At 58.8% G+C, this 230686-nt stretch carries 201 protein-coding genes and 4 pseudogenes (2 of these 205 cut by a window edge); 125 read left to right on the top strand and 80 right to left on the bottom strand.

Features of this window, described 5'->3' with window-relative positions:
• Positions 1 to 1197: the 5' portion of an MATE family efflux transporter gene (locus KI231_RS20130; protein WP_213026145.1), read on the bottom strand. Its footprint begins 213 nt before the window's first position; the window shows 1197 of its 1410 coding nt (coding positions 1-1197); the start codon lies at positions 1195 to 1197; its stop codon lies beyond the left edge, outside the window.
• Positions 1198 to 1412: 215 nt separating this feature from the next.
• Here KI231_RS20130 and pdxB point away from each other — a divergent pair, with 215 nt between their 5' ends.
• Positions 1413 to 2555, top strand: coding sequence for a 4-phosphoerythronate dehydrogenase PdxB (gene pdxB, locus KI231_RS20125; RefSeq protein WP_213026144.1), 1143 nt, complete (start codon positions 1413 to 1415; stop codon positions 2553 to 2555).
• Between the two features lie 181 nt (positions 2556 to 2736).
• On the opposite strand, the gene KI231_RS20120 is transcribed toward pdxB, so the two are convergent.
• On the bottom strand, positions 2737 to 2916 hold the full coding sequence (locus tag KI231_RS20120) for a PA1571 family protein (RefSeq protein ID WP_213026143.1): 180 nt from the start codon (positions 2914 to 2916) through the stop codon (positions 2737 to 2739).
• A gap of 256 nt (positions 2917 to 3172) precedes the next feature.
• On the opposite strand from KI231_RS20120, the gene KI231_RS20115 reads away from it, so the two are divergent.
• Complete coding sequence (locus KI231_RS20115) at positions 3173 to 4957, top strand: ABC transporter transmembrane domain-containing protein (protein ID WP_213026142.1); 1785 nt, start codon at positions 3173 to 3175, stop codon at positions 4955 to 4957.
• 57 nt (positions 4958 to 5014) lie between these two features.
• Positions 5015 to 6043 carry a Fic family protein gene (locus KI231_RS20110; protein ID WP_213026141.1) on the top strand — a complete coding sequence of 343 codons (1029 nt, stop codon included), beginning with the start codon at positions 5015 to 5017 and terminating at the stop codon, positions 6041 to 6043.
• 80 nt (positions 6044 to 6123) lie between these two features.
• Here the strand turns inward: KI231_RS20110 and KI231_RS20105 are convergent, their stop codons facing one another.
• The gene (locus KI231_RS20105; protein ID WP_213026140.1) at positions 6124 to 8052 is read right to left on the bottom strand and encodes a transglycosylase SLT domain-containing protein; all 1929 of its coding nucleotides are present in this window, start codon (positions 8050 to 8052) and stop codon (positions 6124 to 6126) included.
• Between the two features lie 214 nt (positions 8053 to 8266).
• Here KI231_RS20105 and KI231_RS20100 point away from each other — a divergent pair, with 214 nt between their 5' ends.
• Positions 8267 to 10189 (top strand): ATP-binding cassette domain-containing protein, encoded by a 1923-nt coding sequence (locus KI231_RS20100; protein ID WP_103305062.1) that lies wholly within the window; start codon positions 8267 to 8269, stop codon positions 10187 to 10189.
• Between the two features lie 126 nt (positions 10190 to 10315).
• On the opposite strand, the gene KI231_RS20095 is transcribed toward KI231_RS20100, so the two are convergent.
• Positions 10316 to 10753, bottom strand: coding sequence for a universal stress protein (locus KI231_RS20095; RefSeq protein WP_007910454.1), 438 nt, complete (start codon positions 10751 to 10753; stop codon positions 10316 to 10318).
• A 103-nt stretch (positions 10754 to 10856) separates the two neighbouring features.
• Here KI231_RS20095 and KI231_RS20090 point away from each other — a divergent pair, with 103 nt between their 5' ends.
• From KI231_RS20090 to KI231_RS20060, 7 genes are all read left to right on the top strand, one after another.
• Positions 10857 to 11294 carry a hypothetical protein gene (locus KI231_RS20090; RefSeq protein WP_213026139.1) on the top strand — a complete coding sequence of 146 codons (438 nt, stop codon included), beginning with the start codon at positions 10857 to 10859 and terminating at the stop codon, positions 11292 to 11294.
• A 527-nt stretch (positions 11295 to 11821) separates the two neighbouring features.
• Positions 11822 to 13969 (top strand): fatty acid oxidation complex subunit alpha FadB, encoded by a 2148-nt coding sequence (gene fadB / locus KI231_RS20085; protein WP_213026138.1) that lies wholly within the window; start codon positions 11822 to 11824, stop codon positions 13967 to 13969.
• Between the two features lie 29 nt (positions 13970 to 13998).
• Entirely contained in the window at positions 13999 to 15174 is a 1176-nt protein-coding gene (gene fadA / locus KI231_RS20080; RefSeq protein WP_102356365.1) for an acetyl-CoA C-acyltransferase FadA, read from the top strand.
• Positions 15175 to 15272: 98 nt separating this feature from the next.
• Positions 15273 to 15509, top strand: coding sequence for a DUF1653 domain-containing protein (locus tag KI231_RS20075; RefSeq protein WP_007910467.1), 237 nt, complete (start codon positions 15273 to 15275; stop codon positions 15507 to 15509).
• Positions 15510 to 15623: 114 nt separating this feature from the next.
• The gene (gene topA / locus KI231_RS20070) at positions 15624 to 18257 is read left to right on the top strand and encodes a type I DNA topoisomerase (protein ID WP_213026137.1); all 2634 of its coding nucleotides are present in this window, start codon (positions 15624 to 15626) and stop codon (positions 18255 to 18257) included.
• A gap of 144 nt (positions 18258 to 18401) precedes the next feature.
• Entirely contained in the window at positions 18402 to 18926 is a 525-nt protein-coding gene (locus tag KI231_RS20065; protein ID WP_103305067.1) for a DUF6586 family protein, read from the top strand.
• 106 nt (positions 18927 to 19032) lie between these two features.
• Positions 19033 to 19266: a hypothetical protein gene (locus KI231_RS20060; RefSeq protein ID WP_008082203.1), complete on the top strand. Its 234-nt coding sequence runs from the start codon at positions 19033 to 19035 to the stop codon at positions 19264 to 19266.
• Positions 19267 to 19362: 96 nt separating this feature from the next.
• On the opposite strand, the gene sulA is transcribed toward KI231_RS20060, so the two are convergent.
• Both sulA and lexA read right to left on the bottom strand, forming a co-directional pair.
• Positions 19363 to 19836 (bottom strand): SOS-induced cell division inhibitor SulA, encoded by a 474-nt coding sequence (gene sulA, locus KI231_RS20055; RefSeq protein ID WP_103305068.1) that lies wholly within the window; start codon positions 19834 to 19836, stop codon positions 19363 to 19365.
• 10 nt (positions 19837 to 19846) lie between these two features.
• Complete coding sequence (gene lexA / locus KI231_RS20050) at positions 19847 to 20455, bottom strand: transcriptional repressor LexA (RefSeq protein WP_090284744.1); 609 nt, start codon at positions 20453 to 20455, stop codon at positions 19847 to 19849.
• Positions 20456 to 20684: 229 nt separating this feature from the next.
• Between lexA and KI231_RS20045 the strand changes: the two genes are divergently transcribed.
• From KI231_RS20045 to KI231_RS20030, 4 genes are all read left to right on the top strand, one after another.
• On the top strand, positions 20685 to 21392 hold the full coding sequence (locus KI231_RS20045) for a TetR/AcrR family transcriptional regulator (RefSeq protein ID WP_007910473.1): 708 nt from the start codon (positions 20685 to 20687) through the stop codon (positions 21390 to 21392).
• Between the two features lie 170 nt (positions 21393 to 21562).
• Positions 21563 to 22561 carry a beta-N-acetylhexosaminidase gene (nagZ, locus tag KI231_RS20040; protein WP_177431424.1) on the top strand — a complete coding sequence of 333 codons (999 nt, stop codon included), beginning with the start codon at positions 21563 to 21565 and terminating at the stop codon, positions 22559 to 22561.
• A gap of 12 nt (positions 22562 to 22573) precedes the next feature.
• The gene (locus KI231_RS20035) at positions 22574 to 23311 is read left to right on the top strand and encodes an S-methyl-5'-thioinosine phosphorylase (RefSeq protein WP_213026136.1); all 738 of its coding nucleotides are present in this window, start codon (positions 22574 to 22576) and stop codon (positions 23309 to 23311) included.
• A 9-nt stretch (positions 23312 to 23320) separates the two neighbouring features.
• Positions 23321 to 26614 carry a DEAD/DEAH box helicase gene (locus tag KI231_RS20030; protein WP_213026135.1) on the top strand — a complete coding sequence of 1098 codons (3294 nt, stop codon included), beginning with the start codon at positions 23321 to 23323 and terminating at the stop codon, positions 26612 to 26614.
• Positions 26615 to 26763: 149 nt separating this feature from the next.
• On the opposite strand, the gene KI231_RS20025 is transcribed toward KI231_RS20030, so the two are convergent.
• Genes KI231_RS20025 through mfd form a run of 3 tightly spaced genes read right to left on the bottom strand, consistent with a single transcriptional unit; the run spans position 26764 to position 33492 of the window.
• Complete coding sequence (locus KI231_RS20025) at positions 26764 to 29454, bottom strand: DEAD/DEAH box helicase (RefSeq protein ID WP_213026134.1); 2691 nt, start codon at positions 29452 to 29454, stop codon at positions 26764 to 26766.
• Between the two features lie 11 nt (positions 29455 to 29465).
• Positions 29466 to 30032, bottom strand: coding sequence for a CsiV family protein (locus KI231_RS20020; protein WP_213026133.1), 567 nt, complete (start codon positions 30030 to 30032; stop codon positions 29466 to 29468).
• Between the two features lie 10 nt (positions 30033 to 30042).
• Positions 30043 to 33492 carry a transcription-repair coupling factor gene (gene mfd / locus KI231_RS20015; protein WP_213026132.1) on the bottom strand — a complete coding sequence of 1150 codons (3450 nt, stop codon included), beginning with the start codon at positions 33490 to 33492 and terminating at the stop codon, positions 30043 to 30045.
• Positions 33493 to 33846: 354 nt separating this feature from the next.
• On the opposite strand from mfd, the gene KI231_RS20010 reads away from it, so the two are divergent.
• Entirely contained in the window at positions 33847 to 35310 is a 1464-nt protein-coding gene (locus tag KI231_RS20010; protein WP_213026131.1) for a glyceraldehyde-3-phosphate dehydrogenase, read from the top strand.
• Positions 35311 to 35491: 181 nt separating this feature from the next.
• Here KI231_RS20010 and KI231_RS20005 read toward each other — a convergent pair whose 3' ends face one another.
• Positions 35492 to 36793: an MFS transporter gene (locus tag KI231_RS20005; RefSeq protein ID WP_103305075.1), complete on the bottom strand. Its 1302-nt coding sequence runs from the start codon at positions 36791 to 36793 to the stop codon at positions 35492 to 35494.
• A gap of 177 nt (positions 36794 to 36970) precedes the next feature.
• Between KI231_RS20005 and KI231_RS20000 the strand changes: the two genes are divergently transcribed.
• Together KI231_RS20000 and sthA are read left to right on the top strand one after the other, a co-directional pair.
• A complete protein-coding gene (locus KI231_RS20000; RefSeq protein WP_249412063.1) occupies positions 36971 to 37915 on the top strand; it encodes an FAD:protein FMN transferase in 945 nt (314 codons plus the stop codon).
• A 197-nt stretch (positions 37916 to 38112) separates the two neighbouring features.
• A complete protein-coding gene (sthA, locus tag KI231_RS19995) occupies positions 38113 to 39507 on the top strand; it encodes a Si-specific NAD(P)(+) transhydrogenase (RefSeq protein WP_103305077.1) in 1395 nt (464 codons plus the stop codon).
• Positions 39508 to 39549: 42 nt separating this feature from the next.
• On the opposite strand, the gene KI231_RS19990 is transcribed toward sthA, so the two are convergent.
• Both KI231_RS19990 and KI231_RS19985 read right to left on the bottom strand, forming a co-directional pair.
• Positions 39550 to 40272 (bottom strand): glycerophosphodiester phosphodiesterase, encoded by a 723-nt coding sequence (locus KI231_RS19990; RefSeq protein ID WP_025111067.1) that lies wholly within the window; start codon positions 40270 to 40272, stop codon positions 39550 to 39552.
• Between the two features lie 14 nt (positions 40273 to 40286).
• Positions 40287 to 40868: a PilZ domain-containing protein gene (locus KI231_RS19985; RefSeq protein ID WP_016986736.1), complete on the bottom strand. Its 582-nt coding sequence runs from the start codon at positions 40866 to 40868 to the stop codon at positions 40287 to 40289.
• A gap of 94 nt (positions 40869 to 40962) precedes the next feature.
• Here KI231_RS19985 and KI231_RS19980 point away from each other — a divergent pair, with 94 nt between their 5' ends.
• The 3 genes from KI231_RS19980 (at position 40963) to KI231_RS19970 (ending at position 44212) form a co-directional block, all read left to right on the top strand.
• Positions 40963 to 42213: a lipoprotein-releasing ABC transporter permease subunit gene (locus KI231_RS19980; protein WP_213026130.1), complete on the top strand. Its 1251-nt coding sequence runs from the start codon at positions 40963 to 40965 to the stop codon at positions 42211 to 42213.
• 7 nt (positions 42214 to 42220) lie between these two features.
• Positions 42221 to 42904 (top strand): lipoprotein-releasing ABC transporter ATP-binding protein LolD, encoded by a 684-nt coding sequence (lolD, locus tag KI231_RS19975; RefSeq protein WP_174244468.1) that lies wholly within the window; start codon positions 42221 to 42223, stop codon positions 42902 to 42904.
• A gap of 63 nt (positions 42905 to 42967) precedes the next feature.
• Positions 42968 to 44212 (top strand): lipoprotein-releasing ABC transporter permease subunit, encoded by a 1245-nt coding sequence (locus KI231_RS19970; RefSeq protein ID WP_213026129.1) that lies wholly within the window; start codon positions 42968 to 42970, stop codon positions 44210 to 44212.
• 123 nt (positions 44213 to 44335) lie between these two features.
• Here the strand turns inward: KI231_RS19970 and KI231_RS19965 are convergent, their stop codons facing one another.
• Positions 44336 to 45685, bottom strand: coding sequence for a heavy metal sensor histidine kinase (locus tag KI231_RS19965; protein WP_213026128.1), 1350 nt, complete (start codon positions 45683 to 45685; stop codon positions 44336 to 44338).
• Positions 45685 to 46365 carry a heavy metal response regulator transcription factor gene (locus tag KI231_RS19960; RefSeq protein ID WP_213026127.1) on the bottom strand — a complete coding sequence of 227 codons (681 nt, stop codon included), beginning with the start codon at positions 46363 to 46365 and terminating at the stop codon, positions 45685 to 45687. The genes KI231_RS19965 and KI231_RS19960 overlap by 1 nt, the downstream gene beginning before the upstream one ends.
• 163 nt (positions 46366 to 46528) lie before the next feature.
• On the opposite strand from KI231_RS19960, the gene copI reads away from it, so the two are divergent.
• Both copI and queF read left to right on the top strand, forming a co-directional pair.
• Complete coding sequence (gene copI, locus KI231_RS19955; RefSeq protein WP_213026126.1) at positions 46529 to 47062, top strand: copper-resistant cuproprotein CopI; 534 nt, start codon at positions 46529 to 46531, stop codon at positions 47060 to 47062.
• Between the two features lie 61 nt (positions 47063 to 47123).
• Positions 47124 to 47954 carry an NADPH-dependent 7-cyano-7-deazaguanine reductase QueF gene (gene queF / locus KI231_RS19950; protein ID WP_213026125.1) on the top strand — a complete coding sequence of 277 codons (831 nt, stop codon included), beginning with the start codon at positions 47124 to 47126 and terminating at the stop codon, positions 47952 to 47954.
• Between the two features lie 172 nt (positions 47955 to 48126).
• On the opposite strand, the gene KI231_RS19945 is transcribed toward queF, so the two are convergent.
• Together KI231_RS19945 and pcrP are read right to left on the bottom strand one after the other, a co-directional pair.
• Positions 48127 to 48390: a DUF4404 family protein gene (locus tag KI231_RS19945; RefSeq protein ID WP_103305085.1), complete on the bottom strand. Its 264-nt coding sequence runs from the start codon at positions 48388 to 48390 to the stop codon at positions 48127 to 48129.
• Positions 48391 to 48498: 108 nt separating this feature from the next.
• Positions 48499 to 49119 carry an HAD superfamily inactivated hydrolase PcrP gene (gene pcrP, locus KI231_RS19940; protein WP_103305086.1) on the bottom strand — a complete coding sequence of 207 codons (621 nt, stop codon included), beginning with the start codon at positions 49117 to 49119 and terminating at the stop codon, positions 48499 to 48501.
• Positions 49120 to 49314: 195 nt separating this feature from the next.
• On the opposite strand from pcrP, the gene KI231_RS19935 reads away from it, so the two are divergent.
• On the top strand, positions 49315 to 50004 hold the full coding sequence (locus tag KI231_RS19935; protein WP_103305087.1) for an MlaA family lipoprotein: 690 nt from the start codon (positions 49315 to 49317) through the stop codon (positions 50002 to 50004).
• Between the two features lie 54 nt (positions 50005 to 50058).
• Here the strand turns inward: KI231_RS19935 and KI231_RS19930 are convergent, their stop codons facing one another.
• A complete protein-coding gene (locus KI231_RS19930) occupies positions 50059 to 50358 on the bottom strand; it encodes a PilZ domain-containing protein (RefSeq protein ID WP_213026124.1) in 300 nt (99 codons plus the stop codon).
• Positions 50359 to 50633: 275 nt separating this feature from the next.
• Between KI231_RS19930 and rssB the strand changes: the two genes are divergently transcribed.
• Together rssB and rssC are read left to right on the top strand one after the other, a co-directional pair.
• On the top strand, positions 50634 to 51815 hold the full coding sequence (gene rssB / locus KI231_RS19925) for a two-component system response regulator RssB (protein WP_047302218.1): 1182 nt from the start codon (positions 50634 to 50636) through the stop codon (positions 51813 to 51815).
• On the top strand, positions 51815 to 52297 hold the full coding sequence (gene rssC, locus KI231_RS19920) for an anti-sigma factor antagonist RssC (RefSeq protein ID WP_042560140.1): 483 nt from the start codon (positions 51815 to 51817) through the stop codon (positions 52295 to 52297). Before rssB ends, rssC begins: the two co-directional genes overlap by 1 nt.
• A 212-nt stretch (positions 52298 to 52509) precedes the next feature.
• Here the strand turns inward: rssC and tal are convergent, their stop codons facing one another.
• On the bottom strand, positions 52510 to 53436 hold the full coding sequence (gene tal, locus KI231_RS19915) for a transaldolase (protein WP_213026123.1): 927 nt from the start codon (positions 53434 to 53436) through the stop codon (positions 52510 to 52512).
• Positions 53437 to 53639: 203 nt separating this feature from the next.
• Positions 53640 to 54593, bottom strand: coding sequence for a cellulase family glycosylhydrolase (locus KI231_RS19910; protein ID WP_213026122.1), 954 nt, complete (start codon positions 54591 to 54593; stop codon positions 53640 to 53642).
• Positions 54594 to 54884: 291 nt separating this feature from the next.
• Between KI231_RS19910 and KI231_RS19905 the strand changes: the two genes are divergently transcribed.
• The 8 genes from KI231_RS19905 (at position 54885) to KI231_RS19870 (ending at position 64541) form a co-directional block, all read left to right on the top strand.
• Entirely contained in the window at positions 54885 to 55325 is a 441-nt protein-coding gene (locus KI231_RS19905; protein ID WP_213026121.1) for a low molecular weight protein-tyrosine-phosphatase, read from the top strand.
• Between the two features lie 39 nt (positions 55326 to 55364).
• Positions 55365 to 57593: a polysaccharide biosynthesis tyrosine autokinase gene (locus KI231_RS19900; protein ID WP_213026120.1), complete on the top strand. Its 2229-nt coding sequence runs from the start codon at positions 55365 to 55367 to the stop codon at positions 57591 to 57593.
• Between the two features lie 38 nt (positions 57594 to 57631).
• Positions 57632 to 58714 (top strand): glycosyltransferase, encoded by a 1083-nt coding sequence (locus KI231_RS19895; RefSeq protein WP_213026119.1) that lies wholly within the window; start codon positions 57632 to 57634, stop codon positions 58712 to 58714.
• A 14-nt stretch (positions 58715 to 58728) separates the two neighbouring features.
• Positions 58729 to 59841: a polysaccharide pyruvyl transferase family protein gene (locus KI231_RS19890; protein WP_213026118.1), complete on the top strand. Its 1113-nt coding sequence runs from the start codon at positions 58729 to 58731 to the stop codon at positions 59839 to 59841.
• Positions 59838 to 61070 carry an oligosaccharide flippase family protein gene (locus KI231_RS19885; protein ID WP_213026117.1) on the top strand — a complete coding sequence of 411 codons (1233 nt, stop codon included), beginning with the start codon at positions 59838 to 59840 and terminating at the stop codon, positions 61068 to 61070. The genes KI231_RS19890 and KI231_RS19885 overlap by 4 nt, the downstream gene beginning before the upstream one ends.
• A complete protein-coding gene (locus KI231_RS19880; RefSeq protein ID WP_103305096.1) occupies positions 61061 to 62164 on the top strand; it encodes a hypothetical protein in 1104 nt (367 codons plus the stop codon). Before KI231_RS19885 ends, KI231_RS19880 begins: the two co-directional genes overlap by 10 nt.
• Positions 62165 to 62176: 12 nt before the next feature.
• Positions 62177 to 63226 (top strand): acyltransferase family protein, encoded by a 1050-nt coding sequence (locus tag KI231_RS19875; protein ID WP_213026116.1) that lies wholly within the window; start codon positions 62177 to 62179, stop codon positions 63224 to 63226.
• 184 nt (positions 63227 to 63410) lie between these two features.
• Positions 63411 to 64541, top strand: coding sequence for an SGNH/GDSL hydrolase family protein (locus KI231_RS19870; RefSeq protein ID WP_213026115.1), 1131 nt, complete (start codon positions 63411 to 63413; stop codon positions 64539 to 64541).
• A gap of 121 nt (positions 64542 to 64662) precedes the next feature.
• On the opposite strand, the gene KI231_RS19865 is transcribed toward KI231_RS19870, so the two are convergent.
• Both KI231_RS19865 and galU read right to left on the bottom strand, forming a co-directional pair.
• A complete protein-coding gene (locus KI231_RS19865) occupies positions 64663 to 65067 on the bottom strand; it encodes a phosphohexomutase domain-containing protein (protein WP_213026114.1) in 405 nt (134 codons plus the stop codon).
• A 29-nt stretch (positions 65068 to 65096) separates the two neighbouring features.
• Positions 65097 to 65930 (bottom strand): UTP--glucose-1-phosphate uridylyltransferase GalU, encoded by an 834-nt coding sequence (galU, locus tag KI231_RS19860; protein ID WP_064117882.1) that lies wholly within the window; start codon positions 65928 to 65930, stop codon positions 65097 to 65099.
• 390 nt (positions 65931 to 66320) lie between these two features.
• Between galU and galE the strand changes: the two genes are divergently transcribed.
• The 6 genes from galE (at position 66321) to KI231_RS19830 (ending at position 72519) form a co-directional block, all read left to right on the top strand.
• The gene (gene galE, locus KI231_RS19855; protein WP_103305100.1) at positions 66321 to 67337 is read left to right on the top strand and encodes a UDP-glucose 4-epimerase GalE; all 1017 of its coding nucleotides are present in this window, start codon (positions 66321 to 66323) and stop codon (positions 67335 to 67337) included.
• A gap of 231 nt (positions 67338 to 67568) precedes the next feature.
• The gene (locus KI231_RS19850; protein WP_007910552.1) at positions 67569 to 67805 is read left to right on the top strand and encodes a hypothetical protein; all 237 of its coding nucleotides are present in this window, start codon (positions 67569 to 67571) and stop codon (positions 67803 to 67805) included.
• A gap of 88 nt (positions 67806 to 67893) precedes the next feature.
• Positions 67894 to 69009, top strand: a complete 1116-nt coding sequence (locus KI231_RS19845; protein WP_213026113.1) for a polysaccharide biosynthesis/export family protein — start codon at positions 67894 to 67896, stop codon at positions 69007 to 69009.
• Positions 69010 to 69020: 11 nt separating this feature from the next.
• Positions 69021 to 69686: a YjbF family lipoprotein gene (locus KI231_RS19840; RefSeq protein WP_213026112.1), complete on the top strand. Its 666-nt coding sequence runs from the start codon at positions 69021 to 69023 to the stop codon at positions 69684 to 69686.
• Entirely contained in the window at positions 69683 to 70444 is a 762-nt protein-coding gene (locus KI231_RS19835) for a capsule biosynthesis GfcC family protein (protein ID WP_502937185.1), read from the top strand. The genes KI231_RS19840 and KI231_RS19835 overlap by 4 nt, the downstream gene beginning before the upstream one ends.
• The gene (locus KI231_RS19830) at positions 70441 to 72519 is read left to right on the top strand and encodes a YjbH domain-containing protein (protein ID WP_213026111.1); all 2079 of its coding nucleotides are present in this window, start codon (positions 70441 to 70443) and stop codon (positions 72517 to 72519) included. The genes KI231_RS19835 and KI231_RS19830 overlap by 4 nt, the downstream gene beginning before the upstream one ends.
• A 1053-nt stretch (positions 72520 to 73572) precedes the next feature.
• On the opposite strand, the gene KI231_RS19825 is transcribed toward KI231_RS19830, so the two are convergent.
• The 3 genes from KI231_RS19825 to KI231_RS19815 form a co-directional block, all read right to left on the bottom strand.
• On the bottom strand, positions 73573 to 74967 hold the full coding sequence (locus tag KI231_RS19825) for an undecaprenyl-phosphate glucose phosphotransferase (protein WP_103305105.1): 1395 nt from the start codon (positions 74965 to 74967) through the stop codon (positions 73573 to 73575).
• A gap of 390 nt (positions 74968 to 75357) precedes the next feature.
• Positions 75358 to 76017 carry a winged helix-turn-helix domain-containing protein gene (locus tag KI231_RS19820; RefSeq protein WP_213026110.1) on the bottom strand — a complete coding sequence of 220 codons (660 nt, stop codon included), beginning with the start codon at positions 76015 to 76017 and terminating at the stop codon, positions 75358 to 75360.
• A gap of 271 nt (positions 76018 to 76288) precedes the next feature.
• Complete coding sequence (locus KI231_RS19815) at positions 76289 to 77029, bottom strand: winged helix-turn-helix domain-containing protein (RefSeq protein ID WP_103305107.1); 741 nt, start codon at positions 77027 to 77029, stop codon at positions 76289 to 76291.
• 500 nt (positions 77030 to 77529) lie between these two features.
• On the opposite strand from KI231_RS19815, the gene KI231_RS19810 reads away from it, so the two are divergent.
• Positions 77530 to 78363 carry an undecaprenyl-diphosphate phosphatase gene (locus tag KI231_RS19810; RefSeq protein WP_213026109.1) on the top strand — a complete coding sequence of 278 codons (834 nt, stop codon included), beginning with the start codon at positions 77530 to 77532 and terminating at the stop codon, positions 78361 to 78363.
• Here the strand turns inward: KI231_RS19810 and KI231_RS19805 are convergent, their stop codons facing one another.
• Together KI231_RS19805 and dusA are read right to left on the bottom strand one after the other, a co-directional pair.
• On the bottom strand, positions 78364 to 78744 hold the full coding sequence (locus KI231_RS19805) for a DUF2388 domain-containing protein (protein WP_249412060.1): 381 nt from the start codon (positions 78742 to 78744) through the stop codon (positions 78364 to 78366).
• A gap of 75 nt (positions 78745 to 78819) precedes the next feature.
• Complete coding sequence (dusA, locus tag KI231_RS19800) at positions 78820 to 79806, bottom strand: tRNA dihydrouridine(20/20a) synthase DusA (protein WP_213026107.1); 987 nt, start codon at positions 79804 to 79806, stop codon at positions 78820 to 78822.
• 363 nt (positions 79807 to 80169) lie between these two features.
• On the opposite strand from dusA, the gene KI231_RS19795 reads away from it, so the two are divergent.
• A complete protein-coding gene (locus KI231_RS19795) occupies positions 80170 to 80415 on the top strand; it encodes a hypothetical protein (protein WP_213026106.1) in 246 nt (81 codons plus the stop codon).
• A 522-nt stretch (positions 80416 to 80937) separates the two neighbouring features.
• On the opposite strand, the gene KI231_RS19790 is transcribed toward KI231_RS19795, so the two are convergent.
• Complete coding sequence (locus KI231_RS19790) at positions 80938 to 81321, bottom strand: DUF7079 family protein (RefSeq protein ID WP_249412059.1); 384 nt, start codon at positions 81319 to 81321, stop codon at positions 80938 to 80940.
• Between the two features lie 549 nt (positions 81322 to 81870).
• Between KI231_RS19790 and KI231_RS19785 the strand changes: the two genes are divergently transcribed.
• From KI231_RS19785 to lepB, 3 genes are all read left to right on the top strand, one after another.
• Positions 81871 to 82233 carry a DUF6124 family protein gene (locus KI231_RS19785; protein ID WP_213026105.1) on the top strand — a complete coding sequence of 121 codons (363 nt, stop codon included), beginning with the start codon at positions 81871 to 81873 and terminating at the stop codon, positions 82231 to 82233.
• Positions 82234 to 82381: 148 nt separating this feature from the next.
• Positions 82382 to 82789: a hypothetical protein gene (locus tag KI231_RS19780; RefSeq protein WP_213026104.1), complete on the top strand. Its 408-nt coding sequence runs from the start codon at positions 82382 to 82384 to the stop codon at positions 82787 to 82789.
• An 81-nt stretch (positions 82790 to 82870) separates the two neighbouring features.
• Positions 82871 to 83668 carry a signal peptidase I gene (gene lepB / locus KI231_RS19775; protein ID WP_213026103.1) on the top strand — a complete coding sequence of 266 codons (798 nt, stop codon included), beginning with the start codon at positions 82871 to 82873 and terminating at the stop codon, positions 83666 to 83668.
• A 44-nt stretch (positions 83669 to 83712) separates the two neighbouring features.
• Here the strand turns inward: lepB and KI231_RS19770 are convergent, their stop codons facing one another.
• The 3 genes from KI231_RS19770 to KI231_RS19760 form a co-directional block, all read right to left on the bottom strand.
• Positions 83713 to 85128 carry an amino acid permease gene (locus tag KI231_RS19770; RefSeq protein WP_213026102.1) on the bottom strand — a complete coding sequence of 472 codons (1416 nt, stop codon included), beginning with the start codon at positions 85126 to 85128 and terminating at the stop codon, positions 83713 to 83715.
• Positions 85129 to 85266: 138 nt separating this feature from the next.
• On the bottom strand, positions 85267 to 86319 hold the full coding sequence (gene ocd / locus KI231_RS19765; protein WP_213026101.1) for an ornithine cyclodeaminase: 1053 nt from the start codon (positions 86317 to 86319) through the stop codon (positions 85267 to 85269).
• A gap of 50 nt (positions 86320 to 86369) precedes the next feature.
• Complete coding sequence (locus tag KI231_RS19760; protein ID WP_213026100.1) at positions 86370 to 87404, bottom strand: histone deacetylase family protein; 1035 nt, start codon at positions 87402 to 87404, stop codon at positions 86370 to 86372.
• Between the two features lie 119 nt (positions 87405 to 87523).
• Between KI231_RS19760 and KI231_RS19755 the strand changes: the two genes are divergently transcribed.
• From KI231_RS19755 to KI231_RS19745, 4 genes and pseudogenes are all read left to right on the top strand, one after another.
• On the top strand, positions 87524 to 88024 hold the full coding sequence (locus tag KI231_RS19755) for an Lrp/AsnC family transcriptional regulator (RefSeq protein WP_213026099.1): 501 nt from the start codon (positions 87524 to 87526) through the stop codon (positions 88022 to 88024).
• A gap of 318 nt (positions 88025 to 88342) precedes the next feature.
• A pseudogene (locus tag KI231_RS30375) lies at positions 88343 to 89512 on the top strand (methyl-accepting chemotaxis protein); the annotation flags it as partial.
• Positions 89498 to 90370 carry a methyl-accepting chemotaxis protein gene (locus KI231_RS30370; RefSeq protein ID WP_502937324.1) on the top strand — a complete coding sequence of 291 codons (873 nt, stop codon included), beginning with the start codon at positions 89498 to 89500 and terminating at the stop codon, positions 90368 to 90370. The pseudogene KI231_RS30375 and the gene KI231_RS30370, both read left to right, overlap by 15 nt.
• A 7-nt stretch (positions 90371 to 90377) precedes the next feature.
• Entirely contained in the window at positions 90378 to 90731 is a 354-nt protein-coding gene (locus KI231_RS19745) for a hypothetical protein (protein WP_502937184.1), read from the top strand.
• Positions 90732 to 90738: 7 nt separating this feature from the next.
• Here KI231_RS19745 and KI231_RS19740 read toward each other — a convergent pair whose 3' ends face one another.
• Both KI231_RS19740 and pseH read right to left on the bottom strand, forming a co-directional pair.
• On the bottom strand, positions 90739 to 91107 hold the full coding sequence (locus KI231_RS19740; protein ID WP_213026097.1) for a DUF7079 family protein: 369 nt from the start codon (positions 91105 to 91107) through the stop codon (positions 90739 to 90741).
• A gap of 18 nt (positions 91108 to 91125) precedes the next feature.
• The gene (pseH, locus tag KI231_RS19735; RefSeq protein ID WP_213026096.1) at positions 91126 to 91677 is read right to left on the bottom strand and encodes a UDP-4-amino-4,6-dideoxy-N-acetyl-beta-L-altrosamine N-acetyltransferase; all 552 of its coding nucleotides are present in this window, start codon (positions 91675 to 91677) and stop codon (positions 91126 to 91128) included.
• Between the two features lie 136 nt (positions 91678 to 91813).
• Between pseH and KI231_RS19730 the strand changes: the two genes are divergently transcribed.
• Positions 91814 to 92029: a hypothetical protein gene (locus KI231_RS19730; protein WP_103306323.1), complete on the top strand. Its 216-nt coding sequence runs from the start codon at positions 91814 to 91816 to the stop codon at positions 92027 to 92029.
• A gap of 204 nt (positions 92030 to 92233) precedes the next feature.
• Here the strand turns inward: KI231_RS19730 and KI231_RS19725 are convergent, their stop codons facing one another.
• Positions 92234 to 93019: a transporter substrate-binding domain-containing protein gene (locus KI231_RS19725; RefSeq protein ID WP_213026095.1), complete on the bottom strand. Its 786-nt coding sequence runs from the start codon at positions 93017 to 93019 to the stop codon at positions 92234 to 92236.
• Between the two features lie 76 nt (positions 93020 to 93095).
• Positions 93096 to 93578 carry a hypothetical protein gene (locus tag KI231_RS19720; RefSeq protein WP_103306321.1) on the bottom strand — a complete coding sequence of 161 codons (483 nt, stop codon included), beginning with the start codon at positions 93576 to 93578 and terminating at the stop codon, positions 93096 to 93098.
• 165 nt (positions 93579 to 93743) lie between these two features.
• Here KI231_RS19720 and KI231_RS19715 point away from each other — a divergent pair, with 165 nt between their 5' ends.
• On the top strand, positions 93744 to 94409 hold the full coding sequence (locus KI231_RS19715) for a ribonuclease T2 (RefSeq protein WP_213026094.1): 666 nt from the start codon (positions 93744 to 93746) through the stop codon (positions 94407 to 94409).
• Positions 94410 to 94505: 96 nt separating this feature from the next.
• Here the strand turns inward: KI231_RS19715 and KI231_RS19710 are convergent, their stop codons facing one another.
• Positions 94506 to 94859: a hypothetical protein gene (locus KI231_RS19710; protein WP_349306210.1), complete on the bottom strand. Its 354-nt coding sequence runs from the start codon at positions 94857 to 94859 to the stop codon at positions 94506 to 94508.
• A 217-nt stretch (positions 94860 to 95076) separates the two neighbouring features.
• Here KI231_RS19710 and KI231_RS19705 point away from each other — a divergent pair, with 217 nt between their 5' ends.
• The gene (locus KI231_RS19705) at positions 95077 to 96645 is read left to right on the top strand and encodes a sensor domain-containing diguanylate cyclase (protein WP_213026093.1); all 1569 of its coding nucleotides are present in this window, start codon (positions 95077 to 95079) and stop codon (positions 96643 to 96645) included.
• Between the two features lie 185 nt (positions 96646 to 96830).
• On the opposite strand, the gene KI231_RS19700 is transcribed toward KI231_RS19705, so the two are convergent.
• On the bottom strand, positions 96831 to 97121 hold the full coding sequence (locus KI231_RS19700) for a hypothetical protein (protein WP_103306318.1): 291 nt from the start codon (positions 97119 to 97121) through the stop codon (positions 96831 to 96833).
• A gap of 178 nt (positions 97122 to 97299) precedes the next feature.
• Between KI231_RS19700 and KI231_RS19695 the strand changes: the two genes are divergently transcribed.
• Positions 97300 to 97740 carry a carboxymuconolactone decarboxylase family protein gene (locus tag KI231_RS19695; RefSeq protein ID WP_103306317.1) on the top strand — a complete coding sequence of 147 codons (441 nt, stop codon included), beginning with the start codon at positions 97300 to 97302 and terminating at the stop codon, positions 97738 to 97740.
• 70 nt (positions 97741 to 97810) lie between these two features.
• Here KI231_RS19695 and KI231_RS19690 read toward each other — a convergent pair whose 3' ends face one another.
• The gene (locus tag KI231_RS19690) at positions 97811 to 99403 is read right to left on the bottom strand and encodes a DHA2 family efflux MFS transporter permease subunit (protein WP_213026092.1); all 1593 of its coding nucleotides are present in this window, start codon (positions 99401 to 99403) and stop codon (positions 97811 to 97813) included.
• Positions 99400 to 100518, bottom strand: a complete 1119-nt coding sequence (locus KI231_RS19685; protein ID WP_213026091.1) for an HlyD family secretion protein — start codon at positions 100516 to 100518, stop codon at positions 99400 to 99402. Before KI231_RS19685 ends, KI231_RS19690 begins: the two co-directional genes overlap by 4 nt.
• A gap of 290 nt (positions 100519 to 100808) precedes the next feature.
• Here KI231_RS19685 and KI231_RS19680 point away from each other — a divergent pair, with 290 nt between their 5' ends.
• The 6 genes from KI231_RS19680 (at position 100809) to KI231_RS19655 (ending at position 112337) form a co-directional block, all read left to right on the top strand.
• A complete protein-coding gene (locus KI231_RS19680; RefSeq protein ID WP_213026090.1) occupies positions 100809 to 102536 on the top strand; it encodes a ShlB/FhaC/HecB family hemolysin secretion/activation protein in 1728 nt (575 codons plus the stop codon).
• Positions 102537 to 102649: 113 nt separating this feature from the next.
• Positions 102650 to 107122, top strand: a complete 4473-nt coding sequence (locus KI231_RS19675; RefSeq protein ID WP_213026089.1) for a hemagglutinin repeat-containing protein — start codon at positions 102650 to 102652, stop codon at positions 107120 to 107122.
• A gap of 264 nt (positions 107123 to 107386) precedes the next feature.
• Positions 107387 to 108193, top strand: a complete 807-nt coding sequence (locus KI231_RS19670) for a hypothetical protein (protein ID WP_213026088.1) — start codon at positions 107387 to 107389, stop codon at positions 108191 to 108193.
• A 103-nt stretch (positions 108194 to 108296) separates the two neighbouring features.
• The gene (locus tag KI231_RS19665) at positions 108297 to 108788 is read left to right on the top strand and encodes a sigma-70 family RNA polymerase sigma factor (RefSeq protein WP_213026087.1); all 492 of its coding nucleotides are present in this window, start codon (positions 108297 to 108299) and stop codon (positions 108786 to 108788) included.
• 40 nt (positions 108789 to 108828) lie between these two features.
• Positions 108829 to 109812 carry a FecR family protein gene (locus KI231_RS19660; RefSeq protein WP_213026086.1) on the top strand — a complete coding sequence of 328 codons (984 nt, stop codon included), beginning with the start codon at positions 108829 to 108831 and terminating at the stop codon, positions 109810 to 109812.
• 98 nt (positions 109813 to 109910) lie between these two features.
• Positions 109911 to 112337: a TonB-dependent siderophore receptor gene (locus KI231_RS19655; protein ID WP_213026085.1), complete on the top strand. Its 2427-nt coding sequence runs from the start codon at positions 109911 to 109913 to the stop codon at positions 112335 to 112337.
• 614 nt (positions 112338 to 112951) lie between these two features.
• On the opposite strand, the gene KI231_RS19650 is transcribed toward KI231_RS19655, so the two are convergent.
• Positions 112952 to 113224: a Mor transcription activator family protein gene (locus KI231_RS19650; protein WP_249412058.1), complete on the bottom strand. Its 273-nt coding sequence runs from the start codon at positions 113222 to 113224 to the stop codon at positions 112952 to 112954.
• Here KI231_RS19650 and KI231_RS19645 point away from each other — a divergent pair.
• The 5 genes from KI231_RS19645 to KI231_RS19625 all read left to right on the top strand — a co-directional run bounded on the left by KI231_RS19645 (position 113223) and on the right by KI231_RS19625 (position 117230).
• Positions 113223 to 113972 (top strand): phage portal protein family protein, encoded by a 750-nt coding sequence (locus tag KI231_RS19645; protein ID WP_249412057.1) that lies wholly within the window; start codon positions 113223 to 113225, stop codon positions 113970 to 113972. The two genes, KI231_RS19650 and KI231_RS19645, sit on opposite strands and share 2 nt — an antisense overlap.
• A 1-nt stretch (position 113973) precedes the next feature.
• Positions 113974 to 114720 carry a phage head morphogenesis protein gene (locus KI231_RS19640; RefSeq protein ID WP_213026084.1) on the top strand — a complete coding sequence of 249 codons (747 nt, stop codon included), beginning with the start codon at positions 113974 to 113976 and terminating at the stop codon, positions 114718 to 114720.
• Positions 114721 to 114807: 87 nt separating this feature from the next.
• Positions 114808 to 115284, top strand: coding sequence for a phage virion morphogenesis protein (locus tag KI231_RS19635; protein ID WP_213026083.1), 477 nt, complete (start codon positions 114808 to 114810; stop codon positions 115282 to 115284).
• A 583-nt stretch (positions 115285 to 115867) separates the two neighbouring features.
• A complete protein-coding gene (locus KI231_RS19630; RefSeq protein ID WP_102902394.1) occupies positions 115868 to 116179 on the top strand; it encodes a helix-turn-helix transcriptional regulator in 312 nt (103 codons plus the stop codon).
• Positions 116151 to 117230, top strand: coding sequence for a reverse transcriptase family protein (locus KI231_RS19625; protein WP_213026082.1), 1080 nt, complete (start codon positions 116151 to 116153; stop codon positions 117228 to 117230). Before KI231_RS19630 ends, KI231_RS19625 begins: the two co-directional genes overlap by 29 nt.
• 105 nt (positions 117231 to 117335) lie before the next feature.
• Here the strand turns inward: KI231_RS19625 and KI231_RS19620 are convergent, their stop codons facing one another.
• Positions 117336 to 118664 (bottom strand): hypothetical protein, encoded by a 1329-nt coding sequence (locus tag KI231_RS19620; protein ID WP_212809740.1) that lies wholly within the window; start codon positions 118662 to 118664, stop codon positions 117336 to 117338.
• A 703-nt stretch (positions 118665 to 119367) separates the two neighbouring features.
• Here KI231_RS19620 and KI231_RS19615 point away from each other — a divergent pair.
• The 8 genes and pseudogenes from KI231_RS19615 to KI231_RS19580 all read left to right on the top strand — a co-directional run bounded on the left by KI231_RS19615 (position 119368) and on the right by KI231_RS19580 (position 124946).
• Entirely contained in the window at positions 119368 to 120042 is a 675-nt protein-coding gene (locus tag KI231_RS19615) for a hypothetical protein (RefSeq protein ID WP_212809737.1), read from the top strand.
• Positions 120043 to 120370: 328 nt separating this feature from the next.
• Positions 120371 to 121054 carry a peptidase gene (locus tag KI231_RS19610; RefSeq protein WP_212809734.1) on the top strand — a complete coding sequence of 228 codons (684 nt, stop codon included), beginning with the start codon at positions 120371 to 120373 and terminating at the stop codon, positions 121052 to 121054.
• Positions 121055 to 121056: 2 nt separating this feature from the next.
• Positions 121057 to 121425: a head decoration protein gene (locus KI231_RS19605; protein WP_212809732.1), complete on the top strand. Its 369-nt coding sequence runs from the start codon at positions 121057 to 121059 to the stop codon at positions 121423 to 121425.
• A gap of 12 nt (positions 121426 to 121437) precedes the next feature.
• Complete coding sequence (locus KI231_RS19600; RefSeq protein ID WP_212809729.1) at positions 121438 to 122418, top strand: major capsid protein; 981 nt, start codon at positions 121438 to 121440, stop codon at positions 122416 to 122418.
• Between the two features lie 2 nt (positions 122419 to 122420).
• On the top strand, positions 122421 to 122576 hold the full coding sequence (locus KI231_RS19595; RefSeq protein ID WP_249412056.1) for a phage protein Gp36 family protein: 156 nt from the start codon (positions 122421 to 122423) through the stop codon (positions 122574 to 122576).
• Positions 122573 to 122947 (top strand): annotated as a pseudogene (locus KI231_RS19590) (Gp37 family protein); the annotation flags it as partial. The gene KI231_RS19595 and the pseudogene KI231_RS19590, both read left to right, overlap by 4 nt.
• Positions 122948 to 122999: 52 nt before the next feature.
• Positions 123000 to 124421: a phage tail sheath subtilisin-like domain-containing protein gene (locus KI231_RS19585; RefSeq protein ID WP_212809726.1), complete on the top strand. Its 1422-nt coding sequence runs from the start codon at positions 123000 to 123002 to the stop codon at positions 124419 to 124421.
• Positions 124422 to 124946, top strand: coding sequence for a phage major tail tube protein (locus tag KI231_RS19580; RefSeq protein ID WP_212809723.1), 525 nt, complete (start codon positions 124422 to 124424; stop codon positions 124944 to 124946).
• Between the two features lie 63 nt (positions 124947 to 125009).
• Here KI231_RS19580 and KI231_RS19575 read toward each other — a convergent pair whose 3' ends face one another.
• A complete protein-coding gene (locus KI231_RS19575) occupies positions 125010 to 126200 on the bottom strand; it encodes a hypothetical protein (RefSeq protein ID WP_212809720.1) in 1191 nt (396 codons plus the stop codon).
• A 272-nt stretch (positions 126201 to 126472) separates the two neighbouring features.
• Between KI231_RS19575 and KI231_RS19570 the strand changes: the two genes are divergently transcribed.
• Positions 126473 to 127411, top strand: a complete 939-nt coding sequence (locus tag KI231_RS19570; protein ID WP_212809718.1) for a DUF2971 domain-containing protein — start codon at positions 126473 to 126475, stop codon at positions 127409 to 127411.
• Positions 127412 to 127491: 80 nt separating this feature from the next.
• On the opposite strand, the gene KI231_RS19565 is transcribed toward KI231_RS19570, so the two are convergent.
• Together KI231_RS19565 and KI231_RS19560 are read right to left on the bottom strand one after the other, a co-directional pair.
• On the bottom strand, positions 127492 to 128235 hold the full coding sequence (locus KI231_RS19565; RefSeq protein ID WP_212809716.1) for a hypothetical protein: 744 nt from the start codon (positions 128233 to 128235) through the stop codon (positions 127492 to 127494).
• A gap of 45 nt (positions 128236 to 128280) precedes the next feature.
• Positions 128281 to 128799, bottom strand: coding sequence for a DUF6998 domain-containing protein (locus KI231_RS19560; RefSeq protein WP_249412055.1), 519 nt, complete (start codon positions 128797 to 128799; stop codon positions 128281 to 128283).
• 182 nt (positions 128800 to 128981) lie between these two features.
• Between KI231_RS19560 and KI231_RS19555 the strand changes: the two genes are divergently transcribed.
• From KI231_RS19555 to KI231_RS19535, 5 genes are all read left to right on the top strand, one after another.
• A complete protein-coding gene (locus tag KI231_RS19555; RefSeq protein WP_212809714.1) occupies positions 128982 to 130103 on the top strand; it encodes a baseplate assembly protein in 1122 nt (373 codons plus the stop codon).
• Positions 130096 to 130650, top strand: a complete 555-nt coding sequence (locus tag KI231_RS19550) for a phage tail protein I (RefSeq protein WP_212809712.1) — start codon at positions 130096 to 130098, stop codon at positions 130648 to 130650. Before KI231_RS19555 ends, KI231_RS19550 begins: the two co-directional genes overlap by 8 nt.
• Entirely contained in the window at positions 130650 to 131504 is an 855-nt protein-coding gene (locus KI231_RS19545) for a glycine-rich domain-containing protein (protein ID WP_212809710.1), read from the top strand. The genes KI231_RS19550 and KI231_RS19545 overlap by 1 nt, the downstream gene beginning before the upstream one ends.
• 103 nt (positions 131505 to 131607) lie before the next feature.
• Positions 131608 to 131808, top strand: a complete 201-nt coding sequence (locus KI231_RS19540) for a Com family DNA-binding transcriptional regulator (protein ID WP_212809708.1) — start codon at positions 131608 to 131610, stop codon at positions 131806 to 131808.
• Positions 131769 to 132620: a DNA cytosine methyltransferase gene (locus KI231_RS19535; protein ID WP_212809706.1), complete on the top strand. Its 852-nt coding sequence runs from the start codon at positions 131769 to 131771 to the stop codon at positions 132618 to 132620. The genes KI231_RS19540 and KI231_RS19535 overlap by 40 nt, the downstream gene beginning before the upstream one ends.
• Before the next feature lie 566 nt (positions 132621 to 133186).
• Here the strand turns inward: KI231_RS19535 and KI231_RS19530 are convergent.
• On the bottom strand, positions 133187 to 134338 hold the full coding sequence (locus tag KI231_RS19530; RefSeq protein WP_212809704.1) for an MFS transporter: 1152 nt from the start codon (positions 134336 to 134338) through the stop codon (positions 133187 to 133189).
• Between the two features lie 242 nt (positions 134339 to 134580).
• Between KI231_RS19530 and KI231_RS19525 the strand changes: the two genes are divergently transcribed.
• On the top strand, positions 134581 to 135561 hold the full coding sequence (locus KI231_RS19525) for a diaminopimelate epimerase (RefSeq protein WP_212809702.1): 981 nt from the start codon (positions 134581 to 134583) through the stop codon (positions 135559 to 135561).
• A gap of 129 nt (positions 135562 to 135690) precedes the next feature.
• Here KI231_RS19525 and codA read toward each other — a convergent pair whose 3' ends face one another.
• The 5 genes from codA to KI231_RS19500 all read right to left on the bottom strand — a co-directional run bounded on the left by codA (position 135691) and on the right by KI231_RS19500 (position 141062).
• The gene (gene codA, locus KI231_RS19520; protein ID WP_212809700.1) at positions 135691 to 136938 is read right to left on the bottom strand and encodes a cytosine deaminase; all 1248 of its coding nucleotides are present in this window, start codon (positions 136936 to 136938) and stop codon (positions 135691 to 135693) included.
• 14 nt (positions 136939 to 136952) lie between these two features.
• Positions 136953 to 138224: a cytosine permease gene (gene codB, locus KI231_RS19515; RefSeq protein WP_212809698.1), complete on the bottom strand. Its 1272-nt coding sequence runs from the start codon at positions 138222 to 138224 to the stop codon at positions 136953 to 136955.
• 306 nt (positions 138225 to 138530) lie between these two features.
• Positions 138531 to 139343 carry an alpha/beta fold hydrolase gene (locus KI231_RS19510; protein ID WP_212809696.1) on the bottom strand — a complete coding sequence of 271 codons (813 nt, stop codon included), beginning with the start codon at positions 139341 to 139343 and terminating at the stop codon, positions 138531 to 138533.
• A gap of 197 nt (positions 139344 to 139540) precedes the next feature.
• Positions 139541 to 139897 carry a 6-carboxytetrahydropterin synthase QueD gene (gene queD / locus KI231_RS19505; protein WP_003223505.1) on the bottom strand — a complete coding sequence of 119 codons (357 nt, stop codon included), beginning with the start codon at positions 139895 to 139897 and terminating at the stop codon, positions 139541 to 139543.
• An 85-nt stretch (positions 139898 to 139982) separates the two neighbouring features.
• Positions 139983 to 141062, bottom strand: coding sequence for a patatin-like phospholipase family protein (locus tag KI231_RS19500; protein ID WP_103307330.1), 1080 nt, complete (start codon positions 141060 to 141062; stop codon positions 139983 to 139985).
• A gap of 248 nt (positions 141063 to 141310) precedes the next feature.
• On the opposite strand from KI231_RS19500, the gene KI231_RS19495 reads away from it, so the two are divergent.
• The 5 genes from KI231_RS19495 to KI231_RS19475 all read left to right on the top strand — a co-directional run bounded on the left by KI231_RS19495 (position 141311) and on the right by KI231_RS19475 (position 145180).
• On the top strand, positions 141311 to 141619 hold the full coding sequence (locus KI231_RS19495; protein WP_123529487.1) for a PepSY domain-containing protein: 309 nt from the start codon (positions 141311 to 141313) through the stop codon (positions 141617 to 141619).
• Positions 141619 to 141930, top strand: a complete 312-nt coding sequence (locus tag KI231_RS19490; protein ID WP_103307332.1) for a PepSY domain-containing protein — start codon at positions 141619 to 141621, stop codon at positions 141928 to 141930. Before KI231_RS19495 ends, KI231_RS19490 begins: the two co-directional genes overlap by 1 nt.
• 3 nt (positions 141931 to 141933) lie before the next feature.
• Positions 141934 to 142602, top strand: coding sequence for a response regulator transcription factor (locus KI231_RS19485; protein WP_103307333.1), 669 nt, complete (start codon positions 141934 to 141936; stop codon positions 142600 to 142602).
• Entirely contained in the window at positions 142599 to 143912 is a 1314-nt protein-coding gene (locus tag KI231_RS19480) for a sensor histidine kinase (RefSeq protein WP_212809694.1), read from the top strand. The genes KI231_RS19485 and KI231_RS19480 overlap by 4 nt, the downstream gene beginning before the upstream one ends.
• Before the next feature lie 125 nt (positions 143913 to 144037).
• Complete coding sequence (locus KI231_RS19475; protein ID WP_212809692.1) at positions 144038 to 145180, top strand: IS481 family transposase; 1143 nt, start codon at positions 144038 to 144040, stop codon at positions 145178 to 145180.
• A 271-nt stretch (positions 145181 to 145451) separates the two neighbouring features.
• Here the strand turns inward: KI231_RS19475 and KI231_RS30365 are convergent.
• Together KI231_RS30365 and KI231_RS30360 are read right to left on the bottom strand one after the other, a co-directional pair.
• Positions 145452 to 146045 (bottom strand): annotated as a pseudogene (locus KI231_RS30365) (methyl-accepting chemotaxis protein); the annotation flags it as partial.
• 264 nt (positions 146046 to 146309) lie between these two features.
• Positions 146310 to 147278, bottom strand: a pseudogene (locus tag KI231_RS30360) (methyl-accepting chemotaxis protein); the annotation flags it as partial.
• A gap of 807 nt (positions 147279 to 148085) precedes the next feature.
• On the opposite strand from KI231_RS30360, the gene KI231_RS19465 reads away from it, so the two are divergent.
• Together KI231_RS19465 and ctpM are read left to right on the top strand one after the other, a co-directional pair.
• Entirely contained in the window at positions 148086 to 149405 is a 1320-nt protein-coding gene (locus KI231_RS19465; protein WP_212809688.1) for a Na+/H+ antiporter family protein, read from the top strand.
• A 195-nt stretch (positions 149406 to 149600) separates the two neighbouring features.
• Positions 149601 to 151283, top strand: coding sequence for a methyl-accepting chemotaxis protein CtpM (ctpM, locus tag KI231_RS19460; RefSeq protein ID WP_103307337.1), 1683 nt, complete (start codon positions 149601 to 149603; stop codon positions 151281 to 151283).
• A gap of 61 nt (positions 151284 to 151344) precedes the next feature.
• On the opposite strand, the gene KI231_RS19455 is transcribed toward ctpM, so the two are convergent.
• Positions 151345 to 152280, bottom strand: coding sequence for a LysR family transcriptional regulator (locus KI231_RS19455; protein ID WP_212809686.1), 936 nt, complete (start codon positions 152278 to 152280; stop codon positions 151345 to 151347).
• A gap of 113 nt (positions 152281 to 152393) precedes the next feature.
• Here KI231_RS19455 and KI231_RS19450 point away from each other — a divergent pair, with 113 nt between their 5' ends.
• From KI231_RS19450 to KI231_RS19435, 4 genes are all read left to right on the top strand, one after another.
• Positions 152394 to 152879, top strand: coding sequence for a DMT family transporter (locus KI231_RS19450; RefSeq protein WP_103307339.1), 486 nt, complete (start codon positions 152394 to 152396; stop codon positions 152877 to 152879).
• 3 nt (positions 152880 to 152882) lie between these two features.
• Positions 152883 to 153338: a DMT family transporter gene (locus KI231_RS19445; RefSeq protein ID WP_103307340.1), complete on the top strand. Its 456-nt coding sequence runs from the start codon at positions 152883 to 152885 to the stop codon at positions 153336 to 153338.
• Positions 153339 to 153886: 548 nt separating this feature from the next.
• Positions 153887 to 154039 carry a hypothetical protein gene (locus KI231_RS19440; protein WP_212809684.1) on the top strand — a complete coding sequence of 51 codons (153 nt, stop codon included), beginning with the start codon at positions 153887 to 153889 and terminating at the stop codon, positions 154037 to 154039.
• 394 nt (positions 154040 to 154433) lie between these two features.
• Positions 154434 to 154601, top strand: coding sequence for a metallothionein (locus KI231_RS19435; RefSeq protein WP_103307310.1), 168 nt, complete (start codon positions 154434 to 154436; stop codon positions 154599 to 154601).
• Positions 154602 to 154623: 22 nt separating this feature from the next.
• Here the strand turns inward: KI231_RS19435 and KI231_RS19430 are convergent, their stop codons facing one another.
• Both KI231_RS19430 and KI231_RS19425 read right to left on the bottom strand, forming a co-directional pair.
• A complete protein-coding gene (locus KI231_RS19430) occupies positions 154624 to 154896 on the bottom strand; it encodes a hypothetical protein (protein ID WP_103307309.1) in 273 nt (90 codons plus the stop codon).
• Between the two features lie 39 nt (positions 154897 to 154935).
• Positions 154936 to 155163, bottom strand: coding sequence for a DUF6555 family protein (locus KI231_RS19425; RefSeq protein ID WP_103307308.1), 228 nt, complete (start codon positions 155161 to 155163; stop codon positions 154936 to 154938).
• 136 nt (positions 155164 to 155299) lie between these two features.
• Between KI231_RS19425 and KI231_RS19420 the strand changes: the two genes are divergently transcribed.
• The 3 genes from KI231_RS19420 (at position 155300) to KI231_RS19410 (ending at position 157466) form a co-directional block, all read left to right on the top strand.
• Complete coding sequence (locus tag KI231_RS19420; RefSeq protein ID WP_212809682.1) at positions 155300 to 156073, top strand: AraC family transcriptional regulator; 774 nt, start codon at positions 155300 to 155302, stop codon at positions 156071 to 156073.
• Between the two features lie 231 nt (positions 156074 to 156304).
• Positions 156305 to 156478: a DUF1427 family protein gene (locus KI231_RS19415; protein WP_186533475.1), complete on the top strand. Its 174-nt coding sequence runs from the start codon at positions 156305 to 156307 to the stop codon at positions 156476 to 156478.
• Between the two features lie 31 nt (positions 156479 to 156509).
• Complete coding sequence (locus KI231_RS19410; RefSeq protein WP_212809680.1) at positions 156510 to 157466, top strand: quinone oxidoreductase family protein; 957 nt, start codon at positions 156510 to 156512, stop codon at positions 157464 to 157466.
• Positions 157467 to 157603: 137 nt separating this feature from the next.
• On the opposite strand, the gene KI231_RS19405 is transcribed toward KI231_RS19410, so the two are convergent.
• The gene (locus tag KI231_RS19405) at positions 157604 to 158626 is read right to left on the bottom strand and encodes a purine-nucleoside phosphorylase (protein ID WP_212809678.1); all 1023 of its coding nucleotides are present in this window, start codon (positions 158624 to 158626) and stop codon (positions 157604 to 157606) included.
• 15 nt (positions 158627 to 158641) lie between these two features.
• Positions 158642 to 159601 (bottom strand): nucleoside-specific channel-forming protein Tsx, encoded by a 960-nt coding sequence (locus KI231_RS19400; RefSeq protein ID WP_212809676.1) that lies wholly within the window; start codon positions 159599 to 159601, stop codon positions 158642 to 158644.
• A 523-nt stretch (positions 159602 to 160124) separates the two neighbouring features.
• Here KI231_RS19400 and KI231_RS19395 point away from each other — a divergent pair.
• From KI231_RS19395 to mnmH, 7 genes are all read left to right on the top strand, one after another.
• Entirely contained in the window at positions 160125 to 170657 is a 10533-nt protein-coding gene (locus KI231_RS19395; protein ID WP_212809674.1) for an autotransporter-associated beta strand repeat-containing protein, read from the top strand.
• A gap of 211 nt (positions 170658 to 170868) precedes the next feature.
• Positions 170869 to 172872, top strand: coding sequence for a type VI secretion system Vgr family protein (locus KI231_RS19390; protein ID WP_212809672.1), 2004 nt, complete (start codon positions 170869 to 170871; stop codon positions 172870 to 172872).
• Entirely contained in the window at positions 172869 to 173735 is an 867-nt protein-coding gene (locus KI231_RS19385; protein ID WP_212809670.1) for a DUF4123 domain-containing protein, read from the top strand. The genes KI231_RS19390 and KI231_RS19385 overlap by 4 nt, the downstream gene beginning before the upstream one ends.
• The gene (locus tag KI231_RS19380; protein WP_212809668.1) at positions 173732 to 177322 is read left to right on the top strand and encodes a toxin VasX; all 3591 of its coding nucleotides are present in this window, start codon (positions 173732 to 173734) and stop codon (positions 177320 to 177322) included. Before KI231_RS19385 ends, KI231_RS19380 begins: the two co-directional genes overlap by 4 nt.
• Positions 177312 to 178442 carry a hypothetical protein gene (locus KI231_RS19375; RefSeq protein ID WP_212809666.1) on the top strand — a complete coding sequence of 377 codons (1131 nt, stop codon included), beginning with the start codon at positions 177312 to 177314 and terminating at the stop codon, positions 178440 to 178442. The genes KI231_RS19380 and KI231_RS19375 overlap by 11 nt, the downstream gene beginning before the upstream one ends.
• A gap of 128 nt (positions 178443 to 178570) precedes the next feature.
• Positions 178571 to 179605: a selenide, water dikinase SelD gene (selD, locus tag KI231_RS19370; RefSeq protein WP_212809664.1), complete on the top strand. Its 1035-nt coding sequence runs from the start codon at positions 178571 to 178573 to the stop codon at positions 179603 to 179605.
• The gene (gene mnmH / locus KI231_RS19365) at positions 179605 to 180708 is read left to right on the top strand and encodes a tRNA 2-selenouridine(34) synthase MnmH (RefSeq protein WP_212809662.1); all 1104 of its coding nucleotides are present in this window, start codon (positions 179605 to 179607) and stop codon (positions 180706 to 180708) included. Before selD ends, mnmH begins: the two co-directional genes overlap by 1 nt.
• Positions 180709 to 180840: 132 nt before the next feature.
• Here the strand turns inward: mnmH and KI231_RS19360 are convergent, their stop codons facing one another.
• Positions 180841 to 181515, bottom strand: a complete 675-nt coding sequence (locus KI231_RS19360; protein WP_103306668.1) for a histidine phosphatase family protein — start codon at positions 181513 to 181515, stop codon at positions 180841 to 180843.
• Between the two features lie 345 nt (positions 181516 to 181860).
• Between KI231_RS19360 and KI231_RS19355 the strand changes: the two genes are divergently transcribed.
• Complete coding sequence (locus KI231_RS19355) at positions 181861 to 182559, top strand: glutathione binding-like protein (protein WP_212809660.1); 699 nt, start codon at positions 181861 to 181863, stop codon at positions 182557 to 182559.
• A 243-nt stretch (positions 182560 to 182802) separates the two neighbouring features.
• Complete coding sequence (gene hemB / locus KI231_RS19350; RefSeq protein ID WP_212809658.1) at positions 182803 to 183777, top strand: porphobilinogen synthase; 975 nt, start codon at positions 182803 to 182805, stop codon at positions 183775 to 183777.
• 128 nt (positions 183778 to 183905) lie between these two features.
• On the opposite strand, the gene KI231_RS19345 is transcribed toward hemB, so the two are convergent.
• Positions 183906 to 185441 carry an FAD-dependent oxidoreductase gene (locus KI231_RS19345; protein ID WP_212809656.1) on the bottom strand — a complete coding sequence of 512 codons (1536 nt, stop codon included), beginning with the start codon at positions 185439 to 185441 and terminating at the stop codon, positions 183906 to 183908.
• 329 nt (positions 185442 to 185770) lie between these two features.
• Positions 185771 to 187975 (bottom strand): TonB-dependent receptor, encoded by a 2205-nt coding sequence (locus tag KI231_RS19340; protein ID WP_212809654.1) that lies wholly within the window; start codon positions 187973 to 187975, stop codon positions 185771 to 185773.
• A 361-nt stretch (positions 187976 to 188336) separates the two neighbouring features.
• Between KI231_RS19340 and KI231_RS19335 the strand changes: the two genes are divergently transcribed.
• A complete protein-coding gene (locus tag KI231_RS19335; protein ID WP_212809652.1) occupies positions 188337 to 189428 on the top strand; it encodes a DUF1615 domain-containing protein in 1092 nt (363 codons plus the stop codon).
• Between the two features lie 71 nt (positions 189429 to 189499).
• Here the strand turns inward: KI231_RS19335 and KI231_RS19330 are convergent, their stop codons facing one another.
• The 4 genes from KI231_RS19330 to KI231_RS19315 all read right to left on the bottom strand — a co-directional run bounded on the left by KI231_RS19330 (position 189500) and on the right by KI231_RS19315 (position 192093).
• On the bottom strand, positions 189500 to 190057 hold the full coding sequence (locus tag KI231_RS19330) for a hypothetical protein (protein WP_212809650.1): 558 nt from the start codon (positions 190055 to 190057) through the stop codon (positions 189500 to 189502).
• A 132-nt stretch (positions 190058 to 190189) separates the two neighbouring features.
• On the bottom strand, positions 190190 to 190882 hold the full coding sequence (locus tag KI231_RS19325; RefSeq protein ID WP_103306660.1) for an anti-sigma factor: 693 nt from the start codon (positions 190880 to 190882) through the stop codon (positions 190190 to 190192).
• Complete coding sequence (locus KI231_RS19320) at positions 190879 to 191415, bottom strand: sigma-70 family RNA polymerase sigma factor (protein WP_212809648.1); 537 nt, start codon at positions 191413 to 191415, stop codon at positions 190879 to 190881. The genes KI231_RS19325 and KI231_RS19320 overlap by 4 nt, the downstream gene beginning before the upstream one ends.
• A gap of 156 nt (positions 191416 to 191571) precedes the next feature.
• Positions 191572 to 192093: a DUF3455 domain-containing protein gene (locus tag KI231_RS19315; protein WP_212809647.1), complete on the bottom strand. Its 522-nt coding sequence runs from the start codon at positions 192091 to 192093 to the stop codon at positions 191572 to 191574.
• A 463-nt stretch (positions 192094 to 192556) separates the two neighbouring features.
• Here KI231_RS19315 and KI231_RS19310 point away from each other — a divergent pair, with 463 nt between their 5' ends.
• The gene (locus tag KI231_RS19310; protein WP_212809646.1) at positions 192557 to 193180 is read left to right on the top strand and encodes a glutathione S-transferase; all 624 of its coding nucleotides are present in this window, start codon (positions 192557 to 192559) and stop codon (positions 193178 to 193180) included.
• Between the two features lie 104 nt (positions 193181 to 193284).
• Here the strand turns inward: KI231_RS19310 and KI231_RS19305 are convergent, their stop codons facing one another.
• Entirely contained in the window at positions 193285 to 193725 is a 441-nt protein-coding gene (locus KI231_RS19305; RefSeq protein WP_103306656.1) for a CBS domain-containing protein, read from the bottom strand.
• 363 nt (positions 193726 to 194088) lie between these two features.
• Here KI231_RS19305 and KI231_RS19300 point away from each other — a divergent pair, with 363 nt between their 5' ends.
• A complete protein-coding gene (locus KI231_RS19300) occupies positions 194089 to 196449 on the top strand; it encodes a DNA polymerase II (protein ID WP_212809645.1) in 2361 nt (786 codons plus the stop codon).
• Here the strand turns inward: KI231_RS19300 and KI231_RS19295 are convergent.
• The gene (locus KI231_RS19295) at positions 196414 to 196884 is read right to left on the bottom strand and encodes a DUF1810 domain-containing protein (protein WP_212809644.1); all 471 of its coding nucleotides are present in this window, start codon (positions 196882 to 196884) and stop codon (positions 196414 to 196416) included. The genes KI231_RS19300 and KI231_RS19295 overlap by 36 nt on opposite strands.
• A gap of 25 nt (positions 196885 to 196909) precedes the next feature.
• Positions 196910 to 197731: an aldo/keto reductase gene (locus tag KI231_RS19290; RefSeq protein WP_212809641.1), complete on the bottom strand. Its 822-nt coding sequence runs from the start codon at positions 197729 to 197731 to the stop codon at positions 196910 to 196912.
• Positions 197732 to 198241: 510 nt separating this feature from the next.
• Between KI231_RS19290 and KI231_RS19285 the strand changes: the two genes are divergently transcribed.
• From KI231_RS19285 to KI231_RS19260, 6 genes are all read left to right on the top strand, one after another.
• Positions 198242 to 198838 (top strand): hypothetical protein, encoded by a 597-nt coding sequence (locus KI231_RS19285; protein WP_212809639.1) that lies wholly within the window; start codon positions 198242 to 198244, stop codon positions 198836 to 198838.
• Positions 198839 to 198936: 98 nt separating this feature from the next.
• Positions 198937 to 199341, top strand: coding sequence for a hypothetical protein (locus KI231_RS19280; RefSeq protein ID WP_249412054.1), 405 nt, complete (start codon positions 198937 to 198939; stop codon positions 199339 to 199341).
• Between the two features lie 41 nt (positions 199342 to 199382).
• Positions 199383 to 199787, top strand: a complete 405-nt coding sequence (locus tag KI231_RS19275; protein WP_212809637.1) for a hypothetical protein — start codon at positions 199383 to 199385, stop codon at positions 199785 to 199787.
• Positions 199788 to 199931: 144 nt separating this feature from the next.
• Positions 199932 to 200396, top strand: a complete 465-nt coding sequence (locus KI231_RS19270) for a hypothetical protein (protein ID WP_249412053.1) — start codon at positions 199932 to 199934, stop codon at positions 200394 to 200396.
• Between the two features lie 60 nt (positions 200397 to 200456).
• Entirely contained in the window at positions 200457 to 200963 is a 507-nt protein-coding gene (locus tag KI231_RS19265) for a DUF4265 domain-containing protein (RefSeq protein ID WP_212809634.1), read from the top strand.
• A gap of 62 nt (positions 200964 to 201025) precedes the next feature.
• On the top strand, positions 201026 to 201553 hold the full coding sequence (locus KI231_RS19260; RefSeq protein ID WP_249412052.1) for an Imm15 family immunity protein: 528 nt from the start codon (positions 201026 to 201028) through the stop codon (positions 201551 to 201553).
• A gap of 59 nt (positions 201554 to 201612) precedes the next feature.
• Here the strand turns inward: KI231_RS19260 and KI231_RS19255 are convergent, their stop codons facing one another.
• Positions 201613 to 202761: an aldose epimerase family protein gene (locus tag KI231_RS19255; protein WP_212809630.1), complete on the bottom strand. Its 1149-nt coding sequence runs from the start codon at positions 202759 to 202761 to the stop codon at positions 201613 to 201615.
• 272 nt (positions 202762 to 203033) lie between these two features.
• On the opposite strand from KI231_RS19255, the gene KI231_RS19250 reads away from it, so the two are divergent.
• The 4 genes from KI231_RS19250 to KI231_RS19235 all read left to right on the top strand — a co-directional run bounded on the left by KI231_RS19250 (position 203034) and on the right by KI231_RS19235 (position 206557).
• Entirely contained in the window at positions 203034 to 203783 is a 750-nt protein-coding gene (locus tag KI231_RS19250; RefSeq protein ID WP_212809627.1) for a hypothetical protein, read from the top strand.
• A 205-nt stretch (positions 203784 to 203988) separates the two neighbouring features.
• Positions 203989 to 205203: an MFS transporter gene (locus tag KI231_RS19245; RefSeq protein ID WP_212809625.1), complete on the top strand. Its 1215-nt coding sequence runs from the start codon at positions 203989 to 203991 to the stop codon at positions 205201 to 205203.
• A 232-nt stretch (positions 205204 to 205435) separates the two neighbouring features.
• Positions 205436 to 206221 carry a sulfite exporter TauE/SafE family protein gene (locus KI231_RS19240; protein WP_103306644.1) on the top strand — a complete coding sequence of 262 codons (786 nt, stop codon included), beginning with the start codon at positions 205436 to 205438 and terminating at the stop codon, positions 206219 to 206221.
• A gap of 9 nt (positions 206222 to 206230) precedes the next feature.
• Entirely contained in the window at positions 206231 to 206557 is a 327-nt protein-coding gene (locus KI231_RS19235) for a hypothetical protein (RefSeq protein ID WP_212809623.1), read from the top strand.
• 28 nt (positions 206558 to 206585) lie between these two features.
• Here the strand turns inward: KI231_RS19235 and KI231_RS19230 are convergent, their stop codons facing one another.
• Positions 206586 to 207050 (bottom strand): GNAT family N-acetyltransferase, encoded by a 465-nt coding sequence (locus tag KI231_RS19230; RefSeq protein ID WP_212809621.1) that lies wholly within the window; start codon positions 207048 to 207050, stop codon positions 206586 to 206588.
• A 208-nt stretch (positions 207051 to 207258) separates the two neighbouring features.
• Here KI231_RS19230 and KI231_RS19225 point away from each other — a divergent pair, with 208 nt between their 5' ends.
• Positions 207259 to 207825: a DUF4174 domain-containing protein gene (locus tag KI231_RS19225; protein ID WP_212809619.1), complete on the top strand. Its 567-nt coding sequence runs from the start codon at positions 207259 to 207261 to the stop codon at positions 207823 to 207825.
• 129 nt (positions 207826 to 207954) lie between these two features.
• Here KI231_RS19225 and KI231_RS19220 read toward each other — a convergent pair whose 3' ends face one another.
• The 4 genes from KI231_RS19220 to KI231_RS19205 all read right to left on the bottom strand — a co-directional run bounded on the left by KI231_RS19220 (position 207955) and on the right by KI231_RS19205 (position 215835).
• The gene (locus tag KI231_RS19220; RefSeq protein ID WP_212809617.1) at positions 207955 to 210093 is read right to left on the bottom strand and encodes an autotransporter outer membrane beta-barrel domain-containing protein; all 2139 of its coding nucleotides are present in this window, start codon (positions 210091 to 210093) and stop codon (positions 207955 to 207957) included.
• Positions 210094 to 210258: 165 nt separating this feature from the next.
• Positions 210259 to 213858: an ATP-binding protein gene (locus KI231_RS19215; RefSeq protein ID WP_212809615.1), complete on the bottom strand. Its 3600-nt coding sequence runs from the start codon at positions 213856 to 213858 to the stop codon at positions 210259 to 210261.
• 3 nt (positions 213859 to 213861) lie between these two features.
• Positions 213862 to 214485 (bottom strand): response regulator transcription factor, encoded by a 624-nt coding sequence (locus KI231_RS19210; RefSeq protein ID WP_212809613.1) that lies wholly within the window; start codon positions 214483 to 214485, stop codon positions 213862 to 213864.
• A 222-nt stretch (positions 214486 to 214707) separates the two neighbouring features.
• Positions 214708 to 215835, bottom strand: coding sequence for an AAA family ATPase (locus KI231_RS19205; protein WP_212809611.1), 1128 nt, complete (start codon positions 215833 to 215835; stop codon positions 214708 to 214710).
• A gap of 483 nt (positions 215836 to 216318) precedes the next feature.
• Between KI231_RS19205 and KI231_RS19200 the strand changes: the two genes are divergently transcribed.
• Both KI231_RS19200 and KI231_RS19195 read left to right on the top strand, forming a co-directional pair.
• Positions 216319 to 216648, top strand: coding sequence for a DUF6124 family protein (locus KI231_RS19200; protein WP_212809609.1), 330 nt, complete (start codon positions 216319 to 216321; stop codon positions 216646 to 216648).
• Between the two features lie 16 nt (positions 216649 to 216664).
• Positions 216665 to 216931: a hypothetical protein gene (locus KI231_RS19195; protein WP_212809607.1), complete on the top strand. Its 267-nt coding sequence runs from the start codon at positions 216665 to 216667 to the stop codon at positions 216929 to 216931.
• 99 nt (positions 216932 to 217030) lie between these two features.
• Here the strand turns inward: KI231_RS19195 and ampC are convergent, their stop codons facing one another.
• Positions 217031 to 218197: a class C beta-lactamase gene (ampC, locus tag KI231_RS19190; RefSeq protein ID WP_212809605.1), complete on the bottom strand. Its 1167-nt coding sequence runs from the start codon at positions 218195 to 218197 to the stop codon at positions 217031 to 217033.
• Positions 218198 to 218357: 160 nt separating this feature from the next.
• Between ampC and KI231_RS19185 the strand changes: the two genes are divergently transcribed.
• Positions 218358 to 219236, top strand: coding sequence for a LysR family transcriptional regulator (locus KI231_RS19185; RefSeq protein WP_212809603.1), 879 nt, complete (start codon positions 218358 to 218360; stop codon positions 219234 to 219236).
• 120 nt (positions 219237 to 219356) lie between these two features.
• On the opposite strand, the gene gudD is transcribed toward KI231_RS19185, so the two are convergent.
• Together gudD and KI231_RS19175 are read right to left on the bottom strand one after the other, a co-directional pair.
• Positions 219357 to 220700, bottom strand: coding sequence for a glucarate dehydratase (gene gudD, locus KI231_RS19180; protein ID WP_212809601.1), 1344 nt, complete (start codon positions 220698 to 220700; stop codon positions 219357 to 219359).
• Between the two features lie 25 nt (positions 220701 to 220725).
• Positions 220726 to 222072, bottom strand: a complete 1347-nt coding sequence (locus KI231_RS19175) for an MFS transporter (RefSeq protein WP_212809599.1) — start codon at positions 222070 to 222072, stop codon at positions 220726 to 220728.
• 356 nt (positions 222073 to 222428) lie between these two features.
• On the opposite strand from KI231_RS19175, the gene KI231_RS19170 reads away from it, so the two are divergent.
• Complete coding sequence (locus tag KI231_RS19170) at positions 222429 to 223142, top strand: FadR/GntR family transcriptional regulator (RefSeq protein ID WP_103306632.1); 714 nt, start codon at positions 222429 to 222431, stop codon at positions 223140 to 223142.
• A 92-nt stretch (positions 223143 to 223234) separates the two neighbouring features.
• Complete coding sequence (locus tag KI231_RS19165) at positions 223235 to 223465, top strand: hypothetical protein (protein ID WP_212809597.1); 231 nt, start codon at positions 223235 to 223237, stop codon at positions 223463 to 223465.
• 198 nt (positions 223466 to 223663) lie between these two features.
• On the opposite strand, the gene KI231_RS19160 is transcribed toward KI231_RS19165, so the two are convergent.
• Positions 223664 to 224560 (bottom strand): DMT family transporter, encoded by an 897-nt coding sequence (locus tag KI231_RS19160; protein ID WP_212809595.1) that lies wholly within the window; start codon positions 224558 to 224560, stop codon positions 223664 to 223666.
• Positions 224561 to 224660: 100 nt separating this feature from the next.
• Here KI231_RS19160 and KI231_RS19155 point away from each other — a divergent pair, with 100 nt between their 5' ends.
• Positions 224661 to 225527 carry a LysR family transcriptional regulator gene (locus KI231_RS19155; RefSeq protein WP_212809593.1) on the top strand — a complete coding sequence of 289 codons (867 nt, stop codon included), beginning with the start codon at positions 224661 to 224663 and terminating at the stop codon, positions 225525 to 225527.
• A gap of 178 nt (positions 225528 to 225705) precedes the next feature.
• Here the strand turns inward: KI231_RS19155 and trhP are convergent, their stop codons facing one another.
• Positions 225706 to 227043 carry a prephenate-dependent tRNA uridine(34) hydroxylase TrhP gene (trhP, locus tag KI231_RS19150; RefSeq protein WP_212809592.1) on the bottom strand — a complete coding sequence of 446 codons (1338 nt, stop codon included), beginning with the start codon at positions 227041 to 227043 and terminating at the stop codon, positions 225706 to 225708.
• Positions 227044 to 227234: 191 nt separating this feature from the next.
• On the opposite strand from trhP, the gene KI231_RS19145 reads away from it, so the two are divergent.
• Together KI231_RS19145 and KI231_RS19140 are read left to right on the top strand one after the other, a co-directional pair.
• The gene (locus KI231_RS19145) at positions 227235 to 227921 is read left to right on the top strand and encodes a cysteine hydrolase family protein (protein ID WP_212809590.1); all 687 of its coding nucleotides are present in this window, start codon (positions 227235 to 227237) and stop codon (positions 227919 to 227921) included.
• 111 nt (positions 227922 to 228032) lie between these two features.
• A complete protein-coding gene (locus KI231_RS19140) occupies positions 228033 to 229094 on the top strand; it encodes an AI-2E family transporter (RefSeq protein ID WP_103306626.1) in 1062 nt (353 codons plus the stop codon).
• Here KI231_RS19140 and KI231_RS19135 read toward each other — a convergent pair.
• From KI231_RS19135 to KI231_RS19125, 3 genes are all read right to left on the bottom strand, one after another.
• Entirely contained in the window at positions 229091 to 229273 is a 183-nt protein-coding gene (locus KI231_RS19135; RefSeq protein WP_103306625.1) for a hypothetical protein, read from the bottom strand. The two genes, KI231_RS19140 and KI231_RS19135, sit on opposite strands and share 4 nt — an antisense overlap.
• A 102-nt stretch (positions 229274 to 229375) precedes the next feature.
• Entirely contained in the window at positions 229376 to 229570 is a 195-nt protein-coding gene (locus KI231_RS19130) for a hypothetical protein (RefSeq protein WP_103306624.1), read from the bottom strand.
• Positions 229571 to 229800: 230 nt separating this feature from the next.
• Entirely contained in the window at positions 229801 to 230160 is a 360-nt protein-coding gene (locus KI231_RS19125; RefSeq protein ID WP_212809588.1) for a hypothetical protein, read from the bottom strand.
• Between the two features lie 256 nt (positions 230161 to 230416).
• Between KI231_RS19125 and KI231_RS19120 the strand changes: the two genes are divergently transcribed.
• A protein-coding gene (locus KI231_RS19120; protein ID WP_212809586.1) for a shikimate 5-dehydrogenase crosses the window boundary here: on the top strand, positions 230417 to 230686 show its 5' portion. 549 nt of this gene lie beyond the right edge of the window; the window shows 270 of its 819 coding nt (coding positions 1-270); its start codon is at positions 230417 to 230419; its stop codon lies off the right edge, out of view.

Here is a 230686-nt window from a genome sequence, read left to right as displayed (position 1 = left end):
GCGGGTGTCCTGATAACCGCGCAGGGCGCCAGCCGCGGTGACCTGAATCGCATCGGAAAACTGGAACAGCGCCGAATACACAATCAGCATCGCCGCGATGTGAATCACCGTCGGGTCAGCGGTGTAGATGGCCGCAATCGGTTCGCGCAGCAGCAACATCATGCTCGCCGACAGGCAGGCGTAGGCCAGCGCGGTGCCCATGCCGACGCCAGCGGCAAAACGCGCTTCACGCGGTTCCTCACGGCCCAGTGCCTGACCGACGCGCACAGTCACGGCCATGCCTAACGAGTACGGAATCATGAACACCAGCGAACTGACGTTCAGCGCAATCTGGTGCCCAGCCACGACGGTGGCGCCGAGGCTGCCGATCAGCAGGGCGATCACGGCAAAAATGCTCGACTCGGCAAACACGGCGATGCCGATTGGCAGGCCGATGGCCAGCAGACGCTTGATCACCGCCCATTGCGGCCAGTCGAAACGGCTGAAAATTTCGCTCGAACGGTAGGCCGGTGCCCAGCGCTCATAACCGGCCAGACCCAGCGCCATCACCCACATCACGATGGCTGTGGCCCAGCCGCAGCCGACGCCGCCCATGGCCGGCACACCGAAGTGGCCATAAATGAAGACGTAGTTCAGCGGTATGTTCAGCGCCAGACCGCACAGGCCCAATACCATTGCCGGGCGGGTACGACCGATGCCGTCACTGGTGCAGCGCAGGACGTGATAGAACGCTACCGCCGGCAGGCCGCTGGCGATGCCATGCAGGTATTGCATGCACGGGTCGATCAGCTCTGGATCAACCTTCATCAGGTGCAGCACCGGCTCGGCGGCGACCAGCATCGCCGTGGCAATCAGGCCGACCACCAGCGCCAGCCACAACGCTTGACGGACAATCGGGCCGATCTCGCTGTGGGTGCCAGCGCCAAAGCGCTGGGCGACTTTCGGCGTGGTTGCCAACAGGGTGCCGGTCATCAGCAGAAAAACCGGCACCCAGATCGAGTTGCCCAGAGCCACGGCCGCCAGATCTTTTGGCCCGACGCGCCCGGCCATCACCGCATCGACGAAGCCCATGGCCGTGGTCGCCAGTTGAGCGATGATGATCGGCAAGGCCAGGGCGAGCAGGTTCTTGAACTCCAGACGAATCCGCGCGGGGCGGGTCAGGGAGACGGCGACAGGTTGGTCAGTTACAGAATTCACAGGCAAAGCGTCCACAGAGGTTGATGCGCAAGGCGCCGCATTCTACGCCGCTGACGCTTTGGTCAGGAAAAATCCTCTGTTGCGGATTTGTAATCTACTGGAAGGCGATTGCTCCCTCGCCACAGGGGCAGTGCTGTTCTTGCGCTTGCAATCAAAGCCCGCTGGCTCGGCGACCGATCTGCACCTAAACTGCCGATCCGCCCAAGGAGCCCGCCATGCTGATTGTTGCTGACGAAAATATCCCGCTGCTCGATGCCTTTTTTGCCGGTTTCGGTGAGATCCGCCGGGTTCCGGGCCGTTCCATAAACCGTGCGACGGTGGAGCAGGCCGACGTGTTGCTGGTGCGTTCGGTGACCAACGTCAACCGCGCGTTGCTGGAAGGCAGCAAGGTTCGCTTTGTCGGCACCTGCACCATCGGTACTGATCATCTGGATCTTGAGTACTTCGCCGAGGCTGGCATTAACTGGTCAAGCGCGCCCGGCTGCAATGCCCGTGGCGTGGTCGATTACGTACTGGGCAGTCTGATGACGCTCGCCGAAATCGAAGGTGTCGATCTGACTCAGCGGACTTACGGAGTCGTCGGCGCCGGTGAGGTGGGTGGGCGACTGATCAAGGTCCTCAAGGGGTTGGGCTGGAACGTCAAAGTCTGCGATCCACCGCGCCAGGCCACCGAGGGGGGCGATTACGTCAGCCTCGAGCAGATCATTGAGCAATGCGATGTGATCAGTCTGCACACGCCGCTGACCAGAAGCGGCGCAGGCGCGACCTGGCATCTGTTCGATCAGCAACGTTTGCAACAGCTCAAGCCCGGTGCCTGGCTGATCAACGCGGCGCGCGGTCCTGTGGTGGATAACGCCGCACTGCGCAAAGTGCTGCTGCATCGTGAAGACTTGCAAGCCGTTCTCGATGTTTGGGAAGCCGAGCCCGAAGTCGATGTCGAACTGGCCGAACTCTGCGTACTGGCCACGCCACACATTGCCGGCTACAGCCTTGACGGTAAACAGCGCGGGACGGCGCAGATCTATCAGGCGTATTGCGAATTCACCGGCCAGCCCGCGAGCATCCAGCTCAGCGATCTTTTGCCAGCACCGTGGCTGTCGGAAGTCACCTTGCATGCCGACAGCGATCCGGCCTGGGCGCTGGCGATGTTGTGCCGTGGCGTGTACGACCCCCGCCGGGATGACGCGGATTTCCGTCGCAGCCTTGTAGGCAATGTCGGCGAGCAGCGTGCGGCGTTCGATGTGTTGCGCAAGCAGTATCCGGTGCGGCGCGAGATTGAAGGGCTGAAGGTGCGGATTGAAGGGGAGTCGTCAGAATTGCGCCAGATAGTGGCGGCGCTGGGTGCGGTTGCTGTTTAAAAACCGAGGTGGCTTTATCGCTGGCAAGCCAGCTCCCACAGGTTTCGCGGAGTGCGCAGATTTTAAGTACGACGAAAATCCTGTGGGAGCTGGCTTGCCAGCGATAGCTTCACCACAATCCCGGATTTACAGACAGAAAAAACCCGGCCAAAGGGGCCGGGTCAGGAAGACGGTGGCTATATCACTTTTGTTCGGCAGGCTTGACCAATCGCTTCTCCAGGTCGCGGCAAGCGTCCTGGATCATGTCTTCAGTGATCGGTACTTCACGCCCGTCCTTATCGATAATCGAGCAACCCAGAGTTTGGCCGGGCTTGGTGCGGATCACTTCAATCTTGTCTTCGCTGCGGTGTTGCAAGGACATGGCCTGTCTCCTCATCAGGTTGTGCGCCTAGGTTAAAACCCCCACGTGACCGGGCTGTGACAACTCCCTGCGGTCTGTCGGCGGCGGCATCTCCACTCAAACAGAAATGACCGTTCGTCTCAACTGCGACGTTAGACCAATAGCAACTATGGCCTAGTCTTTGGGGGCATATTTAACCTGACTCATTGTGATTTACAGAGTTCCACCCCAAAGAAGGTTTACGCTAGCCCTTTCATCACCATGGATGCGTACCTGAATGACCCCGAAGCTTTCTTCAAGGCACCGTCGCGCGCTGCGTCTGACCAGTCGATTTCTGGCCCCTTACCGCTGGCAAGTCATCGGTGCGCTGCTGGCGCTGATCGTCACCGCCGCCGTCACGTTGTCGATGGGGGAGGGGATCAAACTGCTGGTCGATCGGGGCTTCATGACCCAGTCTCCGCACCAGCTCAATCAGAGCATCGGCATTTTCATGTTGATGGTGCTGGGTCTGGCCGTCGGTACGTTTGCGCGGTTTTACTGGGTGTCCTGGATTGGCGAACGCGTCGTGGCCGATATTCGCCGCGAGGTGTTCAACCATCTGGTTTATCTGCACCCAGGCTTCTATGAGAACAACCGCAGTTCGGAGATCCAGTCGCGGCTGACCGCCGACACGACGTTGCTGCAATCGGTGATCGGTTCGTCGCTGTCGATGTTCCTGCGTAATCTGCTCATGGTCATCGGTGGCGTCATCCTGCTGTTCGTGACCAACGCAAAACTCACCAGCATCGTGGTGATTGCCTTGCCGTTCGTGGTGGCGCCGATTCTGATTTTCGGTCGGCGTGTACGAAACCTGTCGCGGTTGAGTCAGGACCGGGTTGCCGATATCGGCAGCTACGTTTCCGAAACTCTCGGCCAGATCAAAACCGTGCAGGCCTACAACCATCAGGTGCAGGACGAACAGCGCTTTTCGGCGACGGTGGAGGACGCTTTCGACACCGCGCGCAAACGCATTTTCCAGCGCTCATGGATGATCACCATGGTGATCGTGCTGGTGCTGGGCGCGGTGGCGGTGATGTTGTGGGTCGGTGGCATGGACGTGATCGCCGGGCGAATCACCGGGGGCGAACTGGCGGCGTTTGTCTTTTACAGCCTGATCGTGGGCAGTGCGATCGGTACTTTGAGTGAAGTGATCGGCGAACTGCAACGCGCTGCCGGCGCTGCCGAGCGCATCGCTGAATTGCTGCGTTCGGAGAACATTATCCAGTCGCCAACCACGGGCCTTGTGACCTTGCCGGCGCGGGTGCGCGGTGAGCTGCAAATGCAGGATGTGCGTTTTTCCTACCCCTCGCGTCCTGAAAGCTACGCCGTCAACGGCTTGAATCTGACTATCCGCGCCGGAGAGACGCTGGCGCTGGTGGGGCCGTCCGGTGCTGGCAAGTCCACGGTGTATGACTTGCTGCTGCGCTTTTATGACCCGCTGGAAGGACGGATCCTCATCGATGGCGTACCGCTGACCCGTCTCGACCCGTTGGACCTGCGCCGCCACTTCGCCTTGGTATCACAGTCGCCAGCACTGTTTTTTGGCAGCGTTGAAGAGAACATTCGTTACGGCAACCCGGGGGCAACGCTGGACCAGGTCAAGCAAGCGGCAAGAATTGCCCATGCCCACGACTTCATCGAGAAAATGCCCAACGGTTACCAGACCCATCTCGGCGATGGTGGTCTCGGCCTTTCCGGCGGCCAGCGGCAACGTTTGGCGATTGCCCGTGCGTTGCTGGTCGACGCGCCGATCCTGCTGCTGGATGAAGCCACCAGCGCCCTCGATGCGCAAAGCGAGCATCTGATCCAGGAAGCTCTGCCAAGCCTGATGGAGAACCGCACCACGCTGGTGATCGCGCATCGACTGGCCACGGTGAAAAACGCTGACCGGATTGCGGTGATGGACCAGGGCAAACTTGTGGCCATTGGCACCCATCAGGAACTCATCGTCAGCAATCCGCTGTATGCGCGGCTGGCGTCATTGCAGTTCAACGATGGAAAAGTAACGGTTGATCAAGTCTGATGGACACTGCTCGCATCGGGCATTATGGCGGCCTGTTTGGAATGCCTGGATGAGGACATGAGCCGTTACCAACCGCCGTTGACCCTAACCACACGAATGATTGCGTTGATCGCCGAAATCAGCGAGCAAATCGGTCAGCTTTCGGCTGGGGGCGATAGTCGGCAGACGCCTCATCTGCGTCGAGGCAATCGTATTCGTACGATTCAGGCCTCTTTGGCAATCGAAAACAATACATTGAGTGTCGAGCAGGTAACCGCAGTGCTCGCCGGGCAACGGGTTTTAGGTTTGCCCAAGGAAATTCAAGAAGTGCGCAATGCGTTTACAGCGTATGAAACCATGCCGCAATGGCAGCCTGACAGCAGGGCTGACCTGCTTCAAGCGCATGAGATGTTGATGCATGGGCTGATTGATGAGTGCGGGCACTTTCGTCGAGCGGGTGTGGGGATTTATCGCGGAGAACAACTGGTTCATATGGCGCCGCCTCCGAGCCGCATATCACCGCTGATGGATGACTTACTGGCATGGCTTGTGCGCTCTGAATGGCATCCGCTGATCATCAGCTGCGTATTCCACTATGAATTTGAGTTCATCCATCCGTTTGCTGATGGAAACGGTCGAATGGGACGGCTGTGGCAAACATTGATATTGAGCCAATGGCGCCCGGTCCTGGCGTATTTGCCGGTCGAAGCGGTGATTCGAGAGGAGCAGGATGCCTATTACTCTGCCTTGTCTGCTTCTGACCGGCAGGGAGAGTCAACGCCTTTCGTCGAGTACATGTTACATGCGCTAAATGTTTCGTTGCGAGAAGCCATCGCTAATGAGTCAGCAAGCGACCCAGTAACCGACCCAGTAACCGACCTAGTAGCAAGATTATTGTTAACTCTGGGACCTCGTTCTTTGAGGATCAGTGATGTGATGGCAGAGATGAGCCTGGCTCACAAGGCTACGTTCAGATCCAACTATCTCAAGCCGGCCTTAACCGCTGGAATGATCGAAATGACAGATCCTCAATCGCCCAAGAATCCAACCCAGAAATATCGGCTTACTCAACTTGGCAAAATGATGGTTAAAAAGTTGAAGTGTTAAGTCCGCAGCCGATAGCTCAATAAAAAATGCCCGTATCTCGCGATACGGGCATCTTTCGTTATCTGGCACTAAGCGCTGGATTACTGATCATCAAAATACCGCTCGTGCCAATCCACCAGTGGCTGTGGTGAATTGAGCTTCTGGCCGTAGATCACCGAATAAGACAGTACGTTCTGCACGTACTGACGGGTTTCGTCGAAGGGAATGCTTTCCACCCAGACGTCGAAACTCAAGTGATCAGCGCCGCGCAGCCATTGGCGTACGCGACCGGGCCCGGCGTTATAGGCGGCGGAAGCGAGGACGCGGTTGCCGTTGAACTGGCTATGGACCTGGCTCAGGTAAGCGGCGCCGAGCTGGATGTTCTTGTCGGGATCGAGCACCTGCTGTGGCGAGGCCAGCGGGATGCTGAACTTGCGCGCGGTTTCCTTGGCGGTGCCGGGCATCAGCTGCATCAGGCCACTGGCGCCGACGCCGGAGCGAGCGTCGTCCATAAACGCACTTTCCTGACGGGTGATCGCGAACACCCAGCTCGAATGCAGCCCACGTACCTTGGCTTCACGCACGAGGGTTTCGCGGTGGGCCATCGGGAAGCGGATATCCAGATCGTCCCAGTATTGCGCCTGACTGATCGTGCGGATCGCCGGGAAATACCATTTCAGGTCGTAGGCGAGTTTGGCCTGGGCGACCATTTCGTCGCGATTGAAGTGGCGGCTGACGTGATACCACTCGCGGCGACCGTCGACGATCTGCCCGCGGGCATGGAATTCCAGCGCACGGCGCACGCCCGGCGTGTTGCGCACTTTGTTGATTAGCGCCTGGCTCAGCACCAATGGCTTGTTGTTGAGCGAGTAGGGCGACTGCGAGCGGTCAGCGGCGAGGAAACCGTAGAAGTCCCGTTCCCGCGCCAGATTTTTGTACAGGGTTTGTGCTTGCGGGTTCTGCGGTTGGGCCAGTTCAAGGCTACGCGCCTGCCAGTAGCGCCAGCGGTTGGTGGTGGCCAGGTCTTGCGGAAGACGCTTGGTCAGTTCGTATGCGTCGTCCCAGCGAGCGAGGCGCAGCAATAGGCGCAAACGCCATTCCGAGACGGTGTTGTCGCGCAACTCCGGATCGTATTTGGTCATCACGTCCAGCGCGCGGCTGTCGAAACGCCGAGCGAGGGTCAGACCGATTTCCCGGGCAATCGCGACTTTTTCATCGCGGGAGAAATGCATGCTGCTGGCGTAACCGTCGAGCAACGCCATGGCCTTGTCCGGATCCTGACGTGCCAGTCGGCGCAAGCCGAGGCTGACCACATCGGACATCGGCTCATCGGCCGGGGTGAAGCGCGAAGGTTGATTGAGCAACTCCGGTTTTTGCGCCACATCCACCAGCAAACGACCGCGCGGGGCGAGGGTGGTCAGGCCGTTGACCAGACTGTTGGCCAGTGGATAGTTGCGTGCCTGGGCGGCGAGCTTGGTGCGTTCCCAGCGTTTCTGTTCGGTGAGCTGGCCATCGGCGGCCCAGATGCCGAACAGCGCGTCGCAGGCCGCCGGTTGCGATTTGCCGGTCAGCCACAGTTTGTCGGCATTGGCATAGCCTTCGGCCTTGTGGCCGCTACTAATCTGGTACTGCGCATTGAGGCAGTCGAGTTCAGTGAAGTTGAGTTTCGGGTCGTAATATTTGACGAAGGTGGCCCAGTCGCCACGGTCGGCGAGCCAGCGCAACCAGCGCAGCTTCATCCAGTTGGCCTGGGGCAGGTCGCCGTGCTCGGCGAGGAATTTCTCGATTTCGGCGTTGCTCGCGGTTTTCAGGCGCGCGGTCAGTTCGTCGTAAGCGAGGTATGGTTCCAGCGGATAATCGGCCAAGGCCTGGCTGTAGCGGAAATACGGCCCGGTATCGCCCTTGGCCAGCGCGCGTTTGGCTTCATCGTAATACTGGCGTTGGGTCGACAGATCCACCGCCTGGGCGGATTGAACGGCAGTGGCGGTAAGTAGCAAACAGGACAAAACACTGAGAAGGCGACTGCGCATGAGACATCCGGGCAGAGAAATCATGACAAGTGCCGACCTGAATCAGCACTGAATTGTCTGTAGCTTAGCCTTTTGCCAGCAAGCGGCGAAAGCTTTGCGGGCCTCACAGCACAAGTTCGCAACAAATGTTGTGCAGAGTGCTTCGACAGACAAATTGCCGGCCTGCTGAAGCCCTAAGTCAGGTAGAATGCGCGCCCGGTTTTTGGAGAAGCTCATGACCCTGCTCAAATTCAGCGATGTGTCCCTTGCATTCGGCGCGATGCCGTTGTTGGACAAGGTGTCCTGGCAGATCGCCCGTGGTGAGCGGGTGTGCATCATCGGCCGCAACGGCACTGGCAAGTCCAGCATGATGAAACTGGTCAAGGGCGACCAGAAGCCCGATGACGGCTCGGTGTGGCGTGCCCCCGGTCTGAAAATCGGCGAATTGCCGCAAGAATTGCCAGTGGCCGACGATCGGACTGTGTTCGACGTGGTTGCCGAAGGCCTCGATGGTGTGGGCGCGTTGCTCGCCGAGTACCATCACCTTGCGCAGAACTGCGTCACTGAAGAAGACCTCAACAAGCTGATGCACGTTCAGCAAGACCTCGAAGCCCGTGATGGCTGGCGCTTGCAGACCCTGGTCGAAAGTACCCTGAGCCGCCTGCAACTGCCGGCCGACAAGACCCTCGCCCAGTTGTCCGGCGGCTGGCGTCGTCGCGTGCTGCTGGCGCAGGCGCTGGTGTCCGAGCCGGATCTGCTGCTGCTCGACGAACCGACCAACCACTTGGACATCGGTGCGATTGCCTGGCTTGAAGAAGCGCTGAAAGATTTCCAGGGCGCCGTGCTGTTCATCACGCACGACCGTTCCTTCCTGCAAAATCTTGCCACGCGCATCCTTGAACTGGATCGCGGCGGTCTGATCGACTGGAACGGCGACTACGCCAGTTTCCTCGTGCACAAAGAGGCTGCGCTGGCGGCCGAAGAAACCGCGAACGCGTTGTTCGACAAGAAACTGGCTCAGGAAGAAGTCTGGATTCGCCAGGGCATCAAGGCCCGTCGCACCCGTAACGAAGGCCGCGTCCGTGCCCTGAAAGCCCTGCGTGTTGAGCGCAGCGAGCGTCGTGAGCGCACCGGCAAGGCCAACATTCAGCTGGACACTGCCGACAAATCCGGCAAGCAGGTGATGGTGCTCGAGAACGTGAGTTTCGCTCACCCGGGCGGCCCGTTCCTGATCAAGGATTTCTCGATGGTCCTGACGCGCGGCGACCGTATCGGTTTGCTCGGCGCCAACGGTACCGGCAAGACCACTCTGTTGAAGCTGATGCTCAGCGGTCTGCAACCGACCAGCGGCACAGTGGAGGAGGGTACGCGGATCGACGTGGCTTACTTCGACCAGTTGCGCCATCAACTGGATCTGGAAAAAACCGTTATCGATAACGTTGCCGAAGGTCGCGACTTCATCGATATCGACGGCCAGAGCCGTCACGTACTGAGCTACCTTGGCGACTTCCTGTTCAGCCCGCAGCGTGCCCGCACGCCGGTCAAGGCGCTGTCGGGTGGTGAGCGTGCGCGTCTGTTGCTGGCCAAACTGTTCAGCAAACCGGCGAACCTGCTGGTCCTCGACGAACCGACCAACGACCTCGACGTGGAAACCCTCGAGTTGCTCGAAGAAGTGCTGCTGACCTTCAACGGCACCGTGCTGATGGTCAGCCACGACCGGGCATTCCTCGACAACGTCGTGACCAGCACCCTGGTTTTTGAAGGCGAAGGCAAGGTGCGTGAATACGTCGGTGGCTATCAGGACTGGATCCGTCAGGGCGGCTCGCCGCGCCTGTTGGGCGTGACCGAAAGCAAGTCGGGCAAGGCTGACTTGAATTCGGCGGTGGTCACTGCTGAGCCTGCTGTGGTCGCAGCGCCTGCCGCCGCTGCCCCGGCTGCCAAGAAGAAGTTGAGCTACAAGCTGCAACGCGAGCTGGAAGCGTTGCCGGGCGATATCGACGCCAAGGAACAGCAGATCGCTGCTGTTGAGGCTGAGATGGCTGAAGCCGGTTTCTACCAGCGTCCGGCGGCTGAAACGGCCAAGGTGATTGCTTCGCTGGAGCAGTTGCAGGCTGAGCTGGATGCGTTGGTGGAGCGATGGGCCGAGCTGGATGCCTGATTGTCTCTGATGTGAAAAAGCCCGGCGTTCAGTGATGAACGCCGGGCTTTTCATATGCGATGCGAGCTACAGGTCGATGCGGATCCATTGTTGGGGCGGGCTGATCGCTCCCACAGGTTATGTATCTCAGCGTTTGACGAGGTGCACCGCCAGCACATCGCAAGGTGCGCCGTGTAGTACATCGTTGGCGGTCGAGCCGAGGAGCAATGCCAGACCGTGACGACCATGGCTGCCGACCACGATCAGATCGCACGCCTGTTCCTTGGCGAAATGATGGATTTCCTGGCGTGGCTGGCCGTAGGTCAAGTGGCAGTTGGCGCCTTCGAGTTCGGAGTACTTGAGTTTCAAGCGCTCAAGCCGCTCTTTGGCCTGATCGAACTGTTGCTGTTGCAGTTGTGACAGGTCCATTGGCACGTCGCCACCGAACGCCATGGCCATCGGCTCGACGATATGCACCAGCGACAGCTTGGCGCCGTTGCTCACCGACAGCTCTCGGGCGCGGTGGATGACAGGGTCGCACTCTTCAGTCAGGTCTACGGCGACCAGGATGTGGTGGTAGGGCATGAGGTGCTCCTCGTGAGGGTTCAATATTGTTAAGTATGGCTGGTTTCAAGCGCATTGGTTCCAAAGTGACGCAATGGGCTCATCAAGATTCGGGAGTACAGATATGACGGTCTGGATAGTGGTGTCAATCCTGCTGGTGGTATTGAGTCCGCTGGCGTGGTTGCGTCCATCGCGCGCGCAGAGCGGGCGCATCGCCCTGCGTATGGAGGCGCGGCGCATCGGGCTGGCCATGCAGCTGGCGCCTCAGGAGTGGCCGCATTGGCTCTCGCAAGAGCCGCCAAGCCCCTGCGCGCAGTACCATCGCCCGCGGCGTGGCAATCAGCCGGCGTGCTGGACTTACTGGCAAAAATCGCCGGGTGTCTGGGTCAATCAGTGGCAGGAGGTCTGCGAGGATCGGGCACTGCTCAATCATTTCGAAAAATTGCCGGACAATGTCTACAAGGTCGAGGCGGATAAACAGATGATCGCCTTATATTGGGGCGAGAAGGGCGAAGCAACGGTTCTGCAGGATATCGACGCCACACTGAAAGCGCTGGCATGACGCGCGGACTTTTCGCACTGCAATGGTGTGAAGCGTCCGGCAGACGAGCAATAAAAAGCCCGACATGATTCATCGGGCTGGGTTGGCCAGGCAGGCCGGAAACTTTTTTGATGCCGGTCGCGTCGAGCGGCAAGCGCACTTTCTCTGTAGTCCCAGCCAGCGTAGCCTTTTAAACAGGGCTCGTTGCGAATTAGGGCGAATTTTCTAACTATTGATTCTATGAATGGCTTCACATGCAGACGCGTGTTGCTGGTCTTCGTGGTACGGAAATGACCGCAAAGTCGCATTTCAACCCGTATTTTGGGCGATTGACAATTGTCGGAAATTCCGTGAAGGTGACGTACCCAAATCAAACGGGCGTATGAATTGAGCGTTTGTCTTACAGACCGCTCCTACAGAATCCCGACTATCGCGTTGGCGGGTGTGCCGGGTGGATTGGCGTCAGCATCGACGAAAAAGCGTCCTGCCAAGCCATTCGCCTGCGTCCGACGTGTACTGTTCAGCTTCCATATCGTGGAGATCAGTTGATGATTTACGAAGGTAAAGCCATCACGGTTAAAGCTCTTGAAAGTGGCATCGTCGAATTGAAATTCGACCTCAAGGGTGAGTCCGTCAACAAGTTCAACCGTCTAACCCTGAACGAACTGCGTCAGGCCGTAGACACCATCAAGGCAGATGCTTCGATCAAGGGCGTGATCGTCAGCAGTGGCAAGGACGTGTTCATCGTCGGCGCCGACATCACCGAATTTGTCGACAACTTCAAGCTGCCGGATGCCGAGCTGGTTGCTGGCAATCTCGAAGCCAACAAGATCTTCAGTGATTTCGAAGACCTCAACGTCCCAACCGTAGTGGCCATTAATGGCATCGCACTGGGCGGCGGTCTGGAAATGTGCCTGGCGGCTGACTATCGGGTTATGTCCACCAAGGCCAAGATCGGTCTGCCGGAAGTCAAACTGGGCATCTACCCAGGCTTCGGCGGCACCGTGCGTCTGCCGCGTCTGATCGGTGTCGACAACGCCATCGAATGGATTGCAGCCGGCAAGGAAAACCGCCCTGAAGACGCCCTGAAAGTCAGCGCCGTCGACGCCGTGGTTGCTCCTGAGAAGCTGCAGGAAGCTGCCCTGGAACTGATCAAACGCGCTATCTCCGGCGAGTTCGACTTCAAGGCCAAGCGTCAGCCGAAACTTGAAAAACTCAAGCTGAACGCCATTGAACAGATGATGGCTTTCGAAACCGCCAAAGGTTTCGTCGCCGGTCAAGCTGGCCCGAATTACCCGGCGCCGGTTGAAGCAATCAAGACCATCCAGAAAGCCGCGAACTTCGGTCGTGACAAGGCGCTGGAAATCGAAGCTGCAGGTTTCGTCAAGTTGGCCAAGACCTCTGCCGCGCAGAGCTTGATCGGCCTGTTCCTGAATGATCAGGAGCTGAAGAAAAAGGCCAAGGCCTACGACGAAATCGCCAAAGACGTGAATCAGGCCGCTGTGCTTGGTGCTGGCATTATGGGTGGCGGTATCGCCTACCAGTCGGCCTCCAAAGGCACGCCGATCCTGATGAAGGACATCAACGAGCACGGTATCGAGCAGGGTCTGGCCGAAGCCGCCAAGCTGCTGGTTGGCCGCGTTGATAAAGGTCGCATGACCGCTGCGAAAATGGCTGAAGTGCTCAACGGCATTCGTCCGACCCTGTCCTACGGCGACTTCGGTCACGTTGATCTGGTTGTCGAAGCTGTGGTCGAGAACCCGAAGGTCAAGCAAGCCGTACTGGCTGAAGTCGAAGCCCAGGTCAAAGAGGACACCATCCTCGCGTCCAACACCTCGACCATTTCCATCAGCTTGCTGGCCAAGGCCCTCAAGCGTCCGGAAAACTTCGTAGGCATGCACTTCTTCAACCCGGTGCACATGATGCCGCTGGTGGAAGTGATCCGTGGCGAGAAGTCCAGCGAGCTGGCCGTCGCCACCACTGTTGCTTACGCCAAGAAAATGGGCAAGAACCCGATCGTCGTCAATGACTGCCCGGGCTTCCTGGTCAACCGCGTGCTGTTCCCGTACTTCGGCGGTTTCGCCAAACTGGTCAGCGCCGGTGTCGACTTCGTCCGTATCGACAAAGTCATGGAAAAATTCGGCTGGCCAATGGGCCCGGCCTACCTGATGGACGTAGTCGGCATCGACACCGGTCACCACGGTCGTGACGTGATGGCTGAAGGCTTCCCGGATCGCATGAAGGATGACCGTCGCTCGGCCATCGACGTGCTTTACGAAGCCAAGCGCCTGGGTCAGAAGAACGGCAAGGGCTTCTATGCCTACGAGGCCGACAAGAAAGGCAAGCAGAAGAAGGTCGCCGATCCGTCGGTGCTGGAAGTGCTCAAGCCGATCGTTTACGAGCAGCGTGAAGTCACTGACGAAGACATCATCAACTGGATGATGATCCCGCTGTGCCTGGAAACCGTGCGTTGCCTGGAAGACGGCATCGTTGAAACTGCCGCCGAAGCCGACATGGGTCTGGTCTACGGCATCGGTTTCCCTCCATTCCGTGGCGGTGCGCTGCGCTACATCGATTCGATTGGTGTTGCCGAGTTCGTTGCCCTGGCTGACCAGTACGCTGATTTGGGCGCGCTGTACCACCCGACCGCGAAGCTGCGCGAAATGGCCAAAAACGGCCAGAGCTTCTTCGGTTAAGCGCCCCCAACTAGAGTGAGAGTGAACTTATGAGCTTGAATCCTAGAGACGTCGTGATTGTCGACTTCGGTCGTACTCCGATGGGCCGCTCCAAGGGCGGCATGCACCGCAACACCCGCGCCGAAGACATGTCGGCGCACCTGATCAGCAAATTGCTGGAACGCAACAGCAAGGTCGATCCTGCTGAAGTCGAAGACGTGATCTGGGGCTGCGTCAACCAGACCCTGGAGCAGGGCTGGAACATCGCGCGCATGGCGTCGCTGATGACCCAGATTCCGCACACTTCGGCTGGCCAGACCGTCAGCCGTCTGTGTGGCTCGTCGATGAGCGCGCTGCACACCGCTGCGCAAGCGATCATGACTGGCAACGGTGACGTATTCGTGGTTGGCGGCGTCGAGCATATGGGCCACGTGAGCATGATGCACGGTGTCGATCCGAACCCGCACATGTCGCTATACGCGGCGAAAGCTTCGGGCATGATGGGCCTGACCGCTGAAATGCTCGGCAAAATGCACGGCATCACTCGCGAACAACAGGACGCTTTCGGCGTGCGTTCCCACCAGCTGGCCCACAAGGCAACTGTGGAAGGCAAGTTCAAAGACGAAATCATCCCGATGCAGGGCTACGACGAGAACGGTTTCCTGAAACTGTTCGACTACGACGAAACCATTCGTCCGGAAACCACCCTGGAAAGTCTGGCGGCCCTCAAGCCTGCCTTCAATCCAAAGGGCGGCACCGTGACTGCCGGTACTTCGTCGCAGATCACCGATGGTGCTTCGTGCATGATCGTGATGTCGGCGCAGCGTGCGCAGGATCTGGGTATCCAGCCGATGGCAGTTATCCGTTCGATGGCAGTGGCGGGTGTGGATCCGGCGATCATGGGCTATGGTCCAGTTCCGGCAACACAAAAAGCCCTGAAGCGTGCGGGCCTTGGCATCAACGATATCGACTTCTTCGAGCTCAACGAAGCTTTCGCTGCACAGGCTCTGCCAGTGCTGAAAGATCTGAAAGTGCTCGACAAGATGAACGAGAAGGTTAACCTGCACGGCGGCGCGATCGCCCTGGGTCACCCGTTCGGTTGCTCCGGTGCCCGTATTTCCGGCACCTTGCTGAACGTGATGAAGCAGAATAGCGGCACCTTCGGGGTGGCCACTATGTGCATTGGTCTCGGCCAAGGCATCTCCACCGTCTTCGAACGCGTTTAAGCGTCTCGTCGATGGAAGCCGGGGCCAAGTGCCCCGGTTTTTGTTTTTGTGGATTTATTTTGTTTTTATTTTGAAAAAATTTGAGTGAGGGCCGAAGCGTGCCGATACAACCTGGGCTCTACCAACATTACAAAGGTCCGCAGTACCGCGTATTCAGTGTTGCGCGGCATTCCGAAACCGAAGAAGAAGTGGTGTTCTACCAAGCCCTGTATGGCGATTACGGCTTTTGGGTTCGCCCCTTGAGCATGTTTCTCGAGTCGGTCGAGGTTGACGGCGAGCAGGTGCCACGCTTTGCTTTGGTGCAAGCCGAACCGAGCCTTTTTTCCAAGGCATAAGGCGAGTTCGCACAGAACCCTGTGCTTGACCTCACCTTGTATCAACTATATATAGCGGTGCCGCGTCAGGCGCCAACCGCCTTTCACTTCTAGAATTCAGGAATTTTCTGATCCATGGGCAAATCGCTGGTCATTGTGGAATCCCCGGCTAAGGCCAAGACCATCAACAAGTATCTGGGTAACCAATACGTGGTGAAGTCGAGTATCGGCCATATCCGAGACCTGCCCACCAGCGGTTCGGCTAGCGCCAGCAAAGAGCCAGCCGCCAAGCGCGGCAAGGCTGCTGCGGGCGAAGGTCCGGTGCTCTCGCCGAAAGAGAAAGCGCGCAAGCAGCTCGTCTCGCGTATGGGTGTCGATCCCGATCATGGGTGGAAAGCCCAGTACGAGATCCTCCCGGGCAAAGAGAAGGTCATCGAAGAGCTGCGCCGGCTCGCCAAAGATGCTGACACCATCTATCTCGCAACCGACTTGGATCGCGAGGGGGAAGCCATTGCCTGGCACCTGCGCGAAGCCATCGGTGGTGACGACAGCCGCTACAAGCGCGTGGTGTTCAACGAAATCACCAAGAAGGCGATTCAGGAAGCCTTCTCGGAACCGGGCGAGCTGGATATCGATCGCGTCAACGCACAACAGGCGCGTCGTTTCCTCGATCGCGTTGTGGGTTACATGGTTTCGCCGCTGCTGTGGGCGAAGATCGCCCGTGGCCTGTCCGCCGGTCGCGTGCAATCGGTTGCCGTGAAGCTGGTGGTCGAGCGTGAGCGCGAAATTCGTGCTTTCAACCCGGAAGAGTACTGGGAAGTGCATGCCGATCTCGGCACCACCAAAGGCTCGACCGTGCGTTTCGAAGTCGCTCGCGAAAAGGGCGAAGCCTTCAAGCCGCTGAACGAAGCTCAGGCCATGGCCGCGCTGGAGAAGCTCAAGGCTTCCAGCTACAGCATCGTCAAGCGCGAAGACAAACCGACCAGCAGCAAGCCGTCGGCGCCGTTCATCACGTCCACTTTGCAACAGGCTGCGAGCAATCGCCTGGGCTTCGGCGTGAAGAAAACCATGATGATGGCCCAGCGTCTGTACGAAGCCGGCTACATCACTTATATGCGTACCGACTCGACCAACCTCTCGGCCGATGCCGTGACGATGGCACGTGCTTACATCGAAGACGAATTCGGCAAGAAGTACCTGCCGGAAACGCCGAATGTCTACAGCAGCAAAGAAGGCGCGCAAGAGGCTCACGAAGCGATTCGTCCGTCTGACGCCAACACCATCCCGAGCAAGCTGACGGGCATGGAGCGTGATGCTGAGCGTCTCTACGAGCTGATCTGGCGTCAGTTCCTGGCGTGCCAGATGCTACCGGCGCAATACCTGTCGACCACGGTCAGCGTCGGCGCTGGTGACTTCGAGCTGCGTGCCAAAGGCCGTATCCTCAAGTTCGACGGTTACACCCGCGTGATGCCGCAGATTGCCAAGCCTGGCGATGACGACGTTCTGCCAGACATGGCGCAGGGCGACGTGATGAAGCTGATCAAGCTTGATCCGTCCCAGCACTTTACCAAGCCGCCGGCCCGTTACTCCGAAGCCAGCCTGGTCAAGGAAATGGAGAAACGCGGCATCGGTCGTCCTTCGACCTACGCAGCGATCATTTCGACCATCCAGGATCGCGGCTACGTGACCCTGCACAACCGCCGTTTCTACTCGGAAAAGATGGGCGACATCGTTACCGAGCGTCTGTCGGAGAGCTTCTCGAACCTCATGGACTACGGTTTCACCGCCGGCATGGAAGAGAACCTCGATGACGTGGCTCAGGGCGAGCGCGACTGGAAAAACGTGCTGGACGAGTTTTACGGCGATTTCAAAAAGAAACTCGAAGTAGCCGAAAATCCGGAAAATGGCATGCGTGCCAACCAGCCGGTCATGACCGATATTCCGTGCACCACTTGCGGTCGTCCGATGCAGATCCGTACTGCTTCGACCGGCGTTTTCCTCGGTTGCTCGGGCTACAGCCTGCCGCCGAAAGAGCGCTGCAAGGCCACGGTCAACCTGGTGCCGGGCGACGAAATCGCGGCGGACGACGAAGGTGAGTCGGAATCGTTGGTACTGCGTGGCAAGCATCGCTGCCCGATCTGCAGCACGGCGATGGACGCCTACCTGCTCGACGAGAAGCGCAAGCTGCACATCTGCGGTAACAACCCGGATTGCGCCGGCTACGAAATCGAAGAGGGCAGCTATCGCATCAAGGGCTACGAAGGTCCGAGCCTGGAATGCGACAAGTGTGGCAGCGAGATGCAGCTCAAGACTGGTCGTTTCGGCAAGTTCTTCGGTTGCACCAACCCGACGTGCAAAAACACCCGCAAACTGCTGAAGAGTGGTGATGCGGCGCCGCCGAAGATGGATCCGGTGAAGATGCCTGAGCTGAAATGCGAAAAGGTCAACGACACCTATATCCTGCGTGACGGTGCGTCCGGCCTGTTCCTGGCGGCCAGTCAGTTCCCGAAAAACCGTGAGACCCGTGCTCCACTGGTGATCGAGATTCTGCCGCACAAGGATGAGATCGATCCGAAGTACCACTTCTTGTGCGATGCGCCGCAGAAGGATCCTGATGGTTTGCCAGCAGTGATCCGCTACAGCCGCAAGACCAAGGAGCAGTACGTGCAGACTGAAGTCGACGGCAAGCCTACCGGTTGGAAGGCGTATTTCGACGGTGGCAAGTGGACGGTTGAAGACAAGCGCAGTGCGAAGGCCAAGGCCGAGTAAGCGTTAGTCAGGTACTGAAAAGGCCGTATGACAACCTTCGGGTTTTCATGCGGCCTTTTTGTTTTGTGCTTGCGGTGGGATCGGCTGATCCATGACACTGTCCGGCCTGTGTGAAGCAATTATTTCGTTGTGGAGAGCGCCGTCATGGCTCACGAACTCTATACCCGTACCAATCAGAAGATCTATTTCGCTGGCCTGTCGCTCGAAGCCTTGGCTCGCGCTGAAGAGGGGCGGGCGATGAATTCTCTGGCGTTGATTCAGGCCGGGCGTGAATCGGCGCTGTTTCACCTGTACGGTGCATTGCTTGGGCTGTGCCATGAGATCGCCGGGTTTTATCGTCTGCCGCAGGCCAATGCACCTCGGGCAGAAATGCTGCTGACGCGTGAAGTGCTGGAGTCGATTGCGATTCCCGAACTGGCCGAAATGGTTGAGTTGGCGGGCAACTCTGAAACCTGGCTGGCAAAACTGCTGGCTGCACACTCGGCAATGTTTCAGCCACCACGGGTGCCACACAAACCAAAGGGCGACGTCACGCAGCCGTTGATTCAGGCAGTCAATCTGGATGAAGAAGAGGCGCCGCAAGAGCTAAGTCGAGAGGAACTGGAGAGCTGGCGGCAGAACTTGAAAGGTCTGGCGATACGTTTCCGCGAAGGCTTGAACGAGTGCTGAGGGCGATTGACACGGTGGCAATCTGAAACATGCTGCTGGTCAAGATCCCGAGCGAAGCCTGAATGATGTCTATATAATCCCTGCCTTTCGTGGAGAACAGACCTATATGCCAACGTCCTTTCTAGAAATTGTCGAGTTACCCGACGGCCGAATCGAACTGCGCAGGGCTGAGGACGAGGGTTCTCTGGTGACTCTGGATTTCTCCGAGGATGCCAAGACATTCCTGCAGGGTCAGCATGTGGAAATCGCCAAGGCGATGCTGAGCGTCGGCGTGCAGATGGCAGGCCGGATGATCGAGGGTGAGTTCGATAAAGAAGAGGGGCCGCGGGTTCTTCATTGATTCCCGGCTGCTTCAGGTTCTTGTCGAGACCGCTTCAGATCGGCTTCTCTGTCCTTGGAGAAGCCCTGCGCTTCACACAGCGCGCTTAACTTGTGATCAACCCAATCGAATGTTCAGGCTTTGAGCGTCGCCCATGCGTGCAGCGCTGATCAGTTGTTGCCGTGAACTTGTGTTCAACGGGTTTAGCCAGGTGACCACTGTGTGGCTGCGACCCAGTCGCAAGGCTTCGCAAGCGAGTTGCTGAGCGCTTTGAATGCCTCGCGGTTGCAGCAGCAAAATGCGTTCGCGGTTAAGGCCAGCATCGCGCAGCCACGATTGGGTCAGGCTGGCAGGCGGCGCGATCAGTGTCAGCCAGCGTGCGTCCTGATCGTCGCTCAATTCACGAAGGATCGGGGCCAGCAGGTTCAAACAGTTCCCGGTCGCACCGCGCAGTGACAGCTCACTGAATACTTCAGGTTCGGCATTCCAGGGGCGTTCGACCACATCTTTCAGGATCGGCGCCATCGGTTGCGCCAGAAACGCTTCGAATAAAGGCAGTTGTGTTTGCTGAGGGGTGTGTGGGAACTGCATAAAGCCTCCTTTAGCGGCGGATTACGCCGACACTCAAGCCTTCGATCACCAGTTCCTGATCTTTCAGGTCGACTTCGATAGGGGCGAACTCAGGGTTTTCGGCAATCAGCCAGACTTTGCTACCTTCACGCTTGAAGCGTTTGACGGTCACTTCATCGCCGATACGGGCGACGACAACCTGACCATTACGTGCTTCGCGAGTGGTATGAACAGCGAGCAGGTCGCCGTCGAAAATGCCGATGTCCTTCATGCTCATGCCGTGCACGCGCAGCAGGTAGTCGGCGCGAGGGTGGAAGAACGCTGGATTGATGTTGCAGGATTCCTCGATGTGCTGCTGGGCGAGGATCGGTGCACCGGCAGCGACCCGGCCAATGATTGGCAGGGTAGAGTCGTCGGGCTTGGCTTCAAAGCCGGGGATGCGAATGCCGCGAGAAGCGCCAGGGGTCATTTCGATGGCGCCCTTGCGGGCCAGTGCCTTGAGGTGTTCTTCCGCCGCGTTGGGCGACTTGAAACCCAGCTCCTGAGCGATTTCCGCGCGGGTTGGCGGGTAGCCGTTGTCTTCGAGGCAACGTTTGATGAAGGCCAGAATCTCGGCTTGGCGTGGCGTCAGCTTTAGCATAATGATCGCTCTGTCTTTTTATACAGTGACTGGGATTATATACAGTGAAGCGGTCTTGGCAATGCTCGTTTTTTTGCACGCCGCCGGACGGTCGACCTATCGGCTTATTAATGCGTTGACCTTGTGTGGTTAAATAGCTGACCGACCATTCCCAAAACGAACCGGCAGGCTTGACAACGCACAGGCTGAAACGTATGTTTCAAACAAGTGTTTGTCAGGCGGAGTAGCCATGGCCCAGTCGGAAACCGTTGAACGCATTCTTGATGCTGCCGAGCAGTTGTTCGCGGAGAAAGGTTTCGCTGAAACCTCATTGCGTTTGATCACCAGCAAGGCTGGCGTCAACCTGGCAGCGGTTAACTATCACTTCGGCTCCAAGAAAGCGCTGATTCAGGCGGTTTTTTCGCGGTTCCTCGGGCCGTTCTGCATCAGCCTCGACAAAGAGCTGGAGCGCCGTCAGGCCAAGCCTGAAAACAAGCCGACTCTGGAAGAACTGCTGGAAATCCTCGTCGAACAGGCCCTCGTGGTTCAACCACGCAGCGGCAACGATCTGTCGATTTTCATGCGCTTGCTGGGCCTCGCGTTCAGCCAGAGCCAGGGCCACTTGCGCCGTTATCTGGAAGACATGTACGGCAAGGTGTTCCGCCGTTACATGCTGCTGGTCAACGAAGCGGCACCCCGCATTCCTCCTATCGAATTGTTCTGGCGCGTGCATTTCATGCTCGGCGCCGCAGCGTTCAGCATGTCCGGCATCAAGGCCTTGCGTGCGATTGCCGAGACCGATTTCGGCGTCAACACCTCCATTGAGCAGGTCATGCGCCTGATGGTGCCGTTCCTCGCTGCGGGCATGCGAGCCGAAACTGGTGTCACTGATGCGGCCATGGCGACTGCGCAACTGCGGCCCCGCAGCAAGTCAACGCCGGTAGCCGCCAAGGTTTAACCGCGCACGGGTGGGCGCGGCAGCTTGTATCCGCTAAGCTAGCCGCCCATGCCGACTCTCGTTCTGAACCCGTTCTCCATCGATATCGCCGACCTGCCGGGCACCGCCCTCGGTGGCGATTTCGTGCGGATCGGGTTTTTAGTTTTCAAGGAATCTCTATGACTGCTGGCCTGCAAGGCTCGTTGATGGTGGACGTCGCCGGTACCTGGCTGACGGCTGAAGATCGCCAATTGTTGCGTCAGCCCGAAGTGGGTGGCCTGATCATTTTTGCCCGCAACATCGAGCACCCACGCCAGGTGCGTGAGCTGAGCGCGGCGATCCGCGCGGTTCGCCCGGACTTGCTGCTGGCGGTGGATCAAGAGGGCGGTCGCGTGCAGCGTCTGCGTCAGGGCTTTGTACGTCTGCCGGCCATGCGCGCCATCGCCGACAATCCGAATGCCGAGTATCTGGCCGAGCAATGTGGCTGGATCATGGCCACCGAAGTGCTGGCAGTCGGGCTCGATCTGAGCTTCGCACCTGTGCTGGATCTCGATTACCAGCGTAGCGCCGTGGTCGGCACCCGTTCATTTGAGGGCGATCCCGAACGTGCCGCGCTGCTCGCCGGGGCGTTCATTCGCGGCATGAACAGCGCAGGAATGGCTGCCACCGGCAAGCACTTCCCGGGTCATGGCTGGGCCGAGGCCGATTCCCACGTCGCCATCCCCAACGACGAGCGCAGTCTCGAAGAGATCCGCGCCAACGACCTCGTGCCGTTCGCCAGGCTCAGCAAGCAACTGGCCGCCGTCATGCCGGCTCACGTCATTTACCCGCAAGTCGATTCGCAGCCAGCCGGCTTCTCCCGGCGCTGGTTACAGGACATCCTGCGCGGCGAATTGCAGTTTGACGGTGTGATCTTCAGCGATGACCTGTCGATGGCTGGCGCCCATGTGGTCGGCGATGCTGCCAGCCGCATCGAGGCGGCGCTCAGCGCCGGTTGCGATATGGGCCTGGTGTGCAACGACCGCGCCGCTGCCGAACTGGCCCTGAGCGCCGTGCAACGCATGAAAGTCAAGCCGTCTGCGCGTATCGCGCGGATGCGCGGCCAGTCGTTTGCCAGCACCGATTACCGTCAGGATCCGCGCTGGCTCACCGCCATCGGCGCGCTCAAAGACGCTCAACTGATTGATTAAGGATTTTTCGCTATGACGGTTTACGCAATCATCGGTGGCACCGGCCTGACTCAACTTGAGGGCTTGAGCATTCGCCAATCGCTGGCGGTAGATACGCCTTATGGCGCACCCTCCGCCGAAGTGCAGATTGGCGAATACGCCGGCAAGGAAGTGCTGTTCCTCGCCCGTCACGGTCACCCGCATCGCTTCCCGCCGCACAAGGTCAACTACCGCGCCAACCTGTGGGCGTTGAAGCAGGCCGGCGCCGAAGCGATCATCGCGGTGAATGCCGTCGGTGGCATTCACTCAGCCATGGGCACCGGGCATTTTTGCGTGCCACATCAGATCGTCGACTACACCAGCGGTCGCGAGCACACCTATTTCGCCGATGATCTGGAACACGTCACTCACATCGACTTCAGCTTTCCCTACAGCGAGCCGCTGCGTCAGCAGTTGATCGCCGCCGTGGCTGCTGAAGGCTGCGACTACAGCGATCAGGGCGTATATGCCTGCACCCAGGGCCCACGCCTGGAAACGGTCGCCGAAATCATGCGTCTGGAACGAGATGGCTGCGACATCGTCGGCATGACCGGCATGCCGGAAGCAGCGCTGGCCCGAGAGCTGGATCTGGATTATGCGTGTCTGGCGCTGGTGGTGAATCCGGCAGCGGGCAAGACCACGGAAGTGATCACCATGGCCGAAATCGAGCAGGCGTTGCATGACGGAATGGGCAAGGTGAAGTCGACGTTGGCGCGGGTGCTGGCTGACTAGGGACTGCCCATGAGCATTCTCATCGAACAGCTTAAGTCGTTGGCCTGGGCTCGGGCATTCACTAGCAATGCCCTGGTCAAGGCTCGGGCTTATGCCGCCGGTGATCGGGTAGAGATCATCGAGATCGATGACAGGAAGATCGAGGCATTCTGCGTCGGCTCGGAAGATCAGGCGTATGAACAAACCATTTACCTGTCCGAAGATCGGCGGGGTTCCGTCAACTTGCGTTGCCTGTGCACCTGTCCTGTCGCAATCGACTGCAAGCACTGCGCTGCGGTGCTTTATCACCTGCAGGGCAGTGATCATGAGGCGTCTGAAAATGACGCACAGATCCAGTTGGGGCGGGCGCTGGAACATTGGCTTTCGACCATCCCCGTGCCGGCCAAGCCCGCTGAAGAAGGCGCGCAAACCGCAGGCACGCGCCTGTTTTACAAGCTCAAGCCAACGTCAGTGAGCGGCAAGTGGCTGCTCGATATTTTCAAGGTCTCCCAGCTTAAGAGCGGCGAGTTACGCGAAGTCAAACCGATGTATTCGCTAGCGGAAATGCTCACGCGTCAGCCCGGCTACCTGTCCGAGCTGGATCTGCGCGTCGCCAGGCTGCTGGTTGCCATGCACTCGCACCACGCCTATTACAGCGGCTATCCGCTGGAAGGCAGCAGCGGTGCCGAACTGCTGGAAATGCTCCTGCGCACCTCGCGGCTTTTCCTCGATTTCGTGGATCTGCGACCGTTGGTGCCGGGCGCGAAACGCATAGGCCAGTTCGCCTGGGCCGAGCAGGCCGACGGCGGGTTCCGCGCGCAGTGGAGCAGTGCCGAGGCAGCGCAGGAAACCGTGCTGGCGCTGGAGCCGCTTTATTACCTGGATCGTGAACAGCGGCAGATTGGCCCTCTGTTCAATGAGCTGGAAGAAAAACTGGCCAGTCATTTGACTCTGGCGCCTGACATTCCGGCGCGTCAGGCCATGCAGTTCAGTCATCGCATGAGCGCCGCAACGAGAATCCCGCCGCCCCACCAACTGACCGAACGAGTCATCGACGACGTACTTCCGCAGCCGCAACTCACCCTCGTCAGCGGTCGGGAGCGCTCGCGCTGGGAATACGTTCTTGAGCACCGCGCCGCTCTGGTGTTTACCTACAACGGCCAGCCGACGGTGGATCGCAACCCGGAAGTAATGATCCTCAACGGTACCGAAACCCAGCGCATTCAACGCCAGCCTGCGGTGGAAAAGAAACTGCGCCAGATTCTGCAAAAGCACGGCTTCAAGAAAGCCACCCGCAAGAGTTCGCTGGATCGTCCCGGCGAGATGTTCACGTTGCCGGATGATTCCGCCTGGCTCGGGTTTATGCACGAAGGGCTTGCCACGCTGTGCGCCTTGAACTGGGAAGTCGAGATCAGTCCCGGCTTTCATTTCAATGTGCAGCCAGTCGAGCATTGGTACGCCGAGGTCGAGGAAGAGGCTGGCCATCAGTGGTTTGATTTGCAGTTGGGTATTGTCGTCAATGGCCAGCGCTACAGTTTGCTACCGATCCTTCTGCACTTGTTGCGCACCCAGCCGCGCTTGCTTGACCCGGTCAATCTGGCACAACGCAGCGATGACGAAAAACTCCTGATCGAACTGAAGCCCAGCGGTTTTGGCGACCCATCGGGCGCCAAGGTCGCGCTGCCGCTGAGTCGGGTCAAACCGCTGATGGCCACGCTGGGCGAGTTGTACCTGGGCGGTCATCAGGGCGATGCACTGCGCTTGAGTGTCCCGGACGCCGCGCGCTTGAGTATGCTCGATGGCGTACCGCTGGATTGGCAGGGTGGCGAGCGGCTGCGCACCTTTGCCAAGCGCCTGCAGAACGCCAGTCACACCCACGTCGCTGCGCCGGCCGGCCTTAACGCGCAACTGCGCCCGTATCAGCTCGAAGGTCTGAACTGGATGCAAACCCTACGCGAGCTTGAAGTAGGCGGCATTCTGGGCGATGACATGGGTCTGGGCAAAACGCTGCAAACCTTGGCGCATCTGCTCACGGAAAAACACGCCGGACGCCTCGATTGCCCGGCACTGGCGGTGATGCCGACCAGCCTTATTCCCAACTGGCTCGACGAGGCCGAGCGTTTCACCCCCCAGTTGAAAGTATTGGCGCTGCACGGCTCGGGGCGGCAAAAGGATTTCGCTGATCTGGCTGAGTACGATTTGGTACTGACCACTTACGCGTTGTTGCCGAGGGATCTGGAGGTCTTGCAGCCGCAGACGTGGAGCGTGCTGATTCTCGACGAAGCGCAGAACATCAAGAACCCGCTCAGCAAAGCCGCGCAGGCCGCGCGCGACTTGCAGGCCCGCCAGCGCTTGTGCCTGAGCGGCACGCCATTGGAAAACCACTTGGGCGAGCTTTGGTCGCAGTTTCATTTCCTCATGCCCGGTTGGCTCGGCGACAGCAAGTCCTTCAATCGCGATTACCGCACGCCAATCGAGAAGCACGGCAATGTTCAGCGCATGCAGCACCTGACAGCGCGCATCAAGCCGTTTTTGCTGCGCCGCAAAAAGGATCAGGTCGCCACTGAATTGCCACCGAAAACCGAAATTGTCCATTGGGTCGATCTCAGCGACGGCCAGCGCGACGTCTATGAAACCGTTCGTGTGGCGATGGACAAAAAAGTGCGCGACGAAATTGCCCGCAGTGGCGTGGCGCGCAGTCAGATCATCATTCTTGATGCATTGCTCAAGCTGCGTCAGGTCTGTTGCGACTTGCGCCTGATCAACATGCCGCTGACGGCGAAGGCGCTGCGCTCCGGCAGTGGCAAGTTGGTCAGCTTGATGGAAATGCTTGACGAGCTGCTCAGCGAAGGTCGCCGGATCCTGTTGTTTTCGCAGTTCACCTCGATGCTCGCCTTGATCGAGGAAGAATTGCAGCAACGTGACATTGGCTATTCGCTGCTGACCGGCGAAACCACGGATCGACGCACGCCGGTGAAGGATTTTCAGGGCGGCAAGGTGCCGCTGTTTCTGATCAGTTTGAAGGCCGGAGGTACCGGTTTGAACCTGACCGCTGCGGACACGGTGATTCACTTCGACCCTTGGTGGAATCCGGCGGTGGAAAATCAGGCCACTGATCGGGCGTATCGAATCGGGCAAAACAACCCGGTGTTCGTTTACAAGCTGATCGCTCGCGGCACGGTGGAGGAAAAAATACAGGCGCTGCAACAGGAGAAAGCGGCGTTGGCCGGAGCGGTGCTTGAGGGCGGAACGACGGGCGGCTGGAAGCTGGAGCAGAGTGATATCGAAGCACTGTTTGCGCCATTACCTGGTTCCAGGGAGTGATAGCCTAAATCGGAGGGCAGTATCGGATGGCCCCATTGCTGGCAAGCCAGCTCCCACAGGTTTCGTATTGTTCACAAAATAGTGTTCAACCCTAAATCACTGTGGGAGCTGGCTTGCCTGCGATGGCTATTTATCTGAAAAAGCAGATCTCAGCGCTTGTCGAGCTTATCCGGCAACGGTGCAAACAATGCTTCGATATCGTCGTTCTGCAGCTTCCAGTCTCCAGCCTTGCGCCCGTCCAGCACGCCGGCTGCGAGGTCGGACTTTTCCCTTTGCAGATGCTGAATCTTCTCTTCCACCGTGCCTCGGGCAATCATCTTGTAGACGAAAACCGGCTTCTCCTGGCCGATCCGATACGCACGGTCCGTCGCCTGATTCTCGGTCGCCGGATTCCACCACGGGTCGTAGTGAATCACGGTATCCGCTTCGGTCAGGTTCAGGCCGACACCGCCAGCCTTCAGACTGATCAGAAAGATCTGACGCTTGCCGCTCTGGAATTCCTTCACCGGTGTGCGCCGATCACGGGTCTGGCCCGTCAACAGTGCGTAGGCGACATTGCGTTTTTTCAGCTCGTTTTCGATCAGTGACAGCATCGACGTGAACTGCGAAAACAGCAGAATCCGCCGACCTTCCTCGAACAATTCTTCCAGCATTTCCATCAAGCTATCGAGCTTGCCCGACGTGCTGCCGCGGGCGGGCAGCGTGGCGTCGTTGACCAGGCGCAAATCACAGCAAACCTGACGCAGCTTCAGCAAGGCTTCGAGAATGATGATCTGACTGCGCGCCACGCCTTTGCGGGTGATCTCGTCGCGGACTTTCTTGTCCATCGCCAGGCGCATGGTTTCGTACACATCGCGCTGGGCTTCGTTGAGATCGACCCAGTGGATGATTTCCGTCTTCGGCGGCAGTTCAGTCGCAACCTGTTCCTTGGTGCGGCGCAGCAGAAACGGTTTTATCCGACCATTGAGGTGCTGAAGTCTGACTTCGCTGCCGCGCTTTTCGATGGGCACACGGTAATCGGCGTTGAAGCTTTTGACGTCACCGAGCCAGCCTGGCAGCAGGAAGTGGAACAGCGACCACAATTCACCGAGGTGGTTTTCCAGCGGTGTACCGCTCAGGCACAGGCGCTGGCGGGCATTCAGTTCGCGGGCTGCCTGCGCCGCTTTGCTGTTCGGATTCTTGATGTATTGCGCTTCGTCCAGCACCAGTACGTGCAGCGGCTGTTGCGCCAGACGCTCGACATCCTTGGGCAGCAAAGCGTAGGTGGTGAGGATCAGATCAAAATCAGCCAGATTGTCGAAGTGCTTTTTGCGGCTGGCGCCGTATAGCGCGACCACTTTCAACTGCGGCGTAAAATGCGCTGCTTCATCGAGCCAATTCGGAATCAGGCTGGTGGGCATCACCACCATGCAGGGCCGATCAAGTCGTCCGGCGTTTTTCTCGCTGAGAATATGCGCCAGGGTCTGTAGGGTTTTACCCAGACCCATGTCGTCCGCGAGAATCCCGCCGACTTCCAGTTGTCGCAGTGATTGCATCCAGCTCAAGCCTTCGAGCTGATAGGGGCGCAGCGTCGCGTTCAAGCCTTCTGGCGCTTCTGTGCTGAAGTCGCGGATGTCGCGCAGACGTTGCGCAAATGTGCGGATCTGCTCGCCGCCCTCCCACAGCAGCGGAATGCCCTCCAGCGAGTTAAGGCGCGTTGCGTCGGCCCTGCTCAGGCGCAGGGTGGTTTCACCCGGTTCCTGCAAGTAGAACTCGCCCAGAGTTGCCAATACCGGCTTCAATCGCCCGAGTGGCAGCGCCACTTGCAGCGGCCCGTGCTCGCTGTTGCGCTGCGGAATATTGACCAGAATCAGCTCGTCATCGCGGCGGCGCGCAAGGCGTTCCGGGTTGAGAATCTCTGCGTGCGAACGCATCAGGTTGAGCAGGATCGGCAGCAGGCTCAAGCGCTCGCCGTTGACGATGATCCCCAGCTCCAGATCAAACCAGTCGCGTTCCGGCGCCTGCTCGACCGTGGCGTACCAGTCATCCACCGCCGTCAGATCAAAGCCGAATTCCTCATCGATCTGCAATTCCCAGCCATGGGTGCGCAGCTTCGGCAAATCGTTAAGGGTAAAGGTCAGCCACGCGCTGTCATTGACCATCTCATACAGTTCGCCGGCACTTTCCGGCAGTGCCTTGCTCTGACGGGTGGCGATACGGAAGCCGAGGATTCGTAACTGCTCCCGGTAGGACTGTTCGACTTCCGGATGGCGTTTTATCCGCAGTGTCTGGGTTTCCTGGCGAATCAGGATATCGCTGTTCTTCTGCCCGCTGACGTATTCGTCCAGATAGCTGAACGACAGCGCTGCGCGATGTTGAATGTAGCGCTGCATCTTGCCGTTGCGCGGCTCGAAAGCGCTGAACTCGACACTGGCCAGCCACAGGCGTGGCACCGGCTGCACGTTGTCCACCAGCACTTGTGGTGGCGCTTTCGGGCTGCGGTTTTCCAGTACGGCCTGGAGTTTTTCCAGCAGTTCGGCGTCTTTCGCGGCGGCGGGGTAGTCGAGGGTTTCCTGGATTTGCAGCAATACCGCTGCGCAATGTTTGCAGTTGGTGCGAACTGGGCAGGTGCAGGCGGCGTCGACCAGCAGCAAAGTGCCTTTGGCTGACTCGCGTAGGTGAATGGTCTGACGGTAGACGTTACCGCCCGAGCCTTCGCAACTGGCGGTGATGGTCGCATCGCCTACTTGCGCGATGCGTACCCGGTTTTCCAGGGCGTAGCGGCGGCCACGCTCCAGGCTCTGTTCCTTGAATCGGCTGACCCAGGAGGGTGCCAACGGTTTACTCAGGGGCGCGGACATAAGGACTTCGATCAGTCCGGAATGGCTTCAGGCGCTTCCCGTGGCGCAGGCGCCGTCAGGGAAGTGATCTTGATCAGCAGGGCCAGGTGACCGTTATCGAGGTAGTTGAGTTGACCGTTTTTGGTGTGGCTGTCCTGTTTCAGGCGTTCGCTGGCGGTGACCATGCCGTTGGCGTCGATCTGGTTCACCCAGAAGTCGGCATTCACATCGGTGAAGCGCCCGAGTTTCATTTCCAGGGTGCCCTCGATCGGGAACTGGCCGAACTGTTCCTTGCCATCGCTGACGGCCACCTTGGTCGGTGCCTCGCCGAGGGTCTGTTGCCAGGCCTTATGCAGCAACACGCTGTATTCGCCGCTGGCGGTGAGTTTGTTGGCGACGTCGTTCAGCGCCGGAGTGCGCTGGCTGTCATCGGCCAGGCGCTGAGCGCCGGCAGCCCAGTCTTCCGGCGCAGCGCGGCTGACAATGGCCGGAACTGCGTTCTGACGGACCAGAATCATTTCGACCTGATACAGGTCATCGGCAAACGCCATCGGTGCTACGAAAGTGAGTAGCAGGGTCAGTGAGCGAAACAGGCGCATGCGGCGTCCTTCAAGCAGTTTTCGGGATGAGGCGCTCGAACAGCGCCTCTACAGTATTAAAGCGCTCTTCCGGGCGCTCCATCGGCACCTGGAACTTGAACATGGTGGCGCCTTCGAATTTGTAGCGTTTCGGCTGACTCTGGATCAGTTTGATCAGGGTCATCGGGTCGACCGGCGTCTGCGCGGCGAACTCGATGCGTCCACCCTGCGGGCCGCCGTCGACCTTCTTGATGCCCAGCTGTTCGGCCTGCAACTTCAAGGCCGTGATGCGCACCAGATTCTTGGTCGGCTCCGGCAGCAGGCCGAAACGGTCGATCATCTCGACTTGCAGATCCTTCAAACCTTCCTCGTCGGTGGCCGACGCGATGCGCTTGTACAGAATCAGCCGCGCATGCACATCCGGCAGATAGTCTTCCGGAATCAGCGCCGGCACCCGCAGGTTGACTTCCGGGCCGCCGCCGAGTGGTTGATCAAGGTTCGGTTGCTCGCCCTTGCGGATCGACTTCACCGCACGTTCAAGCATTTCCATGTACAGCGTGAAGCCCACGGCTTGAATCTGCCCGCTCTGGCCATCGCCGAGCAATTCGCCGGCGCCACGGATTTCCAGGTCGTTGGTCGCCAGGACGAAACCGGCACCGAGATCCTGGGTGTTGGCAATCGCCTCCAGACGTTTTTCCGCGTCCGAGGTGATTTGCTGGCGTGGCGGTGTCAGCAGGTAAGCGTAAGCCTGGTGGTGACTACGGCCGACACGGCCGCGCAACTGGTGCAGTTGCGCCAGGCCGAACTTGTCGGCGCGCTCGATGATGATGGTGTTGGCGCTCGGCACGTCGATGCCGGTCTCGATGATGGTCGAGGCGATCAGCACGTTGAAGCGCTTGTGGTAGAAGTCGCTCATCACCTGTTCGAGTTCGCGCTCGCGCATCTGCCCGTGGCCGATGCCGATTCGCGCTTCCGGGACCAGTTCGGCGAGGTCGGCGGCGCATTTCTCGATGGTCTTCACATCGTTGTGCAGGTAATAAACCTGGCCGCCGCGCAGCAGTTCACGCAGCAGAGCTTCTTTGACCGTGCTCTTGTTCTGCTCCATGACGAAGGTGCGCACCGACAGGCGGCGCGCCGGCGGCGTGGCGATGATCGACAGGTCACGCATGCCCGACACCGCCATGTTCAGCGTGCGCGGAATCGGCGTGGCAGTCAGCGTGAGAATGTCGACTTCGCTGCGCAGGGCCTTGAGCTGCTCTTTCTGGCGCACACCGAAACGGTGTTCTTCGTCGATGATCACCAGGCCGAGGTTTTTGATTTTGACGTCATCGGACAGCAGCTTGTGCGTGCCGATAACGATGTCGATCTTGCCTTCCGCCAGATCGGCGATCGCAGCGTTCACTTCCTTGGCGGATTTGAAGCGGCTCATCACTTCCACGGTCACTGGCCAGTCGGCGAAACGATCGCGGAAGCTGTTGTAGTGCTGCTGGGCGAGGAGGGTGGTCGGTACCAGAATCGCCACTTGGCGACCACCATGCACAGCGATGAACGCCGCGCGCATGGCCACTTCGGTCTTGCCGAAACCGACGTCGCCGCAGACCAGTCGATCCATCGGTTTCGGTGCGAGCATGTCTTCGCGCACGGCTTCGATGGTCGACTGCTGATCCGGCGTTTCTTCGAACGGGAAACCGGCGCTGAAGGTCGCGTAATCGGCTTTCGGATCGGCGAACGCGTAACCTTCGCGCGCTGCACGGCGGGCATAGATGTCGAGCAGTTCAGCGGCGACGTCACGTACCTGTTCAGCGGCTTTGCGCTTGGCTTTCTGCCAGGTTTCCGAGCCTAGACGGTGCAGCGGGGCCAGCGAATCGTCGCTACCGGTGTAGCGGGCGATCAAGTGCAGGTTGGCTACCGGCACGTAGAGCTTGGCATTCTCGGCGTATTCGAGAGTAAGGAATTCGGCAGCCTGATTGTCGATTTCCAGAATCGTCAGGCCCAGGTAGCGGCCGACACCGTGGTCGATATGCACCACCGGCGCGCCTTCACGCAACTCGGTGAGGTTCTTGATCACCGCGTCGTTGTTGGCATCCGCGCGCTTTTCACGACGGCGACGCTGCATCACGCGTTGCCCGAACAGCGGACTTTCCGCGACCAGCACCAGCGCCGGATCGTCCAGCATCAAGCCTTCATCGAGCGGCGCGATGGTGATCGCCAGGCGATCCTTGCTCGCAACGAAATCCGGCCAGCTGTCGACGGTTTTTGGTCGCAGCTTCAGGCGTTCGAGCAGCTCCAGCAAGACTTCGCGACGCCCCGCCGATTCGGCGGTGAACAGCACGCGTCCGGGGAATTCATCAAGGAAGTTCGACAGCGCTGCCAGCGGTTGAGTGGCTTTGGCTTCGATGGCCAGATTCGGCAGTGCCTGGGCCGGAAAGCGTTCGCGACCGACGCCGGTTTCCACGTCCTGCTGGCTGGCGACCACTCGCGGCCAGCTCTTCAGGCGGGCGAAGCAGTCCTCCACCGGCAGGAACAATTCGGCTGGCGGCAATAGAGGGCGCGATGGATCGACGCGGCGCTCCTCATAGCGATTGCGCACGTCGTTCCAGAAGTTTTCCGCCGCCTGCTCGATGCCTGGCAGCGAGAACACTTGCGTGTCCTGCGGCAGGTAATCGAACAGGGTCGAGGTTTCGTCGAAAAACAGCGGCAGGTAGTACTCGATGCCGGCGGGCGTGATGCCGCTGCTCAAGTCCTGAAAGATCGGGCAGCGCCGGAAGTCGACGTCGAAGCGCTCACGGAACCGCGCCTTGAAGCGGGTGACCGCATCTTTTTGCAGCGGGAACTCACGGGCCGGCAACAGCTTGACCGAATCAACCTTGTCGATGGAGCGCTGGTTTTCCGGATCGAAGGTGCGCAAGGTTTCGATTTCGTCGTCGAACAAGTCGATGCGATACGGCAGTTTGCTGCCCATCGGGAACAGGTCGATCAGCGCCCCGCGCACGGTGAATTCGCCGTGCTCGTACACCGTGTCGACGTAGCGATAGCCGCTGGCTTCTAGCCGCGTGCGCATCTGATCGACGTCGAGCTTCTGACCGACATCCAGCACCAGACTGCTGCCGAGCAGGAATTTGGTCGGCGCCAGTCGATGCAGGGCCGTAGTGATCGGCACCACCAGCACGCCATGTTCCAGCTCCGGCAGTCTATAAAGGCTGGCGATGCGCTGGGAAATGATGTCCTGGTGCGGCGAAAACAGGTCGTATGGCAGGGTTTCCCAGTCGGGGAAATGCAGAACGGGCAAATCCGGGGCGAAGAAACTCAGCTCCTGTTCCAGCCGTTCGGCACTCTGGCTGTCGGCGGTCAGTAGCAGGGTGAAGCGCTTGGCAGCGCTGGCAGCCTCGGCAATCGCCAGGCTCAGGGCAGCACCGGGCAAGTTGCCCCAATGCTGTTTACCTGCCGCGGCAGGGAGAATCGGTAGACGCAGAACAGGCACGGAAGGTTGAGCTCCAGGCGTTGCGACAAAGTCGGTAATTGTAGCGGCGTCCGATGCTGCCTGTCAGTTGCAGACTGTGTCTATCTTCGCTGTTTGCACGAAATGTAGTGGTAACCATAAAAAAGAGCACTTTTTTGAGGGTTATGTAGTGCCGAAATCGAGTGGTGTTACGGAGGGTTACAGACATCGTCTAACACTTGTCGAAAAATTGACTGTGCTGGAGGCCCCGGTTTTACTGGGCTGGAGAGCGGCGTTATTTTTTGTGACGGAATTTTGTTACCGATTGCGCGACAAGCGCGCATTGCTACAAGAGGTTCTGGGCGGCATAATGTAGCCCCTTTTTTCTGCCCCTACATGTGGAAGGTTCCCGTGACTCAGAAGCCCGACCAGTGTCTTGGTGAATGGATCGACCGTGAAGCACTCGCAGAAGCGATGATTCCGCTTATCGGTCAGCTCTACCGCAATAACAACGTGGTGAGCTCGATCTATGGCCGCAGCCTGATCAACCAGTCTGTCATCGCGATTCTCAAAGCTCATCGCTTTGCTCGCCATCGTTCTGCCGACGACAGCGAACTCTCCGTCCACGAAACATTCCCACTGCTCAAGGCCATGAGCGAGCTCAAGCTCGGCGCGGCTTCGGTGGATCTGGGCAAGTTGGCGTTCAAATTCCGCAGCGAAGGCAATGGCCGCACCGCCGAGCAATTCGTTCGTGAAGAAATGGCTGACGTGGTTGGCCAGCAAAACGCTTCGGCCCGCAAAGGCACTGATGTTGTGCTGTACGGTTTCGGTCGTATCGGCCGTCTGCTGGCGCGCATCCTGATCGAGAAAACCGGTGGTGGCGACGGTCTGCGTCTGCGTGCCATCGTCGTGCGCAAAGGCGCCGACAACGACCTGACCAAGCGCGCCAGCCTGCTGCGTCGCGATTCGGTACATGGTTCGTTCAACGGCACCATCACCATCGACGAAGAAAACAACACCATCACCGCCAACGGTAACCTGATCCAGGTGATCTACGCGAAGAACCCGACCGAGGTGGATTACACCCAGTACGGCATCAAAGACGCGCTGCTGGTGGACAACACCGGTGTATGGCGTGACGCTGATGGCCTGGGTCAGCACCTGGCGTGCCCGGGTATCGACCGCGTTGTTCTGACCGCGCCTGGCAAAGGCAAACTGAAGAACATCGTTCACGGCATCAACCACGGTGAAATCACCGCTGATGACAAGATCGTGTCCGCCGCTTCCTGCACCACCAACGCCATCGTGCCGGTGCTGAAAGCGGTGAATGACAAGTTCGGCATCATCAACGGTCACGTCGAAACCGTTCACTCGTACACCAACGACCAGAACCTGATCGACAACTTCCACAAAGGCGATCGCCGTGGTCGTTCCGCTGCGCTGAACATGGTAATCACCGAGACCGGTGCTGCCACTGCTGCTGCCAAGGCTCTGCCTGAACTGGCTGGCAAGCTGACCGGTAACGCGATCCGCGTTCCGACGCCAAACGTGTCGATGGCCATTCTCAACCTGAACCTTGAGAAAGCCGCCACCCGTGAAGAGATGAACGAGTACCTGCGCTACATGGCGCTGCACTCCGATCTGCACAAGCAAATCGACTTCGTCAATTCGCAGGAAGTGGTTTCGACCGACTTCGTTGGCTCGCGCCACGCTGGTGTGGTCGACGCTGAAGCGACCATCGTTCAGGACAACCGCGTTGTTCTGTACGTCTGGTACGACAACGAGTTCGGTTACAGCTGCCAGGTAATCCGCGTAATGGAAGACATGGCCGGTGTAAACCCGCCTGCATTTCCGCGCTAAGCCTTAGCTGCACATGAAAACGCCCCGATCTTGGTCGGGGCGTTTTTTTATGCCTGGTAAATATCTGTTGCCTGTTGCGGCCTCATCGCTGGCAAGCCAGCTCCCACAGTGGTTTAGGTCGTTCACAAAGGTGGTGTACACCAAAGAAGCCTGTGGGAGCTGGCTTGCCAGCGATGGCGTCCTATCGGGCGCCGCCAGGTACAGCCGCTTGCGCCGTGCGCAGCTCATGTTTGTTACCCCGGAACAACACCAGCGTCGCAATCAACCCCAACACCGCCGCACCACTGAGCCAGATCCCCGGCGCAGCCTTGTTATCCAGCACATGAATCAGATAAGTGCACGCTGCCGGCGTAAACCCGCCGAACGTCGCTGTCGCCAGGCTGTAGGCCAGCGAAAACCCGGTCGTCCGCACTTCCACCGGCATGATCTCGGTCAGCGCCACGACCATCGCGCCGTTGTACGAGCCGTACAGGAACGACAGCCACAGTTCGACGATCAGCAGATGACTGAAACTCGGGTTGGCCACCAGCCACGACAGGGCAGGGTAGGCCGTCAGAATCGCCAGAATCGTAGCCGCGAGCAGTAGGGGTTTACGGCCGATCTTGTCGGACACCGAGCCCATTACCGGCAGCCAGAAGAAGTTCGACAGGCCGATACACACCGTTACCAGCAGCGCATCGAAATCCGACAGGTGCAGCTCAGCCTTGCCGAACGTCGGGGTGTATGCGGTGATCAAGTAAAAAGACACCGTAGTCATCACCACAAGCGCCATGCCGGCGATGACGATGCCAAAGTTCTGTCCGATCGAACGGACGATTTCCCGCAGGGTAGGGCGATGCTTGCGTGCCTGGAATTCCGGGGTTTCTTCCAGTGAGCGGCGGATGACGAAAATTACCGGAACGATCATGCAACCGATCAGAAACGGCACACGCCAGCCCCAGTCACCCATTTGTTCCGGGCTCAGCCAATGGTTGAGAGCAACACCCAGCAGTCCGGCAAAGACCACCGCCGCTTGTTGGCTCGCGGATTGCCAACTGACGAAAAAGCCCTTGCGCCCCGGTGTGGCGATTTCTGCCAGATAAACCGACACACCACCCAACTCGACGCCAGCGGAGAAGCCTTGCAGCAAGCGGCCGAACAACACGATCAGCGGCGCGGCGACGCCGAGTGTGGCGTATCCCGGAACGCAGGCAATCAGCACGGTGCCGGCAGCCATCAGGGCCAGCGTGATGATCAGGCCCTGGCGGCGACCATGCCGGTCAATGTAGGCACCGAGGAAAATAGCCCCCAGCGGACGCATCAGAAACCCGGCGCCGAAGGTCGCGAGCGAAAGCATCAGCGAAGCGAAGGCACTGTCGGCCGGGAAGAAGGTCTTGGCGATCGCCGTGGCATAAAAGCCGTAGACCATGAAGTCGAACATTTCGAGGAAGTTGCCGCTGACAACGCGGAAAATCGCTTTGCCTTTGCCCGTGGTGGTGGACATGTTCAGTTACTCATTATTGGATTTTATAAACGCGTAGCATCCGTTGGGAGCGAGCGGGCCCTTTAATCCATAATGGCCGTCGCGGTTTTGCAGGGAGATGAATAATTGTTCACTGGACGGTGGTTTGGACTTGTGATTTTGGCTGGCATATTGGCCGGCTGCGGCAATGGCGACTCAATGGAGAGCTTCGCAGGCCCGACCATGGGCAGCACGTATTCGATCAAGTACGTGCGCCACGCAGGCCTTGCTGAGCCAGCGCAGGTGCGCAGCGAAGTGGAGGGCATCCTCGGCGAAGTCGACCGACAGATGTCTACTTATCGCAGCGACTCCGACATCGAACGCTTCAATGCATTGCCCGCTGGCCGCTGTCAGACCATGCCTGCGCCAATCCTCGAATTGATCCGCGTGGGCGAGCAACTGTCAGAGCAAAGCGAAGGTTCCTACGACCTCACTGTCGAGCCGCTGATGAACCTCTGGGGTTTTGGCCCACAAGGTCGCGAAGAAAAGGTCCCGAGCGATGCCGCACTGGCAGAGGTGTTGCAGGAAGTCGGCCATCAGCATTTGCACATCGACGGCGATCAGCTGTGCAAGGACGCCGCTGTCGAAGTCGACTTCAACAGCGTCGCCGCCGGTTACGCTGTTGACACGATCGCCGCCAGGCTGGATGCCATGGGCATCCACGATTACCTCGCCGAAGCTACGGGTGAGCTGAAAGCCAAGGGCAAGAAGCTTGATGGCTCGCCGTGGCGCATTGCCCTGGAAGAGCCTCGCGATGATCAGCAAGTCGCCGAGCGGGTGATTAATGTCGACGGCTACGGCGTTTCCACCTCCGGCGACTACCGCCACTATTTCCTGCAGGGCGGGCGGCGCTATTCCCACACCTTCGATGCGCGTAGTGGCGCACCTGTCCTACACAACCTGGCGTCAGTCACGGTGATTCATCCTTCAGCGTTGATGGCCGATGGACTATCGACGCTGTTGCTGATTCTCGGGCCTGAAAGGGCTTGGGACTATGCCGAAAAGCATGACATTGGTGCATTCTTTGTAATTCGTGCCGATACAGGTTTTGTCGTCCGCACCAGCAAGGCTTTCGAGCGCCTCAGTGGCGCAAAAATTGACTGAGAACAGTACGAAAGCTGGCGTTGTAGTGCAGGCAAAAGTAGCCTACGACGCGACCAAGGGTTAATGTGCGCGGCGTTGACGCTTCTATAGACTGTGTCCGGGTTCTTGATTGACCCCCAATTGTTCCTTCGCGCCGCCGTTCGGCGTGATTTAGCCGCCGGTGCTGCTGGCACCGCGGCCTGTTCTGAGGAGTACGCATGGCTGTCTACAACTACGACGTGGTGGTGCTGGGTTCCGGCCCGGCGGGAGAAGGCGCGGCAATGAACGCCGCCAAAGCAGGGCGCAAGGTCGCGATGGTCGACAGCCGTCGCCAGGTCGGCGGCAACTGCACCCACCTCGGCACCATCCCGTCCAAGGCACTGCGTCACTCGGTGCGGCAGATCATGCAGTTCAACACCAATCCGATGTTCCGGGCGATCGGCGAGCCACGCTGGTTCTCCTTCCCGGACGTGTTGAAAAGCGCCGAGAAAGTCATTTCCAAACAAGTCGCTTCGCGTACCGGCTACTACGCCCGTAACCGCGTCGACGTGTTCTTCGGCACCGGCAGCTTCGCCGACGAGCAAACCATCGAAGTGGTCTGCGCCAACGGTGTGGTCGAAAAACTGGTGGCCAAGCACATCATCATCGCCACCGGCTCGCGCCCGTATCGTCCGGCTGACATCGATTTCCACCACCCGCGCATCTACGATAGCGACACCATCCTCAGTCTCGGCCACACCCCGCGTAAGCTGATCGTTTACGGCGCCGGCGTAATTGGCTGTGAATACGCCTCGATCTTCAGCGGTCTGGGTGTGCTGGTTGAGCTGGTGGACAACCGTGGTCAGTTGCTGAGCTTCCTCGACTCGGAAATCTCTCAGGCTTTGAGCTACCACTTCAGCAACAACAACATCACCGTTCGCCATAACGAAGACTACGATCGCGTCGAAGGCGTGGACAACGGCGTGATCCTGCATCTGAAATCCGGCAAGAAGATCAAGGCTGACGCCTTGCTCTGGTGCAACGGCCGTACCGGTAACACCGATCAGTTGGGTCTGGAAAACATCGGCGTCAAGGTCAACAGTCGCGGTCAGATCGAAGTCGACGAGAACTACCGCACCTGCGTGCCGAACATTTATGGCGCAGGCGACGTGATCGGCTGGCCGAGCCTGGCCAGTGCCGCCCACGACCAGGGGCGTTCGGCCGCTGGCAGCATCGTCGACAACGGTAGCTGGCGCTTTGTGAATGACGTGCCGACCGGCATCTACACCATTCCGGAGATCAGCTCGATCGGCAAGAACGAGCAGGAACTGACCCAGGCCAAAGTGCCGTACGAAGTCGGCAAGGCGTTCTTCAAGAGCATGGCGCGAGCGCAGATCGCCGGCGAGCCGCAAGGCATGCTGAAGATCCTGTTCCACCGTGAAACCCTGGAAGTGTTGGGCGTTCACTGCTTCGGTTATCAGGCGTCGGAGATCGTCCACATCGGTCAGGCGATCATGAGCCAGCCGGGCGAACTGAACACCCTGAAATACTTCGTCAACACCACGTTCAACTACCCGACCATGGCCGAAGCCTATCGGGTAGCGGCGTACGACGGCCTCAACCGGCTTTTTTGACGGGCTCCGGCCGGTGGCCTGAGCCGGCCGGGGAGACCGATTTCAGCAATTCTCGAGGGTGGCAGTGGCCAAACCGGGAAAGTCTGTAATCAGGCTGTCAACGCCGAAGTCGGCGAGTCTGCGCATCAGCGCAGGCTCGTTGACGGTCCAAACCGACACATGCAGCCCCTGACGCTGCGCCTTCTGCAGGCGTTCCGGCGTACACAACGTCCAGTTCAGCGCGAGAATTTCGCAGCCATAGCTTGCCGCGACCTTCAACGGGTCGAGCCAGGCGTATTCGGCCACCAGTCCCCGTGACACATCCGGCACCAGATCCAGCGCCGCTTTCAAGACTTCCCGCGAACTCGACGTGATCGTCACCTTGTCCAGCAGGCCGTGGCGCTGCGCCATTTCACGAATCGCCAGCACGGTGGTCGCAGCGCGAGTACGCGAAGCGCTTTTGACTTCAAGCTGCCAGTGCTCGAAATCACACTTCTCGAACAACTCCTCCAGTGTTGGAATCGGGCAGGGCTTGATCCAGCCCGGGCCGCCCTTGCGTGCGTCGTAGGTCACCAGTTCGGCTGCGGTATGCTCGACGACTTTGCCACGGCGGTCGGTGGTGCGCTTGAGGGTCGGGTCGTGAATGACCATCAACTCGCCGTCCTTGGACAGGTGCAGATCGAGTTCGCAACGGCGCACGCCGTGCTTGAGACATTCCTGAAAACTGCTCAGGGTATTTTCCGGTGCTTCGCCCTTGGCGCCGCGGTGGCCGTAGATGAGGGTCACGGTTCTTCCTTAATTTAAATGCCTGATTCGTTCTGTTCGCGGGCCAGACGTCGTTCCTGGGCCTGCTTCTGCAAGATATAGCGGGCGAGCAACTGGCGCTGGGCATCGGTCAAGTGTTCGAACTCGGTACCGACGTCATAACCCTCGCCCTTGCGGTCGCAATGGGTGACGCGGGCGCGCAGCAACAGGCCCAGTGCCTGCGGCATGAGCACCAGTTTCACTGACAGGTGTGCACCCGTGGCGATCGGCGTCGGGTACTGAAAGTCGATCCCGCCTTCGGAGATGATCACCGGTTGCGGCTCGCCGATATGGCCGAGCACGGTCAGGGCGACCACCTGACTGAGCAGGTCGATGCGTTTGTTCTGGGATTTCAGAAACGCGGCGATGGCCCGGTCGCGTTCACTGATCTGGCGCAGCAGGTGCTGCGACTCGAATTCGCTCAGGTGCAGTTCGCTGAGCAGGTTGAACAGCGGGGAAGCATCCTGCAACACTTCCTGGCCTGCGGCTTCGGGAGCGGACAGGGGCCGAATTTCCAGTGCGATCGTGTCCTCGATACGGTAGTATTCGCGGCGATCTTCTTCATCTAATGTCGACATGGCGAACCCATGGTAGCGGCGGTGGTCTGAGTGTAAAGCTGGTTATCGACCCCCGCCACAAGGACGTTCCTTTTCCCTCCGAACAAGCCCCGACATGTTCAGACCTCTCTTCGTATTTATCGGCACGCGTTATACCCGTGCAAAGCGTCGCAATCATTTTGTGTCATTCATTTCCCTGACTTCGATGATCGGGCTCGCGCTTGGCGTGGTCGTGATGATCGTCGTGCTCTCGGTGATGAATGGCTTCGATCATGAGATGCGCACCCGCGTGCTGGGCATGGTGCCCCACGCGACCATCGAATCCACCGAGCCGATCAGCGATTGGCAAAGCCTGGCCACCCAGGTCAAGCAGAACCCGCAGGTGACGGCGGTTGCGCCGTTCACTCAAATGCAGGGGCTGCTGACCAATAACGGTCAGGTGTCCAAGGTGTTGCTCAACGCCATCGACCCTGCGCTTGAGCGCAATGTGTCGATCATCGACAACTTCATGAAGCAGGGCAAACTCGACGATTTGACGCCGGGCAGCTTCGGCATCGTGATTGGCGATAAAGCCGCGACCAAGCTCGGCGTGGGCATCGGTGACAAGATCACCTTCGTCGCGCCGGAGGTCAGCGTGACCCCGGCCGGGATGTTCCCGCGCATGAAACGCTTCACCGTGGTCGGCATTTTCCATGTCGGTGCCGGCGAGCTCGATGGTTATCTGGGCGTTACCAACCTGCAGGATCTGGCGAAAATGCATCGCTGGAAGCCTGATCAGGTGCAGGGCATTCGCCTGAAGTTCGACGATCTGTTCCAGGCACCGCGCGTGGCATGGAACATCGCCCAGCAGCTTGGCGAAGACCATTACTACGCCCGCGACTGGACGCGCACGCACGGCAATCTGTATCAGGCGATCCGCATGGAAAAAGCCATGATCGGCCTGCTGTTGCTGCTGATTGTTGCCGTGGCGGCGTTCAACATCATTTCCACACTAGTGATGGTGGTGAATGACAAGAAAGGCGACATCGCCATTCTGCGCACACTGGGCGCAACACCGGGCACGATCATGCGCACGTTCATGGTCCAGGGCACGGTCATCGGCGTGGTCGGCACGGCGATTGGCGCAGTGGTCGGGATCTTCGCCGCGCTTAATGTCAGCGCCGCGATTTCCGCCCTCGAAGGGCTGATCGGCCACAAATTCCTTAATGCTGACGTGTATTTCATTGATTATCTTCCGTCGCAGGTGCAGAGCCAGGATGTCGTAATGGTCTGCGCCGCGGCGTTGGTCTTGAGTTTCCTCGCCACCCTGTATCCCGCCTGGCGTGCCGCGCGCACCCAGCCGGCGGAGGCGCTACGTTATGAGTGAGTCGGGCATGAGTGAAAAAGCAATCTTGAGCTGCCGCAACCTGGGCAAATCCTACGAGGAAGGCCCGGAGTCGGTAGAAGTGCTGGCCGGTCTGCAACTGGAGTTGCACCCGGGCGAGCGAGTGGCGATTGTCGGCACCTCGGGGTCGGGCAAAAGTACTTTGCTCAACCTGTTGGGCGGCCTCGACACGCCAACCAAGGGCAGTGTCTGGCTCGACGGTGAAGAACTGTCGGCGCTGAGTGAGAAAAAGCGCGGCCTGCTGCGTAACCGCGCGCTCGGTTTCGTTTACCAGTTCCACCACTTGCTGCCGGAATTCACCGCGCTGGAAAACGTCTGCATGCCGCTGTTGATTGGCAAGACGCCGATCCCGGAAGCCCGTCAGCGTGCTACCGCGTTGCTGGAGCGGGTAGGGCTGGGCCATCGCCTTGAGCACAAACCGGCGGAACTGTCCGGTGGCGAGCGTCAGCGTGTCGCCATCGCCCGCGCTTTGGTCAACAAGCCAGGCCTGGTGATGCTCGACGAGCCGACCGGCAACCTCGACTCCCACACCGCGCAGGGCATTCAGGATCTGATGCTGGAACTCAGCACCTCGATGCGTACCGCGTTTCTGGTAGTGACCCACGACATGAACCTGGCCCGCCAGATGGATCGCGTATTGCACCTGCAAGAAGGTTGCCTCACGCCCATCTGACGGGTTGAAACCCGGCGTCTGCAAAGACGCCGGGTCTTTTATTTTTATACGGTGCCCCAGCGAATGTTCAGACCGTTATCGATCTTTATCGGCGCGCGCTATACCCGAGCCAAGCGCCGCAATCGCTTTGTTTCGTTCATTTCGATGACCTCGATGATCGGCCTCGCCCTCGGCGTGTTGGCGATGATTGTGGTGTTGTCGGTGATGAACGGCTTTCAGCGCGAAATGAGCTCGCGCATCCTCGGCATGGTGCCGCACGCGACCATCGTTGGCGTGAAGCCGATTGATGACTGGCAGCCGGTGGCCGCCGCCGCGATGAAAAATCCCGAAGTGACCGCCGCCGTGCCGTTCACCGAAATGGAAGGCATGCTTTCCTACAAGGGTTTGATGCAGCCGATCCAGATCAGCGGTGTCGATCCGGCTCAGGAGGGCAAAGTCTCGATCGTCGCCCAGCACATTGTTCAGGGCCGGCTCGATGCCTTGAAGCCCGGTGAGTTCGGCGTGGTCATCGGTGAGATTACCGCCCGCCGTTTCCGTTTGAATGTCGGCGACAAGATCACCCTGATCGTGCCGGAAGTCAGCACCGCACCGGGTGGCATCACCCCGCGTATGCAGCGGCTTAACGTGGTGGGTGTGTTCAAGGTTGGCGCGGAACTGGACGGCTCGATGGGTCTGATTCATGTGGCCGATGCGGCGACCATGCAGCACTGGGAACCGAATCAGGTGCAGAGCGTGCGTCTGGCGGTGAAAGACCTGTACGCCGCACCAAAAGTCTCCACGGACATCGCCGTCGGCCTCGGCGCCGATTTCAAGGCTGACGACTGGACCCACACTCAGGGCAGCCTGTTCAGTGCGATGAAAATGGAAAAAACCATGATCGGCCTGCTGTTGCTGATGATCGTCGCGGTGGCGGCGTTCAACATCATCGCGACGCTGATCATGGTGGTGAACGACAAAGGCGCGGACATCGCGATTCTGCGCACCATTGGTGCCACTCCCCGGCAGATCATGGCGATCTTCATGGTGCAGGGCACGGTGATCGGCATTGTCGGCACCTTGATTGGTGGCGTGCTGGGTGTGATCGCGGCGCTGAACGTCAGCGAACTGGTCGGCTGGATGGAGCGGGTCACCGGGCAGCACATTTTCAGTTCCGATGTGTATTTCGTCAGCAACTTGCCTTCCGAATTGCAGGGCGGGGACGTGCTGTTGATCTGCTCTGCCGGGTTCATCTTGAGCTTCCTGGCGACGGTGTATCCGGCGTGGCGGGCGGCGAAGATCGAGCCGGCTCATGCGCTGAGATACTCGTAAGCTTTGAATTTGCTATCGCGGGCAAGCCCGCTCCCACAGGGTTTTGAGTCGGGCACGAATTTTTAAAACGACTCGGAACCTGTGGGAGCGGGCTTGCCCGCGATGGGGCCGGAACGGCGAGCCTCAATCCTTCTTCGGCAACTCAATCACAAACCGTGTCCATCCAGTTTCTGATTCGCAATGAATCTGCCCACCATGGGCGCGGACGATGGATTGAGTAATCGCCAACCCCAACCCCGCATGCTCACTGCTGCCTTCCTGCCGCGCCGGATCGGCCCGATAAAACCGGTCAAACAGCCGTGGCAACAACTCCGCAGAAATCCCCTCGCCACTGTTCTCGACTGAAATGCGCACAGCGCTCGGTTGATCAACGATCCGCAAACTTACGTAGCCCTCAACCGGGGTAAAGCGCAGCGCGTTATCCAGCAAATTCGACAACGCCCGACGCAACATGCTGCGATCACCCTCGATTCGCGCTTGGCCTTCACGGCTCATGGCCACCCCGGCGTCCTCGGCAAGCGGCATAAAAAACTCCAACAACGCATCCGCTTCGTCCGCCAGTTCCAGCGCCTCACGCTTGGGCATCAACAATCCGTGGTCCGCCTTGGCCAGATACAGCATGTCGTTGACCAGTTGCGCCATCCATTGCAGTTCTTCGAGGTTGCTGTGCAGTGCTTCGCGGTAGTCTTCCAGCGCTCGCGGGCGGGTGAGGGTGACCTGGGTGTGGGTCAGCAGGTTCGACAGCGGTGTGCGCAGTTCATGGGCGATGTCGGCAGAAAACGCAGACAGCCGTTGAAACGAGTCGTCGAGTCGTCCGAGCATGGCGTTAAAGCTGTGGGCCAATTCCGTTAGCTCTGGCGGCATTTGCGCTTCCGGCAGTCGGGCATTGAGCGATTGGGCAGAAATCCCACGGGCCACAGCACTCATGCGCCGCAGTGGACGCAAGCCACTGCGGGCGGCCCAGGCACCGAGTAACGCGGTAGCCAGTGCAGAGAGGCCAACGGTCAGCCAGATCAAATGCTGCATGCGTTGCAGGAAATGCTGGTGATGGGTGATGTCCAGCAACAGGGTCAATTGTGGCGAGTCGCTTTTGTCCGGGTAGAGCGGGGCGTTGAGCACACGATAATCGGTGCCCGCGTCACTGATGGTCGACAAACCGCTTGTTTGCGGCAGATCGCGCGGTACATGAATCGAGCTGTCGTACCAACGTTGGCCGTCACCGCCAGTGATGCGCAGTGACAGATCGGCCTGGCGACTCAGTTCATCCGCCAACCGCGCCTCACTTTCATTGGCCTGAACATCCTGCAAGGCGCGGCGCAGGCCGATCAGTTTGCCGTCCAGCAATTGCTGGTCGAGCTCAATGAAGTGCGCCTCGCTGGCGCGGCTGAACAACACCCCGGCAAACAGTGATACCACGGCGGTGCAAGCGGCAAACAGCAGGGCCAGACGTGAACTCAAGGACAGGCGGCGCATCAGGCTTGACGCTCCTCAAGCACATAACCCATGCCGCGTACGGTGTGGATCAGTTTGTTGGGGAATTCGTCATCGACCTTCAAGCGCAAACGGCGGATCGCCACTTCAATCACGTTGGTGTCGCTGTCGAAATTCATGTCCCACACCTGCGAGGCGATCAACGACTTTGGCAGCACTTCGCCCTGACGGCGCAGGAGCATTTCCAGCAAGGCGAATTCCTTGGCGGTCAGGTCGATGCGTTGACCGCTGCGCTCGACCCGGCGGCGAATCAGGTCCAGGCGCAGGTCGGCCAGTTGCAGGCTGGTTTCCTGCGGTGTGGCGCTGCCGCGACGCAGCAGGCTGCGCACCCGCGCGAGCAGTTCGGAGAAGGCGAAAGGCTTGACCAGATAATCGTCGGCGCCGAGTTCGAGGCCGTGGACCCTGTCCTCCACAGCGTCTTTGGCTGTCAGAAACAATACCGGCGTGTCGAGACCGGCGCTGCGCACCGCGTGCAGGATCTGCCAGCCACTGCGCCCGGGCAGCATCACGTCGAGGATCAACAGCGCGTAGTCGCCGCTCAAGGCCAGTTGCTGCCCGCTGTTGCCGTCGGCCACCAGTTCGGTGTTGAAGCCGGCTTCGGTCAGGCCTTGGCGCAGGTATTGGCCGGTTTTCGCTTGGTCTTCGACGATCAACAGTTTCATGGGTAACTCGGGTGGGTTCGGTTGTAATAACGAAAGCTTTATACCGTGAGAGCAGGCGATAACCGCCAACCTGACAAAGTTGTAATCTGCCTGTCAGGCAGATGCCAGCGCAGGCCGGCTAAAGTTTCCCACAGGCTGAACCTTATCTTGTTGGAGTAGGACTATGTTTTTGCGCAACTCTTTGGCCGTGGCGGCCTGTTTGCTGGCGCTGAGTTCGCCGGTCTGGGCCGGACCTGCGCACAGCTACGATTTCGGCCAGCCGGCGCCCGCCGCAAAGGCTACACGCAGCGTCGAGGTGGTGCTGAACGACATGTCGTTTGATCCGAAGGCGATTCAAGTCAAAGCGGGTGAGACGATTCGCTTTGTACTGGTGAATAAAGGCCAGTTGCTGCACGAATTCAACCTCGGTGACGCGGCAATGCACGCCGCACACCAGCAGGAAATGTTGCAGATGCAGCAAAGCGGCATGCTCACGCCTACCGGCATGAAAGAAATGTCCCACGACATGGCGGGCATGGATCACGCTGCGATGGGCCATGGCATGAAGCATGACGATCCCAACAGTGTGCTGGTGGAGCCGGGCAAAACCGCCGAGTTGACCTGGACCTTCAGCAAGGCCACCAGCCTGGAGTTCGCCTGCAATATTCCCGGGCATTATCAGGCCGGCATGGTCGGCAAACTGACTGTCAGTCAGTAAGCACTCAAAGGCGCGAGCAAAGGCTGGTAGAATCCGCTGATTCTTCAGTCAGGTTTCCGCCATGCATCCCGCAGCCGAACATTCGCCGCTGGGCAAGTCCAGCGAATACATCGCCACCTACACGCCGTCCCTGCTGTTCCCGATTCCGCGTACCGCGAAATGGGCCGAATTGGGCCTGACCGCCGAAACCCTGCCGTATAAAGGCGTGGATTTCTGGAACTGCTTCGAATTGTCGTGGCTGCTGCCGTCGGGCAAGCCGGTGGTAGCGATCGGTGAGTTCAGCATACCGGCGGATTCGCCGAACATCATCGAATCGAAGTCGTTCAAGCTGTACCTGAACTCGCTGAACCAGACCGCGTTTGCCGATATCGCGACGTTGGAAGCGACGCTGGTCAAAGACCTGTCTACCGCTGCCGGCAAGCCGGTCGGTGTGCGGGTTCGCAGCCTGAAAGACGTTGAGGCGGAAGGTGTTGTGGCACTGCCCGGCGTGTGCATCGACGATCTGGATATCAGCGTCAGCAACTACGAGCACCCGCGTCCGGAACTGCTGCGCTGCGATGATTCGCGCATCGTCGAGGAAAGCGTGCACAGCCATTTGCTCAAGTCCAATTGCCCGGTGACCAGTCAGCCGGACTGGGGCAGTGTGGTGGTGGAATATCGCGGCTCGGCGCTGGATCACGCCAGTCTGCTGGAATATATCGTCAGCTTCCGCCAGCACTCGGACTTCCATGAGCAGTGCGTGGAGCGGATCTTTCTTGATCTGCAGCGGTTGCTGAAGCCGGAGAAATTGACGGTGTTTGCGCGTTATGTGCGTCGCGGTGGGCTGGATATCAACCCGTATCGCAGCACCGAAAGCGTACAACTGCCGAACCATCGCTTGGTGCGTCAATAAATTAACCAATGTAGGAGTGAGCCTGCTCGCGACAGCGGTGCAGCAGTCGACATCAACGTTGAATTTCAGTCAGCTATCGCGAGCAGGCTCACTCCTACAGGGTATTGCATTGCCACAGTAGAAATGAAAAAGCCCTGCCAGAAATGGCAGGGCTTTTTTGCATGCGGGGGAATCAGATCCCCATGCTGCCCAGCGCATTGACGATGTTGCGCAAGGTGCCGGCAATGGCCGGGTGTTCGAGTTCGAAGCGATCAACTGCCAGATTCACGCCATCGGCGATGCTGGCGTCCTGAGTAGCCGACTCCAGTTTGATTTCAGATTCAATCTGCGCCATCAGCGCATGCAAATCCTCACGTTCGACTTCCGACAGCGGCGGATTCTGCTCCAGTTGCTCGCGCAGGGTATCGAGCTGTTTTTGCAGTTCTTGGGCGGGCATGGTGTTTTCCTTTTATCGAGAGGCACTGGCATTGACCGCAGCCGCGCGCCAAAGGTCTATGGCTGACCTTTAGATTAATCCACTCTTGTACAACCTGCATGATCCCGATCAGGGCTTTTCGCCTTTGAGACGGCGCAGGCTGATGTCCGCCAGACAGGTCTCCAGCTCGCCCAGATGATCGATCACCGAGTGCACGCCAAGCCCGAACAACTGCACCGTCGCCTTGCCGCGCAGTTGCTCGCGTTCCTTCTGGCTCAAGGCCTGCCACTCGCCCGGTGCCAGGCCGCAGAGCGAACCGCAGGACGCAAGGCCAATGGTCCATAACCCGGCATTCAGCCCCGATTGCAGCAGACGTGGTTCGCCGCTGACCAGGACGCAACCGTCCAGGCTGCCGACGTTCAAGTCCATCAGCGCCTGCCAGCACGCGTTGGGAGCGGGCCACGGATTGATTGTTGCCGAATGTTGCGCAGGCTTGATCCACGCCGGCAGAGTCGCCGACAGCGGCAGTGCAAGGGCAGGGGGCAACTCATCGATCCAGGCGCAGGGAATCTGCTGGCGCTGCAAGTTGTGCAGGCTCTCAAGTGCGCCCGGTGTGGCTTCGGCCTGTTCGGGCAGGGAAATGGTCTGTTGCCGGGCGCGAGCACCGAAATCCACCAGGCATCCGCTGAGACCGAACAATACGGCGGTCAGGCCGGGTGCAGCGAGAGGCAAGGTTTCGGCATGTGACATGGCAGCGTCCCTGAAATAACCATAAGGCTAGGGCGCGCCGGTGACAGTTGGATGACAGGCGTGTGAACAGGGCGCTGGAAACGTCCTACAAGTAGCTTCATTCCCAGACTGCCCAAAAGACCTTTTGCGCTTATACTAGCGGCCTTACGCCCGGGCGAAGCTGCTCGCGCCAGTACAAATCCAAGGAGTTTTTCTATGCGCTGGAGCCCTTCGCTCGCTCAGCTTTGTGTATATGCCGGCTTGTTGCTGGCGCCGTTCGCCACTCAAGCGGCAACGGAAGAAGACCCTTGGGAGAGCGTCAACCGTCCGATCTTCGAGTTCAACGACTTCGTCGACACCTACGCGCTGAAGCCGCTGGCGCAAGGCTACGAGTTTGTGACGCCGCAATTTCTCGAAGATGGCATCCACAACATGTTCCGCAACGTCGGTGATGTCACCAACCTGGCGAACAACATCCTGCAGGCCAAACCGGCTGCGGCTGGCGTCGACACCGCACGCCTTATCTTCAACACCACGTTCGGTCTGCTCGGCTTCTTCGATGTCGGCACCAAAATGGGCCTCAATCGCAGCGATGAAGACTTCGGCCAGACCCTCGGCTACTGGGGCGTCGGCAGTGGTCCATACGTGATGCTGCCGCTGATGGGCCCAAGCACCCTGCGTGATGCGCCGTCGAAATACGTCGACAGCTACACCGGTCCTTACCGCTACATCAACGACGTGCCGGTGCGTAACTCGGTGTTCGGCTTGAACATCGTCGACACCCGCGCCAGCCTGCTGTCGAGCGAGAAGTTGATCAGCGGCGACAAATACACCTTCATCCGCAACGCCTACTTGCAGAACCGCGAGTTCAAGGTGAAGGATGGTCAGGTCGAAGACGATTTTTGATTTCGACCGATAGAATGAAGAAGGCGACCTCCGGGTCGCCTTTTTTGTGTGCGCTTATGTCATCTGCAGAATGGTCAGGCCGAGGCGCTGAGTCTTGTCATCCTGCGCCTTGACCCAGACGACTTCGGTCTCGGCCTCAAGGCCGCTGAGTGCCGCATGCTCGGAGTCGATGCGTACACTCAAGCGGTCGCCAACCGCGAACTGACGCGGCGCCTCGACCTGCATGCCACTGCTCGAGAGGTCGATGCACACCGCTGAAACCTCATCACCTGCATGAATCAACACGACATCGGCATCGACCCGCATGCGGATGAAATCGCGCTTTTCGCTGTAGTCCCGACCGGTTTGACTCATGGTTTCGTCCTTCCATTGGGTTACGGTTTGAGCTGTTCTTATAACTCTCGGTGATTTGACAAGTAAAGTCGTCAAGCGACCATCGGCGCATGCTTGAAACGCCCCGCGGATGGGAGTACCGTCTGCGCCTTAGAAGGGCACCTCTGGTGCAACCGTGTACGGAGCTAACGCTCGAAAGCGGTGCAGCAGAGAGGCTAGAAAGCGAATCCAGTAGTCAGTGCAGGGCCTGTCGCCCCGCCAACTACGCCAACCTAATTCTGGCGCCGTTTGCCCACATGCCAAAAACCAGTGCCACGCTGCTGATAATCGATGATGACGAAGTAGTGCGCGCGAGCCTCGCGGCCTATTTGGAAGACAGTGGTTTCAGCGTCCTGCAGGCCAGCAACGGCCAACAGGGTCTTCAGGTATTCGAGCAAGACAAGCCCGACTTGGTCATCTGCGATCTGCGCATGCCGCAGATGGGCGGTCTCGAACTCATCCGTCAGGTCACCGAGCTGTCGCCGCAAACTCCGGTGATTGTGGTTTCGGGTGCCGGCGTGATGAACGACGCGGTCGAGGCCCTGCGCCTGGGCGCGGCGGATTACCTGATCAAGCCTCTCGAAGATCTGGCTGTGCTCGAGCACTCCGTGCGCCGGGCCCTGGATCGTGCGCGCCTGCTGCTGGAAAACCAGCGCTATCGCGAGAAGCTGGAAAAGGCCAACCGCGAGCTCGAAGCCAGCCTGAACCTGCTCCAGGAAGACCAGAACGCCGGTCGCCAGGTGCAGATGAACATGCTGCCGGAAAGCCCGTGGAGCATCGACGAGTTCAAGTTTGCCCACCAGATCATCCCGTCGTTGTACCTGTCGGGTGATTTTGTCGACTATTTCCGTGTCGACGAGCGCCGGGTTGCGTTCTACCTGGCGGATGTATCCGGTCATGGTGCCTCATCAGCCTTTGTCACCGTGCTGCTGAAGTTCATGACCACGCGCTTGCTGTTCGAGTCCAAGCGCAACGGCACCTTGCCGGAATTCAAGCCTTCGGAAGTCCTTGGTCATATCAACCGGGGGCTGATCAGTTGTAAGCTGGGCAAACACGTCACAATGGTCGGTGGAGTCATCGACGAGGAGACCGGTTTGTTGACCTATAGCATCGGCGGCCATCTGCCTTTGCCCGTGTTGTACACACCTGACAGTGTTCGTTATCTGGAAGGACGTGGTCTGCCGGTGGGGCTTTTCAATGAAGCCACTTACGAAGATCACGTGCTTGAGCTGCCGCCGACGTTCAGCCTGACGCTGATGTCTGATGGCATTCTGGATCTATTGCCAGAACCTACGCTCAAAGAAAAAGAAGCGGCTTTGCCCCAGCGGGTGAAGTCAGCGGGCGGCAGCCTGGATGGTCTGCGGCAAGTGTTTGGATTGGCCACGCTAGGGGAGATGCCGGATGATATCGCCCTGTTGGTGTTGAGCAGGAATCTTTAATGAGTACCGGTAGAATCCAGTTCGCCGAGCAGGATGGCACCTTCGTCCTGAAGTTCGTCGGTGAAGTTCGCCTGACCCTGTGTTCGGCGTTGGATGCGACTATTGAGAAAATCTTCACCGCGCTGAATTTCAACGCGATCGTGATCGATTTGACCGAAACCCGCAGCATCGACAGCACCACGCTGGGTCTGTTGGCCAAGCTGTCGATCCTGTCGCGGCAGAAGGTCGGCCTGCTGCCGACCGTCGTTACCACCCACGATGACATCACCCGTCTCCTGCAATCGATGGGCTTCGAGCAGGTGTTCAACATCGTCAACCATCCCGTGCCGTGCCCGGAATGCCTGGACGATCTGCCTGATCAGGATCAGTCGGAAGAAGTGGTGCGGATCAAGGTGCTGGAAGCGCACAAGATCCTCATGGGGCTGAATGATTCCAACCGTGAAGCCTTCCATGATCTGGTGAATGCCCTCGAAAGACACTGATCTGTTGAGAGAGAAGGTGTTTGAGCCGGCCTCATCGCTGGCAAGCCAGCTCCCACAGTGATTGAGTGACCCCGGAGTCTCTGTTCCACACATGACCCTGTGGGAGCGGGCTTGCCCGCGAAGGCGTCAGTTCAGACAATGCATCTTCCGGCACTGCATAAAAAAGGGCGAACCCAACCGGGTTCGCCCTTTTTGCATTCCTGCGACTCAGATCACAGCTTGGCCTGCAACAGCGCCTCAAGCTTCTCCTGGTCACGGGCAAACTGACGAATGCCTTCGGCCAGTTTCTCGGTGGCCATCGCGTCTTCGTTGGACAACCAGCGGAACTGCGCTTCGTTCAAGCTCAGGCGCGCTTCACCGGCATGACCCGGGGCCAGTTTGCGCTCCAGCTTGCCAGTGTCCGCTGCCAGCTTGTCGATCAGGTCCGGGCTGATGGTCAGGCGATCGCAGCCGGCCAGTTGCTCGATCTGGTTCAGGTTACGGAAGCTCGCGCCCATGACCACGGTCTTGTAGTCATTGGCCTTGTAGTAGTTGTAGATGCGCGTTACCGACTGCACGCCCGGATCATCGGCGCCGGTGTAGTCGTTGCCGTTGGCCTTCTTGTACCAGTCGTAGATACGGCCCACGAACGGCGAGATCAGGAATACGCCGGCATCGGCACAGGCTGCCGCTTGCGCGAAGGAGAACAGCAGGGTCAGGTTGGTCTGGATGCCTTCCTTCTCCAGCACTTCGGCAGCGCGAATGCCTTCCCAGGTCGAGGCGATCTTGATCAGTACGCGGTCGCGGCCAATGCCGGCCTTGTCATACAGCTCGATCAAGCGATGCGCACGCTTGAGCACGGCGTCTTTGTCGAACGACAGGCGCGCATCCACCTCGGTGGAAATCCGGCCCGGGATCACTTTGAGAATTTCCTGACCCACGGCGACGCCGAAACGGTCGCTGGCCAGGCCGACATCGCCCTTGCAGTCGCTGACGCAGGCGTTCAGCAGCTCGGCGTAACCAGAAATGGCCGCGGCTTTAAGTAGCAGGGAAGGGTTGGTGGTGGCGTCGACCGGTTTCACCCGGGCGATCGCTTCGAAGTCGCCAGTGTCGGCAACCACGGTGGTCATTTGTTTCAGTTGTTCCAGCTTGGAAGTCATGTGTGTGCTCTGTCCTGTGGGTTTGACGACATTACCCGAGCGCTGACAGCCACTCAAGGGCGCGTGTGTGTATCGATAGCCCTCGCGGCAACAACCTGAAAACGATTGTTTGAATGGTGGGGGCGCGGTATCGATGAATACGATGCCAAAACGGCTCACAGGTTCAAAGCAACTGACCTGCGTACAGGTCAGTCGCACGCGGACTACTGGGCATTCAATTGAGTTGCGGCGGCTATTTTCGCGGGCTTCGGTTGGCCGTCAGAGGTCAGCAGGCCGAAGTTCTTTTCGCGCTCGTTACTCCCCGAGTCGCTGTTTCGCCATTCATAGAGGGATGTCAGCGGGATACCGAGCTTTTTCACATCGGCGATGAAGGCGCCGACTTTGCTGGCTTGGCCGTCGTTGCCGCCATTGGAACTGAGCGCCGATATGCCCCATTCACTGATGACCCCCGGCAGATGGAAGTTTTGCTGAATAAACGCCTGCGCGTTGCTGATCTGCGTGGCTGTCATGCCGTAAGGGTGATAGGAAATCGCGCTCAGGCATTTGGGGTATTCGCTGACGATGCGGTTGAGTGCCACGGTTGAAGCAGAGCCGGCAGTCGGTGGCCGGGCGAAACCGTAGCCGACCAGCGGCGTCGATTGCGCTGAGCCCTGCAGCGACTTGCACACAGCGCTCATGAACGGCACGAACGTCGTGTCGAAATGACGCGTCGGCCAATAGGTCTCAAGATCCGGCTCATTCCAGATCTCAATCGCCACCAGTTGTGTGCTGTAGGACTTTTCCAGACCCGACAGCGCATTGGCAAACGATTCGCCGGCGGTTGCCAGATCGGTGGCTGAGGTGGCGGGCAAAGGCTTGATGGCGCGCACGGTCAGCAACACCGGCAGGCCCGCAGATTTAGCCGCGGCGAAGGCATCGCTGACCTGTTTTTGATAAGCCTTGGCAGTCAGGCTGTCGCTCCACACGCCGAAGCGCACAAAACTGAATCCGGCGTCTTTTATGTGCGCGGCGTCCTCGGCGGAGAAGTTCTGGATCTTCACCTGGACACCGATGGTCTTGGCGGGGAGGTTGGGGAAGAGCTCACTGGCGTGAACTTGAGTAAGGGCACTGAGTGCCAGCAACGCAGGGGCGAGCCGTTTGAGATGGGCTGGTTTCATGTCTGTTCTCCCGATGGGAATGACAACGGCGAATAGTTATCTCGTTACATTAATTACGAAACTAATAATGGCACTAAGTGCATGAATGTTATTTTTTGTCAGGAAGTGATTGGCTGAAAATCACAGTTATTTTTAGTCCGTTAATTCCGATTGGGGTGCTTTTGGGGGTGTGGTACTTAATACGCTGCTACTAACAGGGTCAATCTATTTCCGAGTGCAGGAAGATCTTGCGGGTTCATTAAAAAACCGCTCTGGATGTTGGCAGTTTGATATTACACAGGAAAGAAAACCTTGTTCAAAAACATCCTTGTCGTCTGCGTTGGAAATATATGCCGAAGTCCGACAGCAGAACTTCTGTTGCGCAAAGCGCTGGCGTCGGCAGACATCTCGGTGACCTCCGCAGGCCTCTCGGCGCGTGTCGGTGAAGGCGTGGAGGCATCGGCCCGGCAGGTTCTGCAAGACCACGGGCATAACCCCGAAGGCTTCAAGGCGCGGCAACTGACGCCGGATATCGTCAATGAATCAGATCTGATTCTGGTCATGGAAAAACAGCACGTTAATCAAGTATTGAAGATTGCCTCTCACGCGCGGGGCAAAGTGTTTTTGCTCGGCAAATGGCAGAGCGAGCGAGAAATACAAGATCCCTATCGTCAAGGCAAGGCCGCTTTTATTCATGCCCATGCATTGATTGAAGATGCTGTCAGCTCATGGGCACAACGTCTCGCACGTTGATGAATATTCTTCAGATCAGTGAATGGTAAGAACAGACTTATGCAGTTACCGTCAGTAATCGCCAACCGTGATAACGATCAAGACAGTATTGATCTGCTCGGCATATTCGGCAGTTTGATCGACCAGAAATGGTTGATCGGTGCGTTTACCGGTGCCTTCATGGCTGCCGGTGTTGCCTATGCCGTTTTGGCCACGCCGGTATACCTGGCAAACGCGCTGGTTCAGGTCGAACCGAAAAAGAACGACATGCTCGGTTTTTCCGATCTCAACAGCATGCTCGGTGGGCAATCGCCGTCCGTGACCGAAATCGGCATCATCAAGTCCCGCGCAGTGATCGGCAAAACCGTCGATGACTTGCGTCTGGACATCGACGTCACCCCAAACACCTTCCCGCTGATCGGCGGTTTTCTCGCCCGTCGTTATCGTGGCGAAACCGAGTTCAGCGTGGCGCCGCCACGTTTCGGCCTGAACAGCTACGCGTGGGGCGGCGAGAGGCTGGAGATCACCCGGCTCGACCTGCCGAAAGAACTGCTCGGCAAGAAACTCACGCTGATCGCCGGCGAGCAGCATCACTTCCAGTTGTTCGATGAAAACGACAACGTGCTGGTTGACGGCGTCACCGGTGAAGCCTTCGCGCAAGACGGCGTAGAAGGGCTGATCACGCAGCTGTCGGCCAACTCGGGCACTCGCTTTGAAGTGGTGCGCAATCCACGGATCGTGACCATCCAGGGCTACCAGGATGCGCTGGATATTTCCGAGCAAGGCAAGGAGTCTGGGATTATTCGCCTGGCACTGGCCAGTTCCGACGCTGCCGAGGCGGTGAAGATTCTCAACAAGATTGCTGCGCTGTACGTGGAACAAAACGTGCGCCGCACCTCGGCGGAAGCCGCGCAGAGTCTGGCCTTCCTGCAAAGCCAGTTACCGCAGGTCAAACGTGATCTGGCCAAGGCCAGCGATGCGCTCAATGCCTACCAGACTCACGGCAAAACCGTGAACATCTCGCTGGAAACCCAGTCGGTGCTCGGTCAGTCCGTGGCGCTCGAAACGCGGATTTCCGAACTGAAAATGCAGCAAGCGGAGATGGACCGCAAATTCACCCGACAACATCCGGCCTATCGCGCATTGATGAGCCAGATCGGCGAATTGACCCAGCAACAGAAGTCGCTGGAAGGCAAAGTCCAGGACCTGCCGGCCACGCAGCAAGAGCTGCTCAACCTGACCCGCGACGTCGAAGTCGCCTCGCAGATCTACACACAACTGCTGAACAAATCCCAGGAGCTGGACATCATCCGCGCCGGTGCCGTCGGCAACGTGCGCCTGGTCGATACGGCGGATGTCGACCTGACCAGTCCGGTCAAACCGAAAAAAGCCCTGATTGTGCTGATTGCGACCCTTTTCGGCGGGTTCCTCGGTGTGGCTCTGGTGTTGTTGCGTAAATCCCTGAGTCGCGGTCTGGAAGGTCCGGAAGCCATCGAGCAACTCGGTTTGCCGGTGTACGCCTCGATCCCTTACAGCGCACTGCAACAGGAAGAGGACGGCAAAAAAGGTCGCGCCCGCGATGGCGTCGACAAACCGGCGTACCTGTTGGCATTGCGCAACCCGACGGATCTGTCCATCGAATCGATCCGCAGCCTGCGCACTTGCCTGCACTTCGCCGCCCTGGACTCGACCAACAACCGCATCATGATTTCCGGGCCGAGCCCGCAGGTCGGCAAGACGTTCGTGTCTTCCAACCTGGCTGCGGTCATGGCGCAAAGCGGTCAGCGCGTGGTGCTGATCGATGCCGATATGCGCAAAGGGCATTTGCACAAAACTCTGAATGTACCGATCGCCAATGGTCTGTCAGACCTGTTGGTCAAGCGCTGCACCATTGAGCAGGCGATCAATAAAGTCGAAGGCGCCGACCTGCATTTCATCAGTCGTGGTCAGGTGCCGCCCAATCCTTCCGAGCTGCTGATGCACGCCAACTTCCGCGAACTGCTGGCAGAACTCAGCGAGCTGTACGACGTGGTGATCATCGATACGCCGCCTCTGCTGGCAGTGACCGATGCAGCGATTGTCGGCCGTGAAGCCGGCATCAGCCTGATCGTCACGCGCTTCGGGGTGAACCCGGCCAAAGAGATCGAACTGACCATTCGCCGCTTCGCGCAGAACGGCATCGAGTTGAAAGGCGCGGTGTTCAACGGCGTCGAGAAGCGCGCAGCCAGTTATTACGGCAATGGCGGCTACGGCTATTACAACTACGAATACGCCTCCGACAAGTCCTGAGTCAGCGATCGTTCTTACATGTTTGAAGTGGGTGAGTTGTGAAAAAAATACTGCACGTGGCTGAAACGATCAAAGGTGGCGTCGCGACGGTGATCCGCACGATTTCGACGTCACCCGAAGACGACGCTGCCAGCTATGAGCTGGTCTATCTGGTCCCGCAGGATCAGGAAAAAGAGCTGCACGGCATTCCGGCGCAGCAGATCCGCACCTTCGCTCGAACCGGGCGCAATGTGCCGTCGCTGCTACGTTTCGCCTGGCGTCTGATCCAGGTGATGCTCAAGGAAAAGCCTGATGTGGTGCATTTGCACAGCACCTTTTCCGGGGTGATCGGCCGTTGCGTGTGCGTGCTGTTGCGACCGTGGCGCAAGCCGAAAATCGTCTACTGCCCGCATGCCTTTTCGTTCCTGATGGAAAGCTCGCCGACCAAGCAGAAAGCTTATGCGTGGATCGAGCGGGTCTTGCAGAAAGTCACCGACGTGATCATTTGCGTCAGCCAGTACGAGCTCGACAAAGCCGCGAAGTTTGGCATCGAGCGCAAGCGCATGAAGCTGATCTACAACGGCATTCATCGCAAGGAAGACGCGCCGAAAACCAACACCCCCGAGCCGATTCATCTGCTGTTTGTCGGCCGTCTCGACTACCAGAAAGGCTTCGATGTGCTGCTCAAGGCCTACGCCAAAGTGCAGCGCAACGACCTGAAGCTGACGGTGGTCGGCAGTGCGGTCAACGAGGATGCGGTCGAGTGCCCGCCAATGGCTGGCGTCGAATATTTGCCATGGGTGGCGCCGACCGAAGTGCACGCGCTGTATCAAAAAGCCGATGCGCTGATTGTGCCGAGTCGCTGGGAAGGCTTTGCGATGGTGCCGCTGGAAGGCATGGCGATGGGCTTGCCGGTGATCGCCAGTAACTGCACTTCGCTGCCGGAACTGGTCACCCATGAAGTGTCCGGCTACGTCTTCCCCTCCGGCGATCATCAGGCCCTGGCCGATGTGCTGACGAACATCCAGAAGCCGCGTTTGCTCGACCTTGGCAACGAAGGTCGCAGCATCGTCCGCGAGCGCTTCAGCGCTGCCTTGATGATCCGCCAGACCTACGACTTGTATTGCGCTCCCACTTATTAAGTAGAACTCAGCTTATGAACGTAACGATTTTGCATGGCTACAGTGCGTCCAACTCCGGTGACGGTCTGCTGGTCGATCTGGCGATTGCGCTGGTGCAGCGCAACTTTGGTGAAGATACGTCGATCAGCGTCGTGGCTTCCGATCCCGAGTCCTTCAACTATCTGCCGCACCCGCGTTTTGACGCGCCGGTGATGGCCGCCAAGGGTTTGGGCCGGGTCAAGCAAGCGGTGTTTCTCAATCAGTCCTACGCCGGGCTCGCTGATCTTTTGAAGAAAACCGACTTGATCGTCGGCGTTGGCGGCGGCTACATGCGTTCGAAAAGTGCCTTCGAACACATCAAACTCAAGCTGGGCCACGCCAAACAACTGGAAACCGCGATCCTCAGCAAAGTGCCGTCGGTGTACCTGCCGCAAAGCATCGGCCCGTTCCATGGCGAGAGCAGCAAGATCGTCGAGCACTACGCCAGCGCCGACGCGGTGTTCGTGCGCGACAACCGCTCCTCGGCGATCTTCGATGCTTGCGAAAACGTCTATCGCGCGCCGGATCTCGCAGTGCAGTCGCTGGCCGGCAAGATTCTTCAGCAACCCAAGTTCACCCGTTGCGCGGCATCGCCGGCCACGGTCTGCGTGGTGCTGCGCAAGCCGCCGGAGTGGAGCAAGGAAAAGAAGCTCGCCTACGTCGCCAATCTGAAGTTGCTGCTGCAGCGTTTGAAGAACAAAAGCAAAGTGGTCTGCGCGGTGCAAAGCGCGGTGCGCGGTAACGATGACGGCGCGTTCTATCGCGAACTGGGCATTACTGAAGACTTGCTGTCGTTGAAGGCGACCATCGCCAAATACCAACCGGACCTGGTGATTTCCGTGCGTCTGCACGGCGCCATCGAGTCGCTGCTCTCCGGCGTGCCGGCGTATCACATCAGCTACGAGCGCAAAGGTTTTGGCGCCTATCAGGACATGGGTGTCGAGGACTGGGTGATCAATGGCGGCGATATCAATGTCGACACCATCATCGACACGGTCTACGCGCCGAATGCACTGTCGAACTTCGGCAAGCGCCTGACCGACACCTGTCGCGAGATCGAGGCGAAAACTGTGGCCATGGACGAGATCATCAAAGGGATCGTTCGATGATATTTCGGCTATTGCTTCGCGGCGGAGCCTTGGGCGCGAAGTTTTTGCTGGTGTTGGCGATCACTCATTACCTCGGTTATGAGGCCTTGGGTTTCTATGGCGTGGTGGTCGCGGCGTCGTTGATCGCCTCGAAGTTTTACAGTGTCGGTTTCAGTTCGGAGATCAATCGGCTGATCAGCGTCGGTGGCAGTTCGCGCCGGGTGGTCGACAAGGTTCTGCTGCTGTATCTGGCGGTGGGGCTGGTGCTTTCGGTGGTGACGGTACTGATTTACTCGCTGTTGCAGACCGTTGAGGCGACTGCCGCATTGATCCTCTGCGTGACGCTGGTTTTGCTCAGCGAGCACCTGTCGTTCGAGATCAACTCGTTCGTGTTCTCCGCGCAGAAAGCCACGGCGGGCGCCCTGTTGTTCTTCATCAAGACCGGCCTGTGGGCGTTGTTGGCCGTCGGCGGGATGATGCTCGGTTGGGTGTCGGAAATCGCCAGTGTGTTGTGGTTGTGGGTGGTCGCCAACGTGCTGGTGATCATCGCCGGTTACTGGATCGTGGTGAACGTTCATCACGGCCGGAAAGCAGGGTCACTGGCCACGGCCACCGTGTGGAAGGCCGGGCTGCCGTTCTACTTCGGCACCGGGCTGATCGCGCTGAGTCAGTACGCCGAACGCTTTCTGATCGCCGACCTCGAACCCTACGCCAGGCTCGGTCAATACGTGTACGCGTGGTCGGCGGCCAACACGTTGCAGGCGCTGTCGTACGCGGTGGTGGCGGTGGTGGGCATTCCAGTACTCGCCAAGCGTTTCCAGGCTGATCAACAGGCGTTCACGGTCAGGCAACTGTTCGTGAACAAGTGGGTCATGCGCTCGCTGGTGGTCTCGGCTGCGGTGGCGGTGGCGATTTATCTGTTCTTCAACGTGGTGCTCGATTACGTCGCCACCAGCGTGCCGCGCCCGGACAACGCGATCCTCGGCGTGCTGATTTTCTCCTTCGCCCTGCGCGCGATTGGCGACATCGTCTGGGGTGGTTTGATCGCCTCGAAAAACAGTCGGGTATCTCTCGCCAGCGCGGCGATCTGCCTGCTGGTTTCAGTGCCGGTCAGCTACGTGCTGATCAAACACTATTCGATCTATGGCGCCGCCTGGGGCAACGTCTTCGCGATCATCGTGCAGTTGGCTGTCATAGCCGTGTTGACTCGCGTGACCGCTGCGAAAAAGGCTGCTGTGTCATGGGCCTGAAGCTGCCGTGCATCGAGTTTCGCGGCAAGAAACTCGATTCGTACGTCTCGTTCCTGATCCTCTTCACCGGGCTGTTTCTGTCGGTGGCGATGCCGCTGCTGATCCCCCGCGATCCGGGCCCGGATGCGATGACGTTGTGGTCGTCCTATGCGCGTGCCGACAACTGCAATTTCTGGAACCCGTTCTCGCCGGATCGTTCTTCTTACGAGTGTTCGGCGTTCCTGCTGCGACCCACCGGGATCAATCTGACCAACGCCTGGGCCTACGGGATGTTCTGCAACTTTTTCCTCACGGCAATTCCGGTGGTGGTCTTTCGGCGTATGCCGTTGGCGATCTTCGGCACCTTGTGTCTGTGGGGCATCGTGCGCTCGTTCTTCCTGGAAAACCTGACCAAGGAAATCATTGTATCGGTGGCGGTGCTGAGCATTTTGCTCAGCTCGTTGACACGCAAATATCGCGGCGGCTTCTTCCTCTCGGCGGTGATCTACGGCGTGCTGATCCGGCCCTACTGGATTCTGTTTTCGCTGTCGTGGGTTGGCGTCTGCGTGATGAAGAAGTACGTGTCGCGCACCACGTTCTTTTTGATGCTGTTCCTGTTCTACCTGGCGGTGGCCATGTCGATCCAGGTGGCGCTGGGTTTTCCGGTGTCGTCGATTCGCGCCAGCAACAACGAGTTGCGCACGGCGGGCGAGGAGGGTTCCAAATCGCTGATCGTGTCGTGGCTCAGCGGCAGTGACTTCGTCTCGCAGGCGCTGGACTCGATGATCATCTTCTTTCGGCTGTCGTTCCCCGTGGAACTGATTCTGCTCTCCGGGCCGGGTCAGGTGATCTTCGTCGCGTTGATGATCATGACCGCGCTGCTGCTGTTCAAAGTCATCACCTCGACCGACTACAAGGGCGCGCCGATCCAGACCAAACCCAAGGAACTGATCGCGATTCCGCTGGCGTTCTTGCTGGTGCAAGGCTTGTTCGAGCCGGACTTCGGCTCCTTCGCCCGACACTTTTCCATGGTCGTGCCGGTGCTGTTTGTCGGTTTGGGTTTGATGCTGCGGGCGAACAAACCGGTGCAGGTTGAATCAAGAATTCTGAATTGAGGCAGGTGCTTTATGTCGAGCAAGAAAAAGTCCCTGGAGATCGAAACCCTGCGCGGCCTGGCGTGCCTGCTGCTGGTGCTCTATCACGTCATCGGGCCGTTGGGCGGTGGTCTGAAGATCGACATCGGCTCGCCGTTCCGGGTGATTGCCGACTCCATGGTGTACGTGCGCATGCCGCTGTTCACCTTTATTTCCGGGTACATCTATTCGATCTACAAAATCCGCGGCAATGACTTTTCCGCATTCTTCAGCGGCAAGGTGCGGCGGTTGATCGTGCCGCTGTTTTGCGTCGGCGTGCCGTTCTCTGTGCTGCAAGCGGTGGGGCCGGGGGTGAACAAGGATGTCGGTGTGATCGACGCGTTGCTGTCGTTCTGGGTGCCGATCAATCACTTCTGGTTCTTGCAGGCGGTGTTCATCATTTTCATGTTCGTCGGCTTGCTGGAGTGGCGGGGCTTGCTGCGTTCTCCGGCGCGGTTGTTCGGTCTGTTCGCGTTTGCGGCGGTGTTGTTTCTGCTGCCGCCGTTCAAGCTCGATGCGTTTGGCATCAATGGCGCGATTTATCTGCTGCCGTTTTTTGTCGCGGGGATGATCGGGCAGGAGAACGTCGACCGGTTGAAGCAGGCGTTCAAGGTGATCGGCCCATTGGTCTTCGTGGGGATTTCGCTGACGCTGTTGTACGTGGCGGCGATTGATCGTGAGTTGATTGTTGATCGCCGTAGTCTGATCGGTCTGACCGTCGGTTGCGTTTCCTGCATCGCGTTGCTGTCGAGTGATATGCGCTCGAAGTGGCTGACCTGGCTGGGTGGTTACTCCTACGCGATTTTCCTGTTTCATGTGTTGTTTGCGGCGACGTCGCGATTCGTCCTCGGGCGTTTGGGTGTGAAGGATGAAAGCCTGCTGGTGTTGGGGGGGCTGACCTTTGGCTTGCTCGGGCCGGTGGTGTTGTCGATGATTTTCAGTCGGTTCAATTTCACCTCTGTGTTGTTCCTCGGTGAACGCGCGGCGAAGAAGAAACCGTTGGCGCCCATCACTCCGGTGGTGCCAACCCAATCATCCCTGTAAGTCACACAATCCCTGTGGGAGCTGGCTTGCCAGCGATGGGGTCGAGTCAGGTACAGATCATTACCTGATCCACCGCCATCGCTGGCAAGCCAGCTCCCACAGGTTTATTGGTATGCACAGATTTAATGGATGACCGCAAACCCTGTGGGAGCGAGCCTCCACTACGGATTTAAGGAAATTTTGCATGTTGGCAGTAGATGACGCGCAACCCGTCGCAGCGTCGGTGGTTGAGGTGGGCGATGCGCGTGAGCGGTTTGCGCAATGGCGTGAAGGCCAGGCCGGCAAGGTTCTGTCGGTTTCGGTAATCGGCGATAGCTACAGCGCCGGGCAGGATTTCTATCTGAACAAACTGGTGCAGCGCGTGGCCGGGGAGGTTGGTTTCGCCGGGCCCGGTTACGTTGGCTTCAACCATGGCGCGGCGCTGGGTGGCACGCATTTCAAATACACCCGCAGCAGCGAGAAGTACTTTGGTGGCGGCTGGGATGTGTCCGGCCTCGGCCAGGCCAGTCCTGACAGCCGCACGGTGACAGGGCAGCCCGGCGCCTGGCTACAGATCGATGCCAACCCGACACCTCGGATCAACACGGCGGTCACCCAGGCGAAGTTGCTTTATCGGGGCAATGGCGAACCCAGTGAGGTGCGCTATCGCTGGGCGCCGTCGGAAGACTGGAAACCATTGACGCTCGCAGGCTCAGGCGTTCAGGAAGTGCCATTGCCGAGCACACCGCCAGCGGCGGATTGGTCATTCAAACTGGAAGTGGTGAAAGGCTCGCCGACGTTGTTCGGCCTGTGGATGAGCAATGATCAGCACGGCATTCGGGTGTCCAAACTCGCGGCGTCTGGCGCGGCATCCGCTGACTTCTACCACAAGGATCTGCAATGGCAGACGCAGTGGAAAGCCGTCGTCTCAAAGATCCCCGCCGACGTTTACCTGATCATGCTCGGTGGCAACGATCAGGGTTTTGGGGTGAAACCCGAAGCATATCTGCACAACGTCCAGGGTCTGGTGGGAATGATCCGCGAGATCCAGCCAGCGGCGAGCATCAACCTGGTCATGCGTCAGGACACCACGCGCTCCAGCGCCTACCCGATGTCGGCGTATGCGCAGGTATTGCAGCCGTGGGCGCGTGAGCAGCATTTGGGTTACGCCAATCTGCAATGCGCCTTTGGCTCCGACGTCAAACGCTATGCTGGCACGATGATCGGCCCGGACAAGATCCATCCGCTCCCGGCTACGGGGGGAAAGGTGATTGCTGATTATTTTTACCGCTGGATAGTGGGCGCGGACGATAACTGCTCCGCATCCCGGCAGTGATCGTTCCCACGCTCCGCGTGGGAATGCCGCCCCGGGACGCTCTGCGTCCCTTCGCTGCGTGACGCAGAGCGTCACTGGATGCATTCCCACGCAGAGCGTGGGAACGATCAGGTGAGGGGCATTATTTGAAGGCGTCGATTTGATCGAGCAACTCCGCAATCTTCTGCGGCATCAATCGTGTATCACAACGGGTTTCGACGTTGATGATGATCGCCGGGTCGTTGCAGCAGATGCGCACGCGAAAGCGCCAGTCACCGAAAATCACCTTCAGCCCATCACTGTCATCCATTTCCAGCGCCTGCTCGCCATACAGCTTTTTCAGATGGGCGAGCAGGGGATAGGGATCGGCCATCGTCCGGCGAATGTCGCCAGACGAAGGAAACATGCCAATCCGCTCCACCAGCAAAATCGTGCCCAGCCACGACTCGTTGGCGCTGGGCAACGGCTGATGGCGGGACAACCAACTCATCACCCCGAGGTTATCCACCTCGCGTTCAATCTCTACGGAATGTTGTGCAATGTTCATGGTGGCCTCGCTGGGAGAAGGGCGCCGTCTCAGCGGCCCTTGAGGTAGACGTTTTCGTAGCAGAAGTTGGTCGCTTGCAAGTAGCCCTCGGCGTCGCCGCAGTCGAAGCGCAGGCCCTTGAACTTGTAGGCCAGCACGCAACCGTTCTGCGCCTGTTTCATCAGCGCGTCGGTGATCTGGATTTCACCGCCCTTGCCCGGTTGGGTGTCGGCGATCAGGTCGAAAATGTCCGGGGTCAAGATGTAGCGACCGATGATCGCCAGGTTCGACGGCGCATCCTGCGGGGCGGGTTTTTCCACCATGTTGTTGACGCGGTAGATGCCGTCGGACATCAGTTCGCCGGCGATCACGCCGTACTTGTGCGTCTGGTCAGCCGGGACTTCCTGGATGGCGACGATCGAGCAGCGGAATTTCTTGTACAGCTGAATCATCTGCGTGAGCACGCCGTCACCTTCCAGGTTCAGGCACAGGTCATCGGCCAGCACCACGGCGAAGGGTTCGTCGCCGATCAAGGGGCGACCGCTGAGGATCGCGTGGCCAAGGCCTTTCATTTCCACCTGACGGGTGTAGGAGAAGGTACAGGTATCGATCAGCTCGCGGGTGCCGGCGAGGAACTTCTCTTTCTCGGTGCCGCGAATCTGGTGTTCCAGTTCATAGCTGATGTCGAAATGATCTTCCAGCGCACGCTTGCCGCGACCAGTGACGATGGCCATGTGTTGCAGGCCAGCGTCCCGCGCTTCTTCAACGGCGTATTCGATCAACGGCTTGTTGACGATCGGCAGCATCTCTTTCGGCATGGCTTTGGTGGCCGGCAAGAAACGCGTGCCATAGCCGGCAGCGGGGAACAAACATTTACGAATCATAAAAGTATCCTGGACAGTCATGGAACACAGGCAACGGTTGCGGGCCATAACGAATGGCTGCAAGTTTCAATGAGTATTGAAGGCTTACTTTAATACCCGAGTCAGGTTATTAATGGCAATTGGCGACGGCGGTAAAACACGACAATGTTATTAGATGTCGGTTAGAGCGTTATTAGTTATTTTTAGTCGGTATCTGTTGATAGTGGTGTTTGCACTTGCAGTGCTAATAAGTAGCGGGCGATACAGTGTGACTTGCAAAAATATTTATTGCCAGTCATTGAACTGAATTTGTTTTTTGTTGTTGTCGCCTTATTTGTGTGGATTGCGACACATCTGCACAACAACAGGCTTGACAACCTACCGGCTACTTATCCACTAACGGACCGCGCTATGAAGATTCTGGTAACCGGTGGCGCCGGCTATATCGGCTCGCACACCACACTTGCTTTGCTTGAGGCGGGTTATGAAGTTGTCGTGCTGGATAATCTTTGCAACAGCAGCGATGCGGCATTGCATGCGGTAGAAGCCATCTGCGGCAAGAGCGCGTTGATGATTCGCGGCGACGTCTGCGACCGCGCGCTGCTGGATCGGATTTTCCAGGAGCACGCCATCGAAGCCGTGCTGCATTTCGCCGGGCTCAAGGCCGTCGGCGAGAGCGTGCGCCAGCCTTTGGCGTATTACGAAACCAATGTCAGCGGCAGCATCACGCTGTGTCAGGCGATGGCAGCGGCGGGGGTGTTCCGGCTGGTGTTCAGCTCATCGGCCACCGTTTACGGTGAGCCTGAGCAGATGCCGATCCGTGAAGACTTCCCGACCGGCAACCCGACCAACCCCTACGGTCAATCCAAGCTGATCGTCGAGAACGTGCTGCGCGATCTGTGTCAGTCCGAACCGCGCTGGAGCATCGCCTTGCTGCGTTACTTCAACCCGATCGGCGCGCATCACAGCGGCCAGATGGGCGAGGATCCCAACGGCATCCCCAACAACCTGCTGCCTTACATCAGTCAGGTCGCGGTCGGTAGCCTGCCGGAGCTGTCGATCTTCGGCGACGATTACCCGACAGTCGATGGCACCGGTGTGCGCGACTACATCCACGTCGTCGACCTGGCGGACGGGCACTTGAAGGCCTTGCAGTCGATCAGCGGGCGCAGCGGCATTCATACCTGGAACCTTGGCACCGGCGATGGCTACAGCGTGTTGCAAGTGCTGCGCGCTTTCGAACAGGCCAGCGGACAACCGGTGCCTTATCGGGTGATGCCACGTCGTTCGGGGGATATCGCCGAGAGTTGGGCCGACGCTTCCAAAGCTGCGAAAGAGTTGGGCTGGAAAGCCACGCGTAACTTGCAGGACATGGTCACCGACACTTGGCGCTGGCAATCGAGTCATCCAAACGGCTATCTCGGATAATGTCGTTTTGATACCGAATGTTAGTTTCGGTCAGGTGTTAGATATCGTCTGGAAAATACGCTGGAAATGCCTTTTGCAAGTCCGTAGATATAAACCTGCCGTTCGACTTTTATCAGTTGGGTAAGACTGTGAAAGAACAACGGATCTTGTTCGCATTTTTCGCGGACTTGAACTCTACCACCTCTAACACACGCCGGTTTTTAACAGGATGAATGTTAGAAAGGAGTTGATATGAAAAAAGTGATGGCAGTTGCCCTGTTGACGATGTTGAGCAACTGGGCTGCCGCAGCTGAAGCGCCGCTGACAGCGGTAACCAATGTAGGTGGCAATGTAGCGGCTTCTCAAGCGCCTGCAGCCAGTACTGCAATGGTTGCCAGTGCTGTAGCGGCGTCCAACAGCGGTGGCAGTGCCAACGGCGGTACCACCGGTACGACGGGTACCACCGGTACAACCGGCACGCATAACTAACAGACGTTTTTGTTAGTGCAGTAAGGGTCGCCCGACGCAAGTCGGGTGACTTCTTTTTAGATTCGCCCTTGAATAGCGTAGTGCCATTATGACTCGTAGTTTTTCTCTTTTAATGTTGGCAAGTCTCGCTTTACAAGGTTGCATGTTTTCCCCGGGCCAATACCTGAGCACCAGTGACATCACCCGCCAAGGGGCCAGTGAAAGCAGCCGGGTCGAGCTGATCCCGATCACCCCCAAGCTGATTTCCACCACTCGCGCCACGCAAAAGCGCACGTCGGTGCCGAAGGAGCTGTTGGCGACCCCGGCCGAATATCGCATCGGCAATAACGATGTGTTGTACATCACGGTCTGGGATCACCCCGAACTGACGGCCCCGTCCGGCGCGCAACAACAGATTGATGCCAACGGCCGTCTGGTGCGTTCCGATGGCACGCTGTATTACCCGTTCATCAAGGAAGTCCAGGCCGCCGGCCGGACCATCCAGCAACTGCGCGCGGACATCGAACAGCGCCTGTCGGCGTTTATCGCCGAGCCGCAGGTAGACGTCGCCGTGCTGCGTTTCGCCAGTCAGAAAGTCGTGGTCACCGGCGCGGTCGGCAAGGCCGGCCCGCAAGCGATTTCGACCAATCCGCTGAGCGTGGTCGAGGCCCTCGGCACGGCTGGCATCGACACCAACAATGCTGACCTGTCGGGCCTGACACTGACGCGCAACGGGCGGGTCTATCCGCTCAATCTCGACTCGCTCAACCAGCAGGATTCCGAGTTGCAGGGCGTCTACCTCAAGGGTGGCGACCAGTTGTATCTGCCGTACAACGACAACAAGCGCATCTATGTGATGGGCGAGGTCAATCAGCCGCGCGCATTGAGCTTCAAGACCGCGACCATGAACCTTTCCGATGTGCTCGGTTCGGTCGGCGGCTTGAGCCAGACCACCTCCAACGGCAACGCGGTGTACGTCATTCGTGGTGTGGAAAACCTTGATGTCGAACCGGCGAAGATCTACCAGTTGAATGCCGAATCGCCGACCGCCATGGCACTCGCCACGCACTTTGAAGTACGCCCACAGGACGTCGTGTATGTCGGGCCTGCCAACGTGACGCGCTGGAACCGCTTCATCAGCCAATTGGTGCCGTCGGCATCGATTGTCGGAACCGGGGCTTCCGCAGCGAAGAACTGGAGCGAATTCAGTAACAACAGCAAATAAGGTCGCCGACTGTGAACACGTTGAAAGTTGGCGTCTGCCTGATGGCGGCCCTGTTGTTGTGTGGCTGTAACCCGCTGATGAGCGCGTCGCTGAACAACCTCAAATCGGCGGTGATCGGCCCGGATGAAGTGGACGTGACGCCGGCCCAGGTGGCCGAGGTCAATTATCCGCAGCTCAAACTGACCACGCCGTCCGGCTCCGGGGTGCTGGCGCTGGTGCGCGAGCGTGAGGACCTGCAGTTCTGGGTCGCCTCCGGCAAACAGGTTTTGCTCCTGCGCAATGGTCTCGCCGTGCGCAGTATTGGCCTGGGCCTTGAGGGCGATCTCGACGGCACGCGACTGGCGGATGACTCGCCGTTCAAATCAGGTCTGCATCAAGTTGCCGATGGCTTTACCAGTCGGCGCTGGATCGATCTCTACAAGGGTCAGGAAGTCGGGGTGATCGTCAACAGCCGCTTCATCCGTCGCGCCACGGAAACCCTGGACATTCTTGATAAGGAATACACCGTGCTGCGTGTCGATGAGCAGATTGACGCCCCGGCCATCGGTCTGAGTGCGACCAATCGTTATTGGGTCGATCCGCGTGACGGATTCATCGTCAAGAGTGAGCAGCAACTGACCGCGCAATTGCGCGTGAAGATTGTGCAACTGACCCCTGATCGCAGGCACCTGCCGTGAAGCGGTTCAGAATGCTGTCGGCGTGCCTGTTGTTGATCAGCGGCATCAGCCAGGCCGCCGTCACCGTCAGCGGTGATGTCGCCAACCCCGGGCCGGTCAAGCTGCCCGCGGGCGGGCGCCTGCTCGATGTGATCAACGAAGCTGTCCCGAATGCCGAAGGTTATTGGCTGGCGGGTGTCTTGTTGCGTCAGTCATTGCTGGAGGAGCAGACGCGGCTCAAGGCCGGCGTGTTGTTTGATCTGGACGTGTTGCAACGCATGGCGGCGCTCTTCGATAGACCGAGTCGGGTGGCGCTGACGCAACGGTTGATCGAGCAAGTGCGGGAAATGCCGGTCACCGGACGGCAGATCGCCGATCTCGACCCGGTGGCGATTGAAGTCGGCTTCGCCCGCAACATTCGGCTGGACGATGGCGATCGCCTGATCTACCCGAAACGCGTCGACGAAGTTGAGGTGCTCGGCGCTGTCGCCGAAACCTGCCATTTGCCTTATCAGCCCTTGCTGGAAGCCCGTGAATATCTGGAAAGCTGCCCGCCGCTGGACGATGCCGAGGCCGATTACCTGTGGCTGATCCAGCCCAACGGTGTCTCGCGACGCGTCGGCATTGCCCACTGGAATCGCGAGAGCGGGCAGTTTCCGGTGGCAGGCAGCAAGATTCTGGTGCCGGTGAAAAATGATGATCTGGATCCGCCTGTCCCTGAGTTGAATCAGCAGTTGGCCGAATTGATTGCCACGCAGCTGGCCGAGGTGGTTCGTTGAAGTTACGTTTTGCAGCTGTGTTGTTATTGCCTTGTGGTCTGGCGCATGCCGAGCCGCGCATTACTCAGAATGACTTTGGTGGCACCGGTCTGTTGCAGACGCCGACCGCGCGCATGGCCCCGGCCGGCGAGTTGAGCGTCAACGCCAACCGCACCGAGCCCTACAGTCGCTACAGCGTTTCGTTGCAGCCACTGGACTGGCTCGAAGGTTCCTTCCGTTACACCGCGATCACCAACCGGCCGTACGGCTCCGAGGCCCTCAGCGGCAGCCAGAGCTATAAGGATAAGGCGGTCGACGTCAAAGTCCGGCTGTGGCAGGAGAGCCATTGGTTGCCCGATGTCGCCCTGGGCTTCCGAGACGTCGGTGGTACGGGTTTGTTCTCCAGTGAGTTTTTTGTCGCCAACAAGCGCTACGACAATTTCGATTTCAGCGCCGGCATTGCCTGGGGTTATCTGGGCAACCGAGGCGACATGGATAACCCGCTGGGCTATGTCAGTGATCGCTTCGATACCCGGCCCGCGCTCGAAGGCACCGGTGACGTCAACTCAGGTTCGTACTTTCGCGGCAGGCCTTCGTTGTTTGGTGGCGTGAGTTATCAGACTCCCTGGGATCGCCTGAGCCTGAAACTCGAATACGAAGGCAACGATTACAAGCACGAACCGAAGGACAACATCATCAAGCAGGACTCGCCGATCAACTTCGGCGCGGTGTTCAAGGTGGCGGATTCGGTCGACGTCAGCGCGGCGTGGGAGCGTGGTAATACGGCGATGTTCGGCATCACCTTCCACACCAACTTCGTCAGCCGCAAGGCGCCGGCGAAGACTTACGATCCAACGCCCGAGCCTTTGCCGGCGAAGATGCCGACCACCGCGATGGAGCAGGTTGACTGGGCCAACGTCTCGCAACGTTTGCAGCAGAATGCCGGCTACAAGGTCGAGCGTATCAGCCAGCGCGATTCCGAGTTGATCGTGTATGGCGAGCAACAGCGTTATTTTCATTCGTCCAAGGCTGTCGGGCGGGCGAGCCGGATTCTCGACAACAGCGTCAACGACGACATCAATTGGTTCACCGTGGTCAACAAGCGCTACGACTTGCCGCTGGAAGAAACCAGCGTGCCGCGCCAGACCTTCCGCGAAGTGATCAACAACGAGGAGCCGCTGCAATCGCTGCACCGCACCACCGAAGTCAATCCGGCGATGCCGCACAACGAGAAAACCCTCTACACCGAAGCGCCGCAACATTTCAGTTATGGCGTCGGTCTGGGCTTCAAGCAGAACGTCGGCGGCCCGGATGGTTTGCTCTATCAATTCAGTGCCGATGCGGATGCCGAATACCGCTTCAATCGCAGCACCTGGTGGAGTGGCATGCTCAGCGCCAACCTGAAGAACAACTTCGACAAATTCACCTATGACGCACCCAGCGGTTTGCCGCGTGTGCGTACGGATTTGCGTCAGTACCTGACCGAATCCGAAGTGACCATGCCGATGTTCCAGCTCAGCCACACCGAGCAGTTGGATAAAGACCTGTATGGCATGGTTTACGGCGGTTATCTGGAGTCGATGTTTGCCGGGGTCGGGGGCGAGGTGCTGTTCCGCCCGACGGGCGAGCGTTGGTCGGTGGGGGCGGATCTGAACTACGTGCGCCAGCGGGAATTCGATCAGGGGTTTGGTTTGCGCGATTACTCGGTGGTGACCGGGCATATCACCGGTTACACCGATTTGCCGTATGACACACTCGCCGCTGTCAGTGTCGGCAGGTATCTGGCCGGTGACTGGGGCGGCACGCTGGACATCTCCCGCGAGTTCTCCAACGGCGTGCGCTTCGGTGCCTGGGCGACCATCACCACGGCCGGCAGTGCCGAGTACGGGGAGGGTAGCTTCGACAAGGGCATCTACCTGTCCATCCCGTTCGACGAAATGATGAGCATGTCGACCATGCGCCGCGCCAACCTCGTGTGGGCACCGCTGACCCGTGACGGTGGCGCAAGGCTTAATCGGGGTTATCAACTGCATTCGATGACCGATAGCCGGGATGACGACATGTTCTATCGCAACTTCGAGAAGATCACCGAGTAATCCCTGTACCAAATCCAATCCCTGTGGGAGCTGGCTTGCCAGCGATGACGGCGGTCCATTCAGCATCGATGTTGACTGGGCGGACGCAATCGCGGGCAAGCCCGCTCCCACAGTGGCGTTGTGTCGAATCCAAAATCCCGGCTTATCTGCAGCTCCTTTTGTGAGCTGTGCTGTCGCCAAATCCCGGGCCACCATCAATCCCTTGTGGGAGCTGGCTTGCCAGCGATGACGGCGGCACATTCAGCATCAATGTTGAATGGGCGGACGCAATCGCGGGCAAGCCCGCTCCCACAGGGGGTTTGTGTGGAGTCCGAAATCCCGGCTTATCTGCAGCTCCTTTTGTGAGCTGTGCTGTCGCCAAATCCCGGGCCACCATCAATCCCCTGTGGGAGCTGGCTTGCCAGCGATGACGGCGGTCCATTCAGCATCAATGTTGACTGGGCGGACGCAATCGCGGGCAAGCCCGCTCCCACAGGGGGGTGTGTGGAGTCCGAAATCCCGGCATATCTGCAGCTCCTTTTGTGAGCTGTGCTGTCGCCAAATCCTGGGCCACCATCAATCCCCTGTGGGAGCTGGCTTGCCAGCGATGACGGCGGCACATTCAGCATCGATGTTGAATGGGCGGACGCAATCGCGGGCAAGCCCGCTCCCACAGGGGGGTTGTGTGGAGTCCGAAATCCCGGCTTATCTGCAGCTCCTTTTGTGAGCTGTGCTGTCGCCAAATCCTGGGCCACCATCAATCCCTTGTGGGAGCTGGCTTGCCAGCGATGACGACGGTCCATTCGGCATCAATGTTGACTGACCTGACGCCATCGCGGGCAAGCCACGCTCCCACAGTGGTGTTGTGTCGAATCCAAAATCATGGCCAACACACGATCCCCTGTAGGAGTGAGCCTGCTCGCGATAGCGCCCGACCAGTCGCCATCTGCATGCCTGACACACCGCCATCGCGAGCAGGCTCACTCCTACATGGCGTACTGCGAACCCCAAATCCGGGGCACAAAAAAGGGGACTTTCGTCCCCTTGCGGTCCTGCCTTGCGCAGCGCTGAATCTCAGTAGATATCCTTCGACAACAGCGTAAACGGTGTCTTCACCAGGATCTTCAGGTCGAGCCACAACGACCAGTTGTTGATGTACTGCAGGTCGATCTCGACACGCTTTTGCATCTTGTCGAGGGTATCCGTTTCACCCCGGCAGCCGCTGATTTGCGCCAGTCCGGTAATGCCCGGTTTAATCCGGTGACGCGCCATGTAGGCGAGGATTTTCCCCGAGTAGAAATGGTTGTGCGCGACGGCGTGTGGACGCGGGCCAACCAGTGCCATATGCCCCTGCAGCACGTTGAACAGTTGCGGCAACTCGTCCAGCGATGTGCGGCGGATAAAGCGTCCGACGGCGGTGATGCGCGAGTCGTTGCGGCTGGCCTGTTTGACATCGCGGTCATCGTGAACACGCATCGAGCGGAACTTCCAGACCTTGATCACCTTGCCGTTCCAGCCATGGCGATCCTGCTTGAAGAACACCGGGCCAGGCGAGTTCAGTTTTACCGCCAGAGCAATGATCAGCAGCACCGGGCTCAGCAGAAGGATGGCCAGCAGCGCCACGCTTTTTTCCGCCAGGCTTTTGCTTAGTGCTGCGGTCGGTCGGCTGGTCAGCGGGCTCTCGTTCAAGTAGATCGCCGGCAGACCGTCCACGACTTTCACCGAGTGATTGAGCAGGGTCAGACTGTTCAGGTCCGGCACCCAGACAACATCCACGTTGGCACCCAGCAAGTCGACATACATGGCTTCGATTTTCGCCGCTTCCGACAGCGGCAGGGTGATGTACAAGCGGCGGATGTCGTGGGCCTTGATCAGCTCCAGCAACTGTTCCTGAGCGCCGACAACGCGTGGAGCATCAGAATCCAGAGTGGGCAGGCTACCGTTGCTGACCAATCCCACCAGCGGCAGGTTTTCGATCTGGCTGAGCTTTTTCGCCAGGCCCAACGCCAGCTCACCTGTCCCCACAATCAGGGTCTTGTGCTCGCTTTTGCGCGAACGCTGATAGAACTTCGAGAACGCATGCAGCGGCGCGTACAGCAACGCCTGACCAAGGAAGCCATAAACCGCCCAGCTCAAGATCACCTGCCGGGAAAACAGCTCATCGGCCTTGCAGACAAATGCGATGAACGCCAGCGCCGCCATGGTCATCGACCAACCCATGAACAGCCGACCCAGTCCGGTCAGGTAGTTGTCGCGTTTGCGATAAACGCCACTGAACGTATAGGCCGGTACTGAGGCCAGTACCGCTAGCGTTGCGCACATTCGGTAATAGAACGCGACGGTTCCGGTGTGCTGTTCGGCCAGTACAAACAGCAGAGCAACAATAAACCCCTGCGCCAGCGCCCATTGGCCCCAAAAGGTCAGTCCCTTGAGGCCCGTGCTTCGATTGATACTGAGAGAAAGATCCATACGATATCCCCAAAAGACGTCCATTCAGGTTTCAACAGTTGAAAGCCGAGTTGTTAGTCAGATTATTGTTTTTGTTCTAACGAGTGTTCTGAGGTAACAACGTCGATATGCCGAACTGTCGTCAGTCAATAGACTAAGTTATTGTCGGAGAATGGTGTCTGACGAGTTCTAACAAGATGGCACATTGCCAACTTTTTAATAATTAAATATTGGCTTGTTAGAAAAGGTCGTGGAGAAGGAGGTGAATAAGTGATGTTGTATTTGTTACTGTTGAAAGGGTGGAGGCAGGGAGTTTCAATCTATCAAGGGAGGTGAGTTCAAACAGAGTGCTCTTGTTGTTTTTGTAATCGCACTGTTATCTGTTTGTTTTGTTCGCGGCGGTCGCAGTGTTTACGCGACGATGTCCTGAATGAGGCAATAACCGCGGTTTCTTACGGCGCGAAATAGCCGCTCACCATTACTGGCGCTTTTGAATTTGTCTTGCAGGCGACTCAGGCACATTTCCAGACCGCGATACTGTTCGGGCTCTCGGCCAATGCTGAGGATCAAGTCATCTCGACTGACAACGCGCTCTTCATGATGGAGCATTTTCCTGACCAATGCGGTTTCTAGTCCGGTAAGACTGATCTGCACATCTTCCTTGACCAGTGCGCCTTGATCATTGTCCAGGTGCCAGGTTTCGGTGCCAGGTGTATCGCCTAATATAGCTTGAGGCAAGTTGCTGGTTTCCCCAGTCATTGCCGGAACGCTTTGAAATGGATTCGTCGATTGTGCGGCGCGCCATTCGGACTCGAGCGTGGCCAGTATTCGCTGGGTGTCGTGTTCAATGGTGCGGGCGACGTTCTTGCGGGTGCCGCTTGGGTAAGTGAACTCCATCAGCATCGGAGCGGAAGAGGGTGAAGTAGCACCTTCAATAAACATTTGCGCCTGAGAAGTGCCAAACGAATTGAAACGCTCGCTGGACAGAATGCTCTCAAGTTCACGCTGCGACGTTGTACTGTGAGTCACGACGACAAAATATTTTCTGGGGAGGGTTGTACTAGTTTCCATGTCTCTCTCCTTAACTGCGTACCAAAAATTGGCTAAAAGGTCATTCGGCAGGCGAGCAATGACTTCCTTGGAAGTAATCGACAGGCAGGGTCTGGGCCCGAAAATGGCCCTCGATAAGTTCCACTCGATCTGCTGCTATGTTGTTGAGTTTATTGTTATGGTGTCGCGCTCATTCAAGTGCTTTGTTATAGGTAGATATGAAGTACAACGAGAGCTATATGGTTGCATCAGACGATCCTTCGTTCGTATGCAAAAGGGTGGCTGCCCTTGATCAGGCAGTCGATATCAGGCCCCGCATCAGGCGATAGCCATAGCCGCGGATACTCTGAATCGCGTTTGTACCATACATGTCCTTGATTTTTCCACGCAAGCGGCTGATCGATTTCTCCAGCGCCCTCGGGTCGTAGAAATTGGTATTGAGCCCCATGATGGTGGCGATTTCATCATGGCTGAGAATGTGATTACTGGTTTGCGCAAACGCTTCGAGAATCTTCATTTCGGCAAACGAGATGTCGAGTTTCTGGCTGGTGCCCAACAGGCAAATGCGCGTGGGATCAAGCGTCAGACTGATATCGCGCTGCCATTCTTCACTGCTGAAGAACTCGCCCAGCAACTCGGCACTGTCGTCGGATAAGGTATTGAACTTGATACAGAAGTCCGCCCCGGCAAGATAATATTTGATCTTGTTGAAGGCGCCCCGGCCAGTAATGACCGTGCAGATAATCGGTTTCAAGTTGTCGGTGCGCAGGTTCTCCACCAGCGCGAGATTATCTTCGAGGGCCTGTGGGCTGTCGATGACAATGAAGATGGCGCGATACGAACCAGAGCGTTCATTCTGCTTATATGAACTAGTGAACGAATCGACTTCAAGTGCCATATCGGTTCGCACGTGCTTGGCGAGTAGCGACCTGAAATGTTCAGCCACGCCACGGGTACGGCCCAGAGTGAGAACACCTGGTTCGTCATTTGTCGGGCGCGGACTACTAGTCGCCAAATTCCCTGAGAGCATCATGCATTGACTCGAATTAGGTGCTGACATCTGGATGTTAAAGCACCGGTTCTCATCTGTGACTGACAATTGGTAACATTTAAGCGGATTTTAGACGTGGCTCCCGAGTTTTCTAACAATAATTAAGCAATTCAAGCTTTTAGTTGATTTTTTCGGGAGTGTGAACTAGTCGTTAGATGGTGGCAATATGAAATTGTGCCACTATTTTGAACTCAATGCGACAGCTATATTTGTGTCCATTGGCCACTGTCTGGCCATCCCGCATAGTGTGAGCCAGATCACACTTTATTGTCTAGATGAACTTTTTACTACTAAGTGCCTAAATTTTTTCACATTAGTTCGTAGGCGGACGTTTATTAACATGGCTTGAGTGTGTCTTTTGATAAGACGTAATCTCCTCGGCCAATAAGAACAAAAGCTCGCAGCCTTTGTATTTTTTCAGATACTCAATCCCTGAGTGTTATAAACCAGTCGCCCGCCAAGAGCGCTCTGACGGAGGATTAATGGATTTCTGGACGCTTTTCCAGGTGTTGATTTTAGGCGCGGTTGAAGGCCTCACCGAATTCTTGCCGATCTCCAGTACCGGTCACCAGATCATCGTCGCCGACCTCCTGGAGTTCGGCGGCGAACGCGCCATGGCGTTCAACATCATTATTCAACTGGGTGCCATTCTTGCCGTCGTCTGGGAGTTCCGGCCAAAGATCTGCGAAATCGTCAAAGGCCTGCCGACTCAGCGCAATGCTCAGCGTTTCACCCTCAACTTGTTGATCGCTTTTCTCCCAGCAGTGGTATTGGGCGTGTTATTCGCTGACGCGATTCATCACTACTTGTTCAACCCGATCACCGTAGCCGTCGCACTCGTCGTCGGCGGCATCATCATGTTGTGGGCCGAACAGCGTAACCATGTGATCAGCGTCGAGCATGTCGACGACATGCGCTGGTCTGACGCGTTGAAGGTCGGTTTCGTACAATGCCTGGCGATGATTCCCGGCACCTCGCGCTCCGGCTCGACCATCATCGGCGGCCTGCTGTTCGGCCTCTCGCGCAAAGCCGCCACCGAGTTCTCGTTCTTCCTGGCCATGCCGACGATGGTTGGTGCGGCGGTCTACTCCGGCTACAAGTACCGAGACCTGTTCCAGCAAAGCGACCTGCCGGTCTTCGCCTTGGGTTTTGTCACCGCATTCATCTTCGCCATGATCGCCGTGCGCGGTTTGCTCAAGTTCATCGCCAATCACAGCTACGCCGCGTTCGCCTGGTACCGGATCGCGTTTGGCTTGCTGATACTGGCGACGTGGGCTTTCGGCTGGGTGAACTGGACCGCCGCAGCGGCAAGCTGATCACTGAGTGCTGATGAGTGCCGCGACGGCGAGGTCATTCAATTCCGAGTCGGGCAAATCCTGACGAAAATGCTGCAAAGCCGACGTGAAGTACGCGGCCTGCAGCATGCCGTCGCTGGCGAGGAAATACCGCGCCGCTTCGATTTCCTCTACCGAATACACACGTTTTTTCAGTCCGGACATGTCCGACATCCCATCGACCGTGATCATCGTCGTCGTGAAAACCAGAAAGCCGGACATCTGGGTTGATTCAAAAGGGCCATCTTCCCCATCACCGCACCCTTTCAAAAAATCGCAACTGGCGCAGGCGGTGGCAGGGACGGTAAGGAGTAAAGCGAGGAGGGTGAATCGCTTGAATAAAACACAGCTAAACGCGGGCATAAACAAAAGACATCCTGTCGGTACAACAACACTCCGGGCAACGCTCATTCGTTGCCCGCACATACAACGCGTCGATCAACGACCCGCCAACAACTCCGCCGCCTGATCCAGCAACGCCAACGGATCCTTGGCCTTGTGAATATCCACCGACAACAATTGCCGAAACTTGCGCGCCCCTGGAAACCCGGTGCCCAAGCCCAACACATGGCGCGTGATGTGATGCATCGCCCCGCCCGCCAGCAAATGCGCGGCAATATAAGGCCGCAACTGCGCCAACGCCTCAGCCCGACTGATCACCGGCGCCGAACTGCCGAACAACTGCTGATCCACCTCCGCCAGCAAATACGGATTGTGATAAGCCTCACGCCCCAACATCACACCGTCGAACGTCTGCAAATGCTCATGGCAAGCCTCCATCGTCTTGATCCCGCCGTTCAGCACAATCTCCAACTCCGGAAAATCCGCCTTCAGCTGCGCCGCCACGTCATAACGCAACGGCGGAATGTCACGATTCTCCTTCGGCGACAACCCCTCCAGAATCGCAATCCGCGCATGCACGGTAAAACTCGTACACCCGGCATCGCGCACTGTGCCGACGAAATCACACAGCTCCTCGTAACTGTCCCGACCGTTGATGCCGATGCGGTGCTTTACCGTTACTGGAATCGATACCGCATCACGCATTGCCTTTACACAGTCCGCCACCAGTTGCGGGTGCCCCATCAGGCAGGCGCCGATCATGTTGTTTTGCACACGATCGCTTGGGCAGCCGACGTTTAGGTTTACCTCGTCGTAACCGTGTTCCTGGGCCATGCGGGCGCAGGCGGCCAGATCCAGCGGAACGCTACCGCCCAACTGCAGCGCGAGAGGGTGCTCGGCTTCGTTGTGACGGAGGAAACGTTCGTGATCGCCGTTGAGGAGCGCACCGGTGGTGACCATTTCGGTGTAGAGCAGGGCGTTCTTCGACAGGAGGCGTAGGAAGAAACGGCAATGGCGGTCAGTCCAATCCATCATGGGAGCGACGGAGAAGCGGCGGGAGAGTGGGGCGGGTTGTAGAGGCATTGGGGGAATCTGGATCAGAGGGGCGAAGGTGGGGGAGTTTATCAGGAATGGGATAGGACGGAGGCTTACGCGTCGTTACTACGTGCTCTTGTTTGTGGATGAGGCGAGACGAATCGACTGAATATTGTGGTCTGGCCCCTATTTGCTTCCTAACCCCCCAGCCTTAACGGGCGAGTTGGGTGATTGTGCTGCCGGATTTACTTGTACCAACAGACTAAGAACTAAGGCTTCGGGACTAACCGTTTACGGTCATTCGTGATAATGCATATAGCAAATAAAGCTAAAAAACTGTCATTTGTTACAGGTGTCCTTAAGCATGCTGAGGATTAGCCTTCCCCTATTGCATGTGTCCTGAGTGATTGTATGCAGTCACCAACGGTGTTGACAGAACTGAATTTAACGTGGGGTAAGGGTATGAATAGCTACACAGTCATTCTAAAAGATGGGACCGATGATGGTTTGAAAGATGAACTGAAAAAATTAATAGTCAAGCGAGGTGGAAAAATCGAGCAAGAATATCGAGTAATTTTGGGGTTTTCTGCGTTGATTCCGGAGTCACTGGTTTCTATTTTAAGAGCTGCGGATTTTGTAGAGAGCGTCGAAAGTTGAAGCGCGACTGACAAATACTTAAAAATACGCGATGACTTTCAAGATAACCCGCGTTCAGTGCGGGTTTTTTTGGACGTTTTATGATCCACTCCTTTCGTATCATCGCTCACGGTGCTGACATCAGCCGCGCTGGTAAATGATCGTCTGTTGCAGCTGGAAACCACCCATAAACCCGGAACGGAATCCAATAAGTTTGAACTTCAGATTGATGAGCGAGACGGCGCTGTCGTGTTGCTTTAACGTGGTGCTTTAATCGAGATTTTCATGGGTATGCCGAAGCGACCTTGGTCTGCATGGAGCGTTACACGGTAGACACCGTTAAGGTTTCCGGACCGCCGGATGCGATTATGATCAAGGGCAAGGCCTGCGACATGTGCGGCAGCGGCAAGATCGTAGCTGAAGCTGGGAAGATGTGCCGCTGCCGAAGATCTTGGCCGACATTGCCGATACAACGTGCTCGAAATAATACTGGCAATGATGGCCTGAATATCGTGATTTGTGCCCATCTCCACTCAGGCCAATTCATTGTCGATAGTACTTGGAGATCTCTCTCCAAATGTATTTGTATCGGAACTCAAGCCAACGTATCACCAGTTTGTCTATCTGCCGTCGTAAGCGGCTTTGTGCTCGGGCATCCAGCGTTTTCGCAATGTCGGAATTTAGTTGCTCTCGGTTAAATGCAGACCAGATCATTGGTATCACTGTCTCGAGGTTTGTATGACAGACAGGTGCGACTTTTTCGTAGAGAATTCGTTTTATCTCTTGTGGGTCGTAATCTTCAGTCTGTCGAGCGATGGATTCGTAATCTACCTCGTTGTCGACAAACGCATCGGATAATGCCCAGTAGACGTCATATCGCTCGCTTGCAGTGATCGCGCGATTCAAATTAGCTTTATTGTTTTCCATCGCTATAACGCCGCCAAGGATCTTGAATCTCGTCTATACGAAAGGTGCCGGGATTTCAATGTGATATGTACAACAAGCTTTGCCATGTTTGACTTCCTGTCATCGAATTAACCGTTGCGGCTGTATCAGACTTACTTTACTCGATGTCTGACGGCGAGGCGCTCGGATTTTCGTGAATTTAAACAGCAAAGGCTGCGCTTGTTTAAGTAAGTTGAGGCGGTGTCGTCCAAGACCTACAACACCTTGCGCCTCCCCCTACACCTAAGACAGAATCCCCCGGCTTGTGCGTCTAGCCCGCAGGTTCTATCGTCCCCACATCACTGAAAACCAGTGATCGGGTTTGGTAGCCCGCTTCGTGACTAGATGCATTGCATCACCAATTTCAGTCGCTTCCCCAGGACTCGGATTTCATGGTGGTCATGCGTGGGGCCCATTCGTGGGCGCCGGGTTCTAGTGCGACCGGTCTACCAACCCGCGTATGGCCGCCACCCATTCGTTTGGTAGCGAGGGTGATGGCTCTTTTTAGTAATCGCGCTAGAGGTTCCATCTATGTTCAAGGTAACGCCCAACCCGCCGGAAACTGATCCGGCATCCCCGTACCAATCCCCAAACTCCAAAAAGCTCCACGAAGCCGCCGAGCGCGCGCTCGATCACTACCTCCTTCCCGCCGGCCACATCATGGCCAGCGTCAACGAACCCGAGCGCATGTACCTCGCCAACCCGAAGTACGACTCGGAATCCCTGCTAGCCAACGCCAGTGAAACACTCAGTTCCGCCTCGGAAATGCTCAACAACTTCGCCGCAGTACTCGACCCTTCGCATCGCAAAACCGCGCTGGGCATTGCGCAGGTGGTGATGCTGGGTGAGTTGGCGGTGAATCAGGCGTTGGATAACGTTGAGGTGAAGGCGTAAATCAGCTCCCTTTGTGGCGAACGGCTCAGCCGTTGCCACGGAGGGGGCTGTTGGCGCTGAGTAAAGCCGCCGGGAGGAGGGCGGGCAAATGGACAGGGTGATGGCTATTTAGTAGCATGCCGCGCCTTTACTCAGGAGTCGCCGCATCATGGAAGCTACATCGTCCCAAGCTTGGTACAACACGCGTCCCGCCGTTGTCTTCATGGCCGTTTTTTATTGCTTTGTCGTATTGATTCAGGCCGGCCTGTGGGTGGCTCATGACGGGTTTCAGCAAGCGCGGGAAGGGGATATTTCGTTTCTGATGCTGCTGAATATTTGTGTAGTGGCGTTGTTGATGTTCGTCGGCGGCTTGTTGCTGCTGGCGAGAAAGAAGATCAGTTCTCTGTGCTTTATTCTCGCGTTGATTCTGGGGATTGCCTTTTCTCTGTCGCAAATGAACAGCGGTTCGGTTGTGCATCTGCTTACCCTGCCAATGTTCAAAGAATATGCACTGGTGTTTGGTATCTGGGTGTACAGCCTGCAATTGCGTACGACGGGTTATTTTTCCGCTCGATGAGGCCATTCGTATTGCCCGTAGTGCCCTAGTGGCTGAATAGGCCGGGCGCTTGAGTGTCAGCTATTTACGTGAAGAGAATTTATGTCTGCTCCTGATAAGCCGAAGCTGCCGCTGCAAGCATTCGTGATGTCGTGCCTGGTGGTAGGCTGGGGTCTGGTGTATGCCGGTCAGGTGAAGTGGGCGGTGCGTGTTGCCGCTTTGCTTTATCTGGGGGTGATTCTACTCGGTGTCTGCGGGGTGCCTGCCACGCCATTCGGCCTGTATGTCTTCGCTACGTTTATTGTCGTGGTGAAACTCGGCTCGGCCGCGGCAGCAGCAATATCGGTACGCAGAAGCGACCGTTCGGCGGCGAGTCCCAGCACCCGTTTCCATGTGCTTTACGTGGTGGCGCTGGTCATTCTCACGCTGGTTCTTTTCGGGCCATTGCGAGGCCCGACACTGGGGTTCAAAACTTACTTGATCCCTTCTGGCTCGATGGTTCCGACCCTTTCGATCGGTGACTATATCGTCACCAATATGCGCATCGACGCGCCGCAGGTGGGCGACATTGTGGTGTATCGCTACAACGGCACGGAGGCGGTCAAACGTGTGGCGGCTGTGGGTGGCGATACCTTGTCGATTGTTGACGGTAAGGTCATTCGCAACGGTGAAAACATGGGGCTATTCTTCGCACCGCCAGAGCGCGTAAAGGATCCTCGTTATCTGCAAACGCCGCAGACGGTAGTCGAGAAAGATCATGTTTATCTGCTCGGTGATAACCGCGATGTCAGTAACGACAGCCGCTTTATGGGCCAGGTCGCAGTCGAAGACATTACTGGCAAAGTCACCGGAATCTGGTTTTCATCCGATCGTTCGAGGATTGGCACAGTCTTTCACTGAGAACAAAAGCCGTCACTTTCAGGTGACGGCTTTCACTTACAGATCTAGCCAAACTGACTCGCCGACTCAACCGCAGATTTCGGCTTCCTCAACCGCGTCAACTGGTAAGCAATCGCCAACCAGACAAACCACCCCGGCATGACCATCAGCGCAATCCGCGTGTCAGGCCGCAACGCTAGCAATCCCAGCACGAACCCCAAAAACGCCAACGAGAACCAAGCCATCGCTACACCGCCGGGCATCTTGTAAGTCGACTTCGCATGCAGATCCGGACGTTTTTTGCGGTAGGCGATGTAAGACGCAAGAATGGTCGACCAAGTGAAAATCACCAGAATCGCCGACACGGTCGAGACGATGGTGAAGGCGGTCATGACTTCCGGCACGATGAACAGCACCAGCACCCCAACCAGCATCAACAGCGTGGTGAACGCCAGGCTCAGCAGCGGCACGCTGTTGCTCGACAGTCGGCGGAATATACCCGGAGCGTTGTCCTGATTGGCCAGCCCGAACAGCATGCGACTCGATGAAAACACGCCGCTGTTGGCCGAGGAGGCCGCTGAGGTCAGGACCACGAAATTGACGATACCGGCCGCTGCGGGAAACCCGGCGACGAGGAACAGTTCGACAAAGGGGCTCTTGACCGGAGAAACCTGCTGCCACGAGGTCACGGCAATAATGCAGGTCAGCGCCAGCACGTAGAACAGGATGATCCGCAGCGGAATGGAGTTGATTGCTTTGGGCAGGGTTTTCTCCGGCGATCGGGTTTCAGCGGCGGCGGTGCCGATCAGCTCGGTGCCGGCGAAGGAGAAAATCGCCATTTGAAATCCGGCGAAGAAACCGAACAAGCCGTTAGGGAACGCAGCCTGTTTGTCCACCAGGTGACTCAGGGACGCGGTGACGCCACTTGGCGAGACGAAGGAGCTGGCGATCAGCACGGTGCTGACGCCGATCAGGGTCACGACGGCAATGATCTTGATGATCGCGAACCAGAATTCCACCTCACCGAACAGTCTGACCGTCAGCACGTTTAGCGCGAACAGGGTTGCCAGCATGCCGACGGCGGGTATCCACGCCGGTACGTCGGGGAACCAGTACTGGAAGAATCCACCGACCACGACGGCGTCGCCGATCACCGCCACGCTCCAGCTCAGCCAGTACGACCAGCCGAGGAAGAACGCCGCGCGCGGGCCGAGGTAGGCACCGGCGAAGTCGGCGAAGGTTTTGAAGTTGAGGTTGGACAGGAGCATTTCGCCCATGGCGCGCATGACGAAAAACACGAACAGTCCGATGATCATGTAGATGAGGATGATAGACGTCCCGGAGAGGGCGATGATCTTCCCGGAGCCCATGAACAGGCCGGTCCCGATGGCGCCGCCCATGGCCATTAATTGGATGTGACGATTGCTCAGCGTGCGCTGCAGCGCGGGCTGTTCAAGCAGCCCGGAAGGGTTCGATTTCATTGCAAAACCTCTTGATTTTATGTTTTTGAGTTTTGGCAGAAAGTAGGTGGCGAGCGTTCTTGTTAGAGAGGCAGCGGCTAATCACAGCTGTGCCTGGAGGGTGAATGGCCGCCTCGTAAATGAGGCGGCGTTTACCAATCAACCGACGGTACGCAGACGCGAGGTTTTGGCCGGTTGTGGATCGAGCAGTTGGAAAAGGTTTTTGATGTTGGCCGGCGTCGGCACCAGGTGGATGCGTTGGCCGATTTGCTGCGTCTGAGCCAAGTCGTTGAGGTAGCGCAGTGACGAAAAGTCTTCCAGGGCAAAACCCACCGAATCGAACACCGTCACCTGCGTATCGTTTTCGCGTCCGGCCACTTCGCCCTGCACAATCCGGAAGAATTCGATCACCGGGGAATCGGCTGCCAGTTGCTGAATGTCGCCTTCAATGCGGGTTTGCGGCTCGAACTCGATGATGACCCGGGCGTTGCGCAGGATGTCGGCGTGCAGTTCGGTTTTGCCCGGACAGTCACCGCCGACCGCGTTGATGTGCATGCCGGGCTCAATCATGTCGGGCGTCAGAATGGTTGCGTAGGCTTTGTCGGCGGTGACCGTGGTGACGATGTCCGCACCCTTGACCGCGTCCTTCACCGAGCTGGCCAGAATCACTTCGATGTCCGGGAACGCCGCGAGGTTGTGCTTCAACTTGAGTGACGCATCTCGATCAATATCGAAGATGCGGATTTCGCTGATGCCCAACATTTCATGAAAGGCCAGTGCCTGAAACTCACTTTGCGCACCATTGCCGATCAGGGCCATCGAAGTCGCACCCGGACGAGCCAGCGATTGCGCGACCAACGCGGAGGTTGCGGCGGTGCGCACGGCGGTGGTCAGGGTCAGTTCGCTGAGCAGGGTGGGGTAGCCGCTCTGCACATCCGCCAGAAGACCGAAGGCCATGACCGTGAGCAAATTCTGCTGGCCGTTGTTCGGGTGGCCATTGACGTATTTGAACGAGTACTGCTGGCCGTCGTCGGTGGGCATCAATTCGATCACGCCGTCTGCCGAGTGATTGGCCGTGCGCGGCGATTTATCAAACTGCGCCCAGCGTGCGTAGTCCGCTTCGATGTAGCCGGCCATTTCGCGGAGGGCGCGGCGGATACCGACTTGGGTGAACAGGCGTGCAGCATCATCGACATCAATAAAAAGCGTCATGTTCTTATTCTCCGATCCAGTCATTGAAAGGTTGTAAAGCGCGGGCTGGCTCAGCTGCGTTTGCTCTCGAAACCGTGCAGCACGTTGACCGCATTGATGCCGATTTCATCGACCATGTAGCCGCCCTCCATGACGAACAGGGTCGGGCAGCCGACGCTGGCGATCAGTTCACCGATGCCGATGAAATCCTCGCTTTCCAGCAGGAAGTGGCTGATGGGATCGTCCTTGAACGTGTCGACACCGAGGGAAATCACCAGCACCTCAGGCGCGAACTGCTGGAGTTTTTTGCAGGCGTGGAGCAGGGCGTTGCGGTAACTCTCCCAAGTGGTGTTTTTCGGCAGGGGATAGTTGAGGTTGTAACCCTCGCCGACACCCGCGCCGACTTCGTGGCTGTACCCGGAGAAATACGGGTAGGACACCGCCGGTTCGCCGTGCAGCGACACGAACATGACGTCGCTGCGCTGGTAAAAGATGTTTTGCGTGCCGTTGCCGTGATGGAAGTCGACGTCCAGCACCGCGACACGTTTGGCGCCTTGGGTGATGGCTCGTTGCGCGGCAATGGCGGCGTTGTTGAGGTAGCAATAACCGCCCATGTATTCGCGTGCGGCGTGATGGCCAGGCGGGCGGCACAGGGCGAAGGCACTGTCGTGGCCTTCATCAAGCAGGGCCAGGCCAGTGAGGGCGATATCAGCGCTGGTTTTCACCGCTTGCCAGGTCGTCGCGGTGATCGGCGAACCGGCGTCCATGGCATAGAAACCGAGCTTGCCGTCGATGAATGTTGGCACGTCCTCGTTGGCCAGATCGCGCACCGGCCAGACCAGTGGCAAGGCGTCGTGAGTGCGACCGGTTGCGCACCATTCGCTCCAGGCAGTTTCCAGAAAACTGACGTAGCGCTCGCTGTGCGCGTTGACGTAGCACGAGCGATCAAACGCGCGCGGTTCGACGATCTGGCCAAGGCCGACCTGTTTGACGCGGTTGTGCACGGTGTCGGCGCGACTCGGTTGTTCGAACGAGGGCTTGAGCACGCCGTCTTTCAATTCGGTGCCGTGGTGCAAACGGTGGGAATCACTGAAAACTGTAAACATTCTGCGCATCCGTTAATGTGAGCCAGTGCAAATATTCTGTTCCGGCCGGGCTGCGCTTTCTTTGCTTTGTGTTCGTGATTCAGTCGATTATTCGGGAGTTTTTACTCAGGAATGGCGTCATGCAGAAAAAAATATCCAAACGCATCAGCCTCGACGAGACCGACCTGGCGATTCTTGAGTTATTGCAGGAGGACGCCAGTATTTCCAACGCTGAACTCAGTGAGCGGCTTTCGCTGAGCCTTACGCCGTGCTGGCGGCGGCGCAAGCGCATGGAGGAGGCCGGGGTCATCAAGGGCTATCAGGCCAATCTGGATCGGCGAATGCTCGGGCTGGATATCATGGCGTTCGTGCACATTCGTTTTTCCACCCACGCCGATCACGCGCCTGACGCCTTCGAGGCGGTGATTGCGCAATTGCCGGAGGTGGTGGCCTGTCACAAGATCACTGGCGATGCCGATTATGTGTTGCAGGTATTGGCGGAGGATCTTGATAGTTACAGCGACTTTATCGAGCAGGTACTCCGGCGTCAGGTGGGGATTGCTTCCATTCAGTCCAGCCTGGCATTGCGCGAGGTCAAGACCGGTAGTCGTATCGCGATTCCCAAGCCGGCAAAGGATTGAGTCGCCAGGCTTTTGAATCCGCATTTTCAGCTGCGTTTTGCGCCAGTAGCGATGTGCCATAAATCGTGATGTCAATGCGTCATCACGTCGCTCTAAAAGTTCAACGATTGTACAAAAATATAAAGTTGTACAAGTTTTCGTAAAATTTATAGCATCCCTCCAGACACCTTTGCTGAATCGATAAATCCCGCGTGCAGACGCCGTTTGCGACGTGATGGATTTGTCTGCCGATGCTCGCGTCGGATTTTTCTTCGACGCATCAACAGCATCGCTTTTTGCATTTCCGGGACAGCTGGAGCGTCCCGTATTACGCCTTGGATGACGACCCCCGAATGTCTGGACGGTGACTGTGGTTACCGGAGATCAATTTTTTGTGCCTGGCGTTTCACGTCAGGGCGTTTGAGGCTGAATATGGCAGTAGCATCGAATTTCTTGGGTGACATCAAAGTTTCCCGCAAGCTGGGAACCGGTTTCGGCATTCTTTTGCTGGCGGTTTTGGCGGTTGCCTTTATTGGCTATAACAGCAACAGCGTGCTGGTTGATCGCTTGAGTACGACGCGCCTTATCGGCAAGTTGAATGACGCTACGCAAGATATGCGTTTGTCCGAGAAACAGTACGAAGCCGCCGCTGACGCCGCATTCGCTGAATCCTATAACGCTCAGTTGAATGTCTTGCAGGGCCTTGTGAGCAAGGCGCTGGACACCTTGACCCGCGCTGAGAACCAGCAAGCCTTGAAGGCTTTGCAAACCACGATTGTTGCCTACGACCAGAAGGTCAAGCGGCTGATTGCTGCCGATCAGTCGACCACGGATGCCCTGAAACCGCTGACTGCACTGTCGGACAAGTACGCGCAAACTTTTGCCGGCATGCTTGAAGGCGCCACGACCAGTGCGCTGGCGTCTGCCGATGGCGAGCGCGTTCGGGAGCTGCGCACGGTGGCCGACTTGCGCAATGGCATGACCCTGTTTCGCCTGATGCTGCGTCGTTACATTGCGGTGCCCAACGACGTGAACAAAAACCTGCTGATGGAGACCATCGATACCTTCTTGAGTGATATCACCAAGGCGCGTACCAGCCTGCCGACGGCCCTGTCGAGCCAACTGGAAGAAGCGTACGCCGGCATGCGGCGTTATCGCGAAGTATTGGTGCAAGTGGCCGGGCTGTTTGAGCAGAAGCAGAACATGCGCGAGCAGGTCGACCAGGAAAGCAAGGCCATGGACAAGATCATGAATGGCCTGATGGACACCCAGCAGCGTCTGGCGCTTGAAGATCAGCACTCAGCCTTTGTTCAGATCGCCGTATTGACCGTGTTGGCGCTGGTGATCGGGCTGATTGCTTCGGTGGTCATTTCGCGGCAGATCACTGCGCCGCTGGCGCTGACGGTTGAACTGGCTCGACGTATTGCCAAAGGCGACCTGACGGTACAGGCCAAGTCTGCGCGCAAGGATGAGTTGGGCGATCTGCAAAATGCGATGCAGGACATGGCGCAGAACCTCAATACGCTGGTGCAGGGTATCGGCAATGGCGTGACACATATTTCCACCTCTGCGGAAAAGCTCTCGGCCATGAGCGAACAGACAAGCGCGGGTGTGCGTCAGCAAAAAAGCGAAGTGGATCAAGTCGCCACAGCGATGCATGAAATGGCTTCGACTGTGCAGGAAGTTGCGCGTAACACGACCGATGCCTCTGCTGCCGCGACCTTGGCTGATCAACAGGCGCGCCACGGCAGTACGGTGGTGAAGCAGGCGACGGTGCAGATCAGTGAGCTCGCTGTGGCCATTGAGGAGTTAGGCGGCGCGATGAACGTGCTGTCTCAGGACAGTGAGCAGATCGGCAAAGTGATCGATGTGATCAAAGCCGTCGCGGAGCAGACCAATTTGCTCGCGTTGAACGCCGCTATCGAAGCAGCGCGGGCGGGCGAGCAGGGGCGTGGTTTTGCCGTGGTGGCAGACGAAGTGCGTTCACTGGCTCAGCGCACGCAAGACTCGACCAAGGAAATCGAAGCGCTGATCGTCACCCTGCAACAACGCACGCAAGCAGCCTCTACGCTGATGACCTCCAGCCGCGAGCGCACCCTCGATACGGTGGTGTTGGCGCAGAAAGCCGAATTGGCAATTACCGAGATCAACCAGTCCATCGGTACGATCCAGGAAATGAGCCTGCAGATCTCTGCTGCTGCCGAGCAGCAAAGCGCCGTGGCCGACGAAATCAATCGCAGCATCGTCAGTGTGCGTGATGTCGCCGACCAGTCGGCTGTCGCCAGCGAAGAAAGTGCGGCCGCGACGATTGAGTTGGCGTCGCTGGGGCAGGACTTGCAACGCATGACCGCGCATTTCCGCACCTGATTAGCGGATGAGCCCGCGGCGACCGCGCCGTTGGGCTTTAGCCGTAACAGCAGTTTCTTTATTGATAACCAAGGAAGGTGCTATCCCGTTATCGGGGGGCATGAGCTATTTTGCAAAATCATTCTCCGCTCCCGAGGCGTGTCAGGGCTGTAAAAACAAAGGCGTGCCGGATATGGATTTCGCCTTCGCCTTTCAGCCTATTGTGGACTTGCGCGATCAAACGACCTTTGCCCATGAAGCGCTGATTCGCGGCGTGAATGGCGAAGGCGCAATGTCTGTTTTCGAGCGGATCGACGATCAAAACTGTTATCGATTCGATCAACTGTGTCGTGTGCGGGCTATTTCATCGGCTGCGAGTTAGGGGGGGCTCAGCTCAATTGTTTGAGGTGCGCCGAAAGCTCTTTCCACGCGTCCCCATAGTTAAACCGCAACCAAGCGGTGTGCAGTCGATGGAGCTGCCGTCGCATCCAGCTGTTTTTCTTCGCCAGCAGCATGTCCTCGATGTCCTGATTCAACTCGTCGGCGTTGAATCCTGTCCAGATCGGCGGCAGTGGGCCGGCGAGGTTCCAGGCGCAGATGACGGCGACTTCTGAATAGAGGATGTCTTTGATCTGTTCCGGGTCGTAGCCTTCGACTTGTCTGGCGATGTAGGGGTAATCCACGGCGGTGTCGACAAAGATCCACGACAGGGCGTCGCGGATTTTGTAGAGCTCGGCAGGGCTCAGTTCACGTCGCAAATTCGGGCGCTCCATGCGCTAAACGTTATTAAGACGTTCGATAACAGGGGCCAGTGTCGGGCGCTTGTTCTGCCATTCAGCTTTGGTAATCCCCAACAAAACTACGTCAATCCGAACGCCTTCCTTGACCACGTTCTGCCGCCGAACACCTTCCACTTCAAACCCGAATTTCTGATGCATCTTCACCACCGCCGAATTCACTGCCAGCACTTCGCAATTCAGCTTCTCCAACCCCGCCACATCAAACGCGTAATCGAGCATCCAGAACTCGACCAAACTGCCCAGCCCCTTACCCTGCAACCCAACGTCCAGATAAAACGCCCAGTCCGCCGTTTTATGCAGTTCGTTGATCGCGTTCAACGAAACAACCCCAACCGCTTGTTCATCCTTGATCACCACAAACACTTGTTGCCGTGGATTGCCCTGTAAAGAAGTCAGCCAGTTCGCATGTTCCTGTTCGGTGATTTCATGGGAGGTGTACATGAACTTGCGCACGTCTTCCTGATTGCGAAGTGTGCGCACATGGGCCTGGATGGCGGGGCTGGCGTCGGTGAGGGGGAGGAGTTGCATGGGGATGTCCTTGTCTGGCGGTCTGGCGATTCTGAACCGGCGCTGTCGATCAGGAAAGTTTCATGTTGCGGTGTGTGGGGCAGGCCTAGGATGTTGGCACAAGATCGTCGCTTTTTATCCCGAGGGGAATCGTGCCATGCGCCTGAATATCGTCAAAGTGCTGTTGATTGCTGCTGCGGTGTCGGTGTTGAGTGCTTGTTCGGGGGCAGGCGGGTTAACGACGACCAGTTGTTTTTCGGCGGATTGTCAGTCGCTGGACGGGCGTAGTAATGCGACGACGCTGAAGTTCGGCGGGAACAGTATTGGCAGCAGTCTCAATCAGTACAGCTCCGGGATGCTGCATGACGATTGAAGTAGACGGATGAATTGTGGCGAGGGAGCAAGCTCCCTCGCCACAGTTTCGGTGGCTTCACTGAAAAAAAGGGGGGGGGCGCTTCGCGACCCATCGGGGATAAATCCCCTCGCCACAGGTTCAGTGTTCTTACAGATAGTGTTTGAAGAAACCTGCCATTTTCTCTATCGCCGGGCAGCGAGGCCAGTGAATCGCTGAAAAAGCTCACTGAGGCAGCGCAATCCATTCGCTCAGGGTTTTCTGATATTTACCGGTGACCTTGCTCAGGTGCAGCCACTGATCAACGTAGAGTTTCCAGCTGATGTCATCGCGTGGCAGCAGGTAAGCCTTCTCGCCGTACTGCATGTATTGGTGCGGATTGACCGCGCACAAACCGGGTTTGAGCTTCTGCTGATACAGCGCTTCCGAGGTGTCGGTGATCATCACGTCAGCCTTGTTGTCGAGCAGTTGCTGGAAGATCGTCACGTTGTCGTGCAGGGCCAGTTGCGCTTTGGGCAGGAAGGCGTGGACGAAGGCTTCGTTGGTGCCGCCGGCCGGTTCGACCAGGCGCACGTTGGGCTGGTTGATTTGTTCAATCGTCTGGTACTTGGACTGATCGGCGCAGCGCACCAGCGGGATTTTGCCGTCGGTGTCGAGGGTGTTGCCGAAGTAAGCCTTTTTCTGCCGCTCCAGCGTCACCGAAATCCCGCCCATGCCGATGTCGCACTTGCCGGCCTGCATGTCCGGCATCAGGGTTTTCCAGGTGGTCTGCACCCATTCGACTTTGACGCCGAGGCTGTCGGCCAGCGAACGGGCCATGGCGATGTCGATACCTTCGAAATCACCGTCGTCGCGCTTGAAGGTGTAGGGCTTGTAGTCGCCAGTGGTGCAGACGCGCAATTGGCCTTGTTGCTGGATGCTGTCGAGGTGTGAGGTCTGTTCTGCTGCCTGAACGCTGAAGGTCAGGGGCAGGGCCAGCAGAGTACCGAGCAAGAGTGTGGTTTTTGTCATGTCCGTCGGGCTTCAAAGGGATCGGAGCGAGAAGTTAACCACGTTCTCGGCGCTGATCCCTATCGGCGAAGTGCGCCTACAAGCCCAAACCTTCCTGCACCACCTGCAGCAGATTGTTTTCCGTCAGCGCAATCGCATCCAGTTCCTGCCCGGTTTCAACGGTCTGCAGCCACCAATGGCTTTCGCCGTGTTCATCGACGGTGCGCAGCAGGTAAGTGTTTCTGTCTGGCAGGGTGATTTGCACGCGTCCGGCGCCATCTTCGGTAAAGCGGGCGATGGGATCAAATGTCAGGCTTTGGTTGTTCGCTTCTATGACCAGTTGGTCGATGGCGTAATCGTGGGATTCGCCATCCGGGGAGGTTTCGCATATGTGCGTAGGATTGCGTCGAATCTTCAGGCCGACTTCGGTCACCGGTTGCAGCCATGCTTCGATGCGGTGGTACAGGTCGTAGACCTGCGCCGGCCAGCAATCGATCTCCAGTTCCGCGCAGGTGATGTCGTCCGCGTGGGTGTGCCGGGTTTGCTTGAGCTTCGCGGCGAGTTCGTCTGCTTTACTCATTTCAGATCCCTGTGTTTGATGTCTGCCTGTTAATCGTAGACGTTTCAACGGGGTAGGGCGTTGCCTTGCGTCATGCGCCTGCAACACAAGCGTGTCCAAATCACCGCTGACCACGTCTGGTCAGCAACGAAAACCACGGACGCAGGCGTCCCAAGGAGCGGGTACATGAAAAAGCTGTTTACAATTTTGGCGGTGATTGCGCTGACGGCCGGTAGTATCGGCCTGAGTTCGGCGCGGCAATCGCAGTCGAGCAAAGCGCAGGCGGAATCGGTGGCGGGGGTGTTCGATTACTACCTGCTGACGTTGTCCTGGTCGCCGACCTTTTGCCTCACCCACAAGGACGATGTGCAATGTTCCGGCAAGGGTTACGGCTTTGTCCTGCACGGTTTGTGGCCGCAATACGCCAAGGGTGGCTGGCCGGAATCCTGCCCGCCGCTGACCACGCTGTCGGCGGCAGAAAGCAGCAAAGGCCTGACGCTGTTCCCGACCAAGAAGCTGCTCGATCACGAATGGTCGAAGCACGGCACCTGCAGCGGCCTCGGTGCGATGGGTTATCTGGATGCGGCGGATAAAGCCGTGGGCGCGGTGATAATTCCTCAAGAGCTGCAACCGTTCAGCACTTCCTATTACTTCGAGGCGCAGGAAATTTCCGATTTGTTCCGCAAAGCCAATCCGGGGATACCGGCGGACGGCATTGCAGTCATTTGCAGTGGTCCGGAGTTGTCGGAAGTGCGCGTGTGCATGGGCAAGGATTTGCAGTTTGGCGCGTGCGGCAAGGGTGTGAAGACTCAGTGCCGGGCGGGGGATATTCGAGTGCCGCCGTCGCGTTGATTTGACTCAAAGTCGAGAAGACAAGCACTAAACCTGTGGCGAGGGAGCAAGCTCCCTCGCCACAGGGTTTTGGTATACCGGAGTATTTTGCCGCTCTTAGCGCTGTTTACAGGCGTCCAGCGCTTGCTGATCTTTCAGGTCAGTGGCAATGCCTAACCGATATTTGCAGTAATCAATAACCTGGCGCTTCTCTTCGTCGTCAAGTTCGGACAAGTGCTTGTCGTCCCTTTCATACGCAAAAATGTTCACAAAGTGCATTTTCAGTGTCGGGTGTTTCTTGAGAAAGAAGACCTTTTCGGGATCGGCATCTTCCATCTTTTCGTAATAACCTACGAACAGTGCCGCAGCCAGTGCGAGCGCTGCAAAAAATATCAGAGACCTCATAAGCAGGGCGGCCGTAGTGTGCTGAACAAGGGACGCCTTGAAGTGGTTATCGCGGCAAGAAGTCAAAACTCTATCAGTGTTTGCTCCGGGTTTTCGCGAGCCTGACGGCATACGTTCAAAAAAAGTTGTTCAAAACAATCATCCAAATGCTCACCGCGCCGATAGGTATGGAATTGGGCGTGTGCCGATGCCACTTGTTTGCCGTGTACATCCGCGTGAACTACGCTCACAAAAATAAGGGTTTCGGGCTCACGCCCTTGTCGTACCTGCCCAGGACACGGTTTTGCCTATCCCCATTCACGATCCACATCAGGCTCCCGGCACGCTTAAACGTCTGCCGCTACGCAAAGCGGCGGCGCTGTTTATCGTTGCGGTGTGTCTGTGCCTGTTCGGTTTGCTGTATCTGCAACTGGAGCAGTCGCGGCGCCAGGATCTGGCGGTGGCGCAAATGGCTTCGAGCAATCTGACCCGGGCGATGGCGCAGCAGGCCGAGGACACGTTCCTGGCGGCGGATCTGGTGATGACCAGCCTGGTCGACTGGATTCAGGACGACGGTTACGGCGCGGCGCAGCGGCCGCGTCTGCAGAAGACCCTTGCCCGTCGCGTGCAGCAATTGAATCAGTTGCACGGCATGTTTCTGTTCGACCGTCAGGGTCAGTGGGTGATTACCTCATTTGCCGATCTGCCCCGTGGCAATGGCGTGGCTGATCGCGAGTACTTCAAGTTTCATCAGCAGAATGCCTCGACAGTGGCGCACATCGGCCCGGCGATTCGCAGCCGCGAGAACGGTGAGTGGATCATCCCGATCTCCAAACGCGTCAATGACCGCGCCGGCAATTTTCAGGGCGTGCTGATGGCCGGGATCAAGATGGCGTACTTCGACCAGTTCTTCGAAAGCTTCAGCCTTGACGACAACGGCATCATGTTCCTTGGTTTGACTGACGGTACATTGCTCGCGCGGCGGCCGTTTGATGAGTCATTGATTGGCACGTCACTGACCCAGGGCGAGATCTATAAAAAGCTGTTGCCCAACGCCGCGGCCGGTACGGCGATGATCAATTCGGTGGTCGATGGCATCACTCATTTGTATGGCTATCGGCAACTGGCGTCGTACCCGCTGGTGGTGTCTGCCGCGACTTCGCGGGACACGATTCTCAAGGGTTGGTACGAGCGTGCGTTCCAGTCCTGCGTGCTGGTGGCGCTGGTGATTCTTGGCGTCGGGCTGTTCGGCTGGGTGTTCATCCATCAGGTGCGCGATGGCGAACGGATCGAGAAGAACCTGCGCAAGGCGCAACGGGCGCTGGAACAGATCGCGACCCACGACAGCCTCACCGGGCTGGCCAATCGGCGCCTGTTCGAACGCTCGCTGGAGATCGAGTTTGCCCGGGGCGCACGGCAGGTCAGCCCGGTCAGCCTGATCATGCTCGATATCGATTTTTTCAAGCGTTACAACGACGCCTATGGGCATGTGGCCGGCGATCAGTGCCTGACCCAGGTTGCGCAAGTGCTGAGGAATTGCTGTCAACGCAAGTCGGATCTGGCGGTGCGCTATGGCGGCGAGGAGTTTGCGGTGTTGTTGCCCGATACCGACATCAACGGCGCGCTGGCGATTGCCGGGCAGATTCGCCGCAGTGTGATCGACAAGCGCATCACCCACAGTGGTTCACCCACCGGTTATCTCACCGTAAGCCTGGGCTGCTATGCGTTTATCCCCAATGGCAATGACAACCCGGAAGTGTTTATCCAACGGGCGGATGCGGCGCTGTACCAGGCGAAAAATGCCGGGCGCAATCGGGCGGCGGTGCTGTCGCTGGATGGCGGCATCGGGGAATTGATGCGCTCTGACCGCTGAATGACAAACCAGCACAAACACTGTGGGAGCTGGCTTGCCAGCGATAGCGGTGGGTCACAATGAGAAGAGGCTGGCTGAGCCGACGCCATCGCCGGCAAGCCAGCTCCCACAGGGGTTTTCATTGAGTCCGGATTGGTAACTCAGAAACCTGTGGGAGATTTTCACCACGGATGGCTCTTGTTCGTTCAGCCGCCCGTGCCACCGCCTGCACCGCCCGTGCCGCCACCCGCCGAACCGGTGCCACCACCGGCACCCGAGCCCGAGCCGCTGGCGCCGCCATTGGTGCCGGTGCCGCCGCTTCCACTGTTACCGCCAGAAGGCGCGCCCGGGGTGTTGTCCGGTGGCATGGTCGAGCCGCTGGTGGCGCCGGATTTGGTGCCGGTGGCGTCAGCGCCGTCGTTGGCCGCGAAGGTAGCGGCGGAGGCCGTGGCCAGCAGGCCGGCGAGCAATAACGAAGTAAGTTTGCGCGTGATCATGGTGCGTCTCCAAAAAGGGGATTTACCTGATATTGGTCTGACGCGCCGAAGACTTGGTGCCGACAGGGTGACGAGCGGTCAATCGAGTGGCCTCCTGATCTTCTGGAATATTGGCTATTTGCCGAACCACTCGCCGGGACTAACGTAGTCACACATTCACTTGCCCCGGAAACCCGCCATGAAAGCTCGTACCGATTTCTACACCGCTTCCCCGGACGCCATGAAAGCGATGATTGCCCTGGAAACCGCCGTCTCCAAGCTGCCGCTGGAAAAGACTCTGATCGAACTGGTCAAACTGCGTGCCTCGCAAATCAATGGCTGCGCCTTCTGCATCGACATGCACACGGCCGACGCGATCAAGGGCGGTGAAACGCCACGTCGTCTGTTCGCAGTGACTGCCTGGCGTGAAGCGCCGTTCTTCAGCGAGCGTGAACGCGCCGCGCTGCTCTGGACCGAATCGCTGACCCAACTGAGCCTGACCCACGCCCCGGATGAAGACTACGACGTCGTCGCCGCGCAGTTCACGCCGAAAGAAATGGTCGACCTGACCGTCGCGATCAGCACCATCAACAGCTGGAACCGGCTGGCGGTAGGCTTTCGCAAAACCCCACAGATCTGACGCCAAACCGCAAAACAAAACTGTGGGAGCAAGCCCGCTCCCACAGGGTCAAGCAGCTTTGCGATTCAAGTTAATGTGCGTCGGCACTCGGCGCGGCCGGTGGTTGTACCTTGCGCATCAAGGGCACCATTGCCGTGGCGATGACGAAGCACACCATAATCATCAGAAAGGTGTCGCCGTAGGTTTGCGTTTGCGCCTCGCGGTAGGTCAGCAGCCATAACTGGCGCAGGCTGGCGGTGACGCCAATATCACCAATCTGGCCCAGCGTCGCGAGGTTGCCGCCGACCTGCGTCAGCCACTGATTCAGCGCCTCATTGCTGCTGTTCAGGTGTTCGGCCAACCTAGTGAAATGCAGGTTGGTGCGATCATTGAGAATGGTCGCGCACGCGGCAATCCCGATCGCACCACCGAGGTTGCGCATCAGGTTGAATAAGCCCGACGCATGCTTCAGACGGGCTGGCGCCAACCCACCCAACGTCAACGTCACGGCCGGCGGCACCGCCAATTGCTGGGCAATCCCGCGCAAGGCTTGCGGCAGCATCAATTGCCCCGCGCCCCAATCGTGGGTGATCGGGCTGAACTCCCACATCGACACCGCGAACAAGCCCAGGCCGATCATCATGATCCAGCGCAAATCCATGCGATTGGCCAGAAAGGCATACAGCGGAATCGCCATGATCTGGAACACCCCGGTGGAGAAAACCGCGAGACCAATGTCCAGCGCGCTGTAGCCGCGCACCCGCCCGAGAAACAGCGGCGTCAGATAAATCGTCGCGAACAGGCCAATCCCGGTGACGAACGAAAAGAAGCAGCCGAGGGCGAAATTGCGGTCCTTCAATGCGCGCAGATCGACGATCGGATTGGCCACGTGCAAGGTGCGGCCGATGAAAGCCAATCCCGCCAGGCCGCTGATCCACGCGGTGGTCAGGATGGTCTGGTCACTGAACCAGTTCCAGCGCGGGCCTTCTTCGAGGGTGTATTCCAGGCAGCCGAGAAACAGTGCGAGAAACACCATGCTCAGGTAATCCGCGCCCTTGAGCAGCGACAGTTCCGGCTGATCGATTTTCACCAGCATCGGCACCGCCACGGCGACGAAAATCCCTGGCACCAGGTTGATGTAGAACAGCCAGTGCCACGAGGAAATATCGGTGATCCAGCCGCCGATCACCGGGCCCAGTGTCGGTGCCAACGACGCCACCGCGCCGATGGTCGCCGCAGCAATCACCCGTTGTTTGCCGGTGAAGAAAAAGAATGCCGTGGTGAACACCAGCGGAATCATCGAACCGCCGAGAAAACCTTGCAGTGCGCGGAAGGCGATCATGCTCTGGATGTTCCAGGCCACGCCGCAGAGCAGGCTGGCGAGGGTGAAACCCACCGCTGAGGCGCAGAACAGCCAGCGCGTGGAGAACACTCGCGACAACCAGCCCGACAGCGGAATCACGATGATTTCGGCGATCAGGTAACTGGTCTGCACCCACGCGGTTTCGTCGGTGCCGGCGGAGAGGCCGCCGCCGATATCACGCAACGACGCCGAGACGATCTGGATATCCAGCAGCGCAATGAACATGCCGATGCACATCGTCGCGAAGGCGAACACCTTGGTCGCGGTGGTCATGTCCGCCGCGTTGAACGGCTGCGCGGGAGCGGCGAGGGTAGCACTCATGGTGCGACGGCCACAGCACTGGTTTCAGGCTGGGCGCGGGTGTCGACTTCGGCGGTCACCGACAGGCCCGGACGCAAGTGGCCGAGCACGCCATCGGCCGGGTCGAGGAGGATGCGCACGGGTACGCGCTGGACGATTTTGGTGAAGTTGCCGGTGGCGTTTTCTGGCGGCAGTACGCTGAACTGCGAGCCGGTGGCCGGGGCGAGGCTGTCGAGGCGGCCATGGAATTCCTGGCCGGCCAGCACGTCGGCGCGGATGCTCACGCGCAGGCCGGGTTTCATCCGCGCCAATTGGTCTTCCTTGAAGTTGGCATCGACCCACAAACCGCTGGCCGGCACCACCGACAGTTGTTGCGAGCCGGCCTGCGCGTAGGCGCCGACCCGTGCGCGGCGGTTGCCGATCACGCCGTCAACCGGCGCGCGCAGTTCGGTGTAGCCGAGGTTCAGCTGCGCCAGATCGCGTTCGGCGCGCGCTTGCTGGAGGGCGGCGCGGGCCTGTTGTTTTTGCGTATCGATCACTGCGAGTTGGCGTTGTGCGGCGAGCAATTCAGCCTGGGCGCGGGCGCTCAAGGCTTGGGCGGTTTTGAAAGTGGCGTCGGCGCGTTGGGCGCTTTCTACCGAGACGGCATTGGTGGTCACCAGACGTTTGTAGCGAGCGTTGTCGTCCCGCGAGCGCGCGGTTTCGGCACCTGCCGCATCGATGCCGGCGCGGGCCTGACCGATCACCGCTTGCTGAAGTTGCTCGGTGGCGTCGAGGTTGGCCAGCAGCGCCTCTTCGGCAGCCACCGCGCCCTCGGCTTTGGCGAGGTTGGCGCGATAGTCGCGGGCGTCGAGGCGGATCAAAACATCGCCAGCCTTGACGTGTTGGTTGTCGCTGACCAGCACCTCTTCGATGTAACCGGCGACTTTCGGCCCGATCACTGTGACGTCGCCACCGATGTAGGCATCGTCGGTTTCCTCGAGAAAACGCCCGGCGCCCCACCAGTGCACGGCATACACCGTGGCAAACACCAGCGCGATCAAACCGATGCCGGGAATCAACAAGCGTTTAAGCAGCGGCGGTTTAGTCTTGACCGGGACAGCGAGGTCAGGTTCGAGGGTGGGCATGTTGGTCATGGCGTAATACCTGCGGAAACGGGTCGTTATTACGGCTGTAATATGACGCAGGTAATATTTGGTGGCAATTTATTTTTGGCACCGATCGTCAGATCGGTTCGCTGCGCCTTTTACCTAGCGCAAATTCAATTCATAGGGGAAACCCTGAGACGCGCCTAGACCCTGTTTAATCAATTGTTTAAGAAGTGTAAGCACGGTAGGAAGCGTCTTGCATTTGTGAATAAGGGCTCCGACTATCACGATCATTGATAGGGTGGCATTACGCCATTTGATGATCGCAAGGATATTGCGTGCCGTATTCGCTTTGCGCTGCTTCTCGTCGTCGTTCCACGCGTTGCCCGCTGTTGTCGGCCTTTGTGTTGAGTGTGTGTGCCTCCTCGCTTGAAGCTGCCGAACCTGTCGCGCCGGGCCAGGAAGTGTTGCGCCAGCAGCAACAGCAACAGCGCGATCTGCAACAACTGCAACTGGAACAAAGAAAGCGCCAACTGGAACGCGGCTCGTTCGGTCCGGCACCTGCCACGCCGACGATGCCGCAAACCGTCGCCCCCGATGAACGCTGCTGGCCGTTGAGCGGCACGCGTATCGGCGGCGTGACGCTGATCAACAGCGACAAACTCAACGCACGCATCAAACCGCTGCTGGCACCGTGCATGGGCGTCGGCCAGATCAATCATCTGCTCGCCACCATCACCGCGATCTACGTGGAGAAGGGCTACATCGCCAGCCGCCCGTATCTGGCAAGCGCTCCGGCGGCAGGCCAATCGCTCGACATCATGGTCGACGAGGGCTACATCGAGTCCATCGAACTGGCCGATCAGAGTCTGCCGGTGTCGCTGGGCGGTGCGTTCCCGGGGATGCTTGGCGGGCCGCTGAACCTGCGTGATCTGGAGCAAGGCCTCGACCAGTTGAACCGCCTGCGTTCTGTCGATCTGACCGCCGACATCGCCCCCGGCAGTCAGCCCGGCGCCTCGCGGATCATTCTGCGTTCACGCACCTCCGGGCAGTCGCGCTGGGCCTTGAATGCGGGGTTCGACAACCTCGGCAGCGCCAGCACCGGGCGCGACCGCGATACGCTCAGCCTGAGCCTCGACAGCCCGCTGGAACTCAACGACCTGTTGAGCCTCAGCGCCAGTGACACCTTGAATCAGGGTGATCGTTACAGTCGCAACGCCAGCCTGTATTACGCGATTCCCTACGGCTACTGGACCTACAGCGTATTCGCCAGCCACGCCGAATACCGCGCGCCGTTCAAACTGCCAAGCACGACTTTTCACAGCACCGGCATCACCGACCAGGTCAGCCTGCGCGCCGACCGTGTGTTGTGGCGCGACCAGAGCCGGCAGCTCAGCGCCAACCTGCAATTGGCGCACAAGGACGTCGACAGCTATCTGGAAAACGTGCGGCTGGGCATTCAGAGCCCGACCCTGACCGTGGCCGAAGCCGGGCTCAATCTGTTCTGGCTCGACCGTGCGGTGTGGAACCTCGACGTCAACTACGCCCAGGGCCTGCGCTGGTTCGGCGCCGATGACGACTCGCGGCAGCAGATCAACAACCTGCCCAAGGCGCAGTTCCACAAGTACCGCGCCAGCCTCAGTCAGTGGCGCAATGGTCAGTTCGGCGCGCAGACCTGGCAGTGGCAGAGCCAACTGAATTTGCAGTACAGCCCGGACCCGTTGCCGGCCATCGAACAACTGCTCGGCACCGACGATTCGGCAGTACGCGGCTATCGCGTCAGCAGCGCGTCCGGGGCCAGCGGCGCGATCTGGCGCAACACATTGCGGCTGCCGTTGCGCAGCGAGTGGCCTGTGCAGATGACGCCGCGTATCGGCCTCGACCACGGCTATATCAAGGCCGATCACGGCGCTCAGGGCCAACGCCTGAGCAGTGCCAGTGTCGGGCTGAATCTGGGCTGGAAAAACTTCAGTGTCGATGTCGATTACCAGCGTGCACTCAACACGCCGAACGGTCTGCAACATGAGCCTGAAACCTGGCTGATGCGCGTCGGTTTGCAAATATGAGCGCTACATAAACCAAGAATGCAGTGAACAAACAGCCGTTGGATCTGAGCGTGACAGCCACGGCCAAGACTAAATCGCGCGACGTGATGCCGTACTCACATGGAGACGTTTTTATGCCAGCACACACCTTTGCATTTCATCTTTCGCCTCGGGGCAAATTGCGCTGGGCAATTGCCAGCCTGTTCTTCGCCGTGCACCTGCCGAACGCGATGGCCGGCGGCGTCGTGGTCGCGCCGGGCCCCGGCGGCACTGCGCAATTGCAGACCCAGGGCGGTGTGCCCATCGTCAACATCGTCGCGCCCAACGGCTCGGGCCTGTCGCATAACCAGTTCCTCGACTACAACGTCGACCGTCAGGGGCTGGTGCTGAACAACGCCTTGCAGGCCGGGCAATCGCAACTTGCCGGGCAACTGGCGGCCAACCCGCAACTGCAAGGGCAAGCCGCGAGCGTGATCCTCAACGAAGTGATCAGTCGCAACCCGTCGGCGATCAACGGCGCACAGGAAATCTTCGGTCGTCCTGCCGATTACGTGCTGGCCAACCCGAACGGAATTTCGGTCAATGGCGGCAGTTTCATCAACACGCCGAACGCCAATCTGGTGGTCGGTCGCCCGGAATTGAACGACGGCAAACTGCAAGGTTTGAACACCCGTGACGCCAGTGGTCAGTTGCAGATCCAGAGCGGCGGCCTGCGTAACGCCGAGGGCTCGATCAACCTGATCGCCCCGCGTATCGACAGCCAGGGCGCGCTCACTGCCCGCGATCAACTGAACATCACGGTCGGTCGCAATCAGCTCGATTACGCCAGCGGCCAAGTGAAAACCGTGGACCCGGCGGGCAACACTGGCGATCAGCGCATCGACGCCAGCCTGTTCGGCGCGATGCAGGCCGGACGCATCAACATCGTCAGCACTGCTGAAGGGGCAGGCGTGCGGGTCGGCGCGGTGCAAGTGGCCGGGCGTGATGGCGTGCAGATTCGTTCCGCCGGTGACCTCAATGTCAGTGGTGAGGCCGTGACCAACAGCCTCGACGTAACCCGTGCAGGCATCCGCAGCAGCCAGGGCGATGTCGGTTTGCACAGCGGCAAGGACCTGACCCTGGCGGCCACCGATGTCAGTGGCCGCGACGTCTCCGTCGATGCCAAACGCAACCTGACCCTGAGCACGGTCGAGAGCCGCAAGCTCCAGGAGAAGCGCGAGAACTGGAACAACAGCACCATCGGCATCACTTGGGAAACTTACGACCGCACCCAGACCGACAGCGAATCGCGTCAGCACGGCAGCCAGATCGTTGCCAGCCGCGACGCGACACTGTCCGCCGGCAAGGACGCCGAACTCAAGGCCGCCAAGGTTGAAGCAGCGAAGAATCTTAAGGTGAAAAGCGGCGGCGATCTGCGCCTGACTGCCGCCACCGAAAGCCACACCCAGACTGATCAGGGCAATCACCGCAAGCACCTGTGGAAAGCCGACTGGAACACCAGCAGCGAAGAGCAGCGCAGCATCAGCAGCCAGTTGAAGGCCGGCAACATCGCCCTGCAAACCGCCGCTTTGTTGCGCTCCGAAGGCGCCGAGTTGGACAGTGCGGGCGACCTGCAACTGGCCGGCAAACAGGTGGAAATCACCACCGCCACGCGCACCAATCGCAGCAGCGACAACCGCTATTCCGGTGATCTGGTCGGCGGTGGTTTCTTCGGCAAGACCGGCGATGCCGACAAGGGCCAGACCCAGCATCAGGGCAGCAAGATCAACGCCGCCGGCAAATTGATCGTCAAGGCTGACGATGTGCGCATCAGTGGCAGCCAGGTCCGGGGCGACACCGAAGCGAGTGTCATCAGTCACAAGGGTTCGCTGGTCATCGACGGCGTGCAGGACACCTCGCACAGCAACAACCATGACAAGGACAGCAAGTTCTTCGGCATCACCAAGGACGAGTCACGCCAGAACGCCAAGGACAGCACCACGGTGCGCAGCGAACTGGTGTCCGACAGCAACCTCAAGCTCAAGAGCGCCAAGGACATCGAGGTGGCCGGCTCGACGGTCAAGGCGGGCGGCGCGCTGACGGCGGACGCGGCGGGGGATGTCAACGTGCATTCGGCGCAGAACAGCCACGACAGTACTGACAACACGCAGACACGCGGCTTCGATGCTTACGCCAAAGAGCAAACGCCGGAGCAATATCGCGCGGGGATTCATTACGAAGACAAGCAGCAAACCGTCACTAAAAACGATGTCACTCAGCAGGGCTCAAGCCTCAGCGGCGGCACCGTACAGGTGAAGGCCGGCGGCGATCTGACCATCAAGGGCGGCGAGGTGAAATCCACCGCTGGCGATACCAGCCTGAGTGGCAAGAATGTCTCGTTGCTGGCGGAAGAAGATAGCCACAAATCCTCCACCGACAAGACCAGCACCGGCGGCGGTTTCTACTACACCGGCGGCCTCGACCGCGCCGGCAGTGGCGTCGATTTCGCCCACGGCACTTCGCAGGACACCACGAGCAAAACCACTGCGCAAACCAGCAGTGTGCAGAGTGCCGGTGGCCTGACCATCAATGCCGACAAACTCGTCACCGAAGGCGCGCAGGTCAAAGCTGGCAACGGTCTGAACATCGCGGCCAAAGAAGTCGACAACCGCGCGGCGAGCAACACTGAAAGCAGCACTCACACCGAGAGCAACTGGTCGGCGGACATCGGCGCCAACGTCGAGTACAAAGACATCGCCCGACCGATTGCCGGTGTCGTCAAAGAGGTGTTGAACGGCAAGGTGCCGGACAAGGATGCGCTGAGCGATCTGGGTCAACCGAACGTCGGTATTGACGTTGCGATCGGCCATGGCAGCGCTGATAAAACCGAGCAAAGCAGCAACGCGGTAGTCAGCCGTTTCGACGGCGGCAGCGTCGATGTCAACGTCACCGGCACCTTGCGCGACCAAGGCACCCAGTACAACGCCAGCGCCGGCAAAGTGAACATCAGCGCCGAAAAACTGGTCGCCGATGCTGCCAGCAACACCCACAGCAGCAGCGACAATGCAGTCGATGCCAAGGTCGATGTGCGCGTCTACACCAAAACCGGTGAAGACGTGAACGTCGCCGGCAGCGGCGCGGGCGGCAGCAGCCAATCGACCAAGGACAGCTCCAGCGCGGTGGTTGGCGGTTATGCCGGCAGCCAGGGCGTGAACATTAAAACCGCCGGTGACGCGCAGTTTGAGGGCAGTCGATTCGACGGCGGGCAGGGCGGTGTCAACATCAAGACCGGCGGCGATCTGGCGCTGAATCAGGCTACCGACCGCCAGCACAGCAACGAGTCCAGCCTGCGCGGCAATGCCTCGCTCACAGTCGGCACGTTGCCGGGCACCGACGGCACCAACGTCGACCTCGGCGCTGGCTTCCAGCTCGATCACACGGGCAAGCAAACCACTGACACTCAGGCGCATGTCGCGAGCATCAGCGGTAACGGCGTGCAACTGAGCAGCGGCGGCAATCAGATTCAACAAGGCACGAAGATCGACAGCGCTGGCGCCATCGATTTGCACGCCGACGGCAAACTCGATCTGCAAGCCGCCACCAATACTCACGACGCCACCGGCAGCAATCTCGGCGGCGGCTTGAAGGGCGGCGGCAGCAAAACCAGCAGCGAGAAGAGCCGTGATCAGGGCGGCAATCTGAGTGGCAACTTCAACATCGGTCGGGTCAACGAGCACGCGCAAACCCTCACCGGTGGCCAACTCAGCAGCCAGAACGGTATCGCCCTGAGTGGTGATGCGGTTCATCTGCAAGGCACTCAAGTCGCAGCGCCAAGCGTAAACGTTGATGCGCAGAAGGGCGGCTACGTGCAGGAGTCGGCGCAGTCCACCGACAACCGCAACAACTGGAATGTGGCGCTGAATGCCGGTGGCAACCTGAGCAGCAAAACTCCGACCGCGGCCGATGAAAAGGCCAGCAGCGACCACGGTTTCAATGCCGGAGCCAAGGTGGGGGTGGATTACCTGCAGGGCACCACACAGCAGAACAGCCAGATCAAGGCTGACACGGTGGTGCTGAACAGCGCGGGTGATGCACAGCTGTCGGGTGCGCGGATCGAGGCGCAGAATGTCGGCGGCAAGGTTGCCGGTGACATGACTGTCGAAAGCCGTCAGGACTCGCAGACCCATGCCAAGGTTGATGTCGATCTAGGCCTGACCGCGAAGAAAAATCCACCGAGCGACAAGGAAGAACTCGCCGGCACCGACTACAAGCCGACCCTCAAAGCGCAGGGCGAATACGCGCACAAGGACAGCGTCAAGCAAGCCTCCGGCATCAGTGCCAGCCAGGGCGTGAACCTCAACGTCGGCGGCGCCACGCAACTGACCGGCGCGCGGATTTCCTCGTCTGAAGGCAAGGTTGATCTCGGTGGTTCGAAGGTCGGCAGCACTGATCTGAGCAACCTCGATTACGGTGTAAAAGCCGGACTTGATCTGCCGCAGAAGAAGAAGAAGGAGGAAAACGCACCCAAGGTTTCCTTTGAAGACGGCAACCTGAAAGTCGGCCCGGTCACCCTGAGCGGCCATCTGAATGGCCAGCCTCTGCAAGCCGGGATCGACGAGAAAGGCTAAAAACCATCGGTGGTGGCTGCACCCGAATCTGCATCCACCACCAGCCAACCCTGTGGGAGCGGGCTTGCTCGCGAAGGCGTCGTGTCAGTCAGCAGAGATGTCGACTGACCCAGCGCTTTCGCGGGCAAGCCCGCTCCCACATTTGTCTGTGGTCATTCACTCATCCCTGTTCGACCCTTTACGCCTCGCGATGGAAAAGCCGTCGGAGGCCGACTAGGGTGAGAGAGCGGGCGCAAACCACAATGGACTGACAGGGGCATGCTCATGGGCGATCGGAAAGGAAACTGGTGGATCGACAAAGGTGTATTGATGTCGGATCAGCGTGCGGAGGAGCTTGCCGCAGCCGCCGAGCAATTTCCGGATGAGTATGACCCGATGATTTTTCTCACCGGGGATGCTCACCGTGAGCCGCCTTTTCAATGGGCGGCTCGCGGTGTCTGGGCGAATTTCTTCCAGCCGCTGATTGAGGCCAACAAGATTGTCTGCCATGTCGAGCAGTATCCGCGCGCGGTCTCGCTGCAATCGGTACCGCCGCTGTTCGGGCCAGTGTTCACAAATGGCAAGGTCTTTGGTTGGGAGCATGAGGTTTTCCCTATCATCGAAAACCTGATGAAAAACTACATGAACAACGCCAATTGCTTTCCCAGTGCGGTGTCCGTCGGTTTGATCAAGGGCGTGCTGGGGGACAGCGCACGAGTGGCCGAAATGGGTTTTCTCAAAGCCGAGTACCAGGCCATCGTCGATTTCGCCAAGCCTTTTGTCGGGGAAAAATCCGCGTTCGAGAAATTCCAGGCGTTTGTCAGTTCCTCCTCCACGGTCAAGCCGATTCCCTCCACCGACGGTGCCAAATTCAAGGAGCTCTACTCGACGTATTACCGCGCCGGGATGGAATTGCGCACGGGTATTCACCAGCACATCGCCCCGAGGATCCAGCACCTGATCAACACCTACAGCGACCACATGCACTTGATCACCTGCGGCGATGCGCACTTGTTGGTCAATCCGCTCTATTTGTATTTGCAGCCGCCGACTGGCTGTTTCGGCATTGTCGATCCTGATCAGGACAAATGAGCGGCGATCTGTTCTCGTTGCGGTGCGCCAAGGAATAAATTGCCGGGCTTAATAGGAAGCATTACTATTCACGCCCTTTCCTCAGCACGCCACCCATACCCCCATGCGTCCCCGCAGACCCGGCTTTTTCGAGCACTACGAAGAGTTGATCGGCACCTGGACTCGTCGCCTGCGCAATCGCGCGCAGGCCGAGGATCTGGCGCACGACACCTTTGTGCGGGTGCTTGAGTCCGATTCGACAGCGGTGCAGCAGCCCCGGGCGTATTTGCATCAGACCGCACGCAATATCGCGGTCGATGGCTATCGGCGTGAGGACCGGCGCGGTGCCATGGAGTCGGAGGCAATCGATCATGGTGAGTCGTCGTCCGGCGACCCGGAGCATTACATGCATGCGATCCAGCTGGCCGACTCCATCGAACGCGCGCTCGCCGAGTTGCCGGTCAACTGCCGAAAGATCTTCGTCTGGCAGAAGATTGAAGGGCTCACCCAGGCGGAAATCGCCGAACGCCTGGGGCTGTCCAAGAACATGGTCGAAAAGTATATGATCCGCACCCTGCGGCATCTGCGTGATCGCCTCGACGGGTTGCAGTCATGAGCGACCGTGCTTTTTCATCCCCAGCCAAACAGGACATTCCATGATGGATACTCGTGATTGCGCGTGCGGGCAAACAACGGTGCGCGATGATGCGGCTCGCTGGTTTGTGCGTTTGCAGGAGTCGGCTGTCAGTACCGACGAGCAGCAGCGCTTCGATGCCTGGCTGAATGAACATCCGCAGCACCGTGCCGAATTTCAGTTGTTGCAAGGCTTGTGGTCAGCGGCGGATCTGCTGCCGGCGCCACGCCTCAAAGCCCTTATCGATACGCCACCGAGCCGTCGCGAACGGCGTCCGCTGCTGCGCTACGTAGTGGCGGCCAGTGTGCTGGCGGTGGCGCTTGGGCTCGGGCTGTTCAGCGGTTTGAATCATCCGGGCGGCTACAGCGCCGAATTCGCCACGGCGCTGGGTGAGCGCAAGCATGTAGCACTGCCGGATGGCTCGGTGATCGATATGAACAGCCGCAGCCGCTTGCAGGTGCGCTATGCAAAGGATCACCGGCTGATCGAGCTGACTGAAGGCGAGGCGATGTTCAGCGTCCAGCACGACAGCGCCCGGCCCTTCGTGGTCGAGGCCGGCAGCGGCAAGGTCACGGTCACCGGCACGCGCTTCGATGTACGTCGCGATGTCACGCAAACCCGGGTCGCGGTGGAGCAGGGCACGGTCAAGGTGCAGGGGCGTCATGCGCCGGACAATGAGTTCATCAGCCTGACTGCGGGCCTTGGCAGCTATGTCGATGCGCAGGGTAAAGTCGCGGCAGCCTATGCGGTCAATCCGGCCGAACTGACGGCGTGGCGCGGCGGCAAACTGGTGTTCACCAACGCCAGCCTCAGCGAAGTCGCCGCCGAAGTGTCGCGTTATCGCGAAAAACCATTGACCGTCGCCAACCCGACCGTGGCCAATCTGCGCCTGACTAGCGTGTTCAAATCCGACAACACCGACGCCTTGCTCAAGGCGTTGCCGAGCATCCTGCCGGTGGCCGTTCGCACCCTCGCCGATGGCAGTCAGGAAATAATTTCAAAATAAAATTCAGGTTTTTTTCGAGTTCATCGTCTTCCTGTTCAACTGCAACTGGTTTGCATTAACAGCCGCACACTCTTGCGATCCACAGGACTACGTTCGACGTGAAAACCACCACTGCCAACAACAAGAAATCCCCTTGGTTGCCGCTGGCCCTCGCGCTGGCGGTCAACGCTGCCATGCCTCTGGCATACGCTGCCGACGCCATTCATATCCGCGCCCAGCCACTGGGCCAGGCCCTGAGCGAACTGGGTCAGCAGACTTCGCTGCAAGTGTTTTTCAGTCCCGATCTGGTCGCCGGTAAACAAGCCCCAGCGGTGGATGGCGACATCTCTCCGGAACAGGCGCTGCGCCAATTACTGCAAGGCAGCGGTCTGGATTATCAGATCAACGAAGGGTCGGTGACCCTGTCGCCCGCGGCGACTTCCGCTGCCAGCAATGGCCCGCTGGAACTGGGCGTGACCGACATCAAAGTGGTCGGCGACTGGCTGGGCGACGCCAATGCCGCCGTGGTGCAGAACCACCCTGGCGCACGCACGGTGATCCGCCGCGAAGCGATGGTCGAGCAGGGCGCGATGAACGTCAGTGACGTGCTCAAGCGTGTGCCGGGCGTGCAGGTGCAGGACTCCAACGGCACCGGTGGCAGCGACATCTCCCTTAACGTCGGCGTGCGCGGCCTGACTTCGCGCCTGTCGCCACGCTCGACTGTGCTGATCGACGGCGTGCCGGCAGCGTTCGCGCCTTATGGCCAGCCACAACTGTCGATGGCGCCGATTTCCTCCGGCAACCTCGACAGCATCGATGTGGTCCGCGGCGCCGGGTCCGTGCGTTATGGGCCACAAAACGTCGGCGGCGTGATCAACTTCGTCACTCGGGCCATTCCGGAAAAAGCCACCGGTGAAATCGGCACCACGCTGGAAACCACTCGGTACGGCGGCTGGAAGCACATCGACACCGCATTCCTCGGCGGCACTGCCGATAACGGCATGGGCGTGGCGTTGCTGTACTCGGGCGTCAACGGCAACGGTTATCGTGAGCGCAATAACGGCAACGACATCGACGACGTACTGCTCAAGACCCATTGGGCTCCGACCGATCAGGACGATTTCAGCCTCAATTTCCATTACTACGACGCCAGCGCCGACATGCCCGGCGGTCTCACGCAAAAGCAGTACGACGACAAACCGTACGACTCGGTGCGTGACTACGACCAATTCACGGGGCGGCGCAAAGACGTGTCGTTCAAGTGGATTCGCCAGATCGACGAACGCACCCAGGCAGAAATCCTCACCTACTACACCGACAGTTTCCGTGGCAGCACCATCGCCGCCCGCGACCAGAAAACCCTCAGCTCGTACCCGCGTTCGTACTACACGCTGGGTATCGAGCCGCGCGTATCGCGTGTCTTTGATGTCGGCCCGACCACGCAGGAAGTCAGCGTCGGTTATCGCTATCTGAAAGAGGCGATGCACGAGCAGTCGAGCCGTGTGGCGCTGGTCAACAATCAGCCGGTGCTCACACCAACGTCCGATGGCCATGTGTTCCAGGACCGCACGGGCGGCACCGAAGCCAACTCGGTCTACATCGACAACAAGATCGACGTCGGCAACTGGACGATCACGCCGGGTATTCGCTTTGAACACATCAGCACTGACTGGCACGATCGCGCCGTGCTCGATACGGCGGGCAAACCGGTTCAGGAGAAAAACCGCAGCATCGAAAGCAACGAACCGCTGCCGGCGCTGAGCGTGATGTATCACCTGTCGGATGCGTGGAAGCTGTTCGCCAACTACGAAACGTCGTTTGGCAGCCTGCAGTATTTCCAGCTGGGGCAGGGCGGCTCGGGCGACCAGACGGCCAACGGTCTTGAGCCGGAAAAGGCCAAGACTTACGAGATCGGTACGCGCTACAACGATGACGTGTGGGGCGGGGAAGTGACGCTGTTCTACATCGACTTCGACGACGAACTGCAGTACATCAGTAACGATGTGGGTTGGACCAATCTGGGTGCGACCAAGCACCAGGGGATTGAGGCGTCGGTGCATTACGATATGGCGGCGTTGGATCCGCGTCTGGATGGCTTGACTGCGAATGCCGGTTTTACTTACACCCGCGCGACGTATGAAGGCGAGATTCCGGGGTTCAAGGGGCGTGATCTGCCGTTTTATTCGCGTCAGGTGGCGACGGTTGGTTTGCGGTATGACGTCAATCGCTGGACTTACAACATTGATGGGTTTGCCCAGTCGAAACAGCGTTCGCCGGGTACTGGGGTGAATGCTGATGGCAGCTTTAACGGCAATTACATCACTGACGGCACGGCGGATGGGCAGTACGGCGATATTCCGGGGTATGTGACCTGGAACGTGCGCGGGGGGTATGACTTTGGGCCTCAGGTTTCTAACTTGAAGTTGGGGGCGGGGGTGAAGAACGTTTTTGACAAGCAGTACTTTACGCGTTCGAGCGATAACAATTCGGGGATGTATGTGGGGGCGCCTCGGACGTTCTTTGTTCAGGCCAGTTTGGGGTTTTGACTGAGTACATATCCGTTGTTTTTGTTGGGGCGGCTTAGGGTTCCGCCCTTACGGCGGGTCACTTTTTCCAGACGCCGAAAAAGTAACCAAAAAGGCTTTACCCTGACGTACGGCCCTCGCTGTGGCTCGGGTTCCTTCGCTGCGGGATTGATCCGGGGGTCATCGCCTCCGGTTTGCTGCGCTGCACCTCCTCTCGATGTGCTTGGCTGCGCCAAACGGTCGCTGCGCTCCCACCCCGGATCAATCCCTCCGCTCAGCCTTCCGACGGGCGCTTAAGATCAAGAGCGGTACTCGAGCTAACGCTCATTGTGATGAGTGGTGAAGATCAAGAGCGGTACTCGAGCTAACGCTCATTTTGATGAGTGGTGAGAAGCGTGCGGTCGGCTTTGGTTTTGTGTTGGATTTGCCCCTCACCCCAGCCCTCTCCCCAAGGAGAGGGAGCCGATTTGCGAGCCTTTCAGAATCTGAGTTCGACTCGGTATTTCATGTTGTTAACGCGTGACCTAAATCATACCCAAAAAGCGAGATAAACCCGACATATGCCGGGCTACCTTGGCACAAACCGGGACCCCCCTGCAATTCCATTGCGCCCACCGCAACAAAAAAACGCCCCATCAGTCCTCGACCGACGGGGCGAACATATCCACCTGACGACGCGCCACCTCATCCTTGCGCACCGCCTTCACAATCTTATAAATCCACTGCAACGACACCGCATACTTCCGCGCCAGATCACTATGATTCGTCCCGTTGAACTCCTCAAAAATCTGCCGATCCCGCCGACTAAGCTTCCCCGCCAGCCCCATCGGAAAATAGACATTCTGCCCACCCCAATGCGCTGCCACCGACGACGAAACCAACCTGCTGCTCGACAGCCTCGAAGCCATGGTCCAAGACGCCGTCGCCGCGATCCCCGACGACGCCAGCGTCCAAATCATCGAAGCCGCCGGCAAAGCCGGCAGCGCCGACGTCTACCGCCAACTGCTCGAGTACTGCCGCAGCGAAATCAACGTCGCCATGCTCGGCCAAAACCAGACCACCGAAAAAGACAGCAACCGCGCCAGCGCCACCGCCGGTGCCGAAGTCACCCAAGACATCCGCGACGGCGACGCCAGCATCGTCGCCGCCGCACTCAACGCCTGCATCCGCCACGTCGTCGACCTCAACTTCGGCCCCCACATCGCTGCCCCCGACTACCACCTGTGGCAACAAGAAGAAATCGACAAAAGCCTCGCCCAACGCGACAAAGCCCTCACCGAATCCGGTGTCAAATTCAGCAACGCCTACTGGCAACGCACCTACAACCTGCAAGACGGCGACCTGCAACCACCACCAGCCACCACCGGTTCAGCCGCATTCGCCGAACCCACCACCAGCCTCGCACTCGACCAACTGGCCCTAGACCAAGCCATCAACAGCCTGCCGGCCGCCACCCTGCAACAACACACCGAACACGCCATCACGCCCCTGATCCAAGCCCTGCAACACAGCCACAACGACACCGACGCCTTAGGCCTGCTGGCCGAAGCCTACCCACACATGGACAGCCAAGCCCTCCCACAGCAACTGGCCCACCTCATCTTCATCGCCAACACCTGGGGCCACCTCAGCGCCACCGCCGACAAAGAAGACTGACATGGCCACCCAGACCCAACCCGTAAACCCCATCGACCTCAAAGCCGTTTTCGGCCTCGAACCCGCTAACGCCATCGCCTACCTCAAAGCCAAGGGCTACGCCATCACCTGGCACTGGCAAGACATGCTCGATCAAGCCCACGACCAAGCCTTCACCGTCGCCAAAGCCATGCACCTGGACCTGCTGTCCGACATCCGCGCCGCCCTCGAAACAGCCCTGCAACAAGGCCACACCCTCAAACAATTCACCAACAACCTCCAGCCGACCCTGCAAGACCAAGGCTGGTGGGGCAAACCCATCATCGTCGACAGCCAAGGCGCCGCCCAACCCGTCCAACTCGGCAGCCCACGCCGCCTCAAAACCATCTACCAAACCAACCTGCAAAGCGCCTACATGGCCGGTCGCAAAACCGCCATGGAACAAACCACCCAGACCCACCCGTACTGGATGTTCGTCGCCATCCTCGACAGCAAAACCCGCCCCAGCCACCGCGCACTCCACGGCCAGGTCTACCGCCATGACGACCCCATCTGGCAAACCATCTACCCACCCAACGGCTACAACTGCCGCTGCCGCGTCATCGCCCTGACCGAAGCCGCCGTCAAACGCAAAGGCCTGGCCGTCCAAACCAGCCAAAACCAATCCATCACATTCCGTCCTGACCCCGGCTTCAACCACGCCCCAGGCGCAGGCCTGACCCAAGCCTTAAAACAAAAACAAACCGTCACTCAAAACCACACCCATTGACCCACCCCAATTCCCTGTGGGAGCTGGCTTGCCAGCGATCGCGGCCTACCAGCCCACAAAATTTCCTTACCGGAACAAAAACCCAAAATGCTCACCATCGAAATAAACCAACAAAGTCTGCAACAAACCCTCAGCGAAATAGAATCGGCCGTCGGCGACCTCAACCCCCTGATGCAAACCATCGCCACTGAACTCGCCAGCCAGACCGAAGAAAACTTCGAACACGAAGGCCGCCCCCGATGGCCAGAACTCTCCGACGTCACCACCGAAAACCGAGCCAAACACGGCCACTGGCCGGGCCAGATCCTGCAGGTCAGCGCCGCAGGCCTTGCAGCCTCAATTACCACCCACACAAAGGCCAGCTCGGCCATGGTCGGTAGTAACAAACCGTATGCGGCGATGATGCAGTTTGGAGGAGACCAGGCAGACTTTCCGCAGCTGTGGGGTGACATACCGGCGAGGCCATATTTACCGATGGACAGCGAAGGCCACCTGCAACCGCAAGCCGAAAGTGCTGTTTTATTGCTGGCTCTCAGTTATTTAGAAAGCGCAGCGCTCGGCTGAAGGACAGGAGAAAAGAGAGGAAGGCAAATTTTACCTGACCTGTAGCTGGAGCAAGCCGCAGCCCTTCGGACTAAAAATATTCGCTATTAGCGAATATTTTTGACTTGTCGCGAAGCCTCAGTTAGCCTGCATCTGCGGTAAGGAGATCATCTCGCTGTTGTGAGGGCTTCGGTCCAGTGGAGGCTTGCCTCTAAACCCTTTCCCAAGCGCTTCGGCACCCGGCAGCACAGGGATCCGGAGACGCGGGGATACTGCTTCCGTGCGAGTCGGAAGCAGGTGCTCAGAAGGGGGGAAAAGCGTCGTTTGCTCCAATTTTCTATCCAGTTGCATGCGAGACCTTCTCAACGTCTGAGAGGGGCAACTGAGGTAAAACCCATGAAAATTGCAAAACCCGCCAAACGACGTCCGGTTGTTAGAAAACGAAAGATTGTTAAGTGGTTAAGGCTGATGATGTGTGTTGTACGTTTGGTCGGATTTTTGTTTCCTCTGATCGACAAACACTGGCCAAAGCTAATGGAAAATCTTCGTGAGCTCTTCTAATGCCTAACCCCCGCTGTTGTCACTTATTAATGAGGATGCTGTGATGCTGAACCAGGCATTACGCTTGATTCGAACCTACCACGATCTGTCGCAAACAGAGCTGAGTAAGGAGCTGGGAATCTCAAATTCCCACCTTTCCGAGCTAGAGTCAGGCAAAAAGCAACCGACTATCGAATTGCTAGGAAAGTACAGCAATCGTTTCGATATTCCGTTGTCATCAATACTGTTCTTTTCTGAGAATCTTGACGCGCCTAAGCCTTCGAACAGATTGCGCCTGGGAGTAGCAAAAAAAGTAATTCATCTTCTCGAATGGATTGAAAATAAAAATGAAGCCAAAGCGAGTAAAAAAGGCTAAGCAAGAGAAAAAGTCCTACGAGATATCACAAAGCGCGTTGTACAAAACCACTTCACGATCGAAGTTAGCAGCTATTCTCTCTCTCAGCATCCATGACCTTCTATGCAGCATAGGAGATTACAAACGCTTTGAGATGACTCCCAAACCTGACCCTTTCAAAATTGGCAAGCCACCTAAATCCCGATGGGTGCAAAAGCCTAAAGGAAAACTAATAGCCATTCACGAGCGTATTCTGAAGTTACTGCGCTGTGTCAAAGTGCCTGAATACATGCAATCAGCTTTAAAGGGAACATCATACAAGAGGAATGCCGAACAACATTTGAGCGGCTGCATGGTGGCGACGCTCGATATTAGCAATTTTTTTCGTTCCACTAAAAAGTCTCAGGTATTTAACTTCTTCAGGGATCGGCTTGAGTGCCCAGGTGATATCGCCAATCTTTATGCTGAACTCGTTACTTGTGATGACTGCATCCCGACGGGGAGCCCCTTAAGCCCTCTACTGTCGTTTTATTCTAACAAGCCATTATTTGACGAGCTGAGTGTCTTGGCGAAAAACTCAAACCTAAAATTTACTTGCTATGTTGACGACCTGACATTTTCGGGCGCTCGCATAACCCACGGGTTCCTATGGGAAGTCGAAAAAATAGTGAAAAAATATGGACATTTGACCGCGGCCAAGAAAACACGTCTTTTCGGCGCAGAGGTTCCCAAGCATATTACTGGCACCGTGGTTTCTGAAGGGGCATTGAGGGTCCCCAATGCTAGGTTTAGAAAAATGAGATTAATTAAACTGGCCCTCGAAGGAAAGCGCGATAGCTTTGGCCTTACCAAAACTCAGCTGGAGTACAAACTGGGTGGATTACTAGGTGAAGCAGCGTACCTTGATAACGATTTCAAATCGTTGGCTAATACGTACAATAGGAGCATTAGAGATATTAATTCGGCGTCACTTGGAGACGGTGAGTATCGACCGTCTCTGAAGGCCACAGACTTGATTGACGATAAATTCATCCCTCCATGGGAAACGGAACAAAGCCCCAGTAAATCTTAGGTAGCTTTCGTTAGCAAGACATGCTTTCAAAGCTAAAAATGCTTCAGCTGAACATTGTTACGCCGTTTCAGAAAGTGCATTTATTATCCTGCATTTCTAAAACATTCAGCTTGGCAAGGCAAGCACTTCCCACCGATCGACATCGTTAAATTGGTGTTCAATTAAAGTATTCTCCGTGGTGACTATCTCCATTTTGACTTGTTCTCTTTCCTCTAAGTCACAATACAAAACCGCCTCAACACCCGTATAAGTACTTGAGATTCTAGGTGCTTTCACCATTTGACCAAGCAGATTTATTTCCGGACGAATTTCATTTTGAAGAGTAATTCGCTGAACCTTATCATCTAAATCCTCAACTGAATAGCCATCATACCAATCGAAAGTCCCTCGACAGAGCATTGATGGAGCCCTTCGGCCAATGATTTTATTGTCTATTAGACGGGTGAGCTTTCTGAGAAAAACAATCACTTCCTCAGTAAAATTAATGTCCAACATAAATATGTTGTCTTCGCATTTCTCTGCAATTTTGCGGCACTGATCTATCATGGTTATAAAATAGGAAAAATGCTCTGCAAAACCATTTGATTCTGGGCTTTGCTTCGTATCTATTCGAACGAGTCGATTGGCCACCTCAAACTCTACAACGAAGCTGCCTTTTTCCAAGTATTGCAGTGCTTTTGTCAATCGCCCAAATAGTGGTAGTTCTAAAACATCAAGCCCTTGCCAAGCCTTAACGTCAATGCTCATATTCAGAAGGCTGCCACCATTATGTTCAAGTCTATGCTCAAACGTAAGAAAGCCACCAAGGCAACTTCCTTGAATTATGGTTCTTAATGTCCCGGAGGAGTACTCCGCGTCAAATGAATCAATAAAGTGTTCGTGTCCTTCTCCATCGCACGCGAATAGGTTTGCGTTGATTTTTTTCTTGATCCCACCTAGGACTATGCTTCCGACGCGATCTGTATCAAGTCGCTGGTGGATTGCCTCGAATAACTTGGAACCAGCAAATTCAAAATTCGAGCTCGGGATACTCAGTTCTCGCCCCTCTTCAAAAAATGCTCTTTCGGCCGCTTCAAAATCCTTAAGTTCATCAACACCACGGATGAGTAAATTAAATTTCGCGTCTGGCGCCACTGCGAATATTTCGTGACTTATTCCGCTCGCACTCTTATTAACCCGAACTTTGAATCGCGGGTCAATTTCAGACATGCCAGACTCATAGGTGCTTAGCATCTCATTGACAGGTGTTCCAAGGGGATCAGTAAATCGGTTGATATATCTTCCCAATATATCGACGGATTCGTCTTTTACTGCCGACTTTAGCTCTCGCTCTGTAAATGCCCGCTGATTAACCATTTGGTTAGCACGGATTTCGGCTTGTCGCTTCCACTCGCGAAGCAACTCAACAGGATATGGGGAGTCGTCTGCGTCCACGAGCCTCGAATGCGTCTGACACATCCAGATACCATTGCTGACGTCTCTACGCTCTGCGGCGCTTTGGTTCTGATCATAGCGAGGACCTCCTGGAGCCGCAGCGGTGATATGGCAAGCGACACCGATACTGAATGCTCCATCTAGGGACCCTTTGGCCCCGTGGGTATGAACAGAGCAATCAGGAAACGAGCAAACATTGCCTGCCATATCTCGGAGGGTTCGAATTGTCGATTCTAGAAAATCATCCCGGCGTCTTACCCGAACGACGCCAGATTTTGCCTTCTGCGTAGGGGGCTTTCCTCGCTTGCCAGTTCCCATTTACAACTTGCTCCTATTGGTCGATTTTTTTCGGTGCAATTAACACCTATTTCCTTCGAAAAGATGAAACACACCGTCAAAAAATTTGGCAAAGAAAATTCCTAGCAGGATCAAGCACCAGGAATCATTGCGTAAAACTCTAATAGTCTCACGCTGGGGCAATCGAGATCAGTACCCGTATGCCTGAGTCTGGTTGGGGGCGACGCAAACAAATGTCAGGTCATATCTCTTTGCGCGCGACGACCGCTCGATCAAGCAGTACCTCCCACCAAAAAATGTTTGACAGATGCCTACTTCCGACCAATAATCAAACTTCCGATGTCGGAAGTTTAGCGTTTCATAGTCGCAGCAGCTTCAAGCCTGAAGCTGAATATAGAGGTGATTTATGTCTGAATTTGAAGGTGTCGCTCCGGAGGATCGGGGCAAATTGGTACTGAAATGGCGGACCACGGTCGGCTGGAGTGTTGGTGAAACTGCGAAACACGTAGGAGTAAGCACCCGCACGATCTCGTCCGTAGAAAGCGGAGCTCAAGTCATGTCGGACTCCCGGTGGCGGCTGTTCGTACATGAGTTGCTCGCGGAGCTCGACCATGAAAACGAGCAAGTGGTGGTTGTCTTGAGCGAGCAACAGACGCCTCTTGACGTGGTCTCGAGCGGAAACTACGCGGGTTATGCAATAAGCGATGACGGTGCGACCGCGCTAATCGCGTCGTATGGCATTAACCGGCAATCTGGAGCTCCAGAGGTCCATCGCCAGCGTTTCCAAGTGAAATCGAATCCGCACGTAATTCGTGCAATCGAAAAATGGGAAGCTGCCAGCCAAGGGGCCGCGCAGGATCACGCTGCATTTCAGATGCAACGTTGGCTTATGCGTCGGGTACTTAAAGGTGAGCTGAACAACCCCAAATTGACGCAGCTTAAGGCTGCGATTAACGAAGCCAAAGGCGAGCTTGAGAAGGCCAGCGGCGAATCGGATGAAGTCCGTGCACAACTGGCGCGTAAGCTCGATTTGGCAATCGCGGATCTTATGGAGGCCGTCGCTCAGGCAACAAAAAATTAAACGGTGGTCGCTAGGCATGAAAAAGTGGTCGAGCCACAGAAGGCTCGACCACTTCTTATTCCGCGACACCAAGCGGTCGACAGCCGGCTTGGGAAGACTAAGACTTTGATATTCATCATGCACGGAGTATCGGTACTCGAATTGCGCATACACATCATTGACCAACACGCCTCTCAAGCGTTTTAAAGCCATCTATGCCTTAAAGGCTTCGGGTACGTGGGTTCGCCGACGAAAGCCATTCCTAAAGTCTTTATAAAACCGCACATCCCAATTCAGCGCTGAATTTCATGTACGCACCGCTTACCAGTCCCATTCTTCATGATCTACTTTGGGTTTTGGCACCCCCCAACAAATCGACCCCAGCTTTGCCGAACAACTCGCCGCCGGCCGCTACAAAAAAATCTCCGCCTCCTTCTACCACCCAACCGCGCCCAACAACCCCGTGCCCGGCGTCTACTACCTGCGCCACGTCGGCTTCCTCGGCGCCCAGCCGCCGGCCGTCAAAGGCCTGCGCCCCATAGAACTGGCCGAAGCCGAACCCGGCGTCATCCACTTCAGCGAAAGCGCCCCCGCAGCGCCGCCAGCACAACCCAGCCCCCAAACGCCCACAGCCAAGGTGCCCGACACCGACACCCTCCAGGCCGAAAACCAGCGCCTCAAAACCGAACTCGCCCAACGCGACCAAACCGCCCGCGCCGCCGCCCAACAAGCCATCAACACCACCAACGTCGCCTACGCCGAACAACTCGTCGCCGCCGGCATGAAGCCCCTGCACGCACCCGTCGTCATCGCCGCCCTCAACGCCGCCCAGTCCGGTGCAACACCGTTGCAGTTCGGTGAAGGCGAGCAGCGCCAACCGTTAGCCGAAGGCCTCAAAACCCTCTTCAAAGACCTCACTGGCGCCATCAGCTTCACCGAAGTCGCCACCCAACACCGCGCCAACAACAGCCCCAGCCCAACCACCAATCCCTTACTCGCCGACGCAGAAGCGCGCACGAAAAGGCAGGGCTAACCATGGCCACCTTCAACCAACCCAAAGACCTCGGCGACCTGCTACTCGTACAAGTAAGCCCCGGCTGGACCAAAGACCGCATCACGCTGCTGGGCGGCAGCGACTACGCCCTCGGCCAAGTCCTCGCCAACGTCGCCGGCAAATACCAGGCCCTCGACCCAGCCGGCACCGGCCCCGCCAAAAAAACCGTCGCCGTCCTCGCCGAACACATCGACGCCAGCGCCGGCGACACACCCGCCGTCGTCATCGCCCGCGGCGCCGTCCTCGCGCAGCCCGAACTCGTCTGGCCGCCCGGCATCACCGAGCCACAAAAAGCCGCCGCCCTCGACGACCTCAACGCCCAAGGCATCGTCGCCCGCGCCACCCTCTAACGGAGCCACCCCATGAACCTGCAAGACCTCTTCACCGTCGCCAACCTCACCGCCGCCGTCAACAAACTCCCGGCCATCCCCGGCAAAGTCGGCGCCATGGGCCTGTTCGACGAAAAAGGCGTCACCAGCACCAGCGTCATCATCGACGAGCGCGAAGGCCGCCTCGTCCTCGTGCCCAACACCTCACGCAACGACGACCCGGCCCCCGTCAAAGGCAACAAACGCAAACGCCGCACCTTCGAAACCCTGCACCTGCCCATCAGCCGGCCCATCCTGCCCAGCCAGTTACAAGGCATCGCCGCCTTCGGCCAAGAGAGCGCCACCGCGCCCATCGCCACCGTCATCAACGACCACCTGCAAGACCTCAAAAACAGCATCGAAACCACCCGCGAATTCCAGCGCGTCGGCGCACTGCGCGGCCAACTGCTCGACGCCGACGGCTCGCTGCTCTTCGACCTCTTCGACGAATTCGACGTCCAACAAAAAAGCGTCACCGTCGCCCTCGGCAGCCCCGGCACCAACGTGCGCAAAGCCTGCCTCGACGCCAAGCGCCACGCCGAATCCAAACTCGGCGGCGTCATGGTCACCGGCTTCCGATCCTTCTGCGGGCCCGACTGGTTCGACGCCTTCACCGACCACGCCAAAGTCAAAGAAGCCTTCGCCCACTACCAAGAAGCCCAAGACCGCATCGGTGGCGACCTTCGCAACGGCTTCACCTTCGGCGGCATCCAATTCATCGAATACGACGTCACCGTCAGCGGCCAACGCTTCATCCCCGCCGACGTCGCCCAAGTCTTTCCCGTCGCCCGTGGCGTCTTCCGGCTGTTCAACGCCCCGGCCAACTACAACGAAACCGTCAATACCCTCGGCCAGCCGTACTACAGCAAAGCCGAGCCGCGCAAGATGGGCAAAGGCTGGGACCTCGAAGCCCAAGCCAACCCCTTGGCCCTGTGCTTATTCCCCGAAGCCCTCGTTGAACTCAAGGCCGGCTGACCATGCGCTACTGCACCCGCGCCGACCTCGGCAACGCCATCCCGCTGATCACGCTCACCCAGCTCTCCAACGATGATCCGGCCGCCCGGCAGCCCGACGAAAACGTCATCACCAACAGCGTCCGCCAGGCCGAAGAACTCGTCGACGGCTACCCATGACCCCAACGCCCAACACCCAGACCGAACAACTCATGGACGCCATGCTCGGCCGACTACAAACCGACTTCGGCCACCAACTCATCGTCGAACGCTTCCCCGAAAACCCCCAGCAATACCGCCTCAACCACCCCCGCGGCGCCGTCCTGCTGGCCTACGGCAAATCCACCTTCGGCCACACCGAAAGCCTCGACGCCACCGTCCAGGCCCGCCAGATCGTCCTGCGCCTGACCCTCATCTTTCGCCAACTCAACGGCACCGACGGCGTCATCAGCCACCTCGACCAACTGCGCGCCAGCCTCACCGGGTGGGTGCCGCCACACACCGACCAAGCCTGCCGTCCGCTCTCCGAACACTTCATTGGCCACAGCAACGGCGTCTGGCAATACGCCCAGGACTACGCCACCCGCCAAGGACGAATAACCCATGCCCGCCAACTACCTGCACGGCATCGAAACCACCGAAATCGAGCGCGGCCCGCGTCCTATCCGCGTCGTCAAATCCGCCGTCATCGCCCTGATCGGCACCGCGCCCACCGGCCCCATCAACGAACTGACCCTGTGCCTCAACGACACCCACGCCATCCAGTTCGGCCCACACACCCTGGGCCACAGCATCCCCGAAGCCCTGCAAGGCATTTATGACTTCGGCGCCGGCACCGTACTCGTCGTCAACGTCCTCGACCCGGCCATCCACCACAGCACCGTCACCGGCCGCAAACAGTTCGCCGACAACAACCAACTGCAACTCGAACACACCGCGCTGCAACAACTGCAACTCATGCCCGCCGAAGGCACCGACGCCTACCTGCAGGGCACCGACTACACCGTCTCAATGTCCACCGGCCTCATCACCCGACTGGCCACCGGCACCATCCCCGCCAACGCCCCCATCAAGGTCAACTACACCTACACCGACCCCGCCAAAGTCAGCGCCGCCGACATCATCGGCGGCATCAACCAAGCCGGCCGACGCACCGGCCTCAAAGCCTTCCAAGACAGCTACAACCGCCTGGGCTTCTTCCCCAAACTCTTCATCGCCCCAGGCTTCAGCACCCTCAAACCCGTCACGGCAGAACTCACCGTCGCCGCCAGCCAAGTCGGCGGCGTCGCCTACATCGATGCGCCCATCGGCGCCACCGTCCAACAAGTACTCGCCGGGCGCGGTGCGGCCGGCGACATCAACTTCAACACCAGCAGCGATCGCGTGCGCCTGTGCTACCCCCACGTGCGCGTCTACGACGCCGCCAGCAACGGCGAACGCCTGCAACCGCTGTCCATCCGCGCCGCCGGCCTGCGCGCCAAAATCGACAACGACCACGGCTACTGGTGGAGCAGCTCCAACCAGCCACTGCTCGGCGTCATCGGCCTCGAACGCCCATTAACCGCACGCATCGACGACCCCCACAGCGAAGTCAACCTGCTCAACGAAAACGGCATCACCACCGTCTTCAACGCCTACGGCACTGGCCTGCGCCTGTGGGGCAATCGCACCGCCGCATGGCCCGGCGTCACCCACATGCGCAACTTCGAAAACGTGCGCCGCACCAAAGACGTCGTCGACGAATCCATCCGCTACAGCGCCCTGCAATTCGTCGACCAGCCCATCACCACCGCGCTCATCACCAGCCTCACCGAAAGCGTCAACCTGTTCCTGCGCAAACTCATTGGCGACGGCGCCCTGGTCGGCGGCGAATGCTGGTACGACCCGGCGCGCAACCCCAGCACCGAACTCGAACAGGGCCACGCACTGTTCAACTACAAACTCACCGTGCCGCTACCGTTCGAACGCGGCACCTTCGAAACCGAAATCACCGGCGACTACCTCGTCAACCTGGGGACCGTATAAATGGCAGGCTTCAGCGCACACCGCATCTCCAACGCCAACCTCTACCTCGATGGCGCCAGCTACTTTGGCAAGTGTGAAGAGATCGACTTGGGCACCATCAAAACCGTCATGAGCGACTTTCAAGGGCTGGGCATGGTCGGGCTGATCGAACTGCCGGATGGCATCGATAAGCTGGAAGGGAAAATCACCTGGAACAGCCTGTATGTCGAAGCCGCCAGAAAGCTGGTGACGCCGTTCAAAACTGTGCAGTTGCAGTGCCGGTCAAACGTGCAGGTGTTCAACAACGGCGGTCTGGTGAACGAGGTGCCATTGGTGACGACCATGACCATCACCGGGAAGGAGTACCAGTTGGGCACGCATAAACCGCGGGATCCGACGAAGTACGAGACGCCGTTTTCGGCGACGTATGTGCGGCAGATGATCAATGGTGAAGAGGTGGTTTTGCTGGATTATTTGGCGAATATTTTTCGGGTGGGGGGTGAGGATCAGTTGGGGAGGTACAACAGGAATCTAGGGATTTCCTGATTATCATCCAGTGAAAGCCGCTCGATTAAGCGGCTTTCCCAACGGGTGATATGGCATCACTGTTTAGTCTCGACGGCGGTATTCATCACCGCCTCGAATGGTAATCAATTGAGTAGAAATGTACGGGCCATTGTCATCTTTAAAGTCCCAGTCTTGAGGAGGTGGATCGACTGGATCGCGTCTCCAGAGATCGAAGTCATCCAAGTCTGCCAAGTCAAAACGCGCCATAAACTCCCAGATAAAGTCCGGTCCCTTTGAGTCGTTTGGATCAATCCGGAGCTTAAGCCTGCGCGCGAGCCACCAATCGCTTTCATCGAACCAACGCAAAAAAACTGGTTCGCAAAGAAAATATTCCTGCAGGCGCGAAACAAAATCGCTGAAATATTCAAACTTATCGAGCAGCGAGTACACAATATAAGAAGCGGAAGCAGTACTTGCCGAAGTCACACGGGCCTGTTCATTGTAGCCACTCATATTCACCTTCCAGTATTTCCCCCGCAGATCGTTCACCATTTTGGTCCAAACACAATTTACGGCAGAGGCCCCCGTTTTCACCTCGCGCCCCATCGTAGGTGCAGATCCAGATACCATGCTGATAACAGCATCCAAGTAAGAGTCGGGAGGAGTAAGCTCAACTTTTGTCTTACCCACAGGCCAGCCAACCTGCAGTGGACCCACGGGGGCAGTTGCGACGGGCCAAGTTCCTTTCGCCATTAACAAAAAACTCGCACAATCACGTAGCCCATAACTTTGGCCGGTGGTACTGCTGCCGAGCTGATAAGTACCAATCGGATTTCCTCGGTTAACGCCGGGGAACAACGTAATGTTTTTATGCCGGTTGCAGGTTTCAAACAGCAGGCGTTCTTTCCGTGTCGATTTTCCGCCAGGCAACTCGTTGTACTTAATCGCGATTTTGGCCTGAATTAGCATCGCCTGCTCACGCTGCAGCAAACCACTAGGCGATTCCCAGCGCACGCAAAGGAGCAGGTCGGCCAACTCACACTGTGGTTTTTTGCCACCCGGTAGATGACCTTTAGGGCTGAATTCTGCCTGCGGTGTTCCATCGACCCAAATGGACTGTACCCGTACCTCAGCAAAACGACCTTCGGCAGCCAGCCGTGCCTTTATCTCCAGCGCCAGTGCATCGATGTTGTCTTGCTCGTGCAGGTACATCAAAAACCAGCGTTCAAGAGCCCATTTGCCTGTGAAGCTCTTTATTCGGTCAGTCCATGCCGACCAATCGTATTGCTTCATACCTGACGTCCTGACTGTCGAGTTGAAGTTCAGATGAAATCTGTATTGGTGATAGAAATCAAGTTTCTAGCAGGTTTTTGATAGGCACGAAAGCGTCGTTATGCTCTTGGCAAAAAAACGACTGCAATTTTGATGACAGTGATCGCTGCTATATGGTATGAGTAAGGTCGCTGTGTTTGTGCTTTCTACACCCCCCATTTATTTAAACTCCGCACCCTATAACAGGCTGCCAATTTAAATAAAAACTATAACTGCTCATCGGATCACTACCAATGCAATCGGATGCAACCCAAGCAAAGCCTGAAGAAAAAAGTCATAAGACACTTTATAAATACAGAGCTGCCAGCGATAGAACCGAAGACATAATAACAAAGAAATCAATCTGGCTAGCAAAGCCAGAAACATTGAATGATCCGCTTGAATGTCAAATCAAGCCTATAACACCTCAAAAACTAAGAGAGCATGCGCGAGAAGTAAAAAGTGCGCAAGCTTCGGGATTCATTATGCATGCCTTTATGAGGAAAAAAAGCGGATCCTCTTTATATGGCCGCAGTGGGAAGGAGCTTAAATATTTACTCAACAGAATAAAATCAGCTAAAACCTTTGATAAAAAATATCAAATAATATGCGACTTTCATCAGGAAGTAGGGGTAGCCGGATTTAGCTCACCTGATGGATACTTCAACTCCCTGTCCAAACTCCTTAATGAAGTTGGCATATTTAGTTTAACTGAAGATCCAGCCAACACATTGATGTGGTCACACTACGGAGATAGTCACCGCGGAATCGCGATTGGTTTCGACGTGGTAGATGGGTCAGATCTGGCTGATGTTGAAAAATGCCGAAACGTAGTCTATTCAGATGAGCTAAGTGAGTTCTCATTTGAAAGGGGGTTTAGCGCATCTACTACGTTTTATGCTAATGACAAACCAAAATCATTTATTTCATTTAATGATGAACAGGTTCAGCGGGCGTTCTTCTCAAAAACTAACGACTGGGCTTATGAAAAAGAGTGGCGATATATAAGGAAGGCAGCAGGCTCTTACGATCTTCCGGCGCCGATATGTGAAGTGATTTTCGGAGCAAAGTGCCCAGCCGAAACCAGAGATAGATACCGTGATATTGTCTCAGTTTCGCTAGGCAAAGAAGTGAAGTTTCGAGAAGCTATTTTTTTACCCGGCACGACCGCAATAGAAGTCAGGGACTGTTGAAATCTGCCCCCCCTTAACTAAAAGTCTTAGGGGGGCACTCAACAGCGAAAGTCATGAACAACGCAAGTTAGGATGATGAATTATGCTTTAATTATAACTATAGATAGTGCTGCCATGCTACCAACGGCCACCATGCTCACCAAAGTGCTCAACTTACCTCGTCCGCCATATAACGCCTTCATCCCTAACTCACTATTTCTTCCCGAGAACCTAAAGCAGCCACCCAAAAAAAGCAACACGACAGTAGCTCCTGGCAAGTGGCGCGATGCGTAATCGTTAATGATAATTACCAAGTCCTCATTCAACTTCCAGTGCCATAATCCATACACAATACCTGTAAGGCACAGACTCAGCCAAAATCCAAAAGCAGCTGTTGTCACTAAGAAATACTTAAATGGCGGATTAGAAAGTTCCGGTAGCCATCTTCGGATTAAAGAGATAGCTCCTTTGTGATATGCCCAGCGGAGGAACGCTATCGCGTACAAAAATGAAACAGTAACAATGAAGCCACCCCAAAAATATCTCCCCTCGGTTTCGTGAAGTCGATACATCAGATCTGCACATGACTGTGCGGAATTTTCCTTACTCGCTTCCCGCCAAAATAACCATTGATAGATAGACTGAAACGCAGGAGCCATTACACCTGCCACCAATAAAGGAGTATGCAACAAACCAGGAAGTTTCGCATAAGCAGGCTGAGGTTGTTTTGGCTCCTTAATAAAGGCCAGTGGGCGAATAAACATTGGCCCCAGCATTAGCAGAGCATAGGATGTTGCTTTACTTGTGCGCAATAAACGCCAAATTTTCCGAAATGAAAACTGCATAATTTTCCAGTTTAATCAAGGTACTTGGTGCGAACTTTTATCAAATTAAGATCGTTTCCAACAACACTCGCTTATAGCTATAAATTTTTTCACCCCCAACGCACCACGTTCATTACGAGCTTTCGAGCCGGGTTTCATCAGTGCCAAAACTACTGCCTCACGACTGGCTTCATACATAGCGAAAGCATCGAACTCCGAATCGAGCAAAACTAGCAGCACGACATCAAAGGATTTATCCAAGTCAATACTTCCCAAGCGACCATTCAGTTTGGTTTGATTAGAGACGCATCGCCCTTTGATCTGAATCTGCACTTCGTGCCCATTCCGCAATATGGTAGCGTCGTGCCCCGCATGTCTAGCGCAATGCAAAGTCAATCCCAGCTTCGTGGCGGCTTCGTATTCAGCCACCTCACCAGTGATCCCTAATGGTTTTCCGGTAAGCAAATAAAAGCGTCGGGCGAGGATTTTGGCTTCACGCAAGACGTCAAGAATTTCGGCATCTACACCTGCGAGATGAGGTCGAATCTCAGTAGCACGATCGCACTCGATATTCCTCGCCGACATACCTAACTCTCCTTATTTTTTATTCAAACTGGCGAGACGCGCGTAACCCTTCAGATGCACCAACGCAGCCGACTCAACAGGCAACCCACTTAACTCAGTCGATCGCGCGTCACCGTTGGGCAAGTAGACCGTCAACGTGTCCCCGAACACGCTGTAGGTACCCCAGCGCACCGAGGTCCCCTATGCGCGAACTCCCTAAACCCGAATTCATCAAAATCGACCCCGCCGTACTAGAAGCAGAACTCATCGCCCGATACGAACAAAAATCCGGCAAAACCCTATACCCGGCCCAGATCGAACGCCTGTACATCGACCAGATCGCCTACGCCGTCTCCCGGTTGCAGATGAGCATCCAGCACGCCGGCGAACAACTCCTGGTGCGCTTCGCCCGCGGTCCCATCCTCGACTACCTCGGCGAGTTGGTCGCCACACCGCGCCTGCTGGCAAAAGCCGCCCGGTGCACATTGCGCTTCAACCTGCCGGCAAAACCACCCCAGCCGGTGTTGATTCCGACCGGCACACGGGTCAGTACCCAAGATGCCAAACTGACCTTCATCACCGATCGCGATGTGACCATCCCCTCTGACCAAACACACGTGACCGTCACGGCAACATGCCTGACCGTCGGCGAGCAAGGCAATGGCTGGACCATCGGCCAGATCAACGTGCTGGGCAACTCGCCAGTCGCCGCGTTGACGGTCAGCAACACCACAACAACCGCTGACGGTGCCGCACACGAAAATGACGAGCACTACCGCGAACGAATCATCTTGGCCCCGGAAGCCTTCAGCAATGCTGGCAGCCGCGCGGCGTACCGCTACCACACACTGGCTGTACATCAATCCATCATCGACGTCGCCGTTCACGGCCCAGACGAAGGTCAACCGGACGGTCATGTCGCGCTGTATGCGCTGACCCTCGACGGTCTGCCAACAGACTCACTGCTTCAAGACATCACGCGCCAGATCAGCGGCGAAAAGCTGCGTCCTCTGTGCGACACCGTCAATGCACTGGCCCCTGTCGAAGTCAGCTTCCAAATCAAAGCAAACCTGACGTTCTACGCAGCCGTCGACCGCGGCGCAACAATGGCTGCGGCCCAAGCGGCTGCCGACGCTTACGCGCAAGAATGCAGCGCCACACTCGGTCACGATCTGGTCCCAGAGCAACTGACCGCCGCGCTGCAAGTCCCCGGCGTTTACCGTGCAGACCTGACAGTGCCGCAGAAAATTCGCGAGTTAAGCGGCAACGAATGGGCCCACTGCACCTCAATCGAATTGACCGATGCCGGGGTGGCCCATGGCTGACTCATTGCTGCCCCCCGCATTGGCCGGCGATGAACGTTTCACACTGCTGAGCGAACTGCTCGACCAATCATTGGCCAAGCTCGACATCAATACCATGCTGGTCTACCTGATCGACTTGGTGCAGCCCAAATTACTGCCACACTTGGCCGACCAATTCTCATTGCTCGACGAAGCCGCCTGGCAACTCGCCGAGTCCGAACACGCCAAACGCAACCTCATCAAAAACGCCATCGAACTGCACCGATTCAAGGGCACTCCTTGGGCGATTCGAGAAGTCATCCGCCTACTGGGTTTTGGTGAGGTCAGTCTTCAAGAGGGGCCTGCAACACAGCCCGATATTGAACAGAGCAAAAAGCCGATCTGGCCGCTGTACCGCGTCATCCTCAAACGCCCGGTCACCAACGACCAAGCGGTGCTCCTGCGCCGCGTCCTCCTATCCGTCGCACCGGCACGTTGTCGCCTGGTCTCGCTCGACTATCAGTCCGTAGCGATCCGCTACAACGCAGTCGCCCGTTACGACGGCCAATACAACCACGGAAGCAGCTAATGGCCGACCTACCCGAAGCCAATCAATGGACGCCCGGCGTCTACCAGATCGAAACCTCCGACCCCGTCGTCGGCGGCCCGGACGGCGTCACCAACCTCCCAATAAAACAACTGACCAACCGCACGCTGTGGCTCAAAGAAAAAATCGAATCACTGAAAACCATCACCGACAAAGTGATCCAGGCCACCGAGCGAGCCGCCGGCATTGCGCGCATCGCCTCACAAAACGCCGTCAAAGCCGGAACAGAGACCAATACAACTGTGACGCCCAAAACGCTCGCCAGTCTTTACCCGTTCCGTGGGCGCGCCGTTTTTTTTACCCCCGGCACCCACGTCTGGGACGTGCCTTCGGGCGTCACTCAAGCATGGGTCGTCGTCATTGGCGGTGGCGGCGGTGGCGCTCGGTCCAAAACATTACCCGGACCCTCAGGTGGGTCGGGCGCTGGCGTCGCTAGAAAGCTCGTCGACTTACGCGGCATTGCCTCGGTAACCATCACTGTAGGCGCGGGCGGTAAGGGGGCGTCCGATATCGACACCAAAGGAGGAGACGGCGGCACGACTCTTTTCGGAACGTTTGTCTACGCGACCGCTGGAAGGGGCGGAATGCTCGATGGTCAAGCGCCACATGGGGGCACCGGCTACGGGGGAAATGAAAACGATTGCATCGGCGTCGCGGGTCACCCTGTCGGCAACGCTTCAAACACCGGTTTTCTAGGAGGTGCCGGCGGGGGCGGCGAGTCAGGAGCCTCTTCGGACGATACCCGCAAACCCATTACGCCAGGACACGGAGGTGGCGGCCGCACCTCCAGCGCAGCACCGGATGGCGCTGACGGACGGGTAACCATTCAATGGTGAAAGTTACGCGCGGGCGAACAGCCGCGGAACTGTTTCTTATGCACCGATCAGGGGCTTCCGACACACCCTACAACGGCTGGCCCACAGCCAAAGGGACATAAACATGCAAGACATTCGCTGTGGCCAGTGCCACCGCAAACTCGCCACCGCGCGAGGCTTCACCGACCTACAAATCAAGTGCCCGCGCTGCCGGACACTCAACCACCTGAAGGCCCCGAGCCTCCTATCCGAATGCCCTGAGCATCTGCCCACACGAGCGCAGACATGCCCCAGCCCACCATCGGAAGCCTGTTCGCAGGCATAGGAGGATTTGATGCAGGATTCGAAAACGCAGGCTACCGCACCGCCTGGCAAGTGGAACTCAACCCCACCAACCGGGCTGTCCTTACCGACCGATTTCCACACGCCACCCAGCACGAAGACGTACGCCACTGCGGCGCCCACAACCTCAGCCCCGTCGACGTCATCACCGCAGGGTTTCCCTGCCAAGACATCAGCATCGCCGGCAGCCGCCCCGGCAACCAAAACACCCGGGGCCTACGCGGCGAACGCAGCGGCCTGTTTTGGCAAGTCATACGCATCCTCCAAGAGACACAACCTCGCTGGGTGGTGCTTGAGAACGTCGTTAACCTGCTCGCTATCAACGATAGCCAAGACTTTGAAACAGTCATCCGGGCCCTTGCGGACAGCGGGTATGTGGGATGCTGGCGAGTGCTTAATGCTCAATATTTCGGAGTCCCCCAACAACGTCGTCGAATATTCCTGGTCGCAGGTCATCAACGAATGCCCCCCATCGAGCTGCTGGCTGACGCCGCGCCAGTGGAAGCAATACCTCCAGCGTCTCAGTCGCAGCAATGGCCACGCCCCGCGGATGCATGGGCTGCCAATACTTTATTGGCAAACAAAGCCGGCTCCCAAATCGCTATGGGCTGTACCACTTTCGTCGCTCACCCGAACGGATGGCATCAGATGGCTGAGCGGCAGCGAGCGTCTGAACATGATGGGCTTTGCCTCGGACTGGATGCGTCCAACCTTGCAGAAGCTTTCGCTGCCGGAAACGCCGTCGTCCCGCAAATCGCCCAATGGATCGCCGAAAAACTAATAAAAGCCAACTAACCCCACCAGCGGGAACCCAGTTCCCGCTACCATCCTGCAATTCCATTGCACCCAGTGCAAAAGAATCCACCTACAAATACCGCGCGCTAAGGCCCAAGCTTTACGCGCGCGGCATCATCATGTCGGCGTAGCTCTCCCAAACACCTCGGTCAGTCCCCTCTCCCTCCGGGAGAGGGCTAGGGTGAGGGGTTCTTGATTTGGCTCTTGATTTGGCTCTTGATTTGGCTCTTGATCTGGCTGTTGATCCTGCTCTTGATCTTCAGCCCCATCGGCAGGCCGAGCGGAGGTGTTCATCCGGGGTCGGCGCGCAGCGCCGTTTGGCGAAGCCAAACACATCGAGAGGAGGTGCAGCGAAGCAAACCGGAGGCGATGCCCCCGGATGGACGCCGTAGCGAGGGAACACTGAGCCTAGGCGAAGTGCCGTACGTCAGGGAGCAGCCCTTTTGGTTACTTTTGGGGCGTTTGCCAAAAGTGACCCGCCGTAAGGGCGGAACCCTAATCAGCAACACCCGCAGCACCGGATATGCTCACAACCCCAAACCCCAAACCCCAAACCCCCCAACGATTCAGACCCTCAACACCTTCCCACCAATAGCCACCGCCACCAGCAACACCGCCATCAGCCCAAAAGCAAAACTCAAACTGCTCGCATGCGCAACAAACCCAATCACCGCCGGCCCCGCCAGAATCCCCGCATAACCCAACGTCGTAATCGCCGGCACCGCAATACTCTCCGGCATCACCGTCTGCTTGCCCACTGCCGTATACAGCACCGGCACGATATTCGAGCATCCCGCACCGACCAGCGCATAACCGACCAGCGCGGCTTCCCAGCTCGGCGCGAACGTCGCCAGAAACAGCCCGGCCGCGGCCAACAGACCGCCAAACAAAATGATCCGCGTCGCACCGACAATCCGCACAATCCGGTCACCCATCAAGCGCCCAGCCGTCATGGTCAGGGCAAATGCCGCGTAACCCAACCCCGCATACGCCGTGTCGATCCCACGTTCCTGCGCCAGAAACACCGCACTCCAGTCCAGCGCCGCGCCTTCGGTGAGGAACACGATGAAGCACATCCCACCGATAAACAGCACGATGCCGTGAGGCACCGCGAACGCCGGGCCCGAGCTTTCACTGCCGTAGGGCAACATGTGCGGCACGCATTTGAACAACGCGGCAATCAGCACGGCCACCACCACCAGCATCGCACCCAGCGGTGACAGGCCGAGGCCGAGCAGGGCACTCACGCCCGCCGCGCCGACAATCCCGCCCAGACTGAACAAGCCGTGAAAGCCCGACATCATGTTCTTGCCGCTGGCGCGCTCGACGATCACCGCTTGCAGGTTCACCGTCGAATCCACCGTGCCGAGCCCGGCGCCGAACATGAACAGCGTGGCGATCAGCGCCGGGATCGACGACACCGTCGCCAGCAATGGCAACGCCGCGCAGATCAGCAAGGTGCCACCGGTGGCGACCCGACGACAGCCGAACCGGGTCGCAAGAATCCCCGCCATGGGCATCGCCAGAATCGAACCGACCCCCAGACACAAAAGCAACAGACCCAACGTGCCCTCATCGAGCCCGGCCCGGGCCTTGGCGTACGGCACCAGTGGCGCCCACGCGGCAATGCCGAGTCCGGCGATGAAGAAGGCGATGCGCGTAGACATCTGTTGCAGGCGTCCGGGGACGAAGGTGTCTTGGGAAGTGAGGCTGGTCATATCAATCCTTGGCAAAAAACATCGCGTCCCCGAAGGACAGTGATTGTGCGTCGAGGTTCGATCGCAGGTCTCGGGGCTGTGCAGTCGACATCCTAACCTGTGGGAGCGAGCCTGCTCGCGAAAGCGGTATTTCAGTCAGAAAAAATGTTGCCTGACCCCGCGCTTTCGCGAGCAGGCTCGCTCCCACAAGGGATTGCGTTTTACAGTGGCGCCTTTGGATATTCGAAAACGAGAGCCGGTTCATGACGCAGTTCTACAACGCACGGGGCAATATCTATGGCGTGGTTTCGCCCGAAGCGCTGCGCGGGGCAGGTATCGATCTGGCCGCGAGTGCCGCCGCTTGCGCGTCATTGCGACAAACGTGGAGCCATTTGGCCGTAGCACTCTGCTGTGACTGGCCCGAAGGTCAACGGCCCGCGAACAGCAAATCCCACCGCAGTGACGGCCTGCTGATCGGCCCTTTCCAGACCTCGCCGCCCTTTGACGTGTTGATCGTCAACACCGACGGCACGCTTGCCGAGCGCAGTGGCAACGGCCTGACGATTTTTTCTCAGGCGCTGACCGAGCAAGGTTTACTGCCGGAGGAGGGCGCACTGTTGCGCGTGCATCATGACAAGGGTCAACCGGTGGAGACCTCGGTGAAACCTGCCGAGGTAGAAGGGATGAAAGGTTTTTGGCTGGATCTCGGTCAGCCCGGTTTCGGGCCGTTTTGCGTGGGCGCGCAGAACGTCGAAAGTGTCGACTTAAACGGTCGGGAGGTGAGTCATGTGCAACCCTTGGCGCAACTCGATCCCGCATGGACCCACAGCCAGTTCGTACGCATCGGCAATCCGCATTGCGTGACACTGCTCGGCGACAAGACCGCGTTGCCCACTAACGAGAGAATGCGTGAATCACCACTGAACGAAGACCTGACCCGAATCGCCTACGCCATGCCGACCGGCGCCGGACAACCCTGCCCGGCGGGCATCAATCTGCAATGGGCCGTGCGCGAATCAAAGCAACGTATCGTCGCGCGTGTGTTTGAGCGCGGCGAAGGCCCGACGGCGTCCTCCGGCACCAGCGCCAGCGCAGTGGCCTCGGCCGCGTGGCGGGTCGGTTGGGTCGATGCAGGAGAGGTGCAGGTTGTAATGCCCGGTGGCACTGCGCCGATTTTGCTTGAGGAAGAGCAGGGAGAATTAGTGCGAGTCAGATTATTCGGTACGGCTCAGCTCATGAGCTGAACTCCAGGCCGCCATCGCTGGCAAGCCAGCTTCCCACAGGGTTTGTATTGAACATGGGCTTCCTGTCCATCACAAATCATTGTGGGAGCTGGCTTGCCGGCGATAAGGCCGTAAGCCCCGACAACATTTTCAGCTCAGATTGGTACTGAACTCCACCACCGGCATCTGCCGCTTCATCAACACCTCACCACCGCGAATCGAATACAGCGGCAGGCCCTGGCTGCGGATCACCTCGTAATCGCTGTCCGCCGACAGAATCAGCAGGTTCGCCGGGCGGCCCTGTTCCAGCCCGTAACGCTCGCCCAGGTGCATGGCTTTGGCGCTGTTGTCGGTCACCAGATCCAGCGCACTTTGCAGGTTGCGGTAGCCGAGCATGTGGCAGATGTGCAGCCCGGCTTCGAGCACGCGCAGGATGTTGCCGTTGCCCAGCGGGTACCACGGATCGACGATGGAATCCTGGCCGAAACACACGTTCATCCCGGCTTCGAGCAGCTCGTTGACGCGGGTCACGCCACGGCGTTTTGGGAAGTTGTCGAAGCGTCCTTGCAGGTGAATGCTCTCGGTCGGGCAGGACACAAAACTGATCCCGGAATGGCCGAGAAGACGGAACAGTTTTGCGCAGTAGGCGTTGTCGTAAGAGCCCATCGCCGTGGTGTGGCTGGCGGTGACGAGGGCGCCCATGTCACGGCTGCGCGCTTCTTCGGCGAGCACTTCGAGAAAGCGTGAATGCGGATCATCGGTTTCGTCGCAATGCACATCGACCAGGCAACCGGTGCGTTCGGCCAGGTCCATCAGGAACTTCACCGAGCTGACGCCTTGATCACGGGTGTATTCGAAATGCGGGATCCCGCCAACCACGTCGGCGCCCATGCGGATCGCTTCTTCCATCAGCTCACGGCCGTTGCGGAACGACTCGATGCCTTCCTGCGGGAACGCGACGATTTGCAGGTCGATCAGGTGACGGCTCTCCTCGCGCACTTCGAGCATGGCTTTGAGTGCGGTGAGTTGCGGGTCGGTGACATCGACATGCGTGCGCACATGCTGGATACCGTGGGCGGCCAGGGTCTGAATGGTTTTCTTGGCGCGGGTCTTGGTGTCTTCTTCGGTGATGGTGACCTTGCGCTCGCCCCAGCACTCGATGCCTTCGAACAGCGTGCCGCTCATGTTCCAGCGCGGTTCGCCGGCGGTGAGGGTGGCGTCGAGGTGGATGTGCGGTTCGACGAAGGGCGGCACTACCAGGTTGCCGCTGGCGTCGAGGTCGTCTGGGCCCAGGGTAGGGGCTTCGGTCTGGCGGGCGATGCTGCGGATCAGCCCGTCTTCAAGGTGCAATTCGTGCAAACCGTCCTGGTTGCGCAGTCGGGCGTTGATGATGTGCATCAGGCGAATCCTTCTTATAGGTCTTGTAGTGGCGCGCTGGCGCGGCGGGCGCCGAGCAGGCCGGTGACGATGACATACGTTAGCGCGGCAGCGGCAATGCCTACCAGCGGCGCGACCCACGGCGAACTGAACGCGGCAACCGTGCCGACCCCGTAAGCTCCGAGTCCCGGCCAGTTGAACGCCGGCAGCCGTGCGTCGGCCAGGCGTGGGTAGTGGCCGCGCCAGCGGTAGAAGAAGTCGGCCATGATCACCCCGCCAATCGGTGGAATCACCGTACCAAGCAAAATCAGATACGGCACCAGCATGTCGTACATGCCCAACAAGGCGAGCAGGGTGCCGATCACCGCGCCAGCGAGGGTCACCGTTTTTCGTCTCCCAGTGCGCAGCAGATTGCAGCCAGCGACGGCGAAGTTGTAGATGGTGTTGTCTTGGGTGCTCCAGATGTTCAGCAACAACATTGCCATCGCGGCCATGGCGAAACCTTGCAGCAGCAACACTTCAACCACATCCGGCTGCTGATAGACGATGGCGCCGTACGCGCCGATCAGCACCATCAAACCGTTGCCGATAAAGAAACCGATCAGGCTGGCCAGCACCACCACCCGCGCCGAGCGCGAGAAACGCGTCCAATTGGTCGCTTGCGTGGCTCCGCTGACAAAGGTGCCGAACACCAGGGTGATCGCGGTCGACCAGTCCAGCGAACCGCTCGGCACGACGCTGAGCAAACCTTCGAAGCCACCGACCTTCACCGTCGCCACCCACATCGACAGCATCAGCAGCAACATCATCGCTGGTACCGCGATATACGACAGAATCTCCAAACCACGATAACCGACGTACGCCGTGGCGCAGAACACCAGGCCAAAGAGCACCATCAGGCCGAGCACGGTGCCTTCATCCAGATCAAAATATTTGCCGAGCACGACCGCTGCCGTCGCGGTGCCCCAGGCGTACCAGCCGATCTGGGTGAAGCCGAGGATCAGGTCACTGAGCTTGCTGCCGACCTCACCGAAGCAGAAACGCCCCATCAGCACCGAGTTGAGGCCGCTTTTGAAAGCGATGTAACCCAAACCTGCCGCGTACAAACCTAGCAGCAGATTGCCGACGATGATCACCGCCATCATCTCGCCGAAACTGAAGGCCACGCCGAGCTTGCCGCCGGCAAACATGGTCGCGGTGAAAAACGTGAATCCCAGTAACACCATGGCGGTCGAGGCCAGGCCTTTTCGCGCGTGCATCGGGACTTCGCTGAGGGGGTAATCGTTGCCGGGATCGTTCTGCGTCATGGGGCGGTCCTTTGCGGGAGAGGGAAGACGCGGGGGAGGTTGCAGTGGTCGTGCCAAACCGGGAGTTGCGGGTATGTATAGACGAGACAGCGATATTCGGCCCGAAAGCAGTGCACTTGAACACACAGAAGCACCATGCAGGAGCTGCCAAAGGCTGCGATCTTTTGGTTGATCGTTCCCACGCTCCGCGTGGGGATGCAGCCCGGGACGCTCCGCGTCCCACTCCAAAGCCGAACGCGGAGCGTCCGTTGAGGCATTCCCACGCAGAGCGTGGGAACGATCGGTGTCAGGGGCGTTTGGGAGCTGTCAGAGAAAGCGCAGCAGGGCGGCGACGATGGCTTCCGGGGCGTCTTCCTGGACGAGGTGCCCGGCGTTGGCGATGGGGTGGAACTGTGATCCGGGGATCATCTGATGCAAGGCACGACCCCGTTCGATGGGAATCCACTGATCGTCTTCACCCCAGAGAATCTGCACCGGGCAACGGATGCTCGGGTACAGGTTTTCGGCCTCACGGGTATAACGCTCGTCCATCTGCGCAATCTGCCGATAGAACGCCGCTTGCCCCGGGTCGCCGAGCCACGGCTGCACGTAGGGCGCCAGTTCTTCATCGGGAATATCGCGATGAATCGCCCCGCGAATGTAGGTCGGTACGATGGCGCGCTGGATGTAGTCGGGCAATCCACTGAACGCCGCTTCATGCTGGCGTACATGCTGCACGAATGGTGAGCCCCAAGGTGTCAGCGCCACCGGATCGATCAGCGTCAGGCTGCGGTAATCCTTGCCGTTGAGCAGGTGCGTGCGCAGGGCCGTGGCACCACCAAAATCATGGGCGACGACATCGGGGTTCTGGATATTCCAATGATCGAGCAACTGCGCCAACAGCTCGTTCTGCACGCCAAGGGACACGTCCGCGTCCGGTTGTTCAGAACGCCCGTAGCCGAGCAGATCAAAATAATGCACTCGGTGTGTGGCGAAAAAGTGCGGGGCGATCCGGTGCCACACATACGACGAAAACGGCGTGCCATGCACAAATACCAGCGGTGGACCGTCGCCGCGCACGGCATGGCGTACTTGTCGCCCGTTGAAGGCAAAGACCTGATCCAGCAGCCAGTCCGTCATGGGCCTGTCCTCTTGGCGGGTGGAGAGCCAAAAAGCATAGGCATAAAAAAACAGCCGTGAAGGCTGTTTTCTGGCAAAACACCAACCCTTGTAGGAGTGAGCCTGCTCGCGATAGCGATCTATCAGTCGTCATCCATGTTGAATGTCAATCCGCTATCGCGAGCAGGCTCACTCCTACAAGGGGTATTCGCGTTGCGTTATTCGCCGCGATAGATGCAACCGCTGGTGCACGTCTCGTGAATGCGGATTGCGCTCAGTTCCGGCAACAGCGGCTTCATTTCATTCCAGATGAATTTGGCCAGCACTTCGCTGGTCGGGTTTTCCAGGCCGGGAATGTCGTTCAGGTAGTTGTGATCCAGACGCTCGTACAGCGGCTTGAAAATCGCCTTGATCTCGGAGAAGTCACGGATCCAGCCGGTGTGCGGATCGAGGTCGCCGCTCAGGTGAATCGCCACTTTGAACGAGTGACCGTGCAAACGCCCGCACTTGTGGCCGTCCGGGACGTGCGGCAGGCGGTGGGCGGATTCGAAAGTAAACTCTTTGAAGATTTCCACAGTGATTTCGGCTCTGTTCAGATGGCGTTCGCCGCAGCGATTCGGGCAGGCGGCGAGTTTACCAGAGCTCTGCGCAAAACACTGACTAAAGGGTCAGCAAGCGCTCGGCGAGGCGACCGTTGGCAGCCAGTTCCAAAAACTCATCGCCCAGTCGGCGGCTCTCGTCCATCGCCGCGTGCCAGTATTTCTGTCGACTCGGGGCATCGCCCATAAAGCGCTTGAAGTCGTTACGGTCGGGCAGTTTGCCGTAGGGCAGGCGCGCCAGATATTCCTTCGACGGCGCGAGCAGCAGCACATCCTGCAAGCGCTCGGTCGAGGCGCGGCGCCACGGCAGGGTCTTGTCGAACCAGCCCGGAATCACCCGATCGGTGAAATGCGGATAGAGCACGATGCCGTCGCCGCTGTAGGGCAGGTCGAGGTGATAGTCGAGCAGACCGCCATCGCGGAACGTTCCGACCCCGGCGCCGGGCAGGTCGCGCACGCCTTCCATGACCATCGGAATCGAGCCCGAGGCCAACAGCGCCTGACGCAGATTGCCGGCATTCAGGGCAACGAAGCGCGACGGGAAGTCGTTCAACGCATGCACCGGCGGCGCCAGGCGCGGATCGTGGATGATCAGCCGTTCGAAGTGCCGCGACAGCCGCGCGCGGCCCCGCAGGTTGTCGGCGATCACCGATCCCAGCGCCAGCCCGAGGCGACCGCGATGATCGTCAGCGAGGCGGCCCTGGCTTTTGACCACCATGATGTTCAACCGGTAATCGGCGTTGCTCAGGATGCTCGCGTCGCGGCCATCGAGCAGGTCATTGAGCATACGCTGCGAGCTCTGGCTGATCTCGGCCATGGTCACGCCTTTGTTGAAATTCTGCTCGGCATACAAGTGCCCGAGACGACGGATGCCTTCGGCGGCGTCCGGCAGGCAGGCGCTGGCGAAGCGCCAGGAACCGACCGACGCACCGATCAGCGAACGCTCGCGCGGCGCGCTCGGCAGCCATTCACCGAACAGTGCCAGATCCAGCCCCTGAATCCCCAACGCCTTCGGCCCACCGGCCGCGCCGGGCAAGGTGCCGACATCGGCAGCGTTGAGGCCTTGGGCACGAATCCGCGCCATGGCCCGCGGGCCGGCCTTGAGGGTGAGGGCAGGGAACTTGATGTGGATGGCGGTCATACCGGTCTCGATCGTTAGCAAGCGAACAATTATAAGCACATGTTGCAAAACCTTGTAGGAGTGAGCCTGCTCGCGATGGCGGTGTATCAGACGCATCATTGCTCAATGACACACCGCTATCGCGAGCAGGCTCGCTCCTACAGAGGGCATATGTGTTGAGGCAGAGCAATGATGGCCATTCAGTTTCAGTTAAGTTCATCCCGTTAAGGTGCCCACCGTACGCAACACATAAAAATTACGGAGACACCATGAAAACCCTGACTGCCCTGTCCCTCGCCTCGATCATCGGCCTGACCGCCAGCCTCGCCCATGCACGCGATCTGGGGCCTGATGAAGCCCTGCGTCTGCGCGACGCTGGTACTATCGTCTCCTTCGAGAAGCTCAATGCCACGGCACTGGCCAGACACCCGGGTTCGACCATCACCGAAACCGAGCTGGAAGAGGAGTACGGCAAGTACATCTACCAGGTCGAAATGCGTGATCCGCAGGGGCTGGAGTGGGATCTGGAATTAGACGCGGTCAGCGGGCAGGTTCTCAAGGATCATCAGGATACGTAATGAAGGTTAATGTTCGCGCCACCAGCTCTACTGCGTTGGCGTTCGTGATTTTTTGCTCGGCGGCGATGGCCCGCGACCTCGATCAGGACGAAGCCCTGAAGCTGCGTGAGCGCGGAGTGATTTTGCCGCTGGAGCAAGTGCTGCAGCAGGCCATGGATCGCTATCCGGGTGCAAAACTGCTGGAAGTCGAGCTGGAAGAAAAACACGACGTCTACATTTATGAAGTCGAGTTGCTGACCGTCGAAGGTGTCGCCCGTGAGCTGCACCTTAAGGCCGATACCGGTGAACTCGTGAAAGACAAGGAAGATTGATCGATGCGCTTGCTTCTGGTGGAAGACCACGTGCCGCTGGCTGACGAATTGATCGCCGGCCTGCAACGCCAAGGCTACGCGGTGGATTGGCTGGCCGACGGTCGTGATGCGGTGTATCAGGGCAGCAGCGAGCCCTATGACCTGATCATCCTCGACCTCGGCCTGCCCGGCGTGCCGGGGCTTGAGGTGCTGGCGCAGTGGCGTGCTGGCGGTCTGGCGATTCCGGTGCTGATCCTCACCGCACGCGATTCCTGGGCCGAGCGCATCGAAGGTTTGAAGGCCGGCGCCGATGATTACCTGACCAAACCGTTCCACCCCGAAGAACTGCACTTGCGGGTTCAGTCGCTGCTGCGCCGCTCCAAGGGCCAGGCCAATCAACCGACGCTCAAGGCTGCCGGCCTGCATCTGGACGAGGGCCGTCAGTGCGTGACCCGCGACGGCGCCGACATTCAACTGACCGCCGCTGAATTTCGCCTGCTGCGTTATTTCATGCTCCATCCGGAGCAGATCCTCTCCAAAAGCCACCTCGCCGAACACCTCTACGACGGCGAGACCGAACGTGACTCCAACGTCCTCGAAGTCCACGTCAATCACCTGCGCCGCAAGCTCGGCAAAAGCGTGATCGAAACCCGTCGCGGCCAGGGTTACCTGTTCGGCGGGCAAGCTTCGTGAGGTCAATCCAGCGCCGTTTGAGCCTGGGGTTGATCAGCGTGATGGTGGTCGTCGGCGTGGTGCTGGCGCAAACCAGCCTGTGGTTGTTCGAAGTGGGGTTGCAGCGCTATCTCGAAGCCGGCTTGCGCAACGACAGCGAAAGCCTGCTGGTGGCACTGGTGCGCGGCCCGCAGGGTTTGCAACTGGATGAGCGACACCTGTCGCCGGCCTATCAGCGGCCGTTTTCCGGGCATTACTTCCGTATCGATTTTGCTGAAAGCCACTGGCGTTCGCGTTCGTTGTGGGATCAGGATTTGCCATTGCTGGAAACGCCCGGCCTGCACAGCAATCTGCAATTGGGCCCGGACGGTCAGCAGTTGCTGGTGCTGCGTTCGGATTATCGGCGCCTGGGGCAGTCAATTTCGATCAGCGTGGCACAGGATTACACCCCGGTGCGCGAGAGTTTCCAGCGTATGCGCCAGCTCGGCCTCGGTCTCGGTCTGGCCGGATTGCTGCTGATTCTGTTTTTGCAACGGCTGACCGTACGCCGCGCGTTGAAACCGCTGGAAAAGGCCCGCGAGCAGATTGCGCAATTGCAGCAGGGCCAGCGTTCGCAACTGGATGATCAAGTGCCGGTGGAGCTGGAGCCGCTGGTGGCGCAGATCAACCATCTGCTCGCACACACTGAAGACAGCCTCAAGCGTTCGCGCAATGCGCTGGGCAATCTGGGGCACGCGTTGAAAACGCCGTTGGCGGTGTTGCTGAGTCTGGCGTCGAGCGAAAAACTCGAAGGCCATCCCGAGCTGCGCAAGATCCTCAAAGAACAACTGGAGCAAGTGCAGCAACGGCTCAATCGCGAACTGAACCGTGCGCGACTGTCCGGTGATGCGCTGCCCGGCGCTTTGTTCGACTGCGATGCTGAACTGCCGGGATTGCTGGCGACGCTGAACATGATCCATGGCGAACACCTGGCGCTGAGTTACGTCGCGCCGACAGGTCTGCAGTTGCCATGGGATCGTGAGGATTTGCTGGAGCTTTTGGGCAACCTGCTGGACAACGCCTGCAAATGGGCAGATGCCGAGCTGCGCTTGAGTGTGATTGAGCGTACAGACGGTTATGCCCTGAGCGTGGAAGATGACGGGCCGGGGATTCCCGAGGATCAGCGTGCTCAGGTGTTCAGCCGGGGGACGCGGCTGGATGAACAGACCCATGGACATGGTTTGGGATTGGGGATTGTGCGCGACATTGTCGACACGTGGGGCGGGTTGCTGGTATTGGGCGAGAGTGAGTGGGGCGGGTTGAAGGTGGTGATCGAGTTGCCTCGGCGGTGAGCCTTTGAAAGCCCCTCACCCTAACCCTCTCCCGGTGTATGTACCGGAGACATGGTGGACAGGTGTTCGGAGACATGGTGGACACTTTTTAATAGACACATTGCTCATCACCAAGGAGATGACCTGTGTCCTGGGAAGAGGTGTCCACCGTGCAGCTTCGTTCAGAGTTCGTGCATTTGGCTCGGCAAGAAGGAGCCAATGTCCGGCAGCTTTGCCGCCGATTCAATATCAGCCCAAGCACTGCCTACAAATGGCTCAACAGGTTTGAAACTTCAGGTGCAGAGGGCTTGATCGATCAGTCTCGACGACCGAAGACGTCACCCAAACGCTGCGCTGACGAGGTTGAGCAGCAGATTCTGACCGTGAGTGAGGAATACGCGGCTTGGGGCGCTCGCAAGCTCAAACGTGTGCTGGAAGACAGCGGCGCAGTAATGCCTTCGGTCAGTACCGTGCATGCGGTTTTACAGCGTCATTCACGCGTTGATTCAAAGGCCGCTGAGATTAAACCGTTTATCCGCTTCGAGCATGAAGCGCCCAACGATCTTTGGCAGATGGACTTCAAGGGCCATATCAGCCTGGCTCAGGGACGTTGCCATCCGTTGACGATACTGGACGATCATTCGCGGTTTTCGCTGTGTATCGCGGCCTGCCTCGATGAGCGACGTGAAACCGTTCAGGAGCATCTAATCAGGGTCTTTCGGCGTCATGGTCTGCCTTTGCGCATGACGATGGACAACGGTTCACCCTGGGGTGACCAGACTGGCGTTTATACCGCGCTGGAGGTCTGGCTGATGAGTCAGGGCATCAAGGTCGGGCACTCTCGACCTTATCATCCGCAAACCCAAGGAAAGCTGGAACGCTTCCACCGCAGCCTGAAAAATGAAGTCCTGCGAGACCGACATTTTATTGATCTCAACGGTGCACAACGGGCGTTTGATATCTGGCGTGATATCTACAACCAGAAGCGTCCACATCAAGCGTTGGACATGCAGGTGCCTGCTACTCGCTACAGCAGCAGCCCACGGGAATATCAGGAGCAGCCCGCGGCGCCGGAGTACGACGATGGGGATGTGGTCAGGAAGGTTCAGGTGAAGGGCGAGATCTACTGGCGGAACCGTGAATACACAGTCGGAAAAGCTTTTTATGGGAGGTCAGTAGCTATCAGGGAAACGACGGAAGATGGCATCCACGATGTCTACTGGAGTAGACATCGTATTGCCCGAATCGACTTGAACTTGCAGATCGTTACGGCAGGTAAGAAGATCTAAAACCGTCCACCATGTCTCCGAACATGTGTCCACCATGTCTCCGGTACATACACCCGGGGGAGAGGGGACTGATCGCGGCGTTTGTTCGAGGTACACCGACGTGAAATACCGAGCTGAACTCAGGTTCTAAAAAGTATTGCATCGACATGAGATGTTGAGCCGAAATCGGGTTTGAACAGCATGAAGATCGGCTCCCTTTCCCCCTCGCCCCTTGGGGGAGAGGGCTGGGGTGAGGGGGGCTCAATCCAACTGACACCCCACAACCTCTGAATCAAACCCGAAACTGATCCATCAGACTCTGCTGCTGATTTGCCAGACTGTTCAGCGACTGACTCACCCGCGCCGATTCATTCGCCTGCCCGGACAACGACTCCGTCACATCACGGATCGTCGCCACGTTGTTATTGATCTCCTCAGCCACCGCGCTCTGTTCCTCGGCCGCACTGGCGATCTGCAGGTTCATGTCGCTGATCACCGTCACCGCATCACCGATCTGCCGCAGTGCAGTGACCGCCTGGCCAACCTGTTCGACGCTGCCCTGCGCCTGACGATGGCTGTTGCCCATCGAACCGACCACATCCTGCGTGCCGTTTTGCAGTTGCTCGATCACCTGACGGGTTTCTTCCACCGACTCTTGCGTGCGGCGGGCAAGGTTGCGCACTTCGTCGGCAACTACAGCAAACCCGCGTCCGGCTTCACCGGCACGCGCCGCTTCGATGGCAGCGTTGAGCGCAAGCAGATTGGTCTGCTCGGCGATGGCGCGGATGGTTTCCAGCACGGCGCCGATCTTCTCGCTGTTGGCGGCCAGGCCTTCGACCTGGATCATCGCCGCGCTCATGTCAGCGGCGAGGGTGTCGATGCTGGCGGTGGTGCGGTCGATCACGGTCAGGCCCTGACGGGTGGCGCGGTCGGCATCCTTGGCCGCTTCGGCAGCCTGGGCGGCGCTGCGGGCGACGTCCTGCGCGGTGGCGCTCATCTCGTGGGAGGCAGTAGCGACCTGGTCGACCTGGCGGTATTGCTGTTCCATGCCGGCGCTGGTCTGGGTGGCGATGGCCGAGGACTGATCGGCCGTGTTGCGCGCATCCTGCACCGAGCGTTTCACCTCAGCGATGATCGGCTGCAACTTGTCGAGGAACTTGTTGAACCAGCCGGCCAGTTGCCCAAGCTCGTCCTTCTTGTCGTAGGCCAGACGTCGGGTCAGATCTCCTTCGCCGCTGGCGATGTCTTCGAGCATGTTGGCCACGCCGAGGATCGGTCTGGTCACGCTGCGCGCCATCAGCCACACCAGCAACAGACCGATAAGCGCAGCCAGCACGCCCAAGCTCAACTCGATCAGCGTGCCCGAGTTGTTGCTCGCGTCCAGTTGCTGCTTGAGCGCTTCGGCGCGTGCCACCAGGACTTTTTCCGGTACATCGAGCAACACCGCCCACGACGGACCGCCGGGAATCGGCTGAAACGGCGACAGCACTTTCAACTGGCCGTTGCTGTGCAGGCTGGAAACGCTGGTGCTGGAGGCCAGTTGGCGCAGCAGTTCGGCGCCACTGATGGTGTCGATGGTGTCCAGACGCTTGCTCAGTTTGCTCGCGTCCGGGCTGTAGCCGGCGAGCAGGCCGACCGGGCTGATGATGCTCACGGCGGTCTGGCCGTCGTAGAGCTTTTTGCTCGCGCTCTGGCTGATCGATTGCAGGCTGTTGAGGTTGATGTCGACCGACAGCGAGGCAATCACTTTGCCGTTGACCATCAGCGGGAAGACGATGCTGGTCATCAGCACGTTCTGGCCTTCGATCACGTAGAAGTACGGTTCGATTACGCACGGTTTGAGCGTGGTGCGCGGGCAGGTGAACCAGGCGTTGGCCGCCTGACCGCTGGGGCCGGTGCTGGTGTCGGCCATATCGCTTTCCGGCAGGGCCATCGAGGTGATTTTGCCAGGCGTCGGTTGCGACCAGTACAGGGCGAAACGGCCTTTGTCGTTGCTGCCCAGTTCCGCCTGCCCGGCGAACAGTTCGTCCTTGCCGTCCAGTGCGTTGGCTTCGAACACCAGCGACAGGCCGAGCAGATCGGGGTTGGCTTGCAGCGCGGACTTGACCTGACGGGTCATGTCCTCGCGCAGGTCGAAGGCGTCGAGGAAGCGTTTCTCGGCCTGTTCCCGCAGGAACAGCACCTGCCGCGAGAAACCGTGGCCGTACTGATAAGCGTCCATGAACTGCTGACGAATGCCGGCGGCTTGCACTTCGCCCTGGGATTCGATGCGCGCCTGCGCCGATTCGGTGAGCATCTCCATGCTGGAGGCCTTCACCAGCTCGGAGCTGTGCTCCATGCGGTACAGCGAAAGACCCACCAACAGGGTCACGATACCGGCCAGGCAAAGCCCGGCGAGCAGGGTGATTTTCCATTGGATGGAAAGTTGTCTGAGCGACATGGAGACGTCCTTATTCGATAAATATCTGAGACTTTGCACTGTAACGGCCGCGTTTCGGCTTTCTTTATCTTTGAAACACAATATGGCGAATTGCCGCATGCGCAGGCTGGAAACCCTGTTTGGGGTAAACACAAAAACTGTGGTGAGGGGATTTATCCCCGACCGGCTGCGCAGCAGTCGCGAAACCCGCCAATGCGGTGTGTCTGTGAGAATGTTTGATCGTTCCCACGCTCCGCGTGGGAATGCAGCCCCGGACGCTCTGCGTCCAATGGAACGCGGAGCGTCCCTTGAGGCATTCCCACGCAGAGCGTGGGAACGATCAAAGTTACATTTCAGTTCAGCCACTCGCTTTGACACCGCCGCCACTCTGCGGCACAGTGCGCGCCCTTCTAATAAGACCCTCTTCGCAAATCCGCCGGTGAACCGTTGGCGGACTCATCCTGTCTGGCGGTGATTTTTCCACCGCAGTGTTTTTGAGGTAGTGAAATGAATGCAGTGATTGCTGCGGTCGGCGTCATGCTGATCCTCAGCCTGTCCCGCGTGCACGTGGTGATCGCCTTGATCGTCGGTGCATTGGTCGGCGGCCTGACCGGTGGCCTGGGCATCGACGCCACGCTCAAGGCGTTCAACAGCGGCCTGGGCGGCGGCGCGACGGTGGCGTTGTCCTACGCGTTGCTCGGCGCTTTCGCCGTGGCGATTGCCAAGTCGGGTTTGGCCCACGCGCTGGCCGACAAGGCCCTGGCGATGGTCGATCGTCAGCACAGCACCGGTGGCGGCAGCGTCAAATGGCTGCTGATCGGTCTGTTGTGGGTGGTGGCGATTGCCTCGCAGAACATCCTGCCGATCCACATTGCGTTCATTCCGCTGCTGGTACCGCCGCTTCTCTATGTGCTGACCAAGCTGCAACTGGACCGTCGCTTGATTGCCTGTGTCATGACCTTTGGCCTGATCACGCCGTACATGGTGTTCCCGGTTGGCTTCGGCAATATCTTCCTCAACCAGATTTTGCTGGCCAACGTCAGCAAGGCTGGCGTCGACATCAGTCAGATCAACGTCATGCACGCCATGGCGATTCCTGCGCTGGGCATGGTCTTCGGCCTGTTGATGGCGGTGTTCTTCAGCTATCGCAAGAAGCGCGTTTACGACCTGGAGAAGATCGAGCAGGTCGAGCAAGTCAGCGTGGCCTACAACCCTCGCACCATCGGCATTGCCGGTCTGGCTATCGCGGCGGCGTTCATTATTCAGTTGCTGCTGGACTCGATGATTATCGGTGCGCTGGCCGGTTTCCTGATTTTCTCGGCGTCGGGCATCGTCAAATGGCGCGAGACGGATGACCTGTTCACCGAAGGCATGAAAATGATGGCGATGATCGGCTTCATCATGATCTCCGCCTCGGGTTTCGCCGAAGTGCTCAAGGCCACCGGTGAAGTGCGTTCGCTGGTCGAAAGCGCGGCGGCGTGGATCGATCACAGCCAGGCGATCGGTGCACTGTTGATGTTGCTGGTGGGGTTGATGGTGACCATCGGCATCGGCTCGTCGTTTTCCACGGTGCCGATTCTGGCGGCGATTTTTGTGCCGCTGTGCGTGCAACTGGGTTTCAGTCCGATGGCCATCGTGTGCATCGTCGGCACTGCCGGGGCGTTGGGCGACACTGGTTCGCCGGCCTCGGATTCGACCCTGGGCCCGACCTCCGGTTTGAACGTTGACGGCCAGCATCACCACATCTGGGACACCGTCGTGCCGACCTTCCTGCACTACAACCTGCCGCTGCTGGCATTCGGCTGGGTGGCCGCGATGGTCCTCTAAACACCGCAACCTGTGGGAGCTGGCTTGCCAGCGATGGCGTCGGAACAGGCAATATCCATGTGTCTGACACACCGCCATCGCGGGCAAGCCCGCTCCCACAGGGTCATGAGGTGCCCGCTCGACTCAACTTTTGCTTTGGTGTGCCGTTAAAGCCTTTAACCACGCCAATAAAACCAAAAGAGTGAGCCCCCCGAAATGCGCTTGAGTCTCAAGGCCAAAGTCCTGTCCCTTGCCGTCCTCCCGGTATTGCTCTTCGCGCTGGTCATCAGCCTGACCACGCTGTTCATCCTCCAGGAACAGGCGCACAAAGAGGTCGAACAGACCCGCGAACGCCTGCTCGGCGACGCCAAAGCCACGCTGCAAAGTTACGTCGCCGTGGCCATGACCACGATCAAACCACTTTACGATGCCGCCGCCCCCGGCGACGCCGAGGCGCGTGCGCAAGCGATCAAACTGCTCTCGGGCATTCGCTATGGCAAGGACGGCTACTTCTTCGGCTACGACTCCGAGACCGTGCGCCTGTTCAAGGCCAATGACCCTGAAGGCGTGGGCAAAAGCTTCAAGGACAACCGCGACCCGAACGGCGTCTACGTCAATCGCGGTCTGGTCAGCGTGGCCAAGGACGGCACTCACTATCTGCAATACAGCTCGCCGTTGCCGGGCAACGCGCAGGTGCTGGTGCCGAAACTCGGTTACACCGAATACCTGGCGAAGTGGGACATGGCTGTCGGTACGTCGGTGAATCTCGACGGCATCGAAGCGCAAGTCGCGCTGGTGGAAGCGCAGGTACAGGAACGCATGCAAGGCGTGGTGCTGAGCATCGTCGGTGTGGCCGTGGTGGTGTTGTTGGTGATTGCGGCGGCGGGCATGCTGCTGGCCAATACCATCCTGCGTCCACTGACCCTGATGAAAGCCAACCTCGATGACATCGCAGCAGGCGAGGGCGATCTGACCCGGCGTCTGAACATCACCAGCCAGGACGAACTCGGCGAACTGGCCGGCTCGTTCAACCGTTTCGTCGACAAGATTCACGGTCTGGTGCGGCAGATCACCGAGATGACCACGCAACTGACCGGGTTGGTGACGCAGGTGTCGGATCAGGCCCAGCGTTCGGATCAGGCCATGGAGCGTCAACGCCACGAGACCGATCAGGTGGCCACGGCGATCAACGAAATGTCCGCCGCCGCCCAGGAAGTCGCCAAGAGCGCGCAGAACGCCGCCGTCGCTGCCCAGCAGACCGATGAAGAAGGGCAGAGCGCGAAACGTGTGGTGGCCGGCAGCATCAAACAGATTCATGCGCTGGTCGATGACATCCGCAGCAGCGGTGTGTCGCTGGACAGTTTGCAGCAGGACGTCAGCTCGATTGTCGGCGTGCTCGGGGTGATTCGTTCGATTGCCGAGCAGACCAATCTGCTGGCACTGAACGCGGCGATCGAAGCGGCACGGGCCGGTGAAGCCGGGCGCGGGTTTGCCGTGGTGGCCGATGAGGTGCGAGCGCTGGCCAGTCGCACGCAGATCAGCACTCAGGAAATTCAGGGGATGATCGATCGCTTGCAGGCGGGCACGCAGTCAGCGGTCGAGGCGATGCGTCGGTCCAGTGAGGCGGGTGACGGGACGTCGGCGCAGGCCAATCAGGCAGGGGCGTCGCTGGATGCGATGGCGGAATTGATTGCGACGATCAACTCGATGAACGCGCAGATTGCCAGCGCGGCGGAAGAGCAGACGGCGGTGGCCGAAGAGATCAACCGCAGCGTGCATCAGATTGCGGTGGCGGTGGACAGCGTGGCGGATGAGACGCAACAGGGCGCGCAGACGTCGCGTAGCCTGGCAGAATTGGGTCAGCGCCTTGGCAAACTGGTCGGGCAGTTCCGGATCTGACGCGATTTGTCGCCTTCACAAAACCCCTGTGGGAGCTGCGGTGATTGTTGCGCTCGATCCATTACGGTCTGTCCCAGTAAGGCACTTCGCCAAAGCATTCGATAAAGAAATCAATCACCGTCCTTACCTTCACCGACAACCGCCGGCTCCCCGGCCACAACACCGCAATCTGCTGTGGCTCCAGACTGTTCGATACCTGATAGTCCCCCAGCACCGGCACTAGCGTGCCTTCGCGCACCGCCTCACCAATCAGCCACGACGGAAACATCACCAGCCCCAGGCCTTGCTCGGCGGCTTGGGTGAGGGTGTCGGCGTGGTTGCCGGTGATCGGGCCTCGCACCGAATACGGCGTCCAGTCTTCCTGACCCCGACGGAAAAACCAGCGCTGCTGGCCGGTCGCACCTTTGTAGGCCAGGCATTGGTGCTGCGCCAGCTCTGCGGGGTGTTGCGGCGTGCCGTGACGTTTCAGGTACGCCGGGCTTGCCGCGACCTGGAAGCGGTGCGGCGCCAGGATCCGCGCCTGCATGCTCGAATCGTGCAACGGGCCGATGCGAAACAGCAGATCCGCGCCTTCCTGTAGCGGATCGACGTAATGGTCGGTCTGCTGAATATCCAGTTGCAGCTTCGGATAACGAGCGCACAGCTTGCCCAGCCATGGCGTCAGATGCCGTTGACCGAACACCACCGGCGCGTTGATGCGTACGAGCCCCGTAGGTTCGCTTTGCTGTTCCTGCAACGCCTGTTCGGCTTCCTCCAATTGCACCAGCACCAGCCGCGCATGGTGACCGAGCATGCGCCCGGCTTCGGTGGGCGTCACGGCGCGGGTGTGGCGGTAGAGCAATTGCTGGTTCAGCGCCTGCTCCATCAACTGGATCTGCCGGGAAATCGAGGATGGCGCGACACCTTCGCGGCGGGCGACTTCGGAAAAGCTGCCGTGGTCGAGCACCGCCACAAACAGCCTGAGTGCCTTGAATCCGAGTTCGTTGAGCCCGTGCATTAACCATCCTGCTGTGCAAGTTGCGCAAAAGTGTTGTCCGGATGCTCCCATTTATCGCACAGCTGCGCCAGTCGATAATCCGCGCCATCGTTTACTTGAGTGGAATGTTGTTTATGCAGACGTTGGATGAGGTGAGTGTCAGCGCACCGGTTTCGAAATCGGGATTGCGCCTGTTGTTGCTGCCGCTGGTGATTCTGGCGGGCATGGGCTTGTCGGTTGAGGCGGGGTTGCTCGGGCCGTTGGGTGTGCAGGTCGGGCATCTGTGGGCGACCTTGAGCATCTTTGGGGTCGGTTCGGCGATTCTGTTTTTGCTGTTGTTGTTCGCTGGCCCGCAAAAAGGCCCGGCACTGACTGATCTGCCGCGTTGGCAGTTGATCGGTGGGTTTCTCGGGCCGATGTATGTGGTGGTGCTGACGTTGGCGACGCCGCATATCGGCATTGCGATGACGATGATCGCGATTCTTTCCGGGCAGGTTGGCAAGAGTGTGTTGATTGACCATTTCGGCTGGTTCGGCGCGACGCGCAAGAAGGTCAATGCTGAGCGGTGGCTGGCGTTGGCGTTGATTGTGGCGGCACTTGTTTTGATTGCGCGGGGGTGAGTGATGAGTCTGGTTATTTTGTTGGCGGTGGTGGTGTTGGCTGGCGCGGTGTTGAGTGTGCAGGCGGCGATCAATGGGCGGTTGGGTGAGAGCGTTGGGGTGTTGCGCAGTAGTTTGTTGACGTTTGTCGTGGGGGCGGTGACCACCGGGTTGTTAATTTTGTTTTTTGAGCCGGCGCATGCGGTGAGTTTGTTGGATGTGCCGAAGTGGCAGCTGACTGGGGCGTTATTTGGGGTGGTGTACATGATGGTGATGGTGGGGGCGGTGCCTGTGGTGGGGACGGCTGTGGCGACGGTGGCGGTAATTGTCGGGCAGTTGGGGATGGGGATGTTGATTGATAATTTTGGTTGGTTGGGGAATCCGGCGATTGAGCTTTCCTCTAGTCGGGTTTTGGCGATGGGGTGTTTGGGGTTGGCTTTGGTTTTTATGTATCGCAGTAGTTCGCGTGCTGCTGAGTGATTTGGGTTTTGGGTTTTGGGGGCATATCCGTTGCTGCGGTTATGGCGGCTTAGGGTTCCGCCCTTACGGCGGGTCACTTTTTCCAGACGCCGAAAAAGTAACCAAAAAGGCTTTACCCTGACGTACGGCCCTCGCTGTGGCTCGGGTTCCTTCGCTGCGGGATTGATCCGGGGGTCATCGCCTCCGGTTTGCTTCGCTGCACCTCCTCTCGATGTGTTTGGCTGCGCCAAACGGTCGCTGCGCTCCCACCCCGGATCAATCCCTCCGCTCAGCCTTCCGACGGGCGCTGAAGATCAAGAGCGGTACTCGAGCTAACGCTCATTGTGTTGAGTGGGGCGGCATGCGCCGCGTGCGGGGGTGTGGCTTGAACAGCGATGGCGGCCTGACAGCCGACCAGTCTCTGGCAGACTGCATACGATCCAATTGTAGGAGTGAGCCTGCTCGCGATGACGGCCTGACAGTCGACCTGTTTCTGCCGGTTGTACTCCACCCTTGTGGGAGCTGGCTTGCCAGCGATGGCGACCTGACAGTCGACCAAGCTCTGGCGGTTGTACTCACGCCTTGTAGGCACTGCCGAAGGCTGCAATCTTTTGATCTGCTTTGGCTTTGGCTTTGGCTTTGGCTTTGGCTTTGGCTTTGGCTTTGGCTTTGGCTTTGGCTTTGGCTTTGGCTTTGGCTTTGGCTTTGGCTTTGGCTTTTGATCCTGCTCTTGATCTTCAGGCCCATCGGCAGGCCGAGCGGAGGTGTTCATCCGGGGCAGGCGCGCAGCGCCGTTTGGCGAAGCCAAACACATCGAGAGGAGGTGCAGCGAAGCAAACCGGAGGCGATGCCCTCGGATGGACGCCGTAGCGAGGGAACACTGAGCCTAAGCGAAGTGCCGTACGTCAGGGAGCAGCCCTTTTGGTTACTTTTGGGGCGTTTGCCAAAAGTGACCCGCCGTAAGGGCGGAACCCAAATCAGCAACACCCGCAGCAACGGATATACCCCCAACCCCCCCAAAAAAAACAAAAGATCGCACCCTTCGGCAACTCCTACACTGGTTCCTACGGCTTGCCCTTCAAGCCCCAGACCACCACCACCCAAGGAGTCTGTCCCATGCCCGATAGAAAATGCGATTGTCCAGGATGCAAATGCACAATCAAGGAAGGCGACCATTCCTACGCCGTGCACGGCAAGCACTACTGCTGCGAAGCCTGCGCCCATCACCACAAGAGCGGTGAAGAGTGCTCAAGCAAAGGCTGCCATTGCGCGCATCCCAAATAACGGCATGCAAAAAAAGTGGAGCCTAATCAGGCTCCACTTCCAGTTTCAGACTCTCATCATCCAGCCGCTCGGCATGCCGCACAGTACCTTGCAGCCGCCTGCCTTCAACCCACACCACCACGGTTTTCGCCTGGTCGAGGTTTTCCGGTAACGGTGCGGGCACCCGCAGGGCGAAACGATAAGGATCATCTTCGACCGCCTCCAGACCCACCCGACACTCCGCGCTCTTGGTGATGCGCCCAAACAACGTGTCCAGGCCGTATTCAAGTTGCGCCGGACTGCTGATGCTGGTCATTGTGCACTCCCCCGAATGATCCTGATGGCCACGCAGAGCTTAGCTTGCGGGTCGCCAGATAACATTTTCGACGCCGAATTTTTCCGCCATCGGTTTGCTGGTCTTCTGCACTTTTTCGCGGCCAAAGCGCGGGATTCGACCCACGCCCGCGTCGCAACTCGCCCAGTGCCACGCCTCGGCGTTGTCCATTTTGTCCGAGCGGATAATGAACGATTTGGGCGTGCCGTGAAGGGTGTATTCAATGACGAAAAGTTTTGCGTTGTTCATAAAGCCCGTATTCCTCCCTGTGGTAATAGAAGGATCGCAGCGCGCGTGGAAAATTCACTCGGATTGTCCGACGGTTTTCGCCATTGGCGACGAAATGGCGCACTGGTTACCATGGCGCTTCCGCCAACCCCAATGAATGCTCGCCATGGCCCTCGCCGCACCCCCCGATCTGAGTGACACCGATGTGCCCGTGCAACCGCTGGCGCGAACCTATCCGCGTGGGCTGTTTATCGAGCCGCATGAGCATGTCTGGGGGCAGTTGTTGTATGCGATGAGCGGAGTGATGTGGGTAGAAACGCCGCACGAGGCATTGGTGGTGCCACCGCAGCGGGCGGTGTGGTTGCCGCCGGGTGTGCCGCACGGGATTCGCGTGGTGTCGGATCTGCAGATGCGCAATATCTACCTGCGCCCGGCGCTGGCGGCGACGCTGGATGAGACGGTGCAGGTCATTGAGGTCGGCGGGCTGTTGCGCGAGTTGATCGTCGGGTTGGTGGAGCAGGGCGACAGTGGGGATCCGGCGTATTACGAGGCGTTGGTCGGGCTGGCGTTGCTGGAGTTGAAACGCGCCAGGCGTTCGCCGTTGAGGATTCCGCTGCCGGATGATTCCGATCGGCGCCTGATGAATCTTTGTCAGGCGGTGATCGCGTCACCGTCGCTGGCAATTCCCTTCGAACAGCACGCGGAAAACGCCGGCGCCAGCGTGCGCACGCTGGCGCGATTGTTCAAGGATAGCCTCGGCATGGGCTTCGCCGAATGGCGGCGGCAGGTGCAATTGGCGACGGCGGTGGCGGAGTTGATCCAGGGCGTGGCGGTGAGTGTGATTGCCCGTGAACTGGGTTATTCGCCGAGCAGTTTCAGCGACATGTTCCGCCGCGAGCTGGGCGTGGCCCCCTCGCAATTCACTGTGTAACGACGCTATTTCCTCAACCTGCACCGAATCTGTGGGAGCTGGCTTGCCAGCGATGGCGCCCGCACATCCAGCATTTTCGTGACAGGCATACCGCTATCGCTGGCAAGCCAGCTCCCACAGGGTTTTCGCTGATTTCGGCAGATTTGGCCGAAATTCAGAAGTCCTTGGCCGATGCCTTTGCGGCCGATTCCCTAGACTCTGCCCATTCCCTTCACGCGGCGGAGTTCTCCCATGAACTACCTGATTTCTCTAGCCATCGGCCTCGGCGTCGGCCTGCTCTACGGCGCGCTGGATTTCCGTTCTCCAGCCCCTCCGGCGATTGCGCTGGTCGGTCTGCTCGGTATGTTGGCAGGTGAGCAATTGTGGCCGGTGGGCCGGCAACTGGTCGCGGGCTGGCTGTCCTGAGTTTCCTCTTTCCCATTCGGTGGATGTGTCCATGAAAGCACTGCAATTCGATAAAACCGGCGACTTGTCTTCCCTGCGTTACGTCGAGGTGCCAACGCCGGTGCCGGGCGCCGATGAGGTGCTGGTGCAGATCAAGGCGGCGGGCCTGAACCCCAGCGACGTGAAAAACGTACTCGGGCGTTTCCCCTACACCACGTTGCCGCGGATTCCCGGTCGCGATTTCGCCGGTGTCGTGGTCGAAGGTCCGCGGGCCTTGATCGGCCAGGAAGTCTGGGGCACCGGGCGTGAGTTGGGCTTTTTCGCCGACGGCTCCCATGCGCAATTCGTCAAACTGCCGGCCAACGGCGTGGCCCACAAGCCGTCGCACCTGAGTTTCACCCAGGCCGCCAGCCTCGGCGTGCCGTACACCACGGCGTGGGATGCGCTGGAGCGTAGTCTGGTAACCGCTGAAACCCGCTTGCTGGTGATCGGTGGCGGTGCAGTGGCCACGGCAGCCTTGGCGCTGGCCAAAGTGCGCGGCGCGCAGTTGCTGGCAGCGGCGCGCCGGCCCGAGCAAGTCAAAGACTTGCAGGCGCAGGGTTATCAGACGATTCAACTGGATAAACCCGAAGACCTCGGCGCGCAGGTCAACGCGGTATATCGCGGCGGTGCGGATGTGATCTTCGACACTACCGGTTTCTGGTTGCCGGCCTCGGTGGCGGCATTGGCCACATTCGGTCGCATCGCCATCATCGCTGCGCCGGTGGATGGCCAAGTGCAGTTGCCGGCACTGGCGCTGTACCGCAAGGGCGGTTCGGTGGTCGGGATCAATTCGCTGCTCTACGGCGTCGAAGCCTGTGCAGCGATGCTGGAACAGTTCGGGCGATTCTTCGATGAAGGCCTGCTGCCGTTGCCGCAAGGCCTGGTCGAAGCCCCGCTGGCCGAAGGCTTACAGCGCTATGCCGATGTGAATCAGGGCTGCGGTGACAAGATCATACTCATTCCCTGATACACCTTAATCTCCTCAACACCCCGCAACCTGTGGGAGCTGGCTTGCCAGCGATAGCGTCAATTCAGGCAATCTCCTCCGCGCCTGATCCACCGCCATCGCTGGCAAGCCAGCTCCCACAGGGATCCGCGTTGTTCTTAAGAGGCGGGAACGCCGTTTTCCCACGCCGACCAGTTCTTGAGGATGTCCTGCACCAGCGGATTACCCGTGCGATAGAGGTTTTCCAGCGCCGGCACAAAACCGCCCTGATCGGCGTACTTGAGCAAATTATCGACTTCGCTGCCGTCCGGTTCAGGACGGTCGAAATCGGAACCGGCGCGCACCACAGCGAGGCGTTGCACGTCGACCAGGCCTTCACGACTGGCGCGTAACAGCGCTTCGTATGTCGAGTTGTCTTCCTGTTGGGTCGTGCAGTATTCACCCTTGTTGTCGGTGAGCAGTCGGGTCCAGACTTCGGCCCGTTCGCTCAGGCGTGTGCCGGAGAACCAGGTGTTGCCAGCCAATGTGTCGCAGCGGGTGACCATCGGTGGCTGGTTGGCTGGCGCTGACGGGTATTTCAGGCGCCACGCCGCCGATTCCTTGCTCTCGCTCAGTTTGACCTTGTGGCTCAGGGCGAAGGCCTTGGCCTGCAAACTCGGGTTGAGTTCGAAGACTTCGGTCTTGTAGTCGAGCGGCGGTTTTTCGTTGGGGCCTTTGGTGTTGATGCCCAGGTATCCGGTCGGCCAACTCGACGGCGCGTCACGGGAATCCAGCTCCCATTGTGTGCCGAACTCCACCAGATAATGCGCCCACGCAGCGGTGCCGATGGTCCCGTGCTTCGGGCTGATCCCGGCGATACCCGCGATCAGGAAGTAGCTTTTGCGCAGGTCGAATTTCGGCGACAAAGCCAATGCCAGGGTCGAGGCGGCAGCGTTGGTCTGGCCCATGCCGGTGGTCAGCAGGCATACCTGCTGCGTGTTGCAGCGAATGGACGGGTACTCGGCGGACAGCCCCGGTACGCGGATTTCCTGCTTCAGCTCCAAGCGGTCGATCCAGTTTTGCGCCTCGGGGGCGAACATGGTGATCAGCACGACTTTCGGCTGGATCGGTGCCTCGGCCGCCCACGCGGTAGAAGAGAGCAGGGCTGCACCGGCCAGGGTCAAACGCATCATTGCTTGCATGAAAATCTCCTTGATTCAGAACTGATAACCGACGCCCGCGTAGTAACCCCAACCATTCGAGCGCGCGCGGAAATTGCCGTCGCCGAAGTTCAGCTCGCTGCCGTCTTCCCAGTTGCCGCCGTTGTGGAAATAACGGCCGACCAGGGTGAAGCGCAAATGGGTGAACGAGTAGAGCAACACGTTGGTCGCCACCGTCGCGTTGGCGGTGCGCGCCGGGTTGTCCTTGTGGATGTCGGAGCCGAAATCGAAGTTGGTGAAGCCGATGTAGGTCAGCGATGCGCCGTTGCTGAATTTGTCGATCGGCACGATGTATTTGAGCTGGGCGCGGTAGCCGTCCCACGAATATTCATTGCTCGCGCCGTAGTTTTCCCACTGGTAGCGCCCGTACAGGTTGGCCGACAGGTTGACCCGCGAATGGGTGTCGATGTCAGTGCCGAAGCCGCTGTAAAGGGTATTGGCGCGGTTCTCCTTGCGGCTGCCGTGGTCGTAGATCCAGTCGAACGCGACGTACCATTCCTTGAACGGACCGATAGCCAGGCTGCGGCCGGCGAGGTAGTCGATGGAAATGCGCGGCTCGTGCTCCATGAACACCGGCGACCCGTGATCCCACACGCCTTTGTCGTGGCTGTTGCCGATGTTGAAGATCTTCGGGATGTCGATGTAGCCGTACAGTTCGAACGGCCCCTTGCGGCCGAAGTACTCGTATTCCAGGTAGATATCGTCGGCCGGCTGCGGGCCGAAGCTGATGTCTTTGCTGCCGATCAGCATCAAGTCCTGGTTGTACCAGTCCGACAGGTACGCGCCTTTTTTCGGTGGACTGGCTTCGGGGCTGAGGGCTTCGCCTTGAGCGGACTCTTGCGGCAATGCGGGTTGGGCGAGGGCGCTGTGGCTGAGAAGTCCGGTAACGCCGGTCAGTAGCAGGGAAACAGCAAACGTGCGCGCTAACGGGGCGCAAAGCGAGGAAGCGGGGCGCATTCAAAGTCCTTTTTTGCGGATCGAGGCCCGAATTCTGCGGACCTGTAGGGGTTTGTCGGGAAAATGCCGGGATTGACGCTTCGCAAACGTTTGCACAAGCCGTACCAATGTTTTCAATTCGCTGATATTTCGTCGATTTCAACGGTTTTTCTGACAGAACGATCACATTTTTCAAAAGCGCAAAAAATGTCGGCGGGTATGACTCCTGTGGCGAGGGGATTTATCCCCGATGGGGCGCGTAGCGGCCCTTGAAAGCGGGACCTGCTGCGCAGTCCATCGGGGATAAATCCCCTCGCCACAAAAACCATGTCAGGCCCGTCGTCACGGGCTGAAACGCTTATTCCAGACGGGCCTAGTATTAAAGTATTAACACCATTTAATCCGTGCCCCAATGCTGGGCGTCTACTAGCTTTGTCCCCAATCAACGGTTTTGTGATGACCGTCGAAGTCTTGAGTCGCGTGTGGAATAAGCAGCGGTTCACACGCTTTCAAGGAAGAAATTGGCCACGACAAGGAGTAGCCCGTGGAAGCAAGGTTCGGTGTCGCCCTCGTATCGCGTTTTTCTCCTCTTTCCCTTGCTGTGCATCTGAGTGTCGCCGGGTTGTTGTTCGGCGGCGTCAGCGCACCTGCGTTGGCCACGTGCTCCACGGCCGGCTCGACGGTGACCTGTACCGGCGTGCCATCGCTGCCGTTGTTTCTCAACAACTTCAGCAGCGCCACCAATGGCCTGACGGTCAACGTCAACAGCGGCGCGCAGATGAACGCGACCCTCGGCGGCCATGTCATGGACCTGACCGGGGTGAATATCAGCCTGAACAACTCCGGCACCCTCGACCCGGCGCTGCTCGGTCTGGTCTCGGTGTTGAGTGGCGGTGCCTTCATCGGCACCGGTGCGACCAGTACGGTCAGTGTGCTCAACAACGCCAGCGGGATCATCCGCGGCACCGGCATGTTGCTCGGCCTCAACCTGACCAGCATCGGTGGCCTGGGCATCGCAGTAAACAACGCGGCGGCGGGCACCACCAGCATCACCAACGCCGGCACCATCACTTCGACCGGGCTCTCGGTCGGTGGCATCACTCTGGCCGATACCCCGGTGGTGGGCGTCTACGGCGGCTCGCAGGTCAACATGACCAACAGCGACACCGGCATTATCAACGGCCGGATCGCGTTCGAGACGTCGGCGGCGGGCAACACCTTCTACAACGCCGGTGCGATTACCGGCGGCGTGTCGATGGGCGCGGCGAGCACCAACACCTTCACCGCCGTGACCGGCTCTTCCGTGCAAGTCGGCGATGGTGTTCAGGTCTCGGTGGGGCTCGGGGGTTTGATCGGTATCAACCTGACGTTCGCTCCGACCGGCACCGTCGATGGCGGCGCGGGCGGTACCAACAGCCTGATCCTGCAAAACACGACCGGCGTCGGCGGCGGTATTACCGGTGTCGGTACGGCGTCGAGCGCGACCTACGTCAACTTCAACAACCTGACCCTCAACAGCGGCACCTGGACCTTGCAGGGACCGTTGGTCAGCGGTGCGACCACGCTCAATGGCGGTGTCGCCCAGTTCAACAACAACGCCACCTTCGGCAGCGGTGTGATCACCTCCAATGGCGGGATTCTGCAGGCAAGCAACGCCGGTTTGAACATCAGCAACCTGATATCCCTCGGTGCCGGTGGCGTGACGGTACAAGGCACCAACGCCACCACGTTGAGCGGTGTGATTTCCGGCAGCGGTGGCCTGACCAAGGTCGGAGCGGGGCAATTGAACCTCAGCGCCGCCAACACTTATCTGGGCAACACCACGCTCAACGGCGGTACGGTGCTGGTGAGCAATAATTCGGCGTTCAGTGCCGGTACCCTCAATGTCACCGGCGCGACAACCGTGAGCGCACCGGGCACGATCAGCCTGAACAATGCCATCAACCTCGGAGGCACACTGACGGCCAGCGGCACCGGCGCACTGACCCTCGATGGCTTGATCAGTGGCAGCAGTGGTCTCACCAAAACCGGCACCGGCAGCCTGACCCTCAGCGGTGCCAACACCGGTTACACCGGCACCACCACGTTGAGCGCCGGCAGCCTGCTGGTGACCAATAACAACTCGCTGGGCAGCGGTGCGCTGACCACCGCCGCCGGCACCAGCCTCGACAGCACCGCCAACGTCAATCTGGCCAACAACATCGCGATGACCGGCGCGCTCAATGTGCTTGGCAGTAATGCCTTGACACTCGGTGGTGTGTTGTCCGGCACGGGCGGCATTACCAAGAGTGGCAGCGCCAGCCTGACGCTGACCGGCAATAACACCAACGCCGGTAACACCGTGCTTAATGCCGGCAGCCTGTTCCTGGGCAGTAACACCGCGCTTGGTACCGGCGCGTTGAGCGCGGCGGCGGGCACCACGCTGGATGCGACCACAGCGGTAACGTTGGCCAACGCCGTCGCGCTGGCGGCGGATCTGACCATTGGCGGTACGCAGGCGCTGGGCCTGAGCGGCGTCATCAGTGGCGCTGGCAACCTGATCAAAAATGGCACCGCAAACCTGAGCCTTAGCGGCAACAACACGTTCTCCGGCGGCACTGCGCTGAATGCCGGCACGCTGATTGTCGGCTCCAACACCGCGCTGGGTACTGGCGCACTGACTACCGCGGAAGGTACCACCCTCGACGCCAGCACCGCGGTCGCGCTGACCAACGCGGTTTCCCTCGGCGGCAACTTGAACGTCGGCGGCAGCGCCAACCTGACCCTCGGTGGTGTTATCAGCGGCAGCGGCGGGCTGACCAAAAACGGCGCAGCCAACCTGATCCTTAACGGTACCAACACGTTCCTCGGTGCCATCGCATTGAACGCAGGCACCCTCACCGCAGGCGCGAATGCGGCGCTCGGCAGCGGCAACATCACCGTGGGCGGCGCGGCAACCCTCGACAGCAATGCGTCCGTGACCCTGAACAACGCGGTTATTCTCAACAACGCCTTGAGCATCGGCGGCGCCAACGCCCTGACGCTGGGTGGCGTGATCAGCGGCGCCAGTCAATTGATCAAGAACGGCGCCGCCAACCTGACCCTCAGCGGCGCCAACACCTTCACCGGCGGCACCACGTTGAACGCCGGCAGCCTGACCGTCGGCGACAGCGCGGCACTCGGCACCGGCGCACTGACCGTGGCCGGGGCGGGCACCCTCAACAGCAGTTCGGCGTTGACCCTGAACAACGCGATCACCCTCAACGCCAACCTCACCGCGGGCGGCGCCAACGCGCTGACCCTCGGCGGCGTGATCAGTGGCGGCAACGGCCTGATCAAGACCGGCGCGTCGAGCCTGACCCTCAACGGTGCCAACACTTACACCGGCACCACGGCGCTGAACGCCGGCACACTGATTGTCGGTTCCAACACGGCGCTGGGCACGGGCACACTGAACGCGTCGAACGGCACCACACTGGATGCCAACACCGCAGCAACCCTGGCCAATAACGTCAACCTCGGCGGCACCCTGACCCTGGGCGGCACCAATGCGCTGACCCTCGGCGGCGTGGTCGCCGGTATCGGTGGGCTGGTCAAGAATGGCGCCGCCGACCTGACCCTCAACGGCGCTAACACCTATTTCGGCAACACCGCACTGAACACCGGCAAGCTGATTGTCGGCAGCAACACCGCGCTGGGCTCGGGCACATTGAACGCGGCGGCAGGCACGACGCTGGACGCCAACACCGCCGTCAGCCTGAACAACGCGGTGGCGCTGGCCGGTGCCTTGAATATTGGCGGCACGGCTGATCTGACCTTGACCGGTCTGGTCAGCGGCGCCGGCAGTCTGGTGAAAAACGGTACGGCCAATCTGATTCTCAACGCGGCGAACAACTTCCTCGGCGGCACTACGCTGAACGCCGGCACGCTGGCTGTCGGCAACAGTTCGGCGTTGGGCTCCGGCGCACTGACCGTCGCTGGCGCGGCGACGCTGGACAGCAATTCGCCGCTGGTCTCGCTAAGCAACGCGGTCGCCCTCAATGCGGCGCTGACCGTCGGCGGCACGCAGAACCTGACCCTCGGCGGCGTAACCAGTGGCACCGGCCAGTTGATCAAGAATGGCGCGGCCAATCTGACCCTCAACGGCAACAACACCTTCAGCGGCGGTACGACTCTGAACGCCGGCACCCTGACTCTGGGCAATGCCAACGGTTTGGGCAGCGGCGCGTTGATTGTTGGCGGCGCGGCGACCCTGGATAACAGCGCTTCCTTCGGCATCGGCAATGCAATCACGTTGAACGCCGGTCTCACCGTCGCGGGCAACAACGACCTGAGCCTCAACGGCATCATCGACGGCGCCGGCAACCTGACCAAAAACGGTCTGTCTGACTTGACGCTGGCCGGCAACAACACGTTCACGGGCGCGGTGAACATTGTCTCCGGCAGCGTCACCACGTTGAACAGCAATGCGCTGGGCAACACCTCTGGTGTGAATATCAGCGCTGGCGCCGGCCTGAATCTGGGCAGCGACGCCAGCCTCGGCGCGCTGACCGGCAGCGGCGACGTGCAGCTCACTGGCAGCAACACCCTGACCGTCGGCAGCGGCAACGTCACCAGCACGTTCGACGGCGGCCTCAGTGGCAGCGGTGGCCTGATCAAGGTCGGCACCGGCACCCTGAGCCTCACCGGAATCAATGGCATCACCGGCAACACCGCGATCAATGGCGGCACCGTGGATCTCAGCGGTTCGCTGGCCAGCGCGCAGGTCAACGTCAACACCGGCGGTACCCTGACCGGTACCGGTTCGGCGCTCGGTGCCATCAACGTCAACAGCGGTGGGCATCTGGCGTTGTCGTCGGGTAACCAACTGTCCGCCGGTGCACTGACCCTCGCGGCCGGCAGCAACGTCGATGTGGCGCTGGGAACCCCTTCGACCGCGTCGCTGATGAATGTCGGTGGCAACCTTACTCTCGACGGTAATCTCAACGTCACCGACGCCGGCGGTTTCGGCGTTGGCGTGTATCGCCTGTTCAACTACACCGGTGCGCTGACCAATCTGGGTCTTGATGTCGCCAGCGTGCCGGTCGGCTACGGCCTCGGCGATTTGATTGTGCAGACGGGCGTGGCCAATCAGATCAACATTCAAGTGTCGGCGCCGAACTCCAATATTCGTTATTGGGATGGCAGCCAGACCATTGCCAACGGTGTCGTCGATGGCGGCAGCGGTACCTGGAACGCGGTCGGCACCAATTGGACCGACGCCAACGGACTGGTCAATCAGCCATGGGCTGGCGACTTCGCGGTGTTCCAGGGTACGGCCGGTACGGTGACGGTTAACGGCACGCAAGCCTTCACCGGCATGCAATTCCTCACCGATGGCTACAACGTCGTCAACGGCGCGGCGGGACAACTGACAGCAGTCAACGGCACCGGTGGCACCACCGCGGTGCGCGTTGATCCGGGCGTGACCGCGACCCTCGCCGCCAATATCAATGGCAGCGGCATCCTCAACAAACTCGACACCGGCACCCTCGTGCTCAACGGCGCCAACACCTACAGCGGCGGAACGCAACTGGACGGCGGCAAGATTGTCGTCGGCAGCAACACCGCGCTGGGCAGCGGTACGCTGACCGCCAATGCCGGCACGCAACTGGACAGCAACGCGGCAGTGACCCTCGGCAACGCGGCGACACTCAACGGCAACCTCACCGTGGTCGGCAGCAATGCGCTGACCCTCAACGGCGTGATCGGCGGCACCGGTGGTCTGGTCAAAACCGGCGCGGCCAACCTGACCCTCGGCGGCAATAACGCCTTCCTCGGGCCAGTGGCGCTGAACGCGGGCGGACTGATTCTGGCGTCGAACTCGGCACTGGGTTCCGCCACCTTGAACGCAGCGGGTGGCACCACCCTTGATGCGAGCACGCAGGTGGCAGTGAATAACGCGGTCAATCTGGCGGGTAACCTCGGCATTGGCGGCACGGCGGATCTGACCCTCGCCGGCACAATCAATGGCGCCGGCAGCCTGAGCAAAAACGGCGCGTCGAACCTGACCCTCAGCGGCAACAACAACTTCCTCGGTGGCATCAACCTCAGCGCCGGCACCCTGACCGCCGGCAGCAACTCGGCGCTGGGCCTGGGCAACCTCACCGTCGCCGGCGCTTCGGCGCTGGACAGCAGCAGTGCGTTGAGCCTGGGCAACAACGTCGTGCTCAACGCCAACCTGAGCAACACCGGCAGCAACAACCTGACCCTCGCCGGTGTGGTCAGTGGCGCGGGTGGGCTGATCAAGAACGGCGCGTCGAACCTGACGCTCAACGGCATCAACACCTACAGCGGCGGCACCACATTGAACGCCGGCACACTGACGCTCGGTACGGGCTCCGCGCTGGGTTCCGGCGCAGTGACCGTGGCGGGTGCAGCGTCCCTCGACAACGCCGCACCGCTGGCGCTGGCCAACAACCTCAACGTCAATGCCAATCTGAGCCTCACAGGTAACAGTGGCCTGACGCTGGGCGGTGTGATCGCCGGCGCTGGTACGTTGACCAAGAGCGGTCTGGCGGTCCTGACGCTCAGCGGCAATAACACTTTCAGCGGTCTGATCGATGTTATGGCCGGCAGCCTGAACACCGTCGGCAGCACCGCGCTGGGCAATAACGCCAGCGTCAATCTCGCCGCCGGTACCACGCTCAACATCGGCGATTCGACCAGCATCGGCAGCCTGACCGGTGACGGTACGGTTGGCATCGGTGACTTTGACAGCCTGAGCATCGGCGGCAACAACCAGAGCAGCACATTCGCTGGCGTCCTCAGGGACGGCATCGATCCGGGCGGTTTGACCAAGCTGGGCAGCGGCACATTGACCCTGACCGGCAACAACACCCTCACTGGTGACACCAACGTCAACGCCGGTACCCTGCAGGTCAACGGTTCACTGGCCAGCGGCAATGTACTGGTCAACAGCGGCGGCACCCTCGGTGGCGGCGGCACGCTGACCGGAGCCGTGACCGTGGCCGATGGCGGGCATCTGGCCGGGCTCACTGGCAGCACCTTGTCGGTGAATTCGCTGGTGTTCAACGGCAACTCCAACTTCGATGTCGGCCTCGGCACTCCGGTGTCCGGTGGCGGTAATGCGTTGGTGAATGTCGGCGGCAATCTGACCCTCGACGGCACGCTGAATGTCAGCGACATCGGCGGTTTCGGCAGCGGCGTGTATCGGCTGATCAACTACACCGGTGGCCTCACCGACAACGGCATGCTGATCGGCACGGTACCGGGCAGCGTCACCCCGGGCGACCTGACCCTGCAAACCGCGCTGGCCAACCAGATCAATCTGCTGGTTACCGCACCGGGCGTTACCGTGCAGTTCTGGGACGGCAATCAACTGATCGCCAACGGTTCGGTGGACGGCGGCAATGGCACTTGGGGCACCGGCACCACCAACTGGACCGACGTCAACGGCACCACCAATCAGGCCTGGACCAACAACTTCGCAGTGTTCCAGGGCACGGCGGGCACGGTCACGGTCAACGGCGCGCAAACCATCACCGGCATGCAGTTCGTCACCGATGGCTACAGCCTGCAAAACGGCACGGCGGGGTCGCTGAATCTGGTCAACGGTTCGCTGGGTAACGCCTCGGTGCGCGTCGATCCGAACACAACGGCGACCATCGGTGTGGCACTCAACGGCGCCGGCTCCCTCGGCAAATACGACACCGGCACGCTGGTGCTCAACGCCGCCAACGGTTACACCGGCGGCACCGCGCTCAATGGCGGCAAGATCGTAGTGGGCAACAACGCGGCACTCGGCACTGGCGTGTTGACGGCGGCCAACGGCACCGCGCTGGACAGCAACACCGCCGTCAACCTCGGCAACGACGTGGTACTTAATGGTGGCCTGAACGTTGCCGGCTCCAATGCCTTGACCCTCGGCGGCGTGGTCAGCGGCAGCGGCAGTCTGATCAAGACCGGCGCTTCCAGCCTGACCCTCAACGGCAGCAACACCTACAGCGGCGGCACCCAACTGGGGGGCGGCACGCTGATCCTCGGCAATAACAGCGCACTGAGCAGCGGTGCGTTGAGTGTGACCGGCAACGGCAGCCTCGACAGTACCTCGGCGCTGCAACTGGCCAACGCCATCAACCTCGGCGCGCAACTGACGCTCGCCGGTAACCAGAACACCACCCTGATCGGCGCGATTACCGGCAGCGGCAGTCTGCTGAAAAACGGCACGGGTGATCTGGTGCTCAGCGGCGCGAATACCTACAGCGGTGGCACCACGCTGAACGGCGGCAGCACGCGCGGCGACACCAGCAGCCTGCAAGGCGCAATCGTCAACAACGCGGCGCTGACCTTCGAGCAGAACGCTGACGGCAGCTACACCGGCAACCTCACCGGTAGCGGCACGCTGAACAAAACCGGCAGCGGTCAATTGCTGTTGACCGGCAACAATACGTTCACCGGCAACACGTCGGTGCAGGCCGGCAATCTGCTCGTCAACGGTGTACTCAACAGCGCCAACGTCAACGTCGCCAGCGGTGCGAAAATCGGTGGCGGCGGTCAGTTCGGCGGGGCGGTGCAATTGGCCGACGGCGCGACCTTGCTCGGTGGCGGCACGGCGACGCCGTTGTCGGTCGGTTCGCTGGCGTTGTCCTCGGGCACGAATCTTGACTTCAGTCTCGGCTCGGCGGCCAGCTCCACCACAGTGGTCAACGTCGCTGGCAACCTGACCCTCGACGGCACGCTGAACATCAGCAACGCCGGCGGCTTCGGCACCGGGGTCTACCAACTGTTCAGCTACGGCGGCAGCCTGACTGACAACGGGCTGGTTTACGGCAGCCTGCCGGTGTCGACGGCCAATCTGACCCTGCAAACCGCCATCGCCAACCAGATCAATCTGCTGGTGCAAGGCACGCCGGGAGAGGTGCAGTTCTGGAACGGCGGCACCACCAATCCTGATGGCAGCATCGATGGTGGTAGCGGTGTGTGGGGGCCGAATACCAACTGGACCGATCCGAGCGGCACGCAAGCGTTGGCCTCCAACGGTCAGTTCGCCGTATTTGGCGGGCAGAGCGGCACGGTGACTGTGCAGGGCAATCAGAACTTCACCGGCCTGCAATTCCTCACCAGCGGCTACAGCCTGGTGCCAGGGGCGGGCGGCACGCTGACGCCGGTCAACGGTTCTGACGGCAGCCTTGCGCCGGTGCGCGTCAACGCCGGGGCCAGTGCGGAGATTTCCACACCACTGGTCGGGACTGGCGGCATCGAAAAACTCGACGCCGGCACCCTGGTGCTGAGCGGCGCCAACACCTACAGCGGTGGCACCACGGTCAGCGGCGGTACGCTGATCGGCAACACCACCAGCCTGCAAGGCAACATCCTCAACAACGCTTCGCTGGTGTTCCAGCAGAACGCCAATGGCCAGTTCAACGGTTCGCTGCGTGGACTGGGCGCGATGCTCAAACGTGGCGCCGGGACATTGCTGTTGATCGGTGACAATCCATTCAGCGGCACCGTGTCGGTGGATCAAGGCGTGCTGCAAGTCGGCAGCCGCGCCGCGCGGGCTTCGTTGGGTGGGCAAGTCACCGTGGCCAACGGCGCCGGTCTGAGCGGTAACGGCAGCGTCGGTTCGCTGGTCAACCACGGTGTGGTGGCATCGGGTGCCGAGGCTGGCACTCTGAGCGTGGCCGGCAACCTGACCAATGCCGCCGACGGTGTGCTGGCGTTGACCATCAGTTCGCCAACCGCGACACCGTTGGCGGTCGGCGGTACCGCAGCGCTAGGCGGCGGTTTGCAGGTCAATTCGCTGGCACCGTTCACCGGCAATACCGTGTACTCGCTGATCACGGCGGGTGGCGGTGTCACCGGTACCTTCAGCAGCGCAGATCTGCCGCAGTACGCCTTCCTCGACAGCTCGCTGGTTTACGGTGCCGATTCGGTGACCCTGGCGGTCAGCCGCAACGACAACTCGTTCGCCGATGTCGCTGCGACCGGCAACCAGAGCGCTACCGCTTCGGCGTTGTCGCGTAACGGTGCAGCGGGTACGGCGTTGCAGAACCAGATCGTCAACCTCAGCGTGGCCGGTGCGCGCAGTGCCTTTGACAGCCTGTCCGGCGAAATCCACGCCAGCACCGCCAGCGCGATTCTCGAAGATTCGCGTTACGTGCGTGAGGCCGTCAACGATCGCATGCGCCAGCCGTCGTGCAGCGCGGCGGATGATCCACGCCGTGCCCTGGCGCCAAGCGAGAACCAGTTGAGCAGCAACGGCTGCCACGGCGAAATGGTCGGCTGGGCCCGCGCACTGGGTGCCTGGGGTGAATCGGATGGCGACAGCAACAGCGCCAAACTCGATCGCAACCTCAGCGGCTTCCTGCTCGGCACCGACAAGCAGCTCGATGAGCAATGGCGCGTGGGCATGGCCGCCGGCTACACCCGCAGCGATCTCGACGCCCATGATCGTCGCTCGGATGCCACGGTCGAAAGCTACCACCTGGCGGCGTACCTCAACTCGCAGTTCGATGCACTGGCCGTGCGCCTCGGCGCGGCTTACAGCTGGCACGACATCGAGACCAAACGCGACGTCAGCGTCGGTACTTACAACGATCGCTTGAAAGCCAACTACGACGCACGCAGCGCACAGGTGTTCGGCGAAGTCGGTTACACCATTGACGCCGCCGGTATCGCTCTGGAGCCGTTCGCCGGTCTGGCCTACGTCAACTACGACACCGACAAGGCCAAGGAAAAGGGCGGAGTAGGGCGCCTGAAGGCGGATGCCGATCAGGACATCACCTTCTCGACCCTCGGCCTGCGCGCCGGCAAAGTCATCACCCTGAGCAACGGCGGGCAATTTACCCCGCGCGCGGCTGTGGGCTGGCGGCATGCGTTCGGCGACACCAAGCCTGACGCCGACCTGACCTTCATTGACGGCGGCGCCTCGTTCAGCACTCAAGGTGTGCCGATTGCCAAGGACAGCGCCATCGTTGAAGCGGGCGTGGACTTCCAGATCAGCCCGACCGGCAAGCTCGGGGTCGGCTACTCGGGGCAACTGTCGAACGACAACAACGATCACGCGATGACCATCAGCTTCAGCCTTGGCTTCTGAATTAGGGTCGAAGCACTTTTAGCCGCCCGCGAGGGCGGTTTTTTTTTGCCGGAGCAAAGGTCTCAGTAACTTCTGTAGGAAATTCGTGTTGGAACCGTCCGCTTTTTCCCAAATGGAAACGCCCTACATCAAACATCGATTCATCTGACTTCACCGATTTAGCCATCACGCCTCACAGTCCTGTGCCTTAAACAGACACAGGGATATGTGGATGCTTACCGCCGGCCGCTCCGTTGTTTTCAGACTCGACATCGAAGGTTTTCCCCACGATCTGCAGGTAGCCGAATTCCGGGCTACCGAGGCGCTCAACCAAACCTACAAGATCGACCTTGAACTGGTCAGCGAACGCCGTGACCTGGATCTCGAGTCCTTGCTGCAACGTCCGGCATTTCTCTCGTTTTGTGCGAACGGCGCCGGTCTTCACGGGCAGATTTATCGAATCGCCCAAGGTGATTCCGGTTCCCGTCTGACGCGCTATCAGATCGTTCTGGTGCCCTGTCTGGCTTACCTTGCGCATCGCCATAATCAACGGATCTTTCAGCACCAGAGCGTGCCGCAAATCATCGCCAGCGTGTTGAGTGAGCACGGCATGCAGCCCGATGCCTGGCGTTTTCAACTCAGTGCCGAGTACCCGCCGCGCCTGTATTGCGTGCAGTTCGACGAGTCGGATCTGCACTTCATCCAGCGTTTGTGCGAGGAAGAAGGCCTGCACTTTCATTTCCAGCACCGCAACGATGGGCATCTGTTGGTGTTTGGCGACGACCAGACGGTCTTCCCCACACCTGACGTGCCGACAGCCTATGCACAAGGCAGCGGCATGGTCGCCGAAGCGGCGGTGATCGACCGCTTCAAGGTTCGTCTCGAAACCCGCACCAGCCACGTCAGTCGCCGCGACTATCACTTTGAAAAACCCACGGTGCAACTCGACGCCGAGGCCAAAGAAAACCGGCTTCCAGCGCTTGAGGATTACCGCTTTCCGGGACAGTTCAGCCATCGTGATCACGGTAGACATTTGAGCCAGCGCGCCCTTGAGCGGCATCGCGCCGATTATCGTCAAGCCCATGGGCGCAGCGACCAAAGCCTGATGCGCAGTGGCAGTTTCGTCGACATGAGCGAGCACCCGCGCGCCGACTGCAATGGCCTGTGGCTGCTGACCCGCGTTGAGCACATCGGCCTGCAACCGCAAGTGCTGGAGGAATCGTCAAGCGTCCCGGCTACCGACGATGGTTTCAGTCAGGGCTATCGCAATCACTTCGTCGCGACGCCTTGGGAGGTGAATTTTCGCCCCGCGCTGGAGCATCCAAAAATACGCATGACCGGCAACCAGCATGCCGTGGTGACGGGGCCGCCCGGCGAAGAAATCTACTGCGACGCCTATGGCCGGGTGAAAGTACAACTGCTGTGGGATCGCGACGGTCAGCTCAACGAGCAATCCAGTTGCTGGCTGCGCGTGGCCACGGGCTGGGCCCATGACCGTTACGGCAGCGTGCAGATTCCGCGCGTCGGCATGGAAGTGCTGGTGGGGTTTACCGAGGGCGATCCGGACAAACCGTTCGTGGCCGGCTGCTTGCCCAACGCGGCGACGCCGGTGCCACTGGACCTGCCGGCCGAACACACGCGCAGTATCTTTCGCAGCCAGAGCAGTCCGGGCGGTGGCGGCTATAACGAGTTGCGCATCGAGGACAGAAAAGGCGCTGAAGAAATTGCCATTCGCGCCCAGCGTGACTTCACTCAACTGGTGCTCAATGACCAACGCGTGCAGGTCGACCACCAACACACGATGGTCGTCGGCGGTCTTTGCAGTCTTGATCTGCGCAGTGATGAGCATCATCTGACCCACGGCAATCGCCTGACCGAACTCAAGCAGGACGACCACCTGTGGGTGCAAGGCGACCGGCACATCCGGGTCGCCAGTCAGCGACTCAGCGCCGGCCAGCAAATCCACCTCGGCGCCGGTCAGCAAGTGGTTATCGATGGCGGCATCCATGTGACGATCATGGCCGGCGGGCACTGGTTGACGCTGGGGCCGGAGGGCATCTGCAGCAGCGTGCCGATCGTTCAGGGTGGTGCGCCTGCGATTGGCCTGGCAGCAGAACCGTTGGTGCCGGGAGCGTTGCCGTCGTTGAAAGTGGCGTCTGATCCGCTTCAGCAACGCCATGCGTTGGCTGCCAACCGTGACGCGCGGTGCCTGGTCTGCGAGGCGGCCCAAGCATGAGCGTTCTGACTTCTTTTCCCGATGATTTGCCTTGGGTCGAGCAACAGGCCTTTTTGTTGCTGGATGGCGCAACCGTCAGCGATTTGCCAGCGCGGGTCAGGCAGCTCAGCCCGGCGGCCAATACGTTTGCCTTGTTTGACCAGACGTCCTTTTCTGCATTACGCGACATCTCGCCGTTGCTGGTGGAGATCCAGCAGGCGGACGATCCGCTGGCGCTGTTCTATCTGCAACACGCGGCTGAGGAGTGGGGCGTGTTGTTGTTCAGCGCGGCGCCTGCGCACAGCGTGGCCGAGCACTTGCGCAAACTGGTCAGCGTCGAGTTGCCGGCCGGCCAGTCGGCCATGCTGCGGCTGGCCGATGCGGCGGTTGCTCTTGCCCTGTTTGCCAGTGGCGATCAGTGTTTGTTCGGGCCTTTGAGTTGCGTGGTGACTGCCGATTGCGTCAACGCGGTCTGGCACAGCCATCGACCGCGACGGGCGGAGTGCCCGGTGCTTGGCGTTCCTTATTGCCTGAGCCCTGAACTGGACGCAGCGCTGGACCGGGTTGATCGGCGTCGCGCCTTGCTGGAACTCAATGCGCATTTGTTGAAGCACTTTCCCGGATTTCCTCTCGAAGGAGCGCTGAGTCAGCGCTGGCCAACCCTTGAGCAGATTGATAGCCAAGCCCGCGCGCTTGGCCTGAGTAGCCAATCCGAGTTGTTCAACTACGCCAACCTGATGGTGTGGCTTGACGGCAGCGATATCGACCAACACCCAAAAATCCATCACTTGCTTCATTCCCCCTCACTGCAATCACCGGGCGAGCGCGTTGCGTTGGCCGCTGATCTGGCGCAGCGCTGGGCCAGCCACAAGGAATACCAATGACCCATCCCGCCATTCTCGACGCCGCAGCGGCTTCGAAAGCCCCAATTGCTGGTCCTACGGCGTGCCCGCTGCGACAAACCCACGTGCAACTGCTGCCGCTGAGTTACGGCCTGGTGGAAAGAGAATACGAGCCCGGCGCCGAGCTGAATTTGCCGTACACCCTGACCACGCGCCCGATGGGCATCCGCCGGCTGCGCGACGGCTGGCTGTACATCATCGACGGCCTCAGTGGCGACTTGTACGAATATCGCATTGTCGACGGCATCGTCACGGCGCTGCTGCATCAGGGTAAAACGGTCAACGAGGATCAGCGCGGCGCCATTGAAGAGCGCCCGGCGCTGATCTTTTCGCGCAAAAGTACGCTGCACGTGAGCTTCGCCGAGGTGCAGTGGACGGCCCGCAAATGCTCTCAGGTGCTGGACAGCGCTGAGGAGCGCGGGCATTTCATGCAGCCGGTCGATCTGGGGCCGGTGAATTGTCTGGTCGGTGGCGAACATTTGCTGACGGTCGCTCAGGCGAAAAAATGGCTGGCGGAAGTGGCGACTGGCGCTGAGCCGGTCGCTGAAACGGACGCGACCCGGATGCCTGCCGTGCAGGTCAGCGATGCCCCCGAGCATGAACGCGAACCGTATTTGTGGGAGCAGCCGAAGCGTTTTCGTGCCGCGCACATCGGCGAATTTCTCGGTCGGGTACGGGGGCCTTATCAGGACGACACGCTGTTTCTGCTGGTCAACGATGATCTGGGCGTGCTGCGCGATCTGGCCGAGTATCAGGACCGCGTGGTCGGCTGGGTCGAGGCGTGGAGCAACGCCGATAACAGCGAGCGTGATTATCTGTTGGCCAGTTACATCGAGTCCCTCAGCCAGCTCAACGACAAAGATTTCGACAGTCTGGCCAACGCCAGTGACCAACCGCAGGCCAAAGCCCTGTTTGCCGATATCGAGCAGTTGCCGGAACCGGATCGTGAGAATACGCGCAAGGCGTTGCTCGATTATTTGAACAAGGGCGGCAGCGTCGAGCCGACCTCTACAGACGCGACGCCGGAACTGAATCAACTGCGTGAAAAGGCCCTCGATCAGTCGCTGGCCCTGAACCGTTTCGACGGCGTCGCGCCAGACTTCACCGCCCATGATCGCGCCACCGCCGAGGCGGATCGCCGTTACTACACGCGTCAGTATTTCGAGGCAGTCGCCCCCGAAGATTTCGTCGAGCGACACCTGTCAGCGCTGGTCGATCTGGGCAAGGATCAGGATCGGCGCATGCGCGATGTGCTCGACGGCCCGGTGCTCAGCGGCAAACGCGGGGTCAACGACCTGATCGACCGACCGGCGATGGACGACAGACTGAATCTGCTGCGCGATGACCTCGGCCGCTGGAACCGCCTGCTCGAACGCATCACCGCCGACCGCACGCAACTGCTGGTCGCCGGCCGCTTCCACCGCGCGGCGTGGTACTACGACGCGCAAGAGGCGACGCAACTGCACCAGGCCCTCAGCACCGAATACGCCTGCCTCAAGGACCTCTGCCGCAGCGACGCGGCGAGCGAACAAATGCTCGGTTATCTGGAACAGCACCCGGAACTGACCCGAACGCTGTTCTACACCTTGCCGCTGCGTCTGCAAGCCGAGCAGGCCGGGCAATATGCGTTCCTGTTCAACGCCGGCATGGCCACGTTCAACAACCTGCCGGACTGGCTGGCGAAACTGAAAAAGATCGAGCAACCGCACCTGCCGGCCCTCGACGACATGCCCGAACACAGCCGCACGGTCGCGGCCGCTGTGCAGGACACCTACAGCCCGGCACTGAACCTGGGCCTGAACCGCGTACTGGAAGGCTTCGACCTCTCAGGGGAGAAAATTCCCGATCTCGATGAGCTGTTCCAGCGCCTGCCCAAAGGGCTGAAATTGCGCCTCTTCGATGCCGCCAAAACCAGCGGCGTGACCTTCACCGTCGCCAGCCCCGCAGAACAGTCCGCCCTGCAAACCGCAATCAAGGAACTGCTGCGCGAACGCGACTACCTGAAAACCCTCAACCGCGAACGCAACCAGATCACCCACAACAAGAACCGCCAGGGCCATAAAACGCCGCGGGCGCTGGAGTTGCAGGAAGAGATCCTGCGCGTGCGGGCGCAGTTGACGGTGATCGAAGGGCGATTAGCGGCGGCGCTGAGCCCGATTGAGGAAGTGCCGGATCGCTCGGCCCGCTTGTACGGCGCCACGCCTGCGCGGGCAGGGGTGACGGTAGTGTTTCCGCCGGCACAGCAGGGGGAGTTAAGGAGTTTGCTGGGGAATATTCGGCTGGGGGTGGGTGGGATTTCGGCGGGGAGTCTGGTGAAGACGGAAGGGATGGGGTTGGTGGTGGTTTTGGTGCAGGTGGTGAATTTGGTGGGGGTTTATCGGGAAGTCAGAACCCAATCCAACAATGATCGTGTGTGGAGACCGCTAGCTGATGCTGTAGTGGCAACAGCCGCAGCTGGATTTATCGCAGCCCAGAGCCTTGCAGACACAGCAATGAAAGTACGTGGCTCAGCACTCGTTGTTGGACTACAACACCATGCCCTACAGAACGTATTTGTCCAAATGGGAAAACTGCATGTAGGGCTCGGCTTGTTCTCCTACTTGGCAGGGCTGGCATCTTCCGTGAGTAGTTTTTTTACCCAGAGCAAGAAATGGCAGCAGGCAATCCGCAGCGGAAACCATTCGGCACAGGGTTCGGCTGCACTCGCTACTTTTGGTGCTGGAGGCATGGTAACTGTTAACTCCTATGGGCTCAGTCATTCTGTCCACGCCACATTTAGAGTATTGAGTGCTTCCAACAAGACGGCGAGAACAGCCGCCTGGGCAGCTGCTGGCACACGTCTGTCCACTGTTTTTTTTCGTTTCAACCTCGCCGGTGCTTTGTTCACCGTGCTGGAGCTTAGTGGTACGTGGCTATTCAACCGCTACAACCTCAGTGCTCACGATAAATGGCTGAAAATAACGCCTTGGAGCCGGGATGCGGAGATGCGCGGCGATCACTCGCTAGATGACTATCAAAGTTATCTGGCATTTCTGATTCAAGCGCCTTATGCCCAGCTTGGCCCAAATCATTACGACTCTTGGCTGAAGAACTTGCTGTTCAAAGCCAAGGCCAGCGATATCCATTTAGTGCTGCCAAAATTGACACTGGGTGATCTGCTGCCTCCTCTTGGTTTTAGTGCCACGCACCGTCTAGGTATTGGCGCCCATCGTATTTCCCTACCTTTACACAGCCAAGGGACTCCGCGAGAACGTAAAGAAGTCATCAGTGAAGAGATCGTCAGCAGTCTGCGTATCGTTAAGTCATCTCCTGATGGATTGATACTCTGCCTTCAGTACCCAATTGATCACCGCTCTGAATATACGCCAGCGAAAGAAACACTTGAGTTGGCTGTTTGCGTTCAGGCCCTGAATGGCAACGGTGAGTGGGCATCGAGAACCCGTGTGATCCATCTTGACCCCCGAGGGGAAGGGCATTTTTCCGTGATTGCTCCTTCGTTAGTCAAAGAAAATCCACCGGTGCTGTTAGTTGAAACCCAGTTCCTGGAGCGGGCTGATCATGCTGAGTAATCACAACATACCTATCAATATGCCGCAGTTTGATCAGCCCGGAAAAGCAGGCGGCATTGAGTCATTTGTGAGCGGGAAGATTACCTATCTCGCACCACTGCCATTGCCCACAGCAACACCACCCTATGGGCCACATATCGGAGAACTGAACGATGTGTATATGGACTTTGGGTTCGGATCACCGCAGGTGTTCTCATGGCAAGTGATATTGGGCGGGCCATTCACTGGCACCGTCATGATCGCACTCCTATATCCACTTGTCGGAGGATTGCTTGCGCTCCTGTTCGGGGACGGATGGGAGTTCATCAGAGAAGTTATTGAGGGCGTTTTTCTCGCGTCATACGAACTAGCGTTAATAACGGGCTTTCTTGCCTTACTCATCGGCCTTTGCGTCTGGCACCACAACCACAAAAAACGCGCCTCAATCATCCCGACCCGCTTCAACCGCCAACGCCGCGAAGTCTGCTTCATGCCCGAAGGCGAAACCGAACCCGTCTTCGTCCCCTGGGAATCCCTCTCCGCCTGGATCATCGAAGCCCAAGGCGCGACCCAATACGGCATCCACCGCCAATACGGTATGGGCATTGGTTTCTACCACGGCGAAACCCTCACCAGCCTCGAATTTCCCTGCGCCGGGCTGCCACTCGCCATCAGCCATTGGGAAGCCATTCGCGGCTACATGGAATACGAGGTCAACGACCTCAAATCGATTCAGGACCTGCAAGACCTGCAAGGCCCCGACGACCCGCCTCACGAAGGCCTGCACACGTTTCGCAACACCCGCGCACGCATGCACCAGCAGATCCGCGACGGTTCGCGTACTCGGCTGTCAGGGTTTTTCTGGTACCTGTATCACGTCATGACTCTGTGGACGATTCCCAACCACCTCGTTGAATGGGAAGTGCGGCGCCTCGAAAGGATTGGCAAGCAGACGTTACCCGAATCCATGCGCGAATGGTCGGAGCCGCTGCCGGAAGATCAATGGGCCAAACCAAGTGAGGAGTTGCTGCGCTTGAGTGAGCAGGTGCGCCAGATACAAAAACGCCAGCCGCGACGACCCATTACCGAGATCTTTGCCGAGGTCCAAAAAACATCATCAACCGGCAAGCGTCGTGCATGAAAGTTATGCAGCTCAGTGAGCGATAGGGCAGCCAGTTGCTCGCGAAGGTGCCTTGGCATTCAGCGCAAAAATCAGCTTTCCTGCGCTCTGCTAGAATTCGCCCCATTCCCCAGCCTGAGACTGCCCCCATGAGCGAGCCGATTCGTCTGACCCAATACAGCCACGGTGCCGGTTGCGGCTGCAAGATTTCCCCGCAGGTGCTGGAGGTGATTCTGGCCGGTAGCGGGGCGCAGAATCTTGATCCGAAACTGTGGGTCGGCAATGCCTCGCGTGATGACGCGGCGGTGTACGAGATCGATGCCGAGCGCGGTGTGGTGTCGACCACCGATTTCTTTATGCCGATCGTCGACGATCCGTTCGACTTCGGCCGCATCGCTGCGACCAACGCGATCAGCGACATTTACGCCATGGGCGGCGACCCGTTGATGGCGATTGCGATCCTCGGCTGGCCGGTCAACGTGTTGGCGCCGGAGGTGGCGCGGGAAGTGATTCGTGGCGGTCGCGCGGTGTGTGATGCGGCGGGCATTCCGTTGGCGGGTGGGCACTCGATCGATGCGCCGGAACCGATTTTCGGCCTCGCCGTCACCGGTCTGGTGGAAAAGCGCCACATGAAACGCAATGACACTGCGACCGCCGGTTGCCTGTTGTACCTGACCAAACCGCTGGGCATCGGCATCCTCACCACGGCGGAGAAAAAGGGCAAATTGCGCCACAGCGATGTTGGCGTCGCCCGCGACTGGATGTGCACCCTGAACAAACCCGGCAGTCGCTTCGGCAAACTCGCCGGCGTCACTGCAATGACCGACGTCACCGGTTTCGGCCTGCTCGGGCATCTGGTGGAAATGGCGGACGGCAGTAAACTCACTGCCCGTATTGCTTACGACCGGGTGCCGCGTCTGGACAGCGTCGAGTACTACCTCGATCAGGGCTGTGTGCCTGGCGGTACGTTGCGCAATTTCGACAGTTATTCGTCCAAGGTCGGTCGCGTGCAAGAACTGCACAAACGCGTGCTCTGCGACCCGCAAACCAGTGGCGGTCTGCTCATTGCCGTTACCCCTGAAGGCAATGACGAGTTTCTTGTCCTGGCCGAAGAACTGGGCTTGAAGCTTGCGCCAATCGGTGAACTGGTCGAGCGACAGACGAACGCAGTCGAGGTGATTTGATGTTCCGCGACTGCACCGATTACCGCGATATTTTCCTCAACGACCGACCGCTGATGGACGCCCGCGCGCCGGTCGAGTTTCACAAAGGCGCGTTCCCCGGCGTGGTCAATCTGCCGCTGATGAATGACAGCGAGCGGCAGAGGATCGGCACTTGTTACAAACAGCACGGGCAGCACGCCGCCATCGAACTGGGGCATCAACTGGTGTCTGGCACGGTGAAAGCCGAGCGCATCCAGGCCTGGGCCGAGTTCGCCCGGGCTCACCCCGAGGGCTTCATTTATTGTTTTCGTGGCGGCTTGCGTTCGCAGATCACTCAACAGTGGCTGCGTGACGAGGCGGGCATCGATTACCCGCGCATCGGCGGTGGTTACAAGGCGATGCGCAGCTTCCTGATCGACACGCTTGAGCAGGCCATCGCCCAGTGCGATTTCGTCTTGCTGGGCGGCATGACCGGCACGGGCAAGACCGAAGTGCTGGTGCAATTGCGCAACGGGCTGGACCTCGAAGGTCACGCCAATCATCGCGGCTCAAGCTTCGGCAAACGAGCCACCGGGCAGCCGTCGAACATCGATTTTGAAAACCGCCTGGCCATCGACATTCTGAAGAAGCGCGATGCCGGTATCGGCCAGTTCGTGTTGGAGGACGAGAGCCGGGTCGTCGGTAGTTGTGCCTTGCCGTTGCCGCTGTATCAGGGCATGCAGCAGTATCCGATGGTCTGGCTGGAGGATCGCTTTGACGATCGTGTCGAGCGGATCCTGCGTGATTATGTGGTGGATCTGTCTGCGGAGTTTTCGCTGGTGCATGGCGAGCAGGGTTTTGCCCTGTTTGCCGAGCGCTTGCTGGACAGTTTGAACAACGTGCAGAAACGTCTCGGCGGCGAGCGCCATCGACGGATGCTGATCCTGATGGAAGACGCTCTGGCCGAGCAGGGCCGCAGTGGTGCTGTGGATTTGCACCGGGGCTGGATCGAAGGCTTGCTGCGCGAATATTACGACCCGATGTATGCGTTTCAACGCGAGAAGAAGGGTGGGCGGATCGAGTTCGCGGGGGAGCGCGGGGCGGTACTTGAGTACCTGCGGAAGCGGCTGAGTCAACCGGGTTGATGGCGTATTGACTGGCCCTTCGCTGGCAAGCCAGCTCCCACAGGTCTTGAGTGATGCCCATAGTGGCGGTCACCACAAAACGCTGTGGGAACTGGCTTGCCAGCGATGAGGCCCTGACTGACAGCAAAAAACTCAGGTCGGGCAGGTCGCCTTGCCATTATCCAGCCCCTGCTTGTAGCTGTGGCTCTGCAGGCTGGCCTTGCCGTTGTGCCACGTCAGGGTCAGCACATACAGCGAATCGAAGTCGTTGCCCGCCCAGTCATCGGTGATGTTCTGTTTCTTGCCGACCGCGTTACCCGCAACCTTGTTGATCAGTTCCGGCAGATAACCGTGAGACCAGGCAGTGTAGATCGTCGAGTTGTGGTACTTGTCTTCGAGCAGTTCGCGCGCCAGATCGCTGGTGTCGTTGGCCGAGAACTCGATATTCACCGGCAGGCCGAGCTTGATTGCGGCCGGGCTGATGGTCATCAGCGGGCGAATATAGCTGTAGGAGTTGTCCAGCTCGCCTTCCTCGACATTGCGTGTCGGGTTGGCGGCGAACACATAATCGGCCTTGCCGAATTTTTCCGGCAGCAGCGTCGACAGGTCGATGGCCCGGTTCAGGCCTTGGCAATTGAGCTGGCCGAGACCGCCTTCGGGTTTTTCCGCGTGACGCAGGAACACCAACGTCTGGGTGCCGTCCACCGTTTGGGCACGGCTTTCGCTGGATTCCAGCGACAGGAACAGCGCGCTGACCGCCAACAGGGAGGGCAGGGCCACATACGCGCGATGTTTGAAACGTTTGGCGAAACGCATAAGGTTCGTCATGAAATAAAAGAGTCTTCAGCGTGTTCGATTAAGGCTGACAAACCTTTGCACCACGGGCTCCCAGCACCGGGTGGTTTCCATGTCGTGAAGCGCTTCCTCTGCAACAAGGGCATAGCTCAGAGTCCCCTGAGGCCCTTTTGGTTCGATCCGCAAGCGTGCGCGGCACTCTAACGGCAACCTGGATCGGCTTGCGGAGGAGATTAATCACTGAATGTTACGGTTCCTGTAGACGCTGCCGCAGGCTGCGACCTTTTGATCTTGCTTCAAAGGTCAAAATCAAAAGATCGCAGCCTTCGGCAGCCCCTACATTATGATCAGCCTTTAATTTGTGACTGGATGCTTCCCATGACCGATCTGTCCGCGTTCCCGATCACCCAGAAATGGCCGGCGCAGTACCCTGACTGGATTCAGCTCTATTCCCTGCCGACCCCCAACGGCGTCAAGGTCTCGATCATGCTTGAAGAGATCGGCCTGCCGTACGAGCCGCACCGTGTCGGTTTCGACACCAATGACCAGTTGTCCCCGGAATTCCTGTCGCTGAACCCGAACAACAAGATCCCGGCGATCCTCGACCCTCATGGCCCTGAAGATCAGCCGCTGCCGCTGTTCGAGTCCGGCGCCATCCTGATTTATCTGGCGGACAAAAGCGGCCAGTTGCTGGCCCAGGAGGGGGCGCTGCGTTACGAAACCATTCAGTGGCTGATGTTCCAGATGGGCGGTATCGGCCCGATGTTCGGCCAGCTCGGTTTCTTCAACAAGTTCGCTGGTAAGGACTACGAGGACAAGCGCCCGCGTGACCGCTACGTCGACGAAAGCAAACGTCTGCTGAAGGTGCTCGACACACGCCTGGAAGGCCGCGACTGGATCATGGGCGAGCGTTACACCATTGCCGACATCGCGACGTTTCCGTGGGTGCGCAATTTGATTGGTTTTTATGAAGCGGGCGATCTGGTGGGCATCAGCAACTTCCCCAATGTGACTCGTGTGCTCGAGCACTTCCTGGCGCGGCCGGCGGTCACCCGAGGCCTGACCATTCCTGCTTGAATGACACATGACTCTGTGGGAGCTGGCTTGCCAGCGATGAGGCCGGCAAGTCGACATCCATGTTGACTGACCCACCGCCATCGCTGGCAAGCCAGCTCCCACAGGGTTTTATGGTGGTCTGGAGGATTGTTGCGCGCTCAGTAATGCACTCTTGATTGATCCAGGTTTGTACGCCAACCCTCGCAAGGCATAAGCTTCGCCCCCTACGACTTTCGTCTCATCTTGCGTTTTCAGGAAAGCCCCATGTCCAGTCAGTTCCCCGAAGCACGTCCCCGCCGTCTGCGCCGCAATGCGAGCCTGCGCAGTCTGTTCCAGGAAAACGAGTTCAGTCTGAATGATCTGGTGCTGCCGATTTTCGTCGAAGAAGAGATCGATGACTTCGTGCCGATCAAGAGCATGCCCGGCGTGATGCGCATTCCCGAGCGCAAACTGGCCAGTGAGATCGAGCGTTATGCTCGCGCCGGCATCAAGTCGGTGATGACCTTCGGCGTGTCCCATCATCTGGACAGCAATGGCAGCGACACCTGGCGTGAAAATGGCCTGGTCTCGCGCATGTCGCGGATCGCCAAGGATGCCGTGCCGGAAATGATCGTGATGTCCGACACCTGCTTCTGCGAGTACACCGATCATGGCCATTGCGGCGTGATGCACAACCATGAAGTCGACAACGACCAGACTCTGATCAATCTCGGCAAACAGGCTGTGGCAGCGGCTCGTGCCGGCGCTGACGTGATTGCGCCGTCGGCGGCAATGGACGGTCAGGTACGGGCGATTCGTCAGGCACTCGATGCGGCCGGTTTTACCCAGATTCCGATCATGGCCTATTCGACCAAGTTCGCTTCGGCGCTCTACGGCCCGTTCCGCGAGGCCGGTGGCAGCGCGCTGAAGGGCGACCGCAAAAGCTATCAGATGAACCCGATGAACCGCCGTGAAGCCCTGCGCGAATCGCTGCTCGACGAGCAGGAAGGCGCTGATTCGCTGATGGTCAAACCGGCCGGCGCCTACCTCGACATCATCCGCGATATTCGCGAGGCCTCGAACCTGCCGCTGGCGGCGTACCAGGTCAGCGGTGAGTACGCGATGATCAAGTTCGGCGCACAGGCCGGGGCGATTGATGAGGATCGTGTGGTGCGTGAAAGCCTGGGCGCGATCAAGCGTGCGGGTGCGGATCTGATCTTCACTTACTTTGCGATGGATCTGGCCCTGGCCGGGATCTAGGCCTCATCGTGTAACCCTGTGGGAGCTGGCTTGCCAGCGATGAGGCCAGCACATTCAAAATCAATGTTGACTGAGCCACCGCTATCGCTGGCAAGCCAGCTCCCACAGGTTTCTATGTTGTTCTTTGGTTACGCGCAATTGAAGAACGGCCGGATGCCGTGATCACGGAAGTAGCGCTCGATTACCTTCGGATCCGCGCTGTTATCGGCAATCGCCACGTAGGTATCCGGGCGCAGCAGGTAGAAGCCGTTGCGCCCCAATCCTGCCGTCTCAAACGCCGGTCGCCAGTCGAACACATGCAGCGGCAGGTGATGTTCGTTGCACCAGTGGATCATCTCGTCGCTGGTGTCGCCGTACACATGCACTTGCCAGCAAGGCTGGCGCAGTGGCTCGTAGTTATCCCCTTCACCGTCATGCGCCCACGGCAGGCGATCACCGCCGTGGACGTGTCCGGCCACGCCTTGGCTGAGCGACATGCCGCGATAGTTGAGGGTGACTTGCGACACCGTGCGGAAAAGGAATTCGCGACTCGCTTCGAATGAGGCCATTTTCGGGATCAGAAACGGTGCCACACGCATGCGCAGCAGATCAGCCATGCGCCCCTCTGCGGTGACGAAACTGAAGACTTTGTCGGTGGTGGAGACCAACCGCCGGGCGAAGGCGATGCGTTCGGTTTCGTAGCTGTCGAGCAGTCGGGTCTCGGCGCCACCGCTGATAACCGCGGCGAGTTTCCACGCCAGATTGATCGCATCGCCGATGCCGGTATTCATGCCCTGACCGCCCGCCGGGCTGTGCACGTGGGCCGCGTCGCCGAGCAGAAACGCGCGACCACTGCGAAAATGCTCCGCCACTCGGTGATGCACGCGATAGGTGGAGAACCAGTTGACCTCTTCTATATGCACTTTCAGGTGCTCGATGGCGCGGCTGCTGACGTCGGAAAACTCCAGTGTTTCGGCGCGTTCCGCACGTTCGTCGCGTACGGTGCCGATCAGCCGTGCGCGGCCTGCTCCGGCCAGCGGGAACACCGCGAGAAAGTCCGCTTCGTCCAGATCCAGATGCAACTCGCCATTCATCGCCGGCCCGCTGGCCTGCACATCTGCCACGTAGAAAATCTGTTGATAGGTGCCACCGGGGAAACCGGTGTCGAGGGTTTTGCGCACCACCGATCGCGCGCCGTCACAACCGGCCAGATAGCAGGCCTGGCAGATTTCCTGTTCGCCATCGGGCAGGCGTAAATGCACGGTGAGACCGTCGCCGGTTTCCTCGAAACTCTCCAGCGTCGTGTTGCGTTCGACGCTTACGCCATAGTCTTCGAGCCGATCGATCAGCAGTCGTTCGTGCTCGTCCTGCGGGAAGATTTCGATGAACGCATAAGGTGTCAGGCCCTCGCCGATGCGATTGAGCGGCAGTTGCGCGACCGGTTTACCGTTGACCCAGAAATTGGCTGCCGCAACGCGATGGCCGCTGCGCACGATGGTGTCGGCCAGATCCAGTTGCCGGTACAGCTCCAGCGTGCGCGCCTGCACCGCCAGCGCCCGGGAGGTGGTGCCGGGGGCGGAGGTTTTGTCGATGATGCGCACCTGCACGCCCAGTTTGCTCAGCCACAGGGCGAGCACCAGGCCGGTCGGGCCGGCGCCAATGATCAGGACGTCGCTGCGGTTCATGGGCCTGTTCTCCGTTTGCTGTGCAGCAAGTATGGATCAGAAGGAGAGGGTGGCCAGTTGATCAGCCAGACGGAAAAAGGCCCCATGGCGGTGGGGCCTGTTTTCAAGTGTTCGGCGGGAAGGTTTTGGCGGTATTAAAATTTACCCCCTCACCCCAACCCTCTCCCCCAAGGGGGCGAGGGGGAAAGGGAGCTGATTCGGGGCCGTTCAAAACCTGAGTACGACTCGATATTTCAAGTCGGTGTAACTTGCAAGAACACCTCGATCATTCCCCTCTTCCTGTAGGAGAAGGGTAGGCGGGCGGCGTTCCGATGAGGGGCTTTTCAGCTTTAGAAATCGATGGTCCCCGACAACTTCGCCACTCGCGGCTCACCCTGAGTCAGGTAGCCGCCCTGAGCCGATTCCCAGTACTTCTTGTTCGCCAGATTCTCGACGCCCAGACGCACGGTCACGTCCTTCTCCGACACCTTGAACGCATAACGCGCACCGGCATCGAAACGGTTCCAGGTTGGCAGGCTGAGGTTGTTCGCAGCGTCAGCGTATTGGCCGCCAGTACGCAGCATCCGCGCATTCAGCGCTACACCTTGCAGGCCCGGTACGTCCCAGTCGGCACCAGCGTTGAACTGGAAGGTCGGTACGCCAATCGCACGGTTGCCGTCGTTGGCGTCATTGAGGGTGTTTTTCAGTTCGGTGTCCATCAACGTCAGGCCGCTGATCAGGCGCAGACCATTGATCGGCTCACCGAACACGTTCAGTTCCACGCCTTTGTTGATCTGCTCGCCTTTACGCACGTAGGTGCAGGTGGTGGCGCTGTTGATTTCACAGTAACCGTCACTCGGTTGCTCGATGCGATACACCCCCAGGCTCGCGCCGTAGGTGCCCATGTCGACTTTCACCCCGGCTTCGGTCTGCTTGGAACGTGCCGGTGCGTAGACTTCGTTGCCATTGGTCACACGAAAGCCGCCACTGCTGGTCGGCGAAGTCGGGCCCTGGGCCAGGCCTTCAATGTGGTTGGCATAGAACGACACGTGCTCCCACGGCTTGAAAACCAGGCCGTAGACCGGTGTGGTGATCGACTCGTCGTAGCTCGATTTACGGCCGCCGCTGCCCCAACTGGCGTAGTTGTAGCCTTGCACCACCATTTGCTGACGACGCAGGCCGGCGGTGATCAGCAGGCGATCGTCGAAGAAGCCGAGGGTGTCGGAAATCGCGATGCTGCGGTTGAAGGTTTTGCCGACGATGCCCGGGTCATTGAGGTCGCCGCCGGAAAAGTTGCCGACCGGCGCCGGCGTGTTCACCGGGTGGTAGATGTTGTTGGCGTACTTGGTCAGGTCGAAGTCATAGGCGCTGCGCTGTTCGGCCCAGATGCCGGTCAGACCGAAGTTCAGCTTGTGGCTGACAGGGCCGGTGTTGAACTTGCCGTTGAGGCCGGCCATCACGCTGGTGTTGTCTTCATCGTGAGGGATGAACGAACCAGTGGTGAACGATGCGCCGCTGTTGCCGACCAGCGTGGTCGAGTTGTAGCGCCCGACTTCACGGGTGTGTTTGGCGCCACCGGCCGCGTAAGCGGTCCAGTTGTCGTTGAGGTCATATTCGGCGCGAAGCATGCCGAAGGTGTCTTCGATATCGGTGTAGCCCCACTTCGGCGCGTAGTTGGTGTCGGCCGATGGCGCGTCCGGAATATGCGTGGCGGTGCCGAGGTTGACCGAGTTGCGACCACCGTTGACGCGCTCTTTCTGGTAGGCGAAGTCGCCGGAAATCCGCAGCGCATCGCCGCGATAGTCGAGGCCGATGGCGAACAGTTTCGAGCGTTGGTTTTCGTGATCGATGCCGGTATCGCCTTCACGTTGCGACAGGTTGATCCGCGCGCCGAAGCGGTTGTCTTCACCGAAACGCTGGCCGATATCGAAATGATGCCCGACGCGACCTTCACTGTTGATGTCGCTGGTATAGCGGCGCAGCGGCACGTCGCCGGCGCGTTTTGGCTGCAGGTTGACGCCGCCGCCGATGCCGGAACCGGTCGGGGTCACGCCGTTGATAAAGGCGTTCGGGCCTTTGAACACTTCCACGCGCTCCAGGGCGTCGGTGGAGATGATCTGCCGAGGCAGTACGCCGTAGAGGCCGTTATAGGAAATATCGTCGCCGTTCAGCGGCAGACCGCGAATCATGAAGACCTGCGCCTGGTTGGAGAAACCGGAAGCCTGGCGCACCGAGGAATCGTTGAGCAGCACATCGGCGACGTCCTCGGCTTGCTGATCCTGGATCAGTTGCTCGGTGTAGGAGGCCGCGCTGAACGGCACGTCCATCATGTCCTGATTGCCCAGCACGCCAAGTTGGCCGCCGCGTGCGACCTGACCACCGGAGTAGACCGGGGGCAGGGCGTTGGGTGTCGGGGCTTGAGCGTTGACGTTGACGTCGTCCAGCACCAGCGCTTTGTTGTCTTTTTCAGCAGCGTGGGCGGTGATGGTCAGGGAGCACAGCAGGGCGAGAAGCGTCGGGCGAAAGGGCACGGCAAGTCGAGCTGGAGCGGGCATTTTTGTACCTGGAGGCGCACGGCCAGTGAGAAAAGTAAGGGCGGCGCGGGAACTCCTTGCGCAAATGCGACTCCAGACACAAATGATAGTTTTTCTCAGTAACGTTTTGCAATCGGTTTGTCATTACGGCTGAAACCTCTAATCCACGGCTTGATTTGCTTCCTTGTGGCGAGGGGATTTATCCCCGATGGACTGCGCAGCAGTCCCCTTGGAAATCAAAAACGGGGCCGCTTCGCGCCCCATCGGGGATAAATCCCCTCGCCACAGATAAATCCCCTCGCCACAAGGTCTGTGTAAGTCTGGTTTGTGGAACCCCATTGATCGTATGGTGAACCCGCCTCAACGGACTGGATGAAGCTTGATGCACAACTCTCGATTACTGATCACCCTCGCCGTACTGCTGGTGTTGGCCGGTTGTGCCGGTCAGCGCAGCAGCGAGCCTGCACCCCGTGCCCCCGCCGAAGTGAAGGCCGAGATCGTGCGGCTGATGCCCGCCAAAACCGCCGACCGCCAGGGCTGGGCCACGGATATCTATGCCGCGTTCGCCGCGCAGAACATCAGCCCGACCACACAGAATCTCTGTTCGGTGCTCGCCGTGGCCGAACAGGAATCCACCTTTCAAGCCGACCCGACAGTGCCCGGCCTCGGCAAAATTGCCCGTGACGAAATCGACCGCCGCGCCGCCAAAGTGCACATCCCCAGCCTGCTGGTCAGCGGCGCCCTGCAAGTGCGTTCGACCAACGGCAAAACCTACAGCGAACGCCTGAGCGCGGCGCGCAGCGAAAAAGAGTTGAGTGCCATTTTCGATGACTTTATCGGCCGGGTGCCGATGGGCCGCACGCTGTTCGGCGGCTTCAACCCGGTGCACACCGGCGGGCCGATGCAGGTCAGCATCGAATTTGCCGAACAGCACGCCAAGGATTATCCGTACCCGGTGGACGGCACCATCCGCCGCGAGGTGTTCAGCCGGCGCGGTGGCATGTATTTCGGCATCGCGCATCTGCTCGGTTATCCGGTCAGCTATCGCGAGCCGCTGTACCGCTTCGCCGACTTCAATGCCGGGTGGTACGCCAGTCGCAATGCGGCATTCCAGAATGCGGTGAGCCGCGCTTCGGGCATCCCGCTGGCGCTGGACGGCGACCTGATCCGCTACGACTCGATCATGCCCGGCGGCACGGAACTGGCGGTACGCACCCTCGGCAAATCGCTGGGCATGCGCAACCCGACCATTCGCGATCAATTGGAGAAGGGCAAAACCCTGGAGTTCGAAGAGACCAGACTCTATCAACGCGTGTTCGAGCTGGCGGAGAAGGCAGAAGGTAAACCACTGCCGCGTGCGGTGTTGCCGGGGATCGTGCTGCAGAGCCCGAAAATCACCCGAAAATTGACCACTGCCTGGTTCGCCAAGCGCGTGGATGAACGTTACAAGCGCTGCATGGCCAAGGGCGGCTGATTCACGCAGACGTAAAAAACCCGGCTGACGGGAGCCGGGTTTCTCTGGGTTGTTGCGGTAACGCCATTCATTCAAACAGCGCGACGTTCGTTCAGACGATCCGAACCACCTTCGGCAACGGTGTTGCCTTGCAGACGATCAGAACCGTCAGCGGCGACGGTGTTGCCTTGCAGGCGATCGGAACCGTCAGCGGCGACGGTGTTGCCTTGCAGACGATCGGAACCATCAGCGGCGACGGTGTTGCCTTGCAGGCGATCGGAACCGTCAGCGGCGATGGTGTTGCCTTGCAGACGATCGGAACCGTCAGCGGCGACGGTGTTGCCTTGCAGACGATCGGAGCCATCGGCGGCAACGGTGTTGCCTTGCAGACGATCGGAACCATCGGCGGCAACGGTGTTGCCTTGCAGACGATCGGAACCGTCAGCGGCGATGGTGTTGCCTTGCAGACGATCGGAACCGTCAGCGGCGACGGTGTTGCCTTGCAGACGATCGGAACCATCAGCCGCGACAGCGTTTTGATACAGACGATCCGAGCCATCAGCGGCGATCATCGTGTGAGCTGGCGTGGCGGCGAAAGCGTTTACTGCGAAAACCGAGAAAGCGATGCTGAGAAGAGTCTGGCGTTTCATGATGGTGTGCTCCGGGGTGTTGTTGGTTGGTATGGAGCGGATGTTACGCCGGGGATTTTTTATGAGAACTTCATTGATGTAATGGTGAACATCGACGCCAATGATGATTGTCAGAACCCCCGCGCCAGAGCCTTACAACACCTTCACCGCGCGCCCGATCGCCTGAATCGGCCCGGTCGGCTTGCCGATTGGCGAGCCGTTGGCGCCCTCCAGCGTCAGCTCGAATAGCTGGTTGGGTTGCAGTGGCGGCAACTTGTCCAGCGGTACCGACAGCGCCTGCCCCGGCTTGACCAGACCCAGTGACACTGGCCCTTGCCAGCCGTCAGCCTTGGTCCAGAACTCCAGTGCCTTGTCCGCCGGCACCTCGACCACACCCAGTGGAATCAACTGAATCTCGTGTGCATTGCTGGCCTGGATCACCCAGCCCGGCGCCTTGTCCTGCGGCGCGACCAAAACCACCAGATAACTTGGTTTCGGTGTGGTCTGGGTCAGCAGGATCGCGCCCAGAATCAAGGTCGCGGTCAGCCCGGCAGCGCTCAGCCCGCGCCACAATGGCAGCAGATTCCACCAGGAAGTTGAGGGCGCTTTGTGCGTCGAGCGCTCGACACTGCGTTCAATTCGTGGCCATAACTGCGCCGACGGTTGCTGCGATTCGGCATAGTCCGTCAACTCCAGCAGCCGTCGCTCCCAGGCATCCACTGCCGCACGCAGTGGCGGCTCATGCACCAGACGTTTCTGCACCTCGCGCCGCTGTTCGGCAGAGAGCGTGCCGAGCACGTATTCGCCGGCCAGTTCATCGCGTTCCTGAGCCGATTCGGTGGTCATCCCATGCACTCCCGCAACGCGTTAAGGCTGCGCTTGATCCAGGCTTTGACGGTGCCCAGCGGCGTGTCGAGGCGCGCCGATATTTGCGCGTGGCTGTAGCCGTCGACATAAGCGTGGAGGATGCAGCGCCGGCGTTGCGCATCGAGCTGTTCGAGGCAGCGATGGATGCGCGCCGAGTGTGAGTGCGCATCGAAGGCATCATCGTCGTGTGTCGGCACTTCATGGTCTTCGCTGAACGGCGTTTCCCGACCCTGATCACGCAGCAGATTGAGCGCCAGATGCCGGGTCACGCTGAACATCCAGCCCCGCGCCGAACCGCGCGCCGGGTCAAACCCGGCGGCACCGTTCCAGATCTTGATGAATGCCTCATGCACGATGTCCTCCGCCAGCGCGGTGTCGCGCACCAGTCGCCTGGCCACGCCGAGCAGGCGTGGGCCTTCCTGCACATACAAATCGCGCAGGGCCGACTGCTCGCCGCGGGCACAGGCAGCGAGACGGGCTTCATAATCGAACACCGATTCAGGCAAAGACATGTCGTGCAATCTAGCTCACATTTAACTTCAGCACACAGAACCCCTGTGGGAGCGGGCTTGCCCGCGATGGCGTCGGGTCAGCCAACTTCTACTTCACTGATCTACCGCTATCGCGGGCAAGCCCGCTCCCACAGGTTTTGTGTTGGGCCTGTGACTTCAGTTCGCCGCCCAGAAAATGTAATCGGCCTGGTACTTCACCACTTCCTGCTTGCCCTTGTTCGCCGCCGTGCATTCGCTCGCTGGCGCCACGCCGCCCTTGAGCGCAACGCGCTGGACGTAACTCACGCCACTCATCGCGCCCTTACCTTCGGCCGGGTTGGCCTTGACCAGTTGATAAGGCAGGTTACCCGGGCTCGACGGCGCCACGGCCAACTGCGTGCCGGTGATTTTCGAACCGTCCTTGGCCTGCCAAGTGGCGGGCGGGCCGAAGTAGGTGCCGACCTGTTTACCGCTGCGGTCATTGAGCACCGCTTTCGGACCGACAAAGGTCCACTCGGTCTGCCCGGCCATATTGGGCTTGTCGCGGCACTCATAGGTGATCTCGCCGACCCCGGTGGTTTCCATCGCGATCTTGTGGCCATCCGGGACTTTGATCGCATCGGGGTAACTGCTTTGGGCGAAGGTTGTCGAGGCGACTGCGAGCAAACCGGTGAGGCCAATCAGCTGGGTGATGTTCATCAGTGTTTCTCCGAAAAAGGTAGACCGCTGGCAGCCGAGGAGGGCTGTTACAGGGACTACCCGTGGCGGAGACATTTGGATGCAGTACCCGACAAATATTTTTCAATCACCTCGTTACTTGTGGGAGCTGGCAAACTAGCTCCCACGGGCTCTTGATGCACTTGGTGCGGGATGGGCACCGCCAGCGCTGTTTTGCGAGGTTTGAATTCGCAAGTCGCGAGTGCATGGGAAAACGTGCCAATACCGATACAACTGCTGACAAGATCGCTCTTGTGGCGAGGGAGCTTGTCGGAATGCCGCCCGTCCCGCCGGGCTGCGAAGCAGGCCCAAACCCGGTAAATGCACTACAACTGATACACCGCAGTCTCTGATTTTATGACTGCTGCGCAGCCAAGCGGGACGGGCGGCGTTCCGACAAGCTCCCTCGCCACAGGGGATGGGTAGCCAGTAGAAGGGGGGATTTATGTATCAACTGTATGGGCACAGAAATTCAGGCGCAGCCGCCATCGAAGCGGCGTTGGAGTTGTGTCAGATCGCTTATCGCTTCATTGATGTCGAAGCCAGTACCGAAGCCGCCGAGGCGTTGGCGCAGCTCAATCCACTGAAGCAGATTCCGACTCTGCAACTGCCCGATGGCAGCGCCATCACCGAAAGCGCGGCGATTCTGATTCATCTGGGCCTGACCTTTCCCAAGTCCGGTTTATTGCCGGTCAAGGCGGAGGATCGCGATCAGGCGATTCGTGGTCTGGTCTACATCGTCAGCAATTGTTACTCGGCGATCGGCGTCATCGATTACCCCGAGCGCTGGCTGGTGATGCCCGACGAAGCGTCGCGGCAAAACCTGATTGCCGGCGCTCGAGAGCGTTTGCATTGGAGTTGGGAGGTGTTTGCTGATCAGTTTTCAGCGGAGTTGTATCTGGATGACGAAACGCCGGGGGCGCTGGATGTGCTGGCGGCGGTGGTGACGCGCTGGGCGGGGAGCCGCGAGCATTTGCGTCAGACTCGGCCGGGGTTTTATGCGTGGTTACAGCGGATCGACCGGCACCCGGTGCTGGCGCCAGTCTTCGCCCGGCATTGGCCTGCCTGACTCAAGAGGATCGTTCCCACGCTCTGCGTCCCAAAGCGTGACGCAGAGCGTCACAGGAGGCATGCCCACGCGGAGCGTGAGAACGATCATGAGGAGGACGAGGGTCACTCCCCGCGAATGTACTGCTCCAGCTGCTTGATCAGCTCAGCCTGTTCGGCAATCGCTTCCTTGACCAGGTCACCAATCGACAGCAGGCCGATCAGCTTGCCGTTCTCCACCACCGGCAAGTGGCGCAGACGTTTGTCGGACATGATGCCCAGGCAGGTGTCGACAGTCTGGTGAGTGTCGACGGTGATCACGTTCGCCACCATGATGTCGCGAACCGGCGTGCCCACCGATGAGCGGCCATGCAGCACCAGTTTGCGCGCGTAATCGCGTTCGCTGATGATGCCGACCACTTCGTCGTTTTCCACCACCAGCAAGGCGCCGACGTTTTTCTCGGCCATCTTCATCAGCGCTTCGAGCACCATGTGATCAGGCTTGATCTGGTGTACTTCCTGATTTTTCTGATCTTTGAGCTTGAGCAGTTGGGCGACGGTCTTCATGGCGGTTACTCAGGTGTTGTCGTTGTTATCCAAGCATCGTAGACGCAAGCGCGCAGAGCAAGGTGGCAAAGCGGCAGATAACACGCAAAAAACGTCATTTACTCGATTTTCTCAACCTGCAAAGAGGCTTTGTGGCCAATGAAGCCTTGTGGCGAGGGGATTCATCCCCGATGGCCTGCGCAGCAGGCCCAGAATCAGCCCGCCGGACTTGCCTGATACACCGTGTCGGATGGTTTTGGGGCTGCTTCGCAACCCATCGGGGCGGTGCGACGTTTCGCTAAATCCCCTCACCACAGGGGATGGGGTCATCTCAGGAAGGGCAGCGTAGAATGCCCCTCTGTTTCAATTCCTGAGGTCGCAGTGGTGGATTTACAGCAGGGCTTCGTCCTGACCCGGCATTGGCGCGATACCCCGGCCGGCACCGAAGTCGAGTTCTGGCTGGCGACTGACGCCGGGCCGCGCCGTGTGCGTTTGCCGCATCAGCCGTCGGTGGCGTTTATCCCCGCCGAACAGCGTGAGGCGGCCGAACGCCTGCTGCACGACGAAAAGAATGTCGAACTGCGCCCGTTGGCCCTGCAGGATTTCGAGCATCGCCCGGTGCTTGGCCTGTATTGCCAGCAACACGGCCAGTTGATGCGCCTGGAAACCGCGCTCAATCGTGCCGGCGTCGACGTCTTCGAAGCTGATGTGCGCCCGCCGGAACGCTATCTGATGGAGCGTTTCATCACCGCGCCGGTACTGTTCAACGGTACCGCCGATACCGACGGCGTATTGCTCAACGCGCAATTGAAACCCGATCCCAAGTACCGGCCGACACTGCGCCTGGTCTCGCTGGACATCGAAACCACCGAAACCGGCGAGTTGTATTCCATCGCCCTGGAAGGCTGCGGCGAGCGCCAGGTGTACATGCTCGGTGCGCCGAACGGTGACGCCAGCATCGTCGACTTCGACCTCGAATACTGCGACTCGCGCACGCTCATCCTGAAGAAACTCAACGACTGGTTCGCGCTGCACGACCCCGACGCGATCATTGGCTGGAACGTCGTCCAGTTCGATCTGCGCATCCTCCACGAACACGCGCGACGCCTCGGCGTGCCGCTGAAAATCGGCCGTGGCGGCGAAGAGATGCAGTGGCGCGAACACGGCAGTCGCAATCACTACTTCGCCTCGGCGGCGGGGCGGCTGATCATCGATGGCATCGAATCGCTGCGCTCGGCGACCTGGAGTTTTCCTTCGTTCAGCCTTGAGAACGTCGCGCAGACCCTGCTCGGCGAAGGCAAGTCCATCGACAATCCGTACCAGCGCATGGACGAGATCAACCGCATGTTCGCCGAGGACAAACCGGCGCTGGCCAAATACAACCTCAAGGACTGCGAACTGGTCACGCGGATCTTCGCCAAGACTGAACTGCTGACGTTCCTGCTGGAGCGCGCCAGCGTCACCGGGCTACCGGCGGATCGCAGCGGCGGTTCGGTGGCGGCGTTCACCCATTTGTATATGCCGTTGATGCATCGACAGGGGTTTGTTGCGCCGAACCTCGGCACCAACCCGCCGCAGGCCAGTCCCGGTGGTTTTGTCATGGACTCGCAACCGGGCCTGTATGAATCGGTGCTGGTGCTCGATTACAAGAGTTTGTATCCGTCGATCATCCGTACCTTTTTGATCGACCCTGTGGGGCTGATCGAAGGTTTGCAGCACCCCGACGACGCCGACTCGGTGCCGGGCTTCCGTGGCGCACGTTTCTCGCGCACCCGCCATTGCCTGCCGTCGATCGTCTCGCGGGTCGCCGAGGGCCGCGAGACGGCCAAGCGCGAGCACAACGCGCCGTTGTCGCAAGCACTGAAAATCATCATGAACGCCTTCTACGGCGTGCTCGGCTCCAGCGGCTGCCGCTTCTTCGATACGCGGCTGGCCTCATCAATCACCCTGCGCGGCCACGAGATCATGCTGCGCACGCGCAAGCTGATCGAAGAGCAGGGCCACGCGGTGATCTATGGCGACACCGACTCGACCTTCGTCTGGCTGCGTCGCCCGCACGGGCAAGAAGAAGCGGCAACCATCGGCCATGCGCTGGTCAAACACGTCAATGATTGGTGGCGTGAGCATGTACGTGATGAGTACGGGCTGGAAAGTGCCCTCGAACTGCAATTCGAAATTCACTACAAACGCTTTCTGATGCCGACCATTCGCGGCGCGGAGGAGGGCAGCAAGAAGCGCTATGCCGGTCTCGTCACCCGCGCTGACGGCAACGATGAAATGGTCTACAAAGGCCTGGAAACCGTGCGCACCGACTGGTCGCTGTTGGCCCGGCAATTTCAGCAGGAACTATACGAGCGGATCTTCCAGCGCAAGCCGTATCAAGACTACGTACGCGACTACGTGCGCAAAACCCTCGCCGGTGAATTCGACGAGCGACTGGTCTACCGCAAGCGCCTGCGCCGCACACTCGACGATTACGAGCGCAACGTCCCGCCGCACGTGCGCGCGGCGCGCCTGGCGGACGATTACAACGCCCAGCACGGGCGCCCTCGGCAATACCAGAACGGTGGCTGGATCAGCTACGTCATCACCCTGGCCGGCCCCGAGCCGCTGGAAGTGCGCCGCGCCGCCATCGACTACGACCACTACATCACCCGGCAGCTGCAACCGGTGGCGGATGCGATTCTGCCGTTTGTCGACGACGATTTCTCAACCCTGATCGGGGGGCAACTGGGCCTGTTTTGAGTCGAGCAGCTGCAGCGTCCATTCATCGAGAATGCCGTGGAAATAGCGCTCCAGCGCCTGATTGAACAGGCTGTCGTCAGCGGTGAACTGGGCGAATAGCGTCATCGAGGAGTGAAATTTCAAGTCATCGGGATGGCCGAAAATCTCGGCGATCGAGCGTTGCTGAACATTCAATACAAGTTGCGTGCAGGTGCGCAGCCGCGCCCCGAGCAACGGATGATCCAGATAGGCTCGGGCCTCTTCGGCCGAACCGATGGCATAGCGTCGGGACATTTCGCTGCCGCCCAGCCCGGCGAACTGCGGGAAGACAAACCACATCCAGTGGCTGCGTTTGCGGCCCTCGTCGAGTTCACGCTGGACCCGTTCGAACACCGGGTCCTGGGCCTGGACAAATCGTTGCAGGTTGAAGGGGTCGTACTGATCAGTGCTTCTCATCGCGAAGCCCTCGCCAGCCGCTGGCTCAGACCATGGCCAGTCGCTGCTTGCGTTGTGGCGCTTGAAACACCTGGTCCAGCGCCGCCAGATCCCCGGCCTCCAATTGCAGCTGCGCCGCTTGTGCATTGAGTTGCACATGTTCCGGTCGCACAGCCTTGGGAATCGCAATCACACCATCCTGACGCAGAATCCACGCCAGCGAAACCTGTGCGGGAGTGACGCCATGACTAATGGCGATCTGCTTCAGCAACGGTTCAGCCAGCATCGCGCCACCCTGGCCAATCGGACAGTAGGCCATCAACGGCATGCGCTGGTGTTGGCACCACGGCAGCAGATCGAATTCGATGCCACGCTCTTCCAGGTTGTAGAGCACCTGATTGGTCGCACAGGCTGAACTGGAGAGTTCTTCGAGGTCGTCGACATCGAAATTCGACACACCCCAGCGGCCGATCTTGCCTTCTTCGCGCAGGCGTTCGAACGCTTCCACGGTTTCTTCCAGCGGATACTGGCCGCGCCAATGCAACAGATAGAGGTCGATGTAATCGGTGTCGAGCCGACGCAGGCTGCGCTCGCAAGCCTGTGGGATGCCTGTGCGGCTGGCGTTGTGCGGGTAGACCTTGCTCACCAGAAACACCTGATCGCGCAGCCCGGCGATGGCCTCGCCGACGACTGTTTCGGCACCGCCGTCGGCGTACATCTCCGCTGTATCGATCAGGGTCATGCCCAACTCAATACCCGTGCGCAGCGCCGCCACTTCACGCTTGTGCGCCGAACGGTCTTCGCCCATGCGCCAGGTGCCCTGGCCAATCACCGGCACCTGCACACCGGCCAACTCGAGAGTACGCATGCAATCCTCCTTTCTGAACGTGTCGATACCTTTTAGTGGGCAGCAGGATAGCGCAGGGGTTCCATGAGGCTCAAAACGCAAAAGATCGCAGCCTTCGGCAGCTCCTCTGCGATCTTTTGATCTTGCGCTTTTCATTTAACAATTTTTCGTTAAACACCTGCCCGGGCAAGTGCGCAAGAAGTTGCGCATTTTTCATTGTTGATTCGGTTCGAGTGACGCAGGAAGACGGTAGGTTTCGCTCAGGACCTTGATCCGCAGGGGCTTTGTGATATCTGGCATGAAGTTTGATCACTCATCGCCATTCTGACCGGCAATAGCGTCAGCCTGCTAGTGTGTTTTAAGATGCCTCGATAAAACGATGAGTGTGGATCGGCTCAAGAAATCCGCACGAGCGGGCATCGATTCCGATCCAGACTCTTCGCGTGTGCCTGAACTGAAACAGCTGGGAGCCATTGTTAGTGAGGAGCATGCCGCGGGTACGAACGCCGGTAGCGCGTAATAAGGGAATATGTGATTTCTACTGATTTTCATCAGCTTGTTCAGTTGTTTATAGAGAGGGCGGGTAATCTTCAGCCAGGTATTTTTGGGTTGAACGGCTTCTCCGGGGCGGATTTGATAAGTGCCGATTTTGAACTGATCGGCGATCCGAATGGTTTTCATTCTTTCGAGAAAGCATACGAAGTTCCTTATTTTCGTAGAAAAATAATGGTTGTTTTCAAGCAGTATTTTTTCGCGAGTGAGAGTCTGGGGGGAGGTCTTGGTATTGCAGGTGGGGTAAGGCTGACTTCGCTTTTAAGAAAGCAGCCATTTGCTACATCAACGGGGCATGTCGATACGAATCGTAAGGAGTTCTTCTTTTTCGAGGATAAAAGTGATGGGGCACTGATTTTTGACGAGAAAATCGTAATACGATTCGATCAGTGGTCCAAGCGCAATTCTTATAGGGTTTCAACGCTGGAGTGTGATTTTGATAATGCACACTTCAATGCAATAGCTAAGAAAGCGGTTCGCGAAACGCTTGAACCGTTCACTCACGATTCGATGATTAGAGATGCAAGGCAACGAGGCTGCGCACGTGCATTTAATCGTTTGATTGCAGCGCTCTAAGCCGCACTGCTGGTCAGACCTGCCATGAAGCAGTTTACGGATGACGTACCTGGTGGTGACGGTGCATAAGGTCACTGCAATGAATGTAAGGAAGCAATATGATTACCTCTGCTGAAGAGTTTGTGGCACTGCGTGGAAGTGAAGTGAAAGACGAGTACGATCGAGCCGCTATGGAAGAGGCGCCGATTTCGGTATGGCGTGAGGTGATCGAGAAATTCCCCGAGTACAGAAGATGGGTTGCGCACAATAAAACGGTGCCGGTGGAAATTCTTGAAGAGCTGTGTGTATTCGATGACGTCCGGTATTTTGTTGCTTCAAAGCGAAAGTTATCGCAAACATTGTTTGAGCGTCTTTCTCAAGACCCCAATTCTCTTGTCAGGGGGGCAATAGCTGCAAATAGAAAAGCGCCTATTGCAATCCTGGAGAAGCTGCTTGAGGACGAGAGTGAAAGCGTTGTCAGTATGGCGAGATATAATTTCGCAAGTAGGAAGCCTCAGTCATAGTTCTGTATTCAACAACCCGCCTCATCTTTAAAGGAATAAACATGAAAAAAGCCGCTTTCATTTTTGCAATCACCGCCGCTTTCGGCACCGTCAATGTTGCCCACGCGGAGGGGCCGGACGCTGCCACGCTGAAGGGGATTTACGACATGGGGCGTAACACGGCCGGCCTGATCAAGCATTGCGTTGACAAGGGCTTGCTGAAAGCTGACAGCGTGGATAACGCCAATAAAATGGTGGGGTTTGTCTCCGAGATGCCGGGTGAGATGGACAAGAGCGAAGGCGACAGGAGCGAAGCCAACGGTCGTAAGGGGGAAGTGCTGACGGAAGGTAAATACCAGAAGCTGGAAGCCAACCTGCCATCGGGTCTGACGCTCAAGCAGTGGTGCGAACAGGCGGATCAGGGCATGCGCGAGGGCTTGAAAAGCGCCGGGCTGATCGAGGGGTGATCTGACAGGTCAGATACAACAGACGCTCGCTGAACGCGAGCGTCTGTGATTTAAAGGCCCAGTAAAGAGTGGGCCTTTTTCTGTGACAGTCGACAACTGCGTCTGCGCTAGCCACGGATCGGTCAGTAATGGAAGAAGCATTTTATGATGCTGGATAGTTTGGAAAATAATGAGTTTGATCGTCTGGAAGAACAGCTGCTTGAGGCGAGTGTGTCTTATGGAGAAATGACCTGTGAGTACACTCGTTATCTATTGGGTCTTATCCAGAGAGGCAAGCTTGACGCTATTTCCAGTGCCAAATTGGAGTTGTTGCTTCCCTATCTGACGGCAGGCCTCTCGCGGGAAAGAATAGAAAGTGATGAGGCATTCCGAACGAAGCTCAAGGTTGAACTCTGGCAGATGGAGCAGCAGTACCGTAAGACGGATGAGTGTTTTGTAAATTTTGTTCGGGCTGTGCTCTATTGCTTTGGGACAGAGGAAATCTGGGAAGAGGAAGGGGATGGCGGCACACCGGTCTATCTTTATTTCCTGATCTTGAAGAGGATACTGCCGGGTCTACGGAGAGACTTCATCAGCAATTTCTACAGCTTTCTTGAGCACCGCATTTGATCCTCGCTCTGTGTGTACAGGGTCTGATTTTGCCTTAGAGCACCGGGTTAGGAGTATTGGATGGTAGACGAAGGATCTGTAGAACATATTCGCGTGTATGCCGGAAAGAACTCCAAAGGGGCGGTGTTTGAATCTTTACCCGCGAGAAAACTGGCTGAGCATACCTATGAATTGCTTTCATCACCGGGGCTGGCGTTGAATCTGGCCAGAGGCGATGTGGTTTCCCTGGAAAATTCTCAGACACACGCCGAGATACTGAGAAGGGGAGGTAATTTCTGTATTCACATCTATTCCAGCCACATTTCGCCAGAGCGTCTGGCGAGGCTGGAGGCGGACGTTGGCAACCATCTCAACGGTACCTTGGACGGCGTATACAAAGGGAATTTGACTTTGGCCATTCCCGCGAAGACCGGAATGGATAACATCGCACTGTTCTTCGACGCGTTCCGCGAGGAGACCGGGCTTCAATGGTATTACGCGAACGTTTACAAGAATATCGATGATATAGAAGACGAAACGCTTCTCTACTGGTGGCTGGGCGATGGCGCGAACAGCACAAAAAATTAATCGGCCCAGCATTGCACAGCGGACAGTAGAGGGTTTTGAGATCTGATGGAATGTTCGGGAAGATGAAGCTGACAGACTTTTACAGCAAGGTGATTGGCCAGGAACCCTATAACGATATGGGGGTGTTCTTTTCAAGCTATGAGAGTTTTGAAGAGATACCGCTTGTTTCACGATACAGCCGATTGGCGTTTTTGCAGGCGCAGATGAGCAGTGACCGAGTCTCCGATTTTCTGACCGGTCTCGCCGTATTTCTTCTGAACTCAATAAAGGCGTTGACTGCGGCGGGCGCTGATAACAAGCACTTTTATGCTGTGACTTACACCGATTTCGAAGCTCTGGAGGAGCAGGGTGTAGCGATCCCCAATATCTTTGTTTATCCAAAACCATCCTCTATTGGTTTTGTGGAGAAATTAAAGAGTGACCCCGTCGCAACGGTGTCGCGAGAGATGGAAGAAGTCAGGAGGCATTTTTCCAACTGCGGTGTAGAGACGCTCTTCGATTTCTACGAAAGCAGGTTTTATGACGTTGCCTGTGGTGAGGATATTGTCAGGGTTTTTGCCGTTCCCAAGAGCTTCGAAAACGATAGATGACGGGGGCCGCTTAGCGGCCCGGCGGGAGCAAGCTCCCTCGCCACAGATCCAGTGTGGATCTATTTTGCGGAGAACTTCAGCACCACGCTTTGGGTGTAAGTCTGCCCTGGGTCCAGACGCGTACTCGGGAAGTCCGGCTGGTTCGGCGAGTCAGGATAGTGCTGCGTCTCCAGAGTAAACGCCCCCCAATGCGGATACACCTTGCCACCCTTGCCCTTGACCGTGCCGTCGAGGAAGTTGCTGGTGTAGAACTGCACGCCCGGTTCGTTGGTAAACAGTTGCAGATGCCGGCCTGACTGCGGATCGCTGACTTCAGCGGCGACCTTGTTTACATCACCCTTGGTATCCAGCGCCCAATTGAAATCGAAGCCGCCCTGTTTTGGTTCGGCGAATTTCAACTGCGGATGATCAGCTTTTATATGCGTGCCAATCGCTGTCGGTTTGCTGAAATCCATCGGCGTGCCGGCTACCGGCGCCAGTTCGCCGGTCGGGATCAACTTGGCCGTGACGGGGGTGTAATGACTGGCATGCAGGGTCGCGACCTGTTTGAGAATGTCGCCATTTCCGGCGCCGGCCAAATTGAAGTAACTGTGGTTGGTCAGGTTGAGCACCGTCGGTTTGTCGGTGCTGGCCTTGTAGTCGATGCGCAGTTCGTTGTTGTCGGTGAGGCGATAGGTCACCTCAGTGGTGAGGTTGCCTGGAAATCCCATTTCGCCGTCCGGCGACAGATAGGTCAGGGTCACGCCGACCGAATCCTTGTCCTTGGTTTCCTGCGCTTTCCAGACTTTTTTATCGAAGCCTGATGTGCCGCCGTGCAGGGCATTGGTCTTGTCGTTCTGCGGCACTTGATAGCGCTTGCCATCGAGTTCGAACGCGCCCTCGGCGAGGCGATTGCCGAAGCGGCCGATGGTCGCGCCGAAATACGCGGTGCCTTTCTGATAGCCCTGCACATCATCGAAGCCGAGCACCACGTCGTCGAACTTGCCGTGCTTGTCCGCCACTTTCAGCGATTGCAGGGTCGCGCCGTAGGTGATGACGGTGGCTTGCATGCCATGGCTGTTGCGCAGGATGTATTGCTCGACGGGCGTGCCGTCATTGGTTTTGCCGAAGGCTGTGTGTTCGGCGCTGAGGCCCGCCGCGTTGGCGGAAAGGGTGGCGATCATCAGAGAGAGTCCGAGGCCGGAGAGCAGGTGACGGGATTGAAGCATGGTTGACCTTCCTTTTTGTTGTTGTTTTCAAATCCCGGTATAGGAGCTGCCGCAGGCCGTTCCTACATAGGGATGGTAATAGTCATGCTATTTAAGATTTGAGTGAAAATTTATAGCCGATTAAGCGTTTATTGCAATGATAAAGTCAGACTAAATGGTTGCAGAAGGTCGGGAAACACTGTGAGCACTGCACTTTTTTGCAATCGGCGGCTCTATCCATGGCCAGGATGCGGTGACTCCCGCCGCACAGGAATGTGCCTGTTCGAGAATTCATGCCGAGCGTTTTTGACCTGATCACCGTATTTTTTCGCCGACCGTGCTTGCTGCTGGTGTGTCTGTCGTCGCTGTTGTTCAGCGGTTGCAGCCATCAGGACGGCAACGGTTTCTTCAATCAGATGCGTGAAGGTCAGCCGCAGGAATTCCTGCAGACCAGCGTCGATCGCATGGCCACGATGGCGATGCGCGACAACCTCAACAGCCTCTACCGCTTGATGGGCAAGCTGTACCTGCGCAACCCCGAGGAGCTGCGCAAATCCGGTTTCCTCAATATCAACACGGCGGTGAAACAGGTGCGCCTGGCGATCGAGCAGCAACAGCCGCTGCCGGTGCTCGGCGGTCGCAAGGATCTGGCCGCGCTCAGCTATGCGATGAGCCCGGAGTTTCTCGGTGACCGGGTCGGTGCGTTCATCTATGCCATTGGCAGCATGCTGGTGACTGCCCATGGCAATCGCACCGAGTTCTACATGACCGACGCGATCAATCCGACGTTTGTGCACAACTCGGCGCGCAATATTGAGAAGGCCATGTGGATTCTGTCGCAGCGGCAGAACAAGGAAGGCCAGCCGTTGTTGTTCTCCAATGAGATCTCGGAGGAGGGCAGCAACCTGAGCTTCGCCACCGAGTTCAGCAAAATCGTCGCGCGCCTGGATTTGCTGACGCAAATGCTCGATGAGCGCTACCGGCGGATCGGTCTGAACTACGCGCAAAGCCTGCTGTTCCTGAATTTCTTGCCGGTGCAGTGAGTTCGGTTGGGGTGGCGATGCTGATCAATGCAGCACAAAACCCTGTGGGAGCTGGCTTGCCAGCGATGGCGGTGGGTCAGGCAACACAATGTCACCTGACGGGGCCTCATCGCTGGCAAGCCAGCTCCCACATTGACGGATAGCCAGTGCGGTTTTTTGTATACAATCCATCGCCGCTATTGATCAAAATGGAGCTGCACCTCTCATGACCGACCCCGCAAGCGCCGATTTCAGCCGTGTCGATCGCACCGCTCGTGCCGACAAACTGCCCTATGCCGCGTTGCTGGCGTTCGCCATGACCGGTTTCATCGCCATCCTCACCGAAACCCTGCCGGCCGGGCTGCTGCCTCAGATCGGCGCAGGGCTGAACGTCAGCGAAGTGCTCGCCGGGCAACTGGTGACGCTGTATGCGCTGGGCTCGATTGTCGCGGCGATACCCCTGACCGTTGCCACGCGCGGCTGGCCTCGGCGGCGTGTGCTGCTGATGACGGTGGGCGGGTTTCTGCTGTTCAACACCATCACTACGTTTTCCAGCCATTACGGTTTGACCCTGGCTTCGCGCTTTCTCGCCGGGATGGCGGCGGGGCTGTCGTGGGGGATCATGGCCGGGTATGCACGCGGGATCGTGCCGGTGCATCAACAGGGGCGGGCGCTGGCGATTGCCATGCTCGGCACACCAGTGGCGTTGTCGTTGGGCACGCCGGCGGGGACATGGCTGGGCAATCTGATCGGCTGGCGTGCCTCGTTCGGGATCATGTCGGCGCTGGCCCTGGTGCTGGCGGCGTGGATCGTCATCGCAGTGCCGGATCGACCGGGGCAGGCCAGTGATGAACGTCTGCCATTGCTCGAATCGTTGCGTCTGCCGGGCGTGCGGCCGGTGCTGTTCGTGGTGCTGACGTGGATGCTCGGGCACAACATTCTCTACACCTACATCTCACCGTTTCTGCTGCAGGCCGGTCTTGCGGACCGGGTCGATCTGGTGTTGCTGGTGTTCGGCCTGTGTTCGCTGGTGGGGATCTGGATCATCGGCTCGTTGGTGGATCGCTGGTTGCGCTGGCTGACGCTGATCAGTCTCGCGGTATTTGCACTAACGGCACTGGTGTTGGCGCTGATTACACCGTCAGCATTGCTCATTTATGCCTGCATGGCGGTGTGGGGCTTGTCGTTTGGTGGCTCGGCCACCTTGCTACTGACCTCGGCGGCGGACTCGGCCGGTGAGCATGTCGACGTGGTGCAAGCGATGCTCACCACCTCATGGAACGTGGCGATTGCCGGCGGCGGATTGTTTGGCGGCTTGTTGCTGGATCGGGCAGGCGCGATGTCGTTTCCGTGGGCGCTGCTGATCCTTTCGCTGATCGCCTTGGCGACGGTGTGGATCAACAAAACCCACAGCTTCAAACCTGGACGACGCCAGCATTGATTTGTCGAGCCGCACAAACATTCCCTGTGGGAGCTGGCTTGCCAGCGATTTGCGGTGAGTCAGGCAACGGATCAGCCTACTGACACAGCCCCATCGCGGGCAAGCCCGCTCCCACAAGGGATCAAGGTGAGTTCCATATGGCATAACGATAGACCGCATCGATATATGTGGTTATAAGAAAAATCGCTATGCTGCGGGCCAGTTTTTTCCTGTCGTTTTTCTGGACGTCTTAATGGATTTGGCAAATTTCGGCCTGGTGATTGCCGGGCTGGTGGTGGGTTTTATCGTCGGCATGACCGGTGTCGGCGGCGGTTCCTTGATGACGCCGATCCTGCTGTGGTTCGGCATCAACCCGGCAACAGCGGTGGGCACCGACCTGCTGTACGCGGCCATCACCAAATCCAGTGGTGTGCTCGTCCATAGAAAGAACAAGAACATCGATTGGGCCATTACCGGCTGGCTGACCCTCGGCAGCGTGCCGGCGGTGGCCATGACCCTGTGGTTCCTCAGCACCCTGCACACCGCGCCGGACGCGATGAACGCCATCATCAAGCAGGCGTTGGGCTTCGTGTTGTTCGCGACGGCGCTGGCGATTTTCTTCAAGAAGCGCCTGCTCGAATTCGCCCACAAACGCGCGGGTGGCAACTACAACCCGAGCGGTTCGCGGCTGAACGTGATGACCGTGATCACCGGTCTGATCCTCGGCACCATGGTTGCCCTGACCTCGATCGGCGCTGGCGCCCTGGGCACGGTCGCGCTGTTCATCCTCTACCCGCTGCTGCCGACCCGCCGTCTGGTCGGCACCGAAATCGCTCACGCTGTGCCGCTGACGCTGGTGGCAGGCCTTGGCCATGCGAGCATGGGCAACATGGATTGGGGCGTGCTGGGCTTTTTGCTGGTGGGTTCGTTGCCGGGTATCTGGCTCGGCAGCCACCTGACCGGGCGCATCTCCGATGAAGTGCTGCGCCCATGCCTGGCGACGATGCTGGTGTTGATCGGTTACAAATTGGCGTTTTGATGAAAGACCATGAGTGAAACCACCTTTCATTGCGATGGCCGCATCGCAATTACCGTCGAACCGCGAGAAATGCGCATGAGCCATTGGCTGTATGCGCCGCTTGTGGTTGATCAGCAGCGTCAGCAGGTGTTGCTGGATCTTGGCGAGAGCCTATGGGATTTGATCGGCACGGCGGACGAGACAGCCAGTGGCATCGACTTGCTCCTGCGCAAATATCCTGGAGATCGCGCATCGGTAATGCTGAGCGTTGATCTCGACGGCGGGGTACTCAGACTCGGCGAGCACTGCATTGAACCGTCACAATTACTGGCGGCACTCGATTTGGCACTGGGCTGAGACAAGCACCCACGCCATAGAGATTGTCTCAGTCGGCGAAAGTGTACTTCATGATCGTCACCGGCAAATCTTCGTAGACCAGATCCTCGACCACCTCCCAACCCAGCCGCGCATAAAGTGATTGCGCTGCGTCGGTGTACAGATACAACTCCCGCACACCCAGCCCCGCAGCCTCTTCAACGATTCGATTGACCAGTTGCGAAGCGATCCCGCGCCCGCGTTCTTCGGCTTTCACATAAACACCGGCCAGCCACGGCGTCAGGTCCGGGCGGGTTTTCATATCGCTGTCGATCAGTAGCGCGCCACCGAGCAACCTGCCGTCTTCAATCGCCACCACGACGCTGGGAATCGCGCCTTTGCCGCATGCCGCGCGCATGCGTTCGGTGCGCGCCTCAAGGGTGTCACCTGTCCGGAACTCACCCCACTCCTTGAAGTTGAGTTCGGCCAGTTCTTCAATCAGTTCGGGGTGATCGCAAAGATAGTCGATGTGCATGCGGGTGAACTCCGTTTCGTCGGCAGAACTGCCACCCTAATGCGCTCATGCAAGGTAATCAAATCCACGTCACGATTGCGCGCATCCGGTTGCGCAATGTCCGGGCTGACCTAAGCTTCTGACAAGGCGAAACATATTTGCCGGCTCACCCCGGAACAATCGCCACGATGCGCAATCATTAGAGCGTGGATATCAAAAGGAGATGCGCATGCTCATCAGGTCAATGACCCTGACACTCTTGCTGGCGATTGCCGGCCCCTTGTTCGCCGCTGACAACGATTCGCCGACTGCTGGAGACTTGGGCCGCGCCCGACCGCTGATCGTCATCGCGCAAAGCACCGTTGACCCCGTGTGGGTGAGCCTGAAAAAGTCGCTGGAGGACCCTGCCAGCAAAAAAGGTGTGGCCGACCGCAACATCAAGGTTTACACCATCCTCAACATGACCGGTCAGCTCGATGGCAAGGACATGGGCCAACAAGACACCATGGCGTTGCTGCGCTCGCTGAAGCTGGGTGCTGGTGCTTATCCGAAAGTCTTCCTGGTGGGCAAGGACGGCGAGACCAAACTCTCGGCATCGGGGGACGAAGCGAAATCGGTGGACCTGAAGAAAATCTTCGACACCGTTGATGCGTTGCCAGCCACTGAGAAGGACATCGCGCCCCCGTCCGTGGCGACTACACCAGCGGCCACCGAACCGGCCACGAAAGGCGCGAAGGGCGCCAAGCCGAGCAAACCGGCGAAACCGGCCAAACCACCGGAAATGCCGGATGACTGACCCTGCAACCCGTTAGATCCCTGTGGGAGCGGGCTTGCTCGCGAAAGCGTAGTGCCAATCAACACCTGCATTGGCTGACACAACAATTTCGCGAGCAAGCCCGCTCCCACATTTGAACAACCGCGTCAGTTACCAGTTGTAGCGATAGCCGACATTCACCGCCCAGGGCTGCTCGATATCGCGGCCGTTGACGTACTGCCCTTCGACATAAACATGATGATTCTGCGCCGCGGTTAGCTGCAACCCGCCACCCAGTTCCGCACGAGATCCCGGCAAACGACTGTCCAGTCTTGCACCGTTGACCCTCACCGAACTGTCCCCGGCATGCTCAGTCACCCAAGCCGCTTTCACGTAAGGTTTCAGTCGTAGGCCTTGGTCCAGTTGCAGTTCCCGACCGAACTGCCCACCCACACGGCTCTGCACCGAGGACATTGCCTCCTGTTTGACGTCCAGGCCATTACTGGCGGTGTACCGGCCGCCACTGATCCGCGCCACATCCAGCCCGGCTTGCGGCTCGACGAACCAGCCCTGACCCAGATCGATGACCTTGCCAACCTGCGCCTGGGCACTGAGCGCATGGCTGTCGTAATGCGCCTTGACCGAATCGCCAAGGTTGCTGGTGATCTTGATTTCGTTGTCGAACCGCGAGTATTTCAGCGCGCCGTCCACATAAACGCCGCCGCGATCCTGGTAATTGGCATAACCGCCTAACGTTGTGCTGTCGACAGTGCCTTTACTGCGTTCGCCGAAATCCTGCCGGCCCTGACCCTGACCGAACAAGCCGCCCACGTACAAGTTGCCATGGTCGAGGGCGAACCCCTTGTCGGCGCCGATTTCGACACCGTTGACCTGCTGACGGAAGGCACGGCTGCTGCCGGTGTCGATGCGTTGCTCGGTGCCGTAACCGCGAGTCCATACGCCACCCTGGTCCTGACCTGAGCGCAGATCGGCAAAATGTTGTTGCATGCTGTTGTTCTGCACGCCGAGTAATGCTGCTGCAGCGGCTTGCCCAGCCACGGCGGCATTGGCGCCTTTGCTCAAGCTGTCGGCCTGCTTGATGGGGGGCGCAATAGCTGTGGGCGTCGGCAGGATTACGGGCGGTGGCACCACCAGCGGCTCGGGATTGCTGATGGGTGCAGGCGTCTGCGGCTCCTCGATATCCGGCGTGCTGACCGACGGCTTGGCCAGATACCAGTCATCGCCCTGTTTTTGCAGCGAATAACGATAGGCTCCGGCATCCACCGTATTGCCGTAGAGCTGGAAATCACCACGGCCGTCGTTGCCGTCGACCAGCAGTAATGCTTGTTGCGCAGCGCTGGGGACATTCCCCGAGTCGGCGACGACCAACGTCTGCAGATCGCTGATCGGGCCTTGCACCTTGAGCAGATCCCCGCGCAATGAAGCCAGGTCAGTGTTCATCAGAAAAGTGCCGTTGCCGTTCAACGGCCCGTCGATGTTCAAGGTGTGGAAGGTGCCGGTGATTGCGGGGTCGGCAAACTCAACCTGGCCGTCGATCCGGTTGGCACCGCGCAACGTTGCATCGCCCTTGAGTTGCAGGACCCCGCCGCTGTTCAGCGTGGTATCCGACGCACCGGCACCCGCCCCGAGGACCATCAGGCCACCGCGATTCACCGTGGTATTGAACACCCCCGTGCCAGCGACGCTGGCGAGAGTCCCGCCGTGATTGACGACGGTGTCGCGGGACGAAGCCTGGTCGGCGAGTGACACCGTGCCAGCCTGATTGATCGTGGTCTGTTGCAGGCTGCCGGACATGTAGGCCGTCAACCCGGCGTTGGCGATGCGGGTGTTCTTGGCCGTGGCATCCCAGTAGACGTACATCGTGCCGCCGTCGAGTGCGGTATCGCTGACCTCGGCGTTTCCTGCCACTTCAAAATTGCCGTTGATCACACGGGTGGTCAGCGCTGTGGCGGAACCGGCGACCACCATCAGGCCATTCTCGACAACGCTGTTGTCGACTTGCCCATCGTCGAGAACTTGCAGTGTGCCAGTGCCCTTTACCGTGGTGCCGGTCGCCGTGCCCGCATCCAGAATCTGCAGGGTGCCAAGCCTGACGCTGCTGTCGCTCAGTTGCCCGCCAGTGCCGACGGCGAACCAGCTGCCATCGTCGACCATCACATGGCTCTGCGGCATGGTCAGACACGTCGTCGTATCACAACTGGCGGCACTGGCCGACATCGGCGTGGCCCCCATGATCAGCAACGCGCCCGACACCGAAACCCGAGAAAAACGCACACCCAACGCAAACATGATGATCCGCCGACAACAGGGAGAAGAGGCGGCGAATTTTGCGCAGGAGCAGGGATGGCGTAACGCTGAGGCTTCCCAAGTTTTTGTAGGAATTGTCCTACACAAAACTCCGTGGGGGCTGTCGAGTGAAACGCGGCTGCGATCTGTTGATCCTGATCTTCCAAATCAGTCGCCGCAGTCGGATAGACCGTCAAGAGCCGCCTGCAAATGCGCTTGCAGGCGTTTCATCTGCTGCACGAAGGCTTCGAACAGGCAATGCGCCTCCTGACGTGTGGTGGTCGATTCGCACACCGCTTCCAACTGCTCGCACGCCGTGATCAGCGACGCCGCGTGGATAATCCGCGCACTGCCGAGAATCTTGTGACAGCAGCGTGCCATCCCATGGAAGTCGCCAGCGGCGAACAACGCCTGCATCGTTTCGAAATCTTCCTGTTGGGTACGCACCACGGTCACCAGCAACTGCCGGGTCAGTGCTGCGTCGCCGCCGGTGATGTCGCTGACCTTCGACAGGTCAAAGCACGGCGCGCTCGCTTGCCGGGTCTGCTCGACATCGTGCAGATAGCGTTCCAGCACGCGGCGGGTCAGCGGTTTGAACAGGCAAGCGTTCATGCCGGCGTCGAGGCAACGCTGGATTTCCTGCGCCTGGGCATTCGCCGTCAACCCGACAACATGGGTGGGGGTGCGGCCCTCGGCGGCTTCAATGGCGCGCAGACGGCGGGTCATCTTGTCGCCGTTGAGCAGTGGCATGTTGCAGTCGGTGATCAGATAATCGAAAACCCCTTCACCCCACAGCCGCAGCCCTTCGAGGCCGTTTTCGGCGCTGGTCACACGCTGTCCCAATGACTCTAGCTGGCGCTGCAGAACCACCCGATTGAATTCGTGATCCTCGACGATCAGTACCTGGCGCGACGGCAGTGGCGGCAGATTCTCCTGCTCGATGGGCCGGGTCGATGGCTCATCGGGCAAACGCTGCAGCGTCAGGCTCAAGATGAACTGCGAACCTTGCCCAAGCTGACTCTCGCAGGTCAGTTGGCCACCCATCAGCGCAGTCAGTTGCTGACAGATCGACAGCCCCAGTCCGGTGCCGATCTGCACCTCGCTGTCATTGTTATCGAATTGCGTGTAGGGCTTGAACAGGCGCAGGCGCTGCTGTTCGTCCATGCCGATGCCGGTGTCGCTGACCTTCAGGCGCAACTGCACCCGTTCGCCATCGGGCACCAGACTCAGTTCTACCGTGACCGTGCCTTGCGGGGTGAACTTGATCGCGTTGCTGAGCAGGTTTGAAAGAATCTGGCGAAAGCGCAGCGAGTCGAGTTCCACCGCAGTATCGGCATTGTTGGCGGTCAATGTCAGCTCAACGTTTTTCTGTTGCGCGAGGCTGGCGAAACCCTGCACCACGGTGCGCGCCACGCGTTCGGGATAGCAGCGGCTGTTGCGCAGTTCGAGCTGGCCGGCTTCGATCTTGCTCAGGTCGAGGATCTCGCCGATCAACTCCATCATGCCGCCGGCGGATTTCTGCGCGATGTCGATCAGCTCTGCATCCCGGGAGCGTTCGGGGTGGCGATGGCGCAGCAGTTCGAGCACGCCCACCAGGGCGCTCATCGGCGTACGGATTTCATGGCTCATCACTGCCAGAAAATGGCTCTTGCCACGGTTGGCCGCCTCGGCGTGCTGCTTGGCTTGCAGCAGGGCGTTTTGCAAATGCAGCTGTTCGGTGAGGTCGATCCAGCCACCGATCACCCCGGTCATGTTGCAGTCGGAATCCCGGTAGGGCAGGGCCCAGTGGTAGATATGGTAGGTCGTGCCCTTGACGGTCATGGCGAAGGTGTCGAATGACGGCTCGCCGCTTTCCAGCGTGGTGCGGTGGATGCGCTTGTAGCTGTGCGCGGTTTCGAGCGGGAGGATGTCCGCCTCGATCAAGCCCTTGTTCAGCACCCGCTCAAGCGCCACGTCCATCACTTGCAGATAGGCGCGGTTGCACGTCTGCAGCAAGCCTTTGCGGTTGCGGACATAGATCGGATGCGGCGTGCCGTCGACCAGCACCTGCATGAACAGCAACTGGTCGCTCAAGGCTTTTTGCGCCTTGAGCCGCTCGGCGATTTGCCGACGCAAACCAAGGTTCCACGCGACAATCCCCAGCAGTACCGTCAGCAATAACAACAGCGCCCGCACAATCCAGTTTTTGTAAGTGCGCCAGCCGTCCTCGCTGCCTTGCGGATTCTGCCAGCGGTTGGCGAGTTCGTTGTATTCGTCGGGTGGGATGTCGAGCAAGGCTTTGTCGAGAATCGACACCAGGGTCGAGTTCTGTTTGCCGGTGGCAAACGCCAGCAGTGCCGGCTGTGAGCCCAGCACCGAATCGATCTGCAAGCGCCCGCGAAAGTTGCGGTCGATCAGATACGCAGCGCCCATTTGCGGCTGGATCACTCCCTCGACCTGACCTTCGGCGAGCAGTTCGTAGGTTTCAATCGCGGTGTCGACTTCCACCCGGCGGATGTTCGGCCATTCGCGCTCCAGCCAGTTGGCCGCAGAAGACCCCTTGATGATCGCCACTGACTGACCTTCGAGCCCGGCCAGCCCTTCGTGCTCGGGGCGTACGCGGGTGACCAGGACAAACGGATTGATCATGTACGAACGGGAAAACGCCAGATCCTGTTCGCGGCGTTCGCTGTAGGTCAGCGCGGCGATCAGGCTGACCGGGTCGCGCTGGGCGCGGCGGGTCATGGCCTCGATCGAGGTGACTTTCCTCGGCTGGAACACCAGGCCGGTGCGATCGTTGATCAACTCCAGCAGGTCGGCGGCCATACCTCTCATTTCGCCGGATTCGCTGAAGAAACTGAACGGCGAATAGCGATCGGTGGCCATCACATCGATCTGCGGATGATCCTTGATCCATTGCTGTTCGGCTGCAGTCAGCTGCAAGCGGCTGTAACCGAGTTTCGGATTGGCGCCGATGCCCCAGCGCCCGGCAATGTCCTCGCGCTCGCGCAGGGAAATCTTCGCCAGCACGCTGTTGATCAGATTGAGCAATTGCACCTGATCGCGGCGCACGGCGAAGCTGAAACCCAGCCCTTCGGAGTCGCGCTGAATGGTCTGCTTCAGGCTCTGCTGATAATTGCGTTCGAGCAGATACTGCGCGGAAATCGCATCGGTCAGCAGCACATTGCCTTCGCCGTACGCCACTCGGCCCAAGCCATGTTGAGTCGATTCGACGGCCTCACGCGGGTGATCGGGAAACAGCGCGGCCATGCGGCTCTCGACCATCCAGTCGGGATCGAACAGCACAGTGGTGCCTGGCGGCAGTCGGTCGTTGGGCCAATGGGTGCCGAAACGGCTGACCAAAACCGCTTGATCGTAGGCATAGGGCGCGCTCATGCGCAGATCGTTGTAGGCCGTTTCGAGGTGATTGATGCGTGGCACCAAATCGATGTCACCCCGTTGCAGCGCGGCGAGGGCGTCGGCCTGATTGGCAAAATGCTCGACTTCGACGCGTAGGCCCAAAGCGCCAACGAGGATATTGAGATAGTCCGCCGACAGGCCTTCGTAGTCGTTGCGATTGGCGGTGATGTCCAGCGGTGGCCGATCCGGTGAATACACCCCGGCACGCAGTACGGCTTTGTGCGTGAGCCATTGCTGTTGGGCACTGCTCAGGGGCAGTTGGACTTGAGGGGCGGGCACGCGGCTGATCAGCGTCAGAGGTTCGGCGCTGGTCGCCAGTGCCAGCAAAGACAGAAGAAAAACGCTGAGCAGTTGCCCGAAACGGCTCATGGTTCAGACCAGATCGTTGCGTTTGGCGAAGTCGATCAGCTCAAGCAGTGTGCTCGCGTTGAGTTTTTGCATCAGACGGGTTTTGTAAGTGCTGACGGTCTTGTTGCTGAGCAGCATGTCATCGGCGATCTGTTTGTTGCTCTTGCCTTGAGCCAGACCGTGTAACACCTTGAGTTCGCGGCGGGTGATGTTGTCGAGCAGTTGCGCATCGTTTTGCGCGTAGTCGCTGTGGCGTACCGAACTGAGCGCGCCGACCGGAAACCAGCTCTTGCCGCTGGCCACAGCTTTGAGCGCCGTGACAATCTCCGCCGGGTCATCGCCCTTCGACAGAAACCCGGCAACCCCGGCGCGCAGACATTGCGCCGCATAAGCCTGACTCTTCAACCCGGTGTGGACCAACACATGGGCCGTACTGCCACCGATGCGCAAGCGGTCAATCACCGCCATGCCGTCCAGTTGCGGAATATCGAGGTCGAGCACGATCGCGTCGGGTTTGAGTTCGAACGCCTTGCTCAACGCCTCCACCCCGTTGTCGCACTCGCCGACCACCTCGTGACCTTCACGGGCCAGAATCATCCCGATTGCCATGCGTACGACCGCGTGATCATCGACCAGCAACACTTTCATCGATCAGCCCTCATGCCCTGTTTCAGCATAGTCCGCACGCCTTGAACGGCGCGGCGGATCAGATGCGTGGCCAAGGGCTGCGAAAAAAGAGCGCGATCCTACAAGGTTTGTGGGGGGATGCAAGGCTGGAAGCCACGCAAGCTCCCCAGCAGAAGTGCGCTTGCTCGCATTAAGGCCGGGAGCAATCGCTAAAAATGCGGAACTGACTAACCACCGATCGGTTTAATCAGGATTCTGATCATCAAGAAGATAAACCAGCGCTTCGTTGGCTTCGGCGATGATCAAGGGCGAATGCGTGGTCAACACGAACTGGCAATGGGGAAAGGTCGCGGTCAATTGCGCAATCAGACTAAGTTGGCATTGCGGATCGATGTGCAACTCGACTTCGTCGATCAGAACAATACCGTCACCGTGCAGCGGATTGTTCATTGACGGATTCATCATCGCCAGACGGCTGGCGATATCACCCACCAGCGCGATCATCGACTGTTCGCCTAGCGAGAGCTGCGTGACATTGAGTGTTGCGCCATGGTTATCGACTGACATATGCAGATGGGGTTTGCGTTGCACACGCAGGTTGGAAAGATGTGGCATGAACGCGGCGATGGCCGAACGAACGGCGTTCAACTGGCGGTCGCGGGCGGAGGCTTTCATCTCGGCGAGCGCTGTATAGACGTCGCTGTCGGCACCGAATTTTTCTAGGATTTCAGCCAGTGCGGTCTCGGAAATCCCGTCCTCGTTTTCGCAGTCTTCACGTTCACGAAACCATTTAAAAAAACTGCGAAAGTCGACGCCACCGTTAAAATTGATGTCGTAGCCGTCGAGTTGATCGAAGGTCTGCCTGCCGCTGGTTTTCAGTGAGATGTCCAGAGCGCTACGTTCGGCAGGGTAAAAAGCGATCAGTGGAAGCGAGGCGTTATCGTTGGCGGTGAGTTGAGTGCGGTAGTGATCTGCAAGCAGCCTGACGTCGGTTAGAGATTCGCGGGCGGAGACTGGGCCTTGTCGACTGCGAGCGCTGCCCCATACGAACACTTCGTTTTCGGAGTTGGCATCGCCAAGAGAGGCTCGCGGGTGTGAGAAGTCGGTGATGCCAATTGAAACGACAGCTCCGGGGGCACCATTACTGATGTCGTCATCGACAAGGTATTTCCCACTGCCCTTGTTTGAGCGAATTTTCGCAATCAGCCAGCTCAGGCAAATGTTCAGGGATTTCAAAACGGTGGTTTTTCCGGCACCGTTGTTTCCAATCAATACCGTGATGTTCGAAGGGTGTGTTGCGGTAGGGGCTAGCCGAATGTCCAGATCGCCAAAACGACCAACGTTCGAGAGTTTGAAGCTTTTGATTTCCATCCCGGGACCTCTTGAGCCTTAACCGAGTTGCATGAGGTGTCGTGCATCGTCATGACGCCATAGGTTGATTCGACGCGAGTTTAGAGGCAACCCATTCATTCGCTAACGCAAAGTCGTTGCAGCATATTCCTACAGAAATGTCTGAGGCAAAGGCCTGCGTCTGCCGTGGATTTTTCCTGCAAGACGCGGCGGCGTTGGTGAACTGGTGCGCTGGGGGGCAGGGGAATACCCTTCTTTGGCCGCTGAAAAAAACAGTGGTCGGATGTGGAAGTCCGGGATGGTCGTGAGCGCATGTGCGCCTGTAAACACATGTTGGTGTTTTTTATGCCAACATTGTTTGCTTATGGCAGCTATGCGCAGGAGCACTCACGAGTGCACCGGGTTCCTCGGCCTCACCCGGACTTCCACACCTGCGCAAAGCTGCCACCCTCTCGTGGAAGTGAGTTCGGCAGTTTTTTCTTCAATGTACTGAGGTCTTCACTCATGAAAAAACACACACCGAATCCCCCCGAATCCTCAACCGGTTCAGGATCCTTCGACTCCCGCAACAATCGCCTCCGCGACCCTAATCACCCCGATCCCGTCAGCTACGTCTTCACCCTCCGCCCCGATATCGACACCCCCACCCTGTTAACCCACGCCTGCGAAACCCTAGCCTCACTCAATGTTCTGACCACCGACATGGCCTGCAAGCTGAACGATTCCCAGCGCAGCCTCGCCTTGGCGGTCCAGCAACTGGCCGTGATCGGCGAGTTGCTGGTCAACCGCGCACTGGACAATTTCGACCCGCTGCACATCGCAACTCAACATTGAACACGGAGGTTCAACCATGGCGCGCTACATTCCCATCACCGGTATCGACTGCAAGATTCCATGCCTGCTGATCGACAGCGAAGCCCCCATCGACGTGTTGCACGGCACGGCGGCGTATCGCTTGCGCTGCGTGACGCAGTTGCTGGAAACCTTGGCGCTGGAAGAGGGCAAGGGACACGATGCCTTGCTCTTGCAGGATTTCGCCCGGGTGTTGGCGATTCCGTTGCGTGACAGTTGTGACTTGATGGATGTCATCGGGTGGCGGTTGCAGGCGCAGCTTTAAGCGCTGAAACAAAATGGGCGACCTCAAGAGGTCGCCCATTTTTTTTGTGAGTAGAGAACCCTGTGGTGAGGGGATAAATCCCCTCACCACAGCTTTGTGTCAGTCCTTCAGAGCGCTGAAGATTTCATGCGCAATCTTCACCCGTTCCGCATTCGGGTAATTCTTGTTGGCCAGGATCACGATGCCCAGATCCTTCGACGGCACAAACGCCACGTACGCGCCAAAACCTCCGGTCGCGCCGGTTTTGTTGTACAGCACATTGGCCGGTTCAGGCTGTGGCGGATTCAGCCAATTGGCCTTGTGCGCGTCCGTCACCATCTTTGTCGAGTTGCCGGCCTGCAGTTTGCTCAGGCTGATCGGGTAGGCATAGCGCTCCCAGCCCAGGCCTTGGGTCATGTCGCCCACGCTGTAGTAACCGGTGTGGGTCGCGGCGACGGCGTTTTGCAGCGGCTGTTGCAGGCTCGCGGGTTTCAGGTTGGCTTCGACGTACCGGAGCATGTCCGCCGCGCTGGTTTTGATGCCGTAGGCTTCGGAATCCAATGCTCCCGGACTCACGCGAACCGGTTGATCCTGCTTGTCATATCCCTTGGCATACAGGTGCTCTTCGGATGCGGGCACTTGAATGTAGGTGTGTTTGAGGCCCAGTTTCGGCAGCAGGGTTTCGCTCATGGCCTGATCAAACGGCTGGCCAAGGCTCTTTGCCGTCAGGTAACCGAACAAACCCAGGCTCGGATTGGAATACTGACGATGACTACCTGGCGGATAAGCCGGTTTCCATTGTTGGTAATAGCCGAGCATCTTGTCCGCCGAATCCGCCTCTGCGGGGAATTGCAGCGGCAAACCGCCGGCGCTGTAGGTGCCCAGTTGCAGCGCGCTGATGTTGTCGAAGGCACTGTCTTTGAGTTCCGGCCAGAGTTGGCTGGCCTTGGTCGACAGGTCCAGTTTGCCCGTCGCCTGGGCGTAGCCGGCGAGCGTTGCGGTGAAGGTTTTGCTCACCGAGCCAATTTCAAACAGGGTGTTTTCGCTGACTTTCTGCCCGGTGTCCTTAGCGGCGACGCCGTAGTTAAAGTAATGCGCCTTACCGTTGACGGTCAGGGCGATGGCCAGGCCAGGAATGTTCTGTTGTTGCATCACGGGCGTGACAGCAGTGTTGACCACTGCTTGCAGTTGTTCGTCGGTTTGCGGTGCGGCAACGCAGGCAGCGGCGCCGAAGAACAGGCCGAAAGCGCTGCGGGAAATGACTTTGCTTGGGTTGATGAATGACATGAGTGAACCACTCTCCATGAGTGTTGATGGCGTTATCCCGCTAGACTGCGGGCAATTGAAACGTCAGGTGGCTGATCAGCGCCGACAATTTAGGCAGTCTGGCATTCATCGACAAACGATGAAAACTCGGATGAGCCATTAGAAAAATTGAGGGCTGGGCATGATTCGACCGCAATTGCCGCTCAACGCACTGCGCGCTTTCGAGGCATCGGCGCGTCATTTGAGCTTCACCCGCGCTGCTGTGGAACTGTGCGTGACCCAGGCCGCCGTCAGCCATCAGGTCAAAAGCCTTGAAGCGCAGCTCAGCGTAACCCTGTTCAAACGCCTGCCCCGCGGGCTGATGCTGACCAGTGAAGGCGAAACCTTGTTGCCGGTGTTGAGCACTTCGTTTGACCACATCGCGCAGATTCTTGAGCGCCTTGCCGGGGGACAGTACCGCGAGATGTTGACTGTTGGTGCGGTCGGCACGTTCGCCGTGGGTTGGCTGTTGCCGAGGCTGGCGGACTTTCGATTGAAACATCCGCTCATAGATTTGCGGCTGTCAACTAATAACAACCGGGTGGATGTTGCCGCTGAAGGGCTGGATTACGCGATCCGCTTCGGCGCTGGCGCCTGGCATGGTATCGAAGCGACGCGGTTGCTCGACGCGCCGTTGTCGGTGTTGTGCGTGCCGGAAATCGCCCGGCAATTGCACACGCCCGGGGACCTGTTGCAGCAGACCTTGCTGCGTTCCTATCGCACTGATGAATGGCCGGAGTGGTTTCAGGCGGCGGGTTTGGCGACCCAGGCAGCGCCGCCACAGAGCATCGTCTTCGACTCGTCACTGGCAATGATGGAAGCGGCGTTGCAGGGCGGCGGGGTGGCATTGGCGCCGCCGCTGATGTTCGCCCGGCAATTGGCGGCCGATGCGATTTGCCAGCCGTTTGCCGTCGAGATCACCACGGGCAGTTATTGGCTGACGCGATTGCAGTCGCGGCCGGAGAGCGCGGCGATGCTCGCGTTCAAAAACTGGCTGCTGCAAATCTCAGGGCCGCCTTGAACCCTGTGGGAGCGGCCTTGCCCGCGATAGCGTCAGGTCTGTCGACATTTATTTGGCTGATCCACCGCCATCGCTGGCAAGCCAGCTCCCACAGGGACGGTGGAGTTTGCATCGAAAGCGTCAGCGCACCAGACACGGCCGCTTGTTATCGAACTTCCACCCGGGAATCAAAAACTGCATCGCCACGCTGTCATCCCGCGCGCCCAGGCCCATGCCTTTATACAGTTCGTGGGCATTGGCCAACTGGTCCATGTCCAGTTCGACGCCCAGCCCCGGTTTTTGCGGCACTTGCACGCAACCGTCGACGATTTGCAGCGGCGCTTTGGTCAGGCGCTGGCCGTCCTGCCAGATCCAGTGGGTGTCGATGGCGGTAATTTCACCCGGTGCAGCCGCTGCGACGTGGGTGAACATGGCCAGGGAAATATCGAAGTGATTGTTGGAGTGCGAGCCCCAGGTCAGGCCCCACTCATGGCACATCTGCGCGACGCGCACCGACCCCTGCATGGTCCAGAAATGCGGGTCGGCCAACGGGATGTCGACAGACTGCAACTGGATCGCGTGACCCATCTCGCGCCAGTCGGTGGCGATCATGTTGGTGGCGGTTTTCAGCCCGGTGGCGCGGCGGAATTCGGCCATCACTTCGCGGCCGGAATAACCGTTTTCCGCACCGCACGGGTCTTCTGCGTAAGCCAGCACATGATGCTGATTACGGCACAGACGAATCGCCTCCTTCAGTGACCATGCACCATTCGGATCGAGGGTAATCCGCGCCTCCGGGAAGCGCTCGGCCAGTGCCGTCACCGCTTCGATTTCGGCATCGCCACTGAGGACGCCGCCCTTAAGTTTGAAGTCCTTGAAGCCGTACTTCGCATGCGCGGCCTCAGCCAGACGTACTACGGCTTCGGCGGTCATGGCCTTCTCGTGACGCAGGCGAAACCAGTCATTATCCGCATCCGGTTCGCTGCGATAGGCGAGGTCGGTTTCGCGTTGATCGCCGATATAAAACAGATAGCCGAGCATTTTCACTTGATCACGCTGCTGACCTTCGCCGAGCAGCGCCGCGACCGGTACGTCGAGGTGCTGGCCGAGCAGGTCGAGCAGGGCGGCTTCGAGGCCGGTGACCGCGTGGATGGTGATGCGCAGGTCGAAGGTTTGCAGGCCACGGCCGCCGGCGTCGCGGTCGGCGAAGGTCTGACGCACTTGGTTGAGGATCTTTTGATACGTGCCGATCGGGCTGCCGATCACCAGGCTGCGTGCGTCTTCCAGGGTCTGGCGAATACGTTCGCCTCCGGGCACCTCGCCGACGCCGGTGTGGCCGGCGTTGTCCTTGAGAATGACAATGTTGCGGGTGAAGAAAGGTCCGTGGGCGCCGCTGAGGTTGAGCAGCATGCCGTCGTGACCGGCCACCGGGACGACTTGCATGGCGGTAATGATCGGGGCTTTGGCGGTGTCGTGTGCGTTCATTGTTTTTATCCCTGGAAACGGAAAGTCAGGCGTGTTTCGGCGCGGCGTCGGCCACGGCGATGGCGGGTGCGGGTTTCGTTGTAGTCCGTGCGAAGAACACGATGATTGCAGCGATGATCGAGGTCGCGGCCAGGCCATAGAGCCCGCCCTGAATCGAGCCGGTGTGTTGTTCGAGCAGGCCGAACGTGGTCGGCGCAACGAAGCCGCCGAGGTTGCCCACCGAGTTGATCAAGGCGATGACTGCGGCGGCGATGCGCGCATCCAGATACGCCTGGGGAATCGGCCAGAACAGCGACGAGGCGGATTTGAAACCCAGCGCCGCAAAGCAGATCGCGACGAAGGCGAAGATCGGCCCGCCGGTGGTGGACATGAACATCCCCGCCGCAGCGATCAACAGGGCGGTGGCGACCCATGCCTGCTGGTGTTTCCACTTGGCCGAGAACGTGGCGAAGGCATACATGCCGACAATCGACAGCAGCCACGGGATCGAATTGAACAAGCCGACCTGGAAGTCGCTCATCTCGCCCATCTTCTTGATGATGCTCGGCAGCCAGAAGGTCGCGGCGTAGATCGTCAGTTGAATGAAAAAGTAGATCAGGCAGAACAGAATGATCTGGCGGTCCTTGAGCAGTTTGCCCATCGATGGCCGGATCGGTGTGGCGGCCTCGCGGGCCTTCTGTTCGTCGTCGATGGCCGTGACCAGCGCATCCTGTTCGGCGCGGGTCAGCCATTTTGCGTCGTGGGGTTTGGCGTCGAGCCAGAACCAGACGAACACGCACAGGCACACCGAAAACATCCCCTCAATGAAATACATCCATTGCCAGCCGTGCAGGCCCAGACCTTCGATTTGCAGGAGCAGCCCGGACAGCGGGCCCGAGATCAGCGACGCCACGGCCGAACCACTGAGGAAGATCGCAATGGCTTTGCCGCGTTCCACGCCTGGCAGCCAACGGGTGAAGTAATAAATCACCCCGGGAAAGAACCCGGCTTCGGCCACGCCGAGCAGAAAGCGCAGAACGTAGAAATGGGTTTCGTTCTGGATGAACGCCATGCCGGCGGCGACCAGTCCCCAGGTGAGCATGATGCGAGTCAGCCAGATGCGTGCGCCGACTTTCTGCAAAAGCATGTTGGAGGGCACTTCGAACAGCGCGTAACCGATGAAGAACAGGCCGGCGCCGAAGCCGTAAGCGGCGGCGCCGATGCCCAGGTCGTGTTCCATGTGGGTGCGGACGAAACCGATGTTCACCCGGTCAATGTAATTGACGATGAACATGATCACGAAGAGCGGCAGGACGTGGCGTTTGACTTTCGAGATGGCGGACGCCAGCGTTGAATCAACGCCCTCGTTCATCCCGGAGACGGAGGTTTTCACTTGGTTTTCTCCCACTGATTATTTTTATGCGGGGTAGGTCTGTGTGTTGCGATGTTGATAGACATCATACAACCTGATTTTTTTGTCCTACAAGTGGGGAGGACCGATTAATTTCCTCTGATGGGAATTGTTTTTATGCTATTTCGGGTTTTGTTCGCGGTTTTATTGGTCGGAATGGCGAAATGATGTAGTTGCTTATCGCTTGGTTCTCGCTGTTTGGAATTGGAGGGCGTACTGAGGAAATCGATAAGCATTGAATGTTGTCATACAAGTTCAATGACGTTCCTAGCTAGAATCAAGCTTGTCAGCCACCCGCTCAGTGCTACGATCCGCAAGCCCCCTCACCGGAACCGACCATGCAAGAAGACCTCGACGCTCCCGCCCGAAAACGCGTGCACAACCTCGCGCATGATCTGGTGGAAAAACTCACTCAAAGCATCCTGCTCGGGCAGATGTCGCCCGGCGACAAGCTGCCGTCGGAAAACGCCATCGTTCAGGAGCACGGAGTCAGCCGCACGGTGGTGCGCGAGGCGATTTCCAAATTGCAGGCTTCGGGGTTGGTCGAGACGCGCCACGGCATTGGCACGTTCGTCATTGAGCGTGCACCGGAGCAGGGGCTACGTCTGAATGTGGATACGGCGCTGGGGGTGCGCAGCATTCTCGAATTGCGCATGGGCCTGGAAACGCAGGCCGCTGCACTGGCTGCACAGCGACGCAGCGAACAGCAATTGCTGCAGATGCGTCAGGCGCTCGACGACTATCAACGGCTGCTGGCCAACAACGACAGTTGCGTCGAGGCGGACCGGCGCTTTCATCTGCTGATCGCTGAGGCCACCGGCAACGTCTGCTTCAGCGAGATCATGCAGCAACTGGGCAGCGCGATGATTCCCCGTGCACGGGTCAATGCCGTCGAACGGGGCGCGGCGGACTTGAGCAAACTGGGGCAATTGGCGAACCTTGAGCACGAGGCGATTCTGAATGCGATCAAGCGCCAGGATCCGGATGCGGCGCGTGCCGCCATGTGGCTGCACCTGAGCAACAGCCGTGACCGCTTCATTGCACAAGGCTGATCGCCGTTGGTCCGTTCGATAGCACGGCTCACACAGGCGGGATTCCAACCTGTACGGCCCGGGTTTTCCGGACCTCCCTGGTGAGGTGCGTCATGGCTAACGATTTGCTGTTTCAGGGTGGGGTTCTCCCCACCGACCCGACCCGGCCGCTGCCTGGCACGGATGAGCCGACACTGGCCGATCACGATGTGCCGCCGGGGATGGCTCCGGGGCGTGATCTGTTGAGCGATGCTGACCGGCCGGAAGACTGGAAGGGTCCGGCGGCGGATGACGATGTGCCGCCGGCAGATGAACCGACGCCGTTGTCGGATGACAGGCGCTGATCAGCGTCTGGTTTACCTGATGTGTTGTCTGCATCGGCCTCATCGCTGGCAAGCCAGCTCCCACACTTATGCGGGAGTACTCGGCAGTTATATACACTCCTGAACTCTGTGGGTGTACATGACTGCCATGTACACCTTTGAACCCTGTGGGAGCTGGCTTGCCAGCGATGGCGGCATTAGCCTCGGCACAGTCCTGGATCAAACTCCAGCCGTCCGCCCCAGCAAAATCCGCCGCTCCAGATTCAGTGCCAAGACACTGATCAGCACCACCGCTGAGCCGACCAGCACCATCATGCTCGGCCGCTCGCCCAATCCCACCGAAGCAATAGCCATCGCCGTCGGCGGAATCAGGTACAGCGTCATGGCAGCCCGGCTCAAATCCACGTGCCTGAGCACAAAACCCCAAGCCAGATAAGCCAGTGCACTGGGAAAAATCCCCAGCGCCAACACCGCCCATTGCACTCGCAACGGGGCTTTCATCACGGTCTCGCTCAATCCCGGTAAATAAACCATCAGCAACAACGTCCCTGACCACACCGCGTAGCACACCAGGCTCAAGCCGTCATAGCGGCGGGCATGGTGCTTTTGCAGGGCGAAATAAATGCTCCACGACAGCGCCGCCAGCAGGATCAACAAGCCATGCGCGTCCATTTCGCCGAGGCCGCTATCGCCACTGACCACAATCACCACGCCGACCAGCCCGAGCAACACACAACCCCAACGCCAGGCGCTGACCTGATCCTTGAACACGAACCGCGCGAGCAACGTGCTGAACAACGGACTCGATTGCGCCAGCACACTCGACGCCCCGGCACTGACACTTTGCTGGCCGATGTTCAGCGCGACGTGATGCAGGCTGACCGCAAAAAAGCCCAAGGCGAACAGCAGCGGCACATCGTTCCTGCGCGGCAGGCGAATGCCTTTGAACGCCGCGATGACCGCCATGAACACGGATGCCAGCAGAAACCTCATCAGCGCCAGATGCCCGGGATCATACGCTTGCAGGCCGACGTGAATGCCGGTCGGCGAATAGGCCCAGCAGCCGACGACGAAAGCCATGGCCAGAACAATTTTCACGGAAGAGGGAGGCTGCATGATTGAGGCACCGAGGGGTTGATGCGCCGAGTATCCGGGCGGCCGATCATTCGCCACAACTGACTTATACTGCGCTGAATGTTCACTCAGAGTGATGGGTATGGAGCTGGCACAAATCCGTATGTTCAAGACCGTGGCCGAGGTTGGCAGCATTGCGCGAGCGGCAGAAAAGCTGTTTTGTGTACCGTCGAACATCACCGCGCGAATCAAGGCGCTGGAGGCCGAGTTGGGTGTAGCGCTGTTTCTGCGTGAGGGGCGGGGGCTGCGGATCAGTCCGGCGGGGCAGACGTTTCTCGCCTATGCCGAAAAGATTCTCGCGCTGACGGCAGAAGCCAAGCGCGCCGTCGATCCATCGGCCGAACCCTCGGGGCCGCTGCGCATCGGCGCGATCGAGTCGTCAGCCACGGGGCGCTTGCCACGGCTGCTGGCGAAGTTTCACAAGCGTTATCCGCAGGTGGCGCTGGAACTCACCACCGGCACTTGGGGGCAGTTGCTCGACGACACGGTCAGTCATCGGCTCGACGGTGCGATTGTCGCGGTGGACGTCGAACGCTCGCAGCTCAAGCGCACACCAATGTATCGCGAAGAGTTGCTGTTGATCGCTTCGACCTCGTTCGGGCCGGTGCGCGATATCAATGATCTGCAAGACAAAACCGTATTCATGTGGCCGCAAGGTTGTCCGTATCGGGCGGCGCTGGAGCATTGGTTGTTGCGTCAGGGACAGGCGTTGCCGATTGTCAGCCTGGCCAGTTACGGGGCGATTGTCGGCTGCGTGAGTGCGGGGGCTGGCGTGGCGCTGGTGCCCAAAGGCGTATTCGAGCAATACGCCAAAGGCGCGGGGTGCGTGGGCTTTGAGTTTCCTGAACTGACCGCCATCGAAAACCTGTTTTATTGGCATGAAAACGCCGGGGTACACCCGGCGCGCGAGGCGTTTGTGGCGATGTTGCGTGAAGAGTTTGTGGCGTAAGAAAAGCTGCCTTCATCGGAAGGCCGCCCGTGCCGCCCGAGGTGTCTGACGCTGTACATCGACCTGAGTAAGCGAGTCGATTATGGATTCACCGCTGCGCGTCCAGGTCGGCGTACCTCTGCAATATCCCCCAATCAATCCCCTCTCCCTCGGGGAGAGGGTTAGGGTGAGGGGCTTTTCAGGCATCACGCAAATCGCGCATCAACAACCCGAACCGCAAATCCACCGCGTCCGGAATCGGCACATACACCGTATGCCCATCCCCCGGCGCCACCTCGATCGCTTCACCCTTGAGGTTGTGCAGTTCATGCAGATCAAAGTGAAAGTTACCCTTGGGCGTCATCAATTCCAGATGATCGCCCAAGGCAAAACGGTTCTTCACCTTGACCTCGGCCAGACGATCACGCCGCTCGCCGGTCAGCTCGCCAACAAATTGCTGGCGCTCCGACACGGAGCTGCCGTGCTGATAATTCTGGTACTCGTCATGCACATGACGGCGCAGGAAACCTTCGGTGTAACCGCGCTGGGCCAGCGATTCCAGATCAAGCATCAAACTTCGATCAAACTCGCGCCCGGCCACTGCATCATCGATGGCCCGCCGATAGACCTGAGTGGTGCGCGCGCAATAGAAGTGCGATTTGGTCCGGCCCTCGATCTTCAATGAATGCACGCCCATGCGTGTCAGGCGTTCGACGTGCTGCACTGCGCGCAGGTCCTTGGCGTTCATGATGTAGGTGCCGTGCTCGTCTTCGAAGGCCGGCATCAGTTCGTCGGGGCGGTTGGCTTCCTGCAACAGGAACACCTGGTCGGTTGGCGCGCCGAGGCCCAGGGTCGGTTCGGGCTGAAAGATCTGGACGATCTCGCCGAGCTGGTTTTCCGTGGCCTCCTGGGCCGAGTATTTCCAGCGGCAGGCGTTGGTGCAGGTGCCCTGATTGGCATCGCGCTTGTTCATGTAACCCGACAGCAGGCAGCGCCCGGAATAGGCCATGCACAGTGCGCCGTGGACAAACACTTCCAGCTCCATGCCCGGCACCTGTTCGCGGATTTCGCCTATTTCCTCCAGCGACAATTCCCGCGACAGGATGATCCGGCTCAGGCCCTGTTGCTGCCAGAACTCGACGCTGGCCCAGTTCACCGTGTTGGCCTGTACCGAGAGGTGGATCGGCATCTGTGGGAAATGCCGGCGCACCAGCATGATCAGCCCCGGGTCAGACATGATCAGCGCATCCGGCGCCATCTCGATGACCGGTGCCAGGTCCTTGAGAAAGGTCTTCAGTTTGGCGTTGTGCGGGGCGATGTTGACCACCACATAGAAACGCTTGCCCTGCCTCTGCGCCTCGCGAATGCCCAGTGCCAGATTGGCGTGATCGAACTCATTGTTGCGCACTCGCAGGCTGTAACGGGGCTGGCCGGCGTAGACCGCATCGGCGCCGTAGGCGAAGGCATAACGCATGTTTTTCAGGGTGCCGGCGGGGGCGAGCAGTTCCGGGGCGGCGAGGGCAGGCGTGGGGTTCATGGCGGCGTCGATCACAAAAGCGCGGCAGGGTAATGCGCTTGCAGATCGACTTTGTTGATCTGGATCTATGTTTCGGCGAGTGGCGGGAATCTGTGCAAAAACAGCACAGATCATGTGCCGGTTGCGCTGTGTTCGATGGGGCGATGCGCGCTAACCTTTGCCCACCCACTCGATAGCAAAAGGAAAGTCCCATGCAACGTTTTACCCGTCGTTTTCTTGCCGCTTGTGCATTTTCCGGTGTGTTGGCCAGCACCGCCGCTGTGGCGGACAGCCAGCCGACCATCCGGGCAATGTCCGGCGCCACGCCGACCGATCATTTGCCGGCGGGTAAATCCGCACTGTTGGTGATCGATTTCCAGAACGAATACTTCACCGGCAAGATGCCAATCCCCGACGGTGCCGCCGCACTGGCGAAAACCCGCGAGCTGATTGCCTTCGCTGATCGCCACAAGATCCCGGTCTACCACGTTCAGCATGTCGCCCCGGCCGGTTCGGCGGTGTTTGCGATCGATGGCGAAACGGTGAAGTTTCATAAGGACATGCAGCCACGCGCCAACGATGTTGTGCTGCAAAAGACCACGGTCAGCGTGTTCGGCAGCACCGATCTCAACGAGCGCCTGAAGAAATCCGGAATTGAAACCGTAATCATCGCCGGCCTGATGACCCACGCCTGCGTCGCCGGTGCCGCGCGTGATGCCGCGCCGCTGGGTTACAACGTGATCGTCGCGTCCGATGCCTCGGCGACCCGCGCAATCACTCGTGCCAATGGTGCTTCCATCGACAAGGACTCACTGCATAACGCGGCGCTGGCGGAAGTCGAAGACACCTTTGGTGACGTGCTGAGCACCGCGCAGATCATCAAACTGCCGGTTCGCTAATCAGCCCGCGCTGATCCGCAACTATGCTCCATGAATAAAGATGGCACTCGTGCACGCTCCGGCTGACTAACAACCGGGGCGTGCATGACGCCTGACTGACATGGACCGGACATGAACGTAAAAAGTCTTCAATTCAAATCCCTGACCGTGCTGCTGGTGCTGGTCACGGTGGCCTTCATCTGGATTCTGCTGCCGTTTTACGGTGCGGTGTTCTGGGCGGTAATCCTCGGCATTCTGTTTGCGCCGATGCAACGCCGCTTGCAGATGAAATTCGGCTGGCAACGCAACCTGACTTCGCTGTGTACGTTAAGCATCTGCCTGGTGATTGCGATTTTGCCGGTGATCATTCTCAGTGTGCTGCTGGTGCAGGAAGGCGCGACGCTCTACAGCAATATTGAAAGCGGCAAACTTGATATCGCGGCGTATCTGGCGCAGTTCAAACACAGCCTGCCGCATTACTTCCAGAATCTGCTCGACCGCTTCGGCATGGGCGAACTCAACGGCGTGCGCGAGAAAATCGTCAAAGCAGCGATGCAGGGCAGCCAGGTGCTGGCGAGTCAGGCGTTCAGTTTTGGCCAGGGCACGTTCGAGTTTGTGGTGAGCTTTTTCATCATGCTGTATCTGCTGTTTTTCTTTCTGCGCGATGGCGCGGAGCTGGTGCGCAAGATACGCATCGCGGTGCCGTTGGAAGAGCATCACAAACGTCGCCTGCAACTGAAGTTCAACCGGGTGGTGCGGGCGACGGTCAAGGGCAACCTGGTCGTGGCGATCACGCAAGGCGCACTGGGTGGGGCGATTTTCTGGTTTCTCGATATCCCCAGCGCATTGCTCTGGGCGGTGTTGATGGCGTTTCTATCGCTGTTGCCAGCGGTGGGGGCGGGGATTGTCTGGGCGCCGGTGGCGGTGTACTTCCTGCTCAGCGGGATGATCTGGCAGGGCGTGGTGCTGGGCTTGTTCGGGGTGTTCGTGATCGGTTTGGTGGACAACGTGCTGCGCCCGATTCTGGTGGGCAAGGACACGCGCATGCCTGATTACCTGATTCTGATCTCGACCTTGGGCGGGCTGGCGGTGTTCGGCTTGAACGGCTTTGTCATCGGGCCGTTGATTGCCGCGCTGTTCATGTCGAGCTGGGCCTTGTTCATCGAGACAAAACCCAAAGTCCAGCTGCCTTAGGCGTGAAACGCGCTGCCGACGATCTTTTGCGACAGCGCCTGAGCGGCCGGCAAGGAAGTCAACGGGCCGCTGATCGCCTCGCCGTCACGCACTACGTACCAACAGGCGAGCAATCCCAGCTCCCTGAGTGGTGCGGGAACGGCGCTACCGATCACTGACATGATTTGAACCTGAGCCATGACGCGTACCTCCATCAAACGATGGGGCTACCTTAGGGGCTCGCCGTCCTCAGGGACAATCAACGCTTTCGATAGTGGTCATTGATAACAGTGAGGGCTGTTTCAATCGACAACCTGGTCAAGCATGTGCACCACTTCGTGCTCATTGAGCAGGCCCTTGTGCACCAGATTTTCCGCCAGCAGCGAAAGTAACTTGGCGCAGCGGTGACCTTCCAGGTGCTTGAGCTCGGTCAAAACGTTGTACACCTTGCTGGAGGTGCACAAGCCGACGATGCGGTGCGGATTTTGTGTAGGCATGGAGTCGTCCTTGTTGTTATCAACCTGTTGTTTACGGACGGATTCAGAGTGCGGTTCCGTCATGACAAAAAAATGACCGTTTCAAGCGAAAGATGCGAACGGTCGACTCAATCATGCCGACTTTAACGGTTGAAACTGTCCTCACAGCGACCTTTGCGAGATTTTTTCAGACGTTGGCCGACCGACGGTCATAAAAAAGCCCCGCTATAAAAGCGGGGCTTTGTTTTCGATTACCAGCGTGGGCCGCCGTAGTAGCCGTGCGGATGGCCGTAGTAACCACGCGGAGGGCCGTAGTAAACCGGGGCCGGTTGCACATACACCGGTTGTTGCACATAAACCGGGGCTGGCTGGTAGTAGACCGGTGGAGGCGGTTGCTGAACGTAGACCGGTTGTGGCTGAACGTAAACCGGCTGTTGCTGCACGTACACCGGCCGGTCCTGGTTGATCAGCGCCGAGCCGATGATGGCCGAGCCGACGATCGCACCAAACACCGCAGGGCCTTGCCAGCCATGGCCACCACCGGCTTCTGCCTGGCCTGTGACCGCGAGTGCGCCAATCAGTAAGGCCATAATGGGGAGTTTACGAATCATGATAAATCCTCGGTTCTTCGACCCGGCGTCCGGGCCTGCACCAGGCCCACAGTTGTCGCGGGGATACTTCTAAGACAGCAACATTTTGAAAAACAGCACGGTCACTGAGTAAATTTTGTGTAAGGTCTGTACCGGCTTCTTTACCGGGCCATGCCATGGCCGCTCAGCACCGTGCAGACAGGCCGCTATGATCGTTCAGAACCCGATGGGCTGGCTAATCCCGTCCATCCGAAAGTGCGTTTGAAGGAGAAGTTTCATGCAGATGAATCCGAACAAAGACACCCAGCTGTGCATGTCCCTGTCGGGACGTCCCGGGAATTTTGGTCTGCGTTTTCATAACCATTTGTATGAGCAGTTGGGCCTGAATTTCTACTACAAGGCCTTCAGCAGCCAGGATCTGACCGGTGCGGTCGGCGGGATTCGGGCGTTGGGCATTCGTGGCTGCGGCGTGTCGATGCCGTTCAAGGAAGCCTGCATCGCGCTGGTCGATGAGCTGGATGCCTCGGCGGCGGCGATCCAGTCGATC

Origin of the sequence: Pseudomonas sp. Seg1, assembly GCF_018326005.1 — a bacterium.
In the GTDB taxonomy this organism is placed as follows: Bacteria; Pseudomonadota; Gammaproteobacteria; order Pseudomonadales; family Pseudomonadaceae; genus Aquipseudomonas.
The sequence above is the reverse complement of the archived record's forward strand: the minus strand, read 5'-3'. Positions and strand labels throughout refer to the sequence as shown.

Excerpts from the sequence above, each read along its gene's own strand:
- pdxB (WP_213026144.1), top strand. The coding sequence starts at position 1,413 with ATGCTGATTGTTGCTGACGAAAATATCCCGCTGCTCGATGCCTTTTTT.
- KI231_RS20120 (WP_213026143.1), bottom strand. The coding sequence starts at position 2,916 with ATGTCCTTGCAACACCGCAGCGAAGACAAGATTGAAGTGATCCGCACC.
- KI231_RS20115 (WP_213026142.1), top strand. The coding sequence starts at position 3,173 with ATGACCCCGAAGCTTTCTTCAAGGCACCGTCGCGCGCTGCGTCTGACC.
- KI231_RS20110 (WP_213026141.1), top strand. The coding sequence starts at position 5,015 with ATGAGCCGTTACCAACCGCCGTTGACCCTAACCACACGAATGATTGCG.
- KI231_RS20105 (WP_213026140.1), bottom strand. The coding sequence starts at position 8,052 with ATGCGCAGTCGCCTTCTCAGTGTTTTGTCCTGTTTGCTACTTACCGCC.
- KI231_RS20100 (WP_103305062.1), top strand. The coding sequence starts at position 8,267 with ATGACCCTGCTCAAATTCAGCGATGTGTCCCTTGCATTCGGCGCGATG.
- KI231_RS20095 (WP_007910454.1), bottom strand. The coding sequence starts at position 10,753 with ATGCCCTACCACCACATCCTGGTCGCCGTAGACCTGACTGAAGAGTGC.
- KI231_RS20090 (WP_213026139.1), top strand. The coding sequence starts at position 10,857 with ATGACGGTCTGGATAGTGGTGTCAATCCTGCTGGTGGTATTGAGTCCG.
- fadB (WP_213026138.1), top strand. The coding sequence starts at position 11,822 with ATGATTTACGAAGGTAAAGCCATCACGGTTAAAGCTCTTGAAAGTGGC.
- fadA (WP_102356365.1), top strand. The coding sequence starts at position 13,999 with ATGAGCTTGAATCCTAGAGACGTCGTGATTGTCGACTTCGGTCGTACT.
- topA (WP_213026137.1), top strand. The coding sequence starts at position 15,624 with ATGGGCAAATCGCTGGTCATTGTGGAATCCCCGGCTAAGGCCAAGACC.
- KI231_RS20065 (WP_103305067.1), top strand. The coding sequence starts at position 18,402 with ATGGCTCACGAACTCTATACCCGTACCAATCAGAAGATCTATTTCGCT.
- KI231_RS20060 (WP_008082203.1), top strand. The coding sequence starts at position 19,033 with ATGCCAACGTCCTTTCTAGAAATTGTCGAGTTACCCGACGGCCGAATC.
- sulA (WP_103305068.1), bottom strand. The coding sequence starts at position 19,836 with ATGCAGTTCCCACACACCCCTCAGCAAACACAACTGCCTTTATTCGAA.
- lexA (WP_090284744.1), bottom strand. The coding sequence starts at position 20,455 with ATGCTAAAGCTGACGCCACGCCAAGCCGAGATTCTGGCCTTCATCAAA.
- KI231_RS20045 (WP_007910473.1), top strand. The coding sequence starts at position 20,685 with ATGGCCCAGTCGGAAACCGTTGAACGCATTCTTGATGCTGCCGAGCAG.
- KI231_RS20035 (WP_213026136.1), top strand. The coding sequence starts at position 22,574 with ATGACGGTTTACGCAATCATCGGTGGCACCGGCCTGACTCAACTTGAG.
- KI231_RS20030 (WP_213026135.1), top strand. The coding sequence starts at position 23,321 with ATGAGCATTCTCATCGAACAGCTTAAGTCGTTGGCCTGGGCTCGGGCA.
- KI231_RS20025 (WP_213026134.1), bottom strand. The coding sequence starts at position 29,454 with ATGTCCGCGCCCCTGAGTAAACCGTTGGCACCCTCCTGGGTCAGCCGA.
- KI231_RS20020 (WP_213026133.1), bottom strand. The coding sequence starts at position 30,032 with ATGCGCCTGTTTCGCTCACTGACCCTGCTACTCACTTTCGTAGCACCG.
- KI231_RS20010 (WP_213026131.1), top strand. The coding sequence starts at position 33,847 with ATGTGGAAGGTTCCCGTGACTCAGAAGCCCGACCAGTGTCTTGGTGAA.
- KI231_RS20005 (WP_103305075.1), bottom strand. The coding sequence starts at position 36,793 with ATGTCCACCACCACGGGCAAAGGCAAAGCGATTTTCCGCGTTGTCAGC.
- KI231_RS20000 (WP_249412063.1), top strand. The coding sequence starts at position 36,971 with ATGGAGAGCTTCGCAGGCCCGACCATGGGCAGCACGTATTCGATCAAG.
- sthA (WP_103305077.1), top strand. The coding sequence starts at position 38,113 with ATGGCTGTCTACAACTACGACGTGGTGGTGCTGGGTTCCGGCCCGGCG.
- KI231_RS19985 (WP_016986736.1), bottom strand. The coding sequence starts at position 40,868 with ATGTCGACATTAGATGAAGAAGATCGCCGCGAATACTACCGTATCGAG.
- KI231_RS19980 (WP_213026130.1), top strand. The coding sequence starts at position 40,963 with ATGTTCAGACCTCTCTTCGTATTTATCGGCACGCGTTATACCCGTGCA.
- lolD (WP_174244468.1), top strand. The coding sequence starts at position 42,221 with ATGAGTGAAAAAGCAATCTTGAGCTGCCGCAACCTGGGCAAATCCTAC.
- KI231_RS19970 (WP_213026129.1), top strand. The coding sequence starts at position 42,968 with ATGTTCAGACCGTTATCGATCTTTATCGGCGCGCGCTATACCCGAGCC.
- KI231_RS19965 (WP_213026128.1), bottom strand. The coding sequence starts at position 45,685 with ATGCGCCGCCTGTCCTTGAGTTCACGTCTGGCCCTGCTGTTTGCCGCT.
- KI231_RS19960 (WP_213026127.1), bottom strand. The coding sequence starts at position 46,365 with ATGAAACTGTTGATCGTCGAAGACCAAGCGAAAACCGGCCAATACCTG.
- copI (WP_213026126.1), top strand. The coding sequence starts at position 46,529 with ATGTTTTTGCGCAACTCTTTGGCCGTGGCGGCCTGTTTGCTGGCGCTG.
- queF (WP_213026125.1), top strand. The coding sequence starts at position 47,124 with ATGCATCCCGCAGCCGAACATTCGCCGCTGGGCAAGTCCAGCGAATAC.
- KI231_RS19945 (WP_103305085.1), bottom strand. The coding sequence starts at position 48,390 with ATGCCCGCCCAAGAACTGCAAAAACAGCTCGATACCCTGCGCGAGCAA.
- pcrP (WP_103305086.1), bottom strand. The coding sequence starts at position 49,119 with ATGTCACATGCCGAAACCTTGCCTCTCGCTGCACCCGGCCTGACCGCC.
- KI231_RS19935 (WP_103305087.1), top strand. The coding sequence starts at position 49,315 with ATGCGCTGGAGCCCTTCGCTCGCTCAGCTTTGTGTATATGCCGGCTTG.
- KI231_RS19930 (WP_213026124.1), bottom strand. The coding sequence starts at position 50,358 with ATGAGTCAAACCGGTCGGGACTACAGCGAAAAGCGCGATTTCATCCGC.
- rssB (WP_047302218.1), top strand. The coding sequence starts at position 50,634 with ATGCCAAAAACCAGTGCCACGCTGCTGATAATCGATGATGACGAAGTA.
- rssC (WP_042560140.1), top strand. The coding sequence starts at position 51,815 with ATGAGTACCGGTAGAATCCAGTTCGCCGAGCAGGATGGCACCTTCGTC.
- tal (WP_213026123.1), bottom strand. The coding sequence starts at position 53,436 with ATGACTTCCAAGCTGGAACAACTGAAACAAATGACCACCGTGGTTGCC.
- KI231_RS19910 (WP_213026122.1), bottom strand. The coding sequence starts at position 54,593 with ATGAAACCAGCCCATCTCAAACGGCTCGCCCCTGCGTTGCTGGCACTC.
- KI231_RS19900 (WP_213026120.1), top strand. The coding sequence starts at position 55,365 with ATGCAGTTACCGTCAGTAATCGCCAACCGTGATAACGATCAAGACAGT.
- KI231_RS19890 (WP_213026118.1), top strand. The coding sequence starts at position 58,729 with ATGAACGTAACGATTTTGCATGGCTACAGTGCGTCCAACTCCGGTGAC.
- KI231_RS19885 (WP_213026117.1), top strand. The coding sequence starts at position 59,838 with ATGATATTTCGGCTATTGCTTCGCGGCGGAGCCTTGGGCGCGAAGTTT.
- KI231_RS19880 (WP_103305096.1), top strand. The coding sequence starts at position 61,061 with ATGGGCCTGAAGCTGCCGTGCATCGAGTTTCGCGGCAAGAAACTCGAT.
- KI231_RS19875 (WP_213026116.1), top strand. The coding sequence starts at position 62,177 with ATGTCGAGCAAGAAAAAGTCCCTGGAGATCGAAACCCTGCGCGGCCTG.
- KI231_RS19870 (WP_213026115.1), top strand. The coding sequence starts at position 63,411 with ATGTTGGCAGTAGATGACGCGCAACCCGTCGCAGCGTCGGTGGTTGAG.
- KI231_RS19865 (WP_213026114.1), bottom strand. The coding sequence starts at position 65,067 with ATGAACATTGCACAACATTCCGTAGAGATTGAACGCGAGGTGGATAAC.
- galU (WP_064117882.1), bottom strand. The coding sequence starts at position 65,930 with ATGATTCGTAAATGTTTGTTCCCCGCTGCCGGCTATGGCACGCGTTTC.
- galE (WP_103305100.1), top strand. The coding sequence starts at position 66,321 with ATGAAGATTCTGGTAACCGGTGGCGCCGGCTATATCGGCTCGCACACC.
- KI231_RS19850 (WP_007910552.1), top strand. The coding sequence starts at position 67,569 with ATGAAAAAAGTGATGGCAGTTGCCCTGTTGACGATGTTGAGCAACTGG.
- KI231_RS19845 (WP_213026113.1), top strand. The coding sequence starts at position 67,894 with ATGACTCGTAGTTTTTCTCTTTTAATGTTGGCAAGTCTCGCTTTACAA.
- KI231_RS19825 (WP_103305105.1), bottom strand. The coding sequence starts at position 74,967 with ATGGATCTTTCTCTCAGTATCAATCGAAGCACGGGCCTCAAGGGACTG.
- KI231_RS19820 (WP_213026110.1), bottom strand. The coding sequence starts at position 76,017 with ATGGAAACTAGTACAACCCTCCCCAGAAAATATTTTGTCGTCGTGACT.
- KI231_RS19815 (WP_103305107.1), bottom strand. The coding sequence starts at position 77,029 with ATGATGCTCTCAGGGAATTTGGCGACTAGTAGTCCGCGCCCGACAAAT.
- KI231_RS19810 (WP_213026109.1), top strand. The coding sequence starts at position 77,530 with ATGGATTTCTGGACGCTTTTCCAGGTGTTGATTTTAGGCGCGGTTGAA.
- KI231_RS19805 (WP_249412060.1), bottom strand. The coding sequence starts at position 78,744 with ATGCCCGCGTTTAGCTGTGTTTTATTCAAGCGATTCACCCTCCTCGCT.
- dusA (WP_213026107.1), bottom strand. The coding sequence starts at position 79,806 with ATGCCTCTACAACCCGCCCCACTCTCCCGCCGCTTCTCCGTCGCTCCC.
- KI231_RS19795 (WP_213026106.1), top strand. The coding sequence starts at position 80,170 with ATGCAGTCACCAACGGTGTTGACAGAACTGAATTTAACGTGGGGTAAG.
- KI231_RS19790 (WP_249412059.1), bottom strand. The coding sequence starts at position 81,321 with ATGGAAAACAATAAAGCTAATTTGAATCGCGCGATCACTGCAAGCGAG.
- KI231_RS19785 (WP_213026105.1), top strand. The coding sequence starts at position 81,871 with ATGTTCAAGGTAACGCCCAACCCGCCGGAAACTGATCCGGCATCCCCG.
- KI231_RS19780 (WP_213026104.1), top strand. The coding sequence starts at position 82,382 with ATGGAAGCTACATCGTCCCAAGCTTGGTACAACACGCGTCCCGCCGTT.
- lepB (WP_213026103.1), top strand. The coding sequence starts at position 82,871 with ATGTCTGCTCCTGATAAGCCGAAGCTGCCGCTGCAAGCATTCGTGATG.
- KI231_RS19770 (WP_213026102.1), bottom strand. The coding sequence starts at position 85,128 with ATGAAATCGAACCCTTCCGGGCTGCTTGAACAGCCCGCGCTGCAGCGC.
- ocd (WP_213026101.1), bottom strand. The coding sequence starts at position 86,319 with ATGACGCTTTTTATTGATGTCGATGATGCTGCACGCCTGTTCACCCAA.
- KI231_RS19760 (WP_213026100.1), bottom strand. The coding sequence starts at position 87,404 with ATGTTTACAGTTTTCAGTGATTCCCACCGTTTGCACCACGGCACCGAA.
- KI231_RS19755 (WP_213026099.1), top strand. The coding sequence starts at position 87,524 with ATGCAGAAAAAAATATCCAAACGCATCAGCCTCGACGAGACCGACCTG.
- KI231_RS30370 (WP_502937324.1), top strand. The coding sequence starts at position 89,498 with ATGCAGGACATGGCGCAGAACCTCAATACGCTGGTGCAGGGTATCGGC.
- KI231_RS19745 (WP_502937184.1), top strand. The coding sequence starts at position 90,378 with ATGAGCCCGCGGCGACCGCGCCGTTGGGCTTTAGCCGTAACAGCAGTT.
- pseH (WP_213026096.1), bottom strand. The coding sequence starts at position 91,677 with ATGCAACTCCTCCCCCTCACCGACGCCAGCCCCGCCATCCAGGCCCAT.
- KI231_RS19730 (WP_103306323.1), top strand. The coding sequence starts at position 91,814 with ATGCGCCTGAATATCGTCAAAGTGCTGTTGATTGCTGCTGCGGTGTCG.
- KI231_RS19725 (WP_213026095.1), bottom strand. The coding sequence starts at position 93,019 with ATGACAAAAACCACACTCTTGCTCGGTACTCTGCTGGCCCTGCCCCTG.
- KI231_RS19720 (WP_103306321.1), bottom strand. The coding sequence starts at position 93,578 with ATGAGTAAAGCAGACGAACTCGCCGCGAAGCTCAAGCAAACCCGGCAC.
- KI231_RS19715 (WP_213026094.1), top strand. The coding sequence starts at position 93,744 with ATGAAAAAGCTGTTTACAATTTTGGCGGTGATTGCGCTGACGGCCGGT.
- KI231_RS19700 (WP_103306318.1), bottom strand. The coding sequence starts at position 97,121 with ATGATCACGCGCAAACTTACTTCGTTATTGCTCGCCGGCCTGCTGGCC.
- KI231_RS19695 (WP_103306317.1), top strand. The coding sequence starts at position 97,300 with ATGAAAGCTCGTACCGATTTCTACACCGCTTCCCCGGACGCCATGAAA.
- KI231_RS19690 (WP_213026092.1), bottom strand. The coding sequence starts at position 99,403 with ATGAGTGCTACCCTCGCCGCTCCCGCGCAGCCGTTCAACGCGGCGGAC.
- KI231_RS19685 (WP_213026091.1), bottom strand. The coding sequence starts at position 100,518 with ATGACCAACATGCCCACCCTCGAACCTGACCTCGCTGTCCCGGTCAAG.
- KI231_RS19675 (WP_213026089.1), top strand. The coding sequence starts at position 102,650 with ATGCCAGCACACACCTTTGCATTTCATCTTTCGCCTCGGGGCAAATTG.
- KI231_RS19670 (WP_213026088.1), top strand. The coding sequence starts at position 107,387 with ATGGGCGATCGGAAAGGAAACTGGTGGATCGACAAAGGTGTATTGATG.
- KI231_RS19665 (WP_213026087.1), top strand. The coding sequence starts at position 108,297 with ATGCGTCCCCGCAGACCCGGCTTTTTCGAGCACTACGAAGAGTTGATC.
- KI231_RS19660 (WP_213026086.1), top strand. The coding sequence starts at position 108,829 with ATGATGGATACTCGTGATTGCGCGTGCGGGCAAACAACGGTGCGCGAT.
- KI231_RS19645 (WP_249412057.1), top strand. The coding sequence starts at position 113,223 with ATGGTCCAAGACGCCGTCGCCGCGATCCCCGACGACGCCAGCGTCCAA.
- KI231_RS19650 (WP_249412058.1), bottom strand. The coding sequence starts at position 113,224 with ATGGCTTCGAGGCTGTCGAGCAGCAGGTTGGTTTCGTCGTCGGTGGCA.
- KI231_RS19640 (WP_213026084.1), top strand. The coding sequence starts at position 113,974 with ATGGCCACCCAGACCCAACCCGTAAACCCCATCGACCTCAAAGCCGTT.
- KI231_RS19635 (WP_213026083.1), top strand. The coding sequence starts at position 114,808 with ATGCTCACCATCGAAATAAACCAACAAAGTCTGCAACAAACCCTCAGC.
- KI231_RS19630 (WP_102902394.1), top strand. The coding sequence starts at position 115,868 with ATGCTGAACCAGGCATTACGCTTGATTCGAACCTACCACGATCTGTCG.
- KI231_RS19625 (WP_213026082.1), top strand. The coding sequence starts at position 116,151 with ATGAAGCCAAAGCGAGTAAAAAAGGCTAAGCAAGAGAAAAAGTCCTAC.
- KI231_RS19615 (WP_212809737.1), top strand. The coding sequence starts at position 119,368 with ATGTCTGAATTTGAAGGTGTCGCTCCGGAGGATCGGGGCAAATTGGTA.
- KI231_RS19605 (WP_212809732.1), top strand. The coding sequence starts at position 121,057 with ATGGCCACCTTCAACCAACCCAAAGACCTCGGCGACCTGCTACTCGTA.
- KI231_RS19600 (WP_212809729.1), top strand. The coding sequence starts at position 121,438 with ATGAACCTGCAAGACCTCTTCACCGTCGCCAACCTCACCGCCGCCGTC.
- KI231_RS19595 (WP_249412056.1), top strand. The coding sequence starts at position 122,421 with ATGCGCTACTGCACCCGCGCCGACCTCGGCAACGCCATCCCGCTGATC.
- KI231_RS19585 (WP_212809726.1), top strand. The coding sequence starts at position 123,000 with ATGCCCGCCAACTACCTGCACGGCATCGAAACCACCGAAATCGAGCGC.
- KI231_RS19580 (WP_212809723.1), top strand. The coding sequence starts at position 124,422 with ATGGCAGGCTTCAGCGCACACCGCATCTCCAACGCCAACCTCTACCTC.
- KI231_RS19575 (WP_212809720.1), bottom strand. The coding sequence starts at position 126,200 with ATGAAGCAATACGATTGGTCGGCATGGACTGACCGAATAAAGAGCTTC.
- KI231_RS19570 (WP_212809718.1), top strand. The coding sequence starts at position 126,473 with ATGCAATCGGATGCAACCCAAGCAAAGCCTGAAGAAAAAAGTCATAAG.
- KI231_RS19565 (WP_212809716.1), bottom strand. The coding sequence starts at position 128,235 with ATGCAGTTTTCATTTCGGAAAATTTGGCGTTTATTGCGCACAAGTAAA.
- KI231_RS19560 (WP_249412055.1), bottom strand. The coding sequence starts at position 128,799 with ATGTCGGCGAGGAATATCGAGTGCGATCGTGCTACTGAGATTCGACCT.
- KI231_RS19555 (WP_212809714.1), top strand. The coding sequence starts at position 128,982 with ATGCGCGAACTCCCTAAACCCGAATTCATCAAAATCGACCCCGCCGTA.
- KI231_RS19550 (WP_212809712.1), top strand. The coding sequence starts at position 130,096 with ATGGCTGACTCATTGCTGCCCCCCGCATTGGCCGGCGATGAACGTTTC.
- KI231_RS19545 (WP_212809710.1), top strand. The coding sequence starts at position 130,650 with ATGGCCGACCTACCCGAAGCCAATCAATGGACGCCCGGCGTCTACCAG.
- KI231_RS19540 (WP_212809708.1), top strand. The coding sequence starts at position 131,608 with ATGCAAGACATTCGCTGTGGCCAGTGCCACCGCAAACTCGCCACCGCG.
- KI231_RS19535 (WP_212809706.1), top strand. The coding sequence starts at position 131,769 with ATGCCCCAGCCCACCATCGGAAGCCTGTTCGCAGGCATAGGAGGATTT.
- KI231_RS19530 (WP_212809704.1), bottom strand. The coding sequence starts at position 134,338 with ATGACCAGCCTCACTTCCCAAGACACCTTCGTCCCCGGACGCCTGCAA.
- KI231_RS19525 (WP_212809702.1), top strand. The coding sequence starts at position 134,581 with ATGACGCAGTTCTACAACGCACGGGGCAATATCTATGGCGTGGTTTCG.
- codA (WP_212809700.1), bottom strand. The coding sequence starts at position 136,938 with ATGCACATCATCAACGCCCGACTGCGCAACCAGGACGGTTTGCACGAA.
- codB (WP_212809698.1), bottom strand. The coding sequence starts at position 138,224 with ATGACGCAGAACGATCCCGGCAACGATTACCCCCTCAGCGAAGTCCCG.
- KI231_RS19510 (WP_212809696.1), bottom strand. The coding sequence starts at position 139,343 with ATGACGGACTGGCTGCTGGATCAGGTCTTTGCCTTCAACGGGCGACAA.
- KI231_RS19500 (WP_103307330.1), bottom strand. The coding sequence starts at position 141,062 with ATGACCGCCATCCACATCAAGTTCCCTGCCCTCACCCTCAAGGCCGGC.
- KI231_RS19495 (WP_123529487.1), top strand. The coding sequence starts at position 141,311 with ATGAAAACCCTGACTGCCCTGTCCCTCGCCTCGATCATCGGCCTGACC.
- KI231_RS19490 (WP_103307332.1), top strand. The coding sequence starts at position 141,619 with ATGAAGGTTAATGTTCGCGCCACCAGCTCTACTGCGTTGGCGTTCGTG.
- KI231_RS19485 (WP_103307333.1), top strand. The coding sequence starts at position 141,934 with ATGCGCTTGCTTCTGGTGGAAGACCACGTGCCGCTGGCTGACGAATTG.
- KI231_RS19465 (WP_212809688.1), top strand. The coding sequence starts at position 148,086 with ATGAATGCAGTGATTGCTGCGGTCGGCGTCATGCTGATCCTCAGCCTG.
- ctpM (WP_103307337.1), top strand. The coding sequence starts at position 149,601 with ATGCGCTTGAGTCTCAAGGCCAAAGTCCTGTCCCTTGCCGTCCTCCCG.
- KI231_RS19455 (WP_212809686.1), bottom strand. The coding sequence starts at position 152,280 with ATGCACGGGCTCAACGAACTCGGATTCAAGGCACTCAGGCTGTTTGTG.
- KI231_RS19450 (WP_103307339.1), top strand. The coding sequence starts at position 152,394 with ATGCAGACGTTGGATGAGGTGAGTGTCAGCGCACCGGTTTCGAAATCG.
- KI231_RS19445 (WP_103307340.1), top strand. The coding sequence starts at position 152,883 with ATGAGTCTGGTTATTTTGTTGGCGGTGGTGGTGTTGGCTGGCGCGGTG.
- KI231_RS19435 (WP_103307310.1), top strand. The coding sequence starts at position 154,434 with ATGCCCGATAGAAAATGCGATTGTCCAGGATGCAAATGCACAATCAAG.
- KI231_RS19430 (WP_103307309.1), bottom strand. The coding sequence starts at position 154,896 with ATGACCAGCATCAGCAGTCCGGCGCAACTTGAATACGGCCTGGACACG.
- KI231_RS19425 (WP_103307308.1), bottom strand. The coding sequence starts at position 155,163 with ATGAACAACGCAAAACTTTTCGTCATTGAATACACCCTTCACGGCACG.
- KI231_RS19420 (WP_212809682.1), top strand. The coding sequence starts at position 155,300 with ATGCTCGCCATGGCCCTCGCCGCACCCCCCGATCTGAGTGACACCGAT.
- KI231_RS19415 (WP_186533475.1), top strand. The coding sequence starts at position 156,305 with ATGAACTACCTGATTTCTCTAGCCATCGGCCTCGGCGTCGGCCTGCTC.
- KI231_RS19410 (WP_212809680.1), top strand. The coding sequence starts at position 156,510 with ATGAAAGCACTGCAATTCGATAAAACCGGCGACTTGTCTTCCCTGCGT.
- KI231_RS19405 (WP_212809678.1), bottom strand. The coding sequence starts at position 158,626 with ATGCAAGCAATGATGCGTTTGACCCTGGCCGGTGCAGCCCTGCTCTCT.
- KI231_RS19400 (WP_212809676.1), bottom strand. The coding sequence starts at position 159,601 with ATGCGCCCCGCTTCCTCGCTTTGCGCCCCGTTAGCGCGCACGTTTGCT.
- KI231_RS19390 (WP_212809672.1), top strand. The coding sequence starts at position 170,869 with ATGCTTACCGCCGGCCGCTCCGTTGTTTTCAGACTCGACATCGAAGGT.
- KI231_RS19385 (WP_212809670.1), top strand. The coding sequence starts at position 172,869 with ATGAGCGTTCTGACTTCTTTTCCCGATGATTTGCCTTGGGTCGAGCAA.
- KI231_RS19380 (WP_212809668.1), top strand. The coding sequence starts at position 173,732 with ATGACCCATCCCGCCATTCTCGACGCCGCAGCGGCTTCGAAAGCCCCA.
- KI231_RS19375 (WP_212809666.1), top strand. The coding sequence starts at position 177,312 with ATGCTGAGTAATCACAACATACCTATCAATATGCCGCAGTTTGATCAG.
- selD (WP_212809664.1), top strand. The coding sequence starts at position 178,571 with ATGAGCGAGCCGATTCGTCTGACCCAATACAGCCACGGTGCCGGTTGC.
- mnmH (WP_212809662.1), top strand. The coding sequence starts at position 179,605 with ATGTTCCGCGACTGCACCGATTACCGCGATATTTTCCTCAACGACCGA.
- KI231_RS19360 (WP_103306668.1), bottom strand. The coding sequence starts at position 181,515 with ATGACGAACCTTATGCGTTTCGCCAAACGTTTCAAACATCGCGCGTAT.
- KI231_RS19355 (WP_212809660.1), top strand. The coding sequence starts at position 181,861 with ATGACCGATCTGTCCGCGTTCCCGATCACCCAGAAATGGCCGGCGCAG.
- hemB (WP_212809658.1), top strand. The coding sequence starts at position 182,803 with ATGTCCAGTCAGTTCCCCGAAGCACGTCCCCGCCGTCTGCGCCGCAAT.
- KI231_RS19345 (WP_212809656.1), bottom strand. The coding sequence starts at position 185,441 with ATGAACCGCAGCGACGTCCTGATCATTGGCGCCGGCCCGACCGGCCTG.
- KI231_RS19340 (WP_212809654.1), bottom strand. The coding sequence starts at position 187,975 with ATGCCCGCTCCAGCTCGACTTGCCGTGCCCTTTCGCCCGACGCTTCTC.
- KI231_RS19335 (WP_212809652.1), top strand. The coding sequence starts at position 188,337 with ATGCACAACTCTCGATTACTGATCACCCTCGCCGTACTGCTGGTGTTG.
- KI231_RS19330 (WP_212809650.1), bottom strand. The coding sequence starts at position 190,057 with ATGAAACGCCAGACTCTTCTCAGCATCGCTTTCTCGGTTTTCGCAGTA.
- KI231_RS19325 (WP_103306660.1), bottom strand. The coding sequence starts at position 190,882 with ATGACCACCGAATCGGCTCAGGAACGCGATGAACTGGCCGGCGAATAC.
- KI231_RS19320 (WP_212809648.1), bottom strand. The coding sequence starts at position 191,415 with ATGTCTTTGCCTGAATCGGTGTTCGATTATGAAGCCCGTCTCGCTGCC.
- KI231_RS19315 (WP_212809647.1), bottom strand. The coding sequence starts at position 192,093 with ATGAACATCACCCAGCTGATTGGCCTCACCGGTTTGCTCGCAGTCGCC.
- KI231_RS19310 (WP_212809646.1), top strand. The coding sequence starts at position 192,557 with ATGTATCAACTGTATGGGCACAGAAATTCAGGCGCAGCCGCCATCGAA.
- KI231_RS19305 (WP_103306656.1), bottom strand. The coding sequence starts at position 193,725 with ATGAAGACCGTCGCCCAACTGCTCAAGCTCAAAGATCAGAAAAATCAG.
- KI231_RS19295 (WP_212809644.1), bottom strand. The coding sequence starts at position 196,884 with ATGAGAAGCACTGATCAGTACGACCCCTTCAACCTGCAACGATTTGTC.
- KI231_RS19290 (WP_212809641.1), bottom strand. The coding sequence starts at position 197,731 with ATGCGTACTCTCGAGTTGGCCGGTGTGCAGGTGCCGGTGATTGGCCAG.
- KI231_RS19280 (WP_249412054.1), top strand. The coding sequence starts at position 198,937 with ATGATTACCTCTGCTGAAGAGTTTGTGGCACTGCGTGGAAGTGAAGTG.
- KI231_RS19275 (WP_212809637.1), top strand. The coding sequence starts at position 199,383 with ATGAAAAAAGCCGCTTTCATTTTTGCAATCACCGCCGCTTTCGGCACC.
- KI231_RS19270 (WP_249412053.1), top strand. The coding sequence starts at position 199,932 with ATGATGCTGGATAGTTTGGAAAATAATGAGTTTGATCGTCTGGAAGAA.
- KI231_RS19265 (WP_212809634.1), top strand. The coding sequence starts at position 200,457 with ATGGTAGACGAAGGATCTGTAGAACATATTCGCGTGTATGCCGGAAAG.
- KI231_RS19260 (WP_249412052.1), top strand. The coding sequence starts at position 201,026 with ATGAAGCTGACAGACTTTTACAGCAAGGTGATTGGCCAGGAACCCTAT.
- KI231_RS19255 (WP_212809630.1), bottom strand. The coding sequence starts at position 202,761 with ATGCTTCAATCCCGTCACCTGCTCTCCGGCCTCGGACTCTCTCTGATG.
- KI231_RS19250 (WP_212809627.1), top strand. The coding sequence starts at position 203,034 with ATGCCGAGCGTTTTTGACCTGATCACCGTATTTTTTCGCCGACCGTGC.
- KI231_RS19245 (WP_212809625.1), top strand. The coding sequence starts at position 203,989 with ATGACCGACCCCGCAAGCGCCGATTTCAGCCGTGTCGATCGCACCGCT.
- KI231_RS19240 (WP_103306644.1), top strand. The coding sequence starts at position 205,436 with ATGGATTTGGCAAATTTCGGCCTGGTGATTGCCGGGCTGGTGGTGGGT.
- KI231_RS19235 (WP_212809623.1), top strand. The coding sequence starts at position 206,231 with ATGAGTGAAACCACCTTTCATTGCGATGGCCGCATCGCAATTACCGTC.
- KI231_RS19230 (WP_212809621.1), bottom strand. The coding sequence starts at position 207,050 with ATGCACATCGACTATCTTTGCGATCACCCCGAACTGATTGAAGAACTG.
- KI231_RS19225 (WP_212809619.1), top strand. The coding sequence starts at position 207,259 with ATGCTCATCAGGTCAATGACCCTGACACTCTTGCTGGCGATTGCCGGC.
- KI231_RS19220 (WP_212809617.1), bottom strand. The coding sequence starts at position 210,093 with ATGTTTGCGTTGGGTGTGCGTTTTTCTCGGGTTTCGGTGTCGGGCGCG.
- KI231_RS19215 (WP_212809615.1), bottom strand. The coding sequence starts at position 213,858 with ATGAGCCGTTTCGGGCAACTGCTCAGCGTTTTTCTTCTGTCTTTGCTG.
- KI231_RS19210 (WP_212809613.1), bottom strand. The coding sequence starts at position 214,485 with ATGAAAGTGTTGCTGGTCGATGATCACGCGGTCGTACGCATGGCAATC.
- KI231_RS19205 (WP_212809611.1), bottom strand. The coding sequence starts at position 215,835 with ATGGAAATCAAAAGCTTCAAACTCTCGAACGTTGGTCGTTTTGGCGAT.
- KI231_RS19200 (WP_212809609.1), top strand. The coding sequence starts at position 216,319 with ATGAAAAAACACACACCGAATCCCCCCGAATCCTCAACCGGTTCAGGA.
- KI231_RS19195 (WP_212809607.1), top strand. The coding sequence starts at position 216,665 with ATGGCGCGCTACATTCCCATCACCGGTATCGACTGCAAGATTCCATGC.
- ampC (WP_212809605.1), bottom strand. The coding sequence starts at position 218,197 with ATGTCATTCATCAACCCAAGCAAAGTCATTTCCCGCAGCGCTTTCGGC.
- KI231_RS19185 (WP_212809603.1), top strand. The coding sequence starts at position 218,358 with ATGATTCGACCGCAATTGCCGCTCAACGCACTGCGCGCTTTCGAGGCA.
- gudD (WP_212809601.1), bottom strand. The coding sequence starts at position 220,700 with ATGAACGCACACGACACCGCCAAAGCCCCGATCATTACCGCCATGCAA.
- KI231_RS19170 (WP_103306632.1), top strand. The coding sequence starts at position 222,429 with ATGCAAGAAGACCTCGACGCTCCCGCCCGAAAACGCGTGCACAACCTC.
- KI231_RS19165 (WP_212809597.1), top strand. The coding sequence starts at position 223,235 with ATGGCTAACGATTTGCTGTTTCAGGGTGGGGTTCTCCCCACCGACCCG.
- KI231_RS19160 (WP_212809595.1), bottom strand. The coding sequence starts at position 224,560 with ATGCAGCCTCCCTCTTCCGTGAAAATTGTTCTGGCCATGGCTTTCGTC.
- KI231_RS19155 (WP_212809593.1), top strand. The coding sequence starts at position 224,661 with ATGGAGCTGGCACAAATCCGTATGTTCAAGACCGTGGCCGAGGTTGGC.
- trhP (WP_212809592.1), bottom strand. The coding sequence starts at position 227,043 with ATGAACCCCACGCCTGCCCTCGCCGCCCCGGAACTGCTCGCCCCCGCC.
- KI231_RS19145 (WP_212809590.1), top strand. The coding sequence starts at position 227,235 with ATGCAACGTTTTACCCGTCGTTTTCTTGCCGCTTGTGCATTTTCCGGT.
- KI231_RS19140 (WP_103306626.1), top strand. The coding sequence starts at position 228,033 with ATGAACGTAAAAAGTCTTCAATTCAAATCCCTGACCGTGCTGCTGGTG.
- KI231_RS19135 (WP_103306625.1), bottom strand. The coding sequence starts at position 229,273 with ATGGCTCAGGTTCAAATCATGTCAGTGATCGGTAGCGCCGTTCCCGCA.
- KI231_RS19130 (WP_103306624.1), bottom strand. The coding sequence starts at position 229,570 with ATGCCTACACAAAATCCGCACCGCATCGTCGGCTTGTGCACCTCCAGC.
- KI231_RS19125 (WP_212809588.1), bottom strand. The coding sequence starts at position 230,160 with ATGATTCGTAAACTCCCCATTATGGCCTTACTGATTGGCGCACTCGCG.